The following is a 230,686-nucleotide window of genomic DNA, read 5'->3' as shown; positions in this document are numbered from 1 at the left end:
CTCTTGACTAATAACTCCATCTACATACGTACGCTCCAAGAAAATAGTCATCGGGCGCTTAGCTTCCACTACTCCAGCTAAGCTTACTAAAAAGCTGCTGATGGTACATACAATGATTATTTGATGAATGGTTCGTTTCATCCATCATCACCTCACACATGTAATTTGTCACTTCATAAAGATGACTGAAAGAAGAATTTCTATTTATATCTTTTCCTTTCTTTCTTTTTTTATCCATTTCCTTAAATACACAAAGAGAAGCTATGATAAAACTAAATAAGCCATTCTCAAAGGAAAGTCAGGGCTCTTCTACAAGATTTAGCTTTTCAACTCGGTTTGCAAGCAAAAAAATATCCGAACGATGGTGAGTTAGCTCCCGGTCGTTCGGATATCTCGTTAGCTGGAATACTGAGTCCCAGTTCTTTTTTACTTAGCGGTTTTTACGATTAACATTCTCATCAATGGATTCATACAAACTGTTGATGTTTGTACGAATAATTCCATTATCTACACCGTTACGAATGTCATTATCAACATTACGTACGCTATTGAACATTCCGTTATCTACTTCAACTTGAAGGTCATACTTTTTCGCTAAAGGCTTTACTTCTTTTTGTACAGCCTTTTTAAGCTCTTCTTCGTTTACATTGCTGTTAGATGGATCGACAGCTACTAACATGCGGTTATCATCAACTACTGCTCTACAGTCTTTCACGCCGTTTACACCAGCTGCTTTGTCTGCTACTTTCTCAGTTAAATCTGCTGGATAAGCATTTGTATTTGTTTGCGTGAGGTTATTTCTACCATTGAGATGACCGTGATAATTCATGTCACTGTCACCGATGTTAGCATTGCTATAAAAACCATTTTTATTTGTAGATGGATTTTGATACGAATTAGTTGGGCTATCGTAACGCCCATCCGTTACGTTTAACGGAGCCGTTCGTCTATTGTTGTTTTCGTCGTCACCATCTAACATATCAGTTACAGGACCTTTTCCTTGATCAAGACGATGCTCATTTTCGTTTTCACTTGTATAGTAACCAACAGGTTCAGTATTGTCGTTATAACGCTGTTCCATGCCCTGATCACTTGTACAAGCCGTTAAACCAAACATACAACCTGCTGCTAATGATGAAATAATATACTTGTTCAATCGAAACTCCCCCTTTAAATGAGCCACCTTATAGCGGACTCATCATTAGGGTCTTAAAGTTGAGCATAATTTATGCTGTCAGTTAGCGGTAAACTCTTTAGATATTAGGGAATATACGCAATATCTCCCTATTTGTTAACTCAGCTTTTATAATCTGCTTTTCAGTCCATTTTTTTAGCTGAATAAGCTCTCTATATGAGGAGGGTATGTTTGTTAAACACGTGTACCAAGGCAACAAAATCATAGCTGGAAAGCACAGGGCAGCAATAACATAAGGCGAATCGAAAAGATGTGTCATTCCTCTTTCCTTTAGTAACTTTTCAATTGAAAAGTTTTCCTGTAATAAAAAACGCTGAGCTAATTGAATATAATCTGTAAAAAGTGTAGATTGAGCTGCACAATCAAAATCGATTAAATAATACTCGTTGTTAATTCCCCTTAAAAAATTATGAGAAGCCGTATCCCCATGGATGATTGTTTGCGTATGCTTTTGCTCTTCGCTTTCGTACTTGTGCATAGCAATTAAGCTGTTTTGGCATAAATCTTCAATAACTTTATACGTTCTTTTTCCAATGATGGACTCAATAAGTTTTTTGTGATGAATAAAACGAGCAAGTCGCTTTTGCCAAACATGAGTAAGTTCATACGTTGGAAATATGTCTTTTACATCATACCACGCAAGTGATGCGGCTTTATGATAAGCATGTAGTAGCTCAATAACTCCCTTTCGATGATTTGATTGTTCATACGAAGCTAATGACTTTGTTTGGAGGTAAGGCATAATTCCCCAAACACCTTCTCTCGCTTTAATTACAAGCTCTCCATTTGGAAATGGTTCAAAATTAACGGCAGCGTTAAATCCGTACTCGTTAAGTGCTTGAATAAATTGAAACGTACGATTGATTGTGCCTTCATAACGATACTTCTTTATTATTTTCATCCCTTGATTCGTGTGTAGATAAAAGACATGTGGCTTTTTTATATAGTATTGCTTCACGTGAACTCCTTTTTCTACTAAATAAAAAAAGAGGCGATGTATAGAGTCATCGCCTCTGCCGTTATTAATCTTCATCTTCTTCATAATCAGGTATATTAAATAAATTTGGATCAACTGCTGGATATGGAGGTGCCCCTATCATACCAAATGGGGGTCCATACGGGTCTGGATAAGGTGCCAAGCGCTGATCTTGGTACCCATATGGTATCTGTTGATATCCGTATGGCATCTGTTGATGTCCGTATGGCATGGGCTGAGGAGATCCACATCCACAGTCTTCTTGCGGTGGCTGATATGGCATCTGCATGCCCATTACACTATTGTTTTCCATCTCTGGAGATTCCATCATTTCCCCCTGTACCTGAGGCATCGATGGATACATTGGATACGCTGGTTGCTGGTACCCCCAAGGTGGTGGGCAAGGCGAGCATTGAACAGGACCACATGGCATATACGGATTCATCACTGGATAAAATGGCGCATTCGCAGCATGCATTGGCGCATTCCCAGCATGCATTGGTGCATTTGGATACTGCATTTGGCCAGCTACCATTTGGTTGTTTTCCATTGATTCTGCCGATTCCATTTCTCCTTGTACCTGCGGCATCTGCCATTGCTGTGGATATGCTGGGTATGCTGGATATGCTGGCGGCATTGGTGGTGGATAACACGGCATATAATGAAATCCACATCCAGGCATGACTGGAGAAATTGGTACAATTGGATAACAAGGCTGTTGAACTGGTGCTTCTATACTTTCCATCTCTGGACTTTCAGGCGACTCTACAACCGCTTCTACTTTTGGTTCTTCTTTTTTCGGCTGCTGCATCGCCATGTTTAACGTATAGTAATTATTAATGTCAATTTCAGGAGCGATTGGCTGAATCTTTGGAAGCTTTGGCATTTTAGGCATTTCTTTTTTCGGTGCTTCTTTTTTCGGCATTTCTTTCTTTGGCACTTCTTTCTTTGGTGCTTCTTTTTTCGGCATTTCTTTCTTTGGCGCTACTGGTGCTACCGGCGCTACTGGTGCTTCCTTTTTTGGTGGCGGAGCAATTGGCATCTCTTTTTTCATTGGTTGCATGCTCGGAGTTGGCGATGGTTCACTATCTATTTCAGTTACCGGATAAGCTTTCGTTGATTGGTCACTATATGGATGCTGGACTTTAGGCATTTCTTTAATCCCTAATGAGTTACCTTCATTCGTCACAGGTACTCCGCCAGTTGGTACTTTAATTTTCATTCCAGGCATAATCATGTCTGGATTGCTTAATTGTGAGTTCATTTTTTTAAGCTCTTCAAAGTTTGCGCCATATTTTTGAGCGATTTTCCAAAGGGTATCCCCTTTTTGGACAATATGGATTTTCAACGTCATTCCCCTCCCGAGTCGAGTATATTTCATCTATATGTGCGGAATCAAAGCAAGTTCTGTTTGTTCATCACAACATATGCCTTGAACAAGTATTTTATTCTTGATGCTTAAAAGTTTGGATTTTTTTATAAAAAAAAGATCCATCACCACAAATGTATGTGAAAGGATCTTTTTTATGCTTGTTTTTCAATTCTCATTTATTTTCGTATCTTTAAGTCATTGCAAGCATGTTGTTAAGTGCTTTTTGAGCCAGCACAGCTACTTCAGACTCCACTTTAATCTCATTAATTGGCATTCCCTTATCAATCATTTCTAAAGACCAAAGCAAGTGTGGAAGGTCAATACGATTCATTGTTAAACATGGACACATATAAGGATTTAATGAAATAACTTTCTTATCCTCATGAGTATGAATCAGTCTGTTAACCAAGTTCATTTCCGTTCCAATTGCCCACTCTGACCCTGCTGGTGCTTGTTTAATCGTATCAATAATATATTTGGTTGAACCAGCATAGTCAGACTGCTGTACAACATCATGCGTACACTCTGGATGAACGATAATATTCATGTTTGGATGCGTTTTACGTACATATTCAATATTTTTCACTGTAAAATTTTCATGAACAGAGCAGTGTCCCTTCCACAGGATGATTTTTACGTTTTCTATGTCACCATCAAAAACGAGCTCATTTTCAATTGGATCCCAAATAGCCATTTCATCAAGAGGTACACCTAGTTCATAAGCTGTATTTCTCCCTAAATGCTGATCTGGTAAAAATAAAATACGCTGCTTTTTAGTAAACGCCCACTGAACCACTTCTTTTGCATTAGATGACGTCACGGTTGCACCATGATATTTACCAACAAATGCCTTAATCGCCGCAGTAGAATTAACATACGTAAGCGGTACAATTGTGTCTCCAAACAGAGATTGCAAAATCGGCCATGCTTTTTCAGTTTGTTGAATGTCGGCCATATCAGCCATAGAACATCCTGCTCTCATATCAGGTAATACAACTCGTTGATTACTCGTTGTTAGAATATCCGCCGTTTCGGCCATAAAATGAACACCACAGAATACGATGTAAGCAGCTTTTTTATTTGCTGCGGCCATTTGAGATAGCTGCAAGGAATCTCCTACCGCATCTGCAAACTCATAAACTTCGTCCTTTTGATAATGATGCCCTAATATGTAAAGCTGATCACCAAGCCTTTGCTTAATGACTCTAATTCTTTTTTTCATCTCTTCATCTGACATCGTTGAATATTCAAGGGGTAGTGTCTGAGTCTTTAATGTTTCAAACAAGTTCATGGTTCATTTCCTCCACGTTTAAACTAATATCAAGCGACTGCACAGAGTGGGTTAGAGCTCCTAAGGAAATATAATCTACACCCGTGTCTTTATACGAAGCTATGTTATTTAACGTCATCCCACCAGAAGCTTCTGTCATGATATGATTTGGTACAAGGGAAATCCATTCCTTAATTGTTTGTGGACGGCAGTTATCAAACATAATAACATCTACATCTGCTTCCACCGCTTCTTTTAGCTGTTCAAGGGTCTCTATCTCAACTTCTATCTTTACCATTGGTCCAACAGATTCTTTCACTTTTAAAACAGCTTTTTTAATAGAACCTGCATACGCAATATGATTGTCTTTTAACATGACTCCGTCGTATAGGCCAAACCGATGATTTACTCCGCCTCCCATGCGAACAGCATACTTCTCTAACCCTCGAAGTCCAGGCGTCGTTTTACGCGTATCACAAATCTGTGTGTGCGTACCTTCCATCATTTTTCTCGCTTGAAAAGTCATTGTTGCAATACCACTCATGCGTTGAATAAGATTTAAAATAACGCGCTCTCCTGTTAAAATTGCTTGGATCGGTCCATGAACCTTTGCAATGATATCCCCAGCTTTAACATGTTCCCCGTCTCTTTTATACAGCTGAACTTCCGCTTGTTGATTTATTAGGTAAAAGCCTTCTGCAATAATACTATCACCCACAAAGATCCCACTTTGCTTAGCAACAATTTCAGCGTATCCCGTTTCGTGACGTGAAAAAATGGCTTCACTCGTCAAATCTTGATCTCCAATATCTTCAATGAAAAATTGATGAAGTAGTGTTTTAATCTTTAATGCATTCACAAAATCCCCTCTTTTCTGTCATTAATTATGCATATTTAAGCCAGTACACCCTCTAAAGAATGAATAATCTTTTGTTTCTCCCAACTATGTTCCTTATATGGGAAATCAGATCGATAGTGAGCGCCTCTGCTTTCACATCGATTTATCGCTGAAGATGCTATAAGCTTTCCAAGCTTTAGCATTGCCATTCGCTGTCTTTGTTGCTTTGAATATGAAGTTACGACTTTAAGCCTTAACAAATTCAGCTCATGTTCAAACCAATTTATTGCCTCCTGTAGACCAGCTGCATTTCTAATTATCCCTACGTGCTGCATCATAACCGCTTGAATATCTACTTGGTTCATAGTGAAAGATTCCTCAAACCTTGAAACTTGCTCGTCTACTTTATAGTCTATGACTTGACGACTTTCTGTTGATAGGATATGTTCCCCTACTCGTCTACCGAATACGATACACTCTAACAACGAGTTGCTTGCTAAACGATTTGCACCATGCACCCCTGTACAAGCTACTTCTCCTACAGCATAAAGATAAGGAATAGTCGTTTCTCCATGCTCGTTAACCTTTATTCCCCCCATCAAAAAGTGGGCTCCCGGTATGACTGGTATTCTTTTTTGAGAAAGGTCAATATTTGCTTTTTGACAAAGAGCTTTTATTGTTGGAAAGCGCTCATTAAACTTTTCTACCTCACTAATATCTAAAAAGACGTCTTTTCCTCTTTGCATTTGTTCAAAAACTGCTCTGGCTACAATATCTCGTGAAGATAGGTCTTCAAACGGCTGAATTCCTTTCATGAAGTACTCTCCATCTTCAGTTACGAGCACACCACCTTCACCACGCACAGCCTCTGATACCAATCCAACTGCATGATTCCCCTTTCGCAATAGCGTAGGGTGAAACTGAATAAATTCTAAATCTTCAAGTTCTGCTCCTGCATCATAAGCCAGCATCACCCCTTCTCCAGTGGCATGAACATGATTGGATGTATACTGATACAAGCCGCCAATTCCGCCAGTAGCCACTACAACGTGCTCTGCCAAATACGCTTGCATCTGTCCTCTTCTTCCTTCTCCAATGGCTCCAATGCAGCCTCTGTCGTCACAAATTAGCTTCTGAATGACTTGATGCTCTATGATTTCAACATGAGGTAATACTCGCTTCTTTAAAAATGAAAATAGCAAAGCACCCGTTTTATCTCCTCCTGCATGCAAGATTCGATTTAATCGATGAGCTCCTTCTCGACCAAAATGAAAATCTCCATTTTTCAACTGATCAAACTTCATTCCATCAGCGATAAAGTCCCATACGCAGCTAACACCTTCTTTAGCCAGTATATGTACTGTTTCTTCAATGCAGTGGCTACTTCCAGCTGCTAACGTATCATAAGCATGCTCTTGCCAGCCATCATGGTTTCCTACTGCCGCTGCAATTCCTCCCTGTGCCAATATAGAATTGTTTTCTTCTATACGCCCCTTTGTTACCATCGTGACTTTTTTATATGGATACAAAGCATAAGCCGTAGCTAAAGCTGCCAATCCACTCCCAATAATTAATACGTCCGTCTTATGCATGCTTCACCTCTTATACTTCTGTTCATTTTCAAAACAAAAAATAAGACATTAACTTTACATGTGTCTTGACACCTATATTTACATATTATTAAATAAAAGACAAGATATTTTTTATTTTTAAGAAAAGAGGGAAAGCTATGGTTTATCTTGATTATGCGGCAACCACGCCTATGAGTAAGGAATCAATCGAAGCATATAACACAGCTGCCATATCTTATTATGGAAACGCGAACAGTCTACATACGATTGGTACTCAAGCAGGGGACTTGCTTTCTTTATGTCGACACAAGCTCGCTTCTTTTATAAATGGAGATACGCAAGGTATACACTTTACAAGCGGAGGAACAGAGTCCAATATGCTGGCTATTCAATCTCTTCTTCAGCGTACGGAACATAGAGGAAAACATATTATAACGACTTCGTTAGAGCATGCTTCGGTCTTACGAGCGCTTTCTTCTTCTCAAAAAGTTGGTTACACCATTACTTATCTACCGGTTAATAAAGCTGGCGTTGTATCAATAGAAGCTTTGAAACAAGCAATTCAAGAAGATACGGTTCTTGTAGCCATTCAGCATGTCAATCACGAGCTTGGGTCCATTCAGCCAATCCAAGCTATTGGACAGTTGCTAAAAGAACACGGTATTTGGTTTCACTGTGACTGCGTGCAGTCATTTGGAAAAATACCAATTGACGTTGAAAAAGCAAGCATTGATAGTCTATCTGTAGCGAGTCATAAATTATATGGTCCTAAAGGAGTTGGATTTGTTTACATTCGCCCAGCCTCTGGTAAAAGCATTTCTAACCTAATTAATTTAGTTACAGAACACGATAGAGGTACTATGAATGTCCCAGGGATTGTAGCCTTTGCGACAGCTGCAGAACATGCCCATAACCAGTTAAAAAAATCTTACAACCACTTTGAGAACTTAAAATCGTATTTACTTACACAAATTGAGGGCTTACAAGGGTTTGTTCAGATGGAAGCAAATAGTCCCGCTCATTTTCCAGGCATCATTGGACTAACGTTCCGCAACGTACAAGGTCAGTATGTTATGTTACAATGTAATCGTCACAATATCGCAGTAGCAACCGGCAGTGCTTGTACAGTTCATAAACAAGCCCCTCTTCGTTCGTTACTAGCTATTGGAAAAAGCCCCGAGCAAGCCAAAAATTTTATTCGTATTTCCTTTAGTTTGCATACAACTACGGAAGATTTGGATGAACTAATGAAGGTGCTTCATTTATTACATAAAGAGATTATGAAGGAGCGGTAAAAGCATGTCAGAAAATCAACGCAAAGTTTTAGGTGAAGAGCGACGAGAGCTCATTTTACAATGGTTAAAAACTGAGCAACAGCCTATGACGGGCAGTGAACTATCAAAGAGAACAAAGGTAAGCAGACAGGTAATTGTGCAAGATATCTCGCTCTTAAAGGCCCGTAATGAACCCATTCTAGCTACAAGCCAAGGCTATATTTATATGCAATCTCCTAACCAGGCATCCTCTCAGCAACGAATTATTGCTTGTCATCATGCACCTGAAGATACGGAAAAAGAGCTGTTTATGATTGTAGATCATGGAGTATGCGTAAAAGACGTAACCATTGAACATCCCGTGTACGGAGAACTCACGGCTTCAATGATGGTTCAAACTCGTAAAGATGTAGAAGCCTTTTTACAAAAGATTAACCAAACAAATGCAACGTATCTGTCGCAATTAACAGAAGGTACTCACCTTCATACACTTGAAGCTGACACTATTCAGAAGCTTGATGCAGCCTGCGAAGCACTTGAGCAAGCTGGCTACTTATTAAAGAGTGAATAAAAAATCCCGCTATATTTTATAGCGGGATTTTTCGGTCGAGTAACGTATGTGGGTAGCTTCCTAGAATAGCTACCTTACATCCAAGTGCTTCAAGTTCAGCAATAGCGCTTGGTATTAGCACCTCGTCCATTTCTTGTTCAATATCGACAATAAAGAAGTAATTTCCTAGTCCTGTCTTCATTGGTCTTGATTCAATTTTAGATAAATTCAACTTACGCCATGCAAATGCAGACAGTACTTGATGCAGTGCTCCAGCTTGATCCGATGGTAATGTAATCATTAAAGTCGTTTTGTAGCCATTCTCTTGCTCAAATGGCACAGCGCGAGTTCGGTCTTTATGGAGCACGACGAAACGAGTCGTATTATGATCATAATCATGAATATTGGGGCGTGCAATATGAAGCCCATACTCCTTAGCAGCTAATCCGTTGGCAATTGCACCGACTACTTCTTCTGGGTTCTCGCTAACGTACTTTGCAGCAAATGCTGTTGATGTCATTTCTTCCACCGGAACATGTCCCAAGCTACCGTACAAAAACTTATGACACTGCGCAATGGCATGAGGATGTGAATACACAGTCTTAACCTCTTCCCATTTGTCTGCATGATTAGGATGAACCATTAAATGCTGACGAATCGGTAAAACAATCTCACCTACCACGGGAAGGCGATGCTCATGAATTAAATAATCAAGTGTTAAATTAACGGAACCTTCTAATGCATTTTCAAGCGGAACGATTCCATACTCTACGTCTTCGTTATACACCGCATCAATACAAGATGGAATAGTCTTAAAGGGAATCTGCTCATATTCTGAAAACACTTCTTGAACTGCTACATGTGTAAATGTTGCTTTTGGTCCTAAATATCCTACTTTCCCCACGATTCTTCTCTCTCCTGTCTATGTCTGCTTTCTAGTTAAGCACCTGAACCAAGGACTTCAACCTTGTCTACAAATGCAAGCCTTTTTAATTCTCGTAACAACTCGTTCAGCTCAACCTTCATGCTTGCAATATCTAAAGAGAGCGTAACATTTGCTCTTCCTTGTAGCGGAATGGTTTGGTGAATTGTTAACACATTACACCCCGAAGAGGCTACGACACTTAGTAAATGAGATAACGTACCTGAGCGATCTTCCAGGTGAAAAAAGAGTGAAATAATTCGCTGTGTCACAACCGTTTGAAACGGGAACACAGTATCTCTATATTTATAAAAAGCACTCCTGCTTAAGTCAACCTCTTGAACTGCATCAGCTACGGAAGCTGATTTTCCACGTTCAATTAGCAGCTTTGCATCCAGCGTTTTCTTCATGGCTTCTGGCAATACATCTTCTCGTACTAAATAAAACTGCTTATCAGCCTTATCCAAGTCAAGCCCCTCCCCTGTGACATGAATGATTAGTCGATAAATTCGAACTCATATTCAAATAGCTTTACAATATCTCCATCTTTTGCGCCTCTTTCACGAAGCGCTTCGTCTATGCCCATACCACGAAGCTGGCGAGCAAAGCGGCGAACAGATTCGTCTCTTGAGAAATCGGTCATCTTGAACAGCTTTTCAACTTTTTCACCATCTAATACAAATGAACCATCGCTATCACGCGTAATGTGGAATTCTACTTCCTTCTTCTCGTGCTTGTAAAGTACGCGATGAGTTGATAAGTCTTCCTCTTCATGCATTGGGAATTCAGGCGTTGTATCTACAAGGTCAGCAACCGTAAACAACAGTTCACGAATTCCATCACGCGTTGCAGCAGAGATAGGGAATACCTTCACTTCTTCTCCTACTTTTTCTTTAAAGCGCGCTAAATTTTCTTCCGCTTCTGGAATATCCATTTTATTTGCTACTACCACTTGCGGACGCTCTGTTAAGCGTAGGTTGTATTGGCGTAGCTCTTCATTAATTGTTAAATAGTCTTCATAAGGGTCACGACCTTCTAATCCAGACATGTCGACTACGTGAACAATAACACGCGTACGTTCAATATGGCGTAAAAACTGATGTCCTAAACCAACGCCTTCGTGTGCACCTTCAATTAAACCAGGTAGATCCGCCATAACAAAGCTACGGTTGTCTCCTGTTTCAACAACGCCTAAATTTGGTGCAAGCGTTGTAAAATGATACTCGGCAATCTTTGGCTTAGCAGCAGACGTAACGGATAGTAGCGTTGATTTCCCTACGCTTGGAAATCCAACTAATCCAACATCAGCCAATACTTTTAGCTCAAGGATAACATCGCGCTCTTGCCCTGGCTCTCCGTTTTCAGAAAGCTCTGGAGCTGGGTTAGCCGGCGTTGCAAAACGCGTATTTCCTCGACCACCACGTCCCCCTTTTGCAATCACTGCACGCTGACCGTGTTCGACTAAATCTGCGACCGTTTCTTTTGTTTCCGCATCAATCACAACTGTTCCTGGTGGCACTTTAACAATCATTGCTTCTGAATTACGACCATGCTGACCTTTTGACATACCGTGCTCACCACGATCTGCTTTAAAATGTCGCTTATAGCGGAAATCCATAAGTGTACGTAAGCCTTCTTCTACTTCAAAGATAACGTCTGCTCCGTGACCACCGTCACCCCCAGCAGGACCTCCCTTTGGCACATACTTTTCACGACGGAAGGCAACCATACCATTTCCTCCGTCGCCACCTTTCACATATACCTTGACCTGATCTACAAACATGTACTTTCACTCCGTTCTAGTTCATTCTTCTGTACACTTGTACAAAAGAGATCTACTCATGTATTTATTTTAATTTGAATATTAAACTCAGTTGGAAGCATCTCTTGTTCAACGCATGTAAGCATTTGACCATATTCATACCTACCGAGCTGTTCTTGTAAATTTTGCATATCCGTTAGTATTCCACTAAAATCAAAAAAGAAACGAGGTTCCTGCTCTTCTGTGCATAATGAAATACTCAAATAATTATCAGCATGATAATCAATATGAGATTCTAGCAAACCGGTTAAATAACGGCACCATCTGTATAATTCATTATCGTACTTTGATAAATCCTGAGCGTTTCCGAGCACTTCAAGCTCCAACCGAACCGCGTGGTTATACCAGTGATAAGTCATAACAAACCCTGTGAACAAACGCATATTCATGCTTGTCAATTTTGATTCGTGCTGTGACTCGTTCACGATTGTATTGATGATGTCGTTCGCTCGATCTATCCGATTCAGTGCTAAATTGCCTTTAATTAGCTGTATCTTGTTTAGCCAATCATGCCTAGCATATTTTAATACTTCGACAACATCCCACTCTTTTTTCATTTTCGCACTCCTAACTAACTTTTGACTCGAGCATAAGTAACTTCTAGGCGATAAAAACATCTCGCATCATTGTTATTTAATATGTTCGATTATAACAAATTCCAGTGGAGAATAGGTGAATTATTCTACAAAAAGAAAACTCTAACCTCCATTGAGGTTAGAGTTTTCTTTTCACAGCTTATGCTTCTTGAGCTACTGGATATACAGATACTTTTTTACGGTCACGACCGAAACGTTCAAATTTAACGATACCGTCGATTTGAGCGTATAGAGTATCATCTCCACCACGACCTACGTTTGCACCTGGGTAAATTTTAGTACCGCGTTGACGGTATAAAATTGAACCACCAGTTACGAATTGGCCATCAGCACGTTTAGCACCAAGACGTTTCGCGATTGAATCACGACCGTTTTTAGTACTACCTACTCCTTTTTTAGAAGCGAAGAATTGAAGGTCTAATCTTACTAACATGACATCCACCTCCTGTTTAATTGTCGTTAATTTTTATATATTTACTGTAGTCTAATTCGATTGTTTTCAAAGACACAACCATTCCTTCTAGCAAAAGATGAATTTGCTCCAATGCCGATAAATCAACATTTTCTGGAATCTCACAGCGAAGATATCCACCATCTCCACCCTGCTTAATAACTGGCGTTACGCCGGTTATTGAATGAATAGCGTTTAAAGTGCCAAATGAAACTGCCGATGCTCCCGCACAAACAAGATCTTTTCCATGCTCGGAAAATTCAGCATGTCCACTCATCGTGAACCCGTCGATTTGCTTGTTTGCGTTACGAGAAATTGTCACCTTGATCATCAGATGCTAATCTTACGCGTTGATAGCGTCGATAACAACTTTTGTGTAAGGTTGACGGTGACCTTGCTTACGACGATAGTTTTTCTTTGCTTTGTATTTGAATACAGTGATTTTCTTAGCACGACCTTGTTTTTCAACTTTAGCCGTAACTGTTGCACCTTCAACAAATGGAGCACCAACTTTAACGTTGTCGCCACCTACAAATAATACTTTATCAAAAGTAACTGTTTCGCCTTGTTCACCAGCAAGTTTTTCGATGTAGATTGCTTGACCAGCTTCTACTTTAATTTGTTTACCACCAGTTTCGATAATTGCGTACATTCTCTGCACCTCCTCTAAAAACTAAGACTCGCCATCACAGGTGTCCATATCGGACTTAAAACCTGTTCTGAGCGGTTGTAGCACGGGTGCTACAAACCAACATATTAAATCTTACTACAGTATGAAGGTAAGTGTCAATTAGATTTGTAACTTTATTCGTAAAAAGATTACTTTCTTATCCTTTCCTGAATGACAGATTCTTGCCCTACATATTTAATGTGATACGTATGAGAAGCTGAAAGAGTTGACGTACAGTACAACTTTAGTCCAATCATTTCTTCTAACGCATGAAAGAAACCATCTTTCTTTAAGTGTTCTTCTACATCTTCACGCGTTTCAATCCAAATGGCTTCTTCTGTTGAAAATCGATATTCCCATAACTTACGTTCAATTTGAAACGCAATGGTTTCTGCATCCATCACTCGTCCTGTTCCATTGCAAACCTGACAAGCCATCGTTAAGGTAGAACCAATGCTATCGCGTACCTTTTTGCGCGTTAGTTGCAAAATACCAAGTTCAGTAAACCCAACCACAGTAGTACGAACTTCATCTGCTTTAACAATATCTTGAACATACTGTAGCAATACCTCACGATCTTGTCGGCTACTCATGTTAATGAAATCAACTAGTATCATACCTCCGATATGGCGAAGCTTTAGCTGCTTAGCTATTTCAAGGGCAGCTTCTTTATTAACACGCAAAATGTTTTCCCTCAGTGAGCTTTTCCCGCTAAACTTTCCTGTATTTACGTCTACTACCGTCATTGCTTCTGTTTCATCAATCACAATATAGCCACCACTTTTTAGCCAAACCGTTCGTCTCAAAAGTTTTTCAACTTGGCTATCGATATCGTAGTGCTCAAATACGCTTTCAGTTCCTTTATAATAGTAAAAAGGTAATGTTGGATACGTTTCAAGAAGCTGTTGATAATGGGTAAAATCATCCACTGCAAATTCTTGTATTGTTTTTTTACTCACACTTTGTACAACTGAATTCAAAAACTCTTGGCCTTTTTTTAAGAGCTTTGGTGCCTTCTGATTCTTATTTGCTACAATTTCATGCTGATACTGCCTCCGCAGTTCTTTAATTCTTTTCACTACCTGTTCCTCTGTCAGCGATTGCACAGCTGTTCGAAAGACAAGGCCTTCTTTGTTTTCAATGAGCTGTTGACCGAGCTGTTTCCACTTAACTCGCTCCTGCTCCTCCATCTTTTTCGAAGCTGCCACATAATTTCCTTCGGGCAAATAAACAAGCTCTTCTGTTGCAAATTCAATAACACCGGTTAAGCGTGGTCCTTTTGTTCCAATCCCTTCTTTAATCACCTGAACAACAATGGCTTCACCTTCTCGAATAAAAGCTGACATTGCCCTGCTGTCCTTTTGGCTGTCTGAATCATTTCGATACGAAATGAGCTCTTGCTGATGAATAAATCCATTTTGTGATAGACCAATGTCAACAAATGCGGCCTGCATACCGGGTATAACCTTCACAACTCGCCCTATATAAATATCACCAACAATCTGGTGCTTATTCTGCTCTTCTAAATAAACCTCTTCTAGCTCTCCATCATTTATAACAGCAATGCGCTTCGATTTTGTTGCAGCATTAATAATACATTTTCTCACGTTTCAATCTCCACTTCTTTAAATGTTCAATTAAAAAAGTCCGGCTACGCGTTCAGCCGAACTTTACCTTCTTTATATGTTACTTGATTTTAATAGATAGATACAAGCTCGTTAAGTGAGCTGTCCACTCTTTTCTCCACAAAGTAAGCATGAAGCAATTCGTTTTCATCAATTCTCAATGCTTCACCGTTTGCTTGAAACACAATCATATGCTTACAACCTTTTTTGAACTTTTTTAACACGTCGTAAATCTGCTCGTTTGCAGACGCATTCACCGGCTGTAAAGTAGCAATTGCCCTTTCTTTTCCATGATATCGTTCTAGTAAAAAGCGCATGTAAACAAAATGGCGATTACGCCATTCTTGATAATGACAAAGAATTAGAAAGGCTAAAACAATCCATAAGTGAAGGTGCATTGAATAAACAATAGCTGTATAGAGGCATAAAGCTACTAAAAATCCACTTGATAGCTTTAACATTCGCTCATGTGCTTTTAAAAACGGTGCATATCTACTGCACCATAAAAACAAAATCTTCCCTCCATCTAAGGGCCAAATAGGTAATAAATTAAAAAAGAATATAAGCGCATTTTGATAGAGAAATTGTTCATATGTTTCTGCTTGGATCCAACCAAGCTCAGCAAATAAGTAAGCACCTCCAACGAGCCAAATATGCTGAATAGGTCCGCTAATTGTAACAATTAGCTCTTCACGCAACGGACGGTTTCCATGTTCATCTACTTCTGCTACTCCACCAAATGGCAGCAGCATAATTCGTTTAATTCGCCATGAGAAATGGTGAGCAGCAAACGCGTGACCCAACTCATGAATTAGGATAATTACAAATAAAATCATCAAGGGCTTAATTGTGGCTGTAAAAATCCCAATAATAAAAACCCCCCACAACAGAGGGTGAATATGAATTTTCATCAGGAGTGATAAGTAGCTATTCAAATTGAATCACCTGACTAGGATCCACAAACTTTTCACCTTTTTTTATAGCAAAATAAAAGAGGCCTGTTTCTCCATCGTCTGAACTTGCCACTACGCCAAGTTCTTTTCCTTTATTAACAAAGTCATAAACGTTTACATCCACCGTTTTTAATTGTCCATACCATGTTTCAGAGCCATCAGCGTGCTGGATAATTACCGTGTTACCAATTCCATCTCGCTTACCAACATAGCGAACAATCCCTTCACTCATGGCTTCCACAACAGAATCAGCTCCTGTTTGAATTGTTACGCCTTGCTTATCCTCTTCAAAAGTTTCCATCACTTTTCCAGATGCAGGCATAACGTAACCTCCGCTAACGCTTTGCTCATCAATTTTAGGTTCATCTTTTTGTGGTAAAAGTGTAAGAGGCTTGCCAAATTGGTCTTCATACCAAGATGAAACTGCTGCAAACTGAAATTCTTGATCCATTGTTGTGGAAATGTACGTCCTTGCTTTTTCAAATGTCGGGGAAGGACTTTTAAATAAAATTGCTACGATGAGCACTAAGCAAGCTGAAGCTAACACTTTAAAAAAGAAACGCTCTTTTCGAAAGAAGGGATAGCGCTCACCGCCACTAGTAGTAGGCGTATATTCAATAGGTGAATAATCAGGAAATCCATACTTTTCTTCTTCACTCATCAATGACGTATGAAGTGGCTCATGCGGGATTTTCTTAGCAGTAGACAGCTGCTTTTTTTTACGCTCAGCAATTCGCTTTCGAATTTCATCAGCACGTCGATTCATGATTCATCATTCTCCTTGTCCTTAAACTTATACAATTTAATGTATGACTTGTCCGGTATCGTTATGACAGGATTAAAATGATGAATAGCGAAACGAAAAAAAGCTTCCATACCGGAAGCTTTTCAAACAAACGTTTTATTTTTATGCGCGTACACCAAAGAATCGTTTAATGCGTGCGAACATCCCTTTATCTTCATCATCAAGCGATTGTAAAGGAACGGTTTCACCAAGAATTCGTCGTGCGATATTACGATAAGCAATGGAAGCCTTGCTAGATGGATCCATAACGATAGGCTCACCGCTATTAGATGCTTTAATGACATTTTCATCATCGGCTACAATTCCAATAAGGTCAACTGCAAGCAGCTGAGCAATTTCATCTACATCAAGCATATCTCCATTTTTCATCATATGACTTCGAATTCGGTTAATGACAAGCTTTGGTGATTCAATATCTTCTTGCTCGAGCAACCCAATAATGCGATCAGCATCACGAACAGCTGACACTTCTGGAGTTGTCACAACGAGCGCTTTATCTGCACCAGCTACTGCATTTTTATACCCTTGCTCAATACCAGCTGGGCAATCAATAATGACATAGTCGTACTCTTGCTTTAATTCAAGAATCAGCTCACGCATTTGCTCTGGCTGAACAGCTGTCTTATCGCTCGTTTGAGCAGCAGGAAGCAGATACAAACATTCAAATCGTTTGTCTTTAATTAAGGCTTTTTGAGGTTGGCAGCGCCCTTCTACCACGTCTACAAGATCATATATAATTCGATTTTCCAGTCCCATCACAACATCAAGGTTGCGCAGACCGATATCAGTGTCTACTAAACAAACGCGCTTTCCAGCTAACGCCAGCGCAGTACCTAAGTTGGCAGATGTCGTTGTTTTCCCAACTCCACCTTTACCAGACGTAACAACAATAGCCTCTCCCACTGTCAAATTCTCCTTTCTAACCTTGTCAAGTTAGGTCGTAGACTCGCTAAGCCTTGAACGCGGTCTATAACCATTTGATTTGCGTCATCTAAATATGCGCATTCCATGACACTTTGCTCTTTATCACTATCCTCTTCTTCGGGTCGTGTAATTACATCAGCAATTCGAAGCTGAGACGGTTGCATAATTGAAGCTGCAATGACTGCCGTTTTATTACCACGATACCCTGCATGAGCAATTCCTTTTAAAGCACCTAATATAAAAAGATTTCCCCCTGCTACAATGGTTCCCCCAGGATTAACGTCGCCGATTAATAATAGATCTCCTTCGACGTGAAGCACTTGTCCTGAGCGCACAACTTTTGCAACAGAAACTAATTCTTCTTGTTCTTTTACCCGTAATGCATCCTGTTTTAAAATGACGTTACTATCGATTTGCTTGACCACTAAGTGTCGATTCTTCTCGATGAGCGCCTTTAGCTCGTTTTCCTGATCTTCAGTAATAAAACGATTTCCAACTTTCACATATACGGTGACATGCTGCTCGTCATCTCCATGTTTATTCGTCAAAAGCTTCGTCTGTAGTTCAGCTAATAGCTCCTCGAACGAACATGCGTCATTGAGATGGAGCGTTAGTCCATCTTTCGTTCCTTTAATGGTTATATTTTGTTGCTTTTGTTTATTCAAGACGCTCACCTCAACGAATATATAATTTCGACAGAGACTTACCAATTCCTTTTTTTCACTCGCAGAATCACAACATTTCTACGAACTTGGAACTAGAAAATTGACTTTTTTTGAAGCATCATCGCTCCTTCGCATAAAACAGTGAAAAGTATTGAAAACACTTTTGTAGAGGTAGCGCAAAAATCACCGCAAAAATTGCATTTAAAATCAGAGTCGCATAGAATCGTTCCGCTAAGAAACGCCCCAGTACCATATCGGATACCCCGATAATTGTATTAATGCCATATACATAAAATTCAATAATTGCAACTGCAATTAAACAAATGAAAAGTACCACTAATAAATTGTTTTGCCAAATTTTTATAAGCTGTGACACGATATAACATACGGCTGGTAGGCCAAGCGCATAAATACCCAGTACATCCGTAAAGGCGATATCATATAAAAACCCAAAAACAATTCCAAAAATCATCGCTTGCTTGCGATTAATATAAATGGTCATAAACACTAGCGCAATTAAAACAAAGCGCGGCGATAAAAGCCAGTCTCGAAAAGCTGGCTGCATCGCAACAAAGTTTACAAAAATGCTTTCTAACATAAAAATAACTAGAATTATGAAAGGTAAGAGGAAGCGTTTCATCACTCTTCCTCCTCTACTTCTAGGCTATCTTCAGACATCACTGTACTTCTTTTAGCAACCATGACATGGTCAAGGTCGTATAGGTCTGTTGATGGCTTAATGTATGCTTTTTGTGTTAAACCGTACTCATCAGGCTCAATCTTTGTAATTTCCCCAATAACAAGTCCGCTTGGGAATACACCATCTTCGCCCCCAAGGCCAGAGGTAACAACTTTTTGTTTTTCTTTAATTTCAGCATCAAATGGAATTCGTCTTAATAAAAGAGCTTGTTCTTCTTCGTCGTATCCTTCAATTAAACCGTACACAGGTGTTTTTGCTTGAATCTTAGCCGATACGCGGTTAGTACGATCGGATGAGCTAATCAATTGAACCGTTGAAGTAAACTGAGAAGCATGTTTTACTTTCCCAATAAGTCCACCTGGCGTAATCACGGCCATGTTTTCTTCAACATTGTGAACTTTCCCTTTATCAATAGCAATAACGTCATGCCAGCGGTCTGGGTTTCGAGCAATAACCGTTGCTTCGATTGGACTATAAGCTTTGAGGTCGCTTTCTTTATCCACTTGTTCACGTAGCTTATCATTTTCTGTTTCTAGCTCACTTACTTTCGCTTCTAATTGCATACGCTCGTCAAGGCGTGCTTTTAGCACTTCATTTTCTTCATATGTACGTTTTAGGTCACCTACATTTTCAAAGAAACCCGCTACATACTGTGCGGGTTGGTGAAATGTAGCCTGAACAAGACCGACCGTGTCTTTCACAAACTGTTCAGGCCACGTTACATCTTTACGACCATTTAACGAAAAACCAATCAATGCCACTAATACAATAATACTAACTAACAAAATAACTAGACGTTTATTTAGAAAAAACTGTGGCACGATTTACACCTCTTACTGTTTAGCGATATGAATCGCTTGTACGATTTTTGAATAAATCAATATTATCTAATGCTTTTCCTGTTCCAATTGCTACACAGTCTAACGGATCTTCTGCAATGACAACAGGCATATTTGTTTCTTCACTAATTACACGATCTAAATTGCGTAGTAAGGCACCGCCGCCTGTTAACACAATTCCGCGGTCCATAATATCTGCCGCTAATTCTGGTGGTGTTTTTTCAAGCGTACCTTTTACTGAATCAACAATAGCTGCAACCGTATCTTTCAACGCATCAGCAATCTCTTCTGCCGAAATCTCAATTGTTTTCGGTAACCCAGTTAATAAGTCACGTCCACGAATCTCCATGTTATCGATTCCTTCAGGGATACCTGCTGAACCAATTTCAACTTTTAACGCTTCTGACGTACGTTCACCAATCATAAGATTGTAATTTTTGCGAATATATTGGATGATTGCTTCATCCATTTCGTCTCCAGCAATACGGATTGACTGACATGTTACAATACCACCCAATGAGATAATTGCTACTTCTGTAGTACCGCCACCAATGTCAACCACCATGCTTCCTGTTGGTTCCCAAACAGGTAAATTTGCCCCGATTGCTGCTGCAAATGGTTCTTCAATTGTATAAGCATCACGAGCTCCAGCTTGGCGAGTTGCGTCAATAACCGCGCGTTTCTCAACAGCCGTAATTCCTGATGGTACGCATACCATTACATAAGGCTTGCCAGCAAACAAACTTTTTGTTTTTTGTGCTTGTTTGATGTAATATTTCATCATTGTTGCTGTTGTTTCATAATCAGCAATTACGCCATCTTTCATAGGACGAAGTGCTACAACATTTCCAGGTGTACGACCAATCATATTTTTCGCATCATTACCAACTGCTACAATTTGCTTTGTATCTGTTTGTAATGCTACAACTGACGGTTCACGTACAACAATTCCTTTTCCTTTAACATAAACAAGTGTATTTGCAGTACCTAAATCTATTCCAAGGTCTCTAGTACCGATTCCAAACATGTGTCTCTTCCTTTCTCTTACCGAAATGCAAAGGCTAAACCCTCTCAGTCGATTTCACCATTTCATTAATAACATTTTTTATTTTCTATACTTCTTTTATAGATGTCAACGCCAAATATTGTATGATATATTTTCATACTTTGTCTATTAATAACCGATGATTGTAAAGAACTTGTCATTTAAAATCATGACTACTATTATAACTCAAGGAAATTAAAAAGCATAGCATTACATATATCCTTTTTCTTTTAAGCTAATATATTTTCGATCCCCAATAATTAAATGGTCTAAAAGTTCAATACCAATGATTAATCCACACTCTTGCAAGCGTTTAGTCACATCGATATCTTCTCGACTAGGTGTAGGGTCTCCGGAAGGGTGATTGTGTACACAAATAATAGAGGCTGCCGAGCGACGGAAAGCTTCTTTAAAGACTTCACGAGGATGTACAATCGATGAATTGAGGCTACCAATAAAGATGGTTTGTTTATGAAGAACCTGGTTTTTCGTGTTTAAATAAAGGCAGACAAAATGCTCTTGAAGTAATGTACGCATTTCTTCCATTACGTAATTTGCTCCATCTTCTGGGCTTCGAATAGCGTACTTTACTCCTGGTTTCACCTGAGCCATCCGCTTTCCGAGTTCAATTGCAGCCATAAGCTGAACCGCTTTTGCTTGTCCAATTCCTTTCATTCTCACCATTTCATCCAGCGTTGCATTTTGTAATAGCTCCAATCCATCAAAATAGCGCAGAATTCGATTGGCTAGTTGAAAAACGGATTCTTCTTTCGTTCCTGTTCGAAGCAAGATAGAGATAAGTTCATGATTTGATAAGCTGGAAGCACCTTTTTGCATAAGGCGCTCCCTTGGTCTTTCTTCATATGGAAAATCTTTCATCATTAATGATTCATTCATCAAATGGGTTCCCTCCTCAATTGGAGTAGGCGAAACCACGCTTTCTCAGTTCTCTTATTGTACGAGACAATGGCAGACCAACAACAGAAAAGTAATCACCTTGAATGCTTTTGACAAACGCAGCTCCTAGGCCTTGTATACCGTACGAGCCTGCCTTGTCCATTGGCTCACCCGTTCGAACGTACTGCGTAATTTCATCTACTGTTAATGGCCAAAATTCAACATCTGTTTTTTCATAGAATGTCTGAACTTGCTCACCTTCTACAAGAGCTACTCCTGTAAGAACCTGATGTTTTTTTCCTGAAAGCATCTCTAAGGTTTGAACTGCTTCTGCTTCGCTAGCTGGTTTTCCTAAAATAATGTCTTTGTAGACAACAACCGTATCGGAACCTAGTACAATATGATTGGGATACAGCATTGCAACATCAGATGCTTTTTGCAATGCTAAATCCATCACCACCTCAGACGGTGAATAGTTTGGATTAACTTTTTCATCAACGTTGCTTACATGTACGGAAAAAGGAATGTGAAGCTGCTGTAGCAGTTCTTTACGACGAGGAGAGCCAGAGGCTAATATTAATTCTTTGTTCATTGATCTCAACCTTTACACTTCGAATATTTGAAAAAAAGAACACAACTCAATTTTAACAAGATTAACCATTTTTTACAATAAACAAATCAGGTAGCGAGGCCACCTGACTTACTTCTTAATGATTTGCTGATACTGAACAAGAGACGTTAGCAAATACTTAGTCGCTTCATCACTATCGCTTTTTTTACTTGATTGATTAAATGATTCAAGTGAAGAAACCGATTGTTCCAATGTTTTAATTAACTTTCCTATCTCTTTATTATCCGTTTGCTCTTGGATTTTATCCAGTTCTTTCTTGACCTCGCTTACGCTTGATACTTTGTTTCCTTCCGCTGCTTTTCCTACTTGATCCATTACGTTAGCCATAAATGGTTGTAGAGTTGACATTACTTTTTCGTCACTTTCTGCCAGCTGAGCAGCACCTTTCATCTCGTATGATTTTACATAGGCATCTTCACTACTTTTTTTATAGGTATCCCTCAGCTCTTTTGCTTTTGATTCACTTGTGCTAGCTCCTATGACAATGGTGTAAGTATTATCTTTTCCAAAAACAACGCTTTCGCCACTTAGGTTTTCTTTTGCTTTATTCGCTGCTTCTTTTGAAGAAAAAACACCTGCTTGTACAATATAGATTTGGAATGCATCAACCGTTGCTTTTGCTGAAGACTTTGCGTTTTCTTTTGGTTCTTTTTTAACCGCACTTGTTTGTTCCGGCTGATTAGTCACTTCAGAATTAACCGCAACTGCCGATGGAATTTTACTGACCGGAGTGGGCTGCTTATCATTGGTAATCGTATTTAAGCCAAACATGCCAAATCCTACGCCGACGGTAACTGCTAATCCTACAATGACAATGAATTTCCTCACTGCTGAGAACGATGATTTATTGATGGTTATTTTACCTACGGGCTCTTTGGACTTTTTGGGCTGCTTTTTCTTTTCGTTGCGCACTTCTTCAATTGAAACGACTTTGCGCTCAGACATCTCGATTTTTTCTGGAAGAACCCATACTACGTCTTCTTCCTTTTCCTTAGGTGCAGTCGTATCTTGTATATTCTTTTGTTTACCATTAATTTTGACCGTAACTTTTGGATTTTGCTTGTCCACTTTTTCACCACCCTTTGCTGCCTAACACATACACTTTTTACCATGCTATCATAGACGATAAAAAAAATAACAAGACATTTGTCGTCTTGTTATAAAAGGTTTCGCTATTTTATTACAGAATTTTTAATTTTGTCGACCACCAGTTAAGGTGGTAAAGATCCTAATGTCTCTTCTTATAAAAGTAATCCCATATCATATTTTAACAATTGAACTAAATCTATATACCTATAAATACTAAGGAGATCACAATCATAAAAACAACAAGAACATCCAGGACTTTAGTTATACTTCCCTCGTGTTTGATTTTGTTTATAAACTTTTATTATGTCGATTAATGGAGTTTTATTACGCAAATTTGCTAATCAAGGATAACAGAATATTGGTGAAGATTACTTGTTCTATAGAGGAAATGGGATGTGGTCTAATAGTCACTAAATCTAACTATTTAAGTTTGGGTATGATAGCTTGCTAACTAGATATTTTCAAGAAACATTTATTTGAGCTTTCACATATTATTTCTAATTGATGAGGTGTAATAAGAAGCTTCTTCATATGTTAAATACATATGTAAAGTACCAGTTGATAAGAACATCTCCATAATAATATGCAACAAGCGTTCCTGTTGCGATTGAAGGGCCGAATGGAATTGGCTTTCCACGTTGAACTTTCCCTATTGCCATACCAAGTAACCCAACGCTTGTACCAACTAATGCAGCCAAAAAGAAAGAAAGGACAATAAGCTTACAACCAAGAATTAAACCAAGAACTCCGTACAACTTAATATCACCTCCTCCCATTCCACCTTTGCTCATTAAGCTTATTAAAAGCAAAAGAGTAAACCCTACAAAACCGCCTAAGAACATATCCCACCACGGTGTAAGAGGAATAAAGAGTCGTTGGATAATTACAAATGGTAAAAAGAACAAAAGCACCTTATTAGGAATAAGCATGTATGATAAATCGGAGACTACAATAATTATCAACAACGATATGAGCGTCCATGCGACAATAACTTCTAACTGAAAGCCATATAATTGAAAAGATAAAACAAACAAAATACCTGTTAAAAACTCTATAATTGGATACTTAATTGGGATAGCTGTACTACAGTGTCGGCACTTCCCTATTTGCACTATATAAGACAGCACTGGCAGAAGCTCTCGAGTTGTCAAAACATGTTGACATTTAGGACAGCTCGATCGTGGCTTGACGATAGATTTTCCAATGGGGATTCGTAAACCTACCACGTTATAAAAAGACCCTAAAACAAGACCTATTGTGAAAATATAAAGCATAGTCATTGTTTATAAGTTCTCTCATTGTTTTCAGAAGTACGTGATGGATTTACTGCTATAGTAACCTTACTACTATGTTTTGACTGTATATCCTTAATAGTAGCTCTATTAAAAGTAATAATTTTCTTACCTGCTACGCCAAACCCTTCTATTGCGTAAGTTTCTCCATTGTAAATCACTTCTTTAAGTTCTAAATTTAAACTTTCCAATTCTACATATGGCTTTAATTGCTTTTTGGTGATTTTTATGTCTTCATCATGATCTTTAAAATCATTAGATACAATGTAAGCTTGAGCGGTTCTTAATACTTTAAGAGCATCAGACTTAACCGCATCCTCACGAGACTTTTGAATCATTCCACCGATACTTGGAATGGCAATTGCTGCGATAATTCCAAGTATAACGATTACACCTAATAGTTCAATGAGAGTTAATGCTTTTTCATTCCCCAAGACTTTTTTAATCAATTTTTCCACTCCTTTCCAATTGTACATTTTGCATATACCTATTATTTGATGTAAGAGTGATGCTAATGAAAATTGAGCTTATTATTCTTACAATACATCCTGTTCTCTAAGCTGTTAAATATGTAAAGAACCAATGAATAGCATTTGCTAACTACTGATTCTTTATAACTATATAATAGCTGTACACTCATCCAAAATTCATAAAAAGTTACATATTCAATTAATCCAAACTACCAATTTATAGGCAATTAAACTTATCTTTATTATACATTGGTTTAAAGAATATAAAAGTGATTTCATCGTAAACCTAGATAATTGAACTCTTGTATTAAACCTGTTTTTATAATGAATACTAGCTCTATAATTGTGTTTAATGATGCATTTTTTTATTAAGCCCTCAGAGCCAACAGTCTCATACTAAAAAATAGAAATTTAAATCTATTAAGATAAACCTTTAGTTTTATATCCATTTTAATGATTCACTGCTTGTTCAATACACTTTCGAAACCCTTATAAAGTATTGAAATAAAAAAACCTTTTCCAATTGGAAAAGGTTTTTTAATAATAAGGTGCCATAAACAAGTATACAAGTACACCTGTAAAACTTACATAAAGCCAAATAGGCATTGTCCAGCGAACAATTTTTTTATGTTTATTTACTTGCATTGTCCAGCCCCAAACCGTTGAAAACAGTGCAAGTGGAACAACTACGGCCGCTAAGAAGCTATGAGTAATTAAAATAAAGAAATAGATTGGGCGAATAATCCCTTCCCCATCAAAAGTTGCTGTTTCCGTTGACATATAGTGAAATGTCAAATAAAAAACAAGAAACAAGAGAGTTGAAGAAAATGCCGCTAAAATAAACCCTTTATGAGCTTTAATGTTTTTCTTTAAAATTGATACTAATGCCGCTACAAGAAAGATAAAAGTAAAACTGTTTAATATTGCATTTAATCGCGGAAAGATTGTTAGGTCAAAGTGAACCTCTCCTTGATAACCGATTGGTGAAAAGAACAGTGCTAAGATAATTGCATTTGCAATTAATGAAACCGTTAAGATAATGCCCGTGTAATTTTTATTACTAGTCGGCACTATTTTCTCATTTTCCTTACTCATTTTCACAATCTCCTTACGTTTAGATTCATGTCAATTATATATCAGTTTTCCCATTGATTAAAGTGACAATACTTTGAACAGCTAAAAGCCATCCTGCTTTAAATTATAGTATTCATTCCCCCGCCCACCCTTTGCTTTTATGAGTGAAGTAAAAATGATCGAACTTCTGAAATAAAGTAAAGCGAACCTGTAATGATGATTAAGTTATTCGGTTTAGCATGACTTAAAAGAGCTTGTTCAATTGCTTCTTGCCATTCTTCGTTCACTTTTTTATTAGGATGCTTGCTGAGCTCATATAGTTCTTGGCCTGTTCTCGCTCTTGGAAAATCAAATGATGTAAAGGTAATGCTCTCAGCTATATCTTCCAAACTTGCCACCATTTCCTCCGCACTCTTATCATTTAAGCAGCTGAAAATGATATGAATCCGTTTGTTTTCATAATGGAGACGCAGCGTACTCAATAGGCTATCTACGCCTTCTTGATTATGGGCACCATCAATAATTACTAATGGAGAATCACTAATTTTTTCAAAGCGTCCGCTCCACCGTGCTTTTTTTAAACCTTCTGCTAGCTGAGCGTAAGAAAGTTTTAGCTCTCCTTTTTGGTGTAGAATCTCTAAAGCTCGAATCGCTAAGGTTGCGTTTTTCACTTGATGATAGCCAAACATGCCAAGTTCAAGATTTTCATAAGTATGAACAGGTGTTTGTAATGTAAAGGCTTCGCCATTTTCTAAAACCTTGTAACTTTCAATTGTAAAGTCCCTGCCCAAACGATCTAGCGACGCCTCATGGTCACGAGCGATGCTTTCAATTACTTCTATCGCTTCTTTTTGTTCTACACCGGTCACTAAAGGTACTGCTGACTTAATGATTCCTGCTTTTTCAAAAGCAATCTTATCTACCGTATTCCCTAATATAGCCATGTGGTCAAAGCCAATATTCGTAATAATCGTTAACAGTGGTTCAACGACATTTGTTGAGTCATACCGACCACCAAGTCCAGCTTCAACAAGAACATAATCAACGTGTTTATGATAGCCAAAATATAAAAAGAACATCAACGTAATGACTTCAAACTCAGTCGCAGCGCCAAATTCTGTCTCTTCTACCCTTTCTACAACTGCTTTAACTTCTTGTACAAGGCGAAGCATGTCTTCATCTGAAATTGGCGTGCCATTTATGCTGATTCGTTCATTAAACGTTTCAATATAGGGAGAAGTAAATGTTCCCACATTATAACCTGCTTCTTGAAGCATATGGCGCATATACGTAACAGTTGAGCCTTTTCCATTCGTGCCCGCAATATGAATAGCTTTTATATTTTGATGGGGATAATCAAGTTGTTCAAGCATCCAGTTCATTCGCTCTAAGCCTGGCTTTATGCCAAAGCGTAAGCGATTATGTATCCATTGTAAGGCCTCATCATATGTTTGTATCATGGCGTTCACCTTTCTTTTTGTATTATGATTATTATAGCGAATGCAACAGTAAAAATCGAATGAACTTCCAATTTTGGTTCCATTATGTATACAAAAAGCGCTGCTTCATAAGCAGCGCTTTTTTTTATTATTCCCCGCGCAATTCGACAATACGCGCTTGAACAGCTTCACGCTTTTCAACATAATCCTGTTCTTTTTGGCGCTCTTCTTCTACTACCTTTGCAGGTGCCTTCGCGATGAAACCTTGATTTCCAAGTTTCTTTTGAACACGTTCCACTTCTTTATTCAGCTTATCGTATTCTTTTTCAAGGCGCGCAATTTCCTCTTCAATATTAATTAACCCTTCAAGAGGTAGGATCAATTCAGCTCCTGTTACAACAGCTGTCATTGCTTTTTCGTCTAAAGAGATTTCCGTAGAAATTGCAAGCTCACTTGGATTACAGAATTTCTCGATGTATGCACGGTTCTTTTCAAGCTGGGCTTGAATCGTTTTATCTTTTGCTTTAATGAATAAGCGTACTTGCTTGCTCATTGGCGTATTTACTTCTGCACGAATATTACGTACTGAACGAATGATATCTACAAGTAAACGCATTTCATTTGCCGCTTCTTTGTTTGTTAGCTCTGGACGTACTTCTGGCCATTTCGCTACCGTAATTGACTCGCCTTCATGCGGCAAACTTTGCCAAATTTCCTCGGTAATAAACGGCATAAATGGATGTAAAAGTCGCATTGTGTTATCTAACACATATGCTAAGATGGAACGAGTTGTTTTCTTAGCAGCTTCGTCTTCTCCATATAAAGGTAGCTTTGCCATTTCGATATACCAGTCACAGAAGTCGTCCCAGATGAAGTTATAAAGCACGCGCCCTACTTCACCAAACTCATACTTATCAGCTAGCTTCGTCACGCTTTCAATTGTTTCATTTAAGCGTGTTAAGATCCACTCATCTGCTACTGATTTCTCGCCTGACATATCAAGCTCTTCAAACGTAATGCCATCCATATTCATTAATGCAAAGCGAGATGCATTCCAAATCTTATTGGCAAAGTTCCAAGTTGCTTCAACCTTTTCAAAGCTAAAACGTAAATCTTGCCCCGGTGAACTTCCTGTTGATAAGAAATAGCGAAGTGAATCGGCACCGTACTTCTCAATTACTTCCATCGGATCTACACCGTTTCCAAGAGATTTACTCATCTTACGTCCTTGCTCGTCGCGTACAAGTCCGTGAATTAATACATCGTCAAATGGACGCTTACCTGTAAATTCAAGACCTTGGAAAATCATGCGAGATACCCAGAAAAAGATGATGTCATAACCCGTTACAAGCGCATTTGTTGGATAATAACGCTGGAAGTCAATTGATTCCACATCTGGCCAACCCATCGTTGAAAATGGCCATAAAGCTGAGCTGAACCACGTATCAAGTACATCTGAATCTTGCTCCCAGTTTTCAATATCTGCTGGAGGCTCATGATCAACGTGCACTTCTCCAGTTTCTTTATGATACCAAGCCGGAATACGGTGTCCCCACCATAGTTGACGTGAAATACACCAATCACGAATATTTTCCATCCAATGCAGGTACGTCTTTTCAAAACGATCTGGAACGAACTGAACCTTTTCTTCTCCCTTTTGAAGGTCAACTGCTTGATCAGCTAGGGGTTGCATTTTCACAAACCACTGAGTTGATAAATAAGGCTCTACAACTGCTCCACTACGTTCACTATGACCTACAGAGTGCATGTGATCTTCAATTTCAAATAAAATACCATCTTCTTGTAAGTCTTTTACGATTTGTTTACGGCATTCAAAGCGATCCATACCTTCATATTTTCCTGCTTTGTCGTTCATTGTACCGTCTTGATTCATCACAAGAATGCGCTCTAAGTTATGGCGGTTCCCGATTTCAAAGTCGTTTGGATCATGAGCAGGTGTAATCTTAACAGCACCTGAACCAAATTCCATATCTACATAATCATCACCAACGATAGGGATTTCACGACCTACAATTGGAAGCTTCACTGTTTTACCAATTAAATGTTTATAGCGTTCATCTTCAGGATGAACAGCGACTGCTGTATCACCTAGCATTGTTTCTGGACGAGTTGTTGCAATTTCAATATGTCCAGAACCGTCCGCAAGCGGATAGCGCATATGATAAAATGCACCTTGCACATCTTTATAAATAACCTCAATATCAGAGAGAGCTGTTTTTGTTGCTGGATCCCAGTTAATAATATATTCCCCGCGATAAATTAAGCCTTTTTTATATAGCTTAACAAATACTTCACGAACGGCTTTTGACAAGCCTTCATCTAACGTAAAGCGCTCACGAGAATAATCTAAACCAAGACCTAGCTTGGACCACTGTTGACGAATGAAGCTAGCATATTCTTCTTTCCACTTCCACGTTTCTTCTACAAACTTTTCGCGTCCTAAATCATAACGACTTTTTCCTTCTTGACGAAGCTTTTCTTCTACTTTTGCCTGTGTAGCAATACCAGCATGATCCATCCCAGGTAACCATAGAACATCATAGCCCTGCATACGCTTCATACGCGTTAAAATATCTTGTAACGTTGTATCCCAAGCGTGCCCTAGGTGTAGCTTACCCGTTACGTTTGGGGGTGGAATTACGATTGTATAAGGCTCTTTTTCAGCATCGTTTGTGGCTTCAAAAAACTTACCATCCAACCAATATTGATAGCGATTTTCTTCAACGGATTTTGGATCATACTTCGTTGAAAGCTTTACTTCTTGTTCTGACATACTCTGTACCTCCATGTATGATTTCTTATATAGCTTTCAATATATGAAAGCTCGAATGAACATAAAAAAACTCCTTCTTCCATAAAAGGACGAAAGGAGTTGATTTCGCGGTACCACCTTTTTTTATAGACTTCTCCCGTAAAGACGTCTATACACTTCATTTCATAACGGTTTATTAACCGGTTTTTTCTACTTAGACCATAGTCTGTTCAAAAAAACTACTCATAGGCGACCTTCCAAATAAGCCTTCCTAAGAAATCTTTCAGCTATTGATTTCTCTCTCTAAAGGTGCTTTAGTTTGTACTCTTCCTACTCACTGTATGTTCATATGATTTTCTCTTAATTATACTATATGAAAAAATATGAAGTCGTCAATAATCTTCTCCATTTTTTTCTGATTCTATTCACAAACGCCCCGGATCTTACCAAAAAAACTGAACACCTAGCGCCCATGATTCATACATTATTATGTAACGGTCTGCAGGTAGGAAAGGAGCCTATGGAATATGAGAAAACGAACCAACTTACAGTTTAACTCTTATCAAATACAGCGCTGGTTTAAAACAGTTGGAGCAGCGTGTGCACAATTTATTATTCCCCTCACGATTATTCAAGGAATTCGAACGCTTTTTTTCCCCACCACGTTCGACGTTTTCCTTCTTGCCATTTTTGCACTCATCACCATTGCACTCTATTTAGAATGGATGTAAAAAACCCAATCGAATCAATCAGTCGATTGGGCATTAGCAGCCGCTTCTGCTGCTATTTTTTTCTGTTGGTCTACTTCAAAGATTTTAATGTTGACTTGCTCAATATTTTTTGTCAGCCAGTATGCTCGAATCAATGATTGCATATGTTCCAGCTCTGTTTTATAGCGCTGATGGCGATACTGCATGATGCACTGATATAAAGGTTCTGGAAAAGCAAGATAGGAATGCAAAAGTAAACGTTCTTCTTCTCTCAGTGCAAAATGCTTCTCATACGTTGCGAACCACTCATAGCTATCTAAACTCGTTAACGGATATGTGCGTAGCGTTCGTAAATAAAATGAGACAAGATCATGGATGGGTGAGGCTTCACGTGCTTGCTCTAAATTAATAAAAAAGCCGTTACCACGTTCATCGTATAAAAAATGTTTTGCCGACAGCTTTCCATGAATCGTCACAAGTCGTATTTTTTCTTTTTCTTCCATTTCAGTGTTCCATTCATCTAACCGACTAAACCCAAATTCCATAGCCCGCGTCATTTCATAGTAAACTGTACAAAAATGAAGCTCAAAAGGAGACATATACACCTTTTTCTCACATTCCATTACATACTCTTCAAGCTCTTTCTGACGATCTTCCCACGTTGTTTTTAATCCATTATAATGCGTTTCAATGTCTTCCTTTTTGACTTCCACTTCTTTTGAAGAAGTACCATGAAGCTTTGCTAACTCTTGAAATAATTTATGATATCTTATATCTCGTTCGTCGGAAGGGGTATTAGGAAGCCAGGGCATTAAATAATAACCTTTGTTTTGATGCGTTATAACAGGCGAACCTTGTCTGGACTGATAGATAGGGACAAATCCCATCCATCCTTTGTGTTGAAGATCTTGAAGCTTTCTAATAAAATCATGGCTCCTAATTTCAACTTCTTCTACTTCTTTTAAGGCATAGACTCCGCTTTTGGTATAAACTTTTTTGACTTTCCCGTAGTCCTCAATGAAATCAACTTCAAGCTGATACTGTTTCAGCAGTTCATGATAATTAACAGGTCCCTGATGGTTCATATTCACACCTCCTTATCACTTCATATGCCTTGAACATTTATTTATACACAAAGAAAACAGTTAAGACGTAGCAGAAGTCAAAACTGTTTTCTGTTGCTATTTTAGTTAACAGGAATGTTTAGAATACTTCCTTCTTCTAACTCTTGCTCGTCTTCTAAATCATTTACTCTTAAAAGACTCTGTACATTTGTATCATAGCGTTCGGCAATTGTATCAAGTGAGTCTCCGCTTTGGACAATACACAGCCGCCACGTCGCTTGTTTCTCTTCCTCACGAGAAAATAGCTTTGTTAAATACAGCGCATTTTCCGCACGGTTTGAAGCCGATTCTTCTTCTTTTCGAAACTCTACTACAATTTCATTTTCTTCCTGTTCTTTTTCCTCATAATGTGCTGTTTCTGTCTCTTCTTCGCTCCAGCTAGACGCATCTTCACGTGCTTGAAACAGCTCAATCACATTATCTTCGCGCTCTTCTTGAACTTCTTCTTTTTTCACTTCTACTTCAAATGGTTCATACACATCTTCTTCATATTTGACTAACGTTTCTTTTGGTTCTTCAGTACGAAAAACAGATGAAAAATAGTTTTGAACTTCAGCTTCTTTTTCAATTTCCTTTACGTCCACTTCTTCCTCGATAGAAGCGTTTCGATAAGAAACTTCAAGCTCTTCCTTTTCTTCCACTTCTTCAACAACATTGTTGCGCTGAGAAGCTTCAAGCTCTTCTTCATATTCTACTTCTGGCTCTTCAATCTCTATCCAATCTTCTTCCTCTTCTCTTACGTGGCTTTGCTGTTCTCCATAAAGACCCGTAATCGATAAATCTGCCATTAGCTGTAGACAATCCGATTCTGGTAACTCATAATCAAATAGATCGATGGACACGTAAACATCTTCCATATTCTGAATACGATTTTTAGGAATCGTAATGTCAACAGGAAAGGCATGTGATAGCTCAGCTATACCATCTTCTCTAACAAGCACTGATTCAACGTGCTTTTCGTTTGTATATTCGCGCAAAGAGTGTGCTTCCTCTTCTAACGTTTCATATTCACCTGTTAGCAATAAAGCTCCACGAATGGAGACATATTGATCATATTCTTGGATTGCGACTTGAGGCTCTAAGGAGATTGATAAAAGCTGAGACACTTCCTGTCCCTTTTGAAACCATACTGATTCTTCTACTGAAAAACGCAGACCCGATAAATTATCCTGCGACAAATTGCTCTCCCCCTTCCAACACCTTATAAAATAGCGTTGTCATTAAAGATGTATGAAAGTGAAAAATAAAATATGTCTTTAAAAGCAAAAAAGCTTACGTTTATCACGTAAGCTTTTTTGTTTATGAACGAAGTTTAGCAAAGGCTTTTTCAGCAGCTTGGATCGTAAATTCAATATCTGCATCCGTATGAGAAGTTGATAAAAACATACCTTCAAATTGAGAAGGTGGTAAAAAGACTCCTTCATTTGCCATTTCACGATAGTACTTGCTAAAGTATTCAAGATTTGATGTTTTCGCTGTCTCATAATTAATTACTTCTTCGTTTGTGAAGAATAAGCCAATCATTGAACCTGCTCGATTAATTGTGTGAGGCACTTCATATTTTTCCGCAGCTGCTTTTAGCCCTTCTTCAAGGCGATCTGCTTTTCTAGAAAATTCATCATACGACTGTGGCGTTAACTGTGTTAGCGTTTCGTAACCTGCCGTCATTGCAAGTGGGTTTCCAGAAAGGGTACCTGCTTGGTAAATTGGACCACTTGGTGCTACTTGCTCCATAATTTCCGCTTTTCCCCCGTACGCACCAACCGGAAGTCCACCACCAATTACTTTTCCTAAACAAGTTAAGTCAGGCGTTACGTTATAGTATCCTTGCGCGCAGTTATATGCCACGCGGAATCCTGTCATTACTTCATCAAAAATTAACAGTGAACCATAATCTGATGTAATGTCACGAAGCCCTTCTAAAAAACCAGGTTGAGGTGGTACTACTCCCATATTTCCAGCCACCGGCTCAACAATAACACCTGCAATATCTTCACCGAACTGCTCGAACGCATACTTTACACTTTCTAAATCATTATAAGGAACCGTAATCGTATTTTTAGCAATCCCCTCTGGTACACCAGGGCTGTCTGGTAAACCAAGGGTTGCTACACCAGAACCAGCTTTAATTAATAATGAATCACCGTGCCCATGGTAACACCCTTCAAATTTTAAAATTTTATTTCGGTTCGTATAACCACGAGCTAAGCGAAGAGCGCTCATTGTCGCTTCCGTTCCAGAGCTTACCATACGAACAACTTCAATTGAAGGTACGCGTGAAATTACTACTTTCGCCAATTCATTTTCAATTAAAGTAGGAGCACCAAAGCTTGTTCCAGACTCCGTTACTTTCTTAATTGCTTCTACTACACGATCATTTGAATGACCATGAATTAACGGTCCCCAAGATAAGACATAATCTACATATTCATTTCCATCAATATCGTAGATTTTTGCTCCTTTTCCACGTTCCATAAAGATAGGATCCATATCTACAGATTTAAAAGCACGAACTGGGCTATTTACGCCGCCCGGCATTAGTTGCTTTGCTTGAAGAAAGGCTGCTTTTGATTTTTCATAACTTCTCATCGAACAAACACTCCTTTTAGTTATCTTTTAGCCAGCGAACAGCATCTTTTGCATGATACGTAATAATTAAATCTGCTCCAGCACGCTTCATACTTGTAAGCTTTTCTAACACAATCTCTTTTTCATTGACCCATCCATTTTGTGCAGCTGCTTTAATCATGGAATATTCCCCGCTAACGTTATAAGCCACGACAGGTAAGTTAAAATTATTTTTCACATCACGCATAATATCTAAGTAAGACAACGCTGGTTTTACAATTAAAAAGTCTGCGCCTTCCGCTACGTCAGACTCCGCTTCACGAAGAGCTTCCAAGCGATTGGCTGGATCCATTTGATAGGTTTTACGATCTCCAAATTGCGGAGAAGAGTGCGCTGCATCACGGAAAGGACCGTAGAAAGCTGAAGCATATTTTACAGCATAAGACATAACCGGGATATCTTCAAAACCCGCTTCGTCTAAACCGTGACGAATAGCCGCTACAAACCCATCCATCATGTTAGAAGGAGCAATGATATCAGCACCTGCTTTTGCTTGACTAACAGCTGTTCTTGCTAGCAAATCAAGGGTTGGATCATTTAAAACTTTTCCTTCTTCAATAATGCCACAATGCCCATGATCAGTATATTGGCATAAACAAGTGTCTGCAATAACGACTAAGTGAGGGAACTCTTCTTTAATTTGACGAATTGCTTTTTGAACAATTCCATGGTCATGATAAGCTTGGGAACCAACAGCATCTTTTTCAGCTGGTACGCCAAAAACAATAACGGATTGAATACCTAAATCGACAAGCTCCTGCATTTCCCCACTTAATAAATCAAGAGATACTTGCTCTACGCCTGGCATTGATTGAACTGGATTACGCTTATTTTCCCCTTCAATTACAAAGATTGGATAAATAAAGTCTTCTGGCTTTAAATGCGTTTCGCGAACAAGCGCACGCATGCTATCTGAACGTCTTAAACGACGATGACGATTAAATTGTAATAATGTCATAAGAGAATCCTCCTTAATTGTTACCCTTAAAATAATCTACCATTTTCTCTATCATACCATTAATTGTATACTCTTCTGGAACGATGTGCTCAATTTCATATTTCGCAGCGGTTTGAGCCGTAATAGGTCCTATACATACAACCACTTTTTCATTTATAACTGATAGCCAATCTTGCTTTGAATCCATCATATCAACAAAGAAATTAACGGTAGATGAGCTTGTGAACGTAATGATATCCGCTTGCTCCACAGCACGTTGAAGCTCGGTCATAGATGCTTTATTTTGAACCGTCTCATACATCACAAGGTCCGTCACCCTATAACCTTTCTCATCAAGACCTCGTAAAAGAATAGGGCGCGCTAAGTTCCCTCTAACAACAAGTATTTTCTCATGAGGATTGGCCTCTTTCACCAATGCTTCTAGCAACGATTCTGCTACGTATTCTTCAGGAGTTACGTCTGGTTCTACTCCACGTTTTTTGAGAGCTTCACCTGTTTTTTTTCCAACAACAGCAACCTTGCATGATTTTGCTAAGCTACTGTGTATGTTTAATAGATTGAGCCACTGATAGAAAAAGTCGACTCCATTTTGACTTGTAAAGATAATCCACTGATATGTATGAAGCTGTTCAAGTACTCTCTGTATACCATCACGATTAACTGCTGGTACAAAAGATAAAACAGGCACCGTTAAAGGAATACCACCTAGATTTTGTATTGCAGCAGTGAAACTTTTCGCTTGCTCCGCTTGGCGCGTAATCAACACTCGTTTTAAAAAAAGAGGAGCCTGTTGACTCATTAACTGTCCAGCTCCTCTTTTACACGTTCAATTAATTCTTTAGCTCCATTGGCAGTTAAACGACGTGCAGCTTCCTCTCCAATTTCTACAGGATCCGTACCAGCAAGCGTTTCTTGATAAATTTGTTGGCCATCTGGAGAAGCAACAAGCGCTGTTAATTGTACACGCTTATTCTCTACTACGTGAGCATAGCCTGCAATCGGAACTTGGCAGCCGCCCTCCATGCGTTTTAAAAACACGCGCTCGGCTTGCACTGCTAAGCTTGTTTCCTCATCATTTAACATATGTAGAAGTTCAAGTAACTCCTTGTCATCTGAACGACACTCAATCGCTAAAGCCCCTTGACCAACCGCTGGGACACTTAAGCTAGGATTTAAATACTGCGTCACAGTATTTTTAGACCAACCCATTCGTGATAGACCAGCTGCAGCTAGAATTATTGCGTCATATTCTTCTGTTTGTAATTTGTTTAAACGTGTATCGATATTCCCTCGAATCCATTTAATTTCAATGTCTGAGCGCTTTGCAAGAAGCTGTGCACCACGTCGTAAGCTACTTGTTCCAATAACAGCTCCACTTGGTAGCTCTTCAAACGTTTGTCCTGTCTTTGAAATCAGCACGTCCCGGTGATCTTCACGCAGCGGAATGCAACCAATTGTTAACCCTTCAGGTAAAACAGCAGGCATATCCTTCATGCTGTGAACGGCCATATCAATTTCTTTTGACAGCATTGCTTGTTCAATTTCTTTCACAAATAAGCCTTTTCCGCCTACCTTAGAAAGCGTTACATCTAGAATTTTATCTCCTTTTGTGACAATTTCTTTAATCTCAAACTCAAAAGGAAGACCTTGTTGTTTCAACTGTTCGATAACCCACTTTGTCTGTGTTAATGCTAGTTTGCTTCGGCGCGAACCGACAATAATTTTCCGCATGTTGTCCTCCTAGTTTTACGACTCCCAAAAATGAAAGTTTGACAAACTTCCAAATAAGAAAAAATTAATCAATAAAATTAAAAATAATGCGATGTTCCAAATAGCAATTGCCCGACCTTGAATCCCTCTTCTCAAACGCACATACAAGTAAGCGCTGTATGCAAGGAGCATAAAAAACGAACCTAATACTTTTGTATCGTACCAATGAAAGTTGACTACTTTAATATACGCCCATATTAACCCAAGCATCAAGGACAACAGCAATAGAGGTACACCAATTAAGATAAGTACGTAAGACAGATAATCCAACTTCGTTAAATCCTCAATGCGCATCAGTCGCTTGTTCCACTTTTTCTTTTTCAACAAATCGTACTGTACAAGATACAAAGCTGAAAAAACAAACGAAATAGAAAAAGCGCCATAAGATAAAATAGCCATGGTGATATGAAAAATTAACAGCTCTGATACCAATCGCTCTGCTTCAACTGACGTTTGTGTCTCCATTGGCGCAAACGTATGAATGGCCATAATCAAAAAGCCGATCGCATTTGTAAAGAACACGACAAAATCAACTCGAAATAAACGGTTGATGACTAATGATAACGTGATGAGCACCCAGGCATAAAAATACAGTCCTTCTGAAATAGTCAAGATTGGAACTCTACCTGTTTCCCACATTCGTAAAAATAAAAAGATTGTTTGTAAAAACCAAACAATAGAAAGTAACCAGAAGGCTACTTTATTCGCCTTCCGGTTATGCTGTACAAAGTCAATAAAATAAAGTAAAACACTGACCGCGTATAAAATCACAATTAACTCATAAATTCTGGTCAACGAGATATCAACCATATCAAAGCCTCACTTACGACTGGTAAGCTACTTGTTGAGGAGTTGCGGGTAGCTCATGATGAGATTCTTTTTGCTTTTGAGCTTCCACTTCTTGTTCAATATTAAAAATCTTCATGAACAATTCTAACGACTCTTCAGCATGCTGCTCTCCAGCCAGTTCTTTTGCATGTAAAATCGGATCTCGCAGCAGTTGATTTATGATACTTTTCGTATGTTTGTTCAGCACTTTTCGTTCACGCTCCGACAAATTCGGAAGCTTACGATTAATGCTTGCCATCGTATCAGCCTGAATGGTTAATGCTTTCTCTCGAAGAGCTGAGATAACAGGCACAACCCCAAGGCGGCCTATCCACATTTTAAAATCAACAATTTCAGCTTCAATCATTAACTCAATCGTTTCAGCAGCTTTTCTGCGTTCTTGTAAATTTGCATCCACAATTCCTTGTAAGTCATCAATATCATATAAAAAGACGCTATCAAGCTCTTCAAGTGCAGGGTCCAAATCCCGTGGAACTGCGATATCAACCATAAAGAGAGGTCGTCCTTTTCGCATACGCTCCACTTGCTTCATCATATCTTTTGATACAACAAACGTATTTGCTCCCGTAGAGCTAATTAAAATATCAGCCTCAATGAGCGCACATTGAAGTTCACTTAGCTGCTTCGCTTGACCAGAAAAGCGCTTAGCAAGTTCTTCTGCTTTTTCAAATGTACGATTAACAACTGTTACTTGTTGAGCACCACTGCCGTATAGGTTTTGTAAAGCAAGCTCGCCCATTTTACCTGCACCTAGAATAAGTACATGCTTTGATGATAGATCACCAAAGATTTTTTTTGCTAGCTCAACTGCAGCGTAGCTCACTGACACAGCATTGGCTCCAATCTCTGTCTCACTATGAGCACGCTTAGCCAATGTAATAGCTTGCTTAAATAGTTGATTGAATACCGTTCCGATTGTTTGATTTTGCTGGGCAAGTAAAAAGCTTGAACGTACCTGTCCAAGAATCTGTGTTTCACCAACAACCATTGAATCTAACCCACAGCTTACTCGATACAAATGCTCAATAGCACCATCATTTTCAGCAATTGTTAAAAAAGGTGAAAACTCGTCTTTATCTAGCTCAAACCACTCTGCCAAAAAGGCTTTTACATAATAACGCCCTGTGTGTAATTGATCCACTACTGCATAGATTTCCGTACGATTACATGTTGACACAATAATGTTTTCTAAGATACTCTTTTGATTGCTTAAAGCTTTCATTGCAGAGCCTAGCTCTTGCTCTTTAAAGCTAAGCTTTTCCCTTATTTCAACAGGGGCTGTTCGATAATTTAAGCCGACTGCTATAATATGCACTTGTACATACCCCCTTCAATAAAAAATTAAATTACTGTCCTTTTGTCTATCTCTATTATAACATGTTTCCCTACTCGTTCTTAAAAAAAATGTGAACAGTCTTTGAAAACATGTGTTAAGATATTAACGATTATCCATAACAAATTGTATCAAAAAAGCAGTGATTTATCACTTTTCCTGTTTAATCACACCAGGAGGTTACGATGAAGAAACAGTCAATTTTTTTCGGAGTTTTATTAGTTGGATTTGGAATCTTTTTTCTAGTAGACGAGCTTAATTTAAAAATTGCAGAACATTTATACACCTGGCCTCTCCTGCTCGTTTTAATTGGCGTTGCGCTTTGGGCACAATGTCGGATTTCCCAAGACTATTCCAACGTACTATCAAGCTACATATTAATTACATTAGGCGGACATTTTTATGTAAGTGACTGGCTGCCGTTTTGGCCTCAACATACTAGTATGGTTGTTTTGATGGTTGCACTAAGCTTTTTACTGAGTGCGAAAAAGAGTAAAACTGGCCTATTTCAAGGGATTCTTTTATTACTCATTGCGTTGTTTATGATGTTTTCGAATAATTTAAACCAATTTGCTCCGGCGGTTGAAAACGGCGTGAACTATTTAGCCACCTTTTGGCCTATTCTATTTCTACTCATTGGCTTATATTTATTATTTTTCAAACGTAAGTAATATATGTAAAAAGGTTGAAACGAAAAGCGGTAGCTTTTCGTTTCAACCTTTTTTGTTAGTTATTCATACGATATTGGAGTGATCTCCAAGACTGATCTTTTCCTTGACCCGTTTCAGATGAAAATAGGATTAATTCATCTTCAGAGTCTAGCTCTAACGTATCACGTACAACTTTTAAGTGCTTTTGCCATTTCCCCTTCGGAATTTTATCCGCTTTTGTGGCAATAACCATTACGGGAATTCCATAATGTTTTAAAAAATTGTACATCATGACGTCATCTTTAGACGGAGCGTGACGTAAATCAATAATTAATAAAACAGCTTTTAGCTGATCACGATCCGTTAAATACGTTTCAATCATCTTCCCCCATGCTTCACGCTCTTTCTTAGATACTTTAGCGAAGCCGTAGCCTGGAACATCAACGAAATGCATCATTTCATTAATTAAATAAAAATTTAACGTTTGTGTTTTTCCAGGTTTTGAAGATGTACGTGCTAAGTTTTTACGATTAAGCATTTTATTAATAAATGATGATTTTCCTACATTTGATCGACCAGCCAAAGCAAATTCTGGCAAATTTTCTTTTGGATATTGATCAGGCTTTACTGCGCTGATAACAATCTCCGCTTGAGTTACTTTCATTTTACCTCTCCTACTAATGCATGTTCCAATACTTGATCTAAATGAGATACAAGTACGATGTCTAACTGTTCTTGTACACTATCTGGAATATCTTCAATATCACGCTCATTATCTTGAGGGATTAAGATTTTTGTAAGTCCAGCACGATGTGCACTTAAAGATTTTTCCTTTAATCCACCGATTGGTAAGACACGACCTCTGAGCGTAATCTCACCCGTCATTCCTACTTCTCTTCTTACCGGTCTACCTGTTAAAGCTGATGTTAAAGCTGTTGCAATTGTAATTCCAGCCGAAGGTCCATCTTTTGGCACTGCTCCTTCTGGCACATGAATATGAATATCATATTTTTCATGGAACTTCTCATCAATTCCTAACGCTTCGGCTTTTGAGCGAATATAACTAAACGCCGCTTGAGCAGATTCCTTCATTACATCACCAAGTTTTCCGGTTAGCACAAGGCGACCTTTTCCGGGAGATAGACTGACTTCAATTGCAAGCGTATCTCCTCCCACAGTTGTGTAAGCTAATCCAGTTGCAACACCAACTTGGTTTTCTGATTCAGCTTGCCCATAGCGGAACCTAGCTTTTCCTAAAAATTCTTCTAAGTTCTTCTCAGTTACCACTACGCGCTTCTTATCTCCAGATACAATAATGCGGGCAGCTTTACGACAAATAGACGCAATTTCACGTTCTAGATTACGAACACCCGCTTCTCTCGTATAGAGACGAATGATTGCTAATAAAGCATCTTCACGAATTTGAAGGTCAGCTTTTTTCAAGCCGTGGTTTTCTAACTGTCTTACTACTAAATGACGTTTAGCAATTTCAAGCTTTTCAAGTTCTGTATAGCCTGCAATATTAATAATTTCCATTCTGTCGCGCAAAGGTCCTGGAATCGTCGCTAAATTATTAGCAGTAGCTACAAACATCACTTTTGATAAATCATACGTTTCTTCAATGTAATGATCGCTAAAATTATGATTTTGCTCAGGATCTAAGACCTCAAGCATAGCAGAAGACGGGTCTCCACGGAAGTCGTTAGACATTTTATCAATCTCATCTAATAAAAAGACAGGGTTAACTGTACCAGCTTTTTTCATTCCTTGAATAATGCGTCCAGGCATGGCACCTACGTATGTACGGCGATGACCTCGAATTTCAGATTCATCACGCACGCCACCGAGCGATACGCGGACAAAGTTTCGGTTTAATGCTGTTGCAATAGAGCGTGCCAGAGACGTTTTACCTACTCCTGGAGGTCCAGCTAAACAAAGAATTGGTCCCTTTAATGAGTTCGTTAGTTTTTGCACAGCTAAGTATTCAAGCACTCGCTCTTTTACTTTTTCAAGACCATAATGCTCTTCATTTAGAATTTTATCTGCACGATGAATATCTAAACGATCTTCTGTTTCCTTTGTCCATGGCAAAGTAAGTAACCAATCGATATAATTGCGAATAACTGAGCTTTCTGCAGAGGTAGCAGGGATTTTCTCATATCGATCTAGTTCTTTTAACGCAGTCGTCATCACACGCTCGGGCATACCACTTTCTTCAATTTTTTCCCGAAGCGTAGCAACTTCTCCGCCTTTTCCTTCTTTATCACCTAACTCTTTTTGAATAGCCTTCATTTGTTCACGAAGATAGTATTCTTTTTGAGTACGCTCCATTGATTTTTTCACGCGCTGTCCAATTTTCTTTTCAAGTTGTAGCACTTCTTGTTCATCTTGAATGTAAGAAATGAGCATGTTCAAACGCTCTTTTACATCTTCAGTTTCAAGAACTTCTTGCTTCAACTGAATTTTAATTGGCAAATGCGAAGCAACAATATCGGCTAAGCGGCCCGGTTCTTCAATGTCTGTTACCGTTGAAAATGTCTCAACAGACACCTTTTTAGATAGCTTTATGTATTGTTCAAAGTAATCTAAAAGCGTGCGCATTAGCGCTTTGTCTTCTACATCTGTTTCATGTTCTTCATTGTATTTCACTACATCAGCCAGGAAGCAATCTTCTTCCTCAACTACTTCCTTAACTTTAATACGGTTTAATCCTTCAACCAATACTCTCATCGTTCCATTTGGCAACTTTAACATTTGTTTAATCTTTGCTAAAGTACCTATTCTATATAAGTCATCAACCGATGGTTCATCGATGCCCATTTCCTTTTGAGAAACTAAGCACACCAAATGGTCGTCCATCATTGCTTTTTCTAAAGCCTGCACAGATTTATCTCTTCCAACATCTAAATGTAATACCATAGTTGGATAGACAATAAGCCCACGTAAAGGTAAAAGTGGAATGCGAATTGTTTCATTTTTCGTCATTCAATGAACACCTCCAATGCCCGTTTATTCCATAGTATGTAAGGGATAAATTCTGCTTCAATTTTATCCTATTTAACTTGGCATGTCTAATAATAGTAATTATTAATTGTACCATGTGAAGTCTTTGAAATGCAAAGTGAAATCAATATCTTTTTTCACATAGAAAAAGCCTTTTTCGTAAAGCGTGTATAAAGGTTTTATACGCGAAAAAGGCAGATGATATTCATATAAAAAAATTTTTCCAACTAAATGTTATCAATATTACATAGATTCACGCTTTGGCACCCCAGCTTCTTTTGATAGATGAGCAACGTGATCTTGTATTGGTAAGAGTGCATAATTTAAAACATCTGCTAGTTGAGTCACTGGTAAAATTTCAATTCCTCGAATCTGTTCTACCATTCCATTCATATTTTCCTTTGGAACGATTACGTGAGTTACTCCTGCCTGCTTTGCAGCTTTAATTTTAGGAATGACGCCTCCAATTGGTTTAACATTTCCATGCAATCCAATTTCTCCAGTCATTGCAACTGTATGTTTGATTGGCACTTCATAGATAGCAGAATAAATGCCTGTTGCCATGGCAATTCCAGCCGAAGGTCCATCAATTGGTACTCCTCCAGGAAAGTTTACATGAATATCATATTCATCGGCAGGCACAGCCATGGAGCGGAGTACAGTAATGACGTTTTCAATTGAACTTCTTGCCATACTTTTTCTTCGTACTGATTTTCCTTGCCCATTAATGTTTTCTTCTTCAACTATACCTGTGATGGTGATATTTCCCTTTTCTTTTGCTTTAATTGCTTTTACTTCAATTTCTAACAGCGCACCAGAATTAGGTCCATATACAGCTAATCCATTAATTAGTCCTACTTGTTCTTGTTCTGGAATCTTCGGCTCGTGACGTGGAGTTAGCTGACTCGAATGAATAATCCATTCAATATCTTCATTCTTTATGTCTTTACGATCTTCTGAAATTGCCAATCCAGCTGCAATTTGCATCATATTAACCGTTTCTCGACCATTGCGAGCATATGTAGACAACATAGACAGGCCTTTGTCTGTTACTTCCATTTGTACTTTTTGAGCAGCTTTTTTCGCAACACTAATGATTTCATCTTGATCAAGTTCACGAAAAAACACTTCCACACAGCGTGAGCGAATGGCTGGCGGAATTTCATTAGGTGTTCTTGTTGTGGCCCCAATTAAACGAAAGTCTGCAGGGAGTCCATTTTGAAAGATGTCGTGAATATGAGTTGGAATTTGTGCATTTTCTTCACTATAATACGCACTTTCCATAAACACTTTTCTGTCTTCTAATACCTTTAGTAATTTGTTCATTTGGATAGGATGTAGTTCACCAATTTCATCAATGAATAAGATTCCTCCGTGAGCATCCGTTACAGCACCTTGCTTTGGCTGAGGAATTCCAGCTTGTCCCATAGCCCCGGCTCCTTGATAAATAGGGTCATGCACAGATCCAATAAGGGGGTCTGCAATTCCTCGTTCGTCAAAACGCGCTGTCGTCGCATCAAGCTCTACAAATACTGATCCTTTTTTGAAAGGAGACTTCTGATTCTTTTTTGCCTCTTCTAATACAAGACGAGCTGCTGCCGTTTTACCTACGCCTGGAGGTCCATATACGATAACGTGCTGTGGGTTTGGACCACATAGCGCGGCCTTTAAAGCACGAATGCCATCTTCTTGTCCCACGATATCATGAAAACTTGACGGCCTAACTCTTTCTGCTAATGGTTCAGTTAGTGAAATGGCACGCATTTTTCGCAATTGATCCATTTCTTTTTTTGATTCCCGATCAATTGATACCTTTTGTGTGCGCTGATTGCGCAATAAGTTCCAAAAGTACAAGCCAATAATGATACCAAAGAACAGCTGAACCATTAAGGCAATATTCGTCCAATTCATAAGTAACCTCCTGCAACAATTGTTAAGATAATTATTTGTTATTATCTCCTTGCAACAGGTGGAATAAACAAATTTAGCATAAAATTCTTTATAAAATAAAAAAAACAGAGCGCTAAAAAACTAACGCCCTGTCTTCTTATTTATTAAGCAGATGTTTTACTTCCCTGTTCAACGGTTGAACCATCTTCTAGAATAAACTTAGGTGCTACTTGATCACGAACCGTTTCTCCAGTGATAATACATTTTACAATGTCTTCACGGGAAGGCAAATCATACATTACTTCTAGCATAATGCCTTCAATAATTGAACGTAGACCACGTGCACCTGTTTTACGTTCAATTGCTTTACGAGCAATTTCAACAAGTGCTTCATCTTCAAACTCTAGCTCAACATTATCTAGCTCAAGAAGCTTTTGATATTGTTTTACTAGCGCATTTTTTGGCTTTGTTAAGATCTCAACAAGCGCTCCTTCATCTAAAGGTACAAGGCTAGCCGTAACAGGTAGACGACCGATAAACTCAGGAATTAAACCAAATTTTAATAAGTCTTCTGGCAGCACTTTTGATAATAATTCTTTATCGTTAAGATCCGCTTGCTTTGTTTCTGAACCGAATCCAATTACTTTCTTACCTAAACGACGCTTGATAATTGGTTCAATACCATCAAATGCCCCACCACAAATAAATAGAATATTTGTGGTGTCAATTTGAATGAATTCTTGATGCGGGTGCTTACGTCCACCTTGTGGAGGAACGCTTGCTACAGTTCCTTCAAGAATTTTAAGCAATGCTTGCTGAACACCTTCACCAGATACGTCACGCGTAATTGATGGGTTTTCAGATTTTCTTGCTACTTTATCAATTTCATCGATATAGATAATGCCTTTTTCTGCCTTCTCTACATCATAATCAGCAGCTTGAATTAGCTTTAGTAAGATGTTCTCAACATCCTCACCAACGTAACCAGCTTCTGTTAATGACGTCGCATCAGCAATAGCAAACGGCACGTTTAAAATGCGAGCTAAAGTTTGAGCAAGTAATGTTTTACCACTACCCGTTGGACCAATTAAAGAAATGTTACTTTTAGCTAGTTCAACATCATCAATCTTACTGTTGGAGTTAATGCGTTTATAATGGTTATAAACAGCTACAGCCAAAGACTTTTTCGCTTCATCTTGGCCAATTACATACTCATCTAGAATTTCACAGATTTCTTTTGGTTTTGGTACATCTTTAAACTCTACTTCTTCTTCTGTTCCAAGCTCCTCTTCAACAATCTCAGTGCAAAGCTCGATACATTCATCACATATGTAAACACCTGGACCAGCAACTAATTTACGAACTTGTTCTTGTGTTTTACCACAAAAAGAACATTTTAGTTGCCCTTTTTCATCGTTAAATTTAAACATAATTTTCACCCCTTATAGTAATGACTAAAGTGCTGGAAGCTCACTTAATCCGAGTTATTTGCCAACTGCTCTTTCTCTTCTTAGTAAAAGCATGACCTTTTATCATACCGAGTTTTCCATGTATGAAAAGATTTGTATTGCATTTTATCATACATTTTTCGGAATAGATACTAAAACGTTTTATGTATAAACACTTGATGAGTGAAAAGCATCGATTGGCTATTATGTATTGTCAGCTTATTAAGCCAATTTCATAACTACGGATTTTTGACAATTGAACAAAACAGCGTGCTGGCGTGTCGTTATGGTATGAAAAAACTTTTGAAGGTTATAAAACAAGGCACGATCAAGTCGCGCCTTGTTCTTTACTATTATTATGCTACAGCTTTGCTGTTTTCTACAAGAAATTCTACAGCTTTGCGAATCTTCATGTCAGCTTTAACTGTTTCAAGACTGCCAAGCACTTTCTTAATTTCTTCGACAGGCATGTTGTACATTCCTGCCATGCTCTCTAATTCTTTTTCTACTTCTTCGTCAGTTACTTCAAGATTTTCAGCTTGAGAAATAGCTTCTAACGTTAAGTTGATCTTCACGCGCTTTTCAGCGTCTGGACGCATTTGGTCACGTAAAGCTTTTTCATCTTGACCAGAGAACTGGAAGTATAGCTCAAGGTTTAAACCTTGCATTTGTAAGCGTTGCTCGAATTCTTGCATCATGCGATCCATTTCAGTTGCATACATTGCTTCTGGAATTTCAACTTCTGCGTTTTCAGCAGCTTTTTCTACTAATGCATCACGTAGAGCTGATTCAGCTTCATTTGTTTTTGCAGTTTGTAGGTTTTCTTTTGTTTTTGCTTTTAATGCTTCTAAAGTTTCTACTTCTTCGTCTACATCTTTAGCAAACTCATCGTCTAATGCAGGTAATTCTTTTGCTTTAATTTCGTGTACTTTCACTTTGAAAGTTGCTTTTTTACCAGCAAGCTCTTCAGCATGGTACTCTTCTGGGAACGTTACTTCAACGTCTTTTTCAGCTCCAACTTCTAAGCCTACTAATTGCTCTTCAAAGCCTGGAATAAATGTGTTAGAACCAATTTCTAATGAATAGTTCTCACCTTTTCCACCTTCGAATGCTTCTCCGTCAACGAATCCTTCAAAGTCAATTACAGCAGTATCGCCTTCAGCAATAGCACCTTCTTCTTTTACTACTAGCTCAGCTTGACGCTCTTGAAGAGATTTTAATTCTGCTTCAACATCTTCGTCAGTTACTGTTGCGTCTAATTTTTCAACTTCTAAGTTTTTGTATTCGCCTAATTTTACTTCAGGCTTAACTGTTACTTTAGCAGTGAAAACTAAATCTTGTCCTTTTTCGATTGTTTCAACATCGATTTCCGGACGATCTACTGGCTCGATACCAACTTCGGCAACAGCGTTGCTGTAAGCTTCTGGTAATAAGATATCTAATGCATCTTGGTATAAAGATTCTACACCAAAGCGTTTTTCAAATAGTGGACGTGGCATTTTCCCTTTACGGAAACCTGGTACGTTTACTTGTTTAACAACTTTTGTGAATGCTTTATCTAAGGCTTTATTGAATTCAGCAGCTTCAACTTCTACTGTTAAAACGCCTTGATTACCTTCTTGTTTTTCCCATTTTGCAGACATGTATATTTCCCTCCAAAATCATTTTAAGTAGTGATTTTCACTCTGATAATGAGATCAATGCTTCCTTCATTATCTATCGAACTCCCTATTACTTTAAAGTAAGTAGGAACGTGATGTAAAGATGAAATTCTACTATACTTGTTTAAGTGCATTTTACAACCATTATATTATAACATACAACAAAGACGTTTCAACAAAACACCTCATTTTATATTAAAGAAATTTCTTCAATTTCCTTTAGGTGTTTAATAGCTTGTTTTAAATCATCAGCAGAGAAGTTATGCATTAATGCAATTTGCTCAGTATCAACCTCTTCACCATATAGTTCATTTGCAACTGCATATAGCGCCTCCACCCAGATATCTACATGTTCATTAACCGGATTCAATGGAAATAAAACATACAAATAGCGATTCCAAATCTCTAAGCTTGCTTGAAGCATAGTGGGATTTTCGTGTTCCAACTTTTCCCTCAGGGATTTCTCAACATGAATGGCTAAAGGAGATGGTATTAGTTGTTGTAAAGTGAGCGGATTAATTTTTTTCTCACGCTGAAATTTGTTGATTTGAAAGTCATAGTTAACCTGCTCCTTCATTAATATTTTAAGAGCCTCAGTTTTCACAATAGGATGAATGTATTCATTTTTAAATAGCTCTTGTAAAAAGAAGCTATACTGATTCATTCGATGGAGAGGGAGCGTATGTAAATAATCAATTTGATTTGCAACGACCGTCTCATTTAAGAACTCTTTTAAGCGTGTAAGTTGCTCCTGCTCTGTTTGTCCTTCTATATCCATTTCTTGATTCATTCTTGATAAGCAAAACGCTAAAAGTTGATTAATTTGTTCTTGATACTCAGCAGGTACATCATGTTCTTCTACAACAGCCTGCAAGGTTTCATAACCTTCTTTGTACTCACCAAGCTGTATAAGAATCATTAAAAGCATTTGTAGATTATCATAGTAATGTCCGATATCTTCATGTAACATCTTTTTACAAATCGTTTTAGCTGTTTCGACCTCACCTAGCTCTAAATAGCATACAGCTAGCCCGAACAATACGTCTCGGTGTTCTTGGTCTATTCCATATGCTTGCTCAAATAAATTCAGAGCCTCATTAAAGCGCTTATGCTGTAGATATTCTTTCGCTTTTTCTACTAAACGCTCTTGCAAATGAGGAAACGCAATTACATTATCTCGCTTTTGCTCTGTCATATTCTCTCCTCACTTCACATTTACTTGCTATACAGTTTAGCAAGTTGTCTAATAGAACGCAAAAAAGAGCCGAGCAAAGACGTAACTTTGCCCAGCTTTTTTCAATATCGAACGGTATTGTGTTCATACTGATCAATGTCAGAGTCAAACGATAATGTATAACCAATTTCATCAAACCCATTTACAAGCATATATTTCCAATGGCTATTAATGTCAAACGTTCGTTTGAATCCAGCTTTATCTGAAATTGTTTGCTGATGTAAATCAATTGTGCAATTATAATCAGCTGCTTTGGACTCCTTCAATAGATACTCAACATCTTCAACCGGTAATGTAATTGGTAGAATTCCATTTTTCAGACAGTTTTGTTGAAAGATATCTGCAAAGGATGGCGCTACAATAGCTCTAAAGCCGTAATCTAACAATGCCCACGGTGCATGTTCACGTGAAGAACCACACCCGAAGTTTTCATTTGCAACTAAGATTGTTGCTCCTTCATTTTCAGGCGCATTTAGCTCAAAGCTAGGATTTGGTGTTACTCCATCTTCATTATATCGCCAATCAAAAAATAAATATTTTCCAAAGCCAGTACGCTCAATGCGCTTTAAGAACTGCTTTGGAATAATTTGATCTGTATCGACGTTAGAGCGGTCCATCCCGGCTACTTTTCCTGTTTCAACTGTAAATGCATTCATGTTACCTCTCCTTATCTCACAGCTTCTTCTTGTAATTTACGAACGTCTACAAAGTGACCATATACTGCTGCTGCCGCTGCCATTACCGGACTAACAAGGTGTGTTCGTGCCCCTTTACCTTGACGTCCTTCAAAGTTACGGTTTGACGTGGAAGCACAGTGTTCCCCTTGAGGAACTAAATCTGAGTTCATTCCTAAACACATGCTACATCCTGAATCGCGCCATTCAAATCCGGCTTCAACAAACGTTTTAGCAATGCCTTCCTCTTCAGCAATACGCTTGATTTTCTGAGAACCTGGTACAACCATCGCTCGCACATTCGGTGATACTTTCTTTCCTTTTATAAAAGAAGCTGCATCACGCAGATCCGATAAGCGAGCGTTCGTACAGGAACCAATAAACACGTGTTGAATTGGAATATCTTCAATTGCCATACCTGGAGTTAACCCCATGTAGTCTAGCGCTCTTTCCAATGATTTGCGTTCTGAATCTGTGTTACACGATTCGAATGTAGGAACTGTTTTACTAATGTACGAACTCATTGCAGGGTTTGTTCCCCATGTCACAACAGGCTCGATTTCATTTGCATCAATTTCTAGCGTTTGATCGTATTCTGCTCCTTCATCAGAAGCTAACGCTTTCCACTTTTCAACTGCTTCAGCGAACTTTTCACCTTTTGGTGCATATTCTCTTCCTTTAATATAAGAAAAAGTTACTTCATCAGGGCTGATTAAGCCTGCTTTTGCTCCCGCTTCAATGGACATGTTACAAATGGTCATACGCTCTTCCATCGAAAGCTGCTTAATACAATCCCCCGTGAATTCAATGATAGATCCTGTTCCGAAGTTCACACCAAATTTCTGAATAATTGCTAGCACGATATCTTTTGCAAATACACCGTTTTTCTTTTGGCCATTTACTTTTACTTGAATCGTTTTCGGCTTTGCTTGCCAAAGTGTTTGAGTAGCTAACACGTGCTCAACTTCACTCGTACCGATACCAAATGCTAATGCCCCAAACGCTCCGTGGGTAGATGTATGGCTATCCCCACATACTATTGTCTTTCCAGGCTGCGTTAAGCCTAATTCTGGTCCAATAATATGAACGATTCCTTGTTCTTCATTCGTTAAGTCTAACAACCTCACGCCGAACTCAGCACAGTTTGCAGATAATGTATCAACTTGTTTTTTTGCAATTGGATCTTTGATGTTGAAACGGTCAACGGTTGGAATATTGTGATCCATCGTTGCAAACGTCAAATTAGGTTGCCTTACTTTTCGTCCAGCAACACGTAAGCCTTCAAATGCTTGAGGTGACGTTACTTCGTGAATAAGATGAAGGTCAATGTATAATAAATCCGGCTTCCCCTCTTCTTGGCGTACTACATGCTGTTCCCATAGTTTCTCAATAATGTTCTTTGCTTTCATCTTGCTCCTCCTTTCCAGTTATGAAAAACGTTTCTCACACAAAGGTGAGAAACGCATGATTAACTATAAGCCGTCATAATGTTAATAATTGCAGAGTCATCAGCAATCGTATCTACAATTGCTTCGACCATTTTTTCAGTTGATAAATAATGTGATCCGTTCGCTAAATCTGCTGTACGATGACCAGCGTTTAATACGTGTTCTACCGCTTGTTCCACTGCCTTGGCTTCTTCTTCAAAGCCAAATGAATGTCTTAGCATCATCGCTGCTGATAAAATAGCTGCGATTGGATTGGCTTTATTTTGCCCGGCAATATCTGGTGCTGAGCCATGAACAGGTTCATAAAGAGAAGGTCCGTTTAATGTCAAACTAGCAGATGGTAACATCCCTAAAGATCCAGCTAGCATCGACGCTTCATCACTTAAAATATCTCCAAACATGTTTTCAGTAACTACTACGTCAAAATGTTTTGGGTTGCGGATAAGCTGCATTGCTGCTGAATCTACTAGCATATGTTCAAGCTCAATATCCGGATAATCTTTTGATACTTCTTCAGCGACTTCACGCCATAAACGACTTGACTCCAATACATTTGCTTTGTCAACAGACGTAACTTTTTGACGACGAACCTTTGCTGTTTCAAATGCTTGACGAATGATGCGCTCAATTTCTTCGCGCTTATAATATAGCGTATCTACAACGGCTTCTTCGTTCCCATTTGTGCGGCGTTCGCTTGGTTTTCCAAAATATAAACCGCCTGTTAGTTCACGTACGATAATGAAATCAACATCTTGAATATATTCTTTTTTCAAAGGAGAAGAATCTGCTAAACTATCATAATAAGTAACTGGACGTAAGTTAGCATAAAGGTCCAGTTCTTTACGAATTGCTAATAAGCCTCGCTCTGGACGGAGGTGTGTAGGAACAGCATCCCACTTAGGGCCACCTACAGCACCAAGCAATACTGCATCCGCTTCTTTACAAACTGCTACTGTACTTGCTGGAAGGGGTACTCCTTCTGCATCGATAGCAGCTCCTCCAATTAACCCATAGCTAAATTCAAACTGATGGTTAAAGCGTTGACCGATGGCGTTTAAGACATCAATCGCACCTTTTGTAACTTCTTTCCCAACTCCGTCTCCAGGTAACACAGCTACCTTTTTTGTCATGATAGTCTCTCCCTTCTTGTTTACGTATTACACTTCTTGCTCAATACGGTGCTGCTTAATAGCAAATAGGCGATTAATTGCGTTAATATAGGCTTTTGCCGATGACTCTAGTACATCAAACGCTACACCTCTTCCACTTACTTCAACACCGCCACTTTGTACTTTAACAAATACTTCTGCCAGCGCATCCGGCCCACCATTAATGGACTGTAAGCGATAATCTAACAGCTTTACATCTTGTTCTAAACAACGTGCCAGCGTATTGTAAATCGCCTCAACGCTTCCTGATCCCGTTGCTGCTTCTTGAACAACATCTCCATTCTTACGTTGAAGCGTGATTGTAGCCGTTGGAATATTATTAATACCATACTGCACTTGAAGTCCGTCTAGCTTATATTCAACATCATCGTTAACTTGCTTGTGCACTACTAATGCAAACAAGTCATCGTCTGTGATGTCTTTCTTTTTATCTGCTAAGTCCTTAAACTTTTCAAATAGAACGTTTGCTTGCTCATCTTCTAGAACAAACCCTAACTCTACTAAACGTGTACGGAATGCATGTCTTCCAGAATGCTTCCCAAGCACAATTGGATTTTGTTTCACTCCAACAAGCTCTGGCGAAATAATTTCGTATGTTAGTGGATTTTTCAAGACACCATCTTGGTGAATACCAGATTCGTGAGCAAAAGCATTTTTACCTACAATTGCTTTATTAGGTGCAATCGTCATGCCAGTTAGCTTACTAATTAAATCACTTGTTCGCTTAATTTCTGGTAAAACTAGGCCTGACTCAGCTTGATAGAAATCTTTGCGAATGTTTAAAGCAAGCGCAACTTCTTCTAAAGCCGCATTTCCAGCACGCTCACCAATCCCATTGATTGTACCTTCAATTTGTGTTGCTCCTGCTTCAATTGCAGCAAGTGAATTAGCTACAGCTAAGCCTAAATCATCATGACAGTGAGCAGACAATGATACTTTATCAATGTTTGAAACATTTTCTTTTAAATATTGAAAGACAGATCCATAGTGAGCCGGCGTTGTATAACCAACCGTATCCGGGATATTAACAACCTTAGCCCCTGCGTCAATGACAGCTTCTACAATCTGTGCTAGAAACGGTAATTCGCTTCGGCATGCATCTTCAGCAGACCATTGAACAATCGGAAATTTTTTCGCTGCGTATTTCACCATTTCAACTGCTGTTTCTAACACTTGCTCTGGTGTCTTTTTCAACTTATGTTCCAAGTGAATTGGAGAAGTAGCAATAAATACGTGCAGCCTTGGTTCAGCACTGCTTTTTAAGGCTTCCCAAGCGATGTCAATATCCTGTGTAACAGACCTCGCAAGGCCTGTTACAGAAGAATGTTTGACAGTCGACGCAATTTCCTTCACCGATTGAAAATCGCCTTTTGAAGAAGCTGGGAAACCTGCTTCGATTACATCAATACCTAAGCGCTCTAATTGTTTTGCAATCTCAAGCTTTTCTTGTAGGTTTAAGTTAACTCCTGGTGATTGTTCCCCGTCTCTTAGCGTCGTGTCAAATAGGTTAATTTTTTGCACTAGCGACCACCGCTTCTTTCTTTTGTTTTTTTACAAATGGCATCATTTCACGTAGCTGTGCACCAACTTTTTCAATTAAATGCTCATTTTCATTGTTATTGATTGCTGTAAATTCTGGACGATTTGCTTGGTTTTCCAAGATCCATCCTTTAGCAAATTTACCTGTTTGAATATCTTCAAGCACTTTTTTCATTTGTTCTTTTGAACGCTCATCTACAACGCGTGGACCTGATACAAAGTCACCCCATTGAGCCGTATCAGAAATTGAGTATCTCATTCCTGCTAATCCACCTTCATACATAAGGTCAACGATTAATTTTAATTCATGTAAACACTCGAAGTATGCAACTTCTGGCTGGTAACCTGCTTCTACAAGTGTTTCAAAACCTGCCTTTACTAATGATGTTAAGCCACCGCAAAGAACTGCTTGTTCACCGAATAAATCTGTCTCTGTTTCTTCTTTAAATGTTGTTTCTAATACGCCTGCACGAGCTGATCCGATTGCTTTTGCGTATGCTAACGCAATTTCTTTTGCCTCACCAGTTACGTCTTGGAATACAGCAAATAGAGCTGGTACACCGGCACCTTCTTCGTATGTTCTTCTCACAAGATGTCCTGGGCCTTTAGGAGCTACTAAGAATACATCTACAAATTCAGGAGCAACGATTTGGTTGAAGTGGATGTTAAAACCATGTGCAAATACTAATGATTTTCCTGGTTTTAATCCTGGTAAAATTTCTTCATTATATACTTTTGGTTGATGCTCATCCGGTAATAAGACCATCACAACTTCAGATTGTTGTACAGCTTCTTTTACTGAAAGAACTGTGAATCCATCTTGTTCAGCTTGATCCCATGATTTACCTTTTCTTAAACCAACAACTACGTTTACTCCGCTATCGCGTAAGTTTTGTGCATGAGCGTGACCTTGTGAACCATATCCTACGATTGCTACTGTTTTACCTTGTAAAAATTGATCCTTTGCGTCACCGTTATAATATACTTTTGTCATAATAAATCTCTCCTCTTTGTTTTTAATTTTTTATAGGTTAATTTTTTGTTTAAATCCTAGTTAAATAATTGATGACCATTTTGCAGCTACTTTTTGTGTTCCACGCGGCACAGCTACGGTACCCGTTCGCGTTACTTCTTTCAGCCCATATGGTTGAAGTAAATCAATCATAGCTTCGATTTTACTCGATTCACCCGTTACTTGGATGATTAAGCTATCTCGACTAACATCAAGAATGGTTGCTCGAAAAGGTTCAATAACTGCATACAACTCATTTCGGCTGGCTGGTGTTGAAGCTACTTTCATTAAAGCAAGCTCACGTGAAACAACCGCCTGTTCAGTAATGTCCTGAACTTTCAAGACGTCAATTTGTTTGTTTAATTGCTTAATTACCTGCTCAGCAGCCCCATCATCTTCCACGTTTACTACAAACGTCATACGCGATACGCCTTCTGACTCGGTATGCCCCACTGAAATACTTTCAATATTGAAATTTCTTTTAGTAAATAACCCTGTTACTCGGTTTAAAACACCTGCTCTATTTAACACTGTTGCTGTTATAATCCGCTTCACGGTTTCACCCCCACCATTTCATGAAGTCCTTTTCCAGGAGCAACCATCGGATACACATTTTCTTTTGGTGCTACGAAGAAATTCATTAACACTGGACCATCCGTCTCCATCGCTTCTTTTAACACAGCGTGTGCCTCTTCTTCAGTCTTTGCTTGAAGTCCTTTAATACCATAAGCTTCCGCTAGTTTCATAAGATCTGGCTGATTTGGAATCAGTGAATGAGAATATCGCTCTTCATAGAAGATTTCTTGCCACTGTCGAACCATTCCAAGAGAATGATTGTTTAATATAACCACTTTCACAGGTAGATTAAGCTCATGAATCACACCTAATTCCTGAAGCGTCATCTGGAAGCCGCCATCCCCAACAACTGCTACAACTGTTTTATCTTTGTTTGCCAGCTGTGCACCGATGGCAGAAGGTAAACCAAATCCCATTGTCCCTAAGCCGCCTGACGTTACCCATCGATCTGGATTGTTGAACGTATAGTATTGAGCAACCCACATTTGATGCTGGCCTACGTCTGTTGTCACTACGGCATCTCCATCCGTGTATTGATGTAGTAGCTCAATCACTTTTTGAGGCTTTAACACTTCTGAAGAGTTCTCATACCATAAAGGATATTCTTGTTTCCATCCCGCTAACTTCTCATGCCATTTCGTATAATCTCCTGTTTCTCCATCTTGTAAAAGAAGCTGTGCAAGCACTTCTTTTGCGTCTCCCACAATCGGGATTTTCGTTGGTACATTTTTACCAATTTCAGCTGGATCGATATCGATGTGAGCAATTTTAGCATTTGGTGCAAAGTGCTTTAAATTGCCTGTTACACGATCATCAAACCGAGCTCCGATGCTGATGAGTAGATCACTCTCATAAATCGCCATGTTTGCTGTGTACGTGCCGTGCATACCGGCCATTCCTAAATGAAGCGGATGATCCGCCGGAAAACAGCCTAACCCTAACAACGTGTTCACAACAGGAATGTTTTGCTTTTCCACATAATTTTTTAATTCTTCTGAACCTTTACTCAATAATACACCCGCACCTGCTAAAATAACTGGCTTTTTAGCAACTGTTACCGCTTCGGCTAATTTCTTAACCTGGAGCTGGTTTGGCGTGTATGTAGGCTGATAGCCTGGTAAGTTAACCTCACCTTCATAGCTAAACTCACCATCTCCTTGTGCCATGTCTTTTGGAATATCAATTAAGACTGGACCAGGCCTTCCCGTTGTTGCAATGTGAAATGCTTCTTTAATAATTCTTGGCAAATCACTGACTTTACGCACTTGATAGCTGTGCTTGGTAATCGGCATTGTAATTCCTAATACGTCGGCTTCTTGGAACGCATCTGAACCAATTACACTTGACGCTACTTGCCCCGTAAATACAACTAAAGGAAGTGAGTCAATCATTGCGTCCGCCAAACCAGTTACAATGTTTGTAGCACCAGGTCCACTCGTAGCAATGACAACACCAGGCTTACCAGAAATTCTCGCATACCCTTCAGCTGCGTGAATCCCACCTTGCTCATGACGAGCAAGTACATGAAACATTCCTGAGCCGTAAAGCTTATCATAAATTGGTAAGACAGCTCCTCCTGGGTAACCGAAAATGACGTCAACATTCTCTCTTCTTAGAGATTCAATCAACATATCAGATCCATTCATTTGTTTCCCAATGTTTGCTGGCTCTTTTGTTTGCATATTGGCTCCCACTTTTTCTCATCCTTTCGTTTTCTTAATAAAAAGAAAAAAAGACTCTCCACCCCTGACAAAGACCCACTTTATTAAGATAGGTCAAGGGGCGAAAAGTCTTTTGTACTTTACGCGGTACCACCCTCATTTGTAGTCACGAAGACTACCTCATGAATGTATAAACATTCGTTTTGATAACGAGTGTGTTGGAATAACACTCGGCCATCCTTACTCAATTCAGGATGACACTCTGAGGTGAGTTCACTTTGATGTGGTAACGTCGGCTTCCAGCAACCCGACTCTCTGTTGATACCAAACTATCAAAATTACTTATCCTCTTCAACGTTTTAGTTCATTATTTTATCCTGATGTTATTCTCAGATTTTCACTTTCAAATAACAGAGAAAACTAACGTTTTCAACTAATTAAAATTTTTAGAAAACTTATATTTGAGGACTATCTTACGCCCATTTTTATACATAGTCAACCGTTTTTTGAATATTTTTTAGATAATTTAGACTAAACAGAATTTTTGGATACGCTTTCATCATTGAGACTCTAAGGATGAGAGGATTTAAAAAAGTTTTTCTATCGAGTTCATTTGTATTCCTTAGAAAAACAAAAAGCCTACTTTTTATCTTAAAATAAAAAGTAGGCTTTTAGGACGTCCCAGGAGAGATTCGAACTCCCGACCGACGGCTTAGAAGGCCGTTGCTCTATCCTGCTGAGCTACTGGGACATATTGTTAAATTGTTTCAAAGACATTTTTAATTATATTTAAATACAATTAAAAAGTCAACGTTTTTTTAAAAATAAATGAGAAGAGAGGAGAAATTTTCTCTTCTCATTTATTTTATTTATTTTTTAAGCAAGCGTGCACGTCAGCTGCATGCTAGGAATACGCTCACCGCTTATCTCATAAAACTGTACAGTTGCTTCATTGTCTTCAAGCTCAAGTATAGCATACGTGCGCTCTTTTCTCATACGAGGCAGTAAAATACTTCCGGGATTAATAAATAATACGCCATCCATTACTTCTGCTCCTGCAACGTGAGAGTGACCGAAGCATGCGACATTCGCTCCTACTTCCCTTGCCTTGTAGTGAAGATTCATCATTGACATTTTAACGTTATATAAATGACCGTGTGTTACCAAACATGTAGCTTCTCCCACTTTTTCAACGCGATCGTTGACATAGGATGCATCGTAATCACAATTTCCACGAACACTTAAAAAGTTCGCCATTTCTTTACTATTTTGCAAAAGTTCTGAGTCACCACAATGTATCATTTTATCTACATCTGCATGTCTCTCCTTAATTACGATTAACTCATCTTGTAATCCGTGGCTATCGCTTACAATCAATAGTTTCACACGTCATCACTCCTTTAAAATTGGGCATCAATCAGTGGTTCAAGTTTTTTCAGTGCGTTTGCTCGGTGGCTAATTTTATTCTTTTCTTCTTTCTTCAACTCCGCCATAGCACGCTTCCACTGTTCAATATAGAAAATTGGATCATAGCCAAAGCCATTTTCTCCTCTTTTCTCTTCCAAGATATATCCTTCACACGTTCCGTCTACTGTAATTGTATCTTTGCCTGGTACAGAAAGAGCCAGCGTACAATGAAACCTTGCTGTTCGTTCAGCAAACGGCACACCGTTCAACTTTTCTAGTACTTTCTCTATATTAGCATTATCATCCTTTTGTTCGCCAGCATATCGCGCTGAATACACGCCCGGTTCTCCGCCTAACGCATCAATAGATAACCCTGAATCATCCGCTATAACGGCAGTATGTAATGTATGTGAAATTGCTTCAGCTTTTAAAATGGCATTTTCAGCAAAAGTTGTTCCCGTTTCTTCAACATCAGCAATCTCAGGAAAATCAAGCAACGACTTAACTTCAATGCCTTTAGAAGAAAAAAGTGTTTGAAAATCTTTTACTTTTCCTGCATTCTTTGTTGCAATAATAACTTCTCGAACCATCTTAATCTCCTCCACACCTAATGTTAATATCTTTTCTTATAGCGATTGAAGTACTTGCTTTTGCGCTTCAATAAGGTGCTTAATTCCGCTTTCTCCCAAAGAAATTAATTCATCAAGCTCTTGCTTAGAAAACGTTGCCTCTTCACCTGTTCCCTGAAGCTCAACAAATTTACCTTGCCCTGTCATAATAATGTTCATATCAACTGCTGCAGTTGAATCTTCTTCGTAATTCAAGTCTAGAATCGCACCATGTTCATCGTGTATTCCAACAGACGTAGCAGCTAGATAATCTGTAATTGGCATTTCCTTAATCTTTTCTTCTTTAAGAAGCTTTTCAAAAGCGAGGGTCATTGCAACAAACGCTCCTGTAATAGATGCTGTACGAGTACCTCCATCAGCTTGAATAACATCACAATCAATCCAGATTGTTTTTTCGCCCACTTTATCTAAATCTACAACTGCGCGGAGAGCACGCCCAATTAAGCGCTGGATTTCCATTGTACGCCCCGTCACTTTTCCTTTAGTAGATTCACGAATATTTCGCTGCTGCGTTGCTCTTGGAAGCATAGAATATTCAGCCGTAATCCAACCTTTTCCTTGACCACGCATAAAAGGTGGTACTCGATCATCAATACTTGCTGTACAAATTACTTTCGTATCTCCTACAGATATTAACACAGAACCTTCAGGGTGCTTTAAGTATTCCGTTTGAATGGTAACCGGACGCATTTCCTTTTGATTTCGACCATCATTGCGCATATGTTCTCCTCCTTAAATATGATTTTTTTATATGTATCATTTCGTATAAAACGATGTCAAACACAACACTTTTTATTATATACCTATATCATTCATAAGCATACCTATCCAACAAGAAAAGAGGTCGCTTTTATAAGCGCACCTCTCATATTTTAACCATCAATATAGTAAGAAAATTTTTAGAAACTTTTTGTGTTCACATTTTTCGGTCGAGAAACTGGCTCAGTTAACTTTTTTCCTTCTTCATTTGTTAACGTCTTCTTACCATCTACTTTAATCGCAACGCTCTCAACACCTTTTTGCTCTGTCAATGAAAGGACAAGTGAATCTAATACTTGTTGAGATACTTTGCTTCCTTTCAGATTACCAAAAATGTTTTCATTGAACGTTAACGTTAACTTACCATCCGCATATTTCGGCTTAGATACAAGCTGTGCATCTGGATTAAAGTCTGTAACAAGCCCTGAAGAAGCAGATGGGCCTTCCACTAACTCATTAACAATAGCTGTATACATATCGCTCTCATTCGCCTTGATTCGTTTCGTAACAGGAACGTAGTATGTGTGCTTCCCGTTTTGAGCTAAATAATAAACTGTAGCCGGCTTTGTTTGAGTAATATTTACAACACCTGCATTATCAAAATTAATCCCATCCGCTCTGCTTAATCCTTCGCTAATTGGCGTATTATTAACTGGCATTGTGTCTTTATCATAACCATTAATACGAAGCTTAACTTTTTTTACTCCGTCAAACTGAGTAAGCGTCCAAGTAATCGCTTGTAAAATACGCAGTTCATCTTCTTTTTTATAATTGGCAAACTCAGGTGAAAAATCAGCAATCATCGTCCCATCTTTTTCCAACTTCGTTCCTAATACGCGGGTATCTGCTGGCAACACTGCGCGGAAACCATCTGGCAACAGATTTGAAACTTCTCCACCTTCAATTAAATACTCAAGGGATTGTTTTGCAACACCTTTTTCATTCGGCATAGTTAATGTTTGAGGCACAACATAGCCATTTTTATCAATTAAATAAACTTCTGTTTTATTTTCAGCTTTAGACTTTGCTGCTTCTTTTTTTTGATCGTTTCCTTCTTTTGCTACTTTACCTTCGGTTTCCAATGCTTTTTCATCTTTAACATAGGTGACATCTTTTGGTGGATCAATTTCTGCCGTTTTTTCACCGCCAAACATCCCACACCCCGATAATAGTACCGATGTAGCTACCACTGCTGACACCATGATAAGATTTGTCTTTTTAGACATTTCTTCCCCTCCTCAGACGGTTTGTACTATTATGTATACGAGCCTTTTTTTATTTTAGACCGAAGGAATTTATTTTTTCATACGAAAGGAGCAGCCACCTCTCACTGCTCCTTTCGTATTGATTATAAAACAATATGATTTACGTTATACACCGGATGTTCAAACCACTTCGATGCAATAGATTGAAAAAGCTCAACCGATCCCGTTGTAAAAAATTGATGCTCAGGTAATTCATCGCTTGATGCTAGTAAATTACTATAGGATAAGATAGCGCTCACCTCAATCGCTGTCTCCTCACCAGAGCTTATCAGCTGGACACCACTTCCAATTACCTGTTGAATAACTGGTCGTAACAGCGGGTAGTGAGTACATCCTAAAATCAACGTATCAATATCCGTGTTAGTCAACGGCCTTAAGGTTTCCTTTACAATCCGTAAAGCTTCGTCACTTTCATAATTACCGCTCTCGACTAACGGTACAAATAGTGGGCAAGCTAGATTATCTACTTCTACTCGATTATGCAAAGCTTTAAGAGCATGTGTATATGCCTGGCTCTTGACCGTACCGTTTGTTCCGATGACACCTATTTTATGATTTTTCGTCACTTTAAGCGCTGCACGAGAACCAGGTTGAATGACCCCAAGTACAGGAATATCTAACTGCTGCTGAATCTCTTCAAGCACAACAGCCGTAGCTGTATTACAGGCAATGACGAGCATCTTTATATTGCGCTCTACTAAATAATTCGTCATCTCCCAAGTAAAAGCTTTCACTTCTTCACTTGGTCGGGGCCCATATGGACAGCGGGCTGTATCTCCGATATACATAATCTGTTCTTTCGGAAGCTGTCTCATAATTTCTTTCGCAACAGTTAATCCACCTACACCTGAATCAATAACACCTATTGGTCTACTCACAAAAATCGCCTCATTTTTCTTTCATTTCATCATGTAATCTCTTTAATTTACCTTGAAGATCTTTTATTTCCTCTTTTGAAAAGTCACTCAGTACACCTTCTAGATAACCTCTTCTTTTATAAATGACTTCTTCAATAATTCGCTCTCCTTCCGGAAGCAAATGGATACGAACAACTCGTCTATCTTTTGGATCTTTTACTCTTATCACCAATTTGTTTTTTTCCATACGATCTACTAAATCAGTTGTGGTACTGCAAGCTAAATAAATTCGATTAGACAAATCACCAATTGTCATATCTCCACGCTCAAACAACCACTGTAATGCAATAAATTGGGGCGGAGTAATTGAATACTGACCTAAAATTTCTCTACCTTTTTGCTTAATGATTGCTTCAATATGCCGAAGCGACCTTTCCAACTCTACTACCATGCTTTCATCTTGATCTCGCAATCATATACCACCTTTCTAACCTTCTAAGGAATTGACCTTATTTCTATTTTTATCTGAACACATAGTGCGCTATGTATTTTCATAACCATCATATTTATTGTCCTCTTTTTCATGCTCTTTTTCAAGCTAGAACTTAAACAGCTGTGTAAAATTTAACCCTTCATTTAGATAAATAAAAAAAGAAGCTCGCATAATGAGCTTCTTTAAAAGAATAAATCTAAGATAAAATACGCAATTGCTGCTAACGTAGCGGAGATTGGCAACGTAATAACCCATGTAATTAGCATGCGCTGTGCCGTCCCCCACTTAACACCTTTAATACGATGAGCTGAGCCAACACCAAGGATTGATGATGAAATAACATGCGTCGTACTAACTGGTAGGTGAATAAAAGTCGCTCCAAAAATAATCGCTGCACCGGTTAAATCTGCTGCTACACCGTTTACCGGGCGAATCTTCATAATCTTACCACCAACTGTTTTGATGATTTTCCAACCACCAACAGATGTTCCAATTCCCATTGCTAATGCACAAGAGAGCTGTACCCACCACTGAATATCAGTTGAGCTCTGCATGTTATTTGCAATTAAAGCCATTGTAATAATCCCCATCGCTTTTTGAGCATCGTTCGTTCCGTGAGTGTAAGATTGTAATGCCGCTGTTAAGATTTGAACATGTCGAAACTGCTTGTTAGTCTTAGATAAATTGCTATTATGTTTAAAGACTAACTTTATAATGGTATATACAATATAACCAACCACAAAAGCAAGAATTGGTGAGAAGATAAGAGCTTGAATAATTTTGATAAAACCACCATAGTTTAACGCACCAAATCCCGCTGCTGCAATGGCAGCTCCTGCAATAGCACCGATAATAGCATGAGAAGAACTACTAGGTATTCCGTAGTACCACGTAATTAAATTCCACGCAATTGCAGCGATTAACGCAGCTAGTATTACAACGGATCCATTTTGAAGTGTAAATGGATCAACGATATCTTTTGTAATTGTTTTTGCAACTCCTGTAAAAGTCATTGCGCCTACAAAGTTCATTGTTGCCGCCATAATAATGGCATGTCTAGGCTTTAACGCTTTTGTTGAAACAGACGTAGCAATTGCATTTGCTGTATCATGAAATCCGTTGATAAAATCAAAGGCAAGCGCTCCAACAACAACAAGGATAGTTAAAAGTAACAGTGAATCCAATTTTATTGCCCCTTTACGCGTTCTTCATGATAACTGTTTCTAAGTTATTAGCAACAGTCTGACAGTAATCTGCCACTTCTTCTAATATTTCATAAATTTCTTTATACTGAATTACTTTAATTGGATCTTTACATGTAGAAAACAGTTGCTTCAATGCTTTTCTATATAAAATATCGCATTGAGACTCATACTCTTTAATTTTAATTGCATGTGCACTAATTTGAGATAATTTCTTTTCAGATAAAAGATTGATTGTTACTAAAATTTCTGCTGCACAGCTTTGAATATTCTTCACAAATTCTTTTACATATTCATCAAATTTTGCAATTGAGTAAATTTCCAGCATAGCAGCAAAATTATCAATACCATCTAATACGTCATCTAGACTCATCGCTAATTGTAAAATATCCTCACGTTCAATCGGTGTGATAAATGCTTTATTTAGTTCTGTAATTACTGTATGAACATACTGGTCACCTTTTGATTCGTATGCTTTTAATACATTAGCGAATTCTTTTAAATCTGATACATTGTTTAATTCAAAGTTACCTAAAAAGTCAGCTGATTCTTTTAGGTTTTGAGCAATATCAAGCAACATTTCAGAAAATTTGTCTTTTTTCCTTTTAATCACGGTAAAGCCTCCATCCAATTTATTAACCTCTATAAGGACTCGTTATATGTAATTTTTTTAGTCCCTATTTTAATCAAGCTTTTATCATAGATTATGTCTTTTTACATCATTCGACAAAAACTTAGCTTTTTCACTGAATTTTTTAATACCAAAACAAAAATTACTCCTATTATGCATGAATGTCAATATGTTTTCAGATGAATTGTAAAGACTTAACTTTACAATTTTATTCCCTTATTATACAAATCCTTGTTGTATCAAGGGATAACAAACAATTGGATAATATTGAGATTTACAAACTTTTAACATTTTTGTTTATTCAGAAAATTAAATCGAAATCAAGAAGAAGGGGAGTACTTAAATTCTCCCCTCTTTTTTTCTTATTTAATTGTTATGTTTGATTAAATATATTTTTCACCTTTGGCGTAACATCATGACTACCTTTTTTTACATCCTCAACCATCATAGCTACCAGTAAATGCGGTGACTCCGTATCGACTGCTACAAACCAACCATTCTCTTTTCCTTTTTCCCCTTGAGAAAGTTTTAACTCTGCTGTACCAGTTTTTCCAGCAAGTGTTAAACCATTTATCTTCGCTTCTTTTGCTGTGCCATTAGAATCTTCAATAACACCAATCAGACTTTCCTTAATGTTTAAAGCTGCTTCATTGCTCATTACATCTTTCTTCCAAAATTCTAGCTCTGCTTCTTCATTCATAATAAGCTTTGGTTTAATCATATTACCATCGTTTACAATAGAAGAATAAATAGATGCTAGATGGAGAGGACTAACCTGTACTTCTCCTTGTCCATACGCTGAATTTGCTAAAAGAAGTTCAGAGTCTATAGAATTACTTTGTGAAATTTTAGATGTTTGAAACGGAAAATCAATTGGTAACTTTTCGTTAAAGCCGAATTTTTCACTACCTTGCTCAAACGCTTTTACTCCTAATTCTGTTATGGCTTGGGCAAAATAAATATTATCTGATGTGACAAGCGCATCTCGAAAATTCACATTAGGCTGACTGCCTACACGTGTGATATAAAAATCACCCCAACCGCTATCTTTTTGCCATTTATCACCGATTTTCCTCTTTTCGCTCAAATCAAATTTCCCACTATCAGCAATCAGTGCTGCAGATAATAATTTAAATGTAGAGCCAGGTGAATATGTTTTGTTAAAACGATTTAATAGCGGCTTATCTGCATCGTTAGATAATTTACTATACTCTGTAGATGTAATTCCCAAAGAAAAATGGTTTGGGTTAAAAGAAGGTGCACTAACCATTCCTAATACATCTCCTGTTAAAGGATGAATTGCAACTCCTAGACCCTTTTCGCCTTTTACTTGTTCATACAGCTTTTTTTGCATATCTGCATCTACCGTCAGCTTCAAGTCTTTTCCATTTTCAACTTTCTTACTTGCAATTTCTTTTTTTATGTTACCATCAGAACCGATAATTGAAATGATGGCTCCATCTTTGGCACGCAAGGTCTTTTCATATTGAGCTTCTATACCAATTAAACCAGCGCTAGACTGGGAGTTGTACCCTTCACCTTTGTGTTCTGTTAAAAACTCTTCCGTCACGGGAGCTACATAACCTACTAGATGTGCACATGCTTCAGCACACGGATAAATACGTGCAGGTACATTATTTATTTGAACTCCTTCAACACTTAGAAGCTGCTCTTCTCCTTTTAAAGCTTCTTCTTCCGTCATGGTTTTGATTGGTACAAACTGGTCTTCTTTTACCCATGAAGCGTTAAGCGCCTTATCAATTTCTTCAGTAGATATATTTAAAAGCTTGCTTAAGCTCTCTTTATTCTCATCTAATTTTGCATTAAACTTTGCTGGCACAATTCCTATTTGAGAAGCATTTCCATTCTGAGCTAAATAGCTTCCAGAACGATCAGTAATCTCTCCACGTTCAGCTCGTAATGTTCTAACGCTTACTTCATCTCCTTGTGTCATTTCATCAAAAATCATATTAGGTTTCCAAGATACGTTCCACGTGCTTTGATCACCAACTTTTTCTTCAACCAATAGCACATTTTCTTTAAAAGAAATTTTACCAGCTACAGTATCCATGCTTATTTCAAACGGCAAAGAAATTTCACTATTTTCTGGCTTTTCTTCAGATTTTATAATCTTTACTTTTAAATTGGTTACTTCAGCTGCATTATAAATCTTTTGATATCTAGCTACAAACTCATCTTTTGCCAAATCTTTTTTAGCTTCTTGAGATAGATAAGAATACATGTCTTCAAATTTTTGGTCATTCCAAAGCTTCACATATTGTTTAAAGCGATCGTTTGCTGCTTCTTCATTTGAACAGCCCGCTATAATCATGATTAACAGCATCAAACAAAGCATTCTAAATTTTTTCATCGATTCATCCCCTTCACTTGTACTTTTTTCCTTTAATATTAAATTTTACATATACATTCTCCATTTAAGCAACTTTTTTCGTTCATTTGTTATACATCATACACATATGATTGTTTTCGACAAAAAATCAAGATGTTTTGCGAAACTTTTTTGAACAATTTGTGAATATTTTGTGTCTATTTTGTTAATCATTTGATATAATAAGTGTAAGAAGTTGTAAACAGGAGGCGATTAAAGTGAAAAAGTTCTTACAGTTTTACTTTTTATTTAGTTCTCTGTTCTGTTTTGGAAGCGTTTTCGTTTTGTTTCTCGTAAAAGAATATTATTTCGCACCTTTGTTTTTAACATTAGGATGCTTAAATATCTTCTTATTTAAAGTCTATATCCAGCAAACTAAAAAAGTCGATCAAGCTGTTCCTACTAAACCAAAACCAACAACCTAAAAAGCCGCTCTTTTATGAGTCGGCTTTTTCTATTACCTATTATTTCGGAAACGAATGATTTGCTACCACTTCTCCAATAGGCGATTGAGTTTTTATACCTACAGGTAAAAGGGGAAACAGCAGCTCTGCTACATTATAAGCTTCTTCTAGATGTGGATAGCCAGATAAGATGAATGTATCCACTCCAATGGAATGATATTCCTTTATGCGTTTTGCTACATTTTCAGCACTCCCAACTAGTGCCGTACCAGCGCCTCCTCTAACCAATCCAACTCCAGCCCATAAATTAGGAGCTATAGTTAACTGGTCTCTTGTACCATGGTGAAGAGAAGACATTCTCTGTTGACCAACTGAATCATAACGAGCAAATGTAGCTTGTGCAGCTTGAATCGTTTTTTCATCCAGATGTTGAATTAATCTATCTGCTGCTTGCCATGCTTCCTCTTCTGTTTCACGAACAATAACATGCAAGCGGATACCAAACTTAATATCACGGCCATTTGCTTTTGTCTGAACAGCCTTTATCTTCTGTTTTACTTGTTCTACTGGTTCTCCCCAAGTTAAGTATACATCTGAATGCTGAGCTCCAACGTGCTGACCTGCTTCTGATGACCCTCCAAAATAGATAGGCGGATGTGGTTGTTGTACTGGCGGAAACAATAGCTCACTTTCTTTAACGCGAATATGACTTGCATGAAAGTTGACTTTCTCACCTTTTAATAACCTTTTCCATACCGATAGAAACTCATCAGTTACTTCATAACGCTCATTGTGATTTAAGAAAACACCATCCCCTGCAAGCTCAACTGGATCTCCTCCTGTTACAACGTTTACCAATAAGCGGCCATTTGAGATTCTGTCCAACGTCGATGTCATCCGGGCTGCTACCGTCGGTGTCATAATACCTGGACGAACGGCCACAAGGAACTTCAGACGCTCTGTTTCTGGAATTAACGATGCAGCCAACAGCCACGGGTCTTCGCAAGATTTACCAGTAGGTATAAGTACACCTTCGTATCCTAATCTATCAGCAGCTTGAGCAACTTGACGAAAATACGTATAGTCAGCTGATCTTCCTCGTTTATTTGTTCCTAAATAACGCCCATCGCCGTGAGACGGAATAAACCATAATATTTTCATAATCTTTCTCCCCTTTATTCGTTAATGTGTCCCTGTATAACTTTCTCTCCATTTCAATAACCGCTTTTCGAGCAGCCGAACAAATGAATCCGACAGTTTACCAACTACAGCAAAAATAATGATACCCACAAAAACAATATCTGTTTGAGAAAACTGTCTCGCATCCATAATCATATAACCAATACCTTCACTTGATCCCATAAGCTCTGCTACGACTAACCCTAGCCAAGCAATGCCCAGCGATAGTCTAATTCCTAACAGAATACTTGGTAAAGCAGCTGGAAGAATTAATCTTGTTACTTGCTTCCATCTGCTAAACTGTAAGATGCGAGCAACATCAAATAATTTTGAATCCACTCCTCTAATTCCTAAAAATGTGTTTACATAAATCGGAAAGAATGCTCCTTTAGCAATTAAAAGTACCTTTGACACTTCACCAAAACCAAACCACAAGATAAATAATGGAGCAACCGCTAGATGTGGTACCGTACGAAGCATTTGGATGGATGGATCCATATACGCTTCAGTTTTACTTGAAAATCCAACAATAATTCCAAAGACTAATCCAAGTCCCGCTCCAACTAAAAAACCAAGAGCAGCTCGAAAGATACTAACCTGCAAGTGGCTTGGAAGCTCTCCTGTTAGAATCAATTGTTGAAACGCGATAACAATATCTAAAGGTGTAGGCAGTACTGTACTCGATCCAATCCCCATTGAACCAATAATTTGCCATACGATTGTTAGTAGAGTTGGAAATAATAAGCCTCTCAACAAAACTTTCTTTTTATTCTGACTTTTCGATTTGGTTTTTGTTTGATTTTCTTCACTCACAACCACTCTAGGCTGAATGTGACTCGTAACAGCAGTTGATTTCTCCACTTTATTCACCTTCTTCTAGCTCTTTCAGTGCTTTTTCAATATAGCTATTGTCCACAATCTTACTCGTATCGATCTTTTTCTTAATTACGCTTAATGAATACTGAAAGTCAGCTGTTTTCTGCTGTTCAGCAATAATCTCATCTGTAATAGGTATATTTATAGGTGGGTTATTTTCCAATACTTTCCTTACGATTTTAGAATCAATTTTCTTTTCTTTGGCAAAGATTTCTACCGTTTCGTCAAAGTTTTCGTTTTGCCATACACGTGCTTTTTCATAAACTTTTAAAAAGTGTACAACTAAGTCTGGATTTTCTTTTGCAAACTTTTCCCTTACAATGGTAAAACCTGGCGAATAAATCCCTAAAGATTCTCCATTTTCTAAAACTCGAGCTCCATTTTTAATTTCTTGAACTGAAATAAACGGCTCCCAAATTGCCCATGCATCAACTGATCCATTTTCAAATGCAGGCTGTGCTTCATCAGGTTGTAGCTGTATAATTTCAACGTCATCAGGCTTTAAACCAGCTTCATCAATTGCTCGATATAAGAAGTTAAAACCACTGCTTCCTTTAGCAACCGCTACTTTTTTTCCTTTTAAGTCTTTAATTGTATTAATCTTACTACCTCGTTGTACGACAATCGCGTTCCCTTTTAATCCATCACTTGCATTTGAGATTTCTAAAAATGGAATATCAGCCCCTTGAGCAGAAATAACAGGCGAATTGCCTACTTGCCCAAAGTCTAAACGATCTGATGCAATTCCTTCAAAATGTGGCGGACCGCTCTGAAACTCTGTCCACTTTACTTTTACGCCAATCTTTTCGAATTCTTCTTCAAACCATCCTTTATTTTTAGCCAATAATAATGGGCCTAAGCTTTGTTGAATACCAATGGTAACTGTTTTCGCTTTTTGTTCTGTATTGGCTGACGATGAGCTGCATCCTGCTATGACTAATAAAGCTAAAAAAAGTACGATTAAACTTATTTTCTTCACTGTACCATTCCTCCAATTGTTTTAGTGAATACCAACTTCTTCAAACTCTTTTAATACACGGTGTCTCATTTTTTGAAAGGATTGATCAGCTTTCCTTCTTGGATAAGGCAAATCAATTGGTATTATACTGCGAACTTTTCCTGGCTTCGCACTCATAACCATTACTTTATTAGCTAAATAAATAGATTCGTCTAAGTCATGCGTCACAAAAATCATTGTCGTTTTCTTTTGGTTCCAAATCTCTAAAAGTACATCTTGTAAATGTGTACGCGTAAACGCATCTAAAGCTCCGAAAGGTTCATCCAACAACAGTACGTCTGGATTTCTTAAAAGCGCTCTAGCAATTGCTACTCGCTGAGACATTCCACCAGACAGCTCACGAGGATACGACTTTTCAAAACCTTGCAAGCGAACAATACCAATTAACTCATCTACTTTTTTACGAATCTGCTTATCTTTTAACGACAAATCTGCTGCAATATTTTCTTCAACCGTTAACCATGGAAACAAACGATGTTCTTGAAAAATCATTCCTTTTTTTAAAGATGGACCCTCAACTACCTGGCCATCGAGTTTCACGCTTCCATCAAAGTCTGTATCTAACCCTGCAATCATTTTTAACAACGTACTTTTCCCGCAACCGCTAGGGCCAATCAACGTAACAAAATCTCCTTGCTCAATATCAACAGTTACATCTTCTAACACAACAGTAAATTTATTATTATTTACAAAACGCTTTGTGATTCTTTCTAAACGTACACTCAATGATTTACCCCCTTTGTGATAAACAAACAATGTATTGCTTTTTTACAGAAACAATCCACGTAATCACCCCCAAAAAATAAGAAAAGCTCCTACCTAAAATAGGTAGAAGCTTTCGGTTGGCCGATCAGCAATTACTCAAAATAACAATCTATTCGTTTGATTATTTTGAATTTTATCACATTATTCCGATTTGTCAACTAAGATTAATAAGACTTTTCAACCTTTTTCCATTTAAAAACTTTATTTAACAATCCATAAATCATCTTTGATTCTTTTGTTAATAATGGACCAAGAATGGCTAAAATGAGTACATACAGAGCGGCAAATGGCTGTAAAATTGAAGCCAGTCCACCCGCTATACCAATATTGGCCATAATAATTGAGAACTCCCCCCGTGACACAATTGTTAACCCAATATTTGTTGATGCTTTGTGAGATAAACCACTTCTCCGACCTGCTATCATACCAGCCGTGAAATTCCCTATGATTGTTAAAACAACTGCCCCGGTTGCTAACCATGCAGCATCTAATAACGTTAAAGGATCAATACTTAATCCAAAACTAAAGAAGAAAATCGCACCAAAGAAATCTCTAAATGGAATGACTAAATGTTCAATGCGATCCCGGTGCTCCGTTTCTGAAAACACTAGGCCTAACAACAATGCTCCGATTGCTTCTGCAACGTGAATTGTTTCTGAAAATCCAGCAACAAAAAACAGCGTTGCAAATATAACAATAATAAAGATTTCATTAGAAGAAATATTTAATAGTTTGTTGAGTAAAGGCGTTGCTTTTCGAGCAACAATAAAGAACAACAGCATGTAACCAAATGCAATTAAAACCGATAGAACAGAGCTCAAGACGGATGTGTGGTCACCGAGTACAAGCCCTGACACGACGGATAAATAGACTGCTAGGAAAATATCTTCAAACATAATAATCCCTAAAATAAGTTCTGTTTCTGGATTAGCCGTTCGCTTTAAATCAACCAGAACTTTAGCAACAATTGCACTTGAAGAAATCGTAATAATACCAGCCATAATCAGTACTTCTAAAAGAGGATAACCTGTCAAGTATCCATACAACAAACCAAGACTAAAGTTAATTAAGATATAAATGGAACCACCAACGGCGATAGACCGCCCCGATTTAATTAACTTTCCCACTGAAAATTCCAACCCCAAGTAAAAGAGAAGAAATAGCACTCCAATCCTGCCCATAAAAGAGATAATTTCTTCACTTTCAATAAACTTAAAGCTTAGGTCTCCAAATTCTGGAGCATGCGGACCCACAGCCATTCCTAATAAGATTAAAAATGGAATAATAGTAAATTTTAATTTATTTGCCAAAACAGCAGCTACTGCCACTAATACTAGCGCTGTTCCTACTTCAAAAACTAAATGATCCATGGATTAAGCGCTACCTCCTTTTGAAAGAAGCTCTGCAATTAACCTTTTCAGGTTGCCTCTTTCACCAGAAATAACGAGCGTATCTCCTTCTTCAATGACGGTATCTGGACCAGGACTAGAAAGCTTTGTTTTAGGTCCTTTCATAATCGCGATAATGGTTACGTCATAATTACTACGAACATCAATATTACCAATTGTTTGATTATGAGCTTCTGCACCAGGCTCGACCTTATACCATTCAATGATAAGATCATTAAAGGCAACCTCGATTGTTTCCATCGCCTTTGGCTTATAAATCATGCCTCCTAAAATGGCAGCTAACTGTCTTGCTTCCGTATCGTTAAGCGTAATATCAAATGCGCTTTCTTCTAAGTCTCTTTTGTCAAAGTAATATACTTCACGACGACCGTCATCATGAAGAATAATGACAATACGATTTCCTTCCTGTGTATCAATCTCAAATTTCCTTCCGATACCTGGAAGCTCAGATTCTCTAATAACCATAAATAAACAGCTCCTATAAGATTAATAGTGTTTTTTTCACAGTCAATCATTTTTAAATAGAATAATTTTAAACAATAAAAGTATTGAGGTTTGGAGTTTTAAAAGTGACGTTTAATACATAAAAATGCGCACAACAAATAGCCTTATTAAACATCATTTTTTAGTAAGGTAAAAGTAGAATTTAAGTTGTTGAATGGTCAGAGGTAATTTGTTTGAAATTGTTTTGCATAAATAAAGGATTGTCGGAGAATAAAAGACTCTTTTTGACTTTCATATAGTTGAGGTTGTTCATCTTTAATAATAGGTAAAACAGGTGTATATCCCGTCTCCAATGATAAATTAAAATGCTTAGTAATTGGTTTTAAACCAGGTGAGTGCTGTACGCTTTCCGTAGGGTGATTTAAGGCTACAGTATCCACAGTAGAATATGGCTGTGTGCCATCATTGAACGAAACTGGCAAATTTCCTAAAGGTAAACCAAGCAGCATAAACAACATTATTGAAAACCATACTTTCCTCATATCTACACCTCCTTTTTTCTAAAATAGAGAAATTTTTTCTCACTATTCATTATACGGAGGATATGTTTTGTATTCAAGCGATAAGTTTCATTTATGTATATTTTTATTTATCCCAACTTTCCCTAATGATACATTCAAAGTAACTAACAAAAAGCGGGTTCCCAAAAGGGATACCCCGCTCATGTTATAATTCAAGTTCCCCCATACGAAGGAGTTCGACAACTGCTTGAGAACGCCCCTTAACTCCAAGCTTTTGCATCGCATTTGAAATGTGATTGCGCACTGTTTTCTCGCTAATGAATAGTTCACTCGCGATTTCTTTTGTTGTTTTGTCTTGTACTAGAAGTTCAAATACTTCTCTTTCACGCTTTGTCAGCAGTGGTTTAGGTTGAAACTCTTTTTCTTTCAATGTAACCCTCCTTGCCTGATCCTGAGTTGAACTATCGGATGGGTGTAAATTTAGTCACCATATCTTATGTAGGAAGTAATAAATGGGTTACTGTATTCTAAGTTTTTTTAAATAAAAAAGAGCTCCGCAGCTGGAAAAGCTGTTGAGCTCTTTTTCTATTATACTTGATCGCTACCAAAGAAGTTACGGAATGCTTGAATAGTTGTGTCTCGGTTAAGCGCTGCAATTGATGTTGTTAATGGAATACCTTTTGGGCAAGACTGCACGCAGTTTTGTGAGTTACCGCAGTTTGCAAGGCCTCCATCTTCCATGATTGCTTCTAGTCTTTCTCCTTTATTCATAGCTCCAGTTGGATGAGCATTAAATAAACGTACTTGAGAAAGTGGTGCTGGCCCGATGAAGTTTGATTTATCATTAACGTTTGGACATGCTTCTAAGCAAACCCCACACGTCATACATTTTGAAAGTTCGTATGCCCACTGACGCTTTTTCTCAGGCATACGAGGACCTGGTCCTAAGTCGTATGTTCCATCAATTGGAACCCATGCTTTTACTTTCTTTAATGAGTCAAACATTCTGCTTCGATCAACTTGTAAGTCACGAACAACAGGAAATGTCTTCATTGGCTGAAGTTGAATCGGCTGTTCTAACTTATCTACTAGAGCTGTACAAGATTGGCGCGGCTTGCCGTTGATGACCATTGAACATGCTCCACAAACCTCTTCTAAGCAGTTCATATCCCAGTTAATAGGCGTTGTTTCATTTCCGTTTGCATCAACAGGGTTACGGCGAATTTCCATTAGTGCAGAAATTACGTTCATATTTGGACGATAAGGTATCTCAAATTCTTGATTATAAGGAGCTGTCTCTGGCGAATCTTGACGAGTAATAACAAAACGAACTGTTTTTTGTGCCGTTTGTTGTGCACTCATTTAACGAACCCCCTCTTGTTGTTTTTTCGTTACTTTTTTCTCATCTTTTTTCTTTGTGTAGTCACGTTTACGTGGCTTAATTAATGACACGTCTACTTCTTCATAATGGAAAGCTGGTGCCTTTTTCTTATCAACAAATTGAGCCATTGTTGTTTTTAAGAATTCTTCATCGTTACGATCTGGGAATTCAGGCTTGTAGTGAGCGCCACGGCTTTCGTTACGATTATATGCCCCTAGCGTAACTACGCGAGAAAGCTGAAGCATATTTTGAAGCTGACGAGTAAACGTTGCACCTTGGTTACTCCATTTTGCTGTGTCGTTAATATTAATACGATCATAGCGTTCAATAAGCTCTTGAATTTTCTCATCTGTTTGTAATAGCTTGTCATTATAACGCACAACTGTCACGTTGTCAGTCATCCATTCTCCTAACTCTTTATGAAGAATATACGCGTTTTCTGTCCCATCCATTGACATAATGCTTTGCCATTTTTCTTCTTCCTGTTTTACATGTTGATCATACAGGCTTGTTGGTAGAGCATCCGCACTTTTCTCTAAACCTTTAATGTAATCAACAGCTTTTGGACCGGCAACCATACCGCCATAAATCGCTGACAGAAGTGAATTAGCACCTAAGCGATTTGCACCGTGCTGAGAATAATCACACTCGCCTGCCGCAAACAGACCTGGGATATTTGTCATTTGATCATAGTCTACCCACAGTCCGCCCATTGAATAGTGAACAGCTGGGAAGATTTTCATTGGTACTTTACGTGGGTCATCCCCCATGAATTTTTCATAAATTTCAATGATACCACCAAGCTTAATATCAAGTTCTTTTGGGTCTTTATGAGAGAGATCTAAATACACCATGTTTTCGCCGTTAATACCAAGTTTTTGCGCTACACACACATCAAATATTTCACGTGTTGCAATGTCACGAGGTACCAAGTTACCATAAGCAGGATATTTTTCTTCTAAGAAATACCAAGGTTTACCGTCTTTATATGTCCAAACACGTCCACCTTCACCACGAGCTGATTCACTCATTAAGCGAAGCTTATCGTCTCCAGGAATAGCTGTTGGATGAATTTGGATAAACTCTCCATTTGAATAGTATGCTCCTTGTTGGTACACAATTGATGCCGCTGAACCAGTATTAATAACTGAGTTCGTTGATTTTCCGAAAACAATACCAGGTCCACCTGTTGCCATGATTACCGCATCTGCAGGGAATGTTTTAATTTCCATAGACTTTAAATCTTGTGCAGTAATCCCTCGACAGGTGCGCTCGTCATCCAATACTGCCCCTAAGAACTCCCAACCTTCATACTTTGTTACGAGTCCTGCTACTTCATAACGACGAACTTGCTCATCTAGTGCATACAGAAGTTGTTGACCTGTTGTTGCGCCTGCAAAGGCCGTTCTGTGATGCTGTGTTCCTCCGAATCGTCTGAAGTCTAACAAACCTTCAGGAGTACGGTTAAACATAACACCCATACGGTCCAATAAGTGAATAATTCCTGGAGCAGCTTCACACATTGCTTTTACTGGAGGTTGATTGGCTAAAAAGTCTCCGCCGTATACCGTATCGTCAAAGTGTTCCCAAGGTGAATCTCCTTCACCTTTTGTATTTACAGCTCCGTTAATACCACCTTGAGCGCAAACTGAGTGAGATCTCTTCACTGGAACTAATGAAAACAAATCAACTTGTTTGCCAGACTCAGCAATTTTAATTGTCGCCATTAAGCCCGCTAAGCCGCCACCAACAACAATAATTCTTCCTTTACTCATTGTAACCTCACTCCTTTAAAACGTGATTTTATGCGAATGCGAATAATGTGCGTACACCTACAAATGTTAATGCGAAGAAAATCGCTAACGTTACATATGTTGAGATTCGTTGTGAGCGAGGTGTTACAGTTAACCCCCAGCTAACTCCAAATGACCATAATCCATTAGCAAAATGAAAAATTGTTGAAACAACACCCACAATGTAAAATGCCATCATACCAGGATTACTTAAAATATCCTGCATCATATTAAAATCTACTTTTTGACCAAGTGCAGCTTGAATACGTGTTTCCCAAACATGCCATGTAATAAAAATAAGCGTTATCACGCCAGATACACGTTGTAAGACAAACATCCAGTTACGGAAAAAACCGTATCTACTTACACTCGTTTTGGCAGTAAACGCAATATACAAGCCATAGATAGCATGAAATAAAATAGGTAAGAAGATAATAAAGATTTCAAGTGCGTAGCGAAAAGGTAAGCTTTCCATAAAATGAGCTGCTTGATTAAATGCTTCTTCTCCCTTTGTTGCAAAGTGGTTGACAACCAGATGTTGGACTAAAAATATGCCTACTGGTATGACACCTAGTAAAGAATGTAGTTTGCGATACTGAAACTCTTTGTTCGCCGCCATGTGCGTATACCCCCCTTAGTTAGATAAACAATGTTAGTGAAAACAAAGCTCCCGAATAAAATAAATAGATTGATACAGTAGAAAATGAAAACCTTTGCATTCTCTATTAAAATATGTGACACATCAATTTTACTCCCATCAACATAGAGCGTCAAGATAAGATGTTTAAATCTTCATTAAAATATAAATTTATGAAAAATTAAGTTTGTTAACGCTTACTGAGTTGTCGTTATAGGATTTTAGATTTTTTACACTTCTTATTGTACACCTTTATGTAACCGTTTTCTACAAAAGATTACGACTTCCTATAAAAGGATATTCATTTTATTGCACAATAATTTTTTTACGTATTTTGAAAACTTATAGACGTAACAACAACTTCAAAGGATTTGCTTGATTTATTTTTAAAAAAAGATGAGAGACCTGTGTAATTTGTATATAATAGATGTAAAGAAAGAGGGGAAAAAATGAGCAATCAACAAACTGAAACACAGCAAGAAATCGTTGAAATTGAAGAAATCGATCAAACCGATACTCCACAAGTACCTACAACTCCTTATTTTGGATACAGCTTACTTCGAGATGTGTTAATTCCAGAGCTTCTTAGCAGTGATACAAATGAAATCTCGTACTGGGCAGGAAAGCAGTTAGCACGAAAATTCCCACTTTCCTCTGTTGAAGAGATTAGCGGCTTTTTTATAAAAGCTGGTTGGGGACAATTAACCATTTTAAAAACGGAAAAATATAACATTGAAATGGAATTAACAGGTGAAGTTGTGAAGCGAAGATTTACTGAGTATCCAAATTCATCTTTTCATCTTGAAGCTGGCTTTGTTGCTGAACAAGTTCAGCAGTTAAAAAACTGCCTAACAGAAACCTATTTAACAAATAAAGAAAAAGCAGGCAAAATCCTGTTTTCAGTTCAATGGGATAAAAAAGATATCATTACACCTGAAACTAGAGCGGAAAGATATAAGAAATAAAAGCGGGCAAAGCCCGCTTTTTATTATTGAACTTGATAAATATCTTGCTCTTCTAATTCAAAAGCAGTATGTAATGTTTCTACCGCTTTGACCATTTCTTTATGTGGAACAACTGTTGATACTTTAATTTCAGATGTGCTTACCATTTTCACTTCAATTTCTTCCACAGCTAATACTTCAAACATATCAGCCGCAACGCCAGGATTTGAAATCATCCCCGAACCAACAATTGAAACTTTAGCTAAGCCACTTTCATGCTCCACTTTTTTATGACCAACTATGTCTTTTAATTGAGATAACACTGACAAAGTTGTATCCGTATCTTCTGTTTTAATAGAGAAAGAAATGGATAAACGGTTGTCTGACGTAACATTTTGAATAATGATATCTACATTGACATGTTCTTTTGCTAATGCTGTAAAAATGGTTGATAACGTCTGCTGCTCATTATTTAGCCCTTCAATGGTGACTCTTGAGATATTGTCTTCAAATGCGATTCCTCTTACTACTAAGTTTTGTTCCATTGATACTTCCTCCTCCACAATCGTTCCTCTTTCTGTTACTAAGCTTGACCTTACCTCTAGTGGCACCTGATAGTTTTTTGCAAACTCTACTGCTCGAGGATGCAATACGCCCGCCCCTAAATTTGCAAGCTCTAGCATTTCATCATATGAAATAGACTGCAGTTTACGAGCACCTTGTACGTAGCGAGGGTCAGTTGTAAACACTCCCGTTACGTCTGTATAAATATCGCACTTATCTGCTTTTAATGCTGCTGCTAAAGCAACGGCTGTTGTATCAGATCCGCCTCTGCCTAATGTTGTAATGCTGTTATCTTCTGACATTCCCTGAAACCCTGCTACAACCACAATATGATTTTTTTTCAAACGCTCTGCAATAGCTTGTTCATTAATCTTGGTGATGCGTGCATTTCCATGCTGAGCTTCCGTACAAATTCCTGCCTGCCACCCTGTATAGGACGTAGCTTCATAACCTTTTTCTTGCAGCGCCATTGTAAGAAGGGAAATCGTTACTTGCTCACCAGTTGTTAGTAGCATATCCATTTCTCGTTTACTTGGCTTACTTGTAATTTCCCCTGCCAATCTTACTAGTTCGTCTGTTGTTTTTCCCATTGCTGATACTACCACTATTACCTGGTTACCTCGCTGAACTTCTTGAATTACTCGATTGGCTACATTCTGAATTCGCTCGGTTGATCCAACAGAAGTACCACCAAATTTTTGAACGATTAATCCCATAAGTATTCTCACCCTTTCTTTTATTTTCAATATGATAAAGAGGCGATCTATTGCTTAAGCTCAGACAATAAAAAAAGCAATGAGATTGATATCTCATTGCTTAACGAACGAAAAGTATATAAAACGTTCAATGCCGTGAGATAGCTCTCCAAGAAACATATTCTTGACAATCCTACATTTATTCAACGCAGAACCAGCAAATGACTCTATGAGATGTCATTCACTTCGGCAAATTTCCCTTTCCACATTCGTCTTTAGAGCTCATACTCTTCAAAACGTGTACTCTTAAAATTTGCACCTCTATCTTCACTTCAGTTTAATGAAGTGTCATATGAAATTATGTTCTAGCTTATCAGAGTTTAAACTGGAATTCAATACTAATTTTTTAAGGCTTCAACAATTTGCTCTGCAACCGACCTTGGAACTCCTGCATTTTGAATCTCTTCGATTGATGCTTCTTTCATTTTTTTAACAGACCCAAACTTTTGCAATAATGCTCTTTTACGCTTTTCTCCCACTCCTGGAATATTGTCTAATACAGACTGAAAAGCAGACTTAGAACGAACTTGCCGATGAAACGTAATAGCAAAGCGGTGAACCTCATCTTGAATTCGTTGAAGCAAATAGAACTCCTGGCTGTTACGCTCAAGTGGAACAATTTCAGGAGGGTCTCCAATCATTAAGTTAGATGTTCTATGCTTTTCATCTTTTACTAACCCAGCTGTAGGAATAAGCAACCCTAGTTCATTTTCCAAAACATCTTGAACAGCTGCTAAATGACCTTTTCCACCGTCCACAATAAGTAAATCTGGTAAAGGTAAACCTTCTTTTAATACGCGCATATATCGTCTTCTTACCACTTCACGCATTGAACCATAATCATCAGGGCCTTCAACTGTTTTAATTTTATATTTTCGATATTCCTTTTTTTCAGGCTTACCGTCAACAAAAACGATCATAGCAGAAACTGGATCTGTTCCTTGAATGTTAGAATTGTCAAAAGCTTCAATGCGATAAGGAGCTTCAATTCCTAGTGCTTGTCCTAGCCGTTCCACAGCACCAACAGTACGCTGTTCATCTCGTTCAATTAAATAAAACTTTTCTTTCAAAGCGATTTGGGCATTTTTTGAAGCAAGCTCAACAAGCTCTTTCTTTTTGCCTCGTTTTGGATGCTGAACGTCCACTTCTAACAGCTGTTCTGCAAGGTCTGCATTTACGGTTGCTGGTACAAGTACTTCTTTAGGCTTTAGGTTTTTTCCATAAAATTGTCCAATAAACGTTAAGAAATCTTCTTCTGGTTCGTTGTAAAACGGAAACATAGATACTTCGCGCTCAATTAGCTTTCCTTGTCGAATAAAGAAGACTTGCACACACATCCAACCCTTATCATAGGAGTAGCCAAATACATCACGATTAATAAAATCATTGAACGTTACCTTTTGCTTCTCCATTGTAGCTTCAATATGAGCAATTTGATCTCGATACTCTTTTGCACGTTCAAAGTCTAGCTCTTCTGAAGCTTTCAACATCTTTTCTGTCAATTCAATTTTCACCTGTTCATATCCACCGCTTAGAAAGCGCGTAATATTGTCAATAATTTCTTTGTTCTGGCTATCTGTAATATCATATACACAGGGAGCTAGGCACTGTTCAATATGGTAATATAAACATGCTCGATTAGGCATTGTCGTGCATTTGCGCAAAGGGTAAATACGATCTAATAGCCGCTTGGTTTCATTGGCAGCTTGAACGTTTGGATACGGTCCAAAATATTTCCCTTTATCCTTTTTAATTTTGCGCGTAATGACAAGTCGAGGGTGTTTTTCACTCGTAATTTTAATGAAGGGATATCCCTTATCGTCTTTCAGCATAATATTATATTTAGGGTCATGTTTTTTAATTAAATTCATTTCTAAAATAAGGGCTTCTAAATCTGAAGATGTCACAATATACTCAAAATCTACAATATCGTTAACTAGCCGCAGCGTTTTTCCATCATGAGACCCTGTGAAATAAGAACGAACTCGATTTTTTAAAACCTTTGCTTTTCCAACATAAATAACCGTTCCATGCTTATCTTTCATTAAATAACAACCCGGTTGCTCAGGTAAAATTACCAGTTTTTCTTTTAAATAAGGATTCATGTTGCTCTCCTTCCTTTAATACTCTTAACTTTCGCCAAAGTCTTCTTGCTTATCTATATTTATTATTCATCCATACAAAAATAAAAGGAAACGAATAAATGTTCGTTTCCTTTTATTATATCACTTTTAGAAAAAATGTACGAAACCGCCAATAAGATATAAGTAGTAAAAAAACCTAGCTGTAGCTAGGTTTTTATTACTTACGCGTGCTTATCAACTAATTCGGCTAATGCTTCTTTTGGTTGGTAACCAATAACTTGGTCTACCTTTTGCCCGTCTTTAAATAAGATTAAAGTTGGGATACTCATTACGCCGTGGCTACCAGCAGTTTCTTGGTTTTCATCCACGTCTACTTTTACGATTTTCACTTTCTCACCGTATTCTTGATCTAATTCTTCAAGAACTGGAGCGATCATTTTACATGGTCCACACCATGGTGCCCAAAAATCAACAAGAACTAGCCCTGAACCGATTTCATTTGAAAAAGTTTGATCTGTTGCGTGTGCAATTGCCATTCTAATTCCTCCTAAATATATGCTATATCTACATGATAAAGAAAGTATACCACCTTCATATAACAGTGGCTATTTATTTGCTTATACTTTTTAGCATATCAGTAACAACTTATTTACTACATAATACAGTCCTTTACAGACATGGAACATCTAAGGGCGAGTCATGCTAGATGACTTTATATAATACCTGTATCCTATTTTACACACCTTTAAACAATTCATTCATTATTTTCATAAGAAAAGTCTTTTCCACCATAGCGGGCAGAAAAGACTTTTTCTTATGAGGATTGTACTTTTAATTTTTTAAACTCTTCTGTAAGCATTGGTACGACTTCAAATAAGTCTCCGACAATGCCGTAATCGGCTACTTTAAAGATGTTTGCCTCTGCATCCTTGTTAATAGCCACAATAACTTTTGAATTCGACATCCCAGCTAAATGTTGAATGGCTCCTGAGATACCACAAGCGATATAGAGATCTGGTGTTACGACTTTTCCTGTTTGACCAATTTGAAGTGAGTAATCGCAATACTCCGCGTCACAAGCTCCACGGGATGCTCCAACTGCTCCACCAAGCACATCAGCTAATTCTTCTAGCGGCTTAAATCCGCCTTCGCTTTTTACACCACGTCCACCTGCAATAACCACTTTTGCTTCTGATAAATCTACCCCTTGAGTGGCTTTACGAACTACTTCTTTTACAATTGTACGTAGATTTTTAATTTCCACATCAAGTTCTTTTATATCTCCTGTACGGTTCGTATCTTTTTCCAACACTGAAATATTGTTTGGACGAATAGTAGCAAAAATAAAGTCGTCTGTAGAAATTTTCTTTTCAAACGCTTTTCCTGAATAAATTGGACGAGTAAAAACTAAGTTTCCACCTGCTACTTCAAGCGCTGTTACGTCTGATATCAGTCCTTTATCTAGACGAGCAGCCAGTTTAGGCGATAAATCTTTTCCTAAAGCCGTATGACCAAATATAATTGCGTTTGGTTTTTCTTCTTGAATAACAGTCAAGAGTGCTTGTGCGTAGCCATCAGATGTGTAGGAAGCCAAATCATCATGCTCAATTACAATGACTCGGTTTGCTCCGTAATGAATGAGTTCTTCCCCTAAATCTTTTACCCCTTTACCAACAAGAACTCCAACCACTTCTCCACCCTCGGCAACCGCTGTACCTGCCGCAATTGCTTCAAATGATACGTGTCGTAATGCACCTTCTCTTGCTTCTCCTAACACCAATACTTTGCGTCCCATCTCGATTCCCCCATTATCCTAAGCGTTTTTAAACTACTTTTGCTTCTGAATGCAATAGCGTAACCAACTCTTTTACCTGATCTTGAATATCGCCACTTAAAACCCGTCCTGCTTCCTTTTTAGGCGGTAAATAAATTTCGATTGTTTTTGTTTTTGCTTCAACATCATCTTCATCTAAATCTAAATCATCTAATTCCAGCTCTTCTAGCGGCTTCTTTTTCGCTTTCATAATACCTGGTAAAGATGGATAACGTGGTTCATTTAGACCTTGTTGCGCAGTAACCAGCAGCGGTAACGTTGTCTCAATAACTTCTGAGTCACCCTCTACATCTCTTACAACTGTTACGCTTGTTCCATTGATATCAAGCTTGGTTACCGTTGTAACGTACGGAATTTCTAATAATTCAGCGACACGTGGACCAACTTGGCCTGATCCTCCGTCGATTGCCACGTTTCCTGCTAAAACTAAATCCGGCGATTGGTCTTTTAAATACTGCGCTAAAATTTTAGCTGTTGTATATTGGTCTCCATACTCAACATCGTCTTCAATGTTAATTAACACTGCTTTGTCAGCTCCCATTGCGAGTGCTGTACGAAGCTCTTTTTCTGCTTCTTCACTTCCTACCGTTACAACCGTGATTTCTCCCCCGTGCTTATCTTTCAGCTGAATTGCTTCCTCTACTGCATATTCATCGTAAGGGTTAATAATAAACTCTGCTCCATCTTCTGCAATTTGACCGTTTTGTAAAGCGATTTTCTCCTCAGTATCGAATGTTCTTTTTAATAAAACATAAATATTCATTTATTTCCCCTCCTAAAGATAGTTACTTCCCAACAAACTTTGGCTCTCTTTTTTCAATAAAAGCCGTAACGCCTTCTTTTGCATCTTCCGTATTGAATACGCTTCCAAAAAGGTGCGCTTCTTTTTCTACACCCTCGTAATAACGGTTCGTTTTTGTATACTGTAGTAATTCAAGAGTTGCTTTTACAGAACTTGGGCTCTTTTTAGCAATAGCTTCTGCTATCGCTGTTACTTTTGAATGCAGTTCCTCCTCTTCGTAGGAAGCATTCGCTAGTCCAAGAGTTACCGCTTCCTTTCCCTTAATTGGTCTGCTTGTTAGCATCATTTCACATGCCTTAGCAGTTCCCACATAGCGTGGTAGTCGCTGGGTACCTGCAAATCCAGGAATGATTCCAAGCTGCAGTTCAGGTAGGCCAAGCTTTGCATCATGCGTAACAAATCGCATGTGGCAGCTCATTGCTAATTCTAACCCGCCGCCTAGAGCCGCTCCATGAATCATGGCAATAATAGGCTTTGAATAATTTTCAATATACTCGAATAAGTCTTGACCTTTTTTAGCTAAGTTTTCATATTGAGTGGACTGTTGTAAGGAAGTAAACTCTTTAATATCGGCTCCTGCACAGAAAAAGCGCCCTTCACCTTTTAGAATAATAGCTCGAGTTTCCTCAATTGTTTCGTACTTTTTTAATAGTTGTGAAAGCTCTTGTAATACGCCTTGAGACAACGCATTAGCAGGTGGGTTATTAAATGTAATAAACGTCATTCCTTGAATTGTTTCACTATACAAAGCGCTCAATTCTACTCACCTCTTGCTTCAATTTATGTAGAGCATGAGCTCTCCCCATTAAAGCGGAGAGCCACTGCATCCATTCATTAATAAATAGTGTACTTTTTTAGATAATTCGCTCAATTCGTAACGTTGATCATTCATCACCCATGTAGTGACCGTTTCATCAATTGTTCCAAATATCATTTGGCGTGCTAAACGAATATCCAAGTTTTCTGGAAACTCTCCTGTTTCAATTCCCTTTTGAAGAATGGTATCAATAACAGTAAGATAATCTTTTAATACATCATTAATTTTCAAACGAAGCTCTTTATTAGATTGTCTTAACTCTAACTGTGTGACAACTGCTAATGAATAATCGCTTGCTAAGAATGAGAAGTGTTTATCAATTAACATATACAGGCGTTCAGAAGCAGTGTTTACTTCAACGATTTCTTCCTGTATTTTTTCAATAAACTGCCCCATCTTTTCTTGAAATAAAGAAATTAATACGTCTTCTTTATTTTTAAAGTATAAATAAATCGTTCCATCAGCTACCCCTGCTTGTTTAGCAATCTTGGAAACCTGAGCATTATGGTAGCCGTTTTCAGCAATAACAATTACTGCTGCATCAATAATTTGCATGTACTTTGGCTTATTTCTTTTCAATCTAGATACGCTCCTTTAAAATATGAATGATGATTCATTCATATTTTTATAATAAAGAAATAAGATGATTCTGTCAATTGTGTTTTATAAAAAAAAGAGACGACGTTTATCACGTCGCCTTTTTTTGGCTTTCTTTTTCTTCCTCAACGAGTGCTCTCCTTAAAATCTTTCCGACTGCTGTTTTCGGAAGTTCTTTTCGAAACTCGTATACCCGAGGAACTTTATATGCCGCTAAATATTGACGTGAAAAAGTATTTAATTCTTCTTCTGTACATGATACACCATTTTTTAGAACAATGTAAGCTTTTACTGTTTCTCCTCTATATTCATCTGGAATCCCAACCACAACGACTTCTTGTACTTTAGGATGTTCATAGAGTATCTCCTCAATTTCACGAGGATAAATATTATATCCCCCTGCAATGATCATATCTTTTTTACGATCTACAATATAGAAGAACCCACTTTCATCCATATAACCAACATCACCTGTTTTCAGCCATCCATCTTGTAACACAGCTTCCGTTTCGTCAGGACGTTTCCAATATCCTTTCATAACCTGTGGACCTTTTACCACAATTTCACCAACTTCATTAATTGGCAAAGCTTCACCAGTTTCAAAAGAAACAATTTTGGCATCTGTATCTGGCCAAGGAACACCGACACTCCCTCTAATTCTCTTTGCCCAAACAAAATTAGAGTGTGTAACTGGAGAAGTTTCGGTTAAGCCGTAACCTTCTACTAACTTTCCTCCCGTTATTTCCTCAAATTTTTCCTGTACTTCAACAGGGAGAGGTGCAGAACCACTAATACATGAATCAATGGATGACAAATTATATTTGCTCAGATCTGGATGGTTTAATAACGCAATATAAATAGTTGGTGCACCTGGAAATAAGGTAGGCCGCTGCTTATGAATCGTTTTTAAAACACTTTCCGGATCAAATTTGGGTAATAAAATCATTTCATAACCTTCTAAAACAGATAAGATGAGTACGGTTGTTAAACCATATACGTGAAAGAACGGTAAAACTCCAAGAATCTTTTCCTGACCTTGTTTGCATCGATAAAGCCAATGAGAGCACATTGTTGCGTTCGCTACTAAATTTTTATGGGTAAGCATAACCCCTTTTGGAAATCCAGTTGTTCCACCAGTATATTGTAATAAGGCAATATCCGCATTAGAAGTAACGTCATATACAAAGATTTCAGATTCTCTTTTACGCTTCATAATAGTTGGGAATAGGTGCGTATCACCCATATGCTCAACTTGAACAGTGATGGTTTGCTGCTTTTTTTGTACATAAGGATATAATAGGTTTTTCGGGAATGGTAAGTAGTCTTTAATTGAAGTTGAAATAACGTGCTTAACTTTTGTTAACGCTTTCACTTTTGAAATGCGTGGATACAATAAATCTAAACCAATAATACATATTGCTTCTGAATCATTTAATTGATACTCTAATTCTCTTTCTGTGTACAACGGATTAGTTTCAACAACGATTCCTCCGGCTAAGAGAACCCCGTAAAAAGAAATAACAGCTTGAGGACAATTGGGCAGCATTATGGCGACTCGATCTCCGTGTTGGACACCTAGTTCCTTTAGGTATACAGCTAACGTAATGGCTTGCTCGTATAGTTCATGAAACGTGAGTCGTTTTCCTAAAAAATGCACAGCACATTTATGAGGATTCTTCTTAGCTGCTTCCTCAAAAAGCTGTGCTAATGTCTTTTCACTGTATGCAAGTGAATGAGGTACTTCAGGTGGATATTGAGAAACCCATGGCTTATCAAGCATACTGCTCCCTCCCTTTATTTTTAAAATTTTCTTTCTTCTTAAAGTATACTACTTTTGAACCAGCGGTTAGCATGACAAATAGTTATAAAAAAAGAGAAGAGGTTTTCACTCTTCTCTTCTCTAACTAACTCATGAAAAAAACAACAAATATATAAGGCCAATCACCATAAACAATCCACATAGTCCAATCAATACTTTTGCCAATAGTTCCATGTCTCTGCTCCCCTATCCAATTCCTGCACCAATGACAAACGACATGCCAACAGAAATAATCAATGAAATCAAGCCGACTGCGCGATTATCCTTTTCAATCTCGTCGTCGATTCGAAACTTTGGTGTTAAAAACTCAAAGATAAAGTAGCTGATTAACAAAAGAACAAATCCATAAATTCCCCAACCCAGCATTGTAAATAAATTATCATTATGCTCAATAGAGTATTTAAAAATATTGGCTAATCCAAATATTTTACCTCCTGTAGCCATGGCAACTGCAAGATTTCCCTTTTGAATCTCTTCCCAATTTTTATACTTTGTTACGAGTTCAAAAATCGCTAAAAATACAACGATACTTAATATAACAACGCTGTAGTAAGCAGCTGATTCCACGTACGGATCTTTCCAAAAATTATCCATTCCTTGCAGCTCTCCTCCCCCTCATTTTCTCTATTACTTAAATTCTACGACAGTAACACCTGTCCCTCCTTCACCAGCTTCGCCAAATCGAGCTGATTTAACCGAACGATGGTTCTTCAAGTATTCTTGCACACCTTTTCGTAAAGCACCAGTTCCTTTTCCATGAATAATAGATACGCGTGGATACCCTGCAAGAAGCGCATCATCTAAATATTTTTCAACTCGACTAAGTGCATTTTCAAATCTTTCTCCTCGAAGATCTAATTCTAAGCTAACGTGATAGTCTTTACCTTTTACCGTTGCAAGAGGCTTTGTTTCAACAGGTTTTGGTGAGTTAATATACTCTAAATCTTTTTCTTTTACTTTCATTTTCATAATGCCCATCTGAACTTGCCACTCATTACTCCCCGTACGCTCAATTAATGTGCCTTTTTGTCCCCATGTTAATACTTTTACTTCATCTCCTGACGACAGAACTCGTTCTTGCTTTTGAGGTTTAGAAACTTTCTTTTTACTCTTCTCCAATGTAGGGACTGCATCTTCTAGACGCTTTCTTGCTTCAATGAGCTCGTGCTCTTTAATCGATGCCTGCTGATTTTTTTGCATTTGTCGTAAATCTCGGATAATGTTTTCTGCTTCTTGTGATGCTTCCTTAATTGTATCTTCAGCTTTTTTTTCTGCTTTTTCATAGAGCTTATCACGCTGTTCATTAAATTCAATGATTTGACGCTGAAGCTCTTGATGAAGCTTTTCAGATTCCTTACGTAACATTTCCGCTTCAACTAGCTCAGCTTCTGATTTACGTCTGCTCTCTTCAAGAGCCGCAATCATGTTTTCTACTTTATTTGTCTCAGAACCAATATAACTCTTAGCATGATCGATGACTTTATCTTCTAGCCCTAGTCGCTTGGAAATTTCGAATGCATTACTTCGTCCTGGTACACCAATTAACAGCTTATAAGTTGGACTCAACGTTTCAATATCAAACTCCACGCTCGCATTTACAACACCAGCCCGGTTATATCCATACGCCTTTAATTCTGGATAGTGAGTGGTTGCAACCACTCTTGCACCGCATCCATATACTTCATCCAAAATCGAAATAGCTAGAGCTGCTCCTTCTTGAGGGTCTGTACCCGCTCCCAGCTCATCAAATAAAACAAGACTTTCGCTATCTACTTTCTTTAAAATATCTACTATATTAACCATATGAGAAGAGAACGTACTTAAACTTTGTTCAATTGATTGCTCATCTCCAATGTCAGCAAATACGTTTTTAAACACTGCCATCTCTGAACCGTCTAGCGCTGGAACTTGAAGACCTGCTTGAGCCATTAATGTAAATAAACCAATTGTTTTTAGCGTAACGGTTTTACCACCTGTATTAGGACCAGTGATAACAATTGACGTATAGTCATTACCAAGCTCAATGTCATTGGCTACCACTTCATCCTGTGAAATCAAAGGATGCTTCGCTTTAAATAGCTTAATGTAACCTCGGTCATTCATTTTTGGCTTTGAAGCTTTTAATTCATGACTATAACGGCCTTTAGCAAACATAAAATCTAATTCACCAAGCAAATAAACATTTTGTCTCAGCTCATTTGCTACTTCTGCTACTTGAGTCGTGAGTTCAATCAAAATCTTCTCGATTTCTTGCTTTTCTTTCATTTTTGCTTCTTGCAATTCATTATTTAACGTAACAATTGCTTGCGGTTCAATAAATAGTGTTGCACCTGAAGATGATTGATCGTGAACGATACCCCCGTAAGCACTTCGATACTCTTGTTTTACCGGAATAACAAATCGGTCATTTCGAATTGTTACAACCGTATCTGAGAGCATTTTTTGAGCAGAAGATGAGCGAACTAAGCTCTCTAGCTTTTGGCGAATACGTGATTCAGTCGAACGAAGTTTTTGACGAATACCTCTCAGCTGTTCGCTAGCACCATCTAGAACTGTTCCATTTTCATCGATACTCATCTTAACTGCTTGCTCTACTTCTGGGAGCGATATTAACTTTTCAATATGTTCTTGAATAATTGGAATTTGAACGTCTTCGTCTTCCGCTAACTGTTCAATAAATTGTCTTAATTGTCTCGCTGCATAAATTGTACCTGCAATATCTAAAAGCTCATTTGGACTTAATGTTCCTCCAATTTCAGCTCGTTTTACGCTTTGTCTCACATCCGAAATTCCTCCCAAAGGGGCATGTCCACGAAGCCTTAGAACCGTTGTTGCTTCATCTGTAGCATCCTGCCATTTTAACACCTGTTCATAGTCTGTAGATGGAACAAGCTGTTCTACTTTTTCTCTTCCTAGAGATGAGGCAACTTTTGTAGCTAGCTGTTCTTTTACTTTATTAAATTCAAGCACTTGAAAGATCCTTGGTTGCAAAATAAATTCCTCCTGATAATTATTACTCTTTATGGCGATTTAAAAATATCTTTAACTCATCTAAATTATACGTATTCAATACTGTTTCAGGCTTTAACCATCCCTTTACGCCAGTTGATACACCAACCTTCATGTCTTCTAACATCTCAAGGTTGTGAGCATCTGTATTAATAGCGATTTTCACCCCTGCTTCTTGTGCTTTTTTAATATGTTCTGCTGCTAAATCTAAGCGATTCGGGTTTGCATTTAACTCAAGCGCAGTATTGGTTTCTTTAGCAAGTGAGATTAACAAATCAATGTCCACATCATATCCTTCTCTTCGACCAATTAAGCGGCCGGTTGGATGTGCAATTAAATCTACATGTTGATTTGTTAATGCATTTTTCAAACGCATCATAATTTCTTCACGTGATTGTGAAAAGCTTGAATGGATAGACGCAATGACAAAGTCCATTTCCGCTAATAAATCGTCTTCATAATCAAGCGTCCCATCTGGTAAAATGTCCATTTCAATTCCTGCTAGAATTGTAAAATCAGTATATTTTTCATTTAACCTCTTTACTTCTTCTCGTTGCTTGCGAATACGTTCTGGTGTTAATCCATTAGCTACTTTTAAATACTGTGAGTGATCGGTAATAGCCATATATTCATAGCCTTTTGCTCGACACGCTTCAGCCATTTCTTCAAGCGAGTAACCTCCATCACTCCAAGTTGAGTGCATATGTAAGTCACCTTTAATATCCTCATGCTTTAAGAGCTCTTGGTTCTTTATAAACACATCTACTTCACGTCCATCTTCTCTCACCTCGGGTGGAATGAATGCTAGTCCAAAATGGTGATAGAACGCTTCTTCTGTTTCAAATGTTTGAAGTTCACCTGTTTCTACGTTTTCCACACCGTACTCACTAATCTTCTCACCGTTTTCTTTGGCTAATTGACGCATGCGAACATTATGATCTTTAGAACCCGTGAAATGATGAAGCGTTGTAACAAAAGCTTCATCTTGGACAAGACGGAAGTCAACAGATACATCATAATCATAGCCTAGCGTAACAGAAACTTTTGTATCTCCATTTGAAATGACATCTTTAACAAGTGGTAATGATACAAGCTGTTCTCGAACAGCTGCTGGGTTTTCCGTTGAAATGATAAAATCCAAATCTTTTACCGTTTCTTTCATTCGTCTAATACTTCCAGCTTGTGAATATCGAATAATATCTGTCATCGCTTCTAGTTGGCCTAGAATTTCTTCAGCAATTGGCAGCATGAATGCAAGTGGTAAACGCTCTGGTCTTTTTCCATATTCCGCGATTGCAGCTAAAATCTTTTCTTCCGTTTTCTTACCAAAGCCGGCTAATCCCTGCACTTTTTCATTACGGCAAGCTTCTTCTAATGAAATGATGTCCACAATGTCTAGCTCTTTATATAACTTCGCAATCTTTTTCCCACCTAATCCAGGAAGTTTCAAAAGTGGCACTAGTCCTTCGGGAACCTCTGTTTTCAAGTCGTCTAATACGGATGACTGACCTGTCTCTCTAAACTCTTCAATTACCGTCGCCGTACCTTTTCCAATTCCTTGTAGAGCTGTTACGTCTCCAATGTCGCTTAGGCTACGCTCATCGCTTTCAAGAGCTGCAGCAGCTTTACGAAAAGCAGAAATTTTAAATGGATTATCCCCTTTTAACTCCATATATATAGCAATAGTCTCCAAAAGTTTAATAACATCTTTTTTATTCATTATTCAACCTCGATTCAAGATTTATATGTATGAGTACCGTCTATCTTTATCTTTACTATTTTGACACTAAAAAGCTTTATTTACGTTTAGTCCTTCTTCATTATTGTAAAACAAAAAAAGAGGATTTCAAAAGTATTATGCCACTTCTGAGCAATCCTCTCCACTGTCTATTTAAATTAATTACTTATACCATACCGTATTCTGTCCACAAATCTTGAATAACAGATGATAGATAAGGTGTATTTTCTACAATATTTGTAGCAATTGCCGACTGCTGAATCGCCATTTGTACGTCATTTACAGGAAGAACAGCTCCAAGATATAGTAAAATGAATACAAGAACGTAAACCTCTACAAATCCTAATGCTCCTCCTCCCCATCTATTCAACTGACGTAAAATTGGAAGGTCCGTTAAAGCAGTTAGTACAGAACCAACCATACGTAAAACAAGACGGGTTACAAAGAACAAAATCGCAAAGGCAATCATGCGGTAAAACGCATCTTCAAGAAACGCAGGATCTAGTACAAATGAAGCAACGCTTTGCTGCTGCATATTTGGAAACGGAATTAACAAACGTAGTCGAGGTGCTAAATCTGCGCTAAAAATATAGGCCACAATAAACGCTACGGCAAAACTCACAAGATGAACAATTTGTAGTATCAGCCCGCGTTTTAATCCAGTAACAAATCCCAACAGCAGCAGGATAACTAAAATAATGTCTAACATTAGAAGTCTCATTCCTCTTTCCGATGAAGTTTTTTTTCTAACATTTCATATTCTTCTTTGAGCTTTACATACTCATTTACAATATTGACCGCAGTTAGAACAGCTAGTTTATTAATGTCTAAATACGGATTCTTTTTGCTAATCTCCCTCATTTTATCATCAACGATAGAAGCCACTAGTCGAATATGACTAGTACTTTCTGTTCCAACAATTTTATAGGGTTGGCCATATATATCAACTGTCGCACGTGTTTTATCTTGTCCTGACACGAGAAAGTCCTCCGTTCCACGAAAAATCCTAATCAATATCATATCATGAAGAAGACTGCAATGGAAACATATCAATATTTACGTTATTATAAAAAATAGACGTTTATTTGTAAAATAAGTTGACTTACCAGCTTATTGACAAAGAAAGGTGGAGACATATGTCACACGCTGTTTTAACACTGTCATCTGATGACATCTTCAAAATGAAAGCATTTTACACCCCGCATTTACAGGCTAAAGTGCCTGCTGGTGCATTATTTACTGCAAAAACAGGAAGTTGCTCAATCACTGCTTATAGATCTGGAAAAGTCCTTTTTCAAGGAAAAGATGCAGAGATAGAAGCTGAGAAGTGGGGCAAGACAACCGCGCCGACAAAAAAGAAAGTCTCTAAAGCCAATACAACTTTACCTCCAAATTTTAGTGAGCTGTCAGTAATTGGTTCTGATGAGGTAGGTACTGGTGATTACTTCGGTCCAATGACCGTTGTTGCTGCATACGTAAAAAAAGAACAAATTCCATTGTTAAAAGAGCTCGGCGTTCGCGATTCAAAAGATTTAACCGATCAAAAAATCATCTCACTTGCTCAGCAATTAATAAAAATTATCCCATACAGCTTGCTCGTTCTACATAATGAAAAGTACAATACTTTCCAAGAACGCGGGATGACTCAAGGAAAAATGAAAGCACTTCTTCATAATAAAGTCATTTTAAATGTGCTGAATAAGCTTAGTCCTGAAAAGCCAGACGCGATTTTAATTGATCAATTTGTTGAAAAAAATACTTACTACAAGCACATTGCTAACGAGAAAGCAATTGCTAATGAAAACGTATATTTTAGTACAAAAGGCGAAGGCGTACATTTGGCAGTAGCTGCTGCTTCTATTATTGCAAGGTATGCATTTTTAAAACAGATGGATAAGCTTTCGGAAACGGTCGGTATGACCATTCCTCGTGGCGCAGGCAAACAGGTGGATATCGCAGCTGCCTCCATTATTAAAAAGCACGGAGTCAAAGGTTTACACTCCATTGCTAAAACTCACTTCGCAAATACGGAAAAAGCTTTAGCTTTAGTCAAAAAATAAGGAAGCGCCCAAGGGCGCTTCCTTATTTTTTATGAACGTAAACTCGCTTTAAACTGTCCTTCGACCACTTTCAATACATTAGCATGAGCTGCTGATACTTCTTCATCCGTAAGCGTGCGCTCTGGATCTAGATAACGTAAAGAGAAAGCGACAGATTTTTTGCCTTCTTCCATTCTTTCACCATCATATAAGTCAAACACTGCAACTTCTTTCAATAGTTCTCCACCAGCTTCATAAATCGCTGTTTGAAGTTCTCCTGCTAATACTTCCGTATCCACAACAAGAGCAATATCTCTTGTAATTGATGGGAAGCGAGGAATTGCAGAATAGCGAACTTCTTCTATTTTCGCTGCAAAGATTGCTTTTAGGTTTAGTTCAAATACATATGTTTCGCGAAGACCATATTGTTTTTGTGTGACTGGGTGTAGCTGACCAACGTACCCAACTTCTTGACCGTTTAATACAACTGCTGCTGTACGGCCAGGGTGCATGCCCTCTTGGTGTGTAGGTTGATATCCAACTTGATTATTAAGACCTAATGTTGATAATAACCCTTCCACAACACCTTTGACCACATAGAAATCAGCTGCTTTCTTTTCGCCTTGCCAGCTGTGAGAATGCCATAAGCCTGTAATTGCACCCGCTACTCTCTCTTCTTCTGTTGGTAGCTTACCTTCTTCTGTGCCTAAGAACACAGAACCTGTTTCATATAACGCAATTGAATCCGTTTGACGGGCGTTATTATGTTTCACAGCTTCAAGTAAGTGTGGTACTAAGCTTTGACGAAGAACGCTACGGTCTTCACTCATTGGCATTGCTAGGCGAACTGTTAATGCAGTATTTAATGCAAACTGTGTTGCTTTATCCGCACTTGTTAATGAATATGTTGTTGTTTGAGCTAACCCAGCCCCTTCTAAGAAACGGCGTACTTTACGACGCTTTAGCTGATAATCTGATAAACGACCTGGCGTTGCTACAGTCACAGGAAGAGTTGTTGGCAGATGATCGTATCCATACATACGAGCTACTTCTTCCACGATATCTTCTTCAATTGTAATATCACCGCGACGCGTTGGAACGGTTACAATGATAGTATCCTCTTCCACTTTGCTTTCAAACTGAAGGCGATTCATGATTTCTTGAACTTCGTCCATTTCTAATTCTGTACCAAGAACGTGGTTAATACGCTCAAGCGCTACAGATACTACAGCAGGCTCAATTGTCATTTCATCAAATTCAACTGTTCCTGAAATAATTTCCCCACCAGCATACGCAGCCATTAGTTCAGCAGCACGATCAGCTGCTACGCGCGTACGGCTTGGGTCGATTCCTTTTTCAAAACGTGCACTTGCTTCACTGCGCAAACCGTGTTCTTTAGAAGTCTGGCGCACAGATAATCCGCGGAAGTAAGCAGATTCAATTAACACATTGACCGTGTCATCTTGCACTTCAGAATTCGCGCCTCCCATTACACCAGCCAAGGCAATTGGATCTTTGCCATTTGTAATAACAAGCTGATTTCCTTTCAGTACGCGTTTTTGATCATCAAGAGTTACAATTTCTTCACCTTCTTTTGCACGACGAACAACAACTTCTTTTGAGCCAAGACGATCATAATCAAACGCATGAAGTGGTTGGCCGTATTCAAGTAAAATGTAGTTTGTAATATCAACTACGTTATTATGTGGTCGAATGCCAGCTGCCATCAAGCGCGTTTGCATCCACAGTGGTGATGGCGCAATCTTAACATTTTTTACAACACGTGCTACGTATAGCGGATTATCCTCTTTTGCTTCTACTGCAACTGAAATGTAATCAGATGCTTTTTCTTCCGATTCTTGAAGCTCCACCTTTGGATATTTCACTTCGCGATTTAAGATTGCTGCTACTTCATGAGCTACGCCTAGCATACTTAAACAGTCTGAGCGATTTGGCGTTAATCCAAGCTCTAATACTTCATCATACAAGTTCAATGCCTCTAAAGCATCTGCTCCAACTTCAGCATCATTTGGGAATACGAAGATTCCTTCTTGATAGTCTTTTGCGACAAGCTTGCTTTCAATTCCAAGCTCTTGAAGAGAACAAATCATGCCGTTTGATTCTTCACCGCGAAGCTTAGCGCGTTTAATTTTAAAATTACCTGGTAATACGGCGCCCACTTTAGCTACGGCTACCTTTTGACCTTGTGCTACGTTTGGAGCACCACAAATGATTTGAACCGTTTCATCCCCAAGGTTAACTTGACAACGGCTTAACTTATCTGCGTTTGGATGTTGTTCACGTTCTACGACATGACCGATAACAACACCACTTATCCCTTTATTTAATTTTTCTACACCTTCAACTTCAATTCCACTTTTTGTGACTTTATCAGCAAGCTCTTCTGCTTTTACTCCTGATAAATCTACATATTCTTGCAACCAACGATATGATACAAACATGTTAGTCCCTCCTTTATACTTGTTTGAATTGATTTAAGAAACGAGCATCATTTGTATAGAAATGACGAATATCATCAACGCCGTGCTTTAACATAGCGATACGTTCTACACCGATTCCAAATGCAAAGCCGCGATATTTCTTCGAATCATAGCCGGCCATTTCAAGTACATTTGGGTGTACCATACCAGCACCTAAAATTTCAATCCACCCTGTTTGCTTACAAACGTTGCAGCCTTTCCCTCCACATTTAGCACACGATACATCTACTTCAACAGATGGTTCAGTAAATGGGAAAAAGCTTGGACGCAGACGAATTTCACGCTCAGCCCCGAACATTTTTTTCACAAACACTTCAAGTGTTCCTTTTAAGTCACTCATGCGAATATTTTCATCTACCACTAAACCTTCAATTTGCATAAATTGATGGGAATGCGTAGCGTCATCATCATCGCGACGATATACTTTACCAGGACAAATGATTTTAATTGGACTTTTTTCTTCATTTCCATTCATTACGCGCGCTTGTACAGTTGATGTATGAGTACGCAATAACGTTTCTTCGGTAATGTAGAACGTATCCTGCATATCACGAGCAGGGTGACCTTTTGGTAAATTTAACGCTTCGAAGTTGTAGTAATCTTGCTCTACTTCAGGCCCTTCAGCTACTTCATAGCCCATGCCTAGGAATAAATCTTCAACCTCTTCAATTACGCTTGTTAACGGATGATGCGTACCCACTTTAACTGGTCGGCCAGGCAGTGTTACATCAATTGTTTCTGAAGCTAGCTTGCGGTTAATTTCCTCTGCTTCTAGCGCTACCTGCTTTTCTTCAATCTTTGAAGCAATTGCTTCACGTACTTCATTTGCCAGTGCCCCCATTACAGGACGCTCTTCAGCAGATAATTTCCCCATTCCGCGAAGTACTTCTGTAATTGGTCCTTTTTTTCCTAAATAAGCTACACGTACATCATTCAATGCTTTTAAATCTTTTGAGTCATTAACTTTAACAATGGCTTCTTGTTGCAGCTCTTGTAAACGCTCTTTCATTGAATAATCCTCCTTTTGTTTTAAAAAATTGCAAATAAAAAAACCTCTCCCCAAAAAGGGACGAGGTTTAATCGCGTTACCACCCTTGTTAACCATACAAAAGCATGGTTCACTTCATTAACGTTAACGGAATATCCGGAACACCTTTACATCAAAAATGATGGTCCAAGTGTCAACTCAAGAGGTGAATTCACTTATCACGCTTATAAAAATGCTTTCAGTCACGGCATTTTCTCCCTGAATAACGTTACATAAGCTACTGCTCTCTATCACTGCTTTTCGCATATTTAGCTATTGTATTATTATAGTGAAAACGGCTAGCCGTTGCAACTACATTCCACGTAAATAGTACATTAAAATTGCTGATGCAATTGCTACATTTAAGGATTCACTCTTTCCAAAGATCGGTATATATAAGTTCTGGTCCGTTTCACTCAGCACCGTTGAGCTTACACCGTTCCCTTCGTTACCAACAATCAGAGCAAAAGCTTCTGGCTTTTCAACTTCTGTATACACCGAAGCATTTTGTAAGGATGTACCATACACGTTAATTCCAAGTTCCTTTATCTCTTTAATCGCACTAATTAAATCTTTCTTAATAACAGGCAAGTTGAAAATTGCACCTTGAGTCGAACGGATGACTTTACTATTATAAACATCTACACAGCCTTCTCCAATAATGACCGCATCGATTCCAGCCGCTTCGGCTGTCCGAATAATAGTTCCTACATTACCTGGATCTTGGACGGCATCTAACAGTACTAATCGACGCGCTGTCTGTATAACTGATGATGACTGGTTCTGGTAACATACTGCGGCAATTCCCTGGGGGGTTTCCGTATCAGCAATTGCTTTAATAACAGCAGACGTCACCACAATAATCTCAATCGTATCAACATTCCAATGCGATGGAATATCAACGTTATCAGCAACAATGAGATGCTTAATCATTTCTCTTTGGTTCAAGGCTTCTTCCACAAGATGAAAACCTTCCACCAAAAACAATCCTTGATTATCACGTTCTTTTTTTGTGTGTAATTTTTTCCATAGTTTAACCTGTGGGTTCTTCACGGAATCAATGCGCTTCACCAAACATAACTCCTCTATTTATCAATTTCAGTTACGATACATAAATTGAATGTGACATACACAAACTATTTTTGATTTTACTATCTATAGTTGAGGTGATCACGATGGATCTTAATTTACGAAATGCTATTATATCAAATGTTTCAGGTAATTCTCAAGAAGAGCTTGAAGCAACGATTATGGATGCTATTAAAAGCGGTGAAGAAAAAATGCTTCCGGGTCTAGGGGTGCTTTTCGAAGTACTATGGGAAAACTCACCTAAAAGTGAAAAAGAAGAAATTTTAACAACCCTTGAAAATAGCTTAAAGTAAGTATAAAAGGTGCACTCAAACTGAGTGCACCTTTTGTTTTATTCAAACGTAATTTTATTAACCGTTTCACGATCAAGTTTTTTAATCACTTCTGTAATTAACTTCACAGCATTTTCATAATCGTCGCGATGTAACATTGCAGCGTGTGAATGAATATAGCGAGTAGCAATTGTAATAGATAGTGCAGGTACTCCGTTAGCTGAAATATGAATAGCGCCTGAATCAGTACCACCGCCTGATATCGCATCAAATTGGTATGGAATGTTCATTTCATCAGCTACGTCTGTTACAAAGTCACGTAGACCTTTATGAGAAACCATCGATGCATCATATAAAATGATTTGCGGACCTTCACCCATTTTTGACGCTGCTTCTTTCTCTGACACCCCAGGCGTATCACCAGCAATACCTACATCTACCCCAAATGCAATATCAGGTTGAATAAGATTAGCTGATGTTTTTGCACCGCGTAAGCCCACTTCTTCTTGAGCTGTTCCAACACCGTATACAACGTTTGGATGCTCTTGCCCCTTTAAATTTTTGAGCACATCAATAGCAATAGCACAGCCGATACGATTATCCCATGCTTTTGCTAACAGCATTTTTTCGTTATTCATAACGGTAAATTCAAAATAAGGAACGATTTGATCTCCAGGCTTGACGCCCCACTCCATTGCTTCTTCACGGCTAGATGCGCCGATATCAATAAACATATCCTTAATCTCAACGGTCTTTTTACGCACTTCAGCTGGTAGGATATGCGGTGGTTTAGAACCAATAACCCCTGTAATATCACCTTTACGCGTTACAATTGTGACGCGCTGCGCTAGCATTACTTGCGACCACCAGCCACCTACCGTTTGAAAACGAATGAAGCCTTTATCATCAATTTGAGTAACCATAAAGCCAACTTCATCTAAATGACCTGCAACCATAATTTTAGGGCCTTTTTCATCTCCAACTTTTTCGGCAATAAGGCTTCCAAGTCCGTCTGTTGAAATGCTATCAGCGTAAGATTCAATATATCTTTTCATCACTTCTCTTGGTTCACGTTCGTTTCCAGGAATACCTTTTGCATCAGTTAAGTCTTTTAACATTTGTAATGTTTCATCTAACTTTTTCATCTATTCATACCCCTTTCATATGTATATCTTTTATTATATAAGAAAGCATTTTCAGAGGAAACGGTTTCTTCTTAATACCCTTCATCTTGACGCTTAAAGTTTACTTCATTTTTCATAATATAAGCCGTTTTCACTTCTTCAGCTGCAAAGCCAAGAACTTCTCCAAGTCCCATATATGAAGAGAACGCTTCTATGTACTGTTCTAGGCTTACGGTTGCTTTTAATTGTGTGAGCAAAGAGAACACGTGTAAGAATTGTTCTGTTGCAGTTTCTTTGTCCGCATTAACCGGAAGCTCTTCAATTGAATCAAACCCCCATTCAATCCCTAAAGATAACAAGAAATGAACGCCGTCTACGAACTCTTCTAAAATAATCTTTTTATCTGCTGACGGTTTTAGGCTCCAAAACTTAAAACAACGCGTTTCATTAGCCAGCTCACCTAATTCTACTAATAAAGCAAGAAGCTTGCGTGAAACCAAATCCTCGTTTTGAAGATTATGATTTGTTTCAATATGTTGGTCTAGCTGACGCTGCATGTTAAATAAAGACTTTAAGTTCATATCTAATCTCTCCTAAAATAAAATAAATATTAATATAAAACTAAAAATAAATGAAACCTTTTCCCCTTTTATACGTACTGTTAGGAAACAACCCCTGGCAAGGAGGCGATATTGCTTTGATTGTGCTCTTAATGCGACTATTAGTAATTGCTTTATTAGTCTATTTTGTGCTTTTTATTATACGATATGTTCGAAATCCAAAGCGAAAATTAATGCAAGCCAAAGAGCAAAATGAGTTTTATGTAATTGATGAAGCAGAAAATATTCGTAAAAACTTAGAACTAACGTATAAAGGTATTTTGTTTGAAGGTGAAAAATATATAAATGAACAAGTTTTTTCTATTACTATGTTATTAAAAAATCCTGACCAGCTCAATGATTTAACTCATGAAGATATAAGATCAGTGTCCACTAAGGTATCAACTTTATATCCAAAAGCTATTATTACCTGGAAAAGTCCTGTACGAGAGTTTTTAAAGAAAGAGCCACAAAAGCAGTAGCTTTTGGGCTTTTTTAGTGAGAGAACATTTGAAAAACAATGTGCTTACTTCTAGTTGAAAAAAGCCTCTTTGCTTGGCCTAACTTCCATTACAAATTTCTCCCTTTCCGCAGGGTAAGTACCGAGCCTCCTCGTAAACTGGGGGATCTCGCCCTGCTCACTACTCATCTAGTTTGAAAACTATTTCTGGAAACATTAAGTCTTTCATTACTATTCGTTGATAATCAGCTTCTACTTCATAAATTTTCACGCCTTCATTGTCTGCCCCACTTCGTTCTTCACATTATTTACATATAGATTAGCAATAAAGCCACATGAATGATTACTAAAGAAGGGAGACCCAAACGAAAGCTTGCATGCTTTGTTTTATGACGATAGAGATTCATGCCAATCGTTGCCCCTAGAGCTCCTCCTATAATAGCAATAGTCCAAATAGTCTGCTCTTTAATTCTCCATTCATTTCGCTTAGCTCTCTTTTTGTCTGTATTCATTACGTATAAGCCAACAAGATTAATAAACACTGCGTATATTATCAAAAACAAAAATAATCCCTCCAATAAACAAAAAAAGCCTTGCTACCTCGTGGTAACAAGACTTTTCAGTAGAAAATTACTTTTCTAAACCTTTTTTAGCAGCTGCTGCTAATTCAGCAAATGCTTTTTCGTCAGCTACAGCTAAGTCAGCAAGCATTTTACGGTTAACTTCAATACCTGCTAATTTTAATCCGTGCATTAAACGGCTGTAAGAAAGACCGTTCATACGAGCTGCTGCATTGATACGTGTGATCCATAATTTACGGAAATCACGTTTTTTCTGACGACGGTCACGATAAGCATACATGTATGATTTCATTACTTGCTGATTAGCAACTTTGTATAATCTATGCTTTGAACCGAAGAAACCTTTGGCTAATTTTAAAACTTTTTTACGACGTTTGCGTGTTACTGTACCGCCTTTTACGCGTGGCATAATTGTTACCTCCTGTTATGTTTCTATCTCAACCCAAATTACTTAATGTTATCTAATAAGTGACGAATACGTTTGAAGTCACCTTTGCTTACTAAAGAACCTTTACGTAATTTACGTTTTTGTTTAGTAGATTTGTTAGCGAATAAGTGACTAGTGTAAGCACGAGCACGCTTTAACTTACCGCTTCCAGTTTTTTTGAAACGCTTTGCAGCGCCACGATGTGTTTTCATTTTTGGCATGGGGTGTTCCTCCTCGTTCTATTACTTTTCGTTTTTAGGTGCAAGCACTAAGAACATGCTGCGTCCTTCCATTTTTGGAGCTGATTCAACTGAACTAATATCAGCGCAAGCCTCTGAAAAACGATCAAGTACTTTTTGTCCAATTCCTTTATGAGTAATAGCACGACCCTTAAAACGAATTGACGCTTTTACTTTATCACCTTTTTCAAGGAACTTACGTGCGTTACGAAGTTTTGTGTTAAAATCATGCTCATCGATTGTTGGGCTTAAACGAACTTCTTTTAAGTTAACAACCTTTTGGTTTTTACGAGCTTCTCTTTCTTTACGCTGTTGCTCGTAGCGGAACTTACCGTAGTCCATAATACGACATACAGGTGGTTTCGCGTTTGCAGCAACCATTACTAAGTCAAGATTTGCTCGTGCAGCAATATCAAGTGCTTCATTTTTTGATTTAATTCCTAATTGCTCACCGTTTTGATCAATTAGACGAACTTCGCGAGCTCGAATGCCCTCGTTTACCATCATGTCCTTGCTAATAAGTAGCCACCTCCAAGGTTTAATGAATGAATACGCTTGTGTAGATGTTGAGTATACACACAAAAAAGCGTGAGTACACAATGCACCCACACTACTATCGTTAAAAGTAAATACGATGTCAACCTGCTAACTGCTCTATAGGCGTCAATCAGGTGAGAAGCGGGTGCTTCTTCTTCTGCACAAACAAGTATTCAATTACTTAAGCTATTATAGTATCAACAAAGACAAAAGTCAATGATTTCGTTCTTTATTTAACAACAAAAATTATTTTACCAAAGGAAAAACATTTATGCAACATTTTTTTTGCTTTTTTTAAAAAAGGAAAGTGGAGAGGGTCCCCTCTCCACTTTTTTATTAGCGAGTAATTTCTACTTTTAGCCCTGCTAAGAACTGTTCAAAATCAACAGTTTCTGAATTTTGCTCGCCGTATTTACGCACATTGACTGCTTTTTCTTCTACTTCTTTATCTCCCACTACTAGCATGTAAGGGATTTTTTGCATTTGAGCTTCACGAATTTTATAACCAATTTTTTCTTCACGTGAATCTAGTTCCACGCGCACCCCTGCTAACTGAAGTTTCTCTTGAACTTCTTTTGCATAGTCTAAGTGAACTGTTGGAGATACTGGAATCACCTGAACTTGAACAGGTGCTAACCATGTTGGGAACGCCCCTTTGTATTCTTCAATTAAAAAGGCTACAAAGCGTTCCATTGTTGACACAACACCGCGGTGAATAACAACTGGACGATGTTGCTTCCCATCTTCTCCAATATATGTTAAATCAAAGCGTTCTGGTAATAAGAAATCTAGCTGTACTGTTGAAAGAGTTTCTTCTTTTCCAAGAGCCGTTTTAACTTGAACGTCAAGCTTTGGACCATAGAATGCCGCTTCTCCTTCTGCTTCATAGTAATCTAAACCAAGCTCATCCATTGCGTCCTTTAACATCGTTTGTGCTTTTTCCCACATTGCATCATCATCAAAGTACTTTTCTGTATCTTCTGGATCGCGATATGATAAGCGGAACGAATAGTTTTCAAAGCCAAAATCCTTATATACAGCTTCTACTAAACGAACAACACGAATTAGCTCCTCTTTAATTTGATCTGGACGAACAAAAATGTGCGCGTCATTTAGCGTCATACCACGAACACGCTGAAGACCAGCAAGTGCACCGGACATTTCATAACGGTGCATCGTACCTAGCTCTGCGATACGAATCGGTAATTCACGGTAGCTATGAATATCATTTTTATATACCATCATATGGTGCGGACAGTTCATTGGACGAAGAACTAAATCTTCATTATCCATTTCCATTGCTGGGAACATGCCGTCTTGATAATGATCCCAGTGACCAGATGTTTTATATAGCTCTACGCTACCTAGGACTGGTGTGTACACGTGTTGATAACCTAGTGCAACTTCTTTATCCACAATATAGCGTTCGATAACGCGACGAATTGTTGCCCCTTTTGGTAACCATAATGGAAGACCTTGTCCAACTTTTTGTGAGTTTGTGAATAAATTAAGCTCTTTACCAATTTTACGGTGATCACGCTCCTTCGCTTCCTCTAATAAGCGTAAGTGCTCATCTAAGTCCGCTTTTTTGAAGAATGCTGTACCGTAGATACGCTGCAACATTTGATTGTTGCTATCTCCACGCCAGTAAGCACCAGCAATATTCAATAGCTTAAATTCTTTAATTTTGCCGGTTGATGGAACATGAACACCGCGACAAAGATCAAAGAACTCGCCTTGTTGATAAATTGTTACAGTCTCACCTGCTGGAATTGCATCGATAAGCTCTAACTTTAATTCATCTCCAACTTCTTTATATAGCTCAATTGCTTCTTCACGAGATACTTCGCGACGCTCAATATCAATATTTGCATTCACAATCTTCTTCATTTCTTTTTCAATTTCAATTAGATTGTCAGGCGTAATGGATTGCTCCATATCAATGTCATAATAAAATCCACTCTCGATAACTGGTCCTACGCCAAGCTGAACCTTTTGATCTTTAAAAACACGCTTAATCGCTTGAGCCATTAAGTGAGCCGTACTGTGACGCATAATTTCAAGTGCTTCACTTGAATCTTGCGTGATGATTTCAAGCTGACCGTCTGCGTAAATTGGTGTACGTAAATCTAAAAGCTCACCGTTTACCTTACCTGCAATTGATTTTTTCTTTAGCCCTGGGCTAATCGATGACGCAATTTGTTCTGTCGTTGTACCTTTAGGATATTCTTTTACTGCACCATCTGGAAATGTCATTGAAATAACTTCTGACATGTGATTCAACTCCTTATTTATCTCAGTATAATCCTGCATAAACTGGTTATTTATGCAAATAAAAAAACTCGTCCCTTAGTAAGGGACGAGTTGTGTATACACGTGGTACCACCCTTGTTTCTGTCTTTCTGCTTAATAAAGCACAATAAAAGACAGCTCGAGGCTTGATAACGGAAATTCCGTCAGTAATTACTAAAGTAAAATACTTGTTTACTACTGAAGTTTAGAGGTGGTAAGGATATAAATCGTGTTAAGAATCTTTCAGCCATGGATTCCCTCTCTAATAAACCGTAAATATAAACTCATGTCCTCATCATTACTTATCGCTAATTAATATTTTTACAATATGAGCCTATTATATTCATTTTTAAAATAGAAATCAACCTCTCAAGTCAGATTCTCTTTTTTTAAAAATGTGGCTTCTTGTTTTGTACATATGATTACTCGCTCTTGGAAAAGGTTTTGAATGGTATAAATGAAATCATGTGTATGCTCACGATCACTATAAATATAAATATGCTCTGGAGATAGCGTAATGAGAGGCGCTATAACGGATGGATCTATGTATAACGACTCATTCTTTTTCATAAATTCCTCAGCTAAATGTTGACGCTGATTTGCTGTTAACAATGTAAAATTTTCATCATAGAGTTGAAATTCACTTTCTTGTGAATACACAACATGTATTGCTTCGCAGTTTGCCTCTTCCGTTAAAATAACTTGTCTGAGCTGTTCAACAAACATTTGATATTCATATTCTAGTTTATATTCATCAATAGCGATTTCTACATAGTATTGTAAGCGAGATCGATAATTCTTTAATCGAAACTGGAGAAAGGACTCAAATGTAAACGTAACGTTGTTCACTAAGAAATCTTGCAGCGCTTCTCTAATTAATAGCTCTTTCGGCATTGAAAAATCCTGTTTTGGTACATCCTCTTTCTCACCCTCTACAATATGATAGACCATGTCTATAATAAGCTGTAGCTCTTGTGAATCTGTATAAAAAAATTTCTGTGTCAAAATCTCACTTAAAATGGACTCTTCTTTCTGCCCTAATATAAAATCTGTCAATACTGGGATTAGCATATCGTGTACAATTTCGTCTCGATTATATGTCACGTCAATTACTAGAAGCTGACTGTTCACAAGTTTAAAGCATTGCGGAGCATATGATAAAGCGCTTCGTTTCGCGCATAGAGACCTGTAAATACCAATTGCTTCTTTCTCATACTTAAAGAAAATTCTCACTAATGTTAGCCCCCTTTTGGACACGCTTTATTTATATATATGGGGCAACATGAAAAAAAATGAGCAAGTCCTTACATGAAATGTAAAAGAACTGCTCATTTATTACGTTTATTTTCACCTTCCACCTTTACAGGAGTGGCTAACGTCTTGATTCGTTCCATAATCCGCGCGGCTTTCAACTCTTCCTCTTCACCTTTTTGTGTATACGTTAAATGGTGCTTCATCTGCTGAAAATTTAGATTTGACGTAAAAAAAGTCGGTAGATTTTCCAGCATTCGGAATTGAAGGATAGTGCCCAGCACATCGTCTCGCATCCAGCTCGTTACAGATTCTGCGCCCAAGTCATCTAACATTAAGACGGGCACTTTTTTAACGTATTCTATCTTCTCGTTAAAAGTTTTATCTTGAAAAGATCCTTTAAGCTCTCGCAAGAACTCAGGAACATATACAATGGTTGATTTCACTTTCTTTTCAGCTAAGGCATTAGCAATCGCACCTAAAAAGTAGGTTTTCCCAACACCGAAAGACCCATGTAGATAAAGAGCTTTCATCTTTTTATTAGGTTCATACTCCCTGACAAAATCTCGCACTAACTTAATAGCTTCAAGCCGGCCTTGCTCAATTTCAATCTCTGACATGGAAGCGCTCAAAATATCTTTCGGTACATAAAGACACTGAATAAATGACTCTTGCTCTTTGCGTTCATCTTCAGTTACTTTTCTAGGACAGCGCTCATAAGTTACATCAATATTCTTACCATCAATGGAAAGCTTTGGATGATAGCCTTTAATCATATTAACGCAGCTTTGTAAAGATGGACAGTCTTGACACTCTTTGCTCTGCCCTTTAAACTCATGCATCTTAATAAGACCACGTTCTACAATACCTTCATCCAATTGATCCCGATTCTTCCTTAAAAAATCTTGGACATTACGATCAGAAAGTACTTCTGATTTTAACGTTTCAAATCGTTCCTTAAAACCTTGATTATTCGCTAATTTGTTTAGTGAATCATTGATTGACTTCATCCCATTACCTCTCCTTTCCATTCATTAATCCTCACGATTCTTCTTTAAGTCCAAATCAAGCTGCTTTAATTCTTCTTCAAGTTTCCGCTTTTCTTCTTCAAAATCTAAATCTTCTTTTTGGCTTTGAGGTTTCTTTTCCTCTTCCGACTCTTCTTTCAACCAGTCTGGGACCAGCTCTTTACGAACCGTTCGTTTTTTCTTCGTCGTTGCTTGCTTAGACTCAGCCCAATTTTGGTATTCCTTATGCTCATTCTTCGCAATAATCATCGCTTCTTCCACTGTTTTTACCTTTTTACGAGCCCAGTGCCCCGCAATTTTATCCACATATGCTTTCGATAACTTCATATCTGTTCTTAGCATGACATAATAAATAAGTACGTTAGCAACACCAGGAGAAAGATTTTGATGAAACATAACGTCTTCAACCATTTGTAAATCTGCTTTAGAAGGCGTTGCTCCACCGGACAAGTCTGTCAGTAGCTGCTTTGGCGACGTCACTTCTAACTGCTTAATTAACTTCTCCTCTTGAGAAATAGGCTCTTTATGTTCCATTGTTCGTAATAACGGCGGCTGAACTTGTTCACTTAAGTTAGGCAGTGCTTCACCATTTTCAAACTGATAATGGTTTCTAGCAGCTTTTCGAAGCATTTCAATATCTACTTGATCATTTTCATTAAGCGCGTCCAAGACAACATTCTTCATTTGCAAAGCATCGATTTGATATAAAAACGCCAGCTTTTCAATTGCTGACCTTACTTTGATTGTAATGGCTTTTTTAGAAATCATGGACTCGGTTAAACCTGCCAGAAATAAATCAAAATCAAACCCTGCATCCCTAATCGTTATATTCGCTCTTTTGGAGTTATCAACATAGTCTAAATCTTTACTTGGTATGAAGACATCTTGATTCTCTCGTTGTAAACTTGACGTGAGCTCTGTCGTTTGTACTGACTTATAGACATCGTTAAATGACCGAGTAACGTCTTTAAATTCCATCTGGTCAACAGCTGGGTCCATAAAGTATCGTCTAATTTTTTGAAATACATTTTTCCCTAATCGATTGTATAAGTAGACATTTAAAACACCATCATCAAAGAACTGTTGTGGTGTTAATGGAGGAATTAACTCATAAATATAAACTCTTCCCCCGTCATCTTCTTTCATATAGGTTTTTAATAAGCCAATTCCCTCAAGCTTTAATCGCTCTTGATAAATGGATTTTAAGTTCATTTGCATAACGGCCATTAGATGATGATGCGTTACTTCTGCTCCCCACAAGCGCCCTTGCTCTAGTTCACTCCATAACGTCATATATAAGCCATAGCACACGGTTCCAATTAACGGTTGATAGAGAGTTGTTAACACTTTTCGATCATATTCTTGAATAACGCCGCTCGTTCTCACAACATAACGGTCAACTGGAATAATTTCTTTCCAATGTTGCTCATTCATCATCATTACCTACCCAATTCTAAAATAGCAAAAAAGAGCTAAAAAATCTCTTTAATAGCTCTTTTATAGTTTTTCTTTCTTAATTAACTCTTTTAGTTCATCAATAAAGACATTAATGTCTTTAAATTGACGATAAACAGAGGCAAAGCGTACATACGATACTTCATCAATAGCAGCTAGCCTTTCCATTACCATTTCCCCAACAACGTCCGACTGAACTTCTGATGCACCTTGACTACGCAGTTCAGATTCAATATCATGTACAGTATCTTCAAGTTGTTTCAAGCTAACTTGTCTTTTTTCACATGCCTTAATCAAACCGCGTAAAATCTTCTCTTTACTAAATTCTTCACGCGCTCCGTCTTTTTTCACTACGATTAAAGGTGGCTCTTCTACTTTTTCAAATGTTGTATAACGGTAGTGACAATTTTCGCATTCACGTCGCCTGCGAATTGAACGACCTTCTTCAACAGGCCGTGAGTCTAACACTCTCGTTCCATTATACTGACAGGAAGGACATTTCATCTTCTCAACTCCAATAAATAACCTTTTATATTTGTATAAACTAAGCAGCTTGTACGAACTGACTGCCTATGTATGTTAGAAATTTAAAATAAAAATTCACTTTCTTTTCATATTATAGAAAACAAAGCTTGAATACAAGTGAAGGAGAATGAATTCTGAAATTTTATTTCCTAAAACATTTGTTTTCCAATAGATAAAGGCGTTATACAGCTTTATTTATTCAATATACTTTATTTCCCTTACTTAATAGCAATCAAATGCTGATCAAAATGCTTATAAAAAAAGATGATTAATTCTTTACTATACCCAAAATCGAATGGCATCACTTTTGATTCCGTTGTAACCGAAAAATCGATAGCGGTTTCAAAAGGTCGTAATGAAATAATCGTAATAACAACAAATGCTTTTCGCCCCTTAGATACGTTTAAACTAATCTCTCCACGCTCTTCATAAGCAGCTAAAATCTCTACTCCATTCATATTCTTCAATAAATTTTGCACCTGAGTAAATGTTTGAGAGGCTGTTGATTTATAGTAATGTGTTTGTAACTTTGGATTCTCGTGGTGGTCTCTAGTTTCAGAATGATTCGAAAAAACTGACTTTACTTTTTGAATAATCCCCATGTTGTATAGACTCCTTTTTATCAAAATAATCGCTATAGCTATTAAAAATATACTAGCTACTTTCTTTATTATAATGGATAAACGATATTTTTGTATCTAAAAAGGACTGTCTATAAATGGCGAGTCCAATTTATAGAGCAGTCCCTAATTGTCTTAGCTTTGTTTTATACTATTAAAGTACATTTGCTTTCGTTTGCTTTACTTGTACAGGACCCATTCCACGTGGCACTTCAATTGTCTCACGTGTTTGAGCATTTAGTTCATCTGCAATATAGTCAGCAGCGATTGTTGGATCTAAGTCTCCACATGTGTATACATCGATACTTGCATATCCATGCTCTGGAAAGCTGTGAATAGTTAAGTGTGATTCTGAGATAATAACAACCCCACTTACACCCTGAGGTGCAAACTTATGAAAAGCAACCTCACGAACTTCCGCTCCAGTCTTTAATGCTGCATCTACAAACGTTTTTTCAATATAATCCATATCATTCAACTTATCGAAATCACAACCCCATAATTCTGAGATAACGTGACGACCCATTGTTTCCATAATGATATTTCCCCCTTTAACAATTTTTAATCGTTAAATATGAAATTCTTTCGCCATATAGCATGTTAACTACCACGGGGGAAAGTTAGTCCAGAGAGGTCCTAACCCTTTAAGTAGATACATAACCGAAAGGTACACAAGAAGTTCACGAAACATAGTATACTTTGTTTAGACTTATTTTGCAACACGTGATTTTATTTAAATTTACAATCTGTAGCTAAACACAATTTATTCTCTGCCCCACCGCTTTCTTAAGACCTCTCATTTATTAGTTCCCTATCTTAATTAGAACAAACAATGAATTCAAACACAAAAAGCGAGGCATGATTGCCTCGCTTTTTTATCCAACTTTTAGCTTTGAATTTTGAATCATTTCTGCTGTAATATATTTCACCAAATCGACTACTCTTTGTGAGTATCCCCATTCATTATCGTACCACGCTAATACTTTAATTTTATGTTCATCCATGACCATCGTTGATAAGCCGTCAATGATTGCTGAATGAGGGTTTGTATTGAAATCAATTGATACTAATGGTTCTGTTGTAAATGCCAATATGCCTTGTAAGGGACCCTCTGCCGATTGAATAAACATTTCATTCACCGCTTCTTTTGTTACCGCTTTCCTAACATCGACAACAAGGTCGACAAGCGAGACATTTGGCGTTGGAACCCGCAGCGCCATACCATGTAATTTCCCACTGAGATGAGGAAGCACCAGCGATAATGCTTTGGCAGCCCCAGTTGTTGTAGGGATAATGGACTGACCGCATGCGCGCGCGCGTCGCAAATCTTTATGTGGATTATCAATATTTTTTTGATCATTCGTATATGCGTGAACTGTTGTCATCAATCCGTTCTCAATGGTGAAAGCTTCGTCTAATACTTTCACAACAGGCGCTAGGCAGTTTGTCGTACAAGATGCATTTGAGATAATATGGTGCTTATGCACATCCAATACCTTTTCATTTACCCCCATTACAATCGTGACATCTTCATCTTTACCAGGTGCTGTTAAGACAACTTTTTGAGCACCAGCCTCAATATGTAACTGTGCTTTTTCTCTAGAGTTAAATTTCCCAGTTGCTTCAATCACTAGATCAATTTGCAACTGTTTCCACGGTAATAAGAGTGGGTCTCGCGAGTCAAGCAGTTGAATTCTTTTACCATTTACAATCAACGCATCTGTTTCACAAATAACTTCTCCATTAAATGGACCATGAATAGAGTCATATTTAATTAAATGTGCTAATGTTTCTGCAGGATAGCTTGCATTAATTGCAACAATATCTAACTTCTCCTCTTCAATTGCTGTTCGAAAAACCATTCTTCCAATTCTCCCAAAACCATTAATTGCAATTCGTGCTTTCATGGCTGTTCCCCCTAACAAATATGTTATACTATTTAACCTTTTATACAAAATAGTATAACATAAATAATTTTAAAATGAAGAATTATTGCACATTATTTTATTGTCTTATTCTACATATATTAAAAAAAGCTGGAAAGAATGACTTCTCTCCAGCTCAATTTGTTAATTTTGATACAAGTTTTATCACTTGTTCTTTTGTTTCAGCTATACTTCCATTATTATTAACTATAAAATCTGCCATCTTTGCCTTTTCAGTTAAAGGCAGCTGAGACTTAATTCTTGCTAATGCATCTTCTTTAGAAAGGTTATTTCGCTTCTGTAGTCGCTCAAGCTGCACAAGTTCATTTACATGGACAACAACAACTTGGTCTACCAGATACGTTAATTTGCTTTCAAACAAAAGCGGAATATCCAACACAACTAGCTGATATTGCTCAGCAATCAGCTGCTCTTTTTGCTTTAACATTTCCTTTCGAACTTCCGGGTGTACAATTGAATTTAGCTTTTGACGTTCCTGTTCATTATGAAAGATAATCTGACCAAGAGCAGCACGATTAATTTCTAAATCTTCTTGTAAAATGCCTTTTCCAAACGTCTCAACAATTTTACTATAAGCCGCTCTACCGTTCTGAACGACTTCTTTTGCAATTTGATCAGCATCAATAACCGGTATACTCATTTCACGGAATATGGCTGCAACCGTACTTTTTCCACTAGCAATTCCACCCGTTAAACCAACAACAATCGTCATAATGTTCTCCCTTTTTAATTCTTATAATCTAAATATCCCCATTAAAATCAATACAACACCTGGTACAAATGAAAACATCCTCATCCAAGCTAATTTAGAAAACCATTTTCCAATTTGAATTCCTAATGTAAGAAAAATAAAACTCATTGCTGCTACGGCAATGGCCAATATAATTGGAGAATAGCCTAATAAAGCTGCTGCTATTCCAGCTCCAAATGCATCCAACGATAACGCAATACCTAAAATTAACGCTTCAACTCCCGTAATAGAGCCGGATTTATCTAAATCTGCTGTCGTCGGCTTTTTCAAAATGTTAATAACCAACCCAATAGATTTTATTTCCACTTTAAAAATAATCTTTTCTTCCAACTTTGCTGTTTCCTCATCTTCAGGACGAAAAAATTGATACAAAATCCACATGCCCAACAATACAAAGATAATACCACCAATGGTGTCAAGCGCAGCCGGAGAAAATAAGTGAGTAATCATTTTACCGACAAACATTGCAAGAGTTAATGTAAACGCGGAACAACATGCAATGATTAAAATTGATTTAAACGGAATTTTAAGTTTTCTCAATCCGTATGTTAATCCTACGCTGAAGCTATCTAGGCTTACTGCAAAAGCTACTAGTATTAAAGAAAGTGAAATCATCTTAAAGAGCTCCTTCCATTTCATCTATCTAAAGTATATGAAAGGAGCCCATCCATTGTTATTATTCTTCAAGCTTCTGGCAACTTGGACAAATATGCGTACCTCTTCCCGCTACTACATATTTTCTAATCGGGGTGCCACATATAGCACAAGGTTGGTCTTTTTTCCCATAAACATAAAGCTGAAGCTGAAACATTCCCATCTCTCCTTGAGTGTTTACGTAGGACCGAATGGTGCTTCCGCCTTTTTCAACCGCTTCCTGTAGAGTTGCTACTATTTCTTTATGCAAACGGTCCAGCTCTTCATCGGTGAGCTCGCTTGCTACACGTTCAGGATGTATACGAGCTCGAAACAGTGCTTCATCCACATAAATATTTCCAAGACCAACGACCACTTGTTGATCTAATAAGACCGCCTTAATTTTTCGGGTCGTTCGACCGATTCGTTTTTTTAGAACTTCAGCTGTAAACAGCGCTTCAAAAGGCTCTGGACCAAGTATACTTAGGGGTAGTGATGATTCTTCTTCTCCTGGCTGAAATAAATGCATAGTCCCAAATTTCCGTACATCTTTGTACCTTAACTGCGTACCATCGGTAAACAAAAAGATAACATGCGTATGCTTATCAATCGGTTCATCCTTTTCAGCAAGAGCGTACTTCCCTTCCATTCGGAGATGAGAAACCAATACGTAGTCATCTAAGATAATTTTCAAAAATTTACCTCGACGGTGTACATCTAGAATCGTCTGTCCCTTTAGTGCGTCACAAAACTGTTCAACATCAACTGGTCGCTTAATGATATTTGACCAAGTTACTTTTACTTCATCAATTGTTTTTCCTTTTACTAAATGAATGAGCGTGCGGCGAACCGTTTCAACCTCTGGTAATTCCGGCACCTTATCCACCTCTCTTTGCTAGTTCATTGTTGTTTACTTAGCATCAAACCAAGTAGCACCGTATGAATAATCTACCTTTAAAGGTACATCTAATTTCAGTGCGCTTTCCATTACTTCTGGAACAATGCGTTCAAGAATTTCAATTTCATGTTTCGGTGCTTCAAAGATAAGCTCATCATGTACTTGAAGAAGAAGCTTGGTTTCTAAATTTTCTTCTTTTAATCGCTTAGCCATCTCGAGCATTGCTTTTTTGATAATATCAGCAGCTGTTCCTTGAATAGGTGTGTTCATAGCCGTTCTCTCAGCAAAACTTCTGAGATTGAAGTTGCGGCTTGTAATCTCAGGTAGGTAGCGACGACGGTGCAATAAAGTCGTTACATAGCCTGTTTCTTTCGCTTGACGTATAATGTCTGCCATATATTCTTGAACTCCAGGAAAACTTTCTAAGTAGCGCTCAATAAACTTTGCTGCTTCTTTTCGCGTAATGCCGAGATTCTGTGATAACCCATAATCACTAATGCCATACACTATCCCGAAGTTAACCGCTTTTGCTTGACGTCTCATATTCGACGTCACATCTTCTTTTGCTACGTGGAACACATCCATAGCCGTTTTCGTATGAACATCTAGATCTTCTGTAAATGCCTCAATTAGTTTTTCATCCGCTGCAATATGTGCTAAGACACGCAGCTCGATTTGAGAATAATCGGCGGCAAAGATTACCCAATCTTTCTGAGAAGGAACAAAAGCTGAACGTATTTTTTTCCCTTCTTCCAAGCGGATAGGGATATTTTGCAAATTAGGATCAACTGAACTTAACCGTCCTGTTTGCGTTAACGTTTGATTAAAACGCGTATGAACTTTTTCATCAGAATGAATGACTTTCTTTAGCCCTTCCACATATGTAGACTGAAGCTTACCAAGCTGACGGTATTCTAAGATTTCTTGGATAATTTCATGCTTATTAGCCAACTGTTCCAACACATCTGCAGAAGTAGAATAGCCCGTTTTTGTCTTTTTAATAACGGGAAGCTCAAGCTTTTCAAACAATATAACTCCCAGCTGCTTCGTTGAATTAATGTTAAATTCTTCTCCAGCGTAACTATAAATAGTAGCTTCTAATTCCTTCAAGCGCTCATGAATAGTTTTCCCTAACTCATCTAGTCGGTTGTGGTCAATTTTCACTCCTTGATATTCCATGTCAGCTAATACAAATGACAGGGGCATCTCAAGCTGTTCATATAAGTCATATTGCTCATTTTCTTTTAGCTCTGTTAGCAGCTTTTCTTTTAAAAATCGAAGCGCTGCAGCTTTTCTAGCAACATGTTCTGCTAATTCATCTACTTCAGGTACAGATTTCTTTGCACCTTTTCCATATACTGCTTCATCAGAGTTTACTTGCGTATAGCCTTTTAACTTAGCAATTGTAGCTAAATCATCGTTGGCTTCCGCAGGGTTTAAGATATAGGAAGCAATCATGATATCTTGTTCAATTCCTTTAATCTCATAGCCTTCCCAACGCATCGCGACAACCATTCTTTTTCCATCAAATACGGTCTTTTTCATTGATGCATCCTGCAGCCAGTTTACAAATTCAGAAGACTCTAAGGCTACTGATTTTTCAATGAAAAAGTGGCCGTTTTCATTGCTAATACCAAAGCCTAACAGCTGATCACGATGATAATTCTCTTCATACCCTTCCACAACAAGCGCAGCGTCTTTGGTTAGTATATTTTTGTCTACACTTTGCACTATCTTATGTTCAAGCTCTTCAAAAGAATTGCTATCCTCTGAATCGCCACCAAATTTATCTAACAAGGAATTAAAGCCGAGCTCTTTAAATAATGCTAGAAGCTTTTCACTATTTTCACCTTCATACAAAACGCTTTCCAAGCTCACTTCAATGGGTGCGTTTGTGTCGATTGTAGCAAGCTCTTTGCTCATGAGTGCCTGCTCTTTGTTATCCGATAGCTTTTCTTTTAATTTTTTACCACTTACTTGATCGATCGATTCCAAGACGTTTTCAACTGTACCAAACTCTTTTAACAATTTCAGAGCCGTCTTTTCTCCAACTCCAGGAACACCCGGAATGTTGTCAGAAGAGTCCCCCATAAGCCCCTTCATATCAATTATTTGCATAGCCTTAATTCCATACTTCTCATCAATTAAAGCTGGAGTATAGGCATCAACATCTGTAATGCCTTTTCGCGTGATACCGACTGTTATGTGTTCTGAAACAAGCTGAAGTAAATCTTTATCACCTGAAATTACTTTCACTTCAAAGTTCTCTTTTTCAGCTTGTGTTGCCAATGTACCGATAATGTCATCGGCTTCGTAATTCTCTAGCTCATAGCGCTTAATTCCGTAAGCATCTAGCAAGTCTCGAATAAATGGAAATTGCTCTGATAACTCAGGCGGCGTTTTTTGTCTTCCACCTTTATACTCTGTAAATGTTTTATGACGAAACGTTGTTTTGCCAGCATCAAATGCAACAAGAAGATGTGTTGGTTTCTCCTCTTCTAAAATGCGCATTAACATCGTTGTAAATCCGTAAATGGCGTTTGTATGTATACCTTTATCATTATTCAGTAAAGGCAGAGCAAAAAATGCACGATATGCAATACTATTGCCGTCTATTAATACTAATTTCTTGGACATGAATAATCCTCCATTTCAAAAAAAAGAACGTTTATTCTATTTTATCAAAAGTTCCCTCTTAACAACAAAAACTAATCTATCTAATTACAGTTAGTTTTTTACCAGAAACTAGTTTCATACATAATTTGAACGAGGAATGCGCCTCAATTATAAATGGTATAAACAAAAAAGGCATTATCCTTTATAGAATAATGCCTTTGTCTTATGTCATAAAAAAATAGACGAAAGAAGTATGAAGACTCCTTTCGTCTTCCAAAATTGGCTCCTTGGATGAAGGGGTTTCCATAGAAAAGTATAACAAGCTTATATTAAGCTTCCTTAAACACTTTGTAAAAGGAGCGTAAACATTTGCTTAGTTTTCTAAGTATTTGTTTAATGTGACAGAAAAGGTTGTCCCTTCATTTACTTTACTCTGTACGTCAATGTGTCCTTTATGTGCTTCTACAAGATGCTTGACAATAGCTAGTCCAAGACCTGTACCACCGGAGTTTCTACTTCTTGCTTTATCCACCCGGTAAAAGCGTTCAAAAATCCGAGGAATTTCTTCTTGAGCGATGCCAATCCCTGTATCAGTGATATGAACAAGGACCGTTTCTAATTTCTCTTCAATTTGAATATGCACTTTTCCGCTTGGCATCGTATAATTCAGTGCATTACTAATTAAATTCATAAAAACTTGGGTTAACCGCTGGATATCTCCTTCAATTAAACATTCCTCTTCCAATGTTTCGATTTGAAGATCAACTTCTCGCTCTTTTGCTCGATTAGAAAGAACCATAACAATTTCGTAAAGAAGCGTATTAATATTAATAGTTTGAACGGTTAACTGAAAACCTTGCTGTTCCACTTTTGATAAATCTAATAAATCTTGTATTAACGTTTCCATCCGTTGACTTTCATTCATGATAATCGATAGAAATTGCTTTCTTAGCTCAGGTTCCTCCATAGCTCCATCTAAAAGCGTCTCACTAAACCCTTTAATTGATGTGATAGGTGTTTTTAACTCATGAGATACGTTAGCAACAAAATCTCGACGAACTTGCTCTAGTTTCTTAAGTTCTGTTATGTCATGAAAGACAAGAACAATCCCTTTCCATTCATCATTTAACCCAATAATTGGTGCTCCATATACATCATAGTGACGACGCTCAATATTCCTAGAGAGTACAACATGCTTGCGAACTTTTACTTCTGTCATAAAAATCTCTTCTACTAGAGAAACCACTTCTTTATGTTCAAACACTTCATAATAAAGATGATATAAGAAATCATCCATCTTTATTTGGAACTGTTCTTTATAAGCTCGATTTACTAGGTTAATATAGCCGCGACTATCAATTAAAATCATCCCGCTACCCATATTTTCAATGAGCGTCCGCAAGCGATCTTGTTGCATCTCTTGACTACGAATTAACTCTTGTAAATTGCGAGCTAAAGCATTGATGGACTGACTTAACATTCCTGTTTCATCCATATAATCTTCATAGGTACGAGCTTTATAATTGCCTCTTGCTAACTCCATGGCTACCTGAGTAGCAGATTCAATTGGTCTCGTATAGCGATTCATTATCTTTATTCCTAGTAATAAAATGACGATTAACGCAACGCCAAGACTCCCAATTAACAGTCCCCATATTTGTTGATTCACTTGATTTAACGATGCAAAAGAGGTACTTAAAACAACAAAACCTTCTTTCTCACCATCAATGACAAGCGGTACGCCATAGTAATAGAGATCATGGTTTTCTTCAATACGACTGAACGCTTCCTTATTCATGCTTTGCTTCTTTATTACCTCTTGGAGTATCCTAGTGTTTTCCAAAGAACCACTGTCACTACTTGCGTTTGAATCTACAAGAATTGTGCCATCATTATTAATAACAGTTGCTCGAACACTTAATGACTCACTAATTGAATCTACATTTTCTTGCAGAGTTGGATTTGTCAGGCCTTCTTTACCAATAAAAAGTTCTACAAGCTCAGCTTCTTTTTCCATACGTTCTTGAAAGGTTTGAAAATAGAAGTTTTTAAAGAGCTGAGCTAATAATAAGCCTAAACAAACCAGTACCACAATAATTAAGGTTAGCAGTGCAAAAAGTAAGCGCGAGCGGAACTTATTCATCTACCTTTGGTTCCTCCAACTTATACCCTAAACCACGAATCGTTTTAATATAAATAGGCTTTCTTGTATTGCTTTCAATTTTTTCACGCAAATGACTAATATGGACATCTACGATGCGTGTATCACCAGCAAAATCATAGTTCCAAACAGCACTTAACAACTGATCACGAGTTAACACCCGTCCTTTATGTTTTGATAAATATAATAGTAGTTCAAACTCTTTTGGCGTTAATTCTAGCTGCTCTTGTTGAAAATAAGCTTCGTAATGCTCAGGAAGAATTTTTAAGTCTCCAATAAAAATTCTTTCTCCATCTTCTTCTTCCTGATCCGCTTGATTACTAATTTGCGAACGACGAAGTATGGCCTTCACCCGAGCAACAACCTCTCGTGGACTGAAAGGTTTGGTCATATAGTCATCTGCTCCAAGTTCTAAGCCTAACACTTTATCAAACTCATCATCCTTAGCCGTTAACATTAAAATAGGCGTCATAACTTTCTGCTGTCTAAGCTTTTTACACACTTCAATTCCATCCATTTTGGGAAGCATTAAGTCTAACACGATTAAATCTGGATTTTCTTCCAGTGCTTTATTGTACCCTTCTTCTCCATCCATTGCTGTGCTAACCTCAAAACCAGCTTGCTGCAGGTTATACTGTAATAATGTTGAGATTGACTGTTCATCGTCTACTACTAATAATCTCTTATTCATGTTCGTAACATAAGCCTCCATCAATTCATTTTAAACGCCACTTCATCCATTATTTTATCTATATGTATGTCATTATCATACACTGATTCTTTAAAGTTCTCAAAGGCATTTCATAATATTATGCCAATAAACAAGCCCCCTAATTGAAAAGGAGGCCTGTTTGTCACCGCATTAAAAGTTCTCAAACTCATGTGTCTCCGCAATGGATAGCTCTTGAGGAGGACATACAATAAATTGAGCTTGTACAACACTTTCTTCGTTTTCATCTGTTGCTTGTACGTCAATTGTAATTGTCTTTTCTTCCATATTTTTATCAACTACTTCAAATAAAAATTCAACTGTACTGTAGTGGTAAATACGCTTAGGAAATGAGACGGTTTGCTTTAAAACATGACTTCCCGGACCTGGCAGGTATTTGGAGATAGCAGCTGTCATCATTCCATTGATCATGATTGCTGGAACAATTGGCTTTTTAAATACTGTTTGTGCAGCATAATCATGCTGAATATAGAGGGGATTGGCGTCATTGGTTAGACCTAGATATAAGAGAATATCTTTATCCTCTATGCGTTCAGTAAGTGAAAGCTTTTCACCAACTTGAATTTGTTTTATAGTTCTTCCAATCTTTTGTTTTTTCCCTAGCACCATTGCTACTTCATCCTTTCTATTTGTAGCTTGTAGAAACAACCACGAATTACACGAACAGTTCTTGTATAAGATAGTGAAGCTTCTACAACAAAAAAATTCGAGGTTTCCCTCGAATTTTCCTGTTTTTCTTTTATAAATGATGCTTTTGTTTAATCAGTGCTTTCTTACTTATTAGATAAGAACGCTCATCACGTTTTTAACTGAATCAGCAGATTGATCTAGAGCTGCTTTTTCTTGTTCAGTTAGCTCTAACTCAATTACTTGCTCAATACCATTTGCCCCCAGAACTGTTGGTACGCCAAGGTAGATACCACTATAACCATATTCACCTTCTAAATACGCAATTGTAGGTAAAATACGACGCTGATCTTTTAGGATAGCTTCTGTCATTTCCAATAGAGCTGCAGCAGGTGCATAATAAGCACTACCATTTCCTAGAAGATTCACAATCTCACCGCCACCTTTACGCGTACGCTCCACAATAGCATTTAAGCGGTCTTGTGGAATTAACGTTTGAAGTGGAATTCCACCTGCGTATGAATAACGTACAAGAGGAACCATATCGTCACCGTGTCCCCCTAGTACAAAGCCAGTAACGTCCTTAACTGAGACATTCAGTTCCTGCGCGACAAATGTACGGAAACGAGCTGAATCTAGTACACCAGACTGACCAATTACACGATTTTTTGGAAATCCAGATTCTTTAAATACTGTATAAGTCATCGCATCAACTGGGTTTGTTAACACAATAATATAACAATTTGGTGAGTATTTAACAATTTCTTGCGTTACAGACTTCATTACCTTTTGGTTTGTCGTAACTAAATCGTCACGACTCATACCAGGCTTACGTGCAATACCAGCTGTAATAATGACAACATCAGAATCAGCTGTATCTTCATAGTTGGCTGTTCCTGTAATATTAGCATCAAAACCTTGTACTGGGCTTGCTTCTAACATATCCAACGCTTTACCTTTAGCTGGGTTTTCTGCCTGTGGAATATCCACCAATACAACGTCAGCTAACTCTTTTTGTCCGATCAAAAACGCAGTTGTTGCACCTGTAAAGCCAGCACCAATAACTGAGACTTTTTTTCGTTTGTTTGACATGTTAATTCCCCCAAATCGTTCTCTTTTACTATTATACTGTTACTTGATTTCCTAAGTTTTTAATTAACTCATCTGCAAATTCAGAGCATTTTACTTCTTTTGCTCCATCCATTAAACGAGCAAAATCATATGTTACTACTTGAGAAGCAATTGTTTTTTCCATTGATTCCATTACAAGCGCAGCTGCTTCAGTCCAACCTAAATGCTCTAGCATTAACACACCTGATAATAATACAGATGAAGGATTTACTTTGTCTAGACCCGCATACTTAGGAGCAGTACCATGTGTTGCTTCAAAGATTGCATGTCCAGTTTCATAGTTAATGTTGGCACCTGGTGCAATACCAATTCCACCTACTTGTGCAGCTAAAGCATCCGAAATGTAATCACCGTTTAAGTTCATTGTTGCAACTACATCAAATTCACGAGGGCGTGTTAAAATTTGTTGTAAGAAGATATCTGCAATTGAATCTTTTACGATAATTTTTCCAGCAGCTTCTGCTTCTGCTTGTGCTTTATTTGCAGCGTCTTTTCCGTCTTTTTCAACGATGCGGTCATATTGAGCCCAAGTAAATACTTTATCGCCGAATTCTTTTTCAGCTAGTTCATAACCCCAGTTTTTGAAGGCACCTTCAGTGAACTTCATGATGTTCCCTTTATGAACAAGGGTTACAGACTTACGACCGTGCTCGATTGCATAGTTAATTGCTCCGCGTACTAAGCGCTCTGTACCCTCAGATGATACTGGTTTAATACCAATACCTGATGTTTCAGGGAAGCGGATTTTGTTAACACCCATTTCAGTTTGTAAGAAGTTGATTAACTTTTGAACTTCTTCAGAACCTTTTGCATACTCAATACCAGCATAGATATCTTCTGTATTTTCACGGAAGATAACCATATCCGTATCTTCTGGACGTTTAATTGGTGATGGAACACCTTCGAAATAACGCACTGGACGTAAGCAAGTAAATAGATCTAACTCTTGACGTAAAGCAACGTTTAGTGAACGGATTCCACCACCTACTGGCGTTGTTAATGGTCCCTTAATCGCGATTATGTACTCACGAATAACATCTAATGTTTCAGCTGGTAACCACTCGCCAGTTTCGTTAAATGCTTTTTCCCCTGCTAATACTTCTTTCCAAACAATTTCTTTTTCGCCATCATATGCTTTTTCAACAGCTGCTTCTAATACACGAGATGCTGCTGCCCAAATATCTGGACCAATTCCGTCTCCTTCGATATATGGAATTACTGGGTTGTTAGGTACATTTAACACTCCGTTTGTTACCGTAATTTTTTGTCCGTTTGTCATAAAAATAACCCCCTTGAAGTTTTAAAGCTTATTAGCTTAGTAGCTTATTATAAAGTGCTCAACTCACGCTGAGCACTTTCTCACATAAAAGTTAATCTCTTTGCTCAATCGGGATATACGCTTGTTTTCCTTCACCGATATAATCGGCACGTGGACGAATTAATCGATTGTTTGAATACTGTTCTAAAATATGCGCTACCCAACCTGATACACGGCTTACCGCAAAGATTGGTGTAAACAAATCATGATCAATTCCTAAGCTGTGATAGACAGAAGCAGAATAGAAGTCTACGTTTGGTGGCAGCTTCTTCTCACTTGTAACAATTTCTTCAATCTTTACAGACATTTCATAAAGAGTAGCGTCTCCAGCTTGTTTTGTAAGCTTCTCAGACATCTCCCTCAAATGTTTAGCACGTGGATCTCCTTGCTGATACACACGGTGACCAAAGCCCATAATCTTCTCTTTATTTGCTAACTTACTGCGAATATAAGGCTCTGCATTTTCTACCGTTTCAATATCAGATAGCATTTTCATAACAGCTTCATTTGCACCACCATGAAGAGGACCTTTTAAGGCTCCGATTGCTGCTGTAATGCCAGAATAAATATCTGAAAGAGTTGCTACACAGACACGAGCGGTAAATGTCGATGCATTTAGTTCATGGTCAGCGTGTAAGACAAGTGCTTTATTAAATGCTTCAACTTCAATGTCAGTCGGTTCATTACCCGTTAACATGTACAAGAAGTTAGCAGCAATGCTATAGTTTTCGTTCGGTTCAATTGGATCCATTCCTTTTCGAATGCGTGAAAAGGCTGTTACAATTGTTGGTAATTTGGCTTGTAGGCGAACTGCCTTACGATAATTAGCTTCTTCATCCATTAGGTCTGCTTCTGGATCGTACAGACCAATTAGTGACACGGCTGTTCTTAAAGCTGCCATTGGATGAACATCTTTGATTGGATATGTTTTGAAATGATCTAATACTTCATGAGGTAATTTAGCATTCTCTGCTAGTAACCTAGAAAAAATAGATAACTCTTCTTTATTTGGTAATTTTCCATGCCAAAGCAAATAAACTACTTCTTCAAATGTAGCATAGTCTGCTAAATCATCAATATTGTAACCACGATAAGTTAGCGTGTCGTCAATAATGGAGCTTACCGCTGAAGTTGTCGCAACAACTCCCTCTAAACCTCGAGTCGCAGTCATATTCCCATCTCCTTTACAGAAAAGATTTCCCCATACACCCTATTGTACATACGAAAATAAATTAATTGAGCGCTGGCTCAATTCCACATCACATAAGACATTTCTATAGAAGCGCATCGTTTCTCATAGGGTTTTCTTAAGACCCTGATAAAAAAAGAAAATGCTTACATTTTCGTATTGCTAAATAACATAAAGAAAATATGCTATCTAGTATGCTTTTTTAGTTGTTTTATCGTATACGTTATACCATACAATTGTATGTAATGAGATGCGGCTTCAAACTATATTATAAACAATTATCTGACTTTTGTGAATGAAAAGAGTAAATAAATTTTAAAAAAATTGTTATTATAAAAAAATTTCTACTAAAATAACTCTGTAATTTTAATAAATAAATAGGCAATTCCAGCACCAATCAGAGGTCCTACTGCAACTCCTTGGAATAGCGCCACAGCTAGGATTGTACCAAATACAAGAGCCGTTGTGATATGAGGATCTTCCGACAATAAAGTCAGTCCATATTTAGCAATAATTGCCACTAGGATTCCAGCAGCTAATGCAACCCATGCATATGAGGATTTGATAGCTTCTCCCAATTGTTTAAAACCAATATCACCTGTTGCAATCGGTACTAATACCGCAACTGTAATAACGGTTACCCCTAGATTGATTCCTTTAGACTGTAAGTAAGGGAATACTTTACCGTCTAGACCTATTAATTTAATAACTAATAAGAAACCTACTGCTATGATTAACGACTGATTTTTTGCAATTAATCCTATAACGAATAAAATAGCTAAAAACATAACTGGCTGTGAAAACATTTGTTTCCCCTTCCTTTCATTACTTTGATACTTATTTGAACTTTATTTTCTAGTGAAAACCTCACTTTTTTCTTTTCACTCTTTCATAAAAGTTGTAAAATACTAACAAAACCACTTTTAAAGGAGGTTGTTAACTACTTGCCTAAGATCTATTGGATTCGCTTTTTACGCACCGTGATTTTATTGACTGGTTTAACCGTCACGTTTCTAGTCGCTTATTACCTTTCAACGCTGCTTTATCCATTCATCATTGCCTTTATCATTGCACTCTTCATGAACCCAATCGTAAACTTTTTTGAGCGTAAGTTAAAGTGTAAACGCTACATTGCTGTTCTCATTTCAATCATGCTTATTTTTTCCATTCTAGCAGGCTCAATTACGCTCTTAGTAACTGAAATAATAGCTGGTACAACCTATCTAGCAAAAGTCGTTCCAAATAATTTTGAAGCCGTCATCGTATACATTGAAAATTTCATTGCCAGCAAACTGATTCCTCTTTATAACCAAATCGCTTCCATGTTTAACAGTTTAAACCATAATCAACAAGAAACTATTTTAACAAATATTCAAAATGTCGGCAGTAGTATTACAACAAATGTAGGAGATTTTGTACAACGACTTTTACAAGCCATTCCAACTTTTCTCGGATGGCTCCCTAATATCGCAACTGTTGTTATTTTTTCTTTACTTGCTACCTTCTTTATTAGTAAAGACTGGAATCGTTTTCTTACATTTAGTAAAAGCTTTTTATCACCAAAAGTAAAACAGAGTAGTGAAGCTGTAGTAGGAGAGCTAAAAAAAGCACTCTTTGGATTTATCCAAGCTCAGCTCACGCTTATTTCCATTACAACGATTATTGTTCTTATTGGTCTGCTCATTTTACGAGTCGATTATTCAATTACCATCGCTTTACTTATCGGCTTTGTAGATTTATTACCTTATCTAGGAACTGGACTCATTTTCGTACCTTGGATTATTTATGCGTTTACAACTGGAAATATTTCCTTTGCTGTTGGTTTATCTGTTTTATACTTGGTTGTTATCGTACAACGCCAAATTATGGAACCGAAAATTCTATCATCTAGTATTGGATTAGATCCTTTAGCTACTTTAGTTGCTTTGTTTGTCGGCTTTAAATTAATTGGTTTTCTTGGATTAATTGTCGGGCCTATCTTACTAGTTATTATTCGTACGCTCTATTCAGCCGGCATATTTCACGATATCAAAAACTTTATTATGGCAAAATAAAAGTGTGCTTCATGAGAACAGTTCTCTCATTGACAGCACACTCTTTTTTAATGAACGCTATAATTTTCATTATTAACGAATAATTGTAAAACGGCTACGGTTTTGAAATAGTCGTTGAAACAGCTTCATAACAGTTGGCTTGATAAATTTTCTTGTTGTCGGAATAAGTAATAAAAAACCCGTTGTATCGGTAAAGAAGCCTGGCGTCAATAATAAAAGTCCACCAATTAAAATACAAAGTCCATCTACAATTGCATCGCCAGGAACTTGTCCAGAATTCATTTGCTGACTTGCTCTCTGTAAGGTCTTTACACCTTGCTTCTTTGCTAAATAAGCCCCTAATATTCCTGTTGCTAAAATTAAGAAAAACGTTGGTAAAATACCAATTTTTGAACTTACTGTTAGCAATAACGTAATTTCGATAGCAGGAATAATAATTAAAATTGGAACGAGAAATTTCACCGTCAACTCTCCTTCTATCTGACTATAGAAAAAGAGAAGGTAAAAAACCTTCTCCTTTATAAATTATTTATGACTTACAGAACGCTTGCATGCCCGTTATATACAACGCCACGAGCTGAATCCACTGTAATATCTTGTCCATCTTGGAACGTTGCTGTTGCGCCTTCTACGCCTACAATGACAGGAATGCTTAAGCTTAGTCCTACAACAGCTGCATGGCTTGTTAAGCCACCTTCTTCTGTGATTAATGCACTTGCTTTTTCAACTGCACTAATCATGTCGCGGTCTGTACTGTTTGTAACTAAAATTGCACCTTCTGTCATCTTTTCATTTGCTTCAGCTGCGCTTTTCGCTACAACTACTTGGCCAACTGCTGACTTACGTCCGATTCCTTGACCCTTTGCTAGCACATCTCCTACAACTTGTACTTTCATTAGGTTTGTAGCACCAGATTCTCCAACAGGTACACCAGCTGTAATAACAACTAGATCACCATGTGATACAATACCCGTTTTCACAGCGTCGTTTACAGCATGCTCTAACATGTCATCAATATTTGTGCAACGCTCACCTACAACTGGTGTAACGCCCCATACTAAAGCTAAGCGACGAGCTACTGAATCGTTTGCTGCTACCGCTACGATTGGAGATTGCGGACGATATTTTGAAACGATTTTTGCCGTATATCCACTTTCAGTTGGAGCAACGATTGCACTTGCATTTAGGTTAAGTGCAGTATGCCCTACAGATTGACCAATTGAATCTGTAATTGATGTACCAACTTGCTTACTACGTTGTTGTAGAATTTCACGGTAGTTAAGTGCTTGTTCTGCACGTGATGCAATCGAATGCATTGTTTGAACAGCTTCAATTGGATAAGAACCAGCAGCAGTTTCACCTGATAGCATAATTGCATCTGTACCATCAAAGATTGCGTTCGCTACGTCACTTGCCTCTGCACGAGTTGGACGTGGATTACGTTGCATAGAATCAAGCATTTGTGTTGCAGTGATAACAGGTTTACCAAGCTCATTACATTTTCTGATTAAATCTTTTTGTACTAATGGTACTTCTTCAGCAGGAATTTCTACTCCTAAGTCACCACGAGCAACCATTAAACCATCAGACACCTCAAGAATTTCGTCGATGTTATCGACACCTTCTTGGTTCTCAATTTTTGAAATGATTTGAATGTGTGTAGCATTATGTTTTTCTAATAGCTCACGAATTTCTAATACATCTGACGCACGACGAACGAAAGAGGCAGCAATGAAGTCAAGACCTTGCTCGATTCCAAACACAATGTCGTTTGCGTCTTTTTCTGTGATACCTGGTAAGTTTACACTTACGTTTGGTACGTTAACACCTTTTTTATTTTTCAAAGTACCTGGGTTCAATACTTTTGTTTTGATTTCACCAGCAGCTTTATTAACTTCTAATACTTCAAGTCCAATTAAACCATCATCTAAAAGAATTTTAGAACCTGGGTGTACATCGTCGACTAGACCAGGATACGTAACTGAGAATTTTTCAGTTGTCCCTACTACTTCTTTCATAGACACGATGATCTCAGAACCTTCTTCTAAATCGATTGCACCATTTTCCATTGTATTTGTACGGATTTCAGGACCTTTTGTATCAAGTAAGATTCCAATTGTTTTTCCTGTCTTTTGAGCAGCTTCACGAATGTTAACAATACGTGCACCGTGCTCTTCGAAATCACCATGTGAAAAGTTTAAACGACAAACATTTAAACCAGAGTTAAATAGTTCAACTAACTTTTCTACACTCTCACTTGCTGGACCAATAGTACCTACAATTTTTGTTTTACGCATTCTATCTTCCTCCTATATAGTGGTATAACCAAGCTTCTCAATTAATACAAACTTTGCACTCAAAGTCACTGGCCTAATTACTTTTCACTTTAAACTCTAACAGCAATATGTAGTTTAGTCAGGCAATGATATGCTCACTGAAACCAAAGAAAAAACTATTATGTAAGCAGTAAATAGACTATCACAACACATGATGTATTGTATACTCATAGCATAATTTTTACGCTTAACGAGTTGATTTTTCATTACAATTAACTTGGTTTATCTAATGATTTTACTATTCCCGTCTATTTGACAAGCATGCCTATAAAATTGGTTTTAGGCATTACAATAAAAGAAGCGAGTTGCTTTCCCTATAACAATGTCTTTTAAATCCATTGAAGGAAAATGCAGGCTTCTTCTTAAGAATCCTATAGGGTTTTGCTGTCTATAAAATACCATGAAGAACTATGAAACACAATAGAGAAGAGCTATTGTAGAAACGAGAAAATGCACCCCCTATCAAAATAGAGGATGCTTTATTGTTTATTTTACACCGATGGCATCGGTTTCAGCTGAAAATTGTCCAATTTTTTTGTATTTTTCATAACGCTCTTCAACTAATTGCTCTTTTGTGAGTTTTGTTAATTCTTGTAAAGAGCTACGAATCGCCACTTCCATGTAACTTGCTTGTTCATCAATATTACGATGAGCTCCACCTTTAACCTCTTCCACAACCTCATCCACAATACCTAGTTCTTTTAAATCAGGCGCGGTAATTTTCATTGTTTCTGCTGCTTGCTTAGCAAGCGTTGCATCTTTCCATAATAACGCAGCAGCACCTTCTGGAGATATAACTGAGTACGTGGAGTTTTCAAGCATATGAAGATGGTTTCCTACACCAAGTCCTAATGCTCCTCCACTTCCTCCTTCTCCAATAACAATACAAACGATAGGTACAGTTAAGCCAGCCATTTCAAAAAGATTTTTTGCGATGGCTTCACTTTGTCCTCTTTCTTCCGCTGCTTTTCCTGGATAAGCACCTTTTGTATCAATAAAGCAAATAATTGGTCTGTTAAACTTTTCAGCCTGCTTCATTAAACGTAACGCTTTACGATAGCCCTCAGGATGTGGCATTCCAAAATTGCGACGGATATTCTCTTTCGTATCTTTACCGCGCTGATGTCCAATGACCGTAACAGGTACACCTTGAAACTTCGCAATGCCTCCCACGATAGCTTCATCATCACCGTAATAACGATCACCATGGCACTCTAAAAAATTAGTAAACAATCTTGAGATATAATCAAGCGTAGTTGGACGTTCAGGATGACGCGCAATCTGTACACGATTCCATGGGCTTAAGTGATTATAAATATCTTTTTCTACTTTTTCCAAACGCTTTTCTAGCTTTTCAATCTCTGTTGATAAATCAACATCCGTGTTTGTTGCAAACTCTTTTAACTCTGCAATTTTATTACGCAACTCCACAATTGGGCGTTCAAATTCTAATTCACTTACCACTGTACGTCACCTCCTACATGAATGTCTAAAATATTTGTGAGCGTTTCTTTTAAGTTATGACGCGCCACAACCGCATCTAATTGTCCGTGTTTTAATAAAAATTCTGCTGTTTGGAAGTCCTCTGGTAACTCTTCTCGAATCGTTTGCTCAATAATTCTTCGACCTGCAAAACCGATTAAAGCACCGGGCTCTGCTAAGTTGTAATCTCCTAGCGAAGCAAAACTAGCAGATACGCCTCCGGTTGTAGGGTGCGTCATAATTGAAATAATGAGTCCACCTTTATCACTATACATTTTTAACGCTGAGCTTGTCTTAGCCATTTGCATTAAACTTAAGATACCTTCTTGCATTCTAGCTCCACCTGATGCTGTAAAAATAAGAAACGGTACGCCTAAATCTTTTGCTTTTTCGATAGCTCTTGTAATTTTTTCACCTACAACAGACCCCATGCTTCCCATTCTAAAATGTGAATCCATAACAGCGACGACTACTTTTAAACCATTAATGTCGCCTTCACCCGTTACGATAGCCTCACTAAGCCCTGTTTTTTCACGATCTTTCTCTAATTTTTCAACGTAATCGGGAAATTCTAGAGGGTTTTGAGAGCGCATTGTACGATCATATTCAATAAATGTGCCTTCATCAATTAAGCTACTAATTCTTTCTTGAGCAGTCATTTGATGATGATGCCCACAGTTTAAGCACACTTTTAGATTTTTATTAAGTTCTTTCGTGTACATGATTTTTTTGCATTTTTTACATTTTGTCATAATTCCTTCAGGTACATCTTGTTTTAGGTGTTCTGATGGAACTGAAGCATACTTTCTCTTCTTTGTATTCTTTGTATTCTTTGTATTTTTAGTAAATAGATCTCTTAACAAAGTGTAACCTCCTTTTGATTCTTTTATCTAAAAGAATCCGTCTTCGTATCCTTTGCTTACCATATAATAAGCATCAGTCTGAAACCAATAGAGCGTTTATCACCTATTATTCAAAAATAGGTTACACAATCGGTGAAAACAGACCATGAAGTATGAATCGACTCATAATTCTTCATTTTGTGTACTAGTTGATATTTACTTTACAAGAAAAGTTGTACATTTTGTGTAGAAACATGCAACGTGCTATTCGACATTTTTTGAATCATCAAAAGGATGATACCACCCCTTGTGAATCGTAAAAACATCATGCTCGTTTCCATGTTTAATAGCATGAATTAATAACGCGATTTGGGCTTGATTTTGCATCGTTGTTGACTGTTGAAATGTATAGTAAAAGTTACTAACAATTAACCAAATTCGCTGTAACAATCGATTAGTTTGAAGCCGAAATAGCTGCTCAAATAGATGCTTAATTGTTAGGGTTTTGTTATCTAGCTGATCAACAATACTTTTATTATTTTGTAGTATGGATTCTAAGCATGCTTTTTCTAACATATATTTTGTTTCGATTAAGTCTTCTTTTGGCTTGTTATCATGTAAGAGAAACGTTGCTAAAATGTCGATAAGCTGATGATCGCCTACTTCTTTAATAAACGTGCCTTCGCCCCTTCGTGTTTCGATAAGGCCTAGCAACTCCAATGCGCGAAGTGCTTCACGCACAGAAGAGCGACCGGCATTTAGTCGCTCTGCTAACTCTCGCTCTGACGGAATTTTATCTCCTGTTTGCAGCTGATTAGACTGCATCAATTGCCGAATTTGCTTTAAGATTTCTACATAAACTTTTGAACGTTCATTCATCAACCTATTTTTTCACTCACCTTATCCGCTTAGTATCCACACATTTTTTTCGCTATCTTACTTTATTCAATGATAGCCAAACGCTGCGTTTTTAATGCAATATCATCTGGATCAACCTGTAACCTTGCAACACCTGTTTCCATCGCCGCCTTCGCCACAGCAGCTGCTACTGCTGGTGCAACTCTAGGATCAAATGGTGCTGGAATAACATAATCTTCATGTAAATCTTCTGATGAGATAAGACTTGCAATTGCTTCTACCGCAGCAATTTTCATCTGCTCATTAATATGAGTAGCTCGTACATCTAGGGCACCGCGAAATATACCAGGAAACGCCAGTACGTTATTCACCTGGTTAGGAAAATCAGATCTTCCTGTCCCAATTACCTTGACACCTGCACTCTTTGCATCGTCCGGCATAATTTCAGGCATTGGATTGGCCATTGCAAAAACAATCGGATCCTCATTCATTTTGTGAATCATCTCTTTTGTTAGAGCCCCTTCGACAGATACACCAATAAACACATCTGCGTCAGCAAGTGCATCTTCTAAAGTGCCCGTTACTTTTTGACGATTGGTATAAGCGGCTACCTCGTCTTTTATTTTATTCATTCCAAACGATCTACCTTCATAAACTGGACCTTTTGAGTCACACATAATAATGTCGCGCACGCCGTAGCGATGCAATAATTTAATGATGGCAATCCCCGCGGCTCCAGCACCGTTGGCTACTACCTTCACTTCTGACATCTTCTTATTTGCTAACTTCAGTGCATTTACCAAGCCAGCTACCGTTACAATTGCAGTTCCGTGCTGATCGTCATGAAAAATAGGAATATTGGTTTCTTTTTTTAAGCGTTCCTCAATTTCAAAACAATTTGGTGCCGCAATATCCTCTAGGTTTACTCCACCGAATGTTGGTTCTAATAGCTTTACTGTCTCTACAATCTGGTCAATATCTGTGGTCTTTAAGCAGATAGGAAACGCATCGACCCCGGCAAAGCTTTTAAATAATACTGCTTTACCTTCCATTACGGGTAAAGCTGCTTCCGGACCAATATTTCCTAATCCTAAAACCGCAGTTCCGTCAGATACCACTGCGACCATATTCCCTTTCATTGTATACTCATACACATTATTCACATCATCATAAATTTCTTTACAAGGTTCAGCTACTCCAGGTGAATAAGCTAGGCTTAAGTCCTGAGCATTTCGAACAGGGATTTTCGATTTAGATTCTAACTTTCCTTTATTGATACGGTGCATATGCAGTGCTTCTTCGCGTAAAGACATGAGCTCACTCCTCATTCGATATAAGTATACATATAGCTATTAAAATAGAAACGATGCAGTTAAGCGTTAAGTGCTCAATTTTATTGCATCTAAGTAAATGTAAAATTAAGTAACAGTGGTCAGACCACTTTTTTTTTAACTTCTTTACAATATAACATCATCTACAATCTGTAAAGACTATAGCGTTTTTACAGCGACATTTTCATCTCCTAATAGGTCTTTAAACTGTGTAACGATATCACTTTCTAGTGAAATAAAATAGTCCGACGGTAAGCGTAATAATCGCTTCTCTAACTCATAGTACACCAGAACTGGTACATTTCCTTTAGCACTGTTAATTTTTTTATAAATACTACGAATTACTTTATCACTTTGAGCTGATGACTTTATCCTTAAATATACTTCTTGTTTCGGTAGCTCTTCTTCAAGTTCCTTTGCTAAATAAACTTCTTGTGCAACAATTTGTTGTTTATTTGTTCGAATATCCACCTTGCCTTTAATCAATACAATTTGTCCAATACTTAACAGCTGTTTGTATTTTTCGTAGCTTCTCGGAAACACTACTGCATCCGCATCGCCTGTTTCATCACCAATTGCAATAAAAGCCATTTGTTCACCTTGTTTGGTACGAATGACGCGTTCACTTGAGATAAGTCCAATAACTGAAACTTGTGTACCACTTTTACAGTTTGCAATATCGCATAGTGAGATTGTAGAATGAGCTTCCATTAACCTTTCATGCTGAGAAGTTGGATGATTTGATAAATAGAAGCCTACTGCTTCTCTTTCACGTTCTAGGATTTCTTGTTCGCTGAATTCATCTACTATAATGTACTTTGGCTTGAGGGAAAACTCCATGCCAAAATCATCTTGTGGATCAACCAGCTGTGCGTGCTCGAATGCCACGTCTATCGTTTCAATAAGAGTGGCGCGGTTTTCACCAAACTCGTCGAAACAACCAGCGTTAATCAGCATTTCAAGAATTTTTTTATTTACAACCTTCGTCGATACGCGCATACAAAAGTCAAATAGATCCTCAAATGGTTTATTCTTTCTCTCATTAAGTACCTCTTGAACCACTGTTCCCCCTACATATTTAATTGCTCCTAAGCTAAAGCGAATCTGTTTCTTTTCTACATTGAAAGCAAACGCGCTTCGATTGATAGATGGCGGTAAAAGAGCAATCTTTCTTTTTCTCATTTCTTGAATATATTGCTCACTTTTTGATTGATTTCCAATCGCACTGGTTAATAAAACTGCAAAAAATTGAAGAGGGTAATGTGCTTTTAAATAGGCCAAGTAATAAGTAATAAAGCTATATGCAACGGCATGACTTCTGTTAAATCCATAGTTAGCAAACTTAACAATTAAATTATAAACTTGGTCTGAGACTTCTTCGCTATACCCCTGCAGTTTACTTCCTTCAACAAAATGCTTTCTCTCTTTCTGGAGCGTCGTACTTTCTTTTTTACTGACGGCGCGCCTTAAAAGGTCAGCTTCACCTAGTGAGAATCCTGCCATTTGCGAAGCAATTTGCATAATTTGCTCTTGATAAACAATAACTCCATACGTGGTTTGTAAAATTGGTCTTAGTACATCATGAACATACGTAACCCTTTCTAAGCCGTGCTTTCTTTTAATATACGTTGGAATATGTTCCATCGGTCCAGGACGATACAAAGCATTGACTGCTACAATATCTTCTAGTTCCGTTGGTTGTAACTTTTTTAATACTTTACGCATGCCGTCTGATTCTAGCTGAAAGATTCCAGTTGTATCACCACTTGCTAAAAGCTGAAACGTCTTAGCATCTTGCATAGGGATATCTGATAGTTTCTGCTTTTTCCCTGTATCTCGCTCCACTTTTGCAAGAATATAATCAATTAACGTTAAGTTACGAAGACCTAGAAAGTCCATTTTAAGTAAGCCGATATCCTGCAGTGCTTCCATTGGATACTGAGTGAGGTACACATTATGCTGACCATCTTGAATAGGCGTATACGATGTCAACGGTTTGTCGCTAATAACAACGCCTGCAGCGTGAGTAGACGTATGTCTCGGAAGCCCCTCTACTTGCATCGCTAATTGTAAAAGCTTTTGTCTAGTCGGCGTAGTTTGAATATACTCACGGAAAGGCTTAGATTGTACAACCGCTTGTTGTAGCATGACTCCTGGCTTAGATGGTAACAGTTTTGAAATAATGGACAGTTCTTCTTTATCTATTCCTATAACTTTTCCAACATCTCGAATGGCAGCTTTAGCAGCCAATGTTCCAAACGTGATAATTTGAGCCACATGAATTTGACCATATTTTTCAGCAACATATTGAATAACTTGGTCACGCTTATTATCTGGAAAATCAATATCAATATCGGGCATTGAGATTCGTTCAGGATTTAGAAACCGCTCGAATAATAAATGATGCTTAATTGGATCAACATTGGTAATTTCTAACGTATAAGCAACTAAAGAACCTGCTGCTGAACCACGTCCCGGACCTGTAATAATTCCATTTTGATGCGCATACTGCATAAAATCCCACACAATTAGAAAGTAATTGCTAAACTTCATCTCTTGAATAACACTAAGTTCATAATCTAGTCGTGCTGCATATTCAGGGGGTACTGTGCCTAAACGCTTCTTCAACCCTGCTTGACACTGCTTCTGTAAATAGCTATCCGCCGTATCTTCACTATTTGGGATTGGATAGGATGGAATCATCATTTTACCAAGTGAAAGCTCCAGGTTACACCGTTCGGCTACACAATTTGTTTCATAGACAGCGGAAAGAACATCTGTATACAGGCTCTCCATTTGAGACTGTGTTTTAAAGTAGTATTCTTTCTTATCCGAATCCTCTTCTATCAGACTTTGAAGCATACTACCCTCACCTATAGCAGTTAGGCATTCATAGGCCTCATAATCTTCTTGAACAAGGTATTTCACGTCATTAGTAGCTAGTAACTTCACATTCAATTCTTTAGCTAAGTTACGAAGCTCCTCGTTTACAGCCTGCTCTTGATTTCCGTGACGTTGAAGAGACACATAAAAGCTTTCTTCTCCGTATATGTGTTTAAAGAATGCCATCGTTTGTCTCGCTTCATCTAGCTTATTATCTAAAACAAGTGATTCAATTTCTCCTGATAATCCAGGCGTAAAAGCAATTATGCCTTCTTTATAATGAGGGAGCCACTTTTTTTTCACACCGTTCTTTTCTTTTGTTTGAACAAGACTGCTCAACTTCACTAGATTTTCATAACCCTTCTCATTCTGAGCAAGTAAAACAAGCGGATAAGAAAACGATTCATCTTCTTGCTTTAGCACATGTAAAGTCAAACCGATGATTGGCTTTATACCGGCTTTTTTGCACTCTTTATAAAAAGGGATAGCTCCGTACATCACGTTTTCATCCGTTAGAGCAACAGCTTTATAATCTAATGCTTTTGCACGTTCGACTAGCTGCGTAATTCGAACTGTACTATTTAAGATGCTATATGCACTTTTTAATTGTAGATGAACAAAAGGCACGAGTCTTCCCACCTTCTTTTTATGTATTTATATCCATTATAAATTTTGTTGTTCTTCCATACAAATCACATAACTTGTTTTGTTTGTCCATATACATGAATTACAGCAGAAATGATAGAAAATGTATAAAAGGAGGGAAAAGATGAAAGAGCCCTTTATGTCATTGTTTATTTGGAGCTACTTCACTTCATTAGGTATTATTCTTGGCGGTGCTTTAATTGGTTCGTTTGCAGGATTTTTAATTGGTAAATCTCCATTTCATATCATGTATACTTTAAGTAACAGTTTAAAAATCTGGGCAATTGTGGGAGCAATTGGAGGCACCTTTGATACGTTCTATAGTTTTGAACGTGGCTTATTTGAAGGTGCTACTAAAGATGTTGTAAAACAAATCTTGTTAATACTTTCAGCGATGGGTGGTGCTCAAACAGGGGCACTAATTATTAAATGGTTAACTCAAGAGAGCTTAGGTTTATGAGAGTCCCAAACAAACGTCTATATAAGCGGTCAGATTTAGAACGTTTTTTCGCTGGATTAGTTATCGGTGCCATTGTTAGCTGGGGCGTTTTTTTAATTATTTATGGTGAGCTACAGCATGAACAAACAAAATCATTAGTGCAGCTTGAACAGCAGCTAGAAAGAGCAGAAAAAAACAGCCTAATTTGGCAAGAAGATGTACGAGAATTAAATAAAAAAATGAAAAAAAACATTTTAATTCAAGAAGTAAAAGTAAATTTAACAAATACGAAGCAATATAAATTAGGCTCTCTCACTTCTTACCATCTTCAAGCTAGCGTTGAAGAGGAAGCATTGCATTTAATTGCTCAAGATATTGAGAGTGCGTATGACGCACGAAACGTATTAAAAAAAGCAATTGAAAATAAAAAATATGAATTCGATAAAATGATTTATGAAGTCGAAGTGCATCAAATTTACTTTTACACCACTTTGTCAATTGAAATTCGCATAAAGAAAGTAGAAAAAGTTATGTAAAACAGGCGTACTAAGAGAATGTACGCCTGCTTAAACATTTACTGAAATAGTGCTTCTAAATCTTGCAGCAGTGGCTGAACCTCATCCCAAGAATAAATGGAAGCACCAGCTGCAAGTGGATGACCTCCTCCTTTATACTTACGAGCAATTGTGTTGATAACCGGCCCTTTTGATCTTAACCTTACTCGAATTTGATCTTCTTCTTCCACAAAGAATACCCATACCTTTATACCTTCAATATGCCCTAACGAACTAACTAGCTGTGATGCATCTGCTGGTGTTACATTATACTTTTCAAGAATTTCTTTTGGTATTCTCATATATCCAACTCCCGACTCCGATAGGGAGAAGTTTTGCAGTACGTAGCCGTGCAAATGTGCTACGTTTTCTTTTGTTTTATACATCTCATCATAAACATTTTTGAACTCAAAATCATATTGAATCAAATCGCTTGCATAGCGGAAAGTCTTAGGCTTTGTGCTTGGAAATAAAAAGCGCCCCGTATCTCCTACGATTCCACTAAAGATTAATTTGGCACCGCGATCATTTAACATAAGTCCATCCTCTTTACCATGAAGGAAAAATTCATAGATCATTTCGCTTGTTGAACATGCTTCTGTATCCACCCATAGTAAATCTCCGTACTTGTCTTCATTCGGGTGGTGATCAATTTTAATTAACATTTTCCCTTTTGCATATCGCTGATCACAGATTCGTTCTTGATTGGCTGTATCACATACAATAACGAGTGCATTTTCATACAAATCATCAGCAACATCATCCATTTGATATAAAAACTTAAGAGATTCCGCTTCTTTTCCTGTTACGTAAATATTTTTTTCCGGAAAAGATGTTTTTAAAAGCTCTGCTAACCCACATTGAGAACCATATGCGTCAGGATCTGGTCTTACATGACGGTGAATAATAATTGTATCGAAACTTTTAATTGCATCTAAAATTTGTGTTTTCATCTAGCAGCACTCCCATCGATAAATTAGCAAACTATTTATGTACCAAACCTAATAGCTAGTTCTATTAAATCATAGATAGCTAGAAGTTTAAAAGCAGAATTAATTAATACTAGAATTTTCTGGCATCTATCGATAGAATAAGAATAAGTAGTCTGTTACATACAGCTTAAAGAAAACGCATTCAGGGCTATGAAGCCGAAATTTTTTAGATATTTTACCACCGATAAGTCATTATCTTTAAAAGGAGCTGAATGAATTAATGCCTATTCTCGCCATTTTAATTGTCATTTCATTTGTCTTTTATTTCTATTTAAAAGTTAAGTATGTCCGCTCCAAACGTCCTATTGAGCGCAAATGGATTTCTGCAAAATCGAGCATTTCACTCGGAGCTTTTGTACTTTTTTTTGGAATTAACCAGTGGTTTATTTATGCAACTACAACGTCTCTCATTATCGGTATCATCTTTGCTTTATTTGGTCTCGGAAGTATTATTACAGGTATTCGCGCATATAAGTATTATCTTCCTCTTGCTACAAAAGAAGCTCAAACGTCTTCATGAAAAAAGTGTGCACTGAATGAGTGCACACTTTTTTCATACACGTTCTAAGAGCTGTGCCATCAGCATTGCTTTACCAACAACGACGCCCTCATTGTATACTTCAACATCTACCTTTCCAAACTTTCGTCCCAACTCTAATACTTTTGGTCGAATTTCAACAATGCTGTCAATTTGTACAGGTTTAATGAAATAGATGGTAATATTCTCAATAACTAAGTCCCCTTTTTTAAATGAACGAAGTGCTCGATTTGCCGCTTCTGTTACAATCGTTGTAAATACCCCGTACGAAATAGTTCCCATATAGTTTGTCATTTGCGGTGTCACTTCACAACGATAGAATGGTTCCGCTTTTGTATCTTTTACATCGATGAATTGATTAGTGACAATATCATCAATTGTTTCACCAACCTGAGGCTGTCTTTGAATCATCTGAAGTGCTTTTAAGACATCTTGTCGACTGATAATTCCTTCTAAATGGTGAGAATCATCAACTACAGGTAGAACTTCAATACCTTCCCAAACCATCATATGAGCAGAAGATGCCACCGACGTTTTGCCATGTACCGTCATTGGATTTTTGGTCATTACCTTCTCAATAGGGGTTTGCACATCATAACCAATGACATCTTTAGAAGTCACCATCCCGTGAACTTTCATCTGATCATCCACTACCGGAAAACGACTGTGATGCGTTTTTGTGTTAAGATTATGCCACGTGGCAATTGTATCATTAAGCTTTAGACTAACAGCTTCTTCAGCTGGCGTTAAGATATCTTCAACCAGTACAATTTCCTTTTTAATTAGTTGGTCGTAGATGGCACGGTTAATCATGGTTGCAACAGTAAACGTATCATAACTTGTAGAAATAATCGGAAGTTTCAAGTCATCTGCGAGCTTTTTCACCCACTCTTCCGTATCAAATCCTCCTGTAATTAAAACAGCTGCTCCGGCTTCTAAAGCTAGTTCATGTGCATTTACTCGGTTTCCAACAATTAAAAGGTTGCCTGCTTCTGTATATCTCATCATGGCATCCAGCTTCATTGCCCCTATAACAAATTTGTTAAGCGTTTTATATAACCCTTCTCGTCCGCCTAACACTTGTCCATCTACAATATTTACAACTTCGGCAAACGTAAGTTTTTCAATATTTTCTTTTTTCTTACGCTCAATTCGAATGGTCCCAACACGCTCTATTGTAGAAACGTACCCTTTATTTTCTGCATCTTTAATAGCTCGATAAGCAGTACCTTCGCTTACCGTCAGCTCTTTTGCAATCTGCCTGACTGATATTTTCTCACCAATTGGTAACGAGTCAATATAGTGTAGTATCTGTTCATGTTTTGTCGCCAAATGTACTTCACCCTTCTAAAGCACCGGACGTACTCGGCGCTTTACTCTTTTCTTTTTATTATAAAGGTGGAAGGAGCGGGATTCAATCTCATCCTCTTTGACGAGTTGGCTTGCGAAGTTTTTGTTGCAAAAGCTTTTTTTGCTCTTCTTTTTTCGCGTATAAAAGTGCTGATACATTACCACCTACAACTAGCAGTGCTAACCCTAACCAAGCAAGGCTAAAAATCCCTTGAAGACTATCTATGCTTATGACAATATAGGGCTTTACATAATAAAGCATAAGGCCACACAGCAACAAATATAAAAGCGCTCTATTTCGCTTTAACACCAATACATTCCCCCTTTTTTATTTACATAGTATGCTTGTACACCCAAAAAAAGACGATGCACATTAAAATTGCACCGTCTTGCTTTTTCTCTTATAACTCTAAACCTTCTCCAGGATTTAAAACTTTTCCTTCAATTCCTTTTAAGGATTGAACGAACTCATGAGGATCTTGTTTAATAACAGGGAATGTATTGTAATGGATTGGAACGACTAGTTTGGCATTAATCCATGAAGCTGCAACTGCTGCATCCTCTGGCCCCATTGTAAAGTTATCGCCAATCGGCAAAAACGCTACATCTGGATGGTAATCGCTTAATAACTTCATATCGGAATAAAGGGCCGTGTCGCCCGCATGATAAATAGTTTTTCCTTCAATTGTTAGTAATAAACCGGCTGGCATACCCGTGTAAACAATTTGCTTGTTGTCTTCTTCCGTATAGCTTGATCCATGGAAAGCTTGTGTAAGTTTAACTTTACCGAATTCAAACGTATAAGCTCCGCCAATGCTCATTGGATGAACGTTTAAACCTTTCCAACCTAAATATGTAGCGAGTTCAGCAATAGCAATTACTTGCGCATTTGTTCGTTTGGCAATAGCAACTGTATCTCCTACGTGATCATTATGACCGTGGGTTAGTAAGATATAATCTGCCTGTACATCGTCTGCATTTAAATCCGTTTGACCATTCCCAGTAATGAATGGGTCAATTAAAATCGTTTTCCCTTGCGTTTCAATTTTCACAACCGAATGTCCATGATACGAAATGTGCATAATAACCTCTCCTTTGTCATTATCACTAATTAACTAGTTCATACCCTTTCTATACTACTTTAAACAGAAAGGGTACGTTCTTTTTATTATAAATCGGTTATGCTTGCTCTAACAATGTTGTAGCATCAGAGTATGTTAATCCATGTGCATCAGCTACCGCTGCATATGTTACAAAGCCGTTTAATGTATTAATTCCTTGAAGTAACGGCGGATTTTTCAAACATGCTTTTTTATATCCTAGGGTTGCAATTTGAAGTGCATAAGGAACAGTCACGTTCGTTAAAGCCATGGTTGAAGTACGAGGAACAGCTCCAGGCATATTAGCTACCGCATAATGTAAAACACCGTGCTTTTCATACGTTGGGTTATCATGTGTCGTAATACGATCTGTTGTTTCAAAAATTCCACCTTGGTCAATAGCAATGTCTACGACAACTGAGCCAGGAGACATTGTTTTAATCATGGAAGTTGTAACTAATTTTGGAGCTTTGGCACCTGGAATTAATACTGCTCCAATTACTAAATCTGAATCCTTCACAGATTCTGCAATGTTATAGTGATTTGACATTAATGTTGTAATTTCCTTGCCAAATAAGTCGTCTAGTTGTCGAAGTCGCTCTGCGCTTAAATCAATAATGGTTACATTTGCTCCTAGACCAACAGCAATTTTCGCAGCATTTGTTCCCGCAACTCCGCCACCAATGATTGTCACTTTTCCTCGTTGAACACCGGGCACACCACTTAGTAACACTCCTTTGCCACCTTTTGTTTTTTCTAAAAATTGTGCGCCAATCTGCGAAGACATCCTTCCAGCTACTTCACTCATTGGTGTCAAAAGAGGAAGCGTACGATTCGGTAGCTGCACAGTTTCATAGGCAATACCTACTACTTTCTTTTCAATCAATGCTTTTGTTAATGCTTCTTCAGCAGCAAGGTGCAAATACGTAAATAAAATTAACCCTTCACGAAAATAATTGTACTCTTCTTGCAATGGTTCTTTTACTTTCATAACCATTTCTGCACTCCACGCATCGTGAGCTGTTTCAACAATGGTTGCTCCAGCTTCTACATACTGTTCATTCGTAAATCCAGACCCTTCACCGGCATTTTTTTCAACCCATACCTCATGACCGGCATTTGTAAATGCCGTCACGCCAGCTGGTGTAATAGCAACGCGATTCTCATTGTTTTTAATTTCTTTTGGAACACCTATTTTCACGATTGTCACTCCTTAATTCATTGTTTATTTATCATATGAATGATATGTAAAATAAGCTCCCCACCTTATGCTTATAAAGTGGGGAGTTTTTGCCTTACCTATAGTTTATCCATCTTTTTATTCATATAGTTCGTTGTCACTTTTATCTTCAACATTTTCAAATGTTGAAGCCATGTAACCATCTCCTACTACACCACTTGAGTAGGAGTCCATTAATTGTTGAAACGTTTTTTTTTCTCCTTCATGATCATATTCATAAACGTGCTGAGGTTTCTTTTTTTCTTTCATTGTTAATCTCTCCTTAGCTAACATGTTGTTTTATTCCCCACTATTTTTCTTCTAACTTGTTGGAGTTATGCACGACGTAGATGGGATTGTAACTCTATATGCTTTTACAAAAAATATGCATAAAAAATACGCACTTCAGTAAGTGCGTATTTTTTATGCATTAATTTCTTGTTTTAAATCCTCTTTAACCTTTAAGATTGCTTGTCTTACCTGGTCGAAACCTGTACCACCCGCACTATTACGGCGGTTAACCGCAGTTTTTGGGTCAAGTACATGATAGATATCTTCCTCAAACAAATTGCTTGCGGCTTGGTAGTTTTCTAATGGTAAATCCATTAAATAAATCCCTTGCTGAATGCATTCTAGAACAAGCTTGCCTACAACTTCATGAGCTTGACGGAACGGCATCCCTTTTGAAGCGAGGTAGTCTGCTAATTCTGTTGCATTAGAAAAATCTTTTTTGGTTGATGATTCCATAACGTCTGTTTTAACAGTCATAGTTTCAATCATTCCAGCAAAGATTGTCAAGCAACCCTCAATCGTTGTAACTGTATCAAACATACCCTCTTTATCTTCTTGTAAATCTTTGTTGTATGTTAAAGGCGTACCTTTCAACACTGTTAATAAGCTAAACAGGTGTCCATAAACTCTTCCTGTTTTCCCACGAATCAGCTCAGCCATATCAGGGTTTTTCTTTTGTGGCATAATACTGCTTCCTGTGGCATACGTGTCATCCATTTCAATAAACTGGAATTCTTGACTCGACCATAAAATTAACTCTTCACAGAAACGAGATAAGTGCATCATCAAAATTGAGCTGTTGCTCAAAAATTCTAAAATAAAATCACGATCACTTACTGCATCCATACTGTTTTGATAGATATCTGCAAAGCCCAACAGCTCAGCGCTATAGTAACGGTCAATTGGGAATGTTGTACCAGCAAGCGCTCCTGCTCCTAGCGGAGAGATATCAATGCGTTTTAATGATTCTTCAAATCGCTCAGAATCACGCTTAAACATTGATACATATGCTAACAAGTGATGAGCAAACGATACAGGCTGCGCTCTTTGTAGATGAGTGTAGCCAGGAAAAATCGTTTCAACATGCTGATCAGCTTTTTCAACTAATACATGCTGTAAATGTTTTGTTAGCTGGATGATTTGCTGGACATGTTTCTTTAAATATAGATGCATGTCAGTTGCAACTTGATCATTACGACTTCTACCTGTATGCAGTTTTCCACCTACAGGACCGATTTCATCAATTAAGAGCTTTTCTAGATTCAAATGAATATCTTCGTACTGAGCAGAAAACGTAAGCTCTTTATTTTTTGCTTTTTGAAGCAGGGTTTGTAACCCTGCTTTAATTTGATTCGCCTCTTCACTAGAAAGAATCTTGCACTTTTCTAACATAGATACATGAGCTAAACTACCTTCAATATCTTCTTCTACTAAATGTTGATCGAACGAAATGGATGCTCCAAATTCATCAATCCATTGTTCAGGACGTTTCGTAAAACGTCCTCCCCACAATTTGGTCATACTGTCGTCACCTTCTTAGTATTCACCATGCTGCTAACTTTTGTTGGAAGTCCCCATAAAGAGATAAATCCTACTGCTGCGTTATGGTCAAATTCATCTTCTTTTGTATACGTAGCAAGTTTTTCGTTATATAGAGAGTTTGGAGACTTACGCCCTTCCACAATCGCATGACCTTTAAACAGCTTCACACGTACTGTCCCGTTTACATATTGTTGCGTATCTTTTAAGAATGCTAGTAATGAATTTGTTAACGGTGAGAACCAAAGTCCTTCATAAATAACTTCTGTTAGTTTTTTCTCGATAATAGGTTTGAAGTGTGCTACTTCTTTTACAAGTGTTAAATCTTCTAACTCTTTATGAGCTTTAATAAGAGTCATCGCAGCTGGACACTCATATACTTCACGTGACTTAATTCCAACTAGACGATTTTCTACGTGGTCGATACGTCCAACTCCGTGCTTTCCAGCAATATCGTTCAGTTCAAGAATAAGCTGAGCTAACGTATACGATTGGCCATTTAATGAAACAGGTACGCCTTGAACAAATTCAATTTCAACCGTTTCAGGAGTATCCGGCGTATTTTCTAATGCAGCAGTTAAATCGTAAGCTTCTTCTGGTGGAGCAGCCCAAGGATCCTCAAGAACACCACATTCGTTACTTCTTCCCCATAGGTTTTGATCAATTGAAAACGGGCTGTCTAAGTTAACTGGAATTGGAATGTTATGCTGTTTCGCATACTCAATTTCTTCTTCACGAGACCATTTCCAATCACGTACTGGAGCAATAACTTCTAAATCTGGATTTAAGGCTTTAATTGACACTTCAAAACGAACTTGGTCATTTCCTTTTCCTGTACAACCATGCGCCACGGCTACTGCATTTTCTTGCTCAGCTACTTCAACAAGCTTCTTTGCAATTAGAGGTCTTGATAACGCAGATACCAATGGATATTTCCCCTCATATAATGTGTGAGCTTGCAAAGCTGCTAATGCATAAATATTTGCGTACTCTTCTTTTGCATCAATCACGTGTGATGCTACCGCTCCAACTGTAATAGCTTTTTCTTTAATAAAGTTTAAATCTTTTCCTTCACCAACATCTAAACAACACGCGACCACATCATAACCTTTTTCCTGTAACCATTTAATAGCAACTGAAGTATCTAAACCACCTGAATATGCAAGAACAATTTTCGGATTACTCATCAACATTTCCTCCTAATATATATAAATACATCTCAATAAATTTTTATTCATTTAATCTACTATTACTTTAACAACTTTATTAGTTTTTTTCAATACTTATTCATAAAAAAGTATATAAATTCACAAATATTCTTTCTGAAACCTTATTTTATGAGATAAATATGCTCTAACTGTAAAATAAACTTGCATATATAAAGTAATAAAACACATGATTTTTCTCATTACTTCCTTTATGATAAACAGTATAAGTTTGTATTTTTAAATTGGAAAAAGCATTGGTGAAAAGATTTTAGATGCAAGTGAGGCGTTTATTTATGCAAAATATGTTCTTATATAATAAAAGGTTGGGTATCTCTATTCCTGTTTTAGAACATTCATGGAATGAATATACTCCAGCACTGCAAGACAAGATTTTAAGTCAGTGGGAAAAAAATAGAGGCTTAATTCCTGATCGGATTGCAGAAATCGAAAGAAGAATTAATAAAAAACAGGCAGCTCTAGAGGAAGAAGATAACTTTCAAAAGTCTTGTAAATTAAACGAAGAAATTGCTGAGTTGGCCTCTATTATTAATGATTTATGGATTTGGTATCGTACGGAACAAGATGTATCTGCTAAAACTCATTTGTAAACAAGGTCAAGACATAAGCGTTTCCGTTAATGATCTATCCGAACGGTTGAGATTCAACTCTCAACCGTTCGGTTTTTTGTTGGTGGAGATAATAAGTTAAAAAAGAGTGAAATGAAGAATAAGGCACGCAATTTGTAGAGGAGGTAGAGAAAAGCTTGAGGCGCCACAAAGCAGTGAGGAGGCTCAAGCTTTTCTGCAGCTCAATGGAATCAACATGTTTTTCTCCAACCTCACTCATTTCCAAACGCCATAATTTGTCTTTGAGAAGGAATTATGGCGTTATATCCCGGCCTCGTCATTTACTTTTTTCTATTAAAAGACGATATTGATAAAATCGCTTCGCATAATCTGTTACTTGCTTTGTAAATCTATAGTTCATTCCTCCACCGATTGCCATACCTAGTAACGGAATACGACCATATGCCTTTCGCTTTAAGATGATTATAAGTAGGCTCTTCCCAATCTGAGCAGCAGCTTTATAAACAAGCGCTTCAGTTACTACTTGATCTCTGCCTTCATAAAAATAAGGATCTACGCCATGTTGAATTTCTTCTGTCAATTCAAGCCAACCTGCTTTTTGCAATTCGGGCGGCAATAACGCTGAATGAAATACCTTTAACGTCATCATAAGTTCAAACGGTGTATGGATATTATAGCCATAGCTCATTGCTGCTTTTTGAATCGATTGTAAATTAATAAATAACAAAGCTGGAATATCTGTACCTACTAATAGAGTCTTTCCCGTACCGGATAAAGCGCCTTGTCCCAATGCATAAAGCCTTTGTTTGGCTAGCTGTTGGTCACAAATGTAAGATAGTTGATCAATCTGTAGTGATTGAAGTTCTGGTATATCTGTAATATCTGGTTGAAATACGCGCGCTGTATTAATAATTTGTTTCTCAGCTTGTATCTGAATATCTGTATTTTGAATAAAGGATGTAAAGTGAAACATAAAATCATCTGTTTTGGCTAAATATTCTTGTAGAATATGCTCAGGTACAAGACTAACGGCTTTATGCAGCCATTCATCATATGTAATTTCAATCTGACTTTGATCATATTCATCCAATGTTTGTTCCCACTCCTGAATTTCGTGTAACAACTGCTCTTCTCGATTGGTTAGGCTCATGCTTTCACTCCTTTAAAGCTAAGTAATAGAATTTGTTTCCATTATAACAAATGTTTAGAAAGACACCTATTTTCATAAAACAAAAAAAGCTAGCGAAAGACGCTAGCTTTTTTTATGCTATTAAATATTTGCTAAACGAACTACGTCGCGAGCAATCATTACTTCTTCGTTTGTCGGAATGACAATAACTTTTACTGGAGAGTGAGGATAGCTAATAAATGCTTCTTCTCCTTGAACATCATTTAATGCTGGGTCCCAATACACGCCCATAAATTCTAAACCACGAAGTACACGAGCACGTACAACATCACTGTTCTCACCAATACCTGCAGTAAAGATAATTGCATCTACACCAGACATACGAGCTGCATAAGAACCAATGTACTTATGAATACGACCAGCAAATACTTCAAGAGCTGTTTCTGCACGATCGTTTCCTTCGCTACTTGCTTTAATTAAGTCACGTAAATCACTTGAGATACCAGATACACCAAGTAAGCCACTTTCTTTATTCAACACATTTAGTACTTCGTCTGCAGTTTTTCCTGTCTTCTCCATGATGAATGGAATTAACGCAGGGTCGATGTTACCAGAACGAGTTCCCATTGCTACACCAGCTAACGGCGTGAAGCCCATTGATGTATCAATTGATTTTCCACCTTCAATTGCCGCGATACTTGCACCGTTACCTAAGTGACAAGAAATTAAACGTAGTTGCTCAACTGGACGACCTAATAGTTCAGCCGCACGCTCTGATACATACTTATGTGATGTACCGTGGAAACCATACTTACGAACACCATAGTTTTCATAGTACTCATAAGGTAAGCTGTATAAGAATGATTTTTCAGGCATTGTTTGATGGAATGCCGTATCAAATACTGCAACTGCTGGAATATTTGGTAAGATTGCTTGGAATGCTTTAATACCAACAACGTTAGCTGGGTTATGAAGAGGTGCTAAATCTGATAGTGCTTCAATTTCAGCTAGTGTTTCATCTGTAATTAACACAGAGTCAGCAAATTTCTCTCCGCCGTGAACAACGCGGTGTCCAACACCTGTAATCTCATCATATGACTCAATAATTCCTTGGGATAAAAGCTTATCTACTAAGATTTGAACTGCTACAGAGTGATCTGGGATTTCTCTTACTTCTGTTTGTTTTTCACCATTTACTGAAATAGTGAAAACAGCGTCGTCTAAGCCGATACGCTCTACTAAACCTTTTGTTAAAACTGCTTCGCTTGGCATTTCAAACAGCTGGAACTTTAAAGATGAGCTACCAGCATTAATTGCGATAATTTTTGACATATACTAAAAACAGCTCCTTTTTATATACGTGCATTATGAACTTGACGAAAAAGTACAAAACGATATTCTCTACAATATTCTATGCATTTCGACACAAATTCTATCCTTATTCATTTAATCATTCACCACTATAGATTTCAAGGGCTATGCACGATTAAAAGCGCCACCATAAAAAAATCATTATTTTCTAAAAAGACAAATTATTTATTTAACTTAAACCATTCATTCATCTGATTCATAATATCGTTCATTCCTTGCTTATTGCTAAACTTAGGTAGGTTCACAAGAAGTGCATTCTCTGGTGGAGTTACTCCCTCACCTTTCTTTTGTAAAACCAGAATACTTTTTGCTGCTTCTTCCTGCTTAAACATTGATAGCGGAAGTTGAATGATTGCTTGTACAATCGCTTCTTCTTTAAGCAATGGCTGCAGAAGATGAGATTGCTCAGAGTCAAATAAATTATTTGGAATCAGCGTGACTACATATCCACCTGATTTAACGTGGTTTAAGCTTTTTTCAATAAACAAATGATGAGCATACGTATGCCCTTCTTCTGACTTTACTTTATATTGAGCAGCACCTTCATCATTTGGATAATAGCCTACTGGTAAATCACAAACCACAAGGTCAACAGGATCGATAAATAGTGGCTGTAAACTATCTTGGTGAAATAACTCTACACCGTGCTTTTGAAGGTTTGCATTTACATAGGTTAACTGAAGCAATAAATCGTCAATATCAACGCCATACACTTGTTCAATTGAATATGAATGCATATTTAAAATCGTGGTAATTAAATTACCAGCTCCTACTGCTGGATCTAGCACCGTATATTTTTCTTTACCTTGCATAAACTTACCAATGACATATCCCATAAACAACCCTACTGCATCTGGTGTCATTTGATGATTAGGTTGAACAGCTTCTTTCATTCCTTTTAAAACTGCTAGTTGATATGCTTTTCGAATTGTCTCTTTCTCAAATTGATTCAGTTTTATAGAGCTATACTCTTTCTGTAATCTTTTTTTCGTTACCTCATCTAATTCGTCTTGTAAGATGTCTTCTTGAAATAAGTTTTCACCTGTTTCAGCAACCGCTTCTAGATATAAGCAGTCTAGCTCTTTTCGTAAAATTACTGCACTCTGATCGATAACCTTAAACAACTGCTCCATTTTTGATAACTCGCTCACGTCTACTCCTCCTTGAACCTTCCATTTACTAATCTATCTTTCATTACAATGCTTTATATAGAACTCTAACAAAGAATTTTATTTTATCACAAATAGTTCATGCCGCACAAAGAAGGCGAAAAACAATGTTTTCCGCCTTCTTTGTCTAAAGCATGTTCAATTACTTAGCTGCTTTTGCTGCTTCAATTGCTGCTTCATAGTTTGGGTGATCCGTAACTTCTGGTAAATATTCAACATATGTTACTTCGTCGTTTGAATCTACCACAAACACAGAACGAGCTAATAAACGTAGTTCTTTAATAGTTACGCCAAATGCTTCACCAAAAGATAAATCGCGGTGATCTGATAACGTTTGTACGTTTTCAATACCATTTGAACCGCACCAGCGCTTTTGTGCAAACGGTAAATCAACACTTACTGTTAATACTTTCACATTGTCTAGCTTTGATGCTTCTTCATTGAAGCGGCGAGTTTGTGCATCACAAACACCTGTATCAATAGAAGGAACAACACTAATTAGACGCACTGAACCTTTTGTGTCATCTAACGTTATTTCTGACAAATCGTTTGCAAGAACCGTGAAGTTAGGCGCTTTGTCTCCTACCTTTACTTGATTCCCTAGTAATGTTACATCGTTACCTTTAAACTTAACTGTTGTCACGAATGATTCCTCCCCTAAATAAATATGTACATCCTTCATATTAGCGCCTATATAAAAAGATTGCAATTAAATGCGTTTTCCTTCATATAAAAAGCCCTCGTTTTTATAATTATACAACGAGAGCTTGTAGTTTATAGATTAAACGAATCATTACTATCATGGCGGTCGTGATGGTCATGATCATGACGATTTTTTTTAAACATATGCTGCATGCGTTCGATTGCTTGAGGGGCCGTGTCTAGTATTTTCTCGTATAAGTGCGTGCTTTCATTTAAATGGAGCATTTTAATTCCAGCTGAGCTGACAATCAAGAAAGCGATTGGCGTGATTGATACTCCTCCACCACTTCCTCCACCAAACGGATGGCTTGAATCAGATGACTGACCGCCTTGTTGTGAAGATGACTTTTGCCCTTCTCCACTAAATTCACTGCCTCCTGCAGCAAAGCCAAATCCTACTTTTGATACCGTTAGAATAACACTTCCATCCGGTGTTTCTACTGGGTCTCCAATGATTGTATTGACGTCAATCATTTCTTTTAAATTTTCCATTGCTGTGGACATTAGACTCTTAATTGGATGTTCTCCCATTTAAGTAACCTCCTTATGTTTTAACAGAATGCGCCTTACTTTCGCTTTCAGGCTTATAAAAGCGAGGAATCTTGCGCCAGTGCTTAACTAAACGTAAACCTACTAATATAGCTTGGCCTAATCGGAATGAAATTATGCATTGAAAAATGGTTTCAGACCACATCTGTTGAAAGACTGGCACTACTGTCATCGTAGGAGGATTTTTCAGCCTCATATAGCGGTCTAGTAGATGAACAACACCACTTTTTGCAGACCATACAACGCCCACTAAAATAGCGCTGAGAGCTGCGTCACCCAGACCTACTCGCGTATGCCACTTTAGGTTTTTCACTGCTACCCGATTTAAAAATTTTTGGAAAATAGTATGAAAGCCAACAACATGTTCTAAGAATTGCTTTGCATCTTCCAGAAGATTGAGACCGTCTTCAACGGAATAGTCTTTCCATTTATCTTTATTTGTATTTTCTCCCGCTCCGCTTTTTTCTTCGACAAGCAGGGTTTTGGAATCTTTTTGAACCTTTACCACTGGTATTTCATATGTATAGCGAATGAGCTTAAACCACGCCATAAACGTCACGCGATAATAATCGTTATCCTTGGCATGTCGTAAGTCAATATATACCGTAATTTTCGTAACCATCACTATGAACACAAGGACAAGTAGTATTGCGATAACCCATGACACCCATATCACTTTCTTCACTCCTTTTTCCCCTTCCATTATGTCCCATACATCATGAAGTTAAACCTAACAAGAAAGGCCCCTACTCATTGAGTAGAGGCCTTCTATATTATTTTATTTCATGCACTACCGCAGTCTCTGCAAAATAATCATGCGCACCTTGCTTTTTAGGTAAAAAGGCAACGATGATATAACCAATAAATAGAACCGTTTTTGAAATATAACGTCCAATCCCTTCTCGGAACAAAACGACTGACCAGCTAAGCGGAGTTCCATTTAATGAGACTACCTTTAAGCCGAACACCATCTTTCCTAATGTTTGCCCAAAGAACTTGGTCATTAAAATAAAATAACCGTAAAATGTCAGTGCCGTAATGAACCAAAAAGGTGAGAATAATTGATCAACTTGAGCAAGATCAAACGCTTTAAAAATTGGCTTTACAACAATGCCGTTAATACTTCCTACTACAATGATATCAAGTAGGTATGCCCAAAAGCGCATCCAAAATCCAGCATAGCGATTTTCAACTACAGAAGGATTTACTATTTTATCCTCTAAAGGTGATGAATGTTCAACACCCTTTATTTCTATTTCTTTATCATATGAGTTATTTTCCATTATTCATCCACCTCTATTCTTGATATAGATACATCATACGAGGAGAATTTGGCTCAGCTAATGATTTCAAAATAGAAGATAGCTGCTGATCACTTCCCATCATTTTGTTCATACTCATAGATAACCATGAAGGAAAACCGAAGCCTGATTCGTATTCAATAACCTGAGCATCTTTTAACTTATATTGCTTTTTCATATCTGCTAAACTGTCTTCAAAAAACCCTAGTTCATCAACTAATTTTAACTCTTTCGCCTGACGTCCATCATAGATTCTTCCGTCAGCAATTTCACGGACCTTACTTTCCGATAAGTCACGCCCTTTTGAGATTACATCAACAAAGCCGCTGTATGAGTTATCAATAAGCTTTTGCATAATTTGACGTTCTTCCTCTGTCATATCTCTTGTAGGGGACATAATGTCTTTATGCTCACCACTCTTAATCGTGACATCTCTTACTCCTAGACGCTCAGCAAGCTCTCCATAGTTCACGCTTTGCATAATAACACCTAGTGAACCTGTTAGCGTATCCGGAGTTGCATAAATTTTATCAGCTGATGTCGAGATATAATAACCGCCAGATGCAGCCATTGAACCCATTGAAATATAAATAGGTTTTTTTGTATTAGCTTGAATCTCTTCTATTTTCTTATGTATTTGAGCACTTTCTACTACTCCGCCACCTGGTGAATTCACCTTTATGATAATTCCTTTGACCATGTCGTCATCTTTAGCTGCATCAAGTTGCTCTAAAAACAGCTCGTGATTATAGCCCCCTTGCGAAAACACTGATGTGCTATCTCCGGTATCTTGAATCGTGCCGTTCACTTCTAAAACAGCAATCTTATTAAGAGACGCACCCTCTTCAATTACCGTTTCCGTTAGCTCGCTAGTACTTCCACCAAAGAATCCAGCAACGCCACTTTCCTCATCACTAGCAAAAAGAAAAGCGGAAACTGTGTTTACTAGTATTGAAATAATAAATACACCCACTGCGATGGCCAGTGCTACCCACCTTTTCGTATTCATGAAAACCCTCCTAAATTAATCCTGAGTACAAATTGAAAGAATAATCTTTCAATTTATGTTTTAATAGTGATATAATTATTGTAACAAACTTTTGTAAGAAAGTTTACTTTTATACTATTTTTTTACATCAAAGACGGGAAAACAAGGGGGAACTACATATGTCAAATCGTCGCAATGTTTATTTCTTTCATCCTAGAAATAAAGAAACGAATGCCGCAGTAAAACCTTTACAAGAGTTAGCGGTTAATTATGATTTTACAGTAGTAGAGCATGCGAAAGATGCAAATATTATCGTAAGTATTGGAGATGACGGTGCTTTTTTACAGGCTGTCCGTCAAACAGGTTTTAGAGATGACTGCTTATATGCAGGGGTAGCAACATCTGAGCAGCTAAATTTCTACTGTGATTTTCATATTAATGAAAAGGAAAAAATGATTGATGCTATTACTTCCGAAAACATTGAGGTAAGACGCTTTCCTGTATTAGAAACAACTATTGATCAAGGCACTACACTCCATTCGCTAAATGAATGTCTTGTGCGATCCGCATTAATAAAAACGTTTACAATGGACGTGTTTATTAATGAAAATCACTTTGAGACATTCCGTGGCGATGGTATGGTTATTTCAACACCAACAGGAAGTACCGCTTATAATAAATCTGTTAACGGTGCCGTCGTTGATCCGCTTTTACCGTGTATGCAAATCAGCGAACTTGCATCTTTAAACAATAACAATTACCGTACGCTTGGGTCTTCTTTTATTTTAAGCAGTGAGCACACATTAACACTAAAGCTCTCAAACGATAACAGCCATTACCCTGTTATTGGCTTAGATAACGAAGCAATCAGTACAAAACATGTGGATCAAATCCAAGTGCGTCTAAGCGATCGCCAAATCAAAACTGTAAAATTAAAAGATAATTCATTTTGGCAACGCGTACAGCGTACATTCTTATAAATATTATTTAAAGAGGCGTGCTTTACAGCACACCTCTTTTTTTATGAGCACTTATAGACAATCTCCCCGTTTATAATGGTGAAATGAACTTGAACTTCAAGTAGCTCATCCACGTTTACTTCAAATAAGTCCTTTTTAAACACTGTAAAGTCACCAACGTATCCCTTTTCAATCTTTCCTTTTATATGTTCTTCACTAGTCGCTTGGGCACTCCCTAAGGTAAATAATTGAATCGCTTGGAACATTGTTACCTTTTCGTTTGGCATATATTCAGGTAAGTCTCCTGGCCCTACTTTACGCGTTACGGCTGCGTGTATTCCTAATAGTGGGTTAATTGGCTCTATAGGTGCATCTGAGCCTCCTGCACACATAATATTGCTATCTAATAGCGTTTTCCAGGCGTAGCAATATTTCAATTTCTCCTCACCTATTTTATCAATTACCCATGGAAAATCACTTGCTAAAAAGCGCGGTTGAATATCTAATACAACGGGTAAATGCTTGGTTCTTTCAATCAAATCTTTTCTTAAGATTTGTGCATGAATAATACGATCCCGCACATTTTCACTAGGTGGATATTGCTCAATACTATCTAATACGTATTCAAAAGCTAAATCACCGATAGCATGAATAGCTACAGGCCTGCTAAGCTCTCTCGCCTTTCGAACAAGCTGTTTGAGCTCTGATAGACTTTGAATAGCTAGTCCATTTGTTGATGGATCACTTTTATATGGAAAGCTAAGCAGTGCAGATTGACTACCTAATGAACCATCAGCAAAAATTTTCATCGCACCAAATTCTAAAAATGCAGAGTGAGTAGACTGCTGTTTCACATATTGGTCCATTGACTCTACAACCCCATGATGAACAAGTAAGTTACAGCGAAATAAATTTTTTTGATCCTCTATCACTTTCTTAAATGCTTGGTATGTCCGGGTAAACCCCCCATAATAATTTAAATCTTCCGTATGTACACCTGTAAGCCCATGTTGGACACAATCTTTAATTGAAACCTGCAAAGCTTCTTCTAAATAAGCTTCTGATACAACTGGAATGTGTTTGGTTACCAATTCCTGTGCTTGATCTGCTAAAAAACCTGTTGGCCTTCCCAATTCATCAACGTGAATGGCACCTCCTTCTGGAGATTTCGTGCCTTTAGAAATGTTCGCTATTTTTAATGCTTTGCCATTTGCAAGCAGTCCGTGTCTACAAACACGTTTAAGAACAATTGGGTGTTGGTCTGTCAGTACGTCTAAATCTCGATGATGAAGTAATTCGGGGTCATCCCACTGGTTCTCATCCCATCCTTCTCCGATAATCCACTCTCCCAATGGGGTTTTCTTAACCTTTTCTTCAACTAACTTCAATACCTCATTGGCAGAAGACGCTTGGGACAAGTCTAAGCGAAGCAGTTTTTCTCCGTGTCCAATTAGATGTAAATGGCTATCAACAAAGCCGGGATACATAACGCTGCCACCTAAGTTCACTTCGTTTTGAATATCATTTTGTTGTGCATTTCTGACATTACGTTCGAAGCCTAGGTCTTCAATTACTCCATTTTTCACAAAAACACTCTCTACCCATTCTCCTTCTTGAGCCATTGTGTAAATTTTTCCACCATAAAACAATGTTCCCATCTCTCTCTCCCTTTCCCAAACGCACTTTACATTTAGTATAAAGCTTTGCCACAAATGACAAAAGAAAATCACCCAAACGAAAAGAGTGAGGTTTCCCTCACTCTTCGTTAGCCATCATTATTCAATTAATATGACTTATTTGTAGCTACCACCAAGTTGTTGTTCAGCCATTTGAACTAAACGTTTAGTGATTTCGCCACCAACAGAACCGTTAGCGCGAGCTGTTGCTTCTGGTCCAAGGTTTACACCAAATTCAGAAGCGATTTCGTATTTCATTTGGTCGATAGCAGCTGCTGAACCAGGAGCTACTAATTTGTTTGTGTTTGCCATGTGTTTTCACCTCCTCGTTGCTTGTTGAATATAGAGTGTGTCAAAACACATGGCTTCATACGCTTTTTTTTTGGTAATTTTTATCTTTTTTATTTATTAAAATAAATCGGCATCATTTTCAAGTAGATTTTGTGGCTCTAACGCCTTTATTTCAAGGGTTTCTGTATTTTGAACTGCTTCTTTTATAAGCGTATCAAAATCATAAAATTCTTCGTATCGATTTACTTTTTCACGTTTTGGCTTTGTTTTTGGTGCACTTGGTGTAAAAATTGTACAGCAATCTTCATATGGACGATTTGAAATCTCATGCGTATCAATTTGCTGAGCAATCTTAATAATATCCGTTTTGTCCATTGTGACAAGTGGCCTTAAAATTGGCGTGTTTGTTACTTCATTAATTGCATACATACTTTCAACAGTCTGGCTAGCAACCTGTCCTAAACTGTCCCCTGTTACAATTGCTAAGGATTCTCTTTGAGTACGCAATAGATCTGTAATACGAAGCATCATCCTTCTTGTAGATGTCATCGTATAATTTTCTGGAATCTGTTTTTGAATAGCTTGCTGAACAGCTGTAAACGGCACGATATGAAGCTTAATATTCGAATGATATTTCGTAAGCTTTTGAGCAAGATCAACTACTTTTTGCTTAGACCGCTCGCTTGTAAACGGTGGGCTATAAAAGTGAACTGCTTCAATTTCTAGTCCTCTTTTCATTGCTAGGTAACCTGCAACCGGGCTATCAATTCCCCCCGACAGCATAAGCATTGCGCGTCCACTTGTCCCTACAGGAAGCCCTCCAGCTCCTTGATAGTCAAAACACGTAATGTACGTGGCTTCACGACGAACTTCTACTCTTACATTTACATCAGGATTACGTACATCCACTTTTAAATTTGTTGTATTTCGCAAAATATGACTACCAACCGCATAGTTAAGCTCGCTAGTATCAAGCGGAAATTCTTTATAAGCACGACGTGTTGATACTTTAAATGTTCTATTCTCTACATCAAACTCTTTCATCGCTTTTAATGCAGCTTCTTGAATCGATTCTAATTCATTTTCTACTTTTAAAGCTAAGCTAAAGCTTTGAATACCGAAAACTTCTTGAAGACGTTCTACAATCGGCTCATGGTTTTCTCCATTCAAGTGGATGTACATACGATCTCTTGTGTATTTAATATCCACGTTAGAAAATTCGGTTAAAGCGTGGACAATATTTTGACGTAGCTGAGCAACAAATTTTTTTCTGTTTTGTCCTTTAGTGGAGATTTCTCCATAACGAATTAATATATGGTTATAAATCATTTATTTTTACCCCATTACTTTTTTTAGTTCTTCAATGACTGTGAAGATTGCATTAACTGTTGGCGTTATTTCATTAAAATCATTAACATGAGACAGGCTAATACGAATTGACTGATCGGCTTCTTCGTAACTTTTTCCCATTCCTAATAATGTTTTACTAGGCTTTTGACGCTTAGAAGAACAAGCTGATGTTGTTGATACAAAAACACCTTTTTCCTCTAGAGCATGAACGAATACTTCCCCTTTAATTCCTTTTACAGTGAAATTTAAGATGTGAGGAGCAGAACCTTCAACTGGAGTATTCATAATAATACGTTCGTGCTTTTCCAATTGAGCTTTCAGTTCACTTTGCATCTTTTTCATTTTATTACTATTCTTCGATGCATGTTCCATAGTTAAACGAAGCGCTTTTGCAAATGAGACAACTCCAGGCACATTTTCAGTGCCAGAGCGCTTCTGTAACTCTTGAGAACCTCCACTAATCAATGGTGAAAGTTCAACCCCTTGGCTTATATATAAAATCCCTGTTCCTTTTAAACCATGAATTTTATGACCTGATATTGTGCATAAATCAATATGAGCACCTCGCAACGAAAGAGGAACTTTTCCAATACCTTGAACATGATCTACATGATACAAAACCGTTGGATACTCCTTCAATATTTCCCCGATTTCTTCAATCGGCTGAATTGTTCCGATTTCATTATTAACATGCATGATTGAAACTAAAATGGTTTCAGGTCTAATTGCACTCTTAAGGTCATGAGGATTTACAAACCCGTCTCTAGAAACAGGTAAGTATGTTACATCAAAACCAAGCTCTTGTAGTTGTTTAAAAGGTTCATGAACGGAGTCATGTTCAATAGCCGTTGTGATAATATGACGACCTCTATTTTTATATTTCATGGCTACACCTTTTATTGCCATGTTATTTCCCTCCGTACCCCCAGATGTAAAAATAATTTCTTTTGGTGATACGTGTAATAATTGTCCTACTTGCTCTCTTGATTTTGTCATAAGATTTTCCGCTTGAACACCAAACTGATGGAGCGAAGAAGGATTTCCATAATATGTTGTAGCAACCTTTGTAAAAGATTGAATAACTTCATCATAAGGCTTAGTAGTAGCACTATTATCTAAGTAAATCAATGTGCACGCCCCTTTAAAAATATTTAGAAACAACTTTTTATCATAGCATACCTTCATTATTTTTTAAATGATGTTGTTTATTTATCCAAATGAAACAGATAATACTCTTAATTACCTTTCTAAACAGAAGTCTAAATATCATATAACTGCCCAGATAATTAAACTGAATATTTAGATTTTTAAAATTTTCGACATTTTTTTTATGAAATATGATAGTATGTATCAGAAACTTTATACTATTTCTATAGAATATAGGAGGCATTATGAAAAAAGAAGCACTAACTCGCAAAGAGACGTTAGCTATTGGTTTAATGCTTTTTGCCCTATTTTTTGGTGCAGGTAATATGATTTTTCCGCCCTCGTTAGGACAACAAGCAGGGGTAAATACATGGAGTGCAACAATTGGCTTTTTAATAACGGGTGTTGGATTACCGTTACTAGGAATTATCGCCACGTCCAAAACCAATGGAGATTTCACAAAAATAGCAAACCGAGTACACCCTATTTTCGGAATATTTTTTACAATTGTTTTATATCTAGCAATTGGACCTTTTTTTGGTATTCCAAGGACAGATACTGTAGCGTTTGAAATCGGCGTTACACCATTCTTGTCCGATAGCGCATTAGCTAGTAATGTACCTTTAATGATCTATACCATTATTTTCTTTGGTATTACGTTATTTCTATCATTAAATCCAACAAAAATTGTAGATCGCATAGGTAAGATTTTAACACCTTTATTATTAACAGTCTTAGCTATACTTGTTCTAAAAAGTTTACTGACACCAATGGGAGAATTTCAGCTTCCACAACCAAGATACGAATCAGCTTCATTTGTAGCAGGGTTTGTTGATGGTTATTTAACAATGGATGCTATTGCGGCTCTTGTGTTTGGGATTGTTGTCATTTCAAGTATTCGAGAAAAAGGTATTATAAATAGTCAGAAACTTTCGGCTATTTGTATTAAAGCAGGTTTTATTGCTGCGATTGGATTGATTGTAGTATATGTATCACTAGCTTACATTGGCGCATCCAGCGTAGAGTCTATCGGCATGCAATCCAATGGAGGAGCTATCTTAACGGCTGTTGCTAGGGAACTATTCGGTAGCTTTGGAACGATTATCTTAGGATTAGCAATTACATTCGCATGTTTAACTACATCAATCGGCTTGATTTCTGCTTGTAGTTCTTTTTTTCATCGTATATTCCCAAAGCTTTCCTATAAAGGCTTTGTAGTAATACTCACAATATTTAGTGCAATTATTGCAAATGTAGGGCTTACACAATTAATTTCTATTTCAGTGCCAATCCTTACATTTATCTATCCAATTGCTATTAGCTTAATTGTTCTTTCTTTGGCTGCATCAGCACTACGATTTGGACGTGAAGTATATGTACTAGCAGTCATTACAAGTGCGTTTTTTAGTCTTTTTGATGGACTAAATGCTGCTAATTTAAAAATTGCAAGCATTGACAAGTTATTTACAAGCTACCTTCCACTTTATAGCGACGGAATGGGTTGGTTAATTCCAACACTTATTGCTTGTATCATCGGCTATATGATTAGTAAGATTCGCGGAAGTTATATCGAAGATGTGGAATCCTCTTCTCGCAAGGCTTCATAAATTCCTATCACCAATAAAAAAACGCCAGCTAATTAAGCTGGCGTTTTTTTATTCTATCTATTTGTTACCATAAACTGTTGAATTTTTTCTACCGCACCAGGGTCGACCTGTTCAATGGCACTAGCCACTTCATTCAGAGCCTCTTTGTATTCATATTTCCGGAAGAGCTCTTCTGCATCTCGTAGTGCTTGAGCTACTGATCCATACTGACTACGGTAACGATTCCCATATTGAATCATTTTTTCAACAAGCTGTGCTTCTTCTAGAATTGCTTCTGTTTCTTCAAACGTCTCTTTTACAGCTTCTACAGCTTCACTAAGAAGAGTTTGGACTGCTTGAATGTTAAGCGGTTTTTCCTGAAGCTTTAACGTTGCGTCCTTCAACAGGTGCATCGTTTTCTCTAACTGAACCTTATAATATTCAGGTACACCAGGTAAATTACTTTTCTGAATTAACCTCTTTGCTTCAATGAGCTGAGATTTCAACTCTTCAATCTGCTCTTTAGCTGTCAACTCATCTTTTCGCAATGCTTGCAACATATCGCTATAAGAGTCTTGCGACTGTTGAAGCTGTTTGAGTTGCTTCGACACATCTTCAAGCTCTTCTTGAATCACACTATAAGCTAAGTTATGTTCCGCTACTTTATCTGTGATATTATAGTAAAGATTCGTTAAACGCTTTAATTCGCGGTCCATTTTGTAATATAGCTCTAAGTCTTTCTCTTTAAAATGATAACTTTGCTGTACGAACAGTGTTTCATCTCTCAATTCTCGGTTTTTATCTTGTAAAATTTTCAAAAAGTGTGAAACCGTTTGAGATTCCTGATTCATTTTATGATATGAATACACTTCGTGTTCTAAAGCATCATATAACTGTTCTAAACGTTCATTTACGCTATCTAGCTTTGCCATTGCTTCTTCTACATAAAGCTCTTCAATTTGTTGAATAATCGTGTCTGTTTCATGTTTTAAAAATTCAATCGTTTCTTCAACCTGCAGGTGATCTAACACGTATCCATCCCTTGTCATCCCAATAAATCCATCAAGCAATTCCGAAAACTGAGCTGGAAGCGTAGTTTGACATTCTACTAATACTTTTGGAATTTGTTCTAAGCATGTATCAATTGCCGTTAAATCAATTTTTAGCTGTAGAACCGTTTCACGTGCTTGCAAATAGTTTCCATTTACTGTTTCTTCTTCAAAAACAGCAAACTGCTTCTTTGCATGATCAATTGCTGCTTCAAGCGTTTTTTCAGCTTTTCCATATGAATAGCGATGCGCTAGCAACTTTTTCTTTACATGGCGGTGTAACTGGTTAAGCTCTTCAATATCATGACGATTATCTTGTTCACTACCAATGAGGTTTTGTAGTTCCGTTAATATGTTCTCAATTTCAGTCTTTGTTTTATCTAACAGTTCATTAATATGTATAGATAGCTGCTTCGCCTTTTTAAAGCGGTATTTATCTGCACATTCTTCCGTCTCAAAAAGTAATTTATCAACTTTTGGAAGCTCAGTTGCTACGATATCATCCCACTGTTCACGCCAGCGTTCAAATAGCTCTTCAGTTTGACCTGTCATGTTTAGTTCTTTTACTTTTGAAATTTCCTCTGCTACCGGCATGTTTGCTAACTCCATCTTACGTGATTCAAGCCGGTCAATTTCTTGATAGATTTTTTTTCGTGAAAACATTCCGTACACAACTAATCCGATAATTAGTATGATTAGTGCAATAATAAATTCCATACTAAGCCCCCTTACAATACGTTCTACATGACAAGTTTCCTATTTATAAAAAGGGTTATTGTAATCCTTTAAATGTTTAAGCGTCAATGTTTTTATGATACCATGTAAAGCCTTGCTTTTGAGCAAAAATTTTAATTTTTTTGCACAAAATATTGGTAATTTGTCGACCGTATCTCGTTTTGTCATTTCTTTCAAAAAAAACCTTTTGCTTTTCTAAACTTATCGACAAAATTGTTGAAATTTCGAGTTGTACAGTTGAAGTTTTAGACTGCAACGTTACAATTAAAGAAAACGAAAGGAATGATGCAAATTGACAAAGGTAGACCGTCATATTCACACACCGTTTTGTCCACATGGCTCAAAAGATTCATTACAAGCTTATGCAGAACAAGCCATCCAATTAGGATTTCAGGAAATTTCATTTACAGAGCATGCCCCACTTCCCGAGAGTTTTGTTGATCCTACTCCACAACAAGATAGCAGCATGTCTATGGCACAGCTTGAAGGTTATTTAAAGGATGTCCATCGCATAAAAGAGCAGTATGCCAACGACTTAAAGATCAATGTTGGACTTGAAGTGGATTATATTGATGGATTTGAAACGGAAACTGCGCAATTCTTAAATGAATACGGCCCTCACTTAGACGACAGCATACTGTCTGTTCACTTTTTAAGGTTTGACCGTCAGTACTTTTGTTTAGATTATAGCCCCGAAGCATTTGCTCATATTGTACAGAAATTTGGAAGTGTAAGCAAAACATATGATAAGTACTACGAAACGTTGTTGAAGTCTATAAATTGTGACTTAGGAATTTTTAAGCCACAGAGAATAGGACATATGACGCTCGTTCATAAGTTCCAAAAGCAATTTCCGTGTCCTAATCCGTTTACTGAAGAAATCAATACGATTTTATTAGCCATTCAGAAAAATAACTTAGAGCTTGATTATAATGCAGCTGGGCTATTTAAACCTCTTTGTCAAGAAGCATACCCTGCTCCTAATGTGCTTGAATTAGCACGCCAAAAAAAGATCCCTCTTGTCTATGGATCAGATGCCCATTGTGCGAAGGACCTCGGTCAAGGTTACGAAGCGCTATTTTCTTGTTAAACGCACGTGCACTTGCTTGTTCGATTCACACTGTTCATATAGCATCGTTTGAATCCAAGCGGTTAGTTCACCAGTGTATTGTTCTAAAAAGTAAGTTTCTTGAGGCATGATATATAATACTTCTGTTAAATATTGTGGATGGAGGTAAGGCATCGAAAGCAGCGCTTTTAACTGGATAATGATAAATGAAGCGTTAACCTTTCGAAATTCCCTGCTCTCCATTCCTTTTTCTAAAACAGTTTTAAGATAATACTTCTCTTTTGCCAGGTATGTTGTCATAACTTCTCTTATGAACGTCGTGTCTAGTGAAATCTCACGATAAACAAGTCGCGCAATTGTACGGTTTTCATGCTGATAATTCAGTACAGCAGCAACCATCCCTTGTAAACATTCCTTAGCATCTTTATATTCTCTGAGCTCAAATTCATTTTCAAGCGCTGCTATATAGCCTTCAAAGTAAGTTGTAACAAGGGTTTCTAATAGACCTTCTTTTCCTTCAAAGTAATATGAAATATTCGCTACGTTCACCTTTGCTCTTGTAGCAATTTCGCGTACTGAAGTTCCATCAAAGCCTTTCGCGTTAAATAATGAAACCGCAGCGTCAATAATTCGTTCCTTCGTTTTAGCTTGAGTAGCCATTTTTACCACCTCATCTTTTTTCAATCAAGTGATATTCAAACAGAAATTACGTATTCTTATGCGCAATCAAAGTCATTGCAAAATCCCAGAGAAATCGTTACATTATTTAAAAGGGTTTTATCGGCTTATCTACATAATTCGTGATAAGCTTCTAAGTTCCTGTAATCTTTTATCGACAAAGTAATGAACAGAACGACGCGCTTTGATACATTTTTATACGTTTTATGTTGAATGGAGGAGAATAACATGTTTCATGTCGAAAACTATAGCGAATCAAGAGAAAAAAATTACGAGCTCGTTTTAAAACAACTTCGTGCATTAATTGACGGTGAAAATAATTTCATCGCAAACCTTTCTAATGCTTCAGCACTTTTAAATCAGTTTTTAGAAGATGTAAACTGGGTTGGATTTTATCTAACGGAAGGAAACCAACTAGTGCTTGGCCCTTTCCAAGGATTACCGGCATGCGTAAGGATTCCATTTGGACGAGGTGTTTGTGGAACTGCAGCTGAAACACATCAAACTCAGCTCGTTGCTGATGTACATCAGTTCCCTGGTCACATCGCCTGTGATGCTGCATCTCAATCAGAAATCGTTGTTCCTATTGTAAAAGACGGTAAATTAATTGGTGTGCTTGACATTGATAGCCCAATTAAAAGCCGTTTCGATGAGCTAGATCAAGCTTATTTAGAGAAGTTTGTTGAAGCTTTACTAGAAGCAATGTGATAAGTAATAAAGAGGGGTTCTTAAGAACCCCTCTTTTATAGTGAATATGCCTCATCACATTTCAAAGACATGGACTTGACAATTCTAATTAGAAAACATATAATACTCGTTGTGTAAAATATTGCAGCTTATACAATCTTCTTTATGTTTTTCATTTTGTTCCTCAGCATAAGCTGATGGTGTATCGTGTAACTCTCTGCTGCTAGAGCGATGGTACATGAAAACAAAATGAGCATATCGCTAGAATGTGTCTGTTTTTGTTTTGCATAAAATAAAAACACAAACAAGGAGGAGTCATCATGGCTCGTTATACAGGTCCAAGTTGGAAAATTTCTCGTCGCTTAGGTCTTTCTCTAAGTGGTACAGGTAAAGAATTAGAAAAACGCCCTTACGCTCCAGGTCCACATGGTCCAGGACAACGTAAGAAAATTTCTGAGTACGGTTTACAATTACAAGAAAAGCAAAAATTACGTCACATGTACGGCGTAAACGAGCGTCAATTCCGTAACTTATTCGTTGCTGCTGGTAAATTAACTGGTAAGCACGGTGAGAACTTCATGATTCTTTTAGAAGCTCGTCTTGATAACTTAGTATACCGTATGGGTCTTGCACGTACTCGTCGTCAAGCTCGTCAATTAGTTAACCACGGTCACATCTTAGTTGATGGTAAACGTGTTGACATCCCATCTTACCGTGTACAACCAGGTCAAGTAATTGGTGTTCGCGAAAAATCTCGCAACCTTTCAATTATTAAAGAATCTGTAGAAGCTACAAACTTCGTACCAGACTACTTAACTGTAGATGCTGAAAAATTAGAAGGTACTTTCACTCGCTTACCTGAGCGTACTGAACTATCTCCTGAAATCAACGAAGCACTAATCGTAGAGTTCTACTCTCGTTAATAGTAAAAAAAAGATTCCCTGTGTGGGGAATCTTTTTTTTATTTACTTATGAAAAAGACGCTCGTTTCGGAGCGTCTTTTTCATTAATATTGAATCAACGTATATTTTTTCTTACCGCGTCGAATAACTGTGAACTGCCCTTCAATACGATCTTCTTCCGTCATTACTTTTTGAAGGTCTTGAATACGTTCTCCGTTAATATAAATTGCTCCGTTTGTTACATCTTCACGTGCTTGACGTTTAGACGGAGAAATTTTACTTTCAACAAGCAAATCGATAAGTCCTACTTCTTCACCACTATGATTGTAAGAAGGTACATCTTTAAATCCTTCTTTAATTTCTGCTGCAGTTAACTCAGAAATGTTACCGTTAAATAAAGCTTGTGAAATACGAATTGCTTGCTCTAGAGCTGCCTTCCCATGAACAAGCTCCGTCATTTCAGACGCTAATGCCTTTTGAGCCTCACGTTTTTCAGGTGCTTCATTAGCAGATACTTCAAGTGCTGTAATCTCTTCATGAGATAAGAACGTAAAATACTTTAAGTATTTTACAACATCGCGGTCATCGGTATTAATCCAGAACTGATAGAACTCATAAGGACTTGTCTTTTCAGCGTCTAACCAAACTGCTCCACCTTCTGTTTTACCAAACTTTGTACCGTCAGCTTTTGTTACAAGCGGAACTGTTAAACCAAATGCTTTTGCATCCTCTTCAGATTTACGAATTAGTTCAAGGCCAGCTGTAATGTTCCCCCACTGGTCACTTCCCCCAATTTGTAGCTTACAGTTATACGTTTTGTATAAATTCAAGAAGTCATAAGACTGCAGAATCATGTAACTAAATTCTGTGAAAGAAATTCCTGACTCAATACGGGATTGAACTGAATCCTTTGCCATCATGTAATTGATGCCAAAGTTCTTACCAATATCACGTAAGAAAGTAATAACATCTAGAGATCCAATCCAGTCATAGTTGTTTGCAATAACCGCTTGATTATCTCCGTTTTCAAAATCTAAGAAGCGAGATAGCTGACCTTTAATACGATCACTAAACATTGCTACCGTTTCTTTTTCATTTAGCGTACGTTCTGCTTTTTTCCCACTTGGATCTCCAATAAGACCTGTACCTCCACCAACTAATGCAATTGGCTGATGACCGGCTTGCTGGAAACGACGTAAAATTAACACCGGTAACAAATGGCCAATATGTAAACTATCAGCCGTTGGATCAAATCCACAATATAAGCGAACTGATTCCAAATTTAATAACTCACTTAACCCTTTTTCATCCGTTTGTTGATTAATAAGACCACGGAATTCAAGATCTTGTAAAATGCTCATCTAAATTTCTCTCCTTTAATATATCTTTCAAAACAACACAAAAACGCCCCTTCTATAAAAGAAGGGACGAAAATATCGCGGTACCACCCTATTTGAAAATAACAACGGTTATTTTCCACTTAAACGATGTAACGGTCTTCCCGTCTTTTGCTACTAAAATATTCACAAAAGATGCTCAAGGATGTACTTCATATCTGTCTATGGCTGATTTACACCGACCACCAGCTCTCTTTAACAGGGAGACAGCTACTACTTTTTCCTATCTCTGCATTTTATATTAAAAAAATCTATACAGCATTATTATGAATGATTTCATTTTAAAATTCAAGTAGCAATCTATGTGATAAAAAACTAAAAACTCAAAGAGAAATCTCTTTGAGTTTTTTAAATTAATCTTCCATAGTTGATAAATCACCTGTTGGAAGATCTAACTCCCATGCTTTTAAGACGCGGCGCATAATCTTACCGCTTCTTGTTTTTGGAAGCTTGTCTCTAAATTCAATTTCACGTGGTGCTGCATGAGCAGCCAACCCTTTTTTCACGAACTGACGGATTTCCTCAATCAACTCATCCGAAGGTTGATGACCATCCCTTAATGCGATAAATGCTTTAATAATTTCACCACGAACAGGGTCTGGTTTTCCGATAACTCCTGCTTCAGCAATTGCTGGATGTTCCACAAGCTTACTTTCAACTTCAAATGGCCCTACACGCTCACCAGCTGTCATAATAACATCATCGATTCGCCCTTGGAACCAAAAATAACCATCTTCATCCATATAAGCTGAATCTCCTGATACGTACCAATCACCTGGCATAAAATATGATTCATATTTTGCTTGGTTATTCCAAATTGTATGCATCATAGAAGGCCAGCCTTTTTTAATAGCTAAATTCCCCATTCGATAAGGTGGAAGTTCTTGGCCCTGATCATCAACAATAGCTGCTGTCACGCCTGGAATTGGCTTGCCCATCGATCCCGGCTTAATCTTCATGCACGGGTAGTTACAAATTGTTTGAGCACCTGTTTCTGTCATCCACCACGTATCATGGATGCGCTTTTGAAATACCTTCATCCCCCAGCGCACAACCTCAGGATTAAGAGGTTCACCTACACTTAAAACATGACGAAGCTGAGATAAATTATAGCGCTTTACAAGCTCATCTCCCGCTCCCATCAGCATACGAAAAGCAGTAGGTGCACTATACCAAACGGTAATACCGTACTCTTCAAGAGCCTGATACCACGAATCTGGACTAAAACGTCCACCAATAATAACATTTGTTGAGCCGGTTAGCCATGGACCAAAAATACCGTAAGATGTACCTGTGACCCAACCAGGATCAGCCGTACACCAATATACATCTTCATCTTTTAAATCCAACACCCATTTAGCAGTTTGATAGTGTTGGAGCATCGCATTATGAACATGTAAAACACCTTTTGGTTTGCCAGTTGAACCTGATGTGTAGTGCAACAGCATACCATCAGTTCGATCAACCCATTCAATTTCAACTTCTTTACTTGCTTGTGCAATACGCTGATTAAAATCTAAAAATGGTCCATGCTCTTCCACTTCTTCACCTACAAGAAGAACATGTTTTAAAGCGGGTAATTCCTGGACGGGTACACGTTGGAGTAATTCTGGAGTTGTAATTAATACTTTCGCTTCACTGTCTTCAAGTCGATCTTTCACAGCACCTTCCATAAATGCTTCGAATAATGGACCAACAATAGCTCCTAATTTAATAGCACCTATAAGAGCAAAATACAGTTCAGGAGATCTCGGCATAAAAATAAAAACGCGGTCTCCTTTTTCAACATCTGCCTGTTTTAAAACATTCGCTGCTTTATTTGACCAATCTTTCATTTCACGATACGTATACTTTTCATTACGATTCGCATCGCGATAATAAAGCGCTACTTTATTTTTCCTCGTAGAGTTTGCGTGCCTATCTATTGCTTCATAGGCAGCGTTTAGTTTACCTGTTTCATGCCAAGAAAATTCTTTTTCCACCTGTGACCAATCAAATTCTGTATACATTTGATCATAGTCCTGTAAATTATACTCACCGTTAATTACAGGAAGCGCTTCCACCTTCATCACAAACTCCCCCTTATGTAAATATTCTCATCCCTATTATATAACAGAGTAATAGTTTTCTCAATTTTAAAAATATTCTTCAAAAACAAGCTCTGTTCTCGATAAAATAATTCGACTAATTCTACCAATTTCCTTTTTTTCTCGATAAATTTATTGAAAACGCTTCATTTATCTCGATTTTATGTATAATACAGATAAGACCGAATAAAGGTGGTGACCTTGTTGAATCACATCAAAACATACAATATGAAAGAAGTTAAAACTCCTGTTGGGACGTTAGTCATTGAAGGTCCCGTTTCCTCTACAACATTAGCACAGCTAGATTTCCACCAAGAATTAACGGCCTTTAGACCCGCTGAACAGCAAAAGCAAGCTCTAGTTGAAATTGCCGACTTACCTGAAGGTAGAATTATTGTTGCACGTATTAACCATACCGTTGTTGGCTATGTCACCTTCTTATACCCAGACCCTCTAGAAAGATGGTCTGAAGGGAAAATGGATAATTTAATTGAGCTAGGTGCCATTGAGGTGGCAGCTCCATTTAGAAGCTACTCTATTGGAAAAAGTTTATTGAAGGTTTCAATGATGGATGATGCAATGGAAGATTATATTATTATTACAACAGAATATTATTGGCATTGGGATTTAAAAGGAACAGGCTTAAACGTGTGGGAATACCGTAAAATCATGGAAAAAATGATGAACACAGGTGGATTAACCTGGTATGCAACAGATGATCCAGAAATCAGCTCACATCCTGCCAACTGTTTAATGGCTCGAATAGGAAAAAGAGTCAATTTAGATAGCGTTCAATCGTTTGACCACCTACGTTTTCAAAATCGCTTTATGTATTGATAAGGAGGCGTTTTATATGCTTGTTGAAGAAATTATGATTCAAGATGTTATTACTCTAGCACCGACTGATACCATTGCTGAAGCACTTCATTTGCTAGATACATATAAAATTCGTCACATTCCAATTGTGAATCATGTAAATCATATTGTTGGTATTATCTCCGATCGTGATATACGAGATGCTAGCCCATCAATTCTAGATCCATCTTCACAGTCTACTGAATTATCAGAACCTATTTATCGCATCATGAAAAAAAATGTTATTACTGCACATCCCCTTGATTTTGTGGAAGATATCGCAAACGTCTTCTATGAAAACCAAATCGGATGCATACCTGTTACACAAGAGAACCGTCTAATCGGTGTTGTTACTGAACGAGACTTATTGCGAAGCTTTATTCAGTTAACTGGGTCACATAAGCCTGGGTCACATATTGAAGTAAAAGTTAAAAATCAAGCGGGTGTTTTAAGTGACGTGACAGCTATATTCGGTCAACACCGTACAAATATCTTAAGCGTCCTAGTATACCCTGATAAAGATGATCGATATAAAGTACTCGTTTTTAGGGTTCAAACGTTTAATCCACTTAGCATTCTTAACGATTTACGTGATCACGGCTACGAAGTTATTTGGCCAAAATCACTGGAGAATACGCTATGAAAAAACAAGATGCCGTCTTTATTTACTCTGAAGATTTATTAACTTATAAGTTTAATCAACACCACCCTTTTAACCAGCTTCGAGTAAAGCTAACTTATGAACTGTTGCTGGAGTCTGGAATGCTAACAGAAAAACAACTTGTCTTGCCAAGAATGGCTACTGATGAAGAGCTAGCGCTCGTTCATGACCCTGCTTATATACAAGCTGTTAAAGATGCTGGATCAGGAAATTTATCGAACACAAAAGCTGAAAGCTATGGATTAGGGACAGAAGATACACCTATCTTTCATAACATGCACGAGGCTAGTGCATTTCTAGTTGGTGGTACGCTTACTGCCGTAGACCAAGTCATGTCAGGACAGGCTAACCATGCACTAAACCTTGGTGGTGGACTTCACCATGGCTTTCGAGGAAAAGCATCTGGCTTTTGTATTTATAATGATAGTGCGGTAGCTATTCGCTATATGCAAGAAAAATATAGTGCCCGCATTTTATACGTCGATACAGATGCTCATCACGGTGACGGCGTACAATGGACTTTTTACGATGATCCTTCTGTATGTACTTTATCCATTCATGAAACGGGAAGATATCTATTCCCTGGAACTGGAGATGTAAACGAGCGTGGCCATAATAAAGGATACGGATATTCATTTAATATACCAGTTGATGCCTATACAGAAGACGACTCATGGTTACATGCCTATAAAACATCACTTGAAGAGATTGCTGCGTTCTTCAAGCCAGATGTGATCTTAACTCAAAACGGTGCTGATTCTCATTACTATGATCCGCTTACTCACCTTTGCGGCACAACTAGAATGTATCGGGAAATTCCAAAAATCGCGCATGAGATTGCTCATAAATACTGCAATGGAAAGTGGATTGGAGTAGGTGGTGGAGGATATGATATTTGGCGTGTAGTTCCACGCGCTTGGTCCTTTATTTGGCTAGAGATGTTAGAAAAGCAAGATATTACGGGAAGTTTACCCGCAACCTGGGTTCAAAAGTGGGAGAGGGAAGCTCCCATCCCCATCTGTACAAAGTGGGATGATGAAGATGGAGTCTATGACCCGATTCCAAGAAGGCAAGAAATTGAGGAAAAGAATGCTCATACTGTCTCTCGAGCTCTTTTTCCTATTCGTTCGCATCAGAAAGAAGCTTCATCTCACTAAAAAAGCATGGCCTTCTCTCATAATCTGAGAAGAGGCCATGCTCTGAATAACTATTCATTGGTTGGGTCAGAAATAATAATCTCAACGCGTCGATTCTTTTGCATATTGGCTTCTGACGTATTTTCAACAACAGGCTTTGCTTCCCCGTAACCAATAGCGATAAATTGCTCAGACTTCAAATCATAATTAGCTGTAAAGTAGCGAATAACGCTGCTTGCTCTTGCAGTAGACAACTCCCAGTTCGATGGATAACGGTACGTTTTAATCGGTCGATTATCGGTATAGCCTTCAATTTTAATCTGGTTAGGTATGGTCGTAAAAAGCTCACCTAGCTCATTTAAAAACGGATAGCCTTTTTTTAAAATCTCTGCCTCTCCTGTTTCAAACAACATCTGTTCTTGTAATACCAAAACGACTCCTCGCTTATCCCGATTCGCCGTTATCACTTCTTGAAGGTTATTTTTTTCAAGATATTGTTGTACCTGTAAAAGAATACGATTAAGCTCCGCTGACTTGTTACTAACGCCTTTTTCATTGTTTTTTTCTCGCGGATGCGACGATGATTCAAATTCAATAATAGAAGCGTTTACCCCATTAGATTCTGATAAGCCCAAAGAGTTTACTAATTGTTTAAACTTAATATTATCGATATTAGACATAGAGAAAAGTAAAATAAAAAACACCAATATTAATGTAACAAGGTCTGCAAACGTCACCATCCATTTGTTTGACTGTGAAGAATGCTGAACTTTTTTTCTACGCTTCACGGACGCTAGTCCCCTCTTTAAGCTGAGATTGTCCTACTTTTTTAGCTGGTATAAATGCTTTTAGCTTTTCTTGCAATAATCTAGGGTTTTGACCGTTTTGCAAACCGACAACAGCTTCAATTACTACTTCTTTCATAAATACTTCCTGCTCTGTTTTTACTGCTAGCTTGGCTGCAATTGGCTGAAATAATAAATTTGAAAGAAGAGAACCATATAATGTCGTCAGAAGTGCAATGGCCATATTTGGACCAAGTGTAGAAGGAGTATTTAAGTTCCGTAACATTAAAACAAGTCCAATTAATGTTCCTACCATTCCCCAAGCTGGAGCATAGTCACCAGCTTTTTCAAACATATTTCTCCCCCTAGAATGACGTTCCTCAACTCCAATAATTTCTGCTTCTAACATTTCTTTAATTATTTCAGGTTCTACGCCATCAATTGCTAATAAAAGTCCTTTTCGTACGAATGGATCATGGACCTTGTGCATTTCTGCTTCCAGTGCTAATAATCCCTCACGCCTTGCTAATTCTGATAGCTGTACAAATTTCCCAATCATCTCATCAACGTTTGATTCTTTTGATTGAAAAGCTTGTAAACCAACTCTCCACATATTACGAAGCTGCCTAATTGGAAAGCTTACGCATAGAGCTCCGAAAACTCCCCCCAAGACAATAAGCATGGACGGGAAATCAATAAAAATTAAAAAACCTTGTACTCCGCCGCTAGAAATAACGCCAAACGCAACCATAGAGATACCAATTAGTATCCCTATAGGCGTTAATAGATCAAATTTCTTCATACCTTCTCTCCCCACTAATGGCAACTTCAATATGTTTTTGCATGACTAAGCTCATTAGCTACTTATGGAAATTTGTTTTTATTTTGTTGATTGTCTGTATTCAATACGGTGTGGAAGCTGAACAATGCTGCTATCAACCGTTTCTTTATTCATATACTTCGTTAATAATCTCATAGCTACCGCACCAATATCATACATTGGTTGAACAACAGAAGTTAGCTGCGGACGTACCATCGTAGCTAAACGCGTATTATCAAATCCAATAACCTCAAGGTCATTTGGCACGTTATATCCACGATCTTGTGCACCATGAATAACACCTAGAGCCATTTCATCAGTAGCTACAAAAATAGCTGTCGGTTTTTCACTTTCTTCGAATAGCTTTTCAACTGCTTCAATACCTGAATCGTACGTGTAATCGCCTTCCACAATATAGGAATCTTGAACATCAATTTGATGATCTGTTAATGCTCTTTCATAGCCTTTTAATTTTTTGGCATGATTAATTGGTTCTTCTAGAGTACCTGCTAAGAACGCAATTTTACTGTGGCCATTGTCAATTAAAGACTTAACCGCATCATATGCTGCTTGTTCATAATCAATTGTGACAGATGGAATTTGGTTTGTAGATTCAATAGATGCTGCTAATACAATCGGAACCGGTGACTTTTTTAACTCTTCTACATGCTCTTCAGTTAAATTACCACTCATGAAAATAATTCCGTCTACTTGTTTACCTAGCATTGTATTTAATAGGTGAAGTTCTTTATCTTGATTTTGATCGGAGTTACTTAGAATAATATTATATTTGTACATTGTAGCAATATCTTCAATACCACGTGCAAGTTCTGCATAAAAGATACTTGAGATATCTGGGATAATAACCCCTACTGTTGTTGTCTTTTTACTTGCTAACCCTCTTGCTACTGCGTTAGGACGATAGCCTAAACGTTCAATTGTTTCCAATACTTTTTTTCTTGTCGAAGGCTTCACGTTAGGGTTTCCGTTCACAACGCGCGAAACCGTTGCCATTGATACACTCGCTTCTCTTGCTACATCATAAATTGTTACGTTCATAACGACACGCTCCTTTTATATTACTTGTTCACTTATTTTGTCCTAAAATGATAACTTGTAATTACGTATATAAACCCTTCTTGCATATAACGAAATAGTTGTAAGATTTTCATTCATGATTTTTATATACCCATTAAATACCCATTCTATATAACGTCTATTCATAAATCATCAAAAGTTCTTATGTATATACACGTACATACAGGGGCTTGAATAAAAAATAATTGACAGAATTATAGCGAATATCTGTAACTACTATACGACACTATGTGCTGAACCGCAACGCCTTTAGCGCCTTTTTCCGACAAATTTCACCAGATTTTCAAAAAATGATTCTGTCTTTTTATCCTTTCCTATTTTTAGCAAACTTATTGTAAAGATGCAACATTATTGCTTTTTTCTACTTATAACAGTACAGTTTTTCATACAAGAAGCCTGAAACATGAGTTTCAGGCTTCTCATTTATACATTTCAATTACAAAGCGGCTTTAACTTATTCATAAATTCATTAAATTGAGGAATATTCATCTGCTGGGCAGAATCTGATAATGCAACAGCTGGGTCTGGATGAACTTCTGCCATGACTCCATCAGCTCCAATTGCAAGCGCTGCTTTAGCAGTTGGAAGCAATAAATCTCTTCGTCCCGTGGAGTGCGTAACATCGACAAGAACTGGTAAATGCGTTTCTTTTTTCAAGATTGGAACAGCCGAAATATCTAACGTATTGCGAGTTGCTCGCTCATATGTTCGAATTCCACGTTCACATAAAATAATTTGACCGTTTCCTTTTGACATAATGTATTCAGCAGCATTAATAAATTCATCAATTGTAGCAGCTAAACCTCTTTTTAATAATACAGGCTTATTCACACTTCCTGCTGCTTTTAGTAATTCAAAGTTTTGCATGTTTCGTGCACCAATTTGGATAACGTCTACATACTCAAGTGCTGTTTCAATATCACCAGGGGTCACGATTTCACTGATCACCGCTAAATCGTATTCATCAGCAACTTGCTTTAAAATCTTCAGCCCTTCTAAACCTAACCCTTGAAAATCATACGGTGACGTTCTAGGCTTATAAGCACCACCGCGAAGAAGCTTAATTCCTTGCTGCTTTACTGCTTTTGCCACCGCAGCAACTTGCTCATAGCTTTCAACTGCACAAGGGCCTGCAATAAACCGCTGACTACCATTGCCAATTGCTTCTCCTTTTACCGTGACAATTGTATTATCTGGCTTTTTTTTCCTTGAGACAAGCAGTGCTTTTCTATGATCATCTTCTTGGAGCTCGAGGTTCGCTTTAAAAATTTCCTTAAAGATATGCTGTAGAGTAGATGTTTCAAATGGCCCTTCATTTTTCTCAACAATTAAATCAAGCATTGCTCTTTCACGGACGGGGTCAAAACGATTCGTTCCCTGCACTCCTTTTAGTTTACCAACCTCTTGAACGAGCAGTCCTCTTTCATTAATAACTTTTAATAGCTGTAGGTTCAGTTCATCAATTTGAGCACGTAGTTGCTGTAAATCTTGTTTCGCCATTTGGTTCCACCCTTTCACCTTTACGGTTATCAATATTCATGTGTTTATCTCGCTGCTGAAAATAACTAAAACACAAAAGTCCTTTGAAGAATCTGTTGATCTAGGAGGATATAGATAGAGGAGACGACTAAGTTACATTCATTTTATACGAAATTCACCTGAAGCACAATAAAGCAAAAGCCTGCGCAATCTTTCAGCACGCAAGCTTTCTTTACCTTTTATTTACTTACTCTTTTACTTAGTTCTTCTTCCGTAATCTTCCAGTGTGAAATATCCCAACTTACTTTATTATTCTCAAAGAAAAGGGCTTGTGGTGATTCGTGTTTAACACCATATGTCTCAGCAATATAATTTGATAGTGGACGTGCGTCTTGGACGTGTAAATAGTATGCTTTCACTGAGTTTTGGTTGTTTACATAGTTCGAGAATGCTTCATAACCTGCGCCGCTAATTGGACAGGTTGTACTATGCTTTAAAAATAGAAAAGATTCATTTTCGTTGACTACTTCATTAAACTCTTCTACGCTTGTAATTTTCTTCATTTTCATCATCCTTTTAAGTTTTTTCTTTATTTTACCTTCCCAATTACTCATTCACAATAAATTAACATATGGGATAGTCATAAAAAAAAGCGTTCAAGTAGATGAACGCTTACTAGCAAATTTAAGGGCGATTGATATTGCTTTCTACTTCATCTAACGCTTCTTGGGCTTCCGTTAGCTTTTGATGAAAGTCTTCATCACTTTGAGACTCTACTTCATCAGCAAGTACCTCGAGGCTTGTTGGTGGTAAATTGTCTTCATGCTGATCAGCTTTTCTAAAATTTTTTACTTTATCTACGACTTGTGATGATTGCTCGGAGATAGTATGCGACAAATCTGCTGTTTTTACTTTCGCAGTTTGAGCAAATTCTTGTCCTTTTTCAACAGCGCTATTTTTCACTTGCTCCGTTTTTAAACGAACATAAGCAGCTTGTTCATTTAAATCAGCTCTTAGTTCTTTACCTGCTTTCGGAGCTAACAATAAAGCAGTCGCTGCTCCTACTACTCCTCCAATAATCGTTCCTAATAAAAAGTCTTTATTTGTTGATTGATTATTTGCCATTGCTTTCTCCTCCAGTATACTTTTAAGAATAAGATCTTGAGCGTTTTTTTGATGGTTCAACTAACTCAGCAGCAGTGGAATCAACAGTAGATTGTTGCACAGGCTTTCTTCTTGCTTTCAATCGTTCCCACACATCCATTGCTACATTGCTCCATTGAACAACTTGTGCAACAGTCTCTTTGTTTTCTTCTACCTTTTGCGAGACGCTAGTAGACACGTTCTTTAAAGATTTATTTAAATCATGAATCGAGTCTCCAACACCTTTCACCGAATCCACTACGGTATTTAAAGCTTCGGATTTTCGTTGAATATCTTCTGCCAATAAATTAGTTTTATGTAAGAGTGCAGTTGTTTCCGTTGTAATACCTGTCATTTGTTTTTCCAAACCGTCGAGCGTTCCTGCCACAGATGTAAGAGTTTGTTGTACAGAACGAAGCGTCTTTGATACTGAAACAACAAGATAAAAAATCGCAATAGCGACTACTGCAGCGCTTAAATATAAAATAAGAATCATATTTAATCCCCTCCTCGTTCATAATTGTTGATACAAATACGTTCCCAATTTTAAAATAACTTAAACATAGGATCAAAAATTGGAAGCGTTTATCCTTATCATACACTATCTTCCTCATTTTCTTAAACTTTTATTATTTATTGCCTTATCCTTTGGAAAGTATAACTAAAACATTCCATATTCATCAACAAAAAATAAATAATCGGTTACAATTAAGAAAGTGACAGTTGTCGCTTATTTTAAAGGAGGAATACATATGAAAGATCCTAGAATTCAAACTTTGGCGCATAACTTAATTAATTATTCCGTTCGTCTTCAAAAAGGTGAAAAAGTTTTAATTGAAAACTTTGGCTTGCAACGTGAACTTGTAACTGCCCTTGTAAACGAAGCATATGCTGCAGGTGGATATCCATTTGTTTTATTAAAAGATCATACGGTAGATCGTGCTCTCCTTCAAGGTGCACAAGAAGAGCAATATAGCATGATGGCTGATTTTGAAGCAAACGTGATGAAGCAAATGGACGCTTATATTGGATTACGTTCAGGTTCTAATATCTTTGAACAATCCGATGTACCAGGAGACAAAATGCGTATTCATGGAAATACAATCGGTAAAAAAGTCCACCGTGATATCCGTGTTCCAAAAACAAAATGGGTTGTACTACGCTATCCAAATGATGCAATGGCTCAATTAGCTAAAATGAGCACAGAAGCATTTGAAGATTTTTACTTTGATGTATGTAACTTAGACTACAGCAAAATGAGTAAAGCGATGGATGCGCTTGTTGATTTAATGAATCGTACGGACAAGGTTCGTTTAACAGGAAAAGGAACAGACTTAACATTCTCTATTAAAGATATTCCTGCTGTAAAGTGTGCTGGCGAAATGAACATTCCGGATGGAGAAGTCTACACAGCACCTGTTCGTGATTCAGTAAATGGAACCATTGCTTATAATACACCTTCACCATATCAAGGATTTACGTTTGAAAACGTAACGCTAACGTTTGAAAATGGAAAAATTGTTGATGCAACGGCTAACGATACAGAGCGTATCAATGAAATTTTCAATACAGATGAGGGTGCTCGCTTTGTTGGAGAATTTGCAATTGGTGTAAACCCATATATTCAACACCCAATGCAAGATATTTTATTTGATGAGAAAATTGATGGTAGCTTTCACTTTACCCCAGGAGAATGCTATGAAGATGCATACAATGGTAACAAATCAAACATTCATTGGGATATGGTTATGATTCAACGTCCTGAATATGGCGGTGGAGAAATTTACTTTGACGATGTATTGATACGTAAAGACGGTCTTTTCGTATTAGAAGAATTAAAAGGATTAAATCCAGATAATTTGAAATAATCCATTATCCAAGTACTAAAAAAAGCTCAGATTATTAATCTGAGCTTTTTTTTATTATGAAACCGTTTTTTGGTATAACTCTTCAAATTTTTGAATATCCCCAGCTCCCATAAATACAAGAACTGCTTCATTATGACCTTTTAACGTTTCAATTGTTTGTTCATTAATAAGCTCTGCTCCGTTGATTTTACTGCGCAGATCTTCAATTGAAAGCTTGCCTTGCTGTTCACGAGCTGAGCCGAAAATATCGCATAAGTATACTTTATCAGCATGCTGTAAACTTGTAGCAAAGTCTTCTAAGAACGTTTGTGTTCTTGTAAATGTATGAGGTTGGAATACAGCAACTACTTCTCGATTTGGATACTTTTGACGAGCTGCTGAAATTGTTGCGTTAATCTCCGTTGGGTGATGCGCGTAATCATCAATTAATACTTGCTTTCCAACACTCTTTTCACTAAAACGACGCTTTACGCCTTGATAAGTCTTAAATCGCTCTTGTAACACAGCTACCGGGATGTCTTCATAATGACATAGGGCAATTACTGATAGAGCATTTAAAATATTATGGTCTCCGTATCCAGGAATTTCAAATGATGCAAAGAACGTATTACGTACAAATACATCAAATGCTGTTCCAGTCGTACTTTTCACGATATTGCGAGCTTGAAAATCGTTTTCTTCACCTAATCCATAATACAAGACTGGTACTTTTGCTTGTATTTGCTGAAGATGCTCGTCATCACCACAGGCAATAATACCTTTTTTCACTTGCAAGCCCATCTCTTGAAACGCACTAAATACATCTTCAATGTTTGCAAAATAATCTGGGTGATCAAAATCGATGTTTGTCATGATTGCATAATCTGGCGTATAGGATAAGAAGTGACGACGATATTCACATGCCTCAAATGCAAAATATTTGCTATCTTTTACGCCCTTCCCTGTGCCATCTCCAATTAAATATGAAGTTGGCTCAGCGCCTTGAATAACATGTGCTAGCATACCAGTAGTGGATGTTTTACCGTGAGCACCTGTAACAGCAATACTTGTAAACTGATTCATATAGTCACCTAAAAAACGGTGATAGCGAACAACAGGTATGTCGCGCTCCATGGCTTCTGCAATTTCCTCATGCGTATCAGGAAACGCATTTCCAGCAATTACAACCATGCCTTCTTTAATGTTTTCTTTATTAAAAGGTAGAACAGGAATCCCCTGCTCTTCTAATGCTTTCTGTGTAAAGATTTCTTTTTCAATATCCGAACCTTGAACTTGAAAGCCCGTATCATTTAAGATTTGTGCTAACGCACTCATCCCTGTTCCTTTAATACCTACAAAATGGTAAACTGTCATATAAAGAACCTCCAACATTCGTCTATCTGTAAGACAGTATATGACGGTTATCAATAATTGCTCTTACAAACATGTCATTCTTCGCATTTGTTTGTATAGAATGATAACAGCTGCATATTATATCACTTCTGCAAATTGCTCAACAAGCTTTGAAAGCCTTGACTTTTGGCTATTTCTGAAAGACTCGGGCCTCCGTCAAATAGGTAACCGCATATCTTTTTAAAAATTGTCTCCAATTGAGCTTTTCTTCTTGGTTCAGTGATTGATGTAGCTTCTCCAAACTAGCTTCTGCTTGTATAAAGTAAGAGCCTACTAACACGTCATAACCGAGTGACTTTATTTTCCGAACCCATAATACTTTTTCAACATCTGTGTTTTTAAACCTTCCTTTTACATCTTTGATGATAACCTGCTTGTTTGTCAATGGACTATATCCTTTTACGTAAAAAGACTCACATACTTTTGATACAACAATCGGCTCTAATACACTTGTTAAAAACAACGCACTTTGAATTAAAAATGTTTCGTTTCGTGTAGCTGTTTTTTCACTTATAAACTGCTGCAACAACGTTCGGCCTTGAATTGTAACATAATCAAATGCAAGCCACTGTTGAAATAAATGCTCTTTGTCGCTTAGCTGCATTTGCTTTTGTGAAAGTCCTGTACGTTCACGAAAAAGGTGAGCTGCTCTCACTTTTTCTCGAATGTTTGTATACCTCATCACAAACAAAAGGTACTCATTATAAAAGGATTGAATGGCCTCGTCCGCTTGGGATTGTTTTTCTTTCCGAATTTCAATTAAATCAATAATGTCTTGATGGTTATTCGCCATTGCTTCTCACACTCATTATCGAGGAGCCTTAGCATATCGCTTGTGAGCTGACATCCTCATTAATAATTATACTTTCCAAATTAAACTGGAAAAAACAACGAAATGTTACCCTTACATATACTAAATCATTTTTTGTAATCTGACAAACCTTTATCTCGGTTCTCACACTTCCAAAATAACCTAACCTCATTACACACATAAAGACCTGGGCTAAGCTACCCTGCTAAAATAGCCGTAGCAAGCCAGGTCTTTACTTTAGTAGCTGGCTGTTTTATTTTCAAGTTCATGCAGCTCATCTTCCGTAATTAACACATCTCTTGGCTTACTACCTTTCGCTTCGGAGATAATACCTTGCTGCTCCATCATATCAATTAACCTTGCAGCCCGATTATAACCGATACGGAATCGGCGCTGTAAGCTTGATGCTGAGGCACCGTCCTGGCTTAGAGCAAATTCACACGCCTCATAGAATAATTCATCATCTTCCTGTGTTGAAAACGTCTGCTGCTTTTTTAACAGTTCTTGCTGATCAAATAAATAAGTTGGCTTCATTTGCGATTTTACATGATCGACGACGCGATCAATTTCTTCATCTGATACAAAATTCCCTTGAACTCGAACCGTTTTAGACGAACCGTTTTCTAATAATAGCATATCTCCTTTACCAAGTAGTTTCTCCGCTCCACCTGTATCAATGATCGTGCGAGAATCAACTTGAGAAGAGACCGAAAAGGCTACGCGGGTTGGGACATTCGCTTTAATAAGACCTGTGATAACGTCAACAGAAGGTCTTTGTGTCGCTAGCAGCAAATGAATACCGCATGCTCTCGCTTTTTGAGCTATACGACAAATTGCTTCTTCAACTTCACCAGGTGATACCATCATTAAATCTGCAAGCTCATCAATAATAATGACGAGATATGGAAGCTTACCGCTTTTCTCGCTATGCTCTTCTACTTTTTCATTATAGCGTGTAATATCACGCACACCGGTATGCGCAAACAGCTCATAGCGACGTTCCATTTCTTCTACAGCCCATTTTAAAGCTGTTGTGGCAGCTTTGGCGTCTGTAATAACAGGACTTACTAAGTGCGGAATACCGTTATAAGGCGCTAACTCAACCATCTTTGGATCAATAAGCATCAATTTGACCTCATGAGGAGCTGCTTTATAGAGTAAGCTCACAATAATTGTGTTAATGCATACGCTTTTTCCTGAACCAGTGGCCCCTGCAATTAAACCATGTGGCATTTTATTTAAATCCGTGACTACTGGAGAACCTGAGATATCTAAACCCAATGCTACCGTTAAAGGTGACTTATTTTGGGTGAAAGCTGGGTCGTTTACTATTTCGCTAAGCAAAACCGGCTTACTTTGTTGGTTGGGCACTTCAATGCCAATTGTATTTTTACCTGGTATTGGCGCCTCAATCCGAATATCTCTTGCTGCTAAGCTCAGCTTAATATCATCTGTTAAATTCGTTATCTTATTTACTTTAACGCCCGGCTCTGGTTGAACTTCAAAGCGTGTAACGGTTGGACCTTGCGTCACATTTACTACCTTGGCACGAACGTTGAAATTGTTTAGCGTCATATCAAGCAGGTCACTTTGCTCTTGTACCCAATCATGATCCTCTTCCATTTCAATTAATGGTGCATTTAACATTGACATAGAAGGGAATTGATACGACAATTCCGCTTGAGAATCCGCTAATGGTGTTGCTTCTTTAAGTAGGATAGGAGTTGGTTCTTCTTCACACTCCTCTTGCTTCTCCTGCGTTTTCAAACGCTCTACAGACGACGATTGAGCGACTTTTTCACGGTCCTTTTTTAACATCATGACATTAAACGGAACTAACCTGCGGCCTCCATTTGATGAGCTTGCACTTGACTTTTCCGGTTTTCGATTAGTGTCTTCCGGTTCATCTGCATATGCTTGTGGCTCTTCTTCAATTGCAGGCTGAGACTCTTTTACCTCTTCAAACTCGTCTACAATAGGCGCTTCTTGCTGTGGAACATCTTCTTCTATAGATTCTGACTTCTCTACTACTTCAGGCGCTATGCTTTCAATAGTTCCATGTCCCTCAAACTGAATTGATGGTTTCTCTACTTCTTCTAGTGGCCGTTCTTCAATATGTAAAGACGGGACTGTTTGGGGTTCGACATAAACATCTTTTACCTGTTCATTAAACGAGTCTACGTTTTCTACTTCCTTACTCTCCTCCTGCTGTTCTTTGCGCACTAGAGGTTCTACGTACGTCCTTTCGTTACGAATTTCTTTTCGCAGAGATTCATACGTAGGAGTCGGCTTTATTCCAGCTGAGCTCGAAAGCTCAAATTCGACCACTTCTGAATGCTGTTGAGAAAGTTGATGATTAGCTGGACGCTTGTTAAATCCGTATACAGGTGACGGGATTTCAGTTGGACGAAACGGCTTCTTCACTTGCGAAGTCGGCTTAGAAGCAACTGATACTTTTTTCTCTTGTACTGGCTTCACATATTCTGGACGTTGAAAAGGAGCCGGTTCTTCTCGATTCATCTGACGACTTTTCCGTACAAACTCTCGTTCATTTTTCACCTCTTCAGCAGGTCTTTCTCTTCGACGGACTTCATGACTTAGTGAATCATCTGAACGACTAAATTGATTGTCATCTATAAGTGGAAAGCGAAATTGACCTTTTGGATAGTGATAAGCTACTTTTGCCTCTAAGTCTTGATGGGTTGTCCCTTTTTCTTGTCTTGGTAAACGGGCTGGTGTTTGCTTCTTTGGAGTAGCTGCTTTTTCATTGACCGTTTCTTGAACTGGCCTTTGCTTCATTTCTGTCTCTTTCTTAGGCTCATTTAATGGAATCTCTGTTTGTCGACCTTCTTCATCTACTATAATTTCTTTCACTTCATAACCTAATAGATAATCCATCATTTTTCGCATAAAACCCATTTTTATCACTCTTTCTTCCTTAACAGTCGTATTTCTATTTATAAAAAACTGTATGCTTCTTGTAAAATTTTCAATTTTTATACACTCTCATTCATTTTACCATGTATCCAATAGGGTTCCTATAAAATCTATTAACTAGATACCCGATATCTTATGAAATATGCAAAAAAGCCACTAGAACTACTAGTGGCTTTTAATTTTATCAAATTTATAAAACTATTGACAATTGCTTTTCACAAACTGTAATCCTTTGAAACATAGGTGTAAAGCAACATCCGACTTTTGTATTATATAGAATTAAGCTGAGAACTCTTCTCCTACTTTTGCGCTTTCTTCCAACACTAAAATTCCTTTTTCCTGAGGAGCATTTGGCAAAGCTAATTCTTTTGCAGAACAGATCATACCAGAAGAAGGTACGCCACGAAGTTCTGCATCTTTAATAACAAGACCACTTGGCATAACAGCGCCCACTTTTGCCACTACAACTTTTTGTCCTGCCTCAACGTTTGGAGCACCACACACAATTTGTAACGTTTCTGTGCCAACATCCACTTTACAAATATTCAATTTATCAGCGTTTGGATGCTTTTCTTTTTCCTGAACATAGCCCACAACAAATTTTGGAGATAAGTCTACTTCAATCGATTCAGAAAATCCACTTTCTTGAATAACGCGGTTTACTTCCGCTACTAGCTCTTCTGTTAACTTAATCGGCCCACGCCCTGAGAAAGATAAAACAGTCGATGCTTCGAAAATATTATAGCCAGCAGTAACATTTGATTTTTCATCAAAGATGCGCGTGACGTTCTTTTTTGTTTCAAACGTTCGGTTTGACAGTTCGATGTCTTGAAGAGATACGATTAGCGTATCACCGATACCTTCTTTGTTGTAAAAAATATTCATTCCTTAACTCCGTCCTTTACTACGATTTTTTCCTAAAATGAAAATTGGCTCTAAATGCCCGTTTTCATACAAGAAAGAGAGTGCTGTAATGGGTACTCTTCCACTAGCAAAAAAGCTCATATTCATCTGTGCTAATATATCATAGCCCGTTTCATTTTGAACATCTGCTAAAATCAAAACATCTTGATGAGGCACAGCAATTGTTAGCGTTCCCTTTACTTTATCTTGAAACTCTTGTAAGAAAGATTCATTTAAAATGCGGCTCGCATCATACCCGTCATTAGCATTAACAAAATAAAAATCGTTGCCCGCAACCGTATCTTTTTTATATGTAATCGGCAATGACCGAAGATTAAATCTTGCCATTTCCCTAATAGATGTTACCTCAAGCTTTTCTTTTTCAAGGAGCTTTTCATCTATTAATCGATACGTATTACCCAAATCTAAGGCATAATAAACTCTTGTTTCTGCCGTATGATCATCATATACGAGCGGAACATCTTCGTTTGTTTTCGTTGGAAAAGAAGTAGATCGAATAACTGGAAGAATCTTCTTTTCTTTTGAGTTTAATTGTTGTTCATCATTCATTACGCGCACAGCTTCTCTTATATAATATATCATTTCATCTACTGCTGCGTCCTTTTTTTCTTCCCACTTCGCAATGAGTCCTGGTAGTGAAACAGTTAATCCTTTTTTCGTTTCAGAATGCTCAATTCGTAGCGTATCGTTTTTTTGATCGAATTGAAAACGTAAATTTTCATCTTTCAAACGATCTTGAATTAATTTTTTCATTTTAATACTCGTCATCTTCACTAAGGAATCCCTCCTTTTCACCAAAAAAGCTTAAAATTAGGCCTCTTGTTAAAACAACAGGCCCAGCGGTAGCTTATCCTTTTAAACTTTCGATAAATTGTTCAATCTCTTCCTGCGTTTTACGATCTTTACTTACAAAACGCCCGCTCTCTTCACCGTTGTGGTATCCTACAAAACTTGGAATACCAAAGATATTGAGTTCAATGCACAAATCAATAAACTGATCGCGATCTACATAGTGAAACGTATAGTCACTATATTTCTGTTCCACTTCAGGTAAAATTGGTTCAATGACACGACAGTCTGGACACCAGTCTGCTGAGAACATCATAATATGTTTTCCTTCTTTAATGACCTCATTATATTGTTCAATACTCTCCATTTTTTTCATTGTTACTTCCTCCTTTATATTGTATGCCTTGTTGCTTCCCAAAAAAGACATCTTATTTATCATTATTTTAATTGTACAGTCATTCATATGAAACCATAGTCAACAAGATGGTGCAAGTATCTTACTTCTAAGTATGTAGAGCGTTTCGGTATTATTAAGGTGTTAGTATATCCTATTTATTGTTTTTGATGAAACTGATATTGACCATACAGCATGCGAACAACGTGTTCAAACATCGTTGTTCTTGTGAGCATTTCCGATGTGAAGATACCTATTGCCCCTTCATTTGAACGCACATTTTTTTTATGCGTAAAGCGTTCCATAGCTTCCGCTAACTCAATTTTTTCTTTCTTTAACATTGTTGCAATTTCGTGAGGTAATAAAATCCTTGCACCACCAGCAATAATTGGCTTTTTGAGAGAAGGACTACTTAAAGCTCCCCAATTGCACAAAAACAACCCATAATCTGTTTCTGTTACGCCACCTTCTAATCCTATCCCTAAATCCATCTCATCTTTACATGCTCTCTCTGAACGGTTAATGGCTCCTTGAATGGTTTCTTCATCGGAAAACGGTTGGCTAGATACACCTGAAGGCACCTCAAACAAATGGTAGGTCATTTCTTGTCCAAATACATTTTTAACAGCATTTATTTTAGTTGGATTTTTCGTTCCAATTGCAATATTCATTTTATCTCTCCTTTGCTTATTGTTTAATTAACACAAAAAACAATCGCTTTTTACAAGCGACTGTTCTAAGATTAAACTTGCTCTTTAAGAGTAGCTACTGTTGTTTCGTCCGTTGCACGCACTAACTTCACTAATAGTTCTTTCGCAGCTGCATAATCATCTACATGAATCATAGAAGCATGTGTATGAATGTATCTTGAGCAAATACCAATTACAGCAGATGGAACTCCACTATTAGATGTATGAACACGCCCTGCATCAGTACCACCTGGTGAAACAAAATACTGATATGGAATATGATTGGTCTCAGCCGTATCTAAAATAAACTCTCGAATACCTCGATGCGTTACCATCGTCCGGTCAAAAATGCGAAGCAGTACACCTTTTCCAAGCTGCCCAAATGCATTCTTATCCCCTGACATATCATTTGCTGGGCTTGCATCTAGCGCATAAAAAACATCAGGCTTAATCATATTTGCAGCAGATTGAGCACCTCGTAAACCTACTTCTTCTTGCACAGTTGCTCCAGCGTATAGAATATTTGGCAACTTTTCATCTTTTACTTCTTTTAATAATTCAATCGCTAATCCACAACCATATCGATTATCCCATGCTTTTGCTAAGATTTTTTTCTCATTAGCCATTGGTGTAAATGGACAAATGGGCACAATCTGATCTCCAGGACGAATCCCCATATCAGCAACCTCTTGCTTAGAATCGGCGCCGACATCAATCATCATATTTTTAATAGCCATTGGCTTATTACGCTGCGCATCTTCTAACAGATGTGGCGGAATCGATGCAATAACGCCTGTAACCTTTCTCGTTCTTGTAACAACCTCGACGCGCTGAGCCAAGAGTACCTGACTCCACCATCCGCCTAATGTTTGAAAGCGTAACATTCCTTTATCCGTCACTCCGGTTACCATAAATCCAACTTCGTCCATATGCCCAGCTACCATTACTTTTGGACCTGAAGCATTGCTTTTTTTTACCCCAAAAATACTCCCAAGTCCATCCTGAATAATTTCATCAGTTAAAGGCTCCATTTGTGATTTCATAAAAGCCCTTACTGCGTGCTCATGCCCTGGAGCACCCGGAAGTTCTGTTAGCGTTTTAAATAATGATAAAGTTTCTGAATTCATCTTTCGTCTCCTTTATGTATGTCATTACCCTTTATTGTAGCGAAAAGTCAAAATACTTTCCATTCTTCTTCCTTAAACACCTGGATTGCTTAACAATTAAAGTATGTTTTTGTATAATGGACTGTAGTAAGAGCTTTTGTTTTCATTAAATAAAGAAGGTGATTATTATGAAGTATACCCAGCTCATAACAGGCATTGCTGTTGGTTTTGCAAGCGCTTATCTCTATCAAAAGAAAAAGTCGTCTCTTTCATCCATGGAAGCACTGCAAATTGCAAAACAGGCATTTAAACAAAATGGTCCTATTAACGGCTCTTGGATTCAGACGACGACCAAGGTTATAAATAGGTATGGTCTCGCTTTTGAAGGTTACTCTGGCGGTATTACTCGCTCTGTAGACGGCAGTCGTGAACAATATGAATTTTTCATTGATAAAAGTAGCGGTAACATTATTGACTTAGTAAAGATTGATTAAATTTCACTGCATTTATGATATCACCTTTAGTATCCCACTTAATTGCTCGGTAATAAGCATCATGGTAAAAACTAAGCCATGCATTTTGATTGTATGCGTATTGAAGCCATTTTTCTTTTTGTGAAATAGATGTCATTGGAAAATCGTCATAGGCCATAACCCACAAAACATTGTGATGAGCATGAGTTGGCAGTAAATCTCCCATATGCACAAGCTGCTCACCTCGGCTACTAATGACAACGACAGAATGTCCATCGCTATGCCCACCTGTGTGGTGCATCGTAAATTCCGGGAGCAATTGAATAGAATCATGAAACGGTACAACTTGAGATTCAATAGCTTCCCAATTCTGCTTCCAATACGTATTTTTTGAACGTATATTAGGGTTTTGCATTTCGTTCCATTCAACTTCGCTTACGTAAATAACTGCGTTTGGAAACGTAGACTCCAATGTACCTTGACTTTTCGTTGTTAGTCCCGATACGTGATCAAAGTGCATATGTGTCATCGCTACTTTGGTGACATCATGTCGTGTTAACCCTAGTTTCATTAAATCCGTTTCTACATGAGATTCTTCCGTAATACCAAAATGTTTTTTTTGCTTACCTTCAATCATTCCATTTCCTATACCTGCATCAATTAAGACAACTTCTTTACCAATTTGAACTAAAAGTGGATCAGTTCTCATCGGAATACGGTTATCATAGGCAGGAGGGTATTTTTTAGACCAAAGCTCTTTTGGTACAACACCAAACATAGCGCCTCCATCAAGATGATTGTCTCCACCGTTTAACCAAGTAACTTTTACATCCCCTATTGTTAACGTTTCCATTTTTCACACCTCCCATATATTCCTATTTATTGTATCACTGCCTATTTGCGTTTTTATAGTCTTTTTTAAATAAAAAGGACCTTTCACTAGTTGAAAGGTCCCTGTTGATATTACTTTTCGTTCATGTATTTAACTTCTGAACGATAGATTCGACTTCCTTTTTGAGAAAACTTCTCTTCATACTCAGTCATAATATTTCCTTCAAATTCACTCGCATGTAAATCTAAACTTACGTACTTTAATAACAAACCATATTCAGAAAAGCTCATTAAAGAGTATTCAAATAACCCTTGATTATCTGTTTTAAAGTGTATTTCTCCACCACCAATTAAAATTTGCTCATAGATATTTAAAAATGTTTTGTACGTTAAGCGTCTTTTAGCATGACGAACTTTTGGCCAAGGATCTGAAAAGTTTAGGTACACTCGTTCAACATCACCTTTAGCAAAATATTCGGTTAAGTCTTTTGCATCAACACTTAGCAGCTTGAAGTTCGGTACTTCTGCTTCAATTATACGATCTAAAGCACTCACAATTACACTCTCGTATAACTCAATACCAATATAGTTAATATTTGGATTTTGCTTAGCCATTCCAAGTAGAAATTGACCTTTTCCAGTTCCTACTTCAATATGAATTGGATTATTGTTTTCAAATACTTCGTTCCACTTTCCCTTATGTTCTGCAGGGTTTCCCACAGCATATTGTGGATACTGCGCCAATTTTTCTTTTGCCCAAGGTTTATTTCTTAGTCTCATACTCCACACCTCATCTATATTATCAAAAATTATCAAAATTGAACCACACGGAAAATGTCGGTTATTTTGTACAACCGACATTCGTATGAATAATTGTATTTATAAAGAAAAAAATAAAAGCATCATACGAGAAAGGATGATGCACTATGCCTTTAAACGCTCAGCATCAAATGGCTATCTTAAAGGACATCTTATCAAATCACCAAACAGACTGCTGTGGAACAGTCTCAGAATGCGAACAAGTTGAACGCTTGGCTCAAGCAATGCTAGCAAATGGAACTGCTAATGAACAAGTGTATCGTACGCTTCAAAATATTTGCGAGTATACACAAACTGCAAAAAGCGCGGCACATCTTGACCAACACATTGAGACAAACAAACAAAATCTATCTCAATGGGTTGAAGAACTATCTAGTCTATCTTAATTAAACTTACTGGCTTAGCTGCTCATTTTCAAGCAATACTTTTAAGTAGTTAAGCCAGTAGTTCATTTCTGGTACTTCTTGCTTTGTACGGTGCCATTGTACAAATAAAATGCTCTGACTCACCACATACCATTTCATTCGCTTTTGTAAGTTATCAGTTAAAGTAATACCATACTTTTCTAACCAGCTCTTCCATTCTGCTGGATCGATATACCAATACAATAAGAGGCCTAAGTCAATGGCTGGATCAGCAATCATCGCTCCGTCCCAATCAATTAAATATAGCTGTTCATTTTCGCCTAGTAACCAATTGTTATGATTGACATCGCAATGACAAACCACATATTCCTCTGGTTGAACAAAATCCACTTCTCGTTCTAAATACATAATTCCTTGCTCAACAATCAGTTCTTTTTGCAAGTCTACATCTACATTCGCTCGAATATCGAGTAGAACGTCTTGTGGTAATAATGACTCTTTCCCTAATCTTTTTAACATATCCAATAGCTCTTTAGAGTGATGAATTTTACTCAGCAACTCTGTTACGCTATCCGAGTTCATATCTTGAGGCTTCAACTCTCGACCATCTAACCAGTGTTGAGCTGTAATTACATCTCCATTTTCCATTCGTTTTGTCCAAACTAGTTTTGGAACAATGCCTTCTGCTGATAAAACAGCTAGGAAAGGAGATGAATTACGCTTCAGAAATAGCTTTCGGTCTTGAAACCTTGCGAAATAAGCATCTCCAGTTGCACCGCCAGCAGGAGTCACTTCCCATTCGCTTCCTAATATATGTTCCAACCAATTCACCTTCAATTTCAACACACACATTTCATTAAAAATTTAAAGTTATGTTTACTTCTATTTATATCATCAACAACGTGTATTTGTTTTATTAAATAAAAAAGACAGCTATTGCGGACATATACCAATAGCTATCCTTCATAAATTTTATCCTCTTCCCGCTTTTCTCGTCAAGTAGCAGAATAGCACTTATGTTTTAAATAATGCTAAAACTCCAACTGCAGGAACGGCTGTTTTACCTGAAAGGACTTTTGTAAATGGATACTGATAAGCATTTTCTCCATCAATTACAACATGCCAATTTCCCGGTGGCAGGTTAATATAACGAGTCGATGTGTCTTGGTTAAACGCGACAATAATATCTTTCCATGGTCCGTACTCTTCTACATTAACAAGAGAATATGCAACAACTTCTGGTACTGATTCTAAGAACTTCATATGCTTCCTAATGAGCTCAGTTGTATGAAAGCGAAAAGCGCCGTGTGCTTTTCTTAGCTGAATCACTGCTTGTAGCCATTTGATATCCTCTTTATAAATCTTTCGCTGTTCCCAATCAAATTGATTAATGCTATCTGGGGAACGATAGCTATTTTCAACGCCTTTTTTTGTTCGGTAAAACTCTTGTCCTGCATGTAGAAAAGGTATTCCCTGAGCTAATAACACCATTGCACTTGCAAGCTTTTGCCTCTTTTGCAAGATTCGCTTCTCTTCATGGGAATTACACTTACTCAATTTATCCCACAAAGTATGATTATCGTGTGATTCTACATAATTTATTGAGGAGGTAGGCTGGGTAAATAAATACTTTTCTCCTTTTTGATAAGAAACACTGCCAGCTACTACTTGCTTTACTTCGTCTATTCGATGAGTGTTACCACAAATAAAACCTTTATCATAGATGTTAAAAGTACTTCCCTTAATAAAATCTCGAAAACGATCATTAAAAAAACCGATGTTTGGTACCTTATCAGAATTATAAATGGTTGCTTTCTCCTCTGAGGATAAAGGGGTATTTAAATCCCAACCTTCACCGAATAGTAAAATCGATGAATCATATTCAAACAGCTTTTGTCGAATCATATTCATCGTTTCAATATCTAAAATTCCCATTAAATCAAATCGAAAGCCATCAACATCATATTCTTTCACCCAAAACAAAACCGAATCCACGATAAATTTGCGTGCCATCTTACGCTCAGAAGCAAAGTCGTTTCCTACACCAGTTCCATTAGAAGGCATTCCAAATTCATCATGGCGGAAGAAATAGCCTGGAACAATCTTTTCAAATGAAGATTCTTCTCTTATATACACATGGTTATAGACGACATCAAGTATAACACGCAAGTCATTCTCATGAACGGTTTGAATAAGCTCCTTTAGTTCTAGAATACGGGCTACTGGATTGGTCGGATCCAAAGAATAACTACCTTCCGGGACATTAAATAGGAGTGGGTTATAGCCCCAATTGTAAGCATCAAAAGGATTCAATTCATCTACGCCATCGAAATCATTAACTGGTAAAAGCTCCACATGTGTAATACCAAGTTCCTTCAAGTAAGCTAAGCCTGTTGATACACCGCTTTCTGTTGACGCTCTAGTAAATCCTGCATATGTTCCTTTACTGGACACGTTACTGGAGGGATGAATGGTAAAATCACGAATGTGCACTTCATAAATAATGGCATCGGTAGGGTTTGGAAGCGGAGCCTTTTGCACCGGTGACTGCTTCGTTTTTTTTAAATTCACCAGCACACCATATTTACTATTTACTGATGCTGCTATTGCATAAGGGTCAACAGCTTCTCTCGTAACGCCGTTGACCGTTACCTCAAATGTGTAGTAATACCCTTCTTTTTCAAGTCCACAGGCCGCAGTCCAAACTCCTTTTGTCAGGCGAGTCATGCTAATATATTCTTTGTTTAAAGTTTCAGGATTGATAAGCTTTACTTTTACATCCGTAGCAGTTGGTGCCCATACTTTCACCTGGATATGTTGGGTAGTAAAACTCACGCCCAAATCTGATTCATTATAAAAGAAAGCATCATCGAATTCAGGAGTCCGGATGACGGCTCCTATCTTTAAGTCTGCTTTCGCACCACGTTCTTCTACCACTCGATACTCTTCACCAATCTCTACTTTCATTGGACAATAGTATTCATATTTTATAGCTTCATGTAAGACTTTTTTATCCTTTAACGTTAAAGAAAGAGATTGGTCACCTCTCATTAAGCAAAGCGAATTCACTTCTCCATTGTAGTAAGATTTAGGAACAAGAACGGTAACCATATCCATCTTATCTAAATATGCTTCAAATCTTTGATCATCATAAGCCATCTGTTCTCCTCCTACATAACTTATTATGAGCATTATATGTTCAAATTGGAGAAATGAAAGCATTTTCTATTAGATAAATACTAAATTTCACATCAAAATGATTCATTCTCACTTCGATCAAAATAAATGCTTTGACTATGTTTTAAAAGTGCCTCAGCTGCTTGAAGCTGATTAAATTTTAAAGGTGCTGATAAACGCCTTAAACTATAGAACCATTCTTCATAATTCCTCTTATCAATAAAATCAATTTGATAAGGTTCTTTAGGAGAGTCAAAGAATCCATTACGACTCAGCAATACTTTTCGAATAGGTCGATCAATGTTATGCGATTGGTAAAGGCTTTTTACGAGTTGCACCGTTCTATTTAATCCAAGCACAGGATTTAACACTTTCTTTTTGTCTTTCCCTATTAACTCTGTCCAAAAATTTTCTTTTGAATACTGAAACACAGAGCCATTTTTCCCTTCAACCATTGCAATGCAGATAGTTTCTGTAGGCGTAATTAAAATGACCTCTGCTTCAACAGGGGCTTTTTTCACTAAAAACACAGGCTTATACATAAGTAGAAACGTATCAGGAAAACTTTTCAAAAAATATTGAAGCTTTTCATCATAAAAATATCGCTTATCTGCATTTGAAAGCTCAAATAAAGTTGATGTCGCCCACCTCATTTGCATTTGAAAAACGTTTTCTAAAAACAACACTTTTAAATCTTGTAGGTTTTTAGGGTCTGTCACGAACGTAGTGAGATTTTCAGCATCAAAGCTTTCTTCTCCTTCTTCTTTTTCTATTGCTACCTCCATATATTGTTTATCTATTTCAACTAGTTCATCTTTTTTAAAGAAGAACTTTACCTTTTGAAAAAGCGATTGTTCTGGAGTCAGGGATTCTTCTAACTCAGCTATATCCGCTTCTTTTCCATTGTAAAAATAATCCTTTGCTCTATCCCAATTATGTTGTTTCACACGTGTAAATTGAGATGAATAATGATACAAATCTCTCTCATAGCGTGAAAGATAGTCTTGTATCTTAATAAGTTGCGCCATATCAAATCATTCTCCTCGCTAAAAGCTGCCAGATTGTTTTTATGGTTCAATTTTACTAATATTAAAACAAAGATACCACTAGTAATTAGAGCTTTTTAGTGAAACAGGATGCTTAAACCCTTTTATCCTACTAAGGCGATAGATTATGTTATGATAGAAAAAACACGTCTTTTTCTGACTGTGAAAGTGTAGCTGTACACTATTGTTGTCTATACTAAGTTAAAAAAGATTATTAATTCTATCGATGCAAAGGATGGTTATAATGAAAGTTGTTAACAACATGGCAGATTTAATTGGGGATACGCCCCTTGTCAAATTGAATCGCCTTCAGCCAGCTGACGGTGCATCCGTTTATTTAAAGCTTGAATTCTTCAATCCCAGCAGGAGTGTAAAAGATCGCGCTGCCTTTAATATGATTGTTAAAGCTGAAGAGGCAGGCCTTTTAAAGTCAAATTCAACTATAATTGAGCCAACTAGTGGCAATACTGGAATTGGATTAGCTATGAATGCTGCAGCAAGAGGTTATCGTTCAATTCTAGTTATGCCAGATACTATGACACAAGAACGTATCAACTTATTAAAAGCTTACGGGGCTGAAGTTGTGCTAACACCAGGAGACGAAAAAATGCCAGGGGCTATTCGTAAAGCAGAAGAATTAACAAAAGAAATTCCAAATGCTTTTATGCCGATGCAATTTAAAAACGCAGCTAATCCAGACGCGCACCGCCACACCACGGCAAAAGAAATCGTCGAAGCAATGGATGATTTAAATAAAGAATTAGCTGCATTTGTTGCTACAGCAGGTACTGGCGGTACAATAACAGGAACTGGTGAAGCGCTAAAAGAACGCTATCCAAACATGAGCGTTCATGTAGTGGAACCTGCTGGCTCTCCCGTTTTATCAGGTGGAAAACCAGGAAAGCATAAGCTTGTAGGAACAAGCCCCGGCTTTATACCTAATACCTTAAATGTGGATGTATATGATGAAATTTTAAAGATTAAAGATGAAGAAGCGTATGATATTACGCGTAGACTGGCTGCTGAAGAAGGGATTTTAGTTGGCCCATCCTCTGGTGCAGCTTGCTATGCTGCTATCGAGGTAGCTAAAAAACTAAGCCCTGACCAAGTCGTTGTGTGCATTGCCTGCGATACAGGCGAACGCTACTTATCAAGTGATTTATTCTCTTTTGATTCATAATAAGTTAGAAAAAGACGCTCATGCTTTTGAGCGTCTTTTTCTTTTACTTAGCTAATTCATAAATAGCTTGTGCATAAATGGCTGTTGCTTTCATTAAATCTTCGACCACCATATATTCATCTTTTTCATGGGCCACTTCTTCTCTTCCAGGGAAGAGTGGGCCAAATGCTACTCCCGCTTCTAATGCTCGTGCATATGTACCTCCACCGATAGAAATAAGCGTTGGTTCTTCTCCTGTCTGGTCTTGATACACTTGCTGTAACGTTTTAATAAGCTCATGGTTTTTATCTACATGATGGGGTTTTGAATCAGAAAAATGCTTAACAGTGATTTGATAGGTCTCACTTTGTTTCTTGAGTGTAGAAATAATACTGTCAATATTAGCGGCAACTGGATAACGAATGTTTAAGCCAATTTGCCCGGCTTTCTCATCAGTGTAAAATAAAATACCAACGTTTACGGTCAAGTCACCTGTTACATCATCTCGAACATGCAAACCGATTTTGTTACCAATTGTATCGTCTACAAAATATTGATTAACATATGTAATAAACTGTCTTGCTTGTTCATTTAATGCTAATTCATGTAGAAAACTTACTAACAACAGCCCTGCATTTTTTCCTTTTTGAGGAACACTTCCATGTGCCGATACCCCTTCTAAAGTAATCGTATATCGGCTGTTGTTGAATTCAACTGTACCTTTTACGTCATGTTTATTTAAGAAGTTCTCATACGCTTTTTTCAAGTCTACTTCTTCTTTCACAGCAAGAACTGCTTTTGCATAATCAGGCACCATATTATAGCGACGACCAGATTCAAGTGATATTAATACATACTCTCCGTCTGTACCTTGAATCGGTTGTTGGTGTAACTCCACATCGGTAATTCCTTTTTCTGCGTAAATAATAGGAAAGTCAGCGTCTGGAGCAAAACCCATCGTTGGCATTTCTTCATGTTTAAAGTAGTGATCTACACATCTCCAATCGCTTTCTTCATCCGTTCCAATAATCATACGTACGCGTTTTGAGAGCGGCAACTTCAACTCTTTCACAATTTTCATAGCGTAATAAGCAGCCATTGTTGGTCCCTTATCATCAATGGCTCCACGGGCAAAAATTTTCCCATCCTTAATTTCGCCACCGTATGGATCAACAGACCAACCATCACCTTCAGGTACGACGTCAACGTGACATAAAACTCCTATTAATTCTTTTCCTTCTCCTAATTCAATATGTCCTGCATATCCATCTACGTTCTTAGTTACAAAACCATCAGCATGTCCTTTATCCAATAAAAAATGAAGAGCTTTAGCTACTCCTTCTCCAAACGGCTCATCTTCTTTTATAGATTCATCGAGAACACTTTTAATTTGTAAAAAACGTTTCGTTTCTTCCAAGATATCGCGTTCTCTTTTTTTGACTTCTTCCATCCAATTGATAGCTTCCATATTTATCCTCCACCATTTCAGAAGTATTCAATTTGTACTATTTTCCACTTTATCACACCTTTTTTTAAAAAGCATCTAAGGTGTTTAATTAGCTGCAAAAAGGGTAAAGGGTTGTAACCTTTTCTCTAAATTTATGCTCGAATAGGTCTATTTGGTTATATTTTGCATACATTAAATAAATAATGTATAGCTTAAGAAAGGAGACCTGCCAAAAAAGTACATATTTATCTCATTTATATCAATTTTTGTAAATTAATTATTAAATTAAGCTTTACCCTTTTATTTTTTATGGTTTTTTGTGTACAATGTAACTGAGGACTTAAATAGTGCTTGACATCTCAAAGTTATAAAGAAGTTGTGCCTTACGAAAAACGAATAAGGAAGTGGTTTTTTGAAACCTTCAACTAATCGAATGCTAACGCGTATCAAATCCGTTTACATGTTCATTAGTAAAAAGGGAACTGTTACTACTCAAGAGCTTGTTGATGAGTTTGGTATCACTCCTAGAACTATTCAGCGTGATTTAAATGTCTTAGCATACAATGATTTAGTTCATAGTCCAAGTCGTGGTACATGGACGACGACAGAGAAGAAGGTCAAGATTTCATCCTAGTAAGTTTCAAAGGTAAGTATTTATATACAGAGATAAAGATTCCTCATACTTTTCACCATGTGTGTTGAGTATCTTTGAATGTCCGACTTTACTTCGGTGCATTTAAACGTGAATTGTTTCACTTGCGTAGAGTGAACAAAAAGGAACCAATTTATGTACAGGTTCCTTTTTCTTTCGCCTCTTATTCCTTTTTTCCCCTTAATAAATTTAGCTCACCTTCCGTTAACTCTCGATATTCACCTAATTCCAACTCTTCATCTAACGACAACGAACCCATTGAAATTCGTTTTAAGTATGTTACTTTTTTACCTCTCGATTCAAACATACGCTTTACCTGATGAAATTTCCCTTCCACAATGGTTAGCTCAATTTCAGATGATTCACCGCTTCTTAAGATTGTTAGCTCTGCGGGTTTCGTAACGTATCCATCATCTAGTGTAACTCCTTTTCTGAATGCCTCCACGTCTTCCTCTGTCACTTCCATATTAATAATCGCAAAATACGTTTTAGGAACATGCTTTTTCGGTGAAAGCAGCTGGTGAGCAAGCTGTCCATCATTTGTTAATAACAGTAATCCTTCCGTATCTTTATCTAGTCTTCCCACTGGGAATGGGTCATAAATAGCGTCGTCAATTTCTAATAAATCAACAACTGTCTCATGTTGATGATCTTCTGTAGCAGAAATTACTCCTTGCGGTTTATTCATCATTAAATAAATAAATTCTTTGTATTCAATAATCTCTCCGTGAACGGACACTTCTTCAGCTTCTGGGTCCACATGTAGCTTAGCGTCTTTAATCGCTTTACCATTTACTTTTACTGCTCCTGTTTTTAATAACCCTTTTACTTCTTTTCGACTGCCATAACCCATATTAGCTAATAGCTTATCTAATCTCATAAAATCCCCCTCTATTTATATTCGAAAAGAAAGTGACCCATTGAATGAGTCACTCTATTCTTAACCGTTCGCTGGACGACGGCGTAAAATTTTTCGTTCAATTATGTTGATAATTCGTTTTCCCATTACTCGCTCTAATAATGTCGAACGATACGTAGCTACACCGTATATAACCCCTCCAACACCTGCTCCAATAAAGGTAATTACTACAGCTGCAATACGGCTTTGATCGTACATTAGGAAGAAACCTAAAATAAAGGAAAGTACTTTAACGCTTAATCCCATAATAGCAACGAAGATAAAGATTAATACTGTACGTTTGATAAATGCTTGGTAATCATAATTCGCATACTTTTTAATGAGATAAAATGTATATGCAATAGATACAAGATAGCCAAGAGCCGTTGCTAAAATAGAGCCTAACTCGTGAAATAGATAAATAAATGGTACGTTACAAATAATTTTCACAATTAGACCAAATGCTAAACTGATTACCGCATATTTTTGTTTATTCACACCTTGTAAAATCGCAGCATTCACAGTAAAAAATGAAAATAATAACGCCACTGGTGCGTAAGCTAATAGGACTGTTCCGCCAGCTTTAACGTCTTCTATACCAAAGAATGTTCCATAGGCTGGACCTGCTAAAGCCATCAAACCAACTGATGCTGGTAATACTAAGAACATAATCGTTTGATACGTCTGGTCAATCTGCTTTTGAAGAGCCGTGTAATCTTGATTCACAAACGATCGTGTAATTGTTGGAACCAGCGTTAATCCAAAAGCAGTAGCTAATGAAACAGGAATCATTACTAGCTTTGGTACATAAGATTGCACAATCCCATTCATCGTCTCCGCAATTTCTTTTTGGCCTGCAGCTACCATTGCACGGTTAAATGTAAATTGATCAACATACTGGTAAAGCGGAATTGCAAGCCCAACAAACACATACGGAATAGAATACGTAAACAACTCTTTAAAAATAGAAACCGTTGAAATACGCGTTGGCGTAACTTTTTGCTCTTGTACCATCTTATCTAAATGAGGCTTTCGTTTTTTCCAATACCATAACAAGACAGCTAATCCACCGAGCGCACCTACAAATGCCCCCATCGTTGCAAATCCAACCGCTAAGGCTAGACTGCCTCCGACAACTTTTAACACGATGTACGTAGAAGCGAGTAAAAAGACAACGCGGACAAACTGTTCAATAACTTGTGAAACAGCAGTTGGTCCCATAGACTGGTGTCCTTGGAAAAATCCACGCATTAAACTCATAATAGGTACGACAAGAAGCGCCACGCTCACCATACGCATAACCATGACAACGTCTTCTAACGAATTATCTAAATCTGCTCCTCCCAGTGTTAAATTCGCAATAAAAGGAGATAAAGAATAAAGTAAGAGAAAAGATAAAATTCCTGTGACAAGCATTAGCTTAAGGCCTGCACGATACATTCTCCTACTCGTATAATAATCACCCATTGCATTGTATTTAGATACGAATTTTGAAACAGCCATCGGCATTCCTGCCGTTGCAATACTTAGATAAATAGCATATTGGTTATACCCATAACCAAATAAGGCTCCACCTACAGCTCCAACGAGCGTTGCAAATGGAAAAATATAAATCATTCCTAGTATACGAGAAATATATGTTCCTAACGTTAACACAAATGTTCCTCGTAATAGCTTTGAATCAGACATAAGCTTGCCTCCGATACGTAATGTTACACTTTGATAATAGTGATAAAATAAAAAGGAATCAAGTTGCAGTTTTATTTCAGACATGCTTTAATGTTAACTGCTGCTAGCAGCTAGAAAAAAAACAAGACTATAGCCCATTTTATCCAAAGTTTGTTCATTTGTCAGTGAACAAACTCAAATTTTATAAAATAGACAGGTTGGTGAAGATATGATTTATGATGTAATCGTAATCGGAGGAGGACCTTCTGGTTTGATGGCATCGATTGCAGCTGGTGAAAAAGGCGCAAAGGTACTATTAGTAGACAAAGGAACAAAGCTAGGCCGGAAGCTAGCTATTTCGGGTGGTGGACGTTGTAACGTCACGAACCGACTTCCAATTGATGAAATTATTAAGCACATTCCAGGAAACGGACGCTTCTTATATAGTGCATTTTCAATTTTTAATAACGAAGATATTATCTCGTTTTTTGAAAACCTTGGAATTGCTTTAAAGGAAGAAGATCACGGACGCATGTTTCCCGTATCAAATAAGGCACAATCAGTCGTTGATGCACTGATTGGTGAGCTAAAGCGTTTAAACGTTCATGTACGCACAAACACGCCTGTACGAAAAGTTGTATATGAGAACAATGCAGTAAAAGAAGTTCAGTTAGAGACAGGTGAAGTAATCCACACCAAGGCAGTTATTTTAGCTGTTGGAGGAAAATCTGTTCCTCATACAGGTTCTACAGGCGATGGATACGCTTGGGCAGAAGCAGCAGGGCATACCATTACAGAACTTTACCCAACCGAAGTTCCCGTCACTTCAAACGAAGCATTTATTCGAGAAAAAACATTGCAAGGTTTATCATTACGTAGCGTCGGGTTAAGCGTTTTAAATAAAAAAGGAAAGCCAGTTATTACGCATCGAATGGATATGATTTTTACGCACTTTGGAATTTCTGGACCTGCCGTATTACGCTGCAGTCAATATGTTGTCAAAGAGCTTAAAAAGCAAAAGACAACGACTGTTGAAATGATGATTGACTCATTTCCAGATATAAACGAAGAAAACCTCTTTCAAAAAGTTGTTTCACTTTTAAAAGAAGAGCCCAAAAAAGCAATCAAAAATGTGTTAAAAGGATTTGTGCCTGAGCGCTATTTACTATTTTTGTTTCAAGCTTCTCATATTGAAGAGCAAGAGCTTGCAGGACAAATTTCGCATGATCGCCTTCGTGAATTTGTCGGTTTGATGAAACGATTTACGTTTTCTGTAAATGGAACGTTATCTCTTGAAAAAGCATTTGTAACGGGTGGAGGCGTATCCGTAAAGGAAGTTCACCCAAAAGAAATGTCTTCAAAACTCATGAATGGCCTTTACTTTTGCGGCGAAATTTTAGATATTCATGGCTATACAGGCGGCTATAACATTACGTCAGCTTTAGTAACAGGAAGGCTTGCTGGAACAAATGCAGGAGAGTATGCCAAAAGCCTAGCGCATTAATGCGCTAGGCTTTATATATGACCATTGCTGAAAAACAGTATACCTGTTCATCTCGATCCACATCTACTGTGACCTGATACTTAATGTCTACAATATCGTCATCATCAAATTTTTTCAAAAAGCGATTTAGAGCTACTTCTAGATCTTTTTCATGCTCTTTATCAAATACTTTTACTTGAACCACACCGCGACACCACTTTCATCCCATGATTATCACTGCTTGGACACTTCTATTAACATATGTATCAATCACTATAGACATTCTTATAAAATTTATACGTTGAATTAAAAAGAGTGTGGAACAAATCCAACTAATTCTTGCTAGAAGATAAATGATACCTCCACTAAAATATTAAAATTCAAATAACCATTTTACTCCATCGGATTATAAGGTATCAGCCTTTCCTTCAGTTTCCACAGAAGTTGCGTTTCTTCCACTAATTTTCCAGCTGGTTTTGAGAATGACAAAAAGATACCCAAGCTATCAAAAGTCATTACCTTTCGATAGTTCGAGTATCTCATTCGCTGAAACGATTGTGCCTCGGCTTGGTTCATTTACTTTTTAATTATCTCGCCTTCCCATTCAAGCATACCGCCAACCATGTTGCGCACTTTGTATCCTTGCTCTTGTAAGTAATAACATACGTTCTCACTACGGCGACCTGAGCGACAGATAAAGATATATTCTTTTTCTTTATCAAAAGCATCAATATGTGAAGGAATATCATTCATGCGAATATGTCTTGCCCCTGGAATAATACCTTCTTCTACTTCTTCATCTTCGCGAACGTCTACTAGCTCAAGTTCTTCATTTTGTTCCAAACGCTTCTTTAGCTCTTCTGTTGTAATTTCTTTTACTTGTTCCATCTTTTTCAACCCTCTCATTATGTATTCGTGCCTCTGCTATTATTGTAACAAAAGTGATAAATGAAATTCTACTTACATAAAAAAAGCCTGAGGCTCTTGCCTCAGACCTCTATTATTAGTTCTTAGTTTGCTACAATGTTTACTAATTTACCTGGCACAGCAATCACTTTTCTGACAGTCTTGCCTTCAATTTGCTCTTGCACGCTTTCATTTGCCATTGCGATATCTTGAAGCTGTTCGCGTGATGCTTCGGCTGGAACGTTTAGCTTTGCACGTACTTTACCGTTCACTTGAACAACAATTTCAACTTCATCATCTACTAATTTTGCTTCATCAAAAGCAGGCCAAGCCTCATATGAGATTGTTTCTTCATGACCAAGTTTATTCCACAGCTCTTCTGTAACGTGTGGACAAATCGGTGCAAGTAACTTCACAATGCCTTCCACGTATTGTTTTGGAAGAACATCAACTTTATATGCATCGTTGATAAACACCATTAATTGTGAAATAGCTGTATTAAAACGAAGCCCTTCATAATCTTCCGTTACCTTTTTCACCGTTTGGTGGTATACGCGCTCTAATGTTTTATCATCGCTTTCTTTCACTTTATCACTTAGTTCACAGTTGTCATCCATTAACAAACGCCATACGCGATCGATGAAGCGTCTTGCTCCATCTAAACCTTTTGTTGACCAAGCAATGGAAGCATCTAAAGGTCCCATGAACATTTCATATAGACGAAGTGTATCTGCACCATGACTTTCAACAATCTCATCCGGGTTCACAACGTTACCTTTTGATTTACTCATTTTTTCATTGTTCTCACCAAGAATCATTCCTTGGTTAAATAACTTTTGGAACGGCTCTTTTGTCGGTACTACTCCAATATCATATAAAAACTTGTGCCAGAAGCGAGCATATAATAAGTGAAGAACGGCATGCTCTGCACCACCGATGTAAATATCAACCGGTAACCATTCTTTTAATTTTTCTGCATCAGCCAATGCATCTTCATTTTTTGGATCAATGTAGCGTAAGTAGTACCAGCAGCTTCCAGCCCATTGTGGCATTGTATTTGTTTCACGACGGCCTTTTTTACCTGTTTCTGGGTCTACTACGTTTACAAATTCATCAATGTTTGCTAATGGTGATTCCCCTGTACCCGAAGGCTTAATTTCCGTTGTTTTTGGAAGTACTAGTGGCAGCTCGCTTTCTGGAACAGGTGTTGTTGTACCGTCTTCCCAATGAATTACTGGAATTGGTTCTCCCCAATAACGCTGACGGCTAAATAACCAGTCGCGTAATCGATACGTAACCTGTTTTTCACCTTTTTTGTTTGTTTCTAACCAAGCAATCATATTTTCAATTGCTTCTTCTTTATTTAAGCCGTTTAAGAAGTCAGAGTTAACGTGCTCGCCATCTCCTATATACGCTTCTTTCGAAACGTCTCCTCCTGCTACAACTTCCTTAATTGGAAGCTCAAACTTAACAGCAAACTCATAGTCACGCTCATCGTGAGCTGGAACTGCCATAATTGCACCTGTTCCGTAGCTCATTAATACGTAATCTGCAATCCAGATTGGCATTTTTTCGCCATTTACTGGGTTAACCGCATAAGCTCCTGTAAATACACCTGTTTTATCTTTTGCTAAATCTGTACGTTCTAAGTCACTTTTACTTTTAATCTTCTCAATATAGGCACCTACTGCTGCTTTTTGCTCAGCTGTTGTAATTTTATCCACAAATGGATGCTCTGGTGCTAATACGGCATACGTCGCGCCAAAAAGAGTATCTGGGCGCGTAGTAAACACAGTAAACGTTTCATCATGTCCATCAATTGTGAAGTGAACATGTGCCCCTTCAGAACGACCAATCCAATTACGCTGCATTTCTTTAATGCTCTCTGGCCAATCTAATTCTTCCAAATCTTCCAGTAATCGATCTGCATAAGCAGTAATTTTTAACATCCACTGCTTCATTGGACGTCGTTCTACTGGGTGACCCCCACGCTCACTTTTACCATCAATAACTTCTTCGTTCGCTAATACCGTCCCAAGAGCTGGACACCAGTTTACCGCAACCTCATCAATATACGCTAATCCCTTTTCGTATAACTTTAAGAAAATCCACTGCGTCCACTTATAGTAGCTTGGATCTGTTGTATTGATTTCACGCTCCCAGTCATATGAGAAACCTAGAGATTTGATTTGGCGACGGAAGTTGTTAATATTTTGCTCTGTGAATTGCGCTGGGTCATTTCCTGTATCTAACGCATACTGCTCTGCTGGTAACCCAAATGCATCCCATCCCATTGGATGAAGTACGTTATATCCTTGCATACGCTTCATACGAGATAAAATATCTGTTGCTGTATACCCTTCTGGATGCCCTACATGTAGGCCAGCTCCAGATGGATATGGAAACATATCTAGCGCATAAAATTTACGCTTTCCTTTATCTTCAGTCGTTTTAAATGTATGATTTTCTTCCCAAACCTGTTGCCACTTCTTCTCAATTTGCTTATGGTTAAAGGCCATGAATACTCCTCCTTCTATTTTAAGACAATGGTGTTAGAACTATAAAAAACCCCTCATCCCTTAAGAAAGGGACGAGAGGTTGAATAAACTTCCCGCGGTACCACCCACATTAGCACAAATTATGTATGTACTCACTCATTTTCCTTAACGCGGATGACGATAAATGCTACTTTGTTCACATTTACAGCTCAAAGGTGAGTTCATGAACGGTCGTTTGTTGACTCCCACCAACCGTCAACTCTCTTTGCTCGTATCGCCCACTACTATTCCTTCTCAATGCTTTTCATATAGTAACTACCTTGTATTGTAAATAATATGTGATTAAACTGCAAGTTGTTCACACCATTTTATCAAAGTTTCTCTTCTTATTTATAAACAAATCTCTTAAAAACATACATAATGCCCACTTTTTTAAGAAATATCCAAACATTCAGCACATAAACAGCTAAAATGTCCATGTGCTGAACCTCTTACTCTTTAAATACCTACTCCAAATGTAAAGAGAGCAATAGCTACCGCTAACCCTACGAGGGGAACAACCACAGTCATAGCTGCAACGGATCCATAGGCATCCTTATGCGTTTCACCGCAAATGGCGTTAATTGTTGTTACAACATATCCATTATGAGGAAGTGAGTCCAATACCCCAGATGAAATGGCCACAACCCGATGAAGTGCTTCAGGATTAACACCGGCATCCATATAGTGTGGTGCTAATAGAGGTAAGGCAATCGCTTGGCCACCGGATGCTGATCCGGTCATCCCTGCAATAACGCTTACTGCAATGGCGCCTCCAATTAATGGACTGCCCGGAATACTAGTCATTGCCTCAACAGCGACGTTAAAAGCAGGAGCTGCTTTGGCTACTCCGCCAAATCCAACAACAGCTGCCGTATTTCCAATTGCAATCAAAGCACCCAGCGTCCCTTCAGATAGCGCTCCCCAGAAGTCTTTAAAGTAACGCCGGTTTAATACATACGTAGCGATAATCCCACTTAATAAAGCAATGATAAGAGCTGATTGCATCAATGAATTATGGAATACAAATGAACAAACAAGAACGACAACTAAAGGAATTAAACTAAGCAATGGATGAGGTAACTCTCTTCCTTTATCCGTTCTTGGGTCCGCCTCTCTCTCAACGAAGTGCTCACCGTTTTGCACTGCTTTTGTAATAATTTTCTTCAACCACCAATAGCCAAACACTGCCATTAATACAGCCACAATTAAACTTACTTCCCAACCTGCATAAGGTGATGTATTCAAATAATCAATTGGAATCCAGTTTTGAATTTCAGGTGACCCAGCTGAAGTCATTGTAAACGTAACAGAACCAAAAGCAAGAGCAGCTGGAATAAAACGTCGTGGAAGGTTAGCTTGCTTAAACAAACTTACCGCCATAGGATACACAGAAAAAGCTACGACAAACAAGCTGACTCCGCCATAAGTTAATACAGCACAGGCTAAAACAATGGCTAATACAGCCCTTTTCATACCGAGCTTTTCTACAATCCATTTTGAAACACTATCAGCTGCACCACTGTCTTCCATCACTTTTCCAAAGATTGCTCCAAGTAAGAACATTAGATACCAAGATGTCACGAAACCTGTAAATCCGGACATATAGTTACCAACAAAGTTTATTTCACCTTCTTTAACAAGCTGTGGAAACAGAGGCATTCCACTGGTTAAAGCTACTAGCAAAGCACTTAAAGGTCCTGCAATTAATAGGTTCATCCCTCTCATCGTAAGCACAATAAGTAAGACTAAACCACCAATTAATCCGATCATACTAAGCACGTTTTCTTCCCCCTTTTACTTTAGAAAGCGTTTACAATTAAGTGAAGAATAACCTCCTCTCTGTTGACTTCTACTATCTTATTAGACAAACCATTGAGACATGCCAGGTTTTATAGAACAAAAAAACGATGCTATATAGCACCGCTTTTTAGATTTTTATTTATTTTGAAACCGTTACTTGATAACGTTTTGTAGACTTTTCTCTAATTCTCACATCATAAAACCATGTTGTGAAAAATGTTAAGGACAGAAAAGCAATTAAGCTATACACAAGTATAGAAACATCAAAATGATCTACCATCATTCCACCGAAAACAGGACCAATCATTCTTCCTCCTGTAGCCGTACTGTTTACAATACCTTGGTAAAATCCTTCTCTACCTTTTGGCGCCAATTCGTTTGCTACCGCAGGTACTGCTGGCCAAACAAACATTTCTCCAATTGTTAAAACAACCATTGCAACTAAAAAGTCTACAAAAGTCGTGGCTTGTAGAACAATGACAAAAGATGCAATAAAGATTGCCGTCCCAATCATAATTTGTACTTTTAACGTTTTTGCAAACTTTTGTACAACTGGTACAATAAACGGTTGTCCTGCAACGATTAAAATGCCGTTTATTGTCCAAAGCATGCTGTATTGAGAGAGTGGGATGTTAAGCTCTAATGTATGAGTAGCAATTGTTGTTTGCCACTGTACATATGCCATCCAGCACAGCAAATAGCCCACACATAACGTTAATAGAGCAATCAGCTTATAGTGATTTTTAATCCCTTTAGCCTCTTGCAATACATTCGTTTGAGCTGAACCTGTAACTGAAATGTTCTTGTACGTAAAAAATGCAATCAATAAAAAAACCACGTACAGTAACGTGTTTGCTAAAAAGATATAGGTGAATGAATAAGAAGCTACAATTCCGCCAAGAGCTGCACCAATGGCTACCCCGGCATTTTGAGCTACATAAATAGCATTAAAAGATTTACGTCCCCCTTCTGGCCAAACTGTCCCAGCCATTGCGTACATAGATGGAAATACAATTCCAGAGCCGAAACCAACGATCACAAGTAGTACCACGTATGTAGGCCAATCGTGAAAAAAAACTAACCCGACTAATGCTATCAAAGTAATAATAATACCGGACAAAATGGATTTATATCCACCTATCTTATCAAATAAAGTACCTCCAATAAGATTACCGATTACGCTAGCACCAGCATTTAGCATTAAAACAAAGCCTGCTACCGATAATGATTTACCAAGATGATCATGTATATAAATTGTGTTTAAAGGCCATAAAAACGAAGCGCCTGTAACATTCACTAACATTCCAATGATTAAAAACCATAATGACTTTGGCATATCTATTTCTCCTTTCAATTGTTGAGAACTTTTAAAGCCAACGTACATTCTAGTCCTTTCTACTGCATTTCGCAATGAGTTAGCATATAGAAAGTCAATTAAAAATGTTTTCAATTAACTTTCTATTGAAAAAGAGCGCGAAAGCAAATACTTTCGCGCTCTTTTTACCTTACTTTGTTTTTGATTTATCAGGCTGTGCACGCTTGCTATTACGAGCTTTTAATTCTTTTACAGGATCAAAATCTTTACCTGCTTCAATATCGTTATTGTTGATTCCATTTTTTGTTTTTTGTTCCGGATTATTCTGGTTTGAACGAGTAGCCATCACTGTTTCCCCCTTAATGTTCAGTTAAAATCATTCGGTTTTGGATCTGCTGAATTTGAAGGCGCATACGATAAAGCTGTTCACGTTGTTGATCATTTGCGCTATGAGCAAGCTCTTCAAGTTCTTTATAGGCATTTTCAAGACCAAGCTGTGCCTTTGTATATTCTGTATCGTTGTAATGTTCCTGTTTCATTCCTTCAGACAATTGACTTTGCGCATATTGGAGCGCATCTTCACATTGTTGAAGAAGCTTATCTACTGATTGACGTGTTGCCATGGGTATCTCCCTCCACACTCTTTAGTTTCAGATGTATTTTGCTCATCTTTGGGCAAATTTACGACATATCTCTAGAAAAAATCATTTGTAAAATATAGAATTTCAAATTGCCTTTGGAACTTTCCTTTTTTTCTGATACAATTTGATGTTGTATTTAGGGCACGTACCGTAGATAGATAAAGGAGGGTATTAACTTGAGTCAAGTGAACCCATTTCCATATAAAGCGGAAGATAAACGTTATCACACATGGAATTACCATTTAAGGCAGCATTTTGGTCATAAAGTATTTAAAGTGGCGTTAGACGGAGGATTTGACTGTCCAAATCGAGACGGAAGTGTCGCACACGGCGGCTGTACTTTCTGTAGCGCTGCGGGATCTGGAGATTTTGCTGGAAACCGAGCTGAAAGCTTAACTACACAATTTAACAAGATAAAAGAAAAGATGCATCACAAGTGGAAAGACGGAAAGTACATCGCTTACTTTCAAGCATTTACAAACACACATGCACCAGTAGAAGAACTACGTCAAAAATATGAAGAAGTTTTAGCATTACCAGGAGTTGTCGGATTATCGATTGCTACCCGCCCAGATTGCTTACCAGATGACGTAGTTGAGTATTTAGCAGAACTTAACGAACGTACGTATTTATGGGTAGAACTGGGGCTTCAAACAATCCATGAAAGTACTTCTGCATTAATTAATCGCGCACATGACCATGCGTGTTACTTAGAGGGTGTGAACAAACTGCGAAAGCATGGGATTCGCGTTTGCACTCATATTATTAACGGCCTTCCTCTTGAAACTCAAGATATGATGATGGAAACTGTAAAGGAAGTAGCACAAATGGATGTCCAAGGTATTAAAATCCACCTTTTGCATTTATTAAAAGGCACACCAATGGTGAAGCAGTACGAAAAAGGTCTGCTCGAATTTTTATCATTTGATGATTATATCAGCCTTGTTTGCGATCAGCTTGAGATGCTACCACCAGAAATGATTGTTCATCGCATTACAGGAGATGGCCCAATTGATTTAATGATTGGACCGATGTGGAGCGTGGATAAATGGAATGTATTGAACACAATTGACCAAGAGCTCAAACGTCGAAGTAGCTATCAAGGAAAATTCTTTTCAAAGGGTGTTTCAACATTATGAAAATTGAACGCATTCTTCCCTTTGCCCGTACACTATTAACAAGCGCTGTTAACGAAGGTGATACAGTCATTGATGCGACTGTTGGAAACGGTCATGATACGTCATTCCTAGCGAAATTAGTGGGCGCAAATGGACATGTATACGGATTTGATATCCAAGATGAAGCAATTCACAATACATTTGAACGATTGGTTAAACAAGGTATTGAACAACAAGTTACACTTATAAAAGATAGCCATAGTCATTTAAAAAAGCATATTCCACCTTATCTACATGGTAAGCTAACAGGAGCAATCTTCAACCTCGGTTACCTACCTGGTGGAAATAAAGAAATTGTTACTCTCTCGACGTCTACTATCCAAGCCATTGAACAGCTTATTGAGCTATTGGCACCTGAGGGACTGATTGTACTTGTTATTTATCATGGGCATGAACAAGGACAGCTAGAGCGTGATGATGTACTCCATTATGTGTCAAATCTTGACCAACAGCTCGTTCACGTTTTACGCTATCAATTCATCAACCAGCAAAATAACCCGCCATTTATTGTGGCAATTGAAAAAAGATAAGCTTTTGCCATCTGGCAAAAGCTTATCTTTTTAACATTCGATATAATCGACCGTTAACATAGAAAAAATAACTCAAAGACCCGCCTGCTTTTATAAGCCTTTTAGCACTTCGAGCTACTTTCTTTTGGCTTCGAACTTTTTGATCTGATAAATAAACACCTAGTAAACCTTGATAAATAAAGCGATGAAAATGAGCATCTGGTAAGTTTTTAGCATGCTCACCGGACTTTGTAACAAAGTGTAGAAATCGATTCATCATATCTTGATGATGAGGATAATAAAAGCAAAAGTTTAAATCTCCTCCTACCACATCTTCCTCTTGATCAATTAAATAGTCTAACAAGATATGCAACCCTTGAATATAAGGAAAGTATCCATTACGTACTTGCTCTGCATGTTGCAATGTAAAACCTTTTGTAAAACTATAAGCAGCTAAACAAAAGATTCCAAGTGTCGACCCTGAACATGCAGAAAATTCATACCATGACATCTGTGGTAATGCTTCCTTATGCTCTGAAAACCATTTCTCGAGCCTAGGTACACGTTCTTCTATTCGTACATGTTTATGTATCTGTAAGTCACAGTAGTACGTAGCTAGCTCAATTAAATAAGGTGCTACGATAGCATAGTTCACTGCTTTAGCCAACGTCTGTTGACATGTAAGAACGAGCGCATTAAGATATCCGCCGTCATCTTTATCATCTCGATAACGGTAATAGTCTTTTAATGGTGCACCAGGTGTTAAAGCATCTGGCATGGACTCATGGAGCGCAGCAAAATCTTTGGGATCGAGCGAATTGCTGCGATCACACAAATTGTCTAAATAGTCGCTAATGGTCTGATACGCAACGATAAATCGAATGCAGGCCTCCATTTGGTCTTTTGCCAAAATTGCTAGTATACCTCCTCCTTCACAGTGAAAGGTTTTGGTATTAATGCTATCTAAAGCCTGCGTTCTAAGCTCTATATTTGGTATTTTCTCTGCTTTTAAACGCCACTGCTTCAATTCTTTATGTACAGTTGGCATGATGCCTCGATAAATTTTCCCCATTAAAGACAAGGGATGAGACGGTATCTTCACAGGTTCCCCACCTCCGTTGTTTCAAGCTTTATTAAATATGAAGGTTAACAAAGCTATTTGCATATGTGAAAACATAATCTCGTTCAGGTTCATTAAAGATTTCATGATAAAGCTGAGGCCATTCTTTATAGATTTTTTCGCTTAAATCTACTTCGTCAAACCACTGCTTTACAATTAATTTTTCAATAATTTTATCTTCTCCAGCTTGCATAACAAGAAGTGGAACATCAGGCATTTTTTCAATATCACGAAACGCCATATTAATCGCTTCTACAAGTTCGCGATACCACCGAACCGAAACTTTTGTCACATACAATGAATCATTCTGATCTTCGTCTCTTACTTCTGGATTTCTTGTTGCTTTTTCTACAGTCAAGCCTAAGTCAAATAATTTCGTTGGCATTACTTTATTTAATCCTTTAGACAAGACGTCTAAATAAGCTGGAACTTGTTCTTTTAGACCTAGACATGGTGATGATAAGATTGCTCCCCATATTGGTAAGTTCTTCAACTGAAGTGTTCGAATAACAGCAAGCCCACCCATGCTATGTCCTAATAGAAAAATAGGTAAATCATAAGCTTGTGCTTCTTTTACCCAATTCTCAATTTCATGTACGTACTCGTCAAATGATAAGATGTGTCCTCTTCTTCTTGTTGTTAGACCTTGTCCAGGAAGGTCACCCATCACAACGTTCATACCGACTGAACGCCACATTTCGACTAGCCAGCGGTACCGTCCTTGATGCTCAGCTGCGCCGTGAACAATGACTACCACACCTTTTGGATTTTCTGTTTCCCACTTACGCATTAGAGTTACTCCCTTTCATTTGCTATTTACCTGTAAAAAAAAACTATGTACACTTACATTAGAAGATTATTACTCTTTTTTCAACTAATAAAGGAGATGAACGCATGATTTATCCTTATAAAGGAAAAACGCCATCTATTTCACCCACTTGCTATATCGCTGATTACGTAACAATTACAGGGGATGTAACGATTGGCGATGAAAGTAGCATTTGGTTTAATACTGTTATTCGTGGTGATGTGTCACCAACTATTATTGGAAAGCGTGTTAATATCCAAGAACAATCTACTCTTCACCAAAGCCCTAATTTGCCGCTCATCATTGAAGATGACGTAACAGTCGGTCATCAAGTTATTTTACATAGCGCACTCATCCGCAAAAACGCACTGATTGGAATGGGCTCGATTATCTTGGATGGAGCAGAAGTTGGAGAAGGTGCATTTATCGGAGCTGGTAGCTTGGTACCACCCGGAAAAAAAATCCCTCCTCATACACTTGCACTAGGCCGCCCTGCTAAAGTTGTCCGTGAATTAACGGATGAAGATATAAAAGATATGAACAGAATTCGCACGCAGTATGTTGAAAAAGGACAATATTATAAATCACTTACTCCGATTAACAAGTAATGAAACAAGCAGTGGTCAACTCCACTGCTTGTTTTTTGTACAGCGACCTTACTTAGTATGCACTAAATAAATCCACACATTCTTTACATAAGATTAGCACTGGCTCTACAAACATTCCTTACAATATAATATAGCGACTACACATTCGTTAAAAAACGAAAACATATACTTTTTTAACGTTTCATCGTCACCAATGACTTTATCTATGAACATAATGGGCTTAAAGGAGGTTGCTATATGCGAACAAAACTAATTCGTCAAGTTTATGATTGGGAGTGTCACTTGTTTCAAGTCGTAAATAAATATTTCGATTTCAAGCCCCTTAACACTTTTTTTCGCACGATTACCCATATCGGTGGGGCAACTTCAATGATTAGCCTGGCACTACTCCTGATGTTATTCATTGATCGCGCATCTTTATCACTTGCTTACGCATGCGCTTTATCTCTAGCAATCAGCCACATTCCTGTAGCGATTACAAAGAAAATTTATCCAAGAAAACGCCCTTACCTTCAATTAAAAGAAACAAAAGTATTGGATAATCCCTTACAAGATCACTCATTTCCATCCGGGCATACAACAGCCATTTTTTCATTTCTAGCACCCATTATGATTGCTGTACCTATTTCGATTTTCTTTTTATTTCCACTTGCTTTTTTAGTAGGCGTGTCGCGGATTTATTTAGGGCTTCACTATCCTACTGACGTATTTGTGGGCATGCTGTTAGGTGTATTTTCTGGAATTATTGGTCTACAGTTATTCTACTAAATCAAAGTGGAGGTGGTAGGATGAGGATTGCATTGATATCAGATACGTTTTCTCCTGAAATTAACGGAGTCGCAAAGACATTAGAGCGCTTTACTTATTACTTATCTCGTCAACGAATTGACTATGAGATTTTTGCACCTGAATCATCATCTCGCACATTTAGTCCATTACCCATTAATCATTCATTAAGTATACCATTTTTTCTTTATCCACAATGTCGGTTTGCTTTACCTAATATTGTAAAAATAAAAAAGAAGATAAGAGAGTTCAATCCTACTATTATGCATGTTGCTACTCCTTTTTCAATGGGTCTGAGTGGTATTCACGTAGCTAAAAAACTTAGCATTCCTTTAGTCGGTTCTCATCACACTGATTTTGAGCACTATCTTCCAAGCTACAAGTTGGGACACCTATCTCCTCTTCTGTGGAGATACATGAAATGGTTTTATGAACCGTTTGAAGAAATCTTTGTTCCTTCTCTTGAAACAAAAAAGCAGCTCTTAAATCAAGGCTTTAAAGATGTATCTATCTGGTCTCGAGGAGTCGATCATCATTTATTTCATCCCTACTATGATAAATTTGATATCCGCATAAAATATAATATAAAAAGACCTTATATTCTAACATACGTTGGACGTTTATCTCCTGAAAAAAACGTAGCATTTTTATTAAAGCTATCACGTTTACTTCCTAATCATCTACGTCACCAAGTACAATGGCTTATCGTTGGAGATGGACCTAGCAAAGAAGCACTAGAGCAAGAAGCATGTGATTCCATTACGTTCATTGACTTCTTAGAACATAAGCATTTAGCTAAACTATACGCAGCTTCTGATTTATTCATATTCCCTTCTGAAACGGAAACCTTTGGTAATGTTGTATTAGAAGCATTATCCTGTGGGACGCCTGTTATTGCTGCTAATGCAGGAGGGGTAAAACATATTGTTAGCAATAAGAAAAATGGCTACCTCTGTACCCCTAATTCACTTGAAGAGTTTATTGAATCCATCTGCACTTTATTAGAATCTCCCCAGCTTCGCTTAAGGTTCGGAGATGCTGCTCGTCGTTATGCTCTTACGCAATCGTGGGATTCTGTATTTGACCAATTACTGCTTCGCTACGAAGCAGTCGCGACTAAATCCACCCATGGGTTAGAATTTGTGCAATAAAAAAGTCGCTGCCTCTTTTGAGGCAGCGACTTTTCATTATTTCGCTAAAGCTTCTGCTTTTAAAGTTTCTGCTTTATCAGTGAACTCCCAAGGAAGCTCAACATCAGTACGGCCAAAGTGACCATATGCTGCTGTTTGCTTATAAATTGGGCGTCTTAAATCAAGCATTTTAATGATACCAGCTGGACGAAGATCAAAGTTGTTTCGTACTACTTCAACTAGTACTTCTTCCGTTACTTTACCTGTTCCAAATGTATCAATAGAGATTGAAACTGGTTGTGCTACACCAATTGCATATGCAAGTTGAACCTCACAACGATCAGCTAATCCTGCAGCTACAATGTTTTTCGCAACGTAACGTGCTGCATATGCTGCTGAGCGGTCAACTTTTGTTGCATCTTTACCAGAGAATGCGCCACCGCCGTGACGAGCGTATCCACCGTAAGTATCAACGATAATTTTACGACCCGTTAAGCCTGCATCACCTTGAGGACCACCAATTACAAAACGTCCTGTTGGGTTAATGAAGTACTTCGTGTTCTCATCAATTAATTCTTGTGGAACAACCGGATTAATTACATATTCTTTTAAGTTACGTTGAATTTGCTCTAACGTTACTTCTGGATGATGTTGAGTAGAGATAACAATTGTATCAACACGAACTGGTTGATTATTCTCATCATATTCAACCGTTACTTGCGTTTTACCATCCGGACGAAGGTAAGGTAAGATTTCTTCTTTACGCACTTCTGTTAAGCGACGTGCTAACTTATGAGCTAAAGAAATTGGTAACGGCATTAATTCTTTTGTTTCATTACAAGCGTAACCAAACATTAAACCTTGGTCACCAGCTCCAATTGCTTCAATTTCTTCATCAGACATTGAACCTTCACGAGCTTCTAACGCTTGGTCTACACCAGCAGCGATATCTGGAGATTGCTCACCGATTGCTGTGATTACTCCACAAGTATCCGCATCAAAACCATATTTTGCACGCGTATAACCAATTTCTTTAATTGTGTCGCGTACTGTTTTTTGAATATCTACATAAGTAGATGTTGTGATTTCACCACTTACTAATACTAAACCAGTTGTTACGCTTGTTTCACAAGCAACACGAGCATTTGGATCCTCAGCTAAAATAGCATCAAGAATTGAGTCAGAAATTTGGTCACAAATTTTATCTGGATGTCCCTCTGTAACAGATTCTGACGTAAACAGACGACGTTGTGTTGACATCAGTTTTCCTCCTTTAAATACGATACATTGTGATACGGTACTCATTCCCTTATTGTGTTCCATTTACATTTTTTCAATATAAAAAACCTTTCCTTGTATCGAGGAAAGGTATCAAGTTCTGCATAAGCCTTTCACTCTTATCGATCAAGGTTTATTCCCTTGCATCAGGTTAGCACCTTATCACCTCTATTGAAATGGGTGATGGTTGCTGGGTTTCATAGGGCCTGTCCCTCCACCAGCTCGGGATAAGAGAGTATCCGTTCAAGGACATATCATACAGGAAAATGCTCTATTATGTCAATAACATTCCTATGAAAATCATGCAAAGGTTGCATTTACCTTTCCTATTATTTACATAAATCTTCAATTAATAAGACCATTTCATAAAAACGATTTGTGTTCTCTAAAACAAAAAACTTTTCGCAACATTTGAACATTTTTACTCGAATAGTATAGACTATTTAAAGTAATGTGTTATACTAATTGTACATTTAAACATCATTTTAAAAAAAGGAAGGTAGTGCACATGAGTACTGTTAATATGTCTATTGAATTAGCCAATCTCCTGGAATCTGAAAAAGTGAATCACCAACTATCTGTTTCTCAATTAGTCGAAAAGATTTTAGAGCGACAAGAAGGCGTATTGACTTCTACGGGTGCTATTCAAGTTGAAACAGGAAAATATACGGGGCGTTCCCCACACGATAAATTCATTGTAAGCGATTCCTTAACCTCTCATACTGTTGAATGGGGAGATGTTAATCAACCTTTTTCATCTGAACGATTTGACGCACTTTATAAGAAAGTATTAGAACATTTAAAGGAACAAAACGAACTATTTGTATTTAATGGATATGCCGGCGCCGATGATAAATATCAGCTTCCAATCCAAGTGGTAAATGAATACGCATGGCATAATTTATTTGCTCATCAATTATTTATTCGTCCAGAAGACACAAAGCTAAAAAATGATGCTGAATCATTCTCAATTGTATCTGCTCCTACTTTTAAAGCTGTTCCAGACATTGATGGGACAAATTCTGAAACATTTATTATTATTTCATTTGAGCGAAGAGTTGTTTTAATTGGTGGAACAGAATATGCAGGTGAAATGAAAAAATCTATTTTCTCTGTGATGAATTTTTTACTTCCTCAAAAAGATATACTTCCTATGCACTGCTCGGCTAACGTTGGTAAGGAAGGCGATGTTGCGCTATTCTTCGGACTATCTGGCACCGGCAAAACAACGCTATCAGCTGATGCTACAAGAAGGCTAATTGGTGACGATGAGCATGGTTGGTCTAGTACAGGCGTATTTAACATTGAAGGTGGTTGCTATGCTAAATGTATACAGCTATCAAAAGAAAAAGAGCCTCAGATTTTTAATGCCATTCGATTTGGGACAGTTTTAGAAAATGTAGTGATTAACTCAAATACTAGAGTTGCAGATTACAATGATAATAGTTTAACAGAAAACACTCGTGCTGCTTACCCAATTCAAGCAATTGATAACACAATCTTACCAAGTGTTGCAGGACACCCTACGGCAATTGTTTTCTTAACGGCAGATGCATTTGGGGTTTTACCTCCAATTAGTAAACTAACAAAAGAACAAGCAATGTATCATTTCTTAAGTGGCTATACAAGTAAACTTGCCGGAACAGAACGTGGAATTACTGCGCCACAAGCGACGTTCTCTACTTGTTTTGGTGAGCCATTCTTGCCTCTTCCACCTACAGCTTATGCTGAAATGTTAGGTAAGAAAATTGATGAGCATAATGTAAATGTTTATTTGGTGAATACGGGATGGACCGGCGGAGAATACGGAGTTGGAGAGCGAATGAAGCTTGTTTATACACGTGCGATGGTTCAAGCAGCGCTAGAAGGCGAACTTATTAGCGTAGATACGGTTCAAGACCCAATCTTCGGACTTGAAATTCCTGCACATGTTCCTGGTGTTCCTGATGAAGTACTTCAACCAGTAAAGGCATGGAAGAATGCAAACTTATATGAGGAAAAAGCTCGCCAGCTAGCACAAAAGTTTACAAAAAACTTTGAGCGCTTTGCAAACGTAGCTCCAGAAATTTCACAAATGGGTGGTCCTATCATTTCAAAATAACGAAAAGCCGGAATTAATTCCGGCTTTTTTTAATTTGTAGAGTGTAACTTTATTAGCTCATATGTAACAACGGTTTTATTTTGCTCTAACTCAAGCTTTTTAATAACGCCCGTACCGACGCGTTCACCATTCTTTGTTTTATGAATACTAAGCGGAACCTCAAGAGGATATAAGCGGTAGCCTTTCTTTTCAATTTGAAATACATTATCTACTACTCGCTTCTCATTTCCTTTTGTAACAATCATCGTATTTAATTCTAGTGGCATTCCCATTCTTCTTACCTCCCTTTCTTTTCCTCTATTGTACAATGGTTTTTCTATGCTGGCATATCTTTTATTTTGTTTTCATCCATTCAGTTAAATTCTTGACTGTCTCTCGATTTTGCTTAGGAGGAAATGCATGAGGAAATTCATCAAAGTACCAGCTTTCTACAGGCTTTCTATGTTCCTTCAACATTTTCTCTAATTGATATGCATGCTCAATTGAAACGTTTGCATCTTCTTTTCCATGTATTAACAATACCGGTACATTCAGATTATGTGCGTGAGCTAGCGGTGAACGCCATTCATACCTGTCTGGATATTTTGAAGGTGTTCCACCAATAACCCTTTTCATCATACGTCTTAAATCTGTTCGCTCTTCATAGGTAAGAACCATATCCGTTACGCCTCCCCATAAAACAAGTGAACATGCTGCACTTTTTTCAATGGCAGTAAATAAAGCCATTACGCCTCCTCGTGAAAAACCAAATACATGAATTCGATTTTGATGAACTCGAGGGTGACTGACAAGCAAGTCATAGGCAGCAAAAGCATCATACCGATCATCTCCACCAAAATCTTCGTTACCTTCTCCTCCCTGATTCCCTCGATAAAATGGAGCCATAACAATGAACCCTTGAGATGCGAATTGGATTAGCCTCCCTGGCCTCACAGTGCCTATATTCTTTATACCTCCTCTTAAATATAAAAAACCATCATAGGTACCTTCTTCTTTTGGCTCCGCTAACATCCCCTTAATCTTTAAACCTTGACACATATACGTCACGATTGACAAAGAAATGCGTGGATTGGGAGATGGGAAAGGATATTGACTAATAATAGTTCCGTCCTTCATAAAAATCCTCCTTATCATTCAATCGTTTTTAACCAGGCATTCACACTATTTTATCCATTATCATACATTATTGTAGAAAAAGTCACGCTATCAGTCCTATTCCATGTATTGGCCTATAAATATGTTTCATCATAATTGATTTACAACCTTATTTTAACGTTAGGAGGAAATACCATGCGAAAACTAAAATGGCTGCTGTCCATCATTACTGTTTTTATTTTAACTTTCACTTTAATTGGCTGTGGTAAACAAGGTTCAATTGAAACTGTACGCGTAGGAGAGGTAACAAGATCCATCTTTTATGCTCCCCAATATGTAGCTATATCAAAAGGTTTTTTTGAAAAAGAAGGATTAAATGTAGAATTAAAAACTACGTGGGGCGGAGACAAAACAATGACTTCTCTTTTATCAGATGGCATAGATGTTGCATTAGTTGGCTCAGAAACCTCAATCTATGTAGCTGCACAAGGTTCTGATGATCCCATTATTAACTTTGCGCAACTCACGCAAACGGATGGGACGTTTCTAGTAGCACGTGAAAAAGTTGATAACTTTTCATGGGACCAGTTAAAAGGAAAAACATTCCTAGGACAGCGTAAGGGCGGCATGCCACAAATGGTTGGAGAGTACGTCTTAAAGGAACATAATATTGATCCTAAAAACGATTTAACACTTATTCAAAACATTGATTTCGCTAACGTTTCAAGTGCCTTTGCATCCGGAACTGGCGACTATGTCCAGTTATTTGAGCCAACGGCTAGCATTTTCGAAAAAGAAGGAAAAGGCTACATCGTAGCTTCTTTTGGTGAAGAATCAGGAAAAGTTCCTTATACCACGTTCATGTCAAAAAACAGCTTTTTGCAAGACAATCCAGAAACAGCTGAAAAATTCACAAGAGCCATCTATAATGCACAGCAGTGGGTTAATACGCATAGTGCAAAAGAAGTTGCTGAAGCAATTGCTCCTTATTTTGAAGACACATCAACCGATACAATTGAAATCGTTGTTGAGAGATATAAAGCCCAAAATTCATTTGCTACCAATCCAGTGTTAGATAAAGAAGAATGGGAAAACCTTCAGCGTATTATGGATGAAGCTGGTGAACTCCCTAAACGTATTGAGCATAAAACATTAGTCAACACCAAAATTGCAACTGATGTCATGGAGCAGTAACCATGTCAGGCCTGCAAATTACAAACGTCCACCACGTATATGTCACAATCAAATCAGCCACCACAGCTTTAGAAAACATCAACCTGTCAATTAAAGAAGGAGAATTTGTTTCTTTTCTAGGGCCTAGCGGATGTGGAAAAACGACACTTCTTTCTATCTTGGCTGGGTTAATTAAACCAACTTCAGGTGAAGTGAACATTAAAAACAAACTTGTTCAAGAGCCTACTGCAGAAGTTGGTTATATGCTTCAACAAGATTACCTGTTTCCTTGGAAGACGATAAAAGACAATATACTTCTTGGACTCACAATTCAGCGTAATCTCACAAAAGAGCATGAGCAGCGAGCATTAATGCTTCTAGAAGAAATGGGATTAAAAGGCGTTTCTGATTTTTTTCCACATCAATTATCTGGAGGAATGCGTCAACGTGTAGCACTTGTGAGAACACTCGCTACGAATCCGAGCATTCTACTTTTAGATGAACCATTTTCAGCTCTTGATTTTCAAACAAAGTTAAAGTTAGAAGAGCTTGTATCAAAAACGCTCATGACCTATGAAAAAACGGCGGTACTTGTTACGCATGATATTGGAGAAGCCATTGCGATGAGTAATCGAATCGTTTTATTTTCAGCCAACCCAGGAAGAATTGCTCGAATTTTTACTGTACCACCAATTCTTCAGACACTGTCTCCTTTTGAAGCTAGACAACACTCTGTGTATAACGACTTGTTCATGGAGATTTGGAAGGAGTTAGATCAACTTGAATCAGCCTCACAATCCTGATGTTTTACACCAACAATACAAAGCCGCAGTAAATAGCGAAAAGCGAATCATTCGTTTAGTTCAATTATTTATTTTCTTATCTTTTTTCGGAATATGGCAACTAGCTTCTTCATTCAAATGGATTGATCCTCTTATTTTCAGTTCTCCACTCCGAGTATGGAATTTATTTATTGAGAAAATAGGAGACGGTTCATTATTAGAACACATTGGTTTTACCTTGTTTGAAACTGTGCTTGGATTTATTATCGGAACGCTGTGTGGTATCATTTTAGCAACTTTGCTATGGTACTCCAATCGTTTAGCAAAGATTTTGGATCCCTATTTAGTTATCTTAAATGCTATGCCAAAGGTAGCTCTAGGACCGATTTTGATTGTAGCCATTGGACCTGGTTTCTTTTCCATTTTAACAATGGGCGCAATCATTTCCGTTATCATCACTGCTATTGTTGTCTACACAGCTTTTAAGGAAGTGGACCCAAACTATGTGAAATTACTACAAAGCTTTGGTGCTACTAAGCATGATTGTTTTAAACAAGCGATATTACCTTCTACAATGCCAGCAATTATTTCAACTTTTAAAGTGAATGTTGGTTTATCATGGGTAGGTGTAATTGTTGGAGAGTTTCTTGTGTCATCTAAAGGGCTTGGATATATGATCATTTATGGTTTCCAAGTGTTCAATTTTACTCTCGTTATTTTAAGCTTGTTGCTTATTGCTGTATTTGCAACTGGAATGTACCAAGGGATTTCCTATTTAGAGAAACGACTAACACGCCATTGATACTAATAAAGCCCTGTTGTCATGCATAACAGGGCTCTTTGTTTCTTATAAAAATGTACGCTTTACATGCTTCATCACGTACTGTAAAACATTATCTTTCATAATAAAACTGTATTTCGTATTTTTTTGAATTCCTTGTTCTGGAATTTCTTGAATAATGACTGGGCCTTTTGTTTCCATATAATCATCTTTTGGAACTAGATTTGAGACATTTGCAAAATAAATATTTTTTATAATTGTTTTTCCTTTACTAACTACTTTATACTGACCAATATACGAGAGGTTCTCTACCTCTCCACCTGTTTCTTCAAATACTTCTCGAACTGCCGCTTCCTCTGGAGTTTCCTCCAACTCCAACTTACCGCCCGGAAACTCCAATCCCCGCTTAGAATGATTAGTAAGCAACCATTGCCCTTTGTATCGACAAACAACCCAAACGTGACGAGGAGTTTTGGAAAACGGACTGCGTTCAAATGATAAAAAAACTTGATTATGGTATGCGTCCTTAAATGTGTACATCGTCTACTCAAACTCCATTTGATTTTTTTCCCTTATTTTATCACACATTTAAGTACTATCTCTTAGCTTTTCGAATAGAAGTAACCGATTTTCTATCAATATTCTCAGTAAAAGCCCTTAATAATCACAAATTGAAGCACTAGTTTTACAATTTTATTATTTTCAGGAAGGTAGAATTCCCATCGTACGAATATGAGCCTTTGCCTCTTCATCTCCGAGTTCATACAACATTTGATATAACTGAGTATTCATATCATCATAAGCATCATTTTGACGATCATGATGATACTCTAGATAAGGAATATGTGCTCGAAAAAAACCTTGCCAATCATCTGAATAACGTTGATCTAAACGCTCTCGCAGTTGTTCTACTTCCAAATCTGTCGCACTTATTTTAAAGTTCCATTCCGATGCTGTACTTACTTGAGAAATCTCACCTGAACCGAGGGATACATAATACGTTTTTTTCATTGAAAGATATTCAGCTCCTTTATACTGACTTACCTTTCTTATTTGTATAATGGTTTCCTTTTATACTAATCATTTAATTTGATTTTTTAATTTTTCAATCGCCTCCTTAATAACGGTAGGCACAGGAAGACCTACTCGGCCAGCATTCTCTGTAATAGAAATCATTTCATTTAAAATATAGAATAATATCGTTACATCTCTGATAAAATGATTGTCCGGCCAAAATACTTGGTCCATAAAGTTTGCCATCATCACAAGAGCAAAAATAAAGACCTTTTTGGCAATGCCACGAAAGCCTACCTTACTAGATAAACTTTTATCAATAAATGCTGCAACTGTTCCAGTCACATAATCAACGGCTACCAATGCTACAAGAGCCATCAATAAATAATTCCATTCTCCGACTAAGAAAAAGATAAATGAACCTAAACTAGACACAGATAACAAGGATAGTTTGTACATATTCACTTTTCATCCTCTCAACTATTTACATAGTAGTACATACTATCATATGAAAAATAGTGAGAAGTGTTCTTCATACATGCTATCGTTTGTACACTTTTACGAAATAAAAAAACTTGCGAGAAGCTCGCAAGTTTTTACTTTCCTAAGAAAGAGTTTAGCATCCACATATGCTTTTCTAGACTTTGATGAATAGCAAGAAGCATATCTCCTGTTGTCTCATCATCGACTTCGCCGGCTACGTCCATACCTTGCTTTAACTCTGTTGTGAGCGTAGTGAAGTCTTTTACTAATTCTGATACCATATCTTTTGCTGTTTCGTTTCCGTGAGCTTCTTCAATTGCGCTCATTTCTAAAATTTCTTTCATTGTAGCAACCGGGCTACCACCTAAAGCTAATAAACGCTCTGCTAAGTCATCAATTACTGTTGCTGTCTCTGTATAAAGTTCTTCAAACTTTTCGTGCAATGTAAAGAACTGTTCGCCTTTTACATACCAATGATAATTATGTAACTTGATATACATCACGCTAAAGTTTGCTACTTGCTTATTTACGATTGTTGTTAATTCTTTAGACATAAGACCCACTCCTTAATGATTTCTACTTCAATTATCTCTAGTATAGTAGTACCCCTTTTTCCTTGATTAAAACATTTTTTTAGAAGTTTTTCGTACTCTTCCGCTATTGACGATGAACCATTTTTTTATTATCATTTTCACAAAACGAAATGATTACGATTTAAAGAGGTGGATACATTTGATTTACGATTGGATAATTATTGGAGGGGGCATTCAAGGGTCTACCCTTGCCAACTTTCTTTTAAAAGAAAAAAAGACCACAGTTGAACGTTTAGCTATTATAGATCCACATGAGGAGCCCTTAGCAAATTGGAAACACTGCACCGGTTTAATTGATATGCCTTATTTACGTTCTCCTTCTGTACATCATATTGATAGCTTGCCTTTTAGTCTACAAGAATTCAACAAAATCAAAGGTGAGACTAAGAATTTTTACGGGCGGTATAAACGTCCTTCCTTAGATTTGTTTAACGAGCACTGCCGCCACGTTATAGAAGATACAAGGTTAAATAAGTGTTGGCACCAAGGAAAGGTTATTCACGCTGAGCGTACAGGAAACCTCTGGACCATCCAAACCGAAATTGGACAAGCATTTACAAGTTATAATCTCGTTTTATCGGTAGGAATTGGAAATCAACTAGCAATTCCTCATTGGGCACAAGAAAATCCCAACGCTCAACATATTTTCGATCCAGCTTTACACAGCTTAGAAGAAGTAAAAAGTCCCGTTGCTGTAATTGGTGGAGGTATAACGGCCGTACATACTGCTGTTAAGCTATCTTCTCTTTATCCTGGGAACGTTACCCTTATTAAAAGACATCCGTTTCGCATTCACGATTTTGATAGTGATCCTGCATGGCTAGGTCCAAAAAAGCAGCATCCATTTCGACGTTTATCTAGCTACCGAAAGAGGCGTGAATTGATAAAAGAAGCTCGTCACAAAGGCTCGATTCCACAAGAATTATTTTTAAAAGTTAAACGTTTAACGGAAAAAGGCCATCTATCAATAGTAGATGGAGAAGTGGATTATTACGATAAAAATACGCTTCACCTTAAAGATGGTCTAACGATCGAAGTGAAACGTGTCATCTTAGCAACTGGCTTTGTTCAAACATTACCTGAAAAGCAGTGGCTTACACCGTTAATTGATGAGCATAAATTAAATTGCAGTGAATGTGGCTACCCTATTGTTTCTCACTCCCTGCAATGGGGACCTAATTTATATGTAACAGGAGCATTAGCTGAGCTAGAAGTGGGGCCGATTGCTAGGAATATTTCTGGTGCTAGACAAGCTGCGCAGCTTATTGTGAATAGTTTATAAAAATGGTCTAACACTAAGGATTGACATTATGGTTAAACAAAAAAACTCTAGCTCAAGTAGCTAGAGTTTTTTTGTTAACCGAATACCTTGGCTAACTCTTCTTTATCTTGACTTAACCAGAATTGCATTAAGCGTTTTGCTCCTTCTAAATCATGGAGCTTTGCTTGGCCGCACTGCTTTTCGTTGGCAGCTGGAATTTCTGTGATTGTAATTGCATCTTTTAATGTATCTTCTAAAAGATCAATAATTTCTTCTACTTTCGGTTCTCCGCTTACAACAAGATAATATCCTGTCTGACAACCCATCGGAGAAATATCAATAATATCAAAATGGTCATATTTCTCTACGTGAGTGCGAATGTTGAAAGCCAATAAATGCTCTAATGTATGAATAACATCAGGCTTCATTGCTTGTTTATTCGGCTGGCAGAAACGAATATCAAATTTATTAACAACGCCGTCACTACCTACCTTGTGTACACCACAATGTCTTACATAAGGGGCTTTTACAGCGTTATGATCTAATTCAAAACTTTCTACTGATGGCATGCTATCACTCCTTTTTTATTCTTACTACCTATCATACACTTAATTCCGATTTTTTTCATCAATTTAATATACTATATACCTGGTATTTGCATCCTGTGCTTTTCTTTCGATATATTTATAAAAAAGAATCTGTTTAGAAAGGTGTGATATCAGTGCTCGCTAAAATCATGCTGAGTATTATAAAGGTATACCAAAAAGTGATTTCGCCACTCACCCCTCCCACATGTCGCTTCTATCCAACATGCTCTCATTATGGAGTTGAAGCGATTAAGCGATTTGGGGCCTTTAAAGGCGGATGGCTAACGATAAAGCGAATTTCCAAGTGTCATCCTTTTCATCCAGGAGGTATGGATCCTGTTCCTGAAAAAGAACCTGTCAACAAAAATTAGCTATTTTGCTTTTCTTTCACATACTCGTATCCATCTACGATAACGTCTAGCTTTCCTGTGCCTGGATCAATAACAAGACCATGTACAGGAATATGCTTTGCAAATAAAGGATGATTACGAATTGTAGACGTCGTATGTTGGACTGTTTCTTCAACCGAATCGAACCCTTTTAACCAGCTTTTTAAATCAATTCCTGACTTTTCAATTGTATCAATTACTTCTTCTGAAATCCCTTGCTCTTTTACAGCTTCTAAAAATGAAATCGGCTCTAATTTCCCTGCCCCACAATCATGGTGGCCAATTACATATACTTCATCTGCTTGAAGTGCATATACAGCTACTAAAATACTTCTCATTACGCTTCCAAAAGGATGAGATACAAGTGCTCCTGCATTTTTTACAATCTTCACATCGCCGTTACGTAAGTTCATTGATTGAGGAAGTAATTCCACTAATCTTGTGTCCATACAAGACAAAATAACCATCTTTTTATCCGGTAACTTGCTTGTCTCATATTTGCGATATTCGTTATTTGCCACAAACTTCTCATTGTAATCTAGGATCTCGTTTAATAGATTCATGTTTTCTACTTCCTTTCCTATTTAAAAATTTTTTAATCGTTTCTCTTGTATTATACTAAAAATTTTTATATGATGTAACAGCATAAATCGTAATTATTCTTATTTAAAGGAAGGAAGGAAGAACAATATGAAACAAGTACCTGTTACAGTATTAAGTGGTTACCTAGGTTCAGGTAAAACAACTTTATTGAATTATATTTTAAAAAATAGAGACGGACTTAAAGTAGCAGTCATCGTTAATGATATGAGCGAGGTAAATATTGATGCCGACTTAGTAAAGCAAGGTGGCTTTTCTCGTACTGAAGAAACATTAGTTGAAATGCAAAATGGATGCATTTGCTGTACGCTACGAGACGATTTAATGAAAGAAGTTGAACGTCTTGTTGATAAAGGGAATATTGATTATATCGTGATTGAATCTTCTGGAATTAGTGAGCCAATCCCCGTGGCCCAAACGTTTACTTATATCGATGAAGAGCTTGGGATTGATTTAACAAAAAAATGTTCTTTGGATACAATGGTTACAGTCGTAGATGGCAATCGATTTTGGGAAGATTTTTCATCAGGTGAAAGCTTATTGGATCGCAAAGAAGGCAATGATGAACATGATACGCGTGAAGTTGTTGACTTACTCATTGACCAAATTGAGTTTGCAAATGTCATTCTTCTGAACAAAGTCGACTTACTGACTGAAGAAGATGCAAAAGAGCTGGAGTTAGTATTAAAAAAGCTGAACCCTGAAGCTAAAATTATTCAAACAATTAAAAGTGTGATCGACCTGAAAGAAATTCTAAATACTGGCCTATTTGACTTTGAAAAAGCAAGCCAAGCGGCTGGTTGGATTAAGGAGTTAAATACAGATCACCACACTCCAGAAACAGAAGAGTTTGGTATTTCTTCTTTTGTTTACAGACGAAACCGTCCGTTTCATCCAGAACGGTTAATGACATGGCTTGAGAATTGGCCAGTTGATATTGTCCGAGCAAAAGGCTTTTTCTGGTTAGCTTCACGAAATGATATGGCAGGACTGCTCTCGCAAGCAGGAACATCGATTATGATTCAAGGTGCAGGCGAATGGGTAGCAGCATATTCAGAAGCTGAAAAACAACAGACATTAAAGGAAGAGCCCGAACTTCTCGAAAAGTGGGATGATACATTTGGTGACCGCACAAATGAGTTAGTCTTTATTGGATTAGAAATGAATGAAGAAGAAATCATCTCAACGCTTGACCACTGCTTACTTACTGATTTAGAAATGCAGCAAGATTGGTCGACTTTCCGCGACCCTCTACCTAAGTTCACAGTTCAGTCATAAATTTATAGTTTTCAAATCGTAACTATTACGATATAATGACATAGGTCATTGTTCGTAACTAGTAATCGAAAGGAGAATTATATATATGAAAGTTAAAGCTACATTTATGGCATTAGCGTTAGGGACAGCAACATTTTTAGCTGGATGCGGTGCTGATAATTCAAATGAACAAACAAGCGGTAAAGACGATAAATTAACGGTTTATACTACTATTTTTCCACTGCAAGATTTCACTAAGAAAATTGGTGGAGAGGAAGTGAATGTTGAAAGTGTGCTCCCTCCTGGAGTAGATGCTCACTCTTACGAACCAACAACAAAAGATATGGTGGAAATTGCGAAAGGTGATGCTTTCATTTACTCCGGCATTGGATTAGAAGGCTTTGCTGATAAAGCACAGGATACATTAAAAAATGAAGATGTTACTATGGTGGAAGCAGCTAAAGGTATTGAACTAGCTGAAAGCACGCATGCTCATGAAGACGAACATGCTCATGAAGACGAGCACGCCCATGAAGACGAGCATGCCCATGAAGATGAGCACGCCCATGATCATGGAGATACGGATCCACATATCTGGTTGGACCCAGTACTATCAATTCAATTAGCTGAAAACATTAAGAATGAATTAGTAGAACTAAAACCAGACTCAAAAGAAGAGTTTGAAAAAAATTATGAAGACTTAAAGGCTCAGCTAGAAGAACTTGACCAAAAGCTAGAAACAACTATTTCTGAAGGAAAGCATAAAGAAATTTTAGTTTCCCACGCTGCATATGGATACTGGGAAAAGCGTTACGGATTGACTC

At 37.7% G+C, this 230,686-nt stretch carries 225 protein-coding genes, 1 tRNA gene, 2 riboswitches and 7 other annotated features (2 of these 235 cut by a window edge); of the genes, 41 read left to right on the top strand and 185 right to left on the bottom strand.

Translation table 11 applies throughout. From position 1 onward, the window contains the following. The 7 genes from V2145_RS01525 to nadB form a co-directional block, all read right to left on the bottom strand. Positions 1-141 carry the start of a BofC C-terminal domain-containing protein gene (locus V2145_RS01525; protein ID WP_094911754.1) on the bottom strand. Its footprint begins 366 nt before the window's first position, so the window shows 141 of its 507 coding nt (coding positions 1-141); it begins with the start codon at positions 139-141; its stop codon lies off the left edge, out of view. Positions 142-430: 289 nt separating this feature from the next. Continuing rightward, positions 431-1,156: a YhcN/YlaJ family sporulation lipoprotein gene (locus tag V2145_RS01520; protein WP_247600448.1), complete on the bottom strand. Its 726-nt coding sequence runs from the start codon at positions 1,154-1,156 to the stop codon at positions 431-433. Between the two features lie 97 nt (positions 1,157-1,253). Beyond that, the gene (locus V2145_RS01515) at positions 1,254-2,153 is read right to left on the bottom strand and encodes a phosphotransferase (protein WP_311856557.1); all 900 of its coding nucleotides are present in this window, start codon (positions 2,151-2,153) and stop codon (positions 1,254-1,256) included. Between the two features lie 64 nt (positions 2,154-2,217). Next, a complete protein-coding gene (gene safA, locus V2145_RS01510; protein ID WP_311856556.1) occupies positions 2,218-3,525 on the bottom strand; it encodes a SafA/ExsA family spore coat assembly protein in 1,308 nt (435 codons plus the stop codon). A 208-nt stretch (positions 3,526-3,733) separates the two neighbouring features. Next, positions 3,734-4,834 (bottom strand): quinolinate synthase NadA, encoded by a 1,101-nt coding sequence (gene nadA / locus V2145_RS01505; RefSeq protein ID WP_210609472.1) that lies wholly within the window; start codon positions 4,832-4,834, stop codon positions 3,734-3,736. Then, positions 4,821-5,672 (bottom strand): carboxylating nicotinate-nucleotide diphosphorylase, encoded by an 852-nt coding sequence (gene nadC, locus V2145_RS01500; RefSeq protein WP_131888337.1) that lies wholly within the window; start codon positions 5,670-5,672, stop codon positions 4,821-4,823. The genes nadA and nadC overlap by 14 nt, the downstream gene beginning before the upstream one ends. 35 nt (positions 5,673-5,707) lie before the next feature. Then, the gene (gene nadB / locus V2145_RS01495; protein ID WP_311856552.1) at positions 5,708-7,243 is read right to left on the bottom strand and encodes an L-aspartate oxidase; all 1,536 of its coding nucleotides are present in this window, start codon (positions 7,241-7,243) and stop codon (positions 5,708-5,710) included. A gap of 137 nt (positions 7,244-7,380) precedes the next feature. Here nadB and V2145_RS01490 point away from each other — a divergent pair, with 137 nt between their 5' ends. Then, entirely contained in the window at positions 7,381-8,517 is a 1,137-nt protein-coding gene (locus V2145_RS01490) for an IscS subfamily cysteine desulfurase (protein WP_094911761.1), read from the top strand. 4 nt (positions 8,518-8,521) lie between these two features. Continuing rightward, positions 8,522-9,067, top strand: coding sequence for a transcription repressor NadR (locus V2145_RS01485; protein ID WP_094911762.1), 546 nt, complete (start codon positions 8,522-8,524; stop codon positions 9,065-9,067). Between the two features lie 16 nt (positions 9,068-9,083). Here V2145_RS01485 and pheA read toward each other — a convergent pair whose 3' ends face one another. From pheA to V2145_RS01370, 23 genes are all read right to left on the bottom strand, one after another. Further along, positions 9,084-9,953, bottom strand: coding sequence for a prephenate dehydratase (pheA, locus tag V2145_RS01480; protein ID WP_094911764.1), 870 nt, complete (start codon positions 9,951-9,953; stop codon positions 9,084-9,086). 32 nt (positions 9,954-9,985) lie between these two features. Beyond that, positions 9,986-10,435 (bottom strand): ACT domain-containing protein, encoded by a 450-nt coding sequence (locus V2145_RS01475; protein ID WP_311856548.1) that lies wholly within the window; start codon positions 10,433-10,435, stop codon positions 9,986-9,988. A gap of 29 nt (positions 10,436-10,464) precedes the next feature. Further along, complete coding sequence (gene obgE, locus V2145_RS01470) at positions 10,465-11,751, bottom strand: GTPase ObgE (RefSeq protein ID WP_094911765.1); 1,287 nt, start codon at positions 11,749-11,751, stop codon at positions 10,465-10,467. Between the two features lie 56 nt (positions 11,752-11,807). Then, complete coding sequence (locus tag V2145_RS01465; protein WP_094911767.1) at positions 11,808-12,347, bottom strand: Spo0B C-terminal domain-containing protein; 540 nt, start codon at positions 12,345-12,347, stop codon at positions 11,808-11,810. Between the two features lie 178 nt (positions 12,348-12,525). Continuing rightward, positions 12,526-12,819 carry a 50S ribosomal protein L27 gene (gene rpmA / locus V2145_RS01460; protein WP_094911768.1) on the bottom strand — a complete coding sequence of 98 codons (294 nt, stop codon included), beginning with the start codon at positions 12,817-12,819 and terminating at the stop codon, positions 12,526-12,528. A 16-nt stretch (positions 12,820-12,835) separates the two neighbouring features. Beyond that, positions 12,836-13,168: a ribosomal-processing cysteine protease Prp gene (locus V2145_RS01455; RefSeq protein ID WP_078989235.1), complete on the bottom strand. Its 333-nt coding sequence runs from the start codon at positions 13,166-13,168 to the stop codon at positions 12,836-12,838. Between the two features lie 12 nt (positions 13,169-13,180). Continuing rightward, positions 13,181-13,489 carry a 50S ribosomal protein L21 gene (gene rplU / locus V2145_RS01450; protein WP_025908526.1) on the bottom strand — a complete coding sequence of 103 codons (309 nt, stop codon included), beginning with the start codon at positions 13,487-13,489 and terminating at the stop codon, positions 13,181-13,183. A gap of 14 nt (positions 13,490-13,503) precedes the next feature. Beyond that, positions 13,504-13,576: a sequence feature (ribosomal protein L21 leader region), on the bottom strand. Positions 13,577-13,656: 80 nt separating this feature from the next. After that, the gene (locus V2145_RS01445; protein ID WP_210609466.1) at positions 13,657-15,114 is read right to left on the bottom strand and encodes an Rne/Rng family ribonuclease; all 1,458 of its coding nucleotides are present in this window, start codon (positions 15,112-15,114) and stop codon (positions 13,657-13,659) included. A gap of 89 nt (positions 15,115-15,203) precedes the next feature. Beyond that, a complete protein-coding gene (locus tag V2145_RS01440; protein ID WP_397428318.1) occupies positions 15,204-16,067 on the bottom strand; it encodes a M50 family metallopeptidase in 864 nt (287 codons plus the stop codon). Then, on the bottom strand, positions 16,060-16,851 hold the full coding sequence (locus tag V2145_RS01435) for a M23 family metallopeptidase (protein WP_094911773.1): 792 nt from the start codon (positions 16,849-16,851) through the stop codon (positions 16,060-16,062). The genes V2145_RS01440 and V2145_RS01435 overlap by 8 nt, the downstream gene beginning before the upstream one ends. A gap of 141 nt (positions 16,852-16,992) precedes the next feature. Further along, on the bottom strand, positions 16,993-17,793 hold the full coding sequence (gene minD / locus V2145_RS01430; RefSeq protein ID WP_094911774.1) for a septum site-determining protein MinD: 801 nt from the start codon (positions 17,791-17,793) through the stop codon (positions 16,993-16,995). 2 nt (positions 17,794-17,795) lie between these two features. Further along, entirely contained in the window at positions 17,796-18,479 is a 684-nt protein-coding gene (gene minC, locus V2145_RS01425) for a septum site-determining protein MinC (RefSeq protein ID WP_094911775.1), read from the bottom strand. A gap of 118 nt (positions 18,480-18,597) precedes the next feature. Beyond that, on the bottom strand, positions 18,598-19,119 hold the full coding sequence (mreD, locus tag V2145_RS01420) for a rod shape-determining protein MreD (protein ID WP_094911777.1): 522 nt from the start codon (positions 19,117-19,119) through the stop codon (positions 18,598-18,600). Continuing rightward, positions 19,119-20,000 (bottom strand): rod shape-determining protein MreC, encoded by an 882-nt coding sequence (gene mreC, locus V2145_RS01415; RefSeq protein ID WP_094911778.1) that lies wholly within the window; start codon positions 19,998-20,000, stop codon positions 19,119-19,121. Before mreC ends, mreD begins: the two co-directional genes overlap by 1 nt. A 19-nt stretch (positions 20,001-20,019) precedes the next feature. Continuing rightward, positions 20,020-21,045, bottom strand: coding sequence for a rod shape-determining protein (locus V2145_RS01410; RefSeq protein WP_094911780.1), 1,026 nt, complete (start codon positions 21,043-21,045; stop codon positions 20,020-20,022). 228 nt (positions 21,046-21,273) lie between these two features. Further along, positions 21,274-21,960, bottom strand: coding sequence for a RadC family protein (radC, locus tag V2145_RS01405; protein ID WP_094911781.1), 687 nt, complete (start codon positions 21,958-21,960; stop codon positions 21,274-21,276). Positions 21,961-21,976: 16 nt separating this feature from the next. Then, on the bottom strand, positions 21,977-22,552 hold the full coding sequence (locus V2145_RS01400; protein WP_131888343.1) for a Maf family protein: 576 nt from the start codon (positions 22,550-22,552) through the stop codon (positions 21,977-21,979). A gap of 108 nt (positions 22,553-22,660) precedes the next feature. Beyond that, the gene (locus tag V2145_RS01395; protein WP_311856529.1) at positions 22,661-23,659 is read right to left on the bottom strand and encodes an SPOR domain-containing protein; all 999 of its coding nucleotides are present in this window, start codon (positions 23,657-23,659) and stop codon (positions 22,661-22,663) included. Positions 23,660-24,207: 548 nt separating this feature from the next. After that, positions 24,208-24,960 carry a prepilin peptidase gene (locus V2145_RS01390; protein ID WP_311856526.1) on the bottom strand — a complete coding sequence of 251 codons (753 nt, stop codon included), beginning with the start codon at positions 24,958-24,960 and terminating at the stop codon, positions 24,208-24,210. Further along, entirely contained in the window at positions 24,957-25,430 is a 474-nt protein-coding gene (locus tag V2145_RS01385; RefSeq protein ID WP_256993363.1) for a prepilin-type N-terminal cleavage/methylation domain-containing protein, read from the bottom strand. The genes V2145_RS01390 and V2145_RS01385 overlap by 4 nt, the downstream gene beginning before the upstream one ends. A 549-nt stretch (positions 25,431-25,979) precedes the next feature. Beyond that, a complete protein-coding gene (locus tag V2145_RS01380) occupies positions 25,980-26,537 on the bottom strand; it encodes a DUF420 domain-containing protein (protein ID WP_094911785.1) in 558 nt (185 codons plus the stop codon). 137 nt (positions 26,538-26,674) lie between these two features. Next, positions 26,675-27,976: a bifunctional folylpolyglutamate synthase/dihydrofolate synthase gene (locus V2145_RS01375; protein WP_330987267.1), complete on the bottom strand. Its 1,302-nt coding sequence runs from the start codon at positions 27,974-27,976 to the stop codon at positions 26,675-26,677. A 127-nt stretch (positions 27,977-28,103) separates the two neighbouring features. Further along, a complete protein-coding gene (locus V2145_RS01370) occupies positions 28,104-30,749 on the bottom strand; it encodes a valine--tRNA ligase (RefSeq protein WP_210609450.1) in 2,646 nt (881 codons plus the stop codon). Between the two features lie 82 nt (positions 30,750-30,831). After that, positions 30,832-31,075, bottom strand: a binding site (T-box leader). A gap of 180 nt (positions 31,076-31,255) precedes the next feature. Here V2145_RS01370 and V2145_RS01365 point away from each other — a divergent pair. After that, a complete protein-coding gene (locus V2145_RS01365; protein WP_094911789.1) occupies positions 31,256-31,459 on the top strand; it encodes a hypothetical protein in 204 nt (67 codons plus the stop codon). A gap of 14 nt (positions 31,460-31,473) precedes the next feature. Here V2145_RS01365 and ysxE read toward each other — a convergent pair whose 3' ends face one another. From ysxE to hemA, 8 genes are all read right to left on the bottom strand, one after another. Continuing rightward, complete coding sequence (gene ysxE / locus V2145_RS01360; RefSeq protein ID WP_330987266.1) at positions 31,474-32,523, bottom strand: spore coat protein YsxE; 1,050 nt, start codon at positions 32,521-32,523, stop codon at positions 31,474-31,476. A gap of 101 nt (positions 32,524-32,624) precedes the next feature. After that, complete coding sequence (gene spoVID / locus V2145_RS01355; RefSeq protein ID WP_311856514.1) at positions 32,625-33,740, bottom strand: stage VI sporulation protein D; 1,116 nt, start codon at positions 33,738-33,740, stop codon at positions 32,625-32,627. A gap of 121 nt (positions 33,741-33,861) precedes the next feature. Further along, a complete protein-coding gene (gene hemL / locus V2145_RS01350; protein ID WP_131888352.1) occupies positions 33,862-35,151 on the bottom strand; it encodes a glutamate-1-semialdehyde 2,1-aminomutase in 1,290 nt (429 codons plus the stop codon). A gap of 16 nt (positions 35,152-35,167) precedes the next feature. Further along, positions 35,168-36,148, bottom strand: coding sequence for a porphobilinogen synthase (hemB, locus tag V2145_RS01345; protein ID WP_094911795.1), 981 nt, complete (start codon positions 36,146-36,148; stop codon positions 35,168-35,170). A gap of 13 nt (positions 36,149-36,161) precedes the next feature. Next, the gene (locus tag V2145_RS01340; RefSeq protein ID WP_330987265.1) at positions 36,162-36,947 is read right to left on the bottom strand and encodes a uroporphyrinogen-III synthase; all 786 of its coding nucleotides are present in this window, start codon (positions 36,945-36,947) and stop codon (positions 36,162-36,164) included. Further along, positions 36,947-37,879 carry a hydroxymethylbilane synthase gene (hemC, locus tag V2145_RS01335; protein WP_094911798.1) on the bottom strand — a complete coding sequence of 311 codons (933 nt, stop codon included), beginning with the start codon at positions 37,877-37,879 and terminating at the stop codon, positions 36,947-36,949. The genes V2145_RS01340 and hemC overlap by 1 nt, the downstream gene beginning before the upstream one ends. 15 nt (positions 37,880-37,894) lie before the next feature. Continuing rightward, positions 37,895-38,728 carry a cytochrome C assembly family protein gene (locus V2145_RS01330; RefSeq protein WP_094911800.1) on the bottom strand — a complete coding sequence of 278 codons (834 nt, stop codon included), beginning with the start codon at positions 38,726-38,728 and terminating at the stop codon, positions 37,895-37,897. Between the two features lie 13 nt (positions 38,729-38,741). After that, complete coding sequence (gene hemA, locus V2145_RS01325) at positions 38,742-40,082, bottom strand: glutamyl-tRNA reductase (RefSeq protein WP_094911801.1); 1,341 nt, start codon at positions 40,080-40,082, stop codon at positions 38,742-38,744. Positions 40,083-40,285: 203 nt separating this feature from the next. On the opposite strand from hemA, the gene V2145_RS01320 reads away from it, so the two are divergent. Beyond that, positions 40,286-40,771: a LiaF transmembrane domain-containing protein gene (locus tag V2145_RS01320; RefSeq protein WP_311856500.1), complete on the top strand. Its 486-nt coding sequence runs from the start codon at positions 40,286-40,288 to the stop codon at positions 40,769-40,771. 55 nt (positions 40,772-40,826) lie between these two features. Here V2145_RS01320 and yihA read toward each other — a convergent pair whose 3' ends face one another. The 23 genes from yihA to V2145_RS01205 all read right to left on the bottom strand — a co-directional run bounded on the left by yihA (position 40,827) and on the right by V2145_RS01205 (position 67,679). Further along, positions 40,827-41,414, bottom strand: a complete 588-nt coding sequence (yihA, locus tag V2145_RS01315; RefSeq protein ID WP_094911804.1) for a ribosome biogenesis GTP-binding protein YihA/YsxC — start codon at positions 41,412-41,414, stop codon at positions 40,827-40,829. Beyond that, positions 41,411-43,735 carry an endopeptidase La gene (gene lon, locus V2145_RS01310; RefSeq protein ID WP_311856497.1) on the bottom strand — a complete coding sequence of 775 codons (2,325 nt, stop codon included), beginning with the start codon at positions 43,733-43,735 and terminating at the stop codon, positions 41,411-41,413. Before lon ends, yihA begins: the two co-directional genes overlap by 4 nt. A 261-nt stretch (positions 43,736-43,996) precedes the next feature. Further along, complete coding sequence (lonB, locus tag V2145_RS01305) at positions 43,997-45,664, bottom strand: ATP-dependent protease LonB (RefSeq protein ID WP_210609430.1); 1,668 nt, start codon at positions 45,662-45,664, stop codon at positions 43,997-43,999. A gap of 143 nt (positions 45,665-45,807) precedes the next feature. Further along, entirely contained in the window at positions 45,808-47,073 is a 1,266-nt protein-coding gene (gene clpX, locus V2145_RS01300; protein ID WP_025908562.1) for an ATP-dependent protease ATP-binding subunit ClpX, read from the bottom strand. A 374-nt stretch (positions 47,074-47,447) separates the two neighbouring features. Continuing rightward, complete coding sequence (gene tig / locus V2145_RS01295) at positions 47,448-48,734, bottom strand: trigger factor (RefSeq protein ID WP_210609427.1); 1,287 nt, start codon at positions 48,732-48,734, stop codon at positions 47,448-47,450. 208 nt (positions 48,735-48,942) lie between these two features. Further along, positions 48,943-49,947, bottom strand: coding sequence for a tetratricopeptide repeat protein (locus tag V2145_RS01290; RefSeq protein ID WP_311856488.1), 1,005 nt, complete (start codon positions 49,945-49,947; stop codon positions 48,943-48,945). Between the two features lie 101 nt (positions 49,948-50,048). Then, positions 50,049-50,642 carry a 3-isopropylmalate dehydratase small subunit gene (gene leuD, locus V2145_RS01285; protein WP_094911812.1) on the bottom strand — a complete coding sequence of 198 codons (594 nt, stop codon included), beginning with the start codon at positions 50,640-50,642 and terminating at the stop codon, positions 50,049-50,051. 11 nt (positions 50,643-50,653) lie between these two features. Continuing rightward, positions 50,654-52,069: a 3-isopropylmalate dehydratase large subunit gene (gene leuC, locus V2145_RS01280; protein ID WP_210609423.1), complete on the bottom strand. Its 1,416-nt coding sequence runs from the start codon at positions 52,067-52,069 to the stop codon at positions 50,654-50,656. Between the two features lie 59 nt (positions 52,070-52,128). Further along, positions 52,129-53,238 carry a 3-isopropylmalate dehydrogenase gene (gene leuB, locus V2145_RS01275; protein WP_311856484.1) on the bottom strand — a complete coding sequence of 370 codons (1,110 nt, stop codon included), beginning with the start codon at positions 53,236-53,238 and terminating at the stop codon, positions 52,129-52,131. Positions 53,239-53,265: 27 nt separating this feature from the next. After that, the gene (locus V2145_RS01270; RefSeq protein ID WP_210609419.1) at positions 53,266-54,798 is read right to left on the bottom strand and encodes a 2-isopropylmalate synthase; all 1,533 of its coding nucleotides are present in this window, start codon (positions 54,796-54,798) and stop codon (positions 53,266-53,268) included. Beyond that, entirely contained in the window at positions 54,785-55,810 is a 1,026-nt protein-coding gene (gene ilvC / locus V2145_RS01265) for a ketol-acid reductoisomerase (RefSeq protein WP_094911818.1), read from the bottom strand. Before ilvC ends, V2145_RS01270 begins: the two co-directional genes overlap by 14 nt. Before the next feature lie 60 nt (positions 55,811-55,870). Beyond that, the gene (ilvN, locus tag V2145_RS01260) at positions 55,871-56,383 is read right to left on the bottom strand and encodes an acetolactate synthase small subunit (protein ID WP_094911819.1); all 513 of its coding nucleotides are present in this window, start codon (positions 56,381-56,383) and stop codon (positions 55,871-55,873) included. Beyond that, positions 56,380-58,086, bottom strand: a complete 1,707-nt coding sequence (gene ilvB / locus V2145_RS01255) for an acetolactate synthase large subunit (RefSeq protein ID WP_179289251.1) — start codon at positions 58,084-58,086, stop codon at positions 56,380-56,382. Before ilvB ends, ilvN begins: the two co-directional genes overlap by 4 nt. A gap of 93 nt (positions 58,087-58,179) precedes the next feature. After that, positions 58,180-58,429: a binding site (T-box leader), on the bottom strand. A gap of 313 nt (positions 58,430-58,742) precedes the next feature. Then, positions 58,743-58,816: transfer RNA gene (locus tag V2145_RS01250), tRNA-Arg, on the bottom strand. A 125-nt stretch (positions 58,817-58,941) separates the two neighbouring features. Then, entirely contained in the window at positions 58,942-59,451 is a 510-nt protein-coding gene (locus V2145_RS01245) for a metallophosphoesterase family protein (RefSeq protein WP_311856483.1), read from the bottom strand. 14 nt (positions 59,452-59,465) lie between these two features. Next, on the bottom strand, positions 59,466-60,062 hold the full coding sequence (locus tag V2145_RS01240) for an XTP/dITP diphosphatase (RefSeq protein ID WP_311856480.1): 597 nt from the start codon (positions 60,060-60,062) through the stop codon (positions 59,466-59,468). A gap of 36 nt (positions 60,063-60,098) precedes the next feature. Next, the gene (rph, locus tag V2145_RS01235; RefSeq protein ID WP_311856478.1) at positions 60,099-60,821 is read right to left on the bottom strand and encodes a ribonuclease PH; all 723 of its coding nucleotides are present in this window, start codon (positions 60,819-60,821) and stop codon (positions 60,099-60,101) included. Between the two features lie 179 nt (positions 60,822-61,000). Then, positions 61,001-62,086, bottom strand: coding sequence for a GerMN domain-containing protein (locus V2145_RS01230; protein ID WP_131888357.1), 1,086 nt, complete (start codon positions 62,084-62,086; stop codon positions 61,001-61,003). 122 nt (positions 62,087-62,208) lie between these two features. Then, a complete protein-coding gene (gene racE / locus V2145_RS01225; protein WP_397428316.1) occupies positions 62,209-63,003 on the bottom strand; it encodes a glutamate racemase in 795 nt (264 codons plus the stop codon). A gap of 10 nt (positions 63,004-63,013) precedes the next feature. Next, positions 63,014-63,433: a MarR family winged helix-turn-helix transcriptional regulator gene (locus V2145_RS01220; protein ID WP_311856974.1), complete on the bottom strand. Its 420-nt coding sequence runs from the start codon at positions 63,431-63,433 to the stop codon at positions 63,014-63,016. A 224-nt stretch (positions 63,434-63,657) separates the two neighbouring features. After that, positions 63,658-64,659 carry an inorganic phosphate transporter gene (locus V2145_RS01215; RefSeq protein WP_311856477.1) on the bottom strand — a complete coding sequence of 334 codons (1,002 nt, stop codon included), beginning with the start codon at positions 64,657-64,659 and terminating at the stop codon, positions 63,658-63,660. Positions 64,660-64,672: 13 nt separating this feature from the next. Next, positions 64,673-65,290, bottom strand: coding sequence for a DUF47 domain-containing protein (locus V2145_RS01210; protein ID WP_094911827.1), 618 nt, complete (start codon positions 65,288-65,290; stop codon positions 64,673-64,675). Between the two features lie 391 nt (positions 65,291-65,681). Further along, positions 65,682-67,679, bottom strand: a complete 1,998-nt coding sequence (locus tag V2145_RS01205; RefSeq protein ID WP_330987264.1) for a penicillin-binding transpeptidase domain-containing protein — start codon at positions 67,677-67,679, stop codon at positions 65,682-65,684. Between the two features lie 236 nt (positions 67,680-67,915). Between V2145_RS01205 and V2145_RS01200 the strand changes: the two genes are divergently transcribed. After that, the gene (locus tag V2145_RS01200) at positions 67,916-68,122 is read left to right on the top strand and encodes a hypothetical protein (protein ID WP_061785402.1); all 207 of its coding nucleotides are present in this window, start codon (positions 67,916-67,918) and stop codon (positions 68,120-68,122) included. A gap of 39 nt (positions 68,123-68,161) precedes the next feature. On the opposite strand, the gene ssuD is transcribed toward V2145_RS01200, so the two are convergent. The 11 genes from ssuD to V2145_RS01145 form a co-directional block, all read right to left on the bottom strand. Then, a complete protein-coding gene (gene ssuD, locus V2145_RS01195; protein WP_311856471.1) occupies positions 68,162-69,262 on the bottom strand; it encodes an FMNH2-dependent alkanesulfonate monooxygenase in 1,101 nt (366 codons plus the stop codon). A 21-nt stretch (positions 69,263-69,283) separates the two neighbouring features. Beyond that, a complete protein-coding gene (locus V2145_RS01190) occupies positions 69,284-69,976 on the bottom strand; it encodes an ABC transporter permease (RefSeq protein WP_442956795.1) in 693 nt (230 codons plus the stop codon). Positions 69,977-70,142: 166 nt separating this feature from the next. Continuing rightward, the gene (locus tag V2145_RS01185) at positions 70,143-71,135 is read right to left on the bottom strand and encodes an aliphatic sulfonate ABC transporter substrate-binding protein (protein ID WP_311856469.1); all 993 of its coding nucleotides are present in this window, start codon (positions 71,133-71,135) and stop codon (positions 70,143-70,145) included. 21 nt (positions 71,136-71,156) lie between these two features. Further along, the gene (locus tag V2145_RS01180) at positions 71,157-71,930 is read right to left on the bottom strand and encodes an ABC transporter ATP-binding protein (protein WP_397428315.1); all 774 of its coding nucleotides are present in this window, start codon (positions 71,928-71,930) and stop codon (positions 71,157-71,159) included. 173 nt (positions 71,931-72,103) lie between these two features. Beyond that, a complete protein-coding gene (locus V2145_RS01175; protein ID WP_311856466.1) occupies positions 72,104-73,309 on the bottom strand; it encodes a cation:proton antiporter in 1,206 nt (401 codons plus the stop codon). 3 nt (positions 73,310-73,312) lie between these two features. After that, the gene (locus V2145_RS01170; RefSeq protein ID WP_311856463.1) at positions 73,313-73,813 is read right to left on the bottom strand and encodes a cation:proton antiporter regulatory subunit; all 501 of its coding nucleotides are present in this window, start codon (positions 73,811-73,813) and stop codon (positions 73,313-73,315) included. Positions 73,814-74,010: 197 nt separating this feature from the next. Continuing rightward, on the bottom strand, positions 74,011-74,334 hold the full coding sequence (locus V2145_RS01165; RefSeq protein WP_311856460.1) for a hypothetical protein: 324 nt from the start codon (positions 74,332-74,334) through the stop codon (positions 74,011-74,013). 184 nt (positions 74,335-74,518) lie between these two features. Beyond that, positions 74,519-74,743, bottom strand: coding sequence for a spore germination transcription factor GerE (gene gerE / locus V2145_RS01160; protein WP_013059396.1), 225 nt, complete (start codon positions 74,741-74,743; stop codon positions 74,519-74,521). A 158-nt stretch (positions 74,744-74,901) separates the two neighbouring features. Further along, a complete protein-coding gene (gene sdhB, locus V2145_RS01155) occupies positions 74,902-75,675 on the bottom strand; it encodes a succinate dehydrogenase iron-sulfur subunit (RefSeq protein WP_094911836.1) in 774 nt (257 codons plus the stop codon). Then, positions 75,676-77,469, bottom strand: coding sequence for a succinate dehydrogenase flavoprotein subunit (gene sdhA / locus V2145_RS01150; protein ID WP_094911837.1), 1,794 nt, complete (start codon positions 77,467-77,469; stop codon positions 75,676-75,678). It abuts the gene before it with no gap. A gap of 28 nt (positions 77,470-77,497) precedes the next feature. Continuing rightward, entirely contained in the window at positions 77,498-78,106 is a 609-nt protein-coding gene (locus V2145_RS01145) for a succinate dehydrogenase cytochrome b558 subunit (RefSeq protein WP_094911838.1), read from the bottom strand. A gap of 467 nt (positions 78,107-78,573) precedes the next feature. Between V2145_RS01145 and V2145_RS01140 the strand changes: the two genes are divergently transcribed. Next, positions 78,574-79,089, top strand: a complete 516-nt coding sequence (locus V2145_RS01140; RefSeq protein WP_094911839.1) for a YslB family protein — start codon at positions 78,574-78,576, stop codon at positions 79,087-79,089. A gap of 23 nt (positions 79,090-79,112) precedes the next feature. Here V2145_RS01140 and V2145_RS01135 read toward each other — a convergent pair whose 3' ends face one another. From V2145_RS01135 to zapA, 13 genes are all read right to left on the bottom strand, one after another. Further along, positions 79,113-80,348 (bottom strand): aspartate kinase, encoded by a 1,236-nt coding sequence (locus V2145_RS01135; RefSeq protein ID WP_330987263.1) that lies wholly within the window; start codon positions 80,346-80,348, stop codon positions 79,113-79,115. A gap of 133 nt (positions 80,349-80,481) precedes the next feature. Next, positions 80,482-80,659: riboswitch (Lysine riboswitch) on the bottom strand. A gap of 66 nt (positions 80,660-80,725) precedes the next feature. Further along, positions 80,726-82,492 (bottom strand): excinuclease ABC subunit UvrC, encoded by a 1,767-nt coding sequence (gene uvrC / locus V2145_RS01130; RefSeq protein ID WP_311856450.1) that lies wholly within the window; start codon positions 82,490-82,492, stop codon positions 80,726-80,728. A 200-nt stretch (positions 82,493-82,692) separates the two neighbouring features. Then, the gene (gene trxA / locus V2145_RS01125) at positions 82,693-83,007 is read right to left on the bottom strand and encodes a thioredoxin (protein ID WP_025907844.1); all 315 of its coding nucleotides are present in this window, start codon (positions 83,005-83,007) and stop codon (positions 82,693-82,695) included. Between the two features lie 278 nt (positions 83,008-83,285). Continuing rightward, the gene (locus tag V2145_RS01120) at positions 83,286-84,266 is read right to left on the bottom strand and encodes an electron transfer flavoprotein subunit alpha/FixB family protein (protein WP_210609394.1); all 981 of its coding nucleotides are present in this window, start codon (positions 84,264-84,266) and stop codon (positions 83,286-83,288) included. Positions 84,267-84,294: 28 nt separating this feature from the next. After that, positions 84,295-85,068, bottom strand: coding sequence for an electron transfer flavoprotein subunit beta/FixA family protein (locus V2145_RS01115; protein ID WP_311856447.1), 774 nt, complete (start codon positions 85,066-85,068; stop codon positions 84,295-84,297). Between the two features lie 22 nt (positions 85,069-85,090). Next, on the bottom strand, positions 85,091-85,831 hold the full coding sequence (locus V2145_RS01110) for an enoyl-CoA hydratase (RefSeq protein ID WP_330988115.1): 741 nt from the start codon (positions 85,829-85,831) through the stop codon (positions 85,091-85,093). An 81-nt stretch (positions 85,832-85,912) separates the two neighbouring features. After that, a complete protein-coding gene (locus tag V2145_RS01105; protein ID WP_076512642.1) occupies positions 85,913-86,503 on the bottom strand; it encodes a TetR/AcrR family transcriptional regulator in 591 nt (196 codons plus the stop codon). Between the two features lie 109 nt (positions 86,504-86,612). After that, on the bottom strand, positions 86,613-88,301 hold the full coding sequence (locus V2145_RS01100; protein ID WP_330987262.1) for a long-chain-fatty-acid--CoA ligase: 1,689 nt from the start codon (positions 88,299-88,301) through the stop codon (positions 86,613-86,615). A gap of 225 nt (positions 88,302-88,526) precedes the next feature. Continuing rightward, the gene (locus tag V2145_RS01095; RefSeq protein WP_094911845.1) at positions 88,527-88,934 is read right to left on the bottom strand and encodes a DUF350 domain-containing protein; all 408 of its coding nucleotides are present in this window, start codon (positions 88,932-88,934) and stop codon (positions 88,527-88,529) included. Between the two features lie 33 nt (positions 88,935-88,967). After that, positions 88,968-91,331, bottom strand: a complete 2,364-nt coding sequence (locus V2145_RS01090) for an endonuclease MutS2 (protein ID WP_311856438.1) — start codon at positions 91,329-91,331, stop codon at positions 88,968-88,970. Positions 91,332-91,353: 22 nt separating this feature from the next. Next, positions 91,354-93,069: a DNA polymerase/3'-5' exonuclease PolX gene (gene polX / locus V2145_RS01085; RefSeq protein WP_131888366.1), complete on the bottom strand. Its 1,716-nt coding sequence runs from the start codon at positions 93,067-93,069 to the stop codon at positions 91,354-91,356. 184 nt (positions 93,070-93,253) lie between these two features. Further along, positions 93,254-93,796: a CvpA family protein gene (locus tag V2145_RS01080; protein ID WP_094911847.1), complete on the bottom strand. Its 543-nt coding sequence runs from the start codon at positions 93,794-93,796 to the stop codon at positions 93,254-93,256. A gap of 8 nt (positions 93,797-93,804) precedes the next feature. Continuing rightward, positions 93,805-94,065: a cell division protein ZapA gene (gene zapA / locus V2145_RS01075; protein ID WP_094911848.1), complete on the bottom strand. Its 261-nt coding sequence runs from the start codon at positions 94,063-94,065 to the stop codon at positions 93,805-93,807. Positions 94,066-94,223: 158 nt separating this feature from the next. Here zapA and rnhC point away from each other — a divergent pair, with 158 nt between their 5' ends. Beyond that, positions 94,224-95,147 (top strand): ribonuclease HIII, encoded by a 924-nt coding sequence (gene rnhC / locus V2145_RS01070; protein WP_311856434.1) that lies wholly within the window; start codon positions 94,224-94,226, stop codon positions 95,145-95,147. 29 nt (positions 95,148-95,176) lie between these two features. Here the strand turns inward: rnhC and pheT are convergent, their stop codons facing one another. The 3 genes from pheT to V2145_RS01055 form a co-directional block, all read right to left on the bottom strand. Beyond that, a complete protein-coding gene (gene pheT, locus V2145_RS01065; RefSeq protein WP_330987261.1) occupies positions 95,177-97,588 on the bottom strand; it encodes a phenylalanine--tRNA ligase subunit beta in 2,412 nt (803 codons plus the stop codon). 13 nt (positions 97,589-97,601) lie between these two features. Further along, on the bottom strand, positions 97,602-98,636 hold the full coding sequence (gene pheS, locus V2145_RS01060; RefSeq protein ID WP_094911851.1) for a phenylalanine--tRNA ligase subunit alpha: 1,035 nt from the start codon (positions 98,634-98,636) through the stop codon (positions 97,602-97,604). Positions 98,637-98,689: 53 nt separating this feature from the next. Further along, positions 98,690-98,918 (bottom strand) — a binding site (T-box leader). Positions 98,919-98,966: 48 nt separating this feature from the next. Beyond that, a complete protein-coding gene (locus V2145_RS01055; protein WP_094911852.1) occupies positions 98,967-99,725 on the bottom strand; it encodes a TrmH family RNA methyltransferase in 759 nt (252 codons plus the stop codon). 104 nt (positions 99,726-99,829) lie between these two features. Between V2145_RS01055 and sspI the strand changes: the two genes are divergently transcribed. Beyond that, the gene (gene sspI / locus V2145_RS01050) at positions 99,830-100,036 is read left to right on the top strand and encodes a small acid-soluble spore protein SspI (RefSeq protein ID WP_061784967.1); all 207 of its coding nucleotides are present in this window, start codon (positions 99,830-99,832) and stop codon (positions 100,034-100,036) included. A gap of 38 nt (positions 100,037-100,074) precedes the next feature. Here sspI and V2145_RS01045 read toward each other — a convergent pair whose 3' ends face one another. Further along, complete coding sequence (locus tag V2145_RS01045) at positions 100,075-101,160, bottom strand: M42 family metallopeptidase (RefSeq protein ID WP_131888367.1); 1,086 nt, start codon at positions 101,158-101,160, stop codon at positions 100,075-100,077. A gap of 71 nt (positions 101,161-101,231) precedes the next feature. Beyond that, positions 101,232-101,720, bottom strand: a complete 489-nt coding sequence (locus tag V2145_RS01040) for a dUTP diphosphatase (RefSeq protein WP_094911854.1) — start codon at positions 101,718-101,720, stop codon at positions 101,232-101,234. 116 nt (positions 101,721-101,836) lie between these two features. Between V2145_RS01040 and V2145_RS01035 the strand changes: the two genes are divergently transcribed. After that, positions 101,837-102,220 (top strand): hypothetical protein, encoded by a 384-nt coding sequence (locus tag V2145_RS01035; RefSeq protein WP_131888368.1) that lies wholly within the window; start codon positions 101,837-101,839, stop codon positions 102,218-102,220. Between the two features lie 286 nt (positions 102,221-102,506). On the opposite strand, the gene V2145_RS01030 is transcribed toward V2145_RS01035, so the two are convergent. The 23 genes from V2145_RS01030 to V2145_RS00920 form a co-directional block, all read right to left on the bottom strand. Then, the gene (locus tag V2145_RS01030; RefSeq protein ID WP_210609374.1) at positions 102,507-102,761 is read right to left on the bottom strand and encodes a DUF1294 domain-containing protein; all 255 of its coding nucleotides are present in this window, start codon (positions 102,759-102,761) and stop codon (positions 102,507-102,509) included. A 67-nt stretch (positions 102,762-102,828) separates the two neighbouring features. Continuing rightward, positions 102,829-103,188, bottom strand: a complete 360-nt coding sequence (gene rplT / locus V2145_RS01025) for a 50S ribosomal protein L20 (RefSeq protein WP_061784963.1) — start codon at positions 103,186-103,188, stop codon at positions 102,829-102,831. Positions 103,189-103,226: 38 nt separating this feature from the next. After that, on the bottom strand, positions 103,227-103,427 hold the full coding sequence (gene rpmI / locus V2145_RS01020; RefSeq protein WP_013059426.1) for a 50S ribosomal protein L35: 201 nt from the start codon (positions 103,425-103,427) through the stop codon (positions 103,227-103,229). A 21-nt stretch (positions 103,428-103,448) separates the two neighbouring features. Next, positions 103,449-103,952, bottom strand: coding sequence for a translation initiation factor IF-3 (gene infC, locus V2145_RS01015; RefSeq protein ID WP_131888370.1), 504 nt, complete (start codon positions 103,950-103,952; stop codon positions 103,449-103,451). Positions 103,953-104,019: 67 nt separating this feature from the next. Next, positions 104,020-104,145, bottom strand: a sequence feature (ribosomal protein L20 leader region). Between the two features lie 173 nt (positions 104,146-104,318). After that, positions 104,319-106,256, bottom strand: coding sequence for a threonine--tRNA ligase (thrS, locus tag V2145_RS01010; protein WP_330987260.1), 1,938 nt, complete (start codon positions 106,254-106,256; stop codon positions 104,319-104,321). Positions 106,257-106,643: 387 nt separating this feature from the next. After that, positions 106,644-107,507: a putative sporulation protein YtxC gene (locus V2145_RS01005; protein ID WP_311856420.1), complete on the bottom strand. Its 864-nt coding sequence runs from the start codon at positions 107,505-107,507 to the stop codon at positions 106,644-106,646. A gap of 95 nt (positions 107,508-107,602) precedes the next feature. Next, positions 107,603-108,535, bottom strand: a complete 933-nt coding sequence (gene dnaI, locus V2145_RS01000; RefSeq protein WP_094911858.1) for a primosomal protein DnaI — start codon at positions 108,533-108,535, stop codon at positions 107,603-107,605. Positions 108,536-108,559: 24 nt separating this feature from the next. After that, positions 108,560-109,987, bottom strand: a complete 1,428-nt coding sequence (locus V2145_RS00995) for a replication initiation and membrane attachment family protein (protein WP_131888372.1) — start codon at positions 109,985-109,987, stop codon at positions 108,560-108,562. Between the two features lie 63 nt (positions 109,988-110,050). After that, on the bottom strand, positions 110,051-110,512 hold the full coding sequence (gene nrdR / locus V2145_RS00990; RefSeq protein WP_094911859.1) for a transcriptional regulator NrdR: 462 nt from the start codon (positions 110,510-110,512) through the stop codon (positions 110,051-110,053). A gap of 239 nt (positions 110,513-110,751) precedes the next feature. Next, positions 110,752-111,135, bottom strand: a complete 384-nt coding sequence (locus tag V2145_RS00985) for a cytosolic protein (RefSeq protein WP_094911860.1) — start codon at positions 111,133-111,135, stop codon at positions 110,752-110,754. Positions 111,136-111,307: 172 nt separating this feature from the next. After that, positions 111,308-111,688 (bottom strand): adenosylmethionine decarboxylase, encoded by a 381-nt coding sequence (speD, locus tag V2145_RS00980; protein ID WP_025907230.1) that lies wholly within the window; start codon positions 111,686-111,688, stop codon positions 111,308-111,310. A gap of 340 nt (positions 111,689-112,028) precedes the next feature. Next, positions 112,029-113,060 (bottom strand): glyceraldehyde-3-phosphate dehydrogenase, encoded by a 1,032-nt coding sequence (locus tag V2145_RS00975; RefSeq protein ID WP_094911862.1) that lies wholly within the window; start codon positions 113,058-113,060, stop codon positions 112,029-112,031. Positions 113,061-113,214: 154 nt separating this feature from the next. Further along, positions 113,215-113,811: a dephospho-CoA kinase gene (gene coaE / locus V2145_RS00970; protein ID WP_131888373.1), complete on the bottom strand. Its 597-nt coding sequence runs from the start codon at positions 113,809-113,811 to the stop codon at positions 113,215-113,217. Positions 113,812-113,832: 21 nt separating this feature from the next. Then, positions 113,833-114,465 carry a sporulation membrane protein YtaF gene (gene ytaF / locus V2145_RS00965; RefSeq protein WP_094911864.1) on the bottom strand — a complete coding sequence of 211 codons (633 nt, stop codon included), beginning with the start codon at positions 114,463-114,465 and terminating at the stop codon, positions 113,833-113,835. A gap of 61 nt (positions 114,466-114,526) precedes the next feature. Then, entirely contained in the window at positions 114,527-115,360 is an 834-nt protein-coding gene (gene mutM, locus V2145_RS00960; RefSeq protein WP_094911865.1) for a DNA-formamidopyrimidine glycosylase, read from the bottom strand. A 33-nt stretch (positions 115,361-115,393) separates the two neighbouring features. After that, positions 115,394-118,018 carry a DNA polymerase I gene (gene polA / locus V2145_RS00955; protein ID WP_330987259.1) on the bottom strand — a complete coding sequence of 875 codons (2,625 nt, stop codon included), beginning with the start codon at positions 118,016-118,018 and terminating at the stop codon, positions 115,394-115,396. A 352-nt stretch (positions 118,019-118,370) separates the two neighbouring features. Further along, positions 118,371-120,140: a two-component system histidine kinase PnpS gene (pnpS, locus tag V2145_RS00950; protein WP_094911867.1), complete on the bottom strand. Its 1,770-nt coding sequence runs from the start codon at positions 120,138-120,140 to the stop codon at positions 118,371-118,373. Next, a complete protein-coding gene (locus V2145_RS00945; RefSeq protein WP_094911868.1) occupies positions 120,133-120,849 on the bottom strand; it encodes a response regulator transcription factor in 717 nt (238 codons plus the stop codon). Before V2145_RS00945 ends, pnpS begins: the two co-directional genes overlap by 8 nt. 171 nt (positions 120,850-121,020) lie before the next feature. Continuing rightward, positions 121,021-121,497: a MaoC/PaaZ C-terminal domain-containing protein gene (locus V2145_RS00940; RefSeq protein WP_094911869.1), complete on the bottom strand. Its 477-nt coding sequence runs from the start codon at positions 121,495-121,497 to the stop codon at positions 121,021-121,023. A gap of 171 nt (positions 121,498-121,668) precedes the next feature. After that, on the bottom strand, positions 121,669-122,607 hold the full coding sequence (gene mdh / locus V2145_RS00935; RefSeq protein ID WP_094911870.1) for a malate dehydrogenase: 939 nt from the start codon (positions 122,605-122,607) through the stop codon (positions 121,669-121,671). A gap of 31 nt (positions 122,608-122,638) precedes the next feature. Further along, on the bottom strand, positions 122,639-123,925 hold the full coding sequence (gene icd / locus V2145_RS00930) for an NADP-dependent isocitrate dehydrogenase (RefSeq protein ID WP_131888378.1): 1,287 nt from the start codon (positions 123,923-123,925) through the stop codon (positions 122,639-122,641). 91 nt (positions 123,926-124,016) lie between these two features. Beyond that, on the bottom strand, positions 124,017-125,135 hold the full coding sequence (gene citZ / locus V2145_RS00925; protein WP_094911872.1) for a citrate synthase: 1,119 nt from the start codon (positions 125,133-125,135) through the stop codon (positions 124,017-124,019). 365 nt (positions 125,136-125,500) lie between these two features. After that, positions 125,501-125,959 carry a DUF441 domain-containing protein gene (locus V2145_RS00920; RefSeq protein WP_094911873.1) on the bottom strand — a complete coding sequence of 153 codons (459 nt, stop codon included), beginning with the start codon at positions 125,957-125,959 and terminating at the stop codon, positions 125,501-125,503. Positions 125,960-126,097: 138 nt separating this feature from the next. Between V2145_RS00920 and ytvI the strand changes: the two genes are divergently transcribed. Beyond that, the gene (ytvI, locus tag V2145_RS00915; protein WP_094911874.1) at positions 126,098-127,207 is read left to right on the top strand and encodes a sporulation integral membrane protein YtvI; all 1,110 of its coding nucleotides are present in this window, start codon (positions 126,098-126,100) and stop codon (positions 127,205-127,207) included. 72 nt (positions 127,208-127,279) lie between these two features. Here ytvI and V2145_RS00910 read toward each other — a convergent pair whose 3' ends face one another. The 7 genes from V2145_RS00910 to dnaE all read right to left on the bottom strand — a co-directional run bounded on the left by V2145_RS00910 (position 127,280) and on the right by dnaE (position 137,566). Beyond that, a complete protein-coding gene (locus V2145_RS00910; protein WP_094911875.1) occupies positions 127,280-127,669 on the bottom strand; it encodes an FxsA family protein in 390 nt (129 codons plus the stop codon). A gap of 74 nt (positions 127,670-127,743) precedes the next feature. Next, complete coding sequence (gene pyk, locus V2145_RS00905; protein WP_094911876.1) at positions 127,744-129,504, bottom strand: pyruvate kinase; 1,761 nt, start codon at positions 129,502-129,504, stop codon at positions 127,744-127,746. Positions 129,505-130,029: 525 nt separating this feature from the next. After that, positions 130,030-131,007, bottom strand: coding sequence for an acetyl-CoA carboxylase carboxyl transferase subunit alpha (gene accA / locus V2145_RS00900; RefSeq protein WP_210609360.1), 978 nt, complete (start codon positions 131,005-131,007; stop codon positions 130,030-130,032). Continuing rightward, positions 131,001-131,888: an acetyl-CoA carboxylase, carboxyltransferase subunit beta gene (accD, locus tag V2145_RS00895; RefSeq protein WP_330987258.1), complete on the bottom strand. Its 888-nt coding sequence runs from the start codon at positions 131,886-131,888 to the stop codon at positions 131,001-131,003. The genes accA and accD overlap by 7 nt, the downstream gene beginning before the upstream one ends. 243 nt (positions 131,889-132,131) lie before the next feature. After that, complete coding sequence (locus V2145_RS00890) at positions 132,132-132,746, bottom strand: FadR/GntR family transcriptional regulator (RefSeq protein WP_179289254.1); 615 nt, start codon at positions 132,744-132,746, stop codon at positions 132,132-132,134. A gap of 62 nt (positions 132,747-132,808) precedes the next feature. Next, on the bottom strand, positions 132,809-134,038 hold the full coding sequence (locus V2145_RS00885; RefSeq protein WP_094911880.1) for an NAD(P)-dependent malic enzyme: 1,230 nt from the start codon (positions 134,036-134,038) through the stop codon (positions 132,809-132,811). Between the two features lie 177 nt (positions 134,039-134,215). After that, positions 134,216-137,566, bottom strand: a complete 3,351-nt coding sequence (gene dnaE / locus V2145_RS00880) for a DNA polymerase III subunit alpha (RefSeq protein ID WP_330987257.1) — start codon at positions 137,564-137,566, stop codon at positions 134,216-134,218. 142 nt (positions 137,567-137,708) lie between these two features. Here dnaE and V2145_RS00875 point away from each other — a divergent pair, with 142 nt between their 5' ends. Both V2145_RS00875 and ytrI read left to right on the top strand, forming a co-directional pair. After that, entirely contained in the window at positions 137,709-138,044 is a 336-nt protein-coding gene (locus V2145_RS00875; RefSeq protein WP_025907274.1) for a YtrH family sporulation protein, read from the top strand. Then, positions 138,041-138,559 carry a sporulation membrane protein YtrI gene (ytrI, locus tag V2145_RS00870; protein WP_094911882.1) on the top strand — a complete coding sequence of 173 codons (519 nt, stop codon included), beginning with the start codon at positions 138,041-138,043 and terminating at the stop codon, positions 138,557-138,559. Before V2145_RS00875 ends, ytrI begins: the two co-directional genes overlap by 4 nt. Positions 138,560-138,597: 38 nt before the next feature. On the opposite strand, the gene V2145_RS00865 is transcribed toward ytrI, so the two are convergent. Continuing rightward, complete coding sequence (locus tag V2145_RS00865; protein ID WP_131888384.1) at positions 138,598-139,530, bottom strand: DHH family phosphoesterase; 933 nt, start codon at positions 139,528-139,530, stop codon at positions 138,598-138,600. Positions 139,531-139,789: 259 nt separating this feature from the next. Here V2145_RS00865 and V2145_RS00860 point away from each other — a divergent pair, with 259 nt between their 5' ends. Further along, a complete protein-coding gene (locus V2145_RS00860) occupies positions 139,790-140,089 on the top strand; it encodes a YtpI family protein (RefSeq protein ID WP_094911884.1) in 300 nt (99 codons plus the stop codon). Between the two features lie 33 nt (positions 140,090-140,122). Here the strand turns inward: V2145_RS00860 and V2145_RS00855 are convergent, their stop codons facing one another. From V2145_RS00855 to V2145_RS00825, 7 genes are all read right to left on the bottom strand, one after another. Next, positions 140,123-141,439, bottom strand: a complete 1,317-nt coding sequence (locus tag V2145_RS00855) for a CBS domain-containing protein (RefSeq protein WP_094911885.1) — start codon at positions 141,437-141,439, stop codon at positions 140,123-140,125. Between the two features lie 88 nt (positions 141,440-141,527). Beyond that, a complete protein-coding gene (locus V2145_RS00850; protein ID WP_256993359.1) occupies positions 141,528-141,767 on the bottom strand; it encodes a hypothetical protein in 240 nt (79 codons plus the stop codon). Between the two features lie 91 nt (positions 141,768-141,858). After that, positions 141,859-142,539: a metal-dependent hydrolase gene (locus V2145_RS00845; RefSeq protein WP_094911886.1), complete on the bottom strand. Its 681-nt coding sequence runs from the start codon at positions 142,537-142,539 to the stop codon at positions 141,859-141,861. A gap of 97 nt (positions 142,540-142,636) precedes the next feature. After that, positions 142,637-143,758 carry an alanine dehydrogenase gene (gene ald / locus V2145_RS00840; RefSeq protein ID WP_094911887.1) on the bottom strand — a complete coding sequence of 374 codons (1,122 nt, stop codon included), beginning with the start codon at positions 143,756-143,758 and terminating at the stop codon, positions 142,637-142,639. Positions 143,759-143,875: 117 nt separating this feature from the next. Beyond that, entirely contained in the window at positions 143,876-144,046 is a 171-nt protein-coding gene (locus V2145_RS00835; protein WP_330987256.1) for a hypothetical protein, read from the bottom strand. A 153-nt stretch (positions 144,047-144,199) separates the two neighbouring features. Next, positions 144,200-145,588: an argininosuccinate lyase gene (gene argH, locus V2145_RS00830; RefSeq protein WP_094911888.1), complete on the bottom strand. Its 1,389-nt coding sequence runs from the start codon at positions 145,586-145,588 to the stop codon at positions 144,200-144,202. Beyond that, a complete protein-coding gene (locus V2145_RS00825) occupies positions 145,585-146,793 on the bottom strand; it encodes an argininosuccinate synthase (RefSeq protein WP_131888386.1) in 1,209 nt (402 codons plus the stop codon). Before V2145_RS00825 ends, argH begins: the two co-directional genes overlap by 4 nt. A gap of 314 nt (positions 146,794-147,107) precedes the next feature. Here V2145_RS00825 and V2145_RS00820 point away from each other — a divergent pair, with 314 nt between their 5' ends. Next, positions 147,108-147,422 (top strand): hypothetical protein, encoded by a 315-nt coding sequence (locus V2145_RS00820; protein WP_311856391.1) that lies wholly within the window; start codon positions 147,108-147,110, stop codon positions 147,420-147,422. Positions 147,423-147,717: 295 nt separating this feature from the next. On the opposite strand, the gene V2145_RS00815 is transcribed toward V2145_RS00820, so the two are convergent. The 8 genes from V2145_RS00815 to sppA form a co-directional block, all read right to left on the bottom strand. Then, on the bottom strand, positions 147,718-148,551 hold the full coding sequence (locus V2145_RS00815; RefSeq protein WP_311856390.1) for an EcsC family protein: 834 nt from the start codon (positions 148,549-148,551) through the stop codon (positions 147,718-147,720). A 120-nt stretch (positions 148,552-148,671) separates the two neighbouring features. Beyond that, positions 148,672-149,862: an acetate kinase gene (locus V2145_RS00810; RefSeq protein ID WP_094911891.1), complete on the bottom strand. Its 1,191-nt coding sequence runs from the start codon at positions 149,860-149,862 to the stop codon at positions 148,672-148,674. 200 nt (positions 149,863-150,062) lie between these two features. Continuing rightward, a complete protein-coding gene (locus tag V2145_RS00805; protein WP_094911892.1) occupies positions 150,063-151,052 on the bottom strand; it encodes a class I SAM-dependent methyltransferase in 990 nt (329 codons plus the stop codon). 160 nt (positions 151,053-151,212) lie between these two features. After that, a complete protein-coding gene (gene tpx, locus V2145_RS00800; protein WP_094911893.1) occupies positions 151,213-151,713 on the bottom strand; it encodes a thiol peroxidase in 501 nt (166 codons plus the stop codon). Between the two features lie 131 nt (positions 151,714-151,844). Continuing rightward, positions 151,845-152,303, bottom strand: coding sequence for a GerW family sporulation protein (gene ytfJ, locus V2145_RS00795; protein ID WP_094911894.1), 459 nt, complete (start codon positions 152,301-152,303; stop codon positions 151,845-151,847). 13 nt (positions 152,304-152,316) lie between these two features. Next, positions 152,317-153,006 carry a DUF2953 domain-containing protein gene (locus V2145_RS00790; RefSeq protein ID WP_256993361.1) on the bottom strand — a complete coding sequence of 230 codons (690 nt, stop codon included), beginning with the start codon at positions 153,004-153,006 and terminating at the stop codon, positions 152,317-152,319. Positions 153,007-153,094: 88 nt separating this feature from the next. Continuing rightward, complete coding sequence (locus V2145_RS00785) at positions 153,095-153,604, bottom strand: RDD family protein (RefSeq protein WP_094911895.1); 510 nt, start codon at positions 153,602-153,604, stop codon at positions 153,095-153,097. A 13-nt stretch (positions 153,605-153,617) separates the two neighbouring features. Further along, complete coding sequence (gene sppA, locus V2145_RS00780; protein ID WP_094911896.1) at positions 153,618-154,631, bottom strand: signal peptide peptidase SppA; 1,014 nt, start codon at positions 154,629-154,631, stop codon at positions 153,618-153,620. Between the two features lie 158 nt (positions 154,632-154,789). Here sppA and V2145_RS00775 point away from each other — a divergent pair, with 158 nt between their 5' ends. Further along, positions 154,790-155,590 (top strand): NAD kinase, encoded by an 801-nt coding sequence (locus tag V2145_RS00775; protein WP_131888392.1) that lies wholly within the window; start codon positions 154,790-154,792, stop codon positions 155,588-155,590. A gap of 41 nt (positions 155,591-155,631) precedes the next feature. Here the strand turns inward: V2145_RS00775 and V2145_RS00770 are convergent, their stop codons facing one another. From V2145_RS00770 to V2145_RS00755, 4 genes are all read right to left on the bottom strand, one after another. Beyond that, entirely contained in the window at positions 155,632-157,227 is a 1,596-nt protein-coding gene (locus V2145_RS00770; RefSeq protein WP_330987255.1) for an amidohydrolase, read from the bottom strand. A gap of 135 nt (positions 157,228-157,362) precedes the next feature. Further along, the gene (locus V2145_RS00765; RefSeq protein WP_094911899.1) at positions 157,363-157,557 is read right to left on the bottom strand and encodes an alpha/beta-type small acid-soluble spore protein; all 195 of its coding nucleotides are present in this window, start codon (positions 157,555-157,557) and stop codon (positions 157,363-157,365) included. 96 nt (positions 157,558-157,653) lie between these two features. Next, entirely contained in the window at positions 157,654-158,865 is a 1,212-nt protein-coding gene (gene thiI, locus V2145_RS00760) for a tRNA uracil 4-sulfurtransferase ThiI (protein WP_094911900.1), read from the bottom strand. A 6-nt stretch (positions 158,866-158,871) separates the two neighbouring features. Further along, positions 158,872-160,014 (bottom strand): cysteine desulfurase family protein, encoded by a 1,143-nt coding sequence (locus tag V2145_RS00755; RefSeq protein ID WP_330987254.1) that lies wholly within the window; start codon positions 160,012-160,014, stop codon positions 158,872-158,874. Between the two features lie 263 nt (positions 160,015-160,277). On the opposite strand from V2145_RS00755, the gene brnQ reads away from it, so the two are divergent. Then, positions 160,278-161,639 carry a branched-chain amino acid transport system II carrier protein gene (brnQ, locus tag V2145_RS00750; RefSeq protein WP_131888395.1) on the top strand — a complete coding sequence of 454 codons (1,362 nt, stop codon included), beginning with the start codon at positions 160,278-160,280 and terminating at the stop codon, positions 161,637-161,639. A 53-nt stretch (positions 161,640-161,692) separates the two neighbouring features. Here brnQ and ezrA read toward each other — a convergent pair whose 3' ends face one another. Further along, positions 161,693-163,384, bottom strand: coding sequence for a septation ring formation regulator EzrA (gene ezrA, locus V2145_RS00745; RefSeq protein ID WP_311856378.1), 1,692 nt, complete (start codon positions 163,382-163,384; stop codon positions 161,693-161,695). Positions 163,385-163,694: 310 nt separating this feature from the next. Between ezrA and hisJ the strand changes: the two genes are divergently transcribed. Beyond that, entirely contained in the window at positions 163,695-164,492 is a 798-nt protein-coding gene (gene hisJ, locus V2145_RS00740) for a histidinol-phosphatase HisJ (protein ID WP_094911905.1), read from the top strand. Here the strand turns inward: hisJ and refZ are convergent. Continuing rightward, a complete protein-coding gene (gene refZ, locus V2145_RS00735) occupies positions 164,478-165,131 on the bottom strand; it encodes a forespore capture DNA-binding protein RefZ (protein WP_094911906.1) in 654 nt (217 codons plus the stop codon). The two genes, hisJ and refZ, sit on opposite strands and share 15 nt — an antisense overlap. A 246-nt stretch (positions 165,132-165,377) precedes the next feature. Here refZ and V2145_RS00730 point away from each other — a divergent pair, with 246 nt between their 5' ends. Further along, positions 165,378-165,857 carry a GAF domain-containing protein gene (locus V2145_RS00730; RefSeq protein WP_094911907.1) on the top strand — a complete coding sequence of 160 codons (480 nt, stop codon included), beginning with the start codon at positions 165,378-165,380 and terminating at the stop codon, positions 165,855-165,857. A gap of 299 nt (positions 165,858-166,156) precedes the next feature. Beyond that, a complete protein-coding gene (rpsD, locus tag V2145_RS00725; RefSeq protein ID WP_025909471.1) occupies positions 166,157-166,759 on the top strand; it encodes a 30S ribosomal protein S4 in 603 nt (200 codons plus the stop codon). Between the two features lie 83 nt (positions 166,760-166,842). On the opposite strand, the gene tyrS is transcribed toward rpsD, so the two are convergent. Next, a complete protein-coding gene (gene tyrS / locus V2145_RS00720; RefSeq protein WP_094911908.1) occupies positions 166,843-168,099 on the bottom strand; it encodes a tyrosine--tRNA ligase in 1,257 nt (418 codons plus the stop codon). Between the two features lie 59 nt (positions 168,100-168,158). Beyond that, positions 168,159-168,374, bottom strand: a binding site (T-box leader). Between the two features lie 114 nt (positions 168,375-168,488). Then, on the bottom strand, positions 168,489-170,204 hold the full coding sequence (acsA, locus tag V2145_RS00715; RefSeq protein WP_094911909.1) for an acetate--CoA ligase: 1,716 nt from the start codon (positions 170,202-170,204) through the stop codon (positions 168,489-168,491). Between the two features lie 222 nt (positions 170,205-170,426). Here acsA and V2145_RS00710 point away from each other — a divergent pair, with 222 nt between their 5' ends. Genes V2145_RS00710 through V2145_RS00700 form a run of 3 tightly spaced genes read left to right on the top strand, consistent with a single transcriptional unit; the run spans position 170,427 to position 172,895 of the window. Beyond that, positions 170,427-171,059 carry a GNAT family N-acetyltransferase gene (locus tag V2145_RS00710; protein WP_025909474.1) on the top strand — a complete coding sequence of 211 codons (633 nt, stop codon included), beginning with the start codon at positions 170,427-170,429 and terminating at the stop codon, positions 171,057-171,059. Positions 171,060-171,075: 16 nt separating this feature from the next. After that, the gene (locus V2145_RS00705) at positions 171,076-171,720 is read left to right on the top strand and encodes an acetoin utilization AcuB family protein (RefSeq protein ID WP_094911910.1); all 645 of its coding nucleotides are present in this window, start codon (positions 171,076-171,078) and stop codon (positions 171,718-171,720) included. Beyond that, complete coding sequence (locus V2145_RS00700) at positions 171,717-172,895, top strand: acetoin utilization protein AcuC (RefSeq protein WP_330987253.1); 1,179 nt, start codon at positions 171,717-171,719, stop codon at positions 172,893-172,895. Before V2145_RS00705 ends, V2145_RS00700 begins: the two co-directional genes overlap by 4 nt. 50 nt (positions 172,896-172,945) lie before the next feature. On the opposite strand, the gene motS is transcribed toward V2145_RS00700, so the two are convergent. The 7 genes from motS to V2145_RS00665 form a co-directional block, all read right to left on the bottom strand. Then, positions 172,946-173,614, bottom strand: a complete 669-nt coding sequence (motS, locus tag V2145_RS00695) for a flagellar motor protein MotS (RefSeq protein WP_330988114.1) — start codon at positions 173,612-173,614, stop codon at positions 172,946-172,948. A gap of 37 nt (positions 173,615-173,651) precedes the next feature. Further along, positions 173,652-174,461 (bottom strand): flagellar motor protein MotP, encoded by an 810-nt coding sequence (gene motP, locus V2145_RS00690; RefSeq protein WP_330987252.1) that lies wholly within the window; start codon positions 174,459-174,461, stop codon positions 173,652-173,654. Between the two features lie 78 nt (positions 174,462-174,539). Next, positions 174,540-175,538, bottom strand: coding sequence for a catabolite control protein A (gene ccpA / locus V2145_RS00685; RefSeq protein ID WP_094911914.1), 999 nt, complete (start codon positions 175,536-175,538; stop codon positions 174,540-174,542). Between the two features lie 471 nt (positions 175,539-176,009). Then, positions 176,010-177,077, bottom strand: a complete 1,068-nt coding sequence (locus V2145_RS00680; RefSeq protein ID WP_094911915.1) for a bifunctional 3-deoxy-7-phosphoheptulonate synthase/chorismate mutase — start codon at positions 177,075-177,077, stop codon at positions 176,010-176,012. Between the two features lie 218 nt (positions 177,078-177,295). Next, positions 177,296-177,619: a bacillithiol system redox-active protein YtxJ gene (ytxJ, locus tag V2145_RS00675; RefSeq protein ID WP_131888410.1), complete on the bottom strand. Its 324-nt coding sequence runs from the start codon at positions 177,617-177,619 to the stop codon at positions 177,296-177,298. Between the two features lie 121 nt (positions 177,620-177,740). After that, entirely contained in the window at positions 177,741-178,181 is a 441-nt protein-coding gene (locus V2145_RS00670) for a YtxH domain-containing protein (protein WP_131888411.1), read from the bottom strand. A 22-nt stretch (positions 178,182-178,203) separates the two neighbouring features. Beyond that, complete coding sequence (locus V2145_RS00665; protein ID WP_094911918.1) at positions 178,204-178,695, bottom strand: DUF948 domain-containing protein; 492 nt, start codon at positions 178,693-178,695, stop codon at positions 178,204-178,206. A 256-nt stretch (positions 178,696-178,951) separates the two neighbouring features. Between V2145_RS00665 and V2145_RS00660 the strand changes: the two genes are divergently transcribed. After that, entirely contained in the window at positions 178,952-180,067 is a 1,116-nt protein-coding gene (locus tag V2145_RS00660; protein WP_094911919.1) for an aminopeptidase, read from the top strand. 54 nt (positions 180,068-180,121) lie between these two features. Here V2145_RS00660 and murC read toward each other — a convergent pair whose 3' ends face one another. The 8 genes from murC to V2145_RS00620 all read right to left on the bottom strand — a co-directional run bounded on the left by murC (position 180,122) and on the right by V2145_RS00620 (position 189,130). Next, complete coding sequence (gene murC, locus V2145_RS00655; protein ID WP_330987251.1) at positions 180,122-181,420, bottom strand: UDP-N-acetylmuramate--L-alanine ligase; 1,299 nt, start codon at positions 181,418-181,420, stop codon at positions 180,122-180,124. Positions 181,421-181,589: 169 nt separating this feature from the next. After that, entirely contained in the window at positions 181,590-182,252 is a 663-nt protein-coding gene (locus tag V2145_RS00650; RefSeq protein WP_131888414.1) for a nicotinate phosphoribosyltransferase, read from the bottom strand. A 255-nt stretch (positions 182,253-182,507) separates the two neighbouring features. After that, entirely contained in the window at positions 182,508-185,189 is a 2,682-nt protein-coding gene (locus tag V2145_RS00645; RefSeq protein ID WP_330987250.1) for a DNA translocase FtsK, read from the bottom strand. 297 nt (positions 185,190-185,486) lie between these two features. After that, positions 185,487-186,092, bottom strand: coding sequence for a YtpR family tRNA-binding protein (gene ytpR, locus V2145_RS00640; RefSeq protein ID WP_094911923.1), 606 nt, complete (start codon positions 186,090-186,092; stop codon positions 185,487-185,489). 3 nt (positions 186,093-186,095) lie between these two features. Continuing rightward, the gene (locus V2145_RS00635) at positions 186,096-186,899 is read right to left on the bottom strand and encodes a DUF1444 domain-containing protein (protein ID WP_094911996.1); all 804 of its coding nucleotides are present in this window, start codon (positions 186,897-186,899) and stop codon (positions 186,096-186,098) included. A 79-nt stretch (positions 186,900-186,978) separates the two neighbouring features. Continuing rightward, positions 186,979-187,296 (bottom strand): thioredoxin family protein, encoded by a 318-nt coding sequence (locus V2145_RS00630; RefSeq protein ID WP_094911924.1) that lies wholly within the window; start codon positions 187,294-187,296, stop codon positions 186,979-186,981. Positions 187,297-187,472: 176 nt separating this feature from the next. Continuing rightward, on the bottom strand, positions 187,473-187,985 hold the full coding sequence (locus V2145_RS00625) for a DUF84 family protein (protein WP_131888417.1): 513 nt from the start codon (positions 187,983-187,985) through the stop codon (positions 187,473-187,475). 71 nt (positions 187,986-188,056) lie between these two features. Next, the gene (locus V2145_RS00620; protein WP_094911925.1) at positions 188,057-189,130 is read right to left on the bottom strand and encodes a M42 family metallopeptidase; all 1,074 of its coding nucleotides are present in this window, start codon (positions 189,128-189,130) and stop codon (positions 188,057-188,059) included. A gap of 167 nt (positions 189,131-189,297) precedes the next feature. Between V2145_RS00620 and V2145_RS00615 the strand changes: the two genes are divergently transcribed. Then, the gene (locus tag V2145_RS00615; protein WP_330987249.1) at positions 189,298-189,603 is read left to right on the top strand and encodes a PepSY domain-containing protein; all 306 of its coding nucleotides are present in this window, start codon (positions 189,298-189,300) and stop codon (positions 189,601-189,603) included. Here V2145_RS00615 and V2145_RS00610 read toward each other — a convergent pair. Continuing rightward, positions 189,578-190,435: a YtnP family quorum-quenching lactonase gene (locus V2145_RS00610; protein ID WP_311856357.1), complete on the bottom strand. Its 858-nt coding sequence runs from the start codon at positions 190,433-190,435 to the stop codon at positions 189,578-189,580. The genes V2145_RS00615 and V2145_RS00610 overlap by 26 nt on opposite strands. A gap of 110 nt (positions 190,436-190,545) precedes the next feature. Next, a complete protein-coding gene (trmB, locus tag V2145_RS00605) occupies positions 190,546-191,193 on the bottom strand; it encodes a tRNA (guanosine(46)-N7)-methyltransferase TrmB (RefSeq protein WP_330987248.1) in 648 nt (215 codons plus the stop codon). Positions 191,194-191,339: 146 nt separating this feature from the next. Between trmB and V2145_RS00600 the strand changes: the two genes are divergently transcribed. Continuing rightward, complete coding sequence (locus tag V2145_RS00600) at positions 191,340-191,618, top strand: YtzH-like family protein (protein WP_025909496.1); 279 nt, start codon at positions 191,340-191,342, stop codon at positions 191,616-191,618. Positions 191,619-191,624: 6 nt separating this feature from the next. Here V2145_RS00600 and V2145_RS00595 read toward each other — a convergent pair whose 3' ends face one another. The 3 genes from V2145_RS00595 to V2145_RS00585 all read right to left on the bottom strand — a co-directional run bounded on the left by V2145_RS00595 (position 191,625) and on the right by V2145_RS00585 (position 195,802). Next, positions 191,625-192,440, bottom strand: a complete 816-nt coding sequence (locus V2145_RS00595; RefSeq protein WP_179289255.1) for a phosphotransferase family protein — start codon at positions 192,438-192,440, stop codon at positions 191,625-191,627. Positions 192,441-192,611: 171 nt separating this feature from the next. Beyond that, entirely contained in the window at positions 192,612-194,756 is a 2,145-nt protein-coding gene (pulA, locus tag V2145_RS00590; protein ID WP_311856354.1) for a type I pullulanase, read from the bottom strand. 92 nt (positions 194,757-194,848) lie between these two features. Continuing rightward, entirely contained in the window at positions 194,849-195,802 is a 954-nt protein-coding gene (locus tag V2145_RS00585; protein ID WP_311856352.1) for an NERD domain-containing protein, read from the bottom strand. 262 nt (positions 195,803-196,064) lie between these two features. Between V2145_RS00585 and cysK the strand changes: the two genes are divergently transcribed. Then, a complete protein-coding gene (gene cysK, locus V2145_RS00580) occupies positions 196,065-197,000 on the top strand; it encodes a cysteine synthase A (RefSeq protein WP_311856350.1) in 936 nt (311 codons plus the stop codon). A gap of 43 nt (positions 197,001-197,043) precedes the next feature. Here the strand turns inward: cysK and pepV are convergent, their stop codons facing one another. Further along, on the bottom strand, positions 197,044-198,447 hold the full coding sequence (gene pepV / locus V2145_RS00575; RefSeq protein WP_311856348.1) for a dipeptidase PepV: 1,404 nt from the start codon (positions 198,445-198,447) through the stop codon (positions 197,044-197,046). Positions 198,448-198,838: 391 nt separating this feature from the next. Here pepV and V2145_RS00570 point away from each other — a divergent pair, with 391 nt between their 5' ends. Next, a complete protein-coding gene (locus V2145_RS00570) occupies positions 198,839-199,060 on the top strand; it encodes a DeoR family transcriptional regulator (RefSeq protein ID WP_025909502.1) in 222 nt (73 codons plus the stop codon). Between the two features lie 181 nt (positions 199,061-199,241). Here V2145_RS00570 and V2145_RS00565 read toward each other — a convergent pair whose 3' ends face one another. Next, the gene (locus V2145_RS00565; RefSeq protein WP_311856343.1) at positions 199,242-199,958 is read right to left on the bottom strand and encodes a pseudouridine synthase; all 717 of its coding nucleotides are present in this window, start codon (positions 199,956-199,958) and stop codon (positions 199,242-199,244) included. A 60-nt stretch (positions 199,959-200,018) separates the two neighbouring features. Next, entirely contained in the window at positions 200,019-201,665 is a 1,647-nt protein-coding gene (locus V2145_RS00560) for a putative polysaccharide biosynthesis protein (protein WP_094911935.1), read from the bottom strand. Between the two features lie 208 nt (positions 201,666-201,873). Here V2145_RS00560 and V2145_RS00555 point away from each other — a divergent pair, with 208 nt between their 5' ends. Then, entirely contained in the window at positions 201,874-203,148 is a 1,275-nt protein-coding gene (locus V2145_RS00555) for an NAD(P)/FAD-dependent oxidoreductase (protein WP_311856341.1), read from the top strand. A gap of 4 nt (positions 203,149-203,152) precedes the next feature. Here V2145_RS00555 and V2145_RS00550 read toward each other — a convergent pair whose 3' ends face one another. The 7 genes from V2145_RS00550 to V2145_RS00520 form a co-directional block, all read right to left on the bottom strand. Next, the gene (locus tag V2145_RS00550; RefSeq protein ID WP_094911937.1) at positions 203,153-203,332 is read right to left on the bottom strand and encodes a sporulation protein Cse60; all 180 of its coding nucleotides are present in this window, start codon (positions 203,330-203,332) and stop codon (positions 203,153-203,155) included. Positions 203,333-203,703: 371 nt separating this feature from the next. Next, positions 203,704-204,015: a rhodanese-like domain-containing protein gene (locus tag V2145_RS00545; RefSeq protein WP_311856339.1), complete on the bottom strand. Its 312-nt coding sequence runs from the start codon at positions 204,013-204,015 to the stop codon at positions 203,704-203,706. 122 nt (positions 204,016-204,137) lie between these two features. Continuing rightward, entirely contained in the window at positions 204,138-206,552 is a 2,415-nt protein-coding gene (leuS, locus tag V2145_RS00540) for a leucine--tRNA ligase (protein ID WP_330987247.1), read from the bottom strand. 64 nt (positions 206,553-206,616) lie between these two features. Further along, positions 206,617-206,838, bottom strand: a binding site (T-box leader). Between the two features lie 191 nt (positions 206,839-207,029). Then, entirely contained in the window at positions 207,030-208,352 is a 1,323-nt protein-coding gene (locus V2145_RS00535) for a GntP family permease (protein WP_311856336.1), read from the bottom strand. 160 nt (positions 208,353-208,512) lie between these two features. Next, positions 208,513-209,709, bottom strand: a complete 1,197-nt coding sequence (locus tag V2145_RS00530) for an MDR family MFS transporter (RefSeq protein ID WP_330987246.1) — start codon at positions 209,707-209,709, stop codon at positions 208,513-208,515. Between the two features lie 169 nt (positions 209,710-209,878). Then, positions 209,879-210,034: a glycogen biosynthesis protein GlgD gene (locus V2145_RS00525; protein WP_094911942.1), complete on the bottom strand. Its 156-nt coding sequence runs from the start codon at positions 210,032-210,034 to the stop codon at positions 209,879-209,881. Between the two features lie 13 nt (positions 210,035-210,047). Next, the gene (locus tag V2145_RS00520) at positions 210,048-210,311 is read right to left on the bottom strand and encodes a YtzC family protein (RefSeq protein WP_094911943.1); all 264 of its coding nucleotides are present in this window, start codon (positions 210,309-210,311) and stop codon (positions 210,048-210,050) included. A gap of 194 nt (positions 210,312-210,505) precedes the next feature. Between V2145_RS00520 and V2145_RS00515 the strand changes: the two genes are divergently transcribed. Continuing rightward, the gene (locus V2145_RS00515) at positions 210,506-211,468 is read left to right on the top strand and encodes a TIGR01212 family radical SAM protein (RefSeq protein WP_094911944.1); all 963 of its coding nucleotides are present in this window, start codon (positions 210,506-210,508) and stop codon (positions 211,466-211,468) included. After that, the gene (locus V2145_RS00510) at positions 211,465-212,037 is read left to right on the top strand and encodes a tRNA (mnm(5)s(2)U34)-methyltransferase (protein WP_210609297.1); all 573 of its coding nucleotides are present in this window, start codon (positions 211,465-211,467) and stop codon (positions 212,035-212,037) included. The genes V2145_RS00515 and V2145_RS00510 overlap by 4 nt, the downstream gene beginning before the upstream one ends. 22 nt (positions 212,038-212,059) lie before the next feature. On the opposite strand, the gene V2145_RS00505 is transcribed toward V2145_RS00510, so the two are convergent. Together V2145_RS00505 and V2145_RS00500 are read right to left on the bottom strand one after the other, a co-directional pair. Continuing rightward, positions 212,060-213,118, bottom strand: coding sequence for a tetraprenyl-beta-curcumene synthase family protein (locus tag V2145_RS00505; RefSeq protein WP_311856333.1), 1,059 nt, complete (start codon positions 213,116-213,118; stop codon positions 212,060-212,062). A gap of 31 nt (positions 213,119-213,149) precedes the next feature. Beyond that, positions 213,150-213,926, bottom strand: a complete 777-nt coding sequence (locus tag V2145_RS00500; RefSeq protein WP_094911947.1) for an alpha/beta fold hydrolase — start codon at positions 213,924-213,926, stop codon at positions 213,150-213,152. Between the two features lie 104 nt (positions 213,927-214,030). On the opposite strand from V2145_RS00500, the gene V2145_RS00495 reads away from it, so the two are divergent. The 3 genes from V2145_RS00495 to V2145_RS00485 all read left to right on the top strand — a co-directional run bounded on the left by V2145_RS00495 (position 214,031) and on the right by V2145_RS00485 (position 216,489). After that, positions 214,031-214,552 carry a gamma carbonic anhydrase gene (locus tag V2145_RS00495; RefSeq protein ID WP_330987245.1) on the top strand — a complete coding sequence of 174 codons (522 nt, stop codon included), beginning with the start codon at positions 214,031-214,033 and terminating at the stop codon, positions 214,550-214,552. A gap of 237 nt (positions 214,553-214,789) precedes the next feature. Then, positions 214,790-215,320 carry a phosphatase PAP2 family protein gene (locus V2145_RS00490; protein ID WP_210609289.1) on the top strand — a complete coding sequence of 177 codons (531 nt, stop codon included), beginning with the start codon at positions 214,790-214,792 and terminating at the stop codon, positions 215,318-215,320. A 20-nt stretch (positions 215,321-215,340) separates the two neighbouring features. After that, positions 215,341-216,489 carry a glycosyltransferase family 4 protein gene (locus V2145_RS00485; RefSeq protein ID WP_311856325.1) on the top strand — a complete coding sequence of 383 codons (1,149 nt, stop codon included), beginning with the start codon at positions 215,341-215,343 and terminating at the stop codon, positions 216,487-216,489. A gap of 36 nt (positions 216,490-216,525) precedes the next feature. Here V2145_RS00485 and metK read toward each other — a convergent pair whose 3' ends face one another. Continuing rightward, on the bottom strand, positions 216,526-217,728 hold the full coding sequence (gene metK, locus V2145_RS00480; protein WP_094911951.1) for a methionine adenosyltransferase: 1,203 nt from the start codon (positions 217,726-217,728) through the stop codon (positions 216,526-216,528). 134 nt (positions 217,729-217,862) lie between these two features. Beyond that, positions 217,863-217,980: riboswitch (SAM riboswitch) on the bottom strand. 274 nt (positions 217,981-218,254) lie between these two features. On the opposite strand from metK, the gene pckA reads away from it, so the two are divergent. After that, on the top strand, positions 218,255-219,847 hold the full coding sequence (gene pckA, locus V2145_RS00475) for a phosphoenolpyruvate carboxykinase (ATP) (protein WP_131888427.1): 1,593 nt from the start codon (positions 218,255-218,257) through the stop codon (positions 219,845-219,847). Positions 219,848-219,876: 29 nt separating this feature from the next. On the opposite strand, the gene V2145_RS00470 is transcribed toward pckA, so the two are convergent. Together V2145_RS00470 and V2145_RS00465 are read right to left on the bottom strand one after the other, a co-directional pair. Then, positions 219,877-220,119, bottom strand: coding sequence for a DUF2584 domain-containing protein (locus V2145_RS00470; RefSeq protein ID WP_094911953.1), 243 nt, complete (start codon positions 220,117-220,119; stop codon positions 219,877-219,879). Positions 220,120-220,180: 61 nt separating this feature from the next. Continuing rightward, a complete protein-coding gene (locus V2145_RS00465) occupies positions 220,181-220,963 on the bottom strand; it encodes an alpha/beta hydrolase family protein (protein WP_131888428.1) in 783 nt (260 codons plus the stop codon). A gap of 174 nt (positions 220,964-221,137) precedes the next feature. On the opposite strand from V2145_RS00465, the gene V2145_RS00460 reads away from it, so the two are divergent. From V2145_RS00460 to V2145_RS00450, 3 genes are read left to right on the top strand one after another with little or no spacing between them, the layout of a single operon-like run. Further along, a complete protein-coding gene (locus tag V2145_RS00460; RefSeq protein WP_131888429.1) occupies positions 221,138-222,136 on the top strand; it encodes an ABC transporter substrate-binding protein in 999 nt (332 codons plus the stop codon). A gap of 2 nt (positions 222,137-222,138) precedes the next feature. Further along, on the top strand, positions 222,139-222,918 hold the full coding sequence (locus tag V2145_RS00455; protein ID WP_131888430.1) for an ABC transporter ATP-binding protein: 780 nt from the start codon (positions 222,139-222,141) through the stop codon (positions 222,916-222,918). Continuing rightward, the gene (locus tag V2145_RS00450) at positions 222,896-223,699 is read left to right on the top strand and encodes an ABC transporter permease (protein WP_094911956.1); all 804 of its coding nucleotides are present in this window, start codon (positions 222,896-222,898) and stop codon (positions 223,697-223,699) included. Before V2145_RS00455 ends, V2145_RS00450 begins: the two co-directional genes overlap by 23 nt. Positions 223,700-223,744: 45 nt before the next feature. Here V2145_RS00450 and ytkD read toward each other — a convergent pair whose 3' ends face one another. The 4 genes from ytkD to V2145_RS00430 form a co-directional block, all read right to left on the bottom strand. Further along, positions 223,745-224,218, bottom strand: coding sequence for an RNA deprotection pyrophosphohydrolase (gene ytkD, locus V2145_RS00445; RefSeq protein WP_094911957.1), 474 nt, complete (start codon positions 224,216-224,218; stop codon positions 223,745-223,747). 162 nt (positions 224,219-224,380) lie between these two features. After that, the gene (locus V2145_RS00440) at positions 224,381-224,689 is read right to left on the bottom strand and encodes a hydrolase (RefSeq protein ID WP_094911958.1); all 309 of its coding nucleotides are present in this window, start codon (positions 224,687-224,689) and stop codon (positions 224,381-224,383) included. 69 nt (positions 224,690-224,758) lie between these two features. After that, complete coding sequence (locus tag V2145_RS00435; RefSeq protein ID WP_131888431.1) at positions 224,759-225,151, bottom strand: phage holin family protein; 393 nt, start codon at positions 225,149-225,151, stop codon at positions 224,759-224,761. A 137-nt stretch (positions 225,152-225,288) separates the two neighbouring features. Beyond that, positions 225,289-225,729, bottom strand: a complete 441-nt coding sequence (locus V2145_RS00430) for a Dps family protein (RefSeq protein WP_094911960.1) — start codon at positions 225,727-225,729, stop codon at positions 225,289-225,291. A gap of 178 nt (positions 225,730-225,907) precedes the next feature. Here V2145_RS00430 and V2145_RS00425 point away from each other — a divergent pair, with 178 nt between their 5' ends. Further along, a complete protein-coding gene (locus tag V2145_RS00425) occupies positions 225,908-227,050 on the top strand; it encodes an FAD/NAD(P)-binding protein (protein WP_131888432.1) in 1,143 nt (380 codons plus the stop codon). A gap of 74 nt (positions 227,051-227,124) precedes the next feature. On the opposite strand, the gene V2145_RS00420 is transcribed toward V2145_RS00425, so the two are convergent. Further along, entirely contained in the window at positions 227,125-227,598 is a 474-nt protein-coding gene (locus V2145_RS00420) for an S-ribosylhomocysteine lyase (protein WP_131888433.1), read from the bottom strand. Positions 227,599-227,765: 167 nt separating this feature from the next. Here V2145_RS00420 and yidD point away from each other — a divergent pair, with 167 nt between their 5' ends. Continuing rightward, positions 227,766-227,987: a membrane protein insertion efficiency factor YidD gene (gene yidD / locus V2145_RS00415; RefSeq protein ID WP_179289256.1), complete on the top strand. Its 222-nt coding sequence runs from the start codon at positions 227,766-227,768 to the stop codon at positions 227,985-227,987. On the opposite strand, the gene V2145_RS00410 is transcribed toward yidD, so the two are convergent. After that, positions 227,984-228,568, bottom strand: a complete 585-nt coding sequence (locus V2145_RS00410) for a beta-class carbonic anhydrase (protein ID WP_094911963.1) — start codon at positions 228,566-228,568, stop codon at positions 227,984-227,986. The genes yidD and V2145_RS00410 overlap by 4 nt on opposite strands. 127 nt (positions 228,569-228,695) lie before the next feature. Here V2145_RS00410 and V2145_RS00405 point away from each other — a divergent pair, with 127 nt between their 5' ends. Then, positions 228,696-229,883, top strand: a complete 1,188-nt coding sequence (locus V2145_RS00405) for a GTP-binding protein (RefSeq protein WP_094911964.1) — start codon at positions 228,696-228,698, stop codon at positions 229,881-229,883. Between the two features lie 85 nt (positions 229,884-229,968). Next, positions 229,969-230,686: the 5' portion of a metal ABC transporter substrate-binding protein gene (locus V2145_RS00400; RefSeq protein ID WP_330987244.1), read on the top strand. 275 nt of this gene lie beyond the right edge of the window; only the first 718 of its 993 coding nucleotides appear in the window; the start codon lies at positions 229,969-229,971; its stop codon lies off the right edge, out of view.

The organism is Priestia sp. GS2 (assembly GCF_036409025.1).
Lineage (GTDB): Bacteria > Bacillota > Bacilli > Bacillales > Bacillaceae_H > Priestia > Priestia aryabhattai_A.
This window is presented reverse-complemented; position numbering and strand designations above follow the sequence as displayed.

What these genes read in the sequence shown, in the direction of transcription:
- safA (WP_311856556.1), bottom strand. Translation starts at nt 3,525, where the DNA reads ATGACGTTGAAAATCCATATTGTCCAAAAAGGGGATACCCTTTGGAAA.
- nadA (WP_210609472.1), bottom strand. Translation starts at nt 4,834, where the DNA reads ATGAACTTGTTTGAAACATTAAAGACTCAGACACTACCCCTTGAATAT.
- nadB (WP_311856552.1), bottom strand. Translation starts at nt 7,243, where the DNA reads ATGCATAAGACGGACGTATTAATTATTGGGAGTGGATTGGCAGCTTTA.
- V2145_RS01490 (WP_094911761.1), top strand. Translation starts at nt 7,381, where the DNA reads ATGGTTTATCTTGATTATGCGGCAACCACGCCTATGAGTAAGGAATCA.
- V2145_RS01485 (WP_094911762.1), top strand. Translation starts at nt 8,522, where the DNA reads ATGTCAGAAAATCAACGCAAAGTTTTAGGTGAAGAGCGACGAGAGCTC.
- obgE (WP_094911765.1), bottom strand. Translation starts at nt 11,751, where the DNA reads ATGTTTGTAGATCAGGTCAAGGTATATGTGAAAGGTGGCGACGGAGGA.
- V2145_RS01465 (WP_094911767.1), bottom strand. Translation starts at nt 12,347, where the DNA reads ATGAAAAAAGAGTGGGATGTTGTCGAAGTATTAAAATATGCTAGGCAT.
- rpmA (WP_094911768.1), bottom strand. Translation starts at nt 12,819, where the DNA reads ATGTTAGTAAGATTAGACCTTCAATTCTTCGCTTCTAAAAAAGGAGTA.
- V2145_RS01455 (WP_078989235.1), bottom strand. Translation starts at nt 13,168, where the DNA reads ATGATCAAGGTGACAATTTCTCGTAACGCAAACAAGCAAATCGACGGG.
- rplU (WP_025908526.1), bottom strand. Translation starts at nt 13,489, where the DNA reads ATGTACGCAATTATCGAAACTGGTGGTAAACAAATTAAAGTAGAAGCT.
- V2145_RS01435 (WP_094911773.1), bottom strand. Translation starts at nt 16,851, where the DNA reads ATGAATCGACGTGCTGATGAAATTCGAAAGCGAATTGCTGAGCGTAAA.
- mreD (WP_094911777.1), bottom strand. Translation starts at nt 19,119, where the DNA reads ATGAAACGCTTCCTCTTACCTTTCATAATTCTAGTTATTTTTATGTTA.
- V2145_RS01410 (WP_094911780.1), bottom strand. Translation starts at nt 21,045, where the DNA reads ATGTTTGGAATCGGTACTAGAGACCTTGGAATAGATTTAGGTACTGCA.
- radC (WP_094911781.1), bottom strand. Translation starts at nt 21,960, where the DNA reads ATGAATGAATCATTAATGATGAAAGATTTTCCATATGAAGAAAGACCA.
- V2145_RS01400 (WP_131888343.1), bottom strand. Translation starts at nt 22,552, where the DNA reads ATGAACAAAGAATTAATATTAGCCTCTGGCTCTCCTCGTCGTAAAGAA.
- V2145_RS01390 (WP_311856526.1), bottom strand. Translation starts at nt 24,960, where the DNA reads ATGACTATGCTTTATATTTTCACAATAGGTCTTGTTTTAGGGTCTTTT.
- V2145_RS01380 (WP_094911785.1), bottom strand. Translation starts at nt 26,537, where the DNA reads ATGAGTAAGGAAAATGAGAAAATAGTGCCGACTAGTAATAAAAATTAC.
- V2145_RS01375 (WP_330987267.1), bottom strand. Translation starts at nt 27,976, where the DNA reads ATGATACAAACATATGATGAGGCCTTACAATGGATACATAATCGCTTA.
- V2145_RS01370 (WP_210609450.1), bottom strand. Translation starts at nt 30,749, where the DNA reads ATGTCAGAACAAGAAGTAAAGCTTTCAACGAAGTATGATCCAAAATCC.
- V2145_RS01365 (WP_094911789.1), top strand. Translation starts at nt 31,256, where the DNA reads ATGAGAAAACGAACCAACTTACAGTTTAACTCTTATCAAATACAGCGC.
- ysxE (WP_330987266.1), bottom strand. Translation starts at nt 32,523, where the DNA reads ATGAACCATCAGGGACCTGTTAATTATCATGAACTGCTGAAACAGTAT.
- hemL (WP_131888352.1), bottom strand. Translation starts at nt 35,151, where the DNA reads ATGAGAAGTTATGAAAAATCAAAAGCAGCCTTTCTTCAAGCAAAGCAA.
- hemB (WP_094911795.1), bottom strand. Translation starts at nt 36,148, where the DNA reads ATGACATTATTACAATTTAATCGTCATCGTCGTTTAAGACGTTCAGAT.
- V2145_RS01340 (WP_330987265.1), bottom strand. Translation starts at nt 36,947, where the DNA reads ATGAGTCAACAGGCTCCTCTTTTTTTAAAACGAGTGTTGATTACGCGC.
- hemC (WP_094911798.1), bottom strand. Translation starts at nt 37,879, where the DNA reads ATGCGGAAAATTATTGTCGGTTCGCGCCGAAGCAAACTAGCATTAACA.
- V2145_RS01330 (WP_094911800.1), bottom strand. Translation starts at nt 38,728, where the DNA reads ATGGTTGATATCTCGTTGACCAGAATTTATGAGTTAATTGTGATTTTA.
- V2145_RS01320 (WP_311856500.1), top strand. Translation starts at nt 40,286, where the DNA reads ATGAAGAAACAGTCAATTTTTTTCGGAGTTTTATTAGTTGGATTTGGA.
- yihA (WP_094911804.1), bottom strand. Translation starts at nt 41,414, where the DNA reads ATGAAAGTAACTCAAGCGGAGATTGTTATCAGCGCAGTAAAGCCTGAT.
- lon (WP_311856497.1), bottom strand. Translation starts at nt 43,735, where the DNA reads ATGACGAAAAATGAAACAATTCGCATTCCACTTTTACCTTTACGTGGG.
- lonB (WP_210609430.1), bottom strand. Translation starts at nt 45,664, where the DNA reads ATGAATTGGACGAATATTGCCTTAATGGTTCAGCTGTTCTTTGGTATC.
- clpX (WP_025908562.1), bottom strand. Translation starts at nt 47,073, where the DNA reads ATGTTTAAATTTAACGATGAAAAAGGGCAACTAAAATGTTCTTTTTGT.
- tig (WP_210609427.1), bottom strand. Translation starts at nt 48,734, where the DNA reads ATGTCTGCAAAATGGGAAAAACAAGAAGGTAATCAAGGCGTTTTAACA.
- V2145_RS01290 (WP_311856488.1), bottom strand. Translation starts at nt 49,947, where the DNA reads ATGACAGAGCAAAAGCGAGATAATGTAATTGCGTTTCCTCATTTGCAA.
- leuD (WP_094911812.1), bottom strand. Translation starts at nt 50,642, where the DNA reads ATGAATGCATTTACAGTTGAAACAGGAAAAGTAGCCGGGATGGACCGC.
- leuC (WP_210609423.1), bottom strand. Translation starts at nt 52,069, where the DNA reads ATGAAAGCAAAGAACATTATTGAGAAACTATGGGAACAGCATGTAGTA.
- leuB (WP_311856484.1), bottom strand. Translation starts at nt 53,238, where the DNA reads ATGACAAAAAAGGTAGCTGTGTTACCTGGAGACGGAGTTGGGAAAGAA.
- ilvC (WP_094911818.1), bottom strand. Translation starts at nt 55,810, where the DNA reads ATGACAAAAGTATATTATAACGGTGACGCAAAGGATCAATTTTTACAA.
- ilvB (WP_179289251.1), bottom strand. Translation starts at nt 58,086, where the DNA reads ATGCAAACAAAAGAGCCAGCAAACATTGGGAAACAAATGAATGGATCT.
- V2145_RS01240 (WP_311856480.1), bottom strand. Translation starts at nt 60,062, where the DNA reads ATGGTTCGAGAAGTTATTATTGCAACAAAGAATGCAGGAAAAGTAAAA.
- rph (WP_311856478.1), bottom strand. Translation starts at nt 60,821, where the DNA reads ATGCGCAATGATGGTCGAAATCAAAAGGAAATGCGTCCGGTTACCATT.
- V2145_RS01230 (WP_131888357.1), bottom strand. Translation starts at nt 62,086, where the DNA reads ATGTCTAAAAAGACAAATCTTATCATGGTGTCAGCAGTGGTAGCTACA.
- V2145_RS01220 (WP_311856974.1), bottom strand. Translation starts at nt 63,433, where the DNA reads ATGGTAGTAGAGTTGGAAAGGTCGCTTCGGCATATTGAAGCAATCATT.
- V2145_RS01205 (WP_330987264.1), bottom strand. Translation starts at nt 67,679, where the DNA reads ATGAAAAAATTTAGAATGCTTTGTTTGATGCTGTTAATCATGATTATA.
- ssuD (WP_311856471.1), bottom strand. Translation starts at nt 69,262, where the DNA reads ATGAAAATATTATGGTTTATTCCGTCTCACGGCGATGGGCGTTATTTA.
- V2145_RS01190 (WP_442956795.1), bottom strand. Translation starts at nt 69,976, where the DNA reads ATGGGGATTGGATCGAGTACAGTACTGCCTACACCTTTAGATATTGTT.
- V2145_RS01175 (WP_311856466.1), bottom strand. Translation starts at nt 73,309, where the DNA reads ATGGATCATTTAGTTTTTGAAGTAGGAACAGCGCTAGTATTAGTGGCA.
- V2145_RS01170 (WP_311856463.1), bottom strand. Translation starts at nt 73,813, where the DNA reads ATGGTTATTAGAGAATCTGAGCTTCCAGGTATCGGAAGGAAATTTGAG.
- V2145_RS01165 (WP_311856460.1), bottom strand. Translation starts at nt 74,334, where the DNA reads ATGAGGAAAGTATGGTTTTCAATAATGTTGTTTATGCTGCTTGGTTTA.
- sdhB (WP_094911836.1), bottom strand. Translation starts at nt 75,675, where the DNA reads ATGAGTGCACAACAAACGGCACAAAAAACAGTTCGTTTTGTTATTACT.
- sdhA (WP_094911837.1), bottom strand. Translation starts at nt 77,469, where the DNA reads ATGAGTAAAGGAAGAATTATTGTTGTTGGTGGCGGCTTAGCGGGCTTA.
- V2145_RS01145 (WP_094911838.1), bottom strand. Translation starts at nt 78,106, where the DNA reads ATGGCGGCGAACAAAGAGTTTCAGTATCGCAAACTACATTCTTTACTA.
- V2145_RS01140 (WP_094911839.1), top strand. Translation starts at nt 78,574, where the DNA reads ATGAGCAATCAACAAACTGAAACACAGCAAGAAATCGTTGAAATTGAA.
- V2145_RS01135 (WP_330987263.1), bottom strand. Translation starts at nt 80,348, where the DNA reads ATGGGATTAATCGTTCAAAAATTTGGTGGTACTTCTGTTGGATCAACC.
- uvrC (WP_311856450.1), bottom strand. Translation starts at nt 82,492, where the DNA reads ATGAATCCTTATTTAAAAGAAAAACTGGTAATTTTACCTGAGCAACCG.
- trxA (WP_025907844.1), bottom strand. Translation starts at nt 83,007, where the DNA reads ATGGCAATTGCACACGCAACAGATCAAACTTTTTCAAATGAAATCGGT.
- V2145_RS01120 (WP_210609394.1), bottom strand. Translation starts at nt 84,266, where the DNA reads ATGGGACGCAAAGTATTGGTGTTAGGAGAAGCAAGAGAAGGTGCATTA.
- V2145_RS01115 (WP_311856447.1), bottom strand. Translation starts at nt 85,068, where the DNA reads ATGAATATTTATGTTTTATTAAAAAGAACATTCGATACTGAGGAGAAA.
- V2145_RS01110 (WP_330988115.1), bottom strand. Translation starts at nt 85,831, where the DNA reads ATGACGTTTATTACATTTAATAACCCACCTGCTAATGCGTTGTCTCAA.
- V2145_RS01100 (WP_330987262.1), bottom strand. Translation starts at nt 88,301, where the DNA reads ATGCTTGATAAGCCATGGGTTTCTCAATATCCACCTGAAGTACCTCAT.
- V2145_RS01095 (WP_094911845.1), bottom strand. Translation starts at nt 88,934, where the DNA reads ATGGATAATTTTTGGAAAGATCCGTACGTGGAATCAGCTGCTTACTAC.
- polX (WP_131888366.1), bottom strand. Translation starts at nt 93,069, where the DNA reads ATGAATAAAAAAGATGTTATTAAACTTTTGGAGACTATTGCTATATAT.
- V2145_RS01080 (WP_094911847.1), bottom strand. Translation starts at nt 93,796, where the DNA reads ATGTTAGACATTATTTTAGTTATCCTGCTGCTGTTGGGATTTGTTACT.
- rnhC (WP_311856434.1), top strand. Translation starts at nt 94,224, where the DNA reads ATGTCACACGCTGTTTTAACACTGTCATCTGATGACATCTTCAAAATG.
- pheT (WP_330987261.1), bottom strand. Translation starts at nt 97,588, where the DNA reads ATGTTTGTATCATATCGTTGGTTGCAAGAATATGTAGATTTATCAGGA.
- pheS (WP_094911851.1), bottom strand. Translation starts at nt 98,636, where the DNA reads ATGAAAGAGCGTTTACAAGAGCTGCAACAAGAAGCCATTGTTAAAGTT.
- sspI (WP_061784967.1), top strand. Translation starts at nt 99,830, where the DNA reads ATGGATCTTAATTTACGAAATGCTATTATATCAAATGTTTCAGGTAAT.
- V2145_RS01045 (WP_131888367.1), bottom strand. Translation starts at nt 101,160, where the DNA reads ATGAAAAAGTTAGATGAAACATTACAAATGTTAAAAGACTTAACTGAT.
- V2145_RS01040 (WP_094911854.1), bottom strand. Translation starts at nt 101,720, where the DNA reads ATGAACTTAAAGTCTTTATTTAACATGCAGCGTCAGCTAGACCAACAT.
- rplT (WP_061784963.1), bottom strand. Translation starts at nt 103,188, where the DNA reads ATGCCACGCGTAAAAGGCGGTACAGTAACACGCAAACGTCGTAAAAAA.
- rpmI (WP_013059426.1), bottom strand. Translation starts at nt 103,427, where the DNA reads ATGCCAAAAATGAAAACACATCGTGGCGCTGCAAAGCGTTTCAAAAAA.
- infC (WP_131888370.1), bottom strand. Translation starts at nt 103,952, where the DNA reads ATGATGGTAAACGAGGGCATTCGAGCTCGCGAAGTTCGTCTAATTGAT.
- thrS (WP_330987260.1), bottom strand. Translation starts at nt 106,256, where the DNA reads ATGTCAGAAGTTATTTCAATGACATTTCCAGATGGTGCAGTAAAAGAA.
- dnaI (WP_094911858.1), bottom strand. Translation starts at nt 108,535, where the DNA reads ATGAAGTCAATCAATGATTCACTAAACAAATTAGCGAATAATCAAGGT.
- V2145_RS00995 (WP_131888372.1), bottom strand. Translation starts at nt 109,987, where the DNA reads ATGAATGAGCAACATTGGAAAGAAATTATTCCAGTTGACCGTTATGTT.
- nrdR (WP_094911859.1), bottom strand. Translation starts at nt 110,512, where the DNA reads ATGAAATGTCCTTCCTGTCAGTATAATGGAACGAGAGTGTTAGACTCA.
- V2145_RS00985 (WP_094911860.1), bottom strand. Translation starts at nt 111,135, where the DNA reads ATGGGGATTATTCAAAAAGTAAAGTCAGTTTTTTCGAATCATTCTGAA.
- speD (WP_025907230.1), bottom strand. Translation starts at nt 111,688, where the DNA reads ATGGAAACAATGGGTCGTCACGTTATCTCAGAATTATGGGGTTGTGAT.
- V2145_RS00975 (WP_094911862.1), bottom strand. Translation starts at nt 113,060, where the DNA reads ATGAAAGCACGAATTGCAATTAATGGTTTTGGGAGAATTGGAAGAATG.
- coaE (WP_131888373.1), bottom strand. Translation starts at nt 113,811, where the DNA reads ATGACGATTGTTGTTGGTTTAACGGGTGGAATTGCTAGTGGAAAAAGT.
- ytaF (WP_094911864.1), bottom strand. Translation starts at nt 114,465, where the DNA reads ATGATTTCACTTTCTTTAATACTAGTAGCTTTTGCAGTAAGCCTAGAT.
- polA (WP_330987259.1), bottom strand. Translation starts at nt 118,018, where the DNA reads ATGTCCAAGAAATTAGTATTAATAGACGGCAATAGTATTGCATATCGT.
- pnpS (WP_094911867.1), bottom strand. Translation starts at nt 120,140, where the DNA reads ATGAATAAGTTCCGCTCGCGCTTACTTTTTGCACTGCTAACCTTAATT.
- V2145_RS00945 (WP_094911868.1), bottom strand. Translation starts at nt 120,849, where the DNA reads ATGAATAAGAGATTATTAGTAGTAGACGATGAACAGTCAATCTCAACA.
- V2145_RS00940 (WP_094911869.1), bottom strand. Translation starts at nt 121,497, where the DNA reads ATGGTGCTAGGGAAAAAACAAAAGATTGGAAGAACTATAAAACAAATT.
- mdh (WP_094911870.1), bottom strand. Translation starts at nt 122,607, where the DNA reads ATGTCAAACAAACGAAAAAAAGTCTCAGTTATTGGTGCTGGCTTTACA.
- icd (WP_131888378.1), bottom strand. Translation starts at nt 123,925, where the DNA reads ATGACAAACGGACAAAAAATTACGGTAACAAACGGAGTGTTAAATGTA.
- citZ (WP_094911872.1), bottom strand. Translation starts at nt 125,135, where the DNA reads ATGACTGCGACTCGAGGTTTAGAGGGAGTTGTTGCGACAACTTCAGCG.
- V2145_RS00920 (WP_094911873.1), bottom strand. Translation starts at nt 125,959, where the DNA reads ATGTTTTCACAGCCAGTTATGTTTTTAGCTATTTTATTCGTTATAGGA.
- pyk (WP_094911876.1), bottom strand. Translation starts at nt 129,504, where the DNA reads ATGCGTAAAACAAAAATTGTAGGTACTATTGGTCCAGCAAGTGAGAGT.
- V2145_RS00890 (WP_179289254.1), bottom strand. Translation starts at nt 132,746, where the DNA reads ATGAATGAACGTTCAAAAGTTTATGTAGAAATCTTAAAGCAAATTCGG.
- V2145_RS00885 (WP_094911880.1), bottom strand. Translation starts at nt 134,038, where the DNA reads ATGTCTTTACGCGAAGAAGCACTGCATATGCACCGTATCAATAAAGGA.
- V2145_RS00875 (WP_025907274.1), top strand. Translation starts at nt 137,709, where the DNA reads ATGAAAGAGCCCTTTATGTCATTGTTTATTTGGAGCTACTTCACTTCA.
- ytrI (WP_094911882.1), top strand. Translation starts at nt 138,041, where the DNA reads ATGAGAGTCCCAAACAAACGTCTATATAAGCGGTCAGATTTAGAACGT.
- V2145_RS00865 (WP_131888384.1), bottom strand. Translation starts at nt 139,530, where the DNA reads ATGAAAACACAAATTTTAGATGCAATTAAAAGTTTCGATACAATTATT.
- V2145_RS00860 (WP_094911884.1), top strand. Translation starts at nt 139,790, where the DNA reads ATGCCTATTCTCGCCATTTTAATTGTCATTTCATTTGTCTTTTATTTC.
- V2145_RS00845 (WP_094911886.1), bottom strand. Translation starts at nt 142,539, where the DNA reads ATGCACATTTCGTATCATGGACATTCGGTTGTGAAAATTGAAACGCAA.
- V2145_RS00835 (WP_330987256.1), bottom strand. Translation starts at nt 144,046, where the DNA reads ATGAAAGAAAAAAAGAAACCTCAGCACGTTTATGAATATGATCATGAA.
- argH (WP_094911888.1), bottom strand. Translation starts at nt 145,588, where the DNA reads ATGACCAAATTGTGGGGAGGACGTTTTACGAAACGTCCTGAACAATGG.
- V2145_RS00825 (WP_131888386.1), bottom strand. Translation starts at nt 146,793, where the DNA reads ATGAGTAATCCGAAAATTGTTCTTGCATATTCAGGTGGTTTAGATACT.
- V2145_RS00820 (WP_311856391.1), top strand. Translation starts at nt 147,108, where the DNA reads ATGCAAAATATGTTCTTATATAATAAAAGGTTGGGTATCTCTATTCCT.
- V2145_RS00815 (WP_311856390.1), bottom strand. Translation starts at nt 148,551, where the DNA reads ATGAGCCTAACCAATCGAGAAGAGCAGTTGTTACACGAAATTCAGGAG.
- V2145_RS00810 (WP_094911891.1), bottom strand. Translation starts at nt 149,862, where the DNA reads ATGTCAAAAATTATCGCAATTAATGCTGGTAGCTCATCTTTAAAGTTC.
- ytfJ (WP_094911894.1), bottom strand. Translation starts at nt 152,303, where the DNA reads ATGGGAGAACATCCAATTAAGAGTCTAATGTCCACAGCAATGGAAAAT.
- V2145_RS00785 (WP_094911895.1), bottom strand. Translation starts at nt 153,604, where the DNA reads ATGGAAAATAACTCATATGATAAAGAAATAGAAATAAAGGGTGTTGAA.
- sppA (WP_094911896.1), bottom strand. Translation starts at nt 154,631, where the DNA reads ATGAATACGAAAAGGTGGGTAGCACTGGCCATCGCAGTGGGTGTATTT.
- V2145_RS00775 (WP_131888392.1), top strand. Translation starts at nt 154,790, where the DNA reads ATGTCAAATCGTCGCAATGTTTATTTCTTTCATCCTAGAAATAAAGAA.
- V2145_RS00770 (WP_330987255.1), bottom strand. Translation starts at nt 157,227, where the DNA reads ATGGGAACATTGTTTTATGGTGGAAAAATTTACACAATGGCTCAAGAA.
- V2145_RS00765 (WP_094911899.1), bottom strand. Translation starts at nt 157,557, where the DNA reads ATGGCAAACACAAACAAATTAGTAGCTCCTGGTTCAGCAGCTGCTATC.
- thiI (WP_094911900.1), bottom strand. Translation starts at nt 158,865, where the DNA reads ATGATTTATAACCATATATTAATTCGTTATGGAGAAATCTCCACTAAA.
- brnQ (WP_131888395.1), top strand. Translation starts at nt 160,278, where the DNA reads ATGAAAAAAGAAGCACTAACTCGCAAAGAGACGTTAGCTATTGGTTTA.
- ezrA (WP_311856378.1), bottom strand. Translation starts at nt 163,384, where the DNA reads ATGGAATTTATTATTGCACTAATCATACTAATTATCGGATTAGTTGTG.
- refZ (WP_094911906.1), bottom strand. Translation starts at nt 165,131, where the DNA reads ATGGCTACTCAAGCTAAAACGAAGGAACGAATTATTGACGCTGCGGTT.
- V2145_RS00730 (WP_094911907.1), top strand. Translation starts at nt 165,378, where the DNA reads ATGTTTCATGTCGAAAACTATAGCGAATCAAGAGAAAAAAATTACGAG.
- rpsD (WP_025909471.1), top strand. Translation starts at nt 166,157, where the DNA reads ATGGCTCGTTATACAGGTCCAAGTTGGAAAATTTCTCGTCGCTTAGGT.
- tyrS (WP_094911908.1), bottom strand. Translation starts at nt 168,099, where the DNA reads ATGAGCATTTTACAAGATCTTGAATTCCGTGGTCTTATTAATCAACAA.
- acsA (WP_094911909.1), bottom strand. Translation starts at nt 170,204, where the DNA reads ATGAAGGTGGAAGCGCTTCCTGTAATTAACGGTGAGTATAATTTACAG.
- V2145_RS00705 (WP_094911910.1), top strand. Translation starts at nt 171,076, where the DNA reads ATGCTTGTTGAAGAAATTATGATTCAAGATGTTATTACTCTAGCACCG.
- V2145_RS00700 (WP_330987253.1), top strand. Translation starts at nt 171,717, where the DNA reads ATGAAAAAACAAGATGCCGTCTTTATTTACTCTGAAGATTTATTAACT.
- motS (WP_330988114.1), bottom strand. Translation starts at nt 173,614, where the DNA reads ATGGTGACGTTTGCAGACCTTGTTACATTAATATTGGTGTTTTTTATT.
- motP (WP_330987252.1), bottom strand. Translation starts at nt 174,461, where the DNA reads ATGAAGAAATTTGATCTATTAACGCCTATAGGGATACTAATTGGTATC.
- ccpA (WP_094911914.1), bottom strand. Translation starts at nt 175,538, where the DNA reads ATGAACGTAACAATTTATGATGTAGCAAGAGAAGCGAGTGTATCAATG.
- V2145_RS00680 (WP_094911915.1), bottom strand. Translation starts at nt 177,077, where the DNA reads ATGGCGAAACAAGATTTACAGCAACTACGTGCTCAAATTGATGAACTG.
- ytxJ (WP_131888410.1), bottom strand. Translation starts at nt 177,619, where the DNA reads ATGAAGAAAATTACAAGCGTAGAAGAGTTTAATGAAGTAGTCAACGAA.
- V2145_RS00670 (WP_131888411.1), bottom strand. Translation starts at nt 178,181, where the DNA reads ATGGCAAATAATCAATCAACAAATAAAGACTTTTTATTAGGAACGATT.
- V2145_RS00665 (WP_094911918.1), bottom strand. Translation starts at nt 178,695, where the DNA reads ATGATTCTTATTTTATATTTAAGCGCTGCAGTAGTCGCTATTGCGATT.
- V2145_RS00660 (WP_094911919.1), top strand. Translation starts at nt 178,952, where the DNA reads ATGAAAGATCCTAGAATTCAAACTTTGGCGCATAACTTAATTAATTAT.
- murC (WP_330987251.1), bottom strand. Translation starts at nt 181,420, where the DNA reads ATGACAGTTTACCATTTTGTAGGTATTAAAGGAACAGGGATGAGTGCG.
- V2145_RS00650 (WP_131888414.1), bottom strand. Translation starts at nt 182,252, where the DNA reads ATGGCGAATAACCATCAAGACATTATTGATTTAATTGAAATTCGGAAA.
- V2145_RS00645 (WP_330987250.1), bottom strand. Translation starts at nt 185,189, where the DNA reads ATGGGTTTTATGCGAAAAATGATGGATTATCTATTAGGTTATGAAGTG.
- ytpR (WP_094911923.1), bottom strand. Translation starts at nt 186,092, where the DNA reads ATGAATATTTTTTACAACAAAGAAGGTATCGGTGATACGCTAATCGTA.
- V2145_RS00635 (WP_094911996.1), bottom strand. Translation starts at nt 186,899, where the DNA reads ATGACGAGTATTAAAATGAAAAAATTAATTCAAGATCGTTTGAAAGAT.
- V2145_RS00630 (WP_094911924.1), bottom strand. Translation starts at nt 187,296, where the DNA reads ATGAAAAAAATGGAGAGTATTGAACAATATAATGAGGTCATTAAAGAA.
- V2145_RS00625 (WP_131888417.1), bottom strand. Translation starts at nt 187,985, where the DNA reads ATGAATATTGCAATTGGAACGAAAAATCCAACTAAAATAAATGCTGTT.
- V2145_RS00620 (WP_094911925.1), bottom strand. Translation starts at nt 189,130, where the DNA reads ATGAATTCAGAAACTTTATCATTATTTAAAACGCTAACAGAACTTCCG.
- V2145_RS00615 (WP_330987249.1), top strand. Translation starts at nt 189,298, where the DNA reads ATGAAGTATACCCAGCTCATAACAGGCATTGCTGTTGGTTTTGCAAGC.
- V2145_RS00610 (WP_311856357.1), bottom strand. Translation starts at nt 190,435, where the DNA reads ATGGAAACGTTAACAATAGGGGATGTAAAAGTTACTTGGTTAAACGGT.
- trmB (WP_330987248.1), bottom strand. Translation starts at nt 191,193, where the DNA reads ATGAGACTAAGAAATAAACCTTGGGCAAAAGAAAAATTGGCGCAGTAT.
- V2145_RS00600 (WP_025909496.1), top strand. Translation starts at nt 191,340, where the DNA reads ATGCCTTTAAACGCTCAGCATCAAATGGCTATCTTAAAGGACATCTTA.
- pulA (WP_311856354.1), bottom strand. Translation starts at nt 194,756, where the DNA reads ATGGCTTATGATGATCAAAGATTTGAAGCATATTTAGATAAGATGGAT.
- V2145_RS00585 (WP_311856352.1), bottom strand. Translation starts at nt 195,802, where the DNA reads ATGGCGCAACTTATTAAGATACAAGACTATCTTTCACGCTATGAGAGA.
- cysK (WP_311856350.1), top strand. Translation starts at nt 196,065, where the DNA reads ATGAAAGTTGTTAACAACATGGCAGATTTAATTGGGGATACGCCCCTT.
- pepV (WP_311856348.1), bottom strand. Translation starts at nt 198,447, where the DNA reads ATGGAAGCTATCAATTGGATGGAAGAAGTCAAAAAAAGAGAACGCGAT.
- V2145_RS00565 (WP_311856343.1), bottom strand. Translation starts at nt 199,958, where the DNA reads ATGAGATTAGATAAGCTATTAGCTAATATGGGTTATGGCAGTCGAAAA.
- V2145_RS00560 (WP_094911935.1), bottom strand. Translation starts at nt 201,665, where the DNA reads ATGTCTGATTCAAAGCTATTACGAGGAACATTTGTGTTAACGTTAGGA.
- V2145_RS00555 (WP_311856341.1), top strand. Translation starts at nt 201,874, where the DNA reads ATGATTTATGATGTAATCGTAATCGGAGGAGGACCTTCTGGTTTGATG.
- V2145_RS00545 (WP_311856339.1), bottom strand. Translation starts at nt 204,015, where the DNA reads ATGGAACAAGTAAAAGAAATTACAACAGAAGAGCTAAAGAAGCGTTTG.
- leuS (WP_330987247.1), bottom strand. Translation starts at nt 206,552, where the DNA reads ATGGCCTTTAACCATAAGCAAATTGAGAAGAAGTGGCAACAGGTTTGG.
- V2145_RS00530 (WP_330987246.1), bottom strand. Translation starts at nt 209,709, where the DNA reads ATGCCAAAGTCATTATGGTTTTTAATCATTGGAATGTTAGTGAATGTT.
- V2145_RS00525 (WP_094911942.1), bottom strand. Translation starts at nt 210,034, where the DNA reads ATGGCTACTCGTTCAAACCAGAATAATCCGGAACAAAAAACAAAAAAT.
- V2145_RS00520 (WP_094911943.1), bottom strand. Translation starts at nt 210,311, where the DNA reads ATGGCAACACGTCAATCAGTAGATAAGCTTCTTCAACAATGTGAAGAT.
- V2145_RS00510 (WP_210609297.1), top strand. Translation starts at nt 211,465, where the DNA reads ATGAAAATTGAACGCATTCTTCCCTTTGCCCGTACACTATTAACAAGC.
- V2145_RS00500 (WP_094911947.1), bottom strand. Translation starts at nt 213,926, where the DNA reads ATGCGTAAGTGGGAAACAGAAAATCCAAAAGGTGTGGTAGTCATTGTT.
- V2145_RS00495 (WP_330987245.1), top strand. Translation starts at nt 214,031, where the DNA reads ATGATTTATCCTTATAAAGGAAAAACGCCATCTATTTCACCCACTTGC.
- V2145_RS00490 (WP_210609289.1), top strand. Translation starts at nt 214,790, where the DNA reads ATGCGAACAAAACTAATTCGTCAAGTTTATGATTGGGAGTGTCACTTG.
- V2145_RS00485 (WP_311856325.1), top strand. Translation starts at nt 215,341, where the DNA reads ATGAGGATTGCATTGATATCAGATACGTTTTCTCCTGAAATTAACGGA.
- metK (WP_094911951.1), bottom strand. Translation starts at nt 217,728, where the DNA reads ATGTCAACACAACGTCGTCTGTTTACGTCAGAATCTGTTACAGAGGGA.
- pckA (WP_131888427.1), top strand. Translation starts at nt 218,255, where the DNA reads ATGAGTACTGTTAATATGTCTATTGAATTAGCCAATCTCCTGGAATCT.
- V2145_RS00470 (WP_094911953.1), bottom strand. Translation starts at nt 220,119, where the DNA reads ATGGGAATGCCACTAGAATTAAATACGATGATTGTTACAAAAGGAAAT.
- V2145_RS00465 (WP_131888428.1), bottom strand. Translation starts at nt 220,963, where the DNA reads ATGAAGGACGGAACTATTATTAGTCAATATCCTTTCCCATCTCCCAAT.
- V2145_RS00460 (WP_131888429.1), top strand. Translation starts at nt 221,138, where the DNA reads ATGCGAAAACTAAAATGGCTGCTGTCCATCATTACTGTTTTTATTTTA.
- V2145_RS00455 (WP_131888430.1), top strand. Translation starts at nt 222,139, where the DNA reads ATGTCAGGCCTGCAAATTACAAACGTCCACCACGTATATGTCACAATC.
- ytkD (WP_094911957.1), bottom strand. Translation starts at nt 224,218, where the DNA reads ATGTACACATTTAAGGACGCATACCATAATCAAGTTTTTTTATCATTT.
- V2145_RS00440 (WP_094911958.1), bottom strand. Translation starts at nt 224,689, where the DNA reads ATGAAAAAAACGTATTATGTATCCCTCGGTTCAGGTGAGATTTCTCAA.
- V2145_RS00435 (WP_131888431.1), bottom strand. Translation starts at nt 225,151, where the DNA reads ATGTACAAACTATCCTTGTTATCTGTGTCTAGTTTAGGTTCATTTATC.
- V2145_RS00430 (WP_094911960.1), bottom strand. Translation starts at nt 225,729, where the DNA reads ATGTCTAAAGAATTAACAACAATCGTAAATAAGCAAGTAGCAAACTTT.
- V2145_RS00420 (WP_131888433.1), bottom strand. Translation starts at nt 227,598, where the DNA reads ATGCCATCAGTAGAAAGTTTTGAATTAGATCATAACGCTGTAAAAGCC.
- yidD (WP_179289256.1), top strand. Translation starts at nt 227,766, where the DNA reads ATGCTGAGTATTATAAAGGTATACCAAAAAGTGATTTCGCCACTCACC.
- V2145_RS00410 (WP_094911963.1), bottom strand. Translation starts at nt 228,568, where the DNA reads ATGAATCTATTAAACGAGATCCTAGATTACAATGAGAAGTTTGTGGCA.
- V2145_RS00405 (WP_094911964.1), top strand. Translation starts at nt 228,696, where the DNA reads ATGAAACAAGTACCTGTTACAGTATTAAGTGGTTACCTAGGTTCAGGT.